This is a genomic window from Faecalicatena contorta (assembly GCF_003149105.1).
Taxonomy (GTDB): Bacteria; Bacillota; Clostridia; order Lachnospirales; family Lachnospiraceae; genus Muricomes; species Muricomes contortus_C.
Genome location: NZ_QGDS01000002.1, coordinates 346,030 through 549,836, shown reverse-complemented (window position 1 = coordinate 549,836; position 203,807 = coordinate 346,030). Strand labels below are relative to the sequence as shown.

The window sequence follows — 203,807 nt, the reverse complement described above, 5'->3', positions numbered from 1 at the left end:
CATAGCTCCCGCTACGGACTTATTTGTAAATACTGTATAGGCATCTGCTTCTATATTTGGACATGGATATAGCTGAGGAAATGCTCCCATTCCCTTTGCAGCAATACTATGCCCGTGGGAAGCATATGCCCCCTGGTCTGAGAAACATTCCATCTTGCGGGCCGCAAAGCTTCCGTCAGGCCGTACATAAGATATAATGTGGGTGCGAATTGCATGGCGCACCCGGTTTGAAACAAAAGTCTCTTCTCTGGATACATCCAGTTTCACAAGCCTGCCGCCAACTACGGTACTCAAATATGCACAGAGCGGTTCATAGAGAATATCCTGTTTATTCCCAAAGCCGCCTCCGATATAGGGCTTTATCACTCTCACTTCTCCCCATGGGATTCCCAGAGCCTGCCCTACAACCCTCCGGCAGATGTGCGGAATCTGGGTGGAGGATACCACCACAATTCTTCCCTGCTCCATGTAGGAATAGCAGATAAAGTTTTCAATATGACAGTGCTGTACTGTCGGAGTATCATACCAGCCCTCTACTTTAATCAGCCCTTCTTCTTTCCGCGCTTCTTCGTAATTTCCATTCCGTATGGAGGTATGCTTCAATATATTGCCGGGATAGTTCTCATGAATGAGGGGAGCATCTGCCTCCATTGCCTTCTGAGCATCCAGCACAAAAGGAAGTTCTTCATACTCTACTTTGATTGCCTGTACCGCCTGAGCCGCCGCCACTTCATTCTCGGCTACCACTGCCGCTACATCATCTCCGTAAAATTTTACATGGTCTGTCAGCAGCAGACGGTCCGCCACATCCTGGTGCTCCGGATCTGTTGACCACGGATGCCCTGCCGTAGGAAAATAACGCTTAGGAACATCAAAGCATGTCACCACTTTTACTACTCCTGGAATACGCTCTGCTTCTTTTGTATCTATTGATTTCACAATGCCGTGGGCAACCGTCGAGTGCAGGATTTTTGCTATGTAAGCACCTTTATCGCACAAATCATCGGTATATTTTGCCCGCCCTGTTACCTTGTCAAAGGCATCCACACGTTTTACACTTTTCCCTATCACATGTTTCCTTTCATTCATAGTTCCGCCTCCATATCCTAATATTCTATTGTAAAGCAGGGTAACTGTTCATGGTTCTGAACAGATACAAAGCAGGTATCCACAATCTGCTGCATTGTCTGGTCCTTACCGGATTTAGAACAGCCTGTTCCCTTTTACATATTTTGCAAAGACTTCCCGGTCATCTGAAAAATAAATCAGCCGCTCCAGACGCTTCTTTACGTCCAAAGGCTGTGGATGCTCCAGCCTTGAATCATCCAGAATCACCGCATCCAGCTCATATCCCGGCTCAAAGCTTCCCACCTTTCCGAAAAACTCACCGCCGCCTTTTGTAGCCATATAAAACACTTCTTCCACTGCCAGGGGTTTCAAAGAATCGTCCAGAAGCCTCCAGCGCAGCTTAGATGCCTGGATGGCATGTGACATTGCTGCAAATATATTCTCCGTAGAACCTCCTGCCACGTCACTTCCCATTCCCACATGAAGCCCTTCCTCAAGAAACCTTCTAACCGGAGCCACGCCAGATGCAATATTCATATTAGATTCCGGGCAATGGGCAATAAATACACCATTTTCCTTTATCCTCGCAATCTCTTCTTCACCGGAATAAACACAGTGTGCCATAACTGTAGGACAGTCCATGCCAAACAGACCGAACTTATCATAGGCATCTCCATAAAATGCAGACCACGGACATAATTCTTTTACCCAGGCAATCTCCCCCGGATTCTCAGATAAATGAGACTGCAGCGGCAAATCATAACGCATCTGCACCATCTTCAGCTTCTCCATAAGCTCATCCGTACAGCTTGGGGTGAACCGTGGGGTCAGAATTGGTCTGGTGTGTTCATACTTTTTATGCACCACATCCTTAATCCATTCCACTGTATCTTCTGCAGATTCCTCAGCAGAAGACTCCCTGATATAATCTGGGCAGTTTCTATCCATATTCACCTTGCCTACCATAGTACTCAGCCCGGTTTCCTCCAGCATATCCATTAATAAAAGGGTTGCTCTCCTATGCACTGTGGCAAAAATACAAGCTCTGGTGGTTGCGCTTTTTCTTAGATTGTCTGTGAAAACTCTGTAGGATTGCCGGGCATAGTCCAAATCCCGAAATTTTGATTCCTCTGGAAATGTATTTGTCTCCAGCCATTCTAAAAGCTCCATATCCATTCCCAGCCCCCGGTAAGAATACTGAGGCGCATGTACATGCAAGTCTACCAGCCCGGGGATAATCAGCCGGTCCTCATAATCTGTAACCGGAATTCCTCCGAACTCAAAGGGCAGGGTCTGATACACCCCTCTGACCTCCCCATTTTCACAAACCAGATATCCATGTTCACATATCTCCAATTCACTGGCACTTTTACTGTATATAATATTTCCTTTTAAAATAAAAATAGATTCATACATCGGCTGTTCCTCCCTTTCGCATCTTCGCGGTATATAAGTAACTGCAGAGATACCTCCGCAGATACTTATAGTCAACTATTCCGGTAGTTGGTAGAGACGTCCATCCAATTATGAACCTATATAAGTATTATTCAATTTTTGTATTCTTTATCTATGTATTATCCTAACATCTTCAAATTTTACTGTCAATATTTAATTCAATTCAGACAAAGTAAAATCCAACTCAAAACTGAACTGCAATTTATCGTTCCTCAAGGATAATCTTCACTTTGTCCCCCGGCTGTTTTCCAATTTTGGCACGAATATCCTTTCGAAGACCTATGATATAACAGATACTTCCATCGTTATTCTTAACTCCCATATTTACAATGCTTCCGTCATATCCCACTCCGTCAAATGTGGCGTGAACTTTCACTCTGCCTTTTCCAAACTCTTTCCGCAAATCAAATGGCATTTCCACATATGCTCCATCCATATCAGGAACCTTCTTAATTTCCGCTTCAAATTCATATACTTTATTCATCTCATTGATTTTCCTCATTGTATCAAACTTTTGGTGACTGCATGGAATCGCCAAGCATATACAGAACTGAATCAAATCAGAATATGTAATCACATTGGCACCCTCCTTCCTTTCGTCCAGAGGGTAAGCATGCAATATTAATTATGCTTTTCCAAATCCACAATTGGGGAATGTACACTGTGGACATGACAGGCATAGTCCCCCTTCTCCCAACACTGTAAAGTCTTCTTCCTTCAGTCTTTCTCCCGCAGCTAACCTTGGCAGCATTAGATCAAATATGGTCCGTTTTGAATACATCACACAGCCCGGAAGCCCCATAATCGGAACCTCACCGGAATAGGCAAGCATGAACATGGCGCCTGGAAGAACCGGAGCCCCATAGGTGATAACCTCATCTGAAGACATGCGGATAGAAAGGGGAGTCCTGTCATCCGGGTCTACGCTCATCCCTCCGGTGCACAGTACCATATCGGCCCCCTGTTCCAGCCAATCCTGAATGGCTCCTGTGACCATTTCAGAATCATCATTACAGAGTGTATTCCCAAGGACTTCAATTCCATATTCTTCAAGTTTATTTACCACCACCGGCGTAAATTTGTCCTGGATTCTTCCATAGTATACTTCACTTCCAGTAGTCACAATTCCTGCTTTCATTTTCCGGAAAGGCAGTATTTGAAAAATCGGCTTGTCTCCACAGACCTGAGTAACCCAGTTCATCTTCTCCTCTTCAATCACAAGAGGAACCACTCTCATGCCTGCAATTTTATCTCCCTTTTTCACGGAAAAATTTCCATGCCTGGAAGCAATCACAATCTGCCCCATAGCATTGACCCGGTTTAGTTTCTTCTTGTCTACCTTCAGTAATCCGTCACAGGATGCCGTCAGCTCTATTTTCCCTTCTTTGACTTCCGAAGGTTCCATATAATCCCCCTGGCACACCTGGCGGAGCACTTCGGCAGCATCATTCTCGTGAAGCATCCCCTCCTGATTTTCCCACACATATAGATGTTCTTTTCCCACTGATAACAGCACAGGTATATCCTCTTTCCTTACGATATGCCCTTTTCTGAATACTGCATCTTTTGTTACTCCCGGAATGATTTGTGTGACGTCATGACACAAAACACAACCTTCCGCCTCTTCTGTCCTAATCAGCTTCATCTAAAAACCTCCCATACTTCTATACATTTTATAACGAAGTCCCTTTCGCTAAGCTCGATAATACCTTGCTAATCTCAAGGAACGGCCTCGTGCCAGGCTCGTGCAGTACCTCGCCAATCACTTTTTTAAGGAAGTCCCTTTCGCTAAGCTCGATAATACCTTGCTAATCTCAAGGAACGGCCTCGTGCTAGGCTCGTGCAGTACCTCGCCAATCACTTTCGGCCAGTTCTTTCATCCATGAGCCTACGCAGGCATCGCTTGGCATTCTCCAGTCCCCTCTGGGCGAAAGCGCTACTGTACCCACTTTAGGTCCATCCGGCAGGCAGGAACGTTTAAACTGCTGGGAGAAGAACCTGCGGAGGAACGTTTGCAGCCATTTCAAAATGGTAGCGGAATCATAACTATCCTCGAAAGTTTCCAGTGCCAGCCGGTAAATTTTACTCGGCTCATAACCAAACCGTACCATGTAATACAGGTAGAAATCATGGAGCTCATAAGGCCCGACCAAATCCTCTGTTTTCTGTGCAATATTCCCGTCTTTCGGGGGAAGCAGCTCAGGACTGACTGGTGTATCCAGTACATCATACAGTACTGTCTTCAGATTTTCATCTTTCGTTGCATCTGCCGCATACTTCACAAGGTGGCGGACCAGTGTTTTAGGCACAGATGCGTTGACTCCATACATAGACATGTGATCACCGTTATAAGTTGCCCAGCCCAGTGCTAACTCAGACATGTCGCCGGTTCCTATTACCATTCCGTTGGTTTCATTGGCGATATCCATCAACACCTGAGTCCGCTCCCTCGCCTGGGCATTTTCATAGGTCACACTATGATCTTCAGGGTCATGCCCGATGTCCCGGAAATGAACCCGGACTGCTTCGGCAATCTGCACTTCACGAAGCTGTGCCCCCAATTGTACTGTCATTTTACAAGCATTCTGATAAGTCCGGTCTGTAGTGCCAAAACAAGGCATTGTCACCGCTATGATTCTCTTCTTATCCCATCCCAGCATATCAAATGCTCTCGCCGTCACCAACAGGGCTAACGTGGAGTCTAAGCCCCCGGAAATTCCCACAACTGCACTCTTTGCCTGGGTATGTGCCAAACGTTTTTTCAGACCCATTGCCTGAATTGTAAAAATTTCTTCACACCTTCTCTCCCTCTCGCTCTCGTTGGCCGGAACAAAAGGATGTTTCGGAAACTGTCTGCTCAATGTTGTTTTCTCTATTTCCACATGAAAAGAAACCCTTATAAGACAACGTTCATCTAATATTTTGAATGTTGTATTCTTGCGTCTTTCTCCAAGAAGCTTGTATATATCTATTTCAGAATAAATAATATCGTTTCTGAACCTTTCCGCTTCCTTCAAAACAGCCCCATTTTCCGTAATCAGGTTATGTCCGCCGAATACAAGGTCTGTGGTAGATTCCCCTTCTCCTGCATTGGCATATACATATCCTGCTATCAGACGTGCAGACTGTCCCTGAATCAGTTCTCTGCGGTAGTGGTCTTTTCCAATCGTCTCATCACTGGCAGAGCAGTTCACTATAATTACTGCTCCCTCCATAGCTGATCGGATACTAGGCGGAATAGGGGACCATACATCCTCACAGATTTCAGCAGATACAACCAGCTCCTCCATTCCAGCCGCCTGAAACAAAATCTGCGGTCCAAAAGGAATGCGGTTTCCTTCAAACAAAATCTCCCTTGCCGTCTTTGGCCCTGGGGTGAACTGACGCATCTCATAAAACTCACCATAATTCGGCAGGAAAGTTTTCGTTGTCAGACCAAGCACCTCTCCCCGGTTCAGCGCCGCAGCTACATTGTACAATTCCCCATCCACACTGATTGGGACCCCCACAAATACCAGAATATCTTTATCCTCTGTAAAAGCAGCAATCCGGTAAAGCGCTGTTCTTGCCTCTTTTAACAGTACTTCCTGAGTAAACAAATCGCCGCAGGTATACCCGGTAATACATAATTCAGGAAATACTACGATTTTTGCCTGCTCTGATACCGCTGCCGCAATCCCCTCGCAGATTTTTTCTGTATTATACTCCACATCTGCGACCCGTATATCTGGTGTGGCCGCCGCAACCTTTATAAATCCCTGTTTCATATCCGCCCTCCTACTTACCTGCTCCTTTTTAAAAGCTCCTTTAATTCGTCTACACTATACTGATACGCGGTATTACAAAAATGGCACTTCACTTCAATATCCTCTCCATCATCAATCATAGACTGGATATCTTTCTTCCCAATGCTGATTATTACTTTCTCAATACGATCTTTGGAACAGTTGCAGGAAAATTGTACAGGAAATGTATCAACAACCTCTACATCCAGCCCTTCTAAAACCTGTCCAAGCATTTCTTCCGCACTATGACCATTATCCAGCATGGCAGTCACAGACTGGATTTTCTGAATATTATCCTCCAGCTTATCCAGCACCTCATCTTCAATAAAAGGCATAACCTGTACAATAAAGCCGCCCGCACATCTGACCGTATTATTTTTCTCCATCAGGACTCCAAGCCCTACTGAAGAAGGCACCTGCTCAGATGTAGCAAAATAGTATGTGAGATCCTCGGCAATCTCTCCTGTCTGCAAAATTGTCTGCCCGGAGTAAGGCTCTTTCAGTCCCATGTCTTTTATAACATTTAAAAAGCCCGGACCAAGGGCGCCGCCCACATCCAGCTTTCCATTTTTCGGAGGAAGGATGACATTCGGATTATTTACATATCCCTTTACATTTCCCTGACTGTCGGAAGTTACCGTCAAGCCTCCAATAGGCCCCCCGCACTTCACCTGCAGTGTCAGACAATCCTGGGGATTCTTCATCATGCTGCCCATCATTACTCCTCCAGTCAGCAACCGGCCCAACGCCGCTGTAGCCACCGGACTTGTTTCATGGTGCTGTCTCGCCTGCTCCACAAGCTCCGTTGTTATCGCCGCAAATGCACGAATCTGTGTATTCGCCGCCGTTGCTCTTACAATATAATCTGCCATAATTATTCTCCTTTTCCCGCTATCACATAGATTCTTTCACTCGTATCAGAAGGTTCTTCCCTGGTAAATGCATCATACGCCGCAAAAAAGCGCATTCCTGCCGACTGTACCAGTTCCTTCATTTCTGCAAGAGTATATCCCCGCTGGAAATGCGTCTCCTGATATTTCCGATATATTTCCCCGCCGTCACAAGCCAACTTTTCATCTTTTATAAAAAGACTCAGCTCATACTCGTTAATCCGCTCTTCTTCATAGTAATAATTATCCCAGATAAAACTGCAATCTTCCCTGTTTTCGGCAATGGTACGGTCTCCCAGAATCTCCCGGTACTTATATTCTGTGTTAAAATCAAAAATAAAAACCCCGTCCATATCTAAATAATTATTTACCCAATGAAACACCTGCTGCAGCTCTTCCGGCTCTGTAATATAATTCAGGGAGTCACAGATACTGACAATTGCCCGTACTGTCCCATATAGTTCAAACTCTCTCATATCCTGCTGCAGATATAAAATATCATACCCGGACTTTTCTTTTTTCTCTAAAGCAATCTCCAGCATATCCCCGGAGCTGTCCACTCCAATCATATCATATCCCAGAGAAGCCAGTAATTCCGTCATGGAGCCTGTCCCACAGCCCAAATCCAAAACCAGGCCATCTTCAATACCATATTCTTTTAAAAGCCCATGCAGATATACTCCCCATTTTCCATAGGGAATATTATCCATGAATGTATCATACACAGCCGCGAAACTGCCATATGCATTGGATTCCTTATAATCTTTCATCCTTTATAAACCTCAGTTATTTCTATTTTACTGCCGTTTTACTGAAAAACCCCGGCATTCTTATATTTATTTACACAGCATACAGTATACCACAGTCTAGCACAGGAAAACAACTGTTCTTATCACCTTACTTAGGCTCTCAATTCAATATTTAAATGGGGATTTACCGCTTATATTAATGGGCGATTTTAATACACTCTCTGAAAACCTATTTTTAAAAAAAGAAAACAGCGGCTTTGATTATCAATCTGATTTCAAAACCGCCATTTTGCCCGTTATATTATCTTTTGGCGCATAGCTGCCCAGCCGTCGCAACAACGTTTTTTATTTACCGTTGGGTGTATCGTCAATTTTATCTAACTTTTGTACTGGTCTGATATACTTAAAATACTGTTCGGGATTATAATAAAAGTACATTATTCTACCAGGGGAAGTATCAAGACAGTAACCATTGCCAGAGTAATCAAAAGCTGCCATTGCCGTTTCAATTTTTTCTTCTACGCTACAATTTTCCTGTTCATAATCAAATGTTCCATGTTCAAAAACAATGTACTGGGTTTCAGGAATATCAACTATAAGCATTTGCGGCGGCACTTCCCCGTCATAATCGAAAGGAAGCCGTACACCCCAACATTCTGTGCGAGGAATACCCCAATCACAAAGTCTACCGTTCGGGTCATTCATATATGCCATAATCTGACCACTTCCGCAATTAGCTTCGTTTCCGCCGTCATCGTCCAATTTGCCCTTGATACTGTCAAGCAAACCGCAAATTGTTTCTTGGTCTTGCCCTGGAATAAGGTTTTGCTTTTGCCAAAAATCCCAATATCCGTTACTCTCATAGTTTTTAATGTGTAAAAATTTGTGTGCAGGTATGGTTACAAAATAATTTTTTACACCGTCTGTAGATTTAATCATACCAATCTCTCCCAATCCTAAAAAGTAGCGGTCAAAAGGGCTGATTTTTGTACGGAGAACGACAGGTTTAGGATTTTTCCGATACTCACTTGGCGTTACGCCATATGTCCCTTTGAAAGCCCTGGTAAAAGCCTCATGTGACGAAAAGCCATAATCAAAAGCAATGTCCAAAAGACTCTTATCACTATCCCTAACCTCTTTTAATGCAAAAGCTAACTTTCTATGCCGCAAATAATCTCTAAACTGCATACCCGATATTTCTTTGAATTTTCTTGTTGTATGAAATTCAGAGTAACCCAGCTTGTGGGAAAGAAAGCGAAGCGTCAAGGCTTCATCATTGTAATTTATAATACATCTGTCAATCTCATCAACGATTACCTGAATTTGTTTGTGCCACTCGTACATTCGTCCGTTCACCCCGTTTCAACCACCCTACATTTATTATAAAGAAATAGCGAAATCACTGCTTGATTTTACTTGCTGTCATTTGATTAGTCAGGAGGCACACTGCTTGCAGCAACTGCAAAAGGGGTTACGACGCTGCACTTTCTTCATCCTCACATTTAGACTACCTTTGAGAGCAGGTTTATTTTTTCATTTAGGTGGGTCTATTCCTATACTTGAATCAAATTTTATAGGCCTTTACTTGCAAGGATTTTCTCAAATTTCTTTTCTGATAGTATTTCATGGGTTATAAACTCACCATTATAAAACAGAGAAAATGTTGTAAATGGAGTGGGTACATTTTGGGCTTGTTCTCTTGTTTGAATATGAACTGCATGAAAATCAACATTTCTTTCTTTTGCCATTTTTTCAAGAAGCGGTACATACTTTGCCGTAAAAGGGCACTGACTGGTAAAGTATAATGTAAAGCTGTCCTGCATATCCCGGTGGGCTGTTTCTTTCACAGAATATTTGAAGCAGGGTTTCACGGCATTTTTTTCAAATGGCAGATACATTAGCTCAAAATACGGGCTTGCCATATCAACAGTTTCAAAACCTTTATATTTCATATATTTAAAATCTGAAAGAAATCCCATTTTCTTTTTTGAAGATAAGATAACAAGTCCTTTTTTACCTTTGGCTCTGCTGTCTTTTATACATTCGTCCAGCAAAAGATTTGAGTAGCCATGCCCTTTGAATTGTCCGGATACCCACAAACAGTTAATATACATATATCCATTTGCTTCAATCGGTATCCAAGCGTGTTCGGCGGGGACATACTCAATAAAACATTTCCCTCGCACATTACATTTTAAGAATACAAGGCCTTCATCAAACCTTTCTTTTAACCAGGCTTTTTTAGACATTACTTGACTATCTTTATTGTTTGCTATAGCACAACAGATATGCTCCTGTTCAAGATTATTATGTGTTATTCTTATAAGCTCCATTATGCTATCGCCTCCGTAAATTCTTATTTGTCCGGATTCCCAATTTAATTTCATCTTTTCTTACAATAAGTGTCAGGTGCTATAAGTATGAATACTATTTATATAAAATAAATCAGAAGTTACTGCGCAAAGGTTAGAAGCCACCGCCAATTGTATAACAAAAAGGTTCCTAAAACTGATAAAACTAAATATACTAATGGTTCATCTTTAAGAACATTAATGTCCTTTGGCTTTGATTTAAATAATTTATTAAATATTAACCAAATACTAAAGCCAAGTATCGTTCCCAAGACATTCATCAACACATCATCAATTTCTGTTGACCGGCGATTAAACAGTTGCCCTAGTTCTATTGACAATGAAAAAAAGAAACCTGCTATTATGGTTTTTAATATTGTCCTATACTTCTTCCAGATTAACGGCAATAAAAAGCCCAGAGGCATAAGCATAATAATATTTAATATATATGTCAAAAAACCTTCTGATTGAAAAGGAATGAGCTTGATTTCTTCCACCCGTATAATTGACTCATATTTCCCAATTTCCCAAATGCTTCCCATTCCAACAACATCCATAACCATATAAATATAGAAGATTAAAATATACCGCCATACAAGATTTCCTTTAATGATTTTTTCATATTTAGTTCCTTTTCTATACAAAAACACCTGATAAATAATACATGGAACAAAGACACATAAAACCGGATAAATATACATTATAATACTAATTAGTGAGTTCATAATATCTAAATTCATCCCTTTCATTAAATAATCCTGGCAGGATATCCTACTATTCTAAGAATACATAATACTTCTTAAGGAATTTATAGAGATTTCTTTAAGTATGTCTTAATTCATAATTACTACTTATTATTTCAATTTATCAGATTATATCATAAATATATAAAACAGTATAGAAGTGAGTATTTATCCCCATAAAAAGTACTGTTTACAAGGGACTACACAGGGTAACGTCTGACGGGCGATGTATTGCCCGTCAGATTTTCCATGTAATGTTCATCTTCTCACTGGTGGCTTCCACGGTAGTAACCAGCAAACCCAATCCCCGCCGCTTATCGTCAAAGCTGACGGTTTCCTATGTGTCCAAGGACCCGGAAATCTGCTGTACCTGTTCCGGGCTGATGGTATCAACCGTCAAATCCGCAATCTTTTTGACAAGGGCTTGCTTGCGGCTGTCCAATTCCGCTATCTTCACATTCACATAGGAGAGCAGGACATTGTTTGCCCCGGTTAGGCTGTCCACCAGATTTTCAATTTCGCTGTCTACCTGCGCAAGCTCCACCTGCAAAGCGGTGATTTTCGGATTACCGCAAGCCCACAGACAGGGCAGCACCAGCGCACCGGAAACCAATTTTGTGCAGGAGCTAAAACAGGATTTAGAGTTTGTTTCCAGCATTGAAGGGAGCGCACAGAAGAAACAGGTTGCCCTGTATTGTCGGCGGCTGGGAATTGATTATACCAAGCTGACCGACGTGGAGTTTGAGATAATGATGAGGGTGCTTCAAAAATCCCGGCAAGAAGCAGGGCAGAAAAAAACGGAAATGACAGGGCAGGGTTTATGTGGTAAAATAAATGGTAATACGTTTTAGGAATAGAAGGTGCGCTTAGGTTGTTTATCTTATGAATAGGAGATGATTAGAATGAATACAATTAGACCTCCTTGCTAAAATTCAAATCAAATCAGAAATCGAGGTCCTCCAAATAAGCCTGGACAATTCATTATTGATAGAACAATGATAAAATTTGGAGGAATAATCTATGTTGGAATTAAGAATGCTATGTGACAATGATGTATTATTAGTAGAAACATGGTTAAATCGGGCCCATGTGAAAAGATGGTTTGAAGTACCGGGTGTTTGCTCAATTGATGACTGGATGTCAGAAATCAATGGGCGCAATGAAGAATTTCAATGGTTAACACACCTTATTGTAATGTGGCAAGGAAACCCGATTGGATTTTGTATATACTACAAATGTGTTGATAGTAATGAAGATTTTGGAGATTTATCATTATCAGGCGCTTACGGTATTGGTTATCTTATAGGAGAACAGTCTCTTATTGGCAAAGGATTGGGTAAGAAAATCATCAATTTACTTGTGACTAAAATTTTCTCATTTCCAGATGCAACTAGAGTTATTGCCGATCCTGATAAAAACAACAAGGCTTCGGAAAAGGCATTGCTATCAAATGATTTTATATTATTTGATACAGTACGTAACCTTTATATCAGAGAGAGAACGAAAAATTTCCATTAAGAATAATTCTTTTAGGCCCTGCAATCGACAACACTAATTAACGGCGGTGTGGTACTGTAGTTGCATAAGCCGAAGCCCAAACTAAACAGCTCGGTGCATCAAAGACGGAGGAAAAGGATTATGTTTAGAGAAATGCGTAGGACTGACAGACAGCTAACAGAAGAGGAAACAATGCAAATTTTGCAGGACAATCAATATGGAGTATTATCTACTGTAAGTATGGATGGTTATCCATATGGAGTTCCAATGAGTTACGCTTATGCAAACGGAAAAATCTACTTTCATGGTACAAATGCCAATGGGCTTAAGAAAGAAAATATTGAGCATAATTCAAAGGCGTGCTTCACCGTAGTTGGAAATACAGAAGTTCTCCCTTCAAAATTTTCAACAAAATATGAAAGTGTAATTGCTTTTGGACAAATAAAAATCTCTGAAGATACACAAGATGTACTTAGAAAATTAATTCAAAAATATAGTCCTGAGTATTTGGAAAATGGAGAAAAATATATTTCTACTACTATGAAAAATGTAACAGTCTATGAATTTGAGATTGAATCTGTAACTGGGAAAGCAAGAAAAAATGGATAAGTCAATTTAAATAAACTTGACGGAAAGAAAGAGCCAGGATAAAGAGATTTCTTCCGCCTGCTCCCGTAGGTTGGGGCGGCTTCTCGGTTGTGCAAGGTGTACTGGCGTGATATAATGAACGATATGAAACAAGTTATTTTGTTAAGTCTTATGATAGAAAGGGATAATGTCTTATGTATTTATTCAATTCATTTACAGTAAAAAATATGACGCTGCGCAACCGGATTGTTATGCCTCCCATGTGTATGTACAGTGCCGAAACTGACGGTATGCCAAATGAATTCCATTTTACGCATTATACTTCCCGTGCAGTTGGAGGAGTGGGGCTGATTATTATGGAGGCTACCGGTGTCTTGCCGTGGGGCCGCATTTCGGATCATTGCCTGGGGCTTTGGAATGATGAACAGGCAAAAGCTCTCGCGCCAATCGTTACCGCCTGCCAGAAGCAGGGAGCGAAAATAGCGATTCAGCTCAATCATGCAGGCCGCAAGTGCGAGGCACAGGAAAAAACAATTTATGCACCCAGCGCCATTCCATTTGACGAGGATTCGCCCATGCCCCATAAGATGACAGAAGATGATATTCACGATGCAGTAAATGCGTTTCGGAGTTCTGCTGCGCGTGCGGCTGAAATCGGTTTTGATTCAATTGAAATTCATGGTGCCCATGGTTATCTGATCAGTGAATTCTTATCGCCATTAACTAATCACCGCACAGACAGTTATGGTGGCTCAACGGAAAATCGCTGCCGTATATTGGTTGAAGTACTGCAGGCGGTACATGAGGTCTGGCCTGCTGAAAAACCTGTTTTACTGCGTGTATCTGCCGAGGATTACGAACCGGAGGGTATGCATCCGGAGGAAATGGCTAAAATTATTGAACTGGTGAAGCCCTATATTGATGTGCTGGATGTGAGTACAGGCGGGGTTGTGCCAACGCCTCCGTCAACCATTTATCCAGGTTATCAGGTAAAAATTGCTGAAGGGTTAAAGGAGGTCTCTGGCCTTCCTACAGTAACAGTTGGTTTGATTACTGAACCGCATCAAGCGGAAGAAATACTGGGTGGAGAACGGGCAGATTTGGTTGCGTTGGGCCGGGAACTTCTGCGTGATCCTTATTGGGTACTGCACACAGCCCGTAATTTGGATGTTGAGTATCCATGGCCAAAGCAATATTTGCGCGGGTTCAATGCAAGAAAATAGTATCCAGGAACAGATAAGTTATTTCACTAATCAAAGCTGGGACAAAAATATAGCACGGTATATTTATTTTCTAAATATACCGTGCTACACAATATAATCCAACTTTATCTGCAGTTTTTACTATACTTATTCAACTACTTTTATCCAGCCTTTCGGAGCCTCGATATGCCCCATTTGAATACCGGTCAGTGTATCATACAGTTTCTGGGTAACCGGACCCATTTTCTCCATACCGCTGGGGAAGCAGATTTCATTTTCATGGTCCACAACTTTACCTACCGGAGAAATCACTGCTGCGGTTCCACAGATTCCACATTCCGCAAAGTCTTTTATTTCATCAAGGTATACCGTTCTCTCTTCGACCTTCAGCCCCAGGTAATGCTCTGCTACATAGACAAGGGAACGCCTGGTAATAGATGGAAGAATAGTATCAGAGCTTGGTGTAACAACGGTGTTGTCTTTTGTAATGAAAATAAAGTTTGCACCGCCTGTCTCTTCTACTTTTGTTCTGGTCTCAGAATCCAGGTACATGTTTTCATCAAAGCCATTTTTATGGGCTGTTATAATGGCATGAAGGCTCATTGCATAATTAAGCCCTGCCTTAATGCCCCCTGTTCCCCTCGGTGCCGCACGGTCGAAATCAGATACACACAAGGTAAGAGGCTTTGCACCGCCTTTAAAATAAGGTCCTACAGGGGTAGTAAATACACGGAACTGATATTCATCTGCGGGTTTTACACCGATTACCGGATTAATTCCAAACATATACGGTCTGACATATAAAGTTGCACCGGAGCCATACGGAGGAACATAGGCGGCATTTGCCCTTATTGTTTCCTCAACAGCCTTCACAAAACGCTCCTTGGGAAATACAGGCATCTCCAATCTCTTGGCGGAATCCTCTAAACGCTGGGCATTCAAGTCCGGGCGGAATGTTACAATTTTTCCATCCTTTGTAATATAAGCCTTCAAGCCTTCAAAGATTGTCTGTGCATACTGAAGTACTCCGGCACATTCACTCATCGTAATGTTGGGATCATCAATCAGAGCACCTTCCTCCCATTCCCCATTTTTGAAATTGGCTACGTATCTTTTATCGGTCTCTATATAACTAAACCCCAGATTCGCCCAATCAATGTTTTTCTTATCCATCTATCTTTCCTCCGTTCCTCTGCATTCATTCAGTCCCGCCCTCACTCCCCTCAGAAGCAAGGGAACCTCTTTTGTAAAATTATAATACTTCCCGAATCAAAATTCAAGAGCACACTCTGTTTTTTTAATCATACTACTCAAACATTAGAAATTCAATTCGTATGCCTTGTTACCATTTTGCCATCTGCGGCTTTATTACCGCTCCATCATACTGATAGACTCGATACCTACGCTTCCGCCCCGTACCACCTCAATGTTTTTAAATTCTTCTTTCATAAGCTTAATGACAGCATCATTTTTTGTGGCAGTCTGTACAAACTCCAAAAGCAGACAATCCCTTCCATAATCAATGACTCTCGCTTTAAAGGTATCCGCAATCTGAAATAATTCTACTTTATCTTCCTGAGTGCATTTTCCTACCTTCACATATAATATTTCTTTCATCCGCACAAAAATATCGGTAAAGTCAATGACCTTAATCACTTCTACCAGACGGTTCAACTGTTTTTTAATCTGCTCAAATGTCTCATCGTCACTAACTGTGGCAATGGTCATCCTGGAGATGGTCGGATCTTCTGTGGTCCCCACTGTCAGACTGTCCAGATTGTAGGATTTACCGGAAAATAAACCCGATATTTTTGACAGGACTCCTACCTGATTCTCTACATATAATGAAATCCATCGCTTCTTTCTATTATTATTTTCCATACTTTTCTCTCCTTCCGGCTCTAACAGTCCATGATCATCTCTTCCAATGTGCCGCCCGGCTGAATCATCGGATATACCATTTCTTCCTGGTCAATTACAAACTCAATCAATGTAGGGGTCTTTGTATTCTTTTTGGCTTCCTCAAAAGCAGCCGCTATCTCCGCCGTTTCTGTAACCCGGATTCCTTTCGCACCATAGCTCTCAGCAAGCTTCACAAAATCAGGAGTGTACTCGGGCATTTCTTTTCCGTCCGTTCTGCGGAATAATGCACCGGAACGCAGGTTCGTCATTCCATATCTTTTGCCATAAAATAGTTTCTGCCACTGACGTACCATTCCAAGATAAGCGTTATTAAACACGCAGACAATAACCGGCAGTTCCTCCAGAACCGCAGTGGCAAATTCCTGAATGTTCATCTGCATGCCGCCATCCCCTGATATCGCAATTACCGGAGTATCCGGGTTGCCCAGTTTTGCTCCGATTGCTCCCGGAAATCCATACCCCATAGTCCCAAGTCCGCCGGACATAATGATTCTCTTCTTAGCCGTAATCTCTGTGTATTGGGCAGCAAACATCTGATGCTGGCCTACATCTGTTACGACAATTGCCTCATCAAACTGCCGGTTAAGCTCATCAAGGATATCCTTTGGTCCCATTTCTGCACGAGGCTTCATATCCAGTGGATGCTCAGCTTTCCATGCGTTGATTTTATCCAGCCACTTCTTTGTATCACATGGCTCTACATATTCATTCATTTTCCCAATTGCTTCACTGGCATCCGCTACAATTGGAATATCCACGGAGATATTTCTGGAAATTGCCGATGTATCAATATCAATGTGTACAATCTGAGCCGATGGAGCAAACGCATGGAGCTTGCCGGTAATACGGTCGTTAAATCTGGTTCCTATAGAAAACAGCAGGTCGCATTCACTGACCGCCTTGTTCGCTGCATATGCCCCGTGCATCCCAAGATTCCCTACAAATAGAGGATGATTCGTGGGAATGGCACCCCGGCCCATTACCGTTGTGACTACTGGTATATTAGTCTTTTCTGCCACTTCTGTAAAAATACCGTTTGCGTTGGCGATATTCACACCTCCCCCTGCCAAAAACAGAGGATTTTTCGCTTTTTGGAGCATTTTGATTGCCTTTTTAAGCTGTCCGATATGGACATTTGTATTCGGCTTATAGCCGCGTATATTTACCTCAGAAGGATATTCCGGGCTGCCCAGCTCTGCCATTATATCTTTGGGCAAATCAATCAGCACTGGTCCCGGTTTTCCTGTACTTGCTATATAGAAGGCCTCTTTGACAATCCGTCCCAAATCTTCTCTGTTTCGGACTGTCACTCCATACTTTGTAATACTTCTTGTAATTCCTACAATATCGACTTCCTGAAATGCATCATTTCCAATCAGATGCCTGGCTACCTGTCCTGTAAAACAAACAAGAGGAACGCTGTCATAATTAGCCGTTGCAAGTCCTGTCACCAAATTGGTTGCACCTGGTCCGCTTGTTACCAGACAAACACCAACCTTTCCAGTTGTCCTCGCATAAGCATCTGCTTCATGTACAAGAGCCTGTTCATGTCTCGGAAGAATGACCCGTATATCATCCTGTTTATACAGCTCATCGCTGATGTCGATGGTACAGGCTCCCGGATATCCGAATACGGTATCCACCCCTTCCTCTCTCAACGCTTTCACCAATAATTTGTTTCCTGAAATTTTTCTCATACATATACCTCCCTTATTTATACTTCTCGAATTGCTAATGTATAGAAAAAGCCCTAAGCTATTATTAGCTTAGGGCGAATTTGCAATCCGTGTTACCACCTAACTTCAAAGAGTATTCTCTTTGCACTCTGCCAGTACGGGAACTTCATCCGATACTGTTTCCCTGTAACGTGGGAATTACGTTGAACCCTACTGAGGCTTCTGCCTGTTCGTTCCACTGCTCAAAGGCTACTTCCGTAATCTCTTCATGAAGACTTACACCAGCCGTCTCCTCTCTTGGCATCCGATGATTACGTACTCCTCCTTGTCTCTGCATTTTACAAGTTTTACTTTGTGTAGAAATTATACTCATTATAGTGTGTAGTTTTAGCTTTGTCAACGTGGACTTCTTGATATTTTTTATCTTAATCCATCAGCCAAATCACCAGGCCCTGCCTATTTTCCGGATAAGAAGCTTCTGTTTTTTACCACACCAATCATTGTATATAATATAAGTGCTCCCAAATTTACAACCACTACACTGGCTCCTGCAGGGGTAGCCCATACATAAGAAATCGTAATTCCAATAAACAAACAAATGACAGATGTCACCGCAGAGTTTACAATGACGCTTTTGAATGTCTTACATATCCGCATAGAGATCAATGCCGGGAAAATAATAAGACTGGAAATCAGCAATGCTCCCATCATACGCATCCCCAACACAATCGTAACCGCGGTCAGAACGGCAATCAATGTATTATAAAGATTCACCTTCACTCCCGTTGCCAGTGCAAAAGTCTCATCAAATGTGATGGCGAATATCTTCTGATAAAACAGAATATATAAAACCAGCACTGCTGCCGAAAGCACAATACTCATCTTCACATCACCTGTACTCATAGCCAAAATGCTGCCGAACATGTAATTATAAACATCTGTATTCATTCCGGTGGTCATGGATATGACCATAACGCCAATTGCCAGGGCGCTGGTTGAAATCAGGGCGATTGCCGCATCCCCTTTTATTTTACTGTTTCCGCTGATACGCAGAAGAAGTACCGCCGCTAAAATAACGATAGGAATGGCAAATGTCAAGGGAGCCGCATTTACAGCCGCAGCGATTGCAAGGGCGCCAAAGCCCACATGGGACAGTCCGTCACCAATCATAGAATAGCGCTTCAGCACAAGGCTGACCCCCAGCAGTGCGGAGCATAAAGAGACCATAACGCCTACCAAAATTGCTCTTACCATAAATGGGTAGGAAAACATCTCAATCAGTTTTTCAAACATGTGCCCCACCTCCCAGGAATGCTTTTCCAACTTCACTTGCTTTATAATCCCTTGCAGTACCAAAGAACAATGCTGTTTCCTGAAGATGCAGGACATGGCTGGCGTACTCTACCACCGCCTCAATATCATGGGACACCATAACTACGGCTATCCCGGACGTTTTATTTATCTCATGAATCAATTGGTAGAACTCCTGGGTTACGATCGGGTCCAGTCCGGTCACAGGCTCATCGAGCAAAAGCAGCTTTTGGGTAGCGCACAGTGCCCTTGCGAGAAGTACTCTTTGCTTCTGTCCACCCGACAGGTCTCGGAAACAATGCCTTTCCAGATCATGGATACCAAGGAGCTCCATATTTTCTCTCACCTTGCTTTTATCTGTCCCTGTATAAAATGGCCGGAATCCCCTGCTGTTTAACCGTCCTGACAAAACAACCTCGTAGACGCTGGCTGGAAAATCCTTATGCACATCTTTCTGTTGGGGGAGATAACCTATCTCATTAGCCTTTAGCCCATCTCCCAGCTCAATCCTGCCCTTTGCCGGGGCCTTCAGTCCGAGCAGGCTTTTCACAAGTGTGCTTTTCCCGGAACCATTTTCTCCTACAATGCAGATATAGTCATTCTGTCCAATCTGAAAAGACAAATCATGCACTACTGTCTGACCTTCATATGCAATCGAAATATTTTCGCATTTAATTAGCGCCATCCGCCAGTGCCTCCTTTAACGTCTCTGCGTTTCTCTCCATCATACTCAAATAAGTCTCACCGTTTTGAAACTGCTGTGCCGTAACATTATGGCAGCTATAAAAGACTCCGACCTTAGTCCCGGTTGCCTCTGCAATAGCTTCCGCAATATGGTCACTGCTTAATTCCATTTTTAAGACCAGAGGAATGTTTTCATCCCTCACTTTATTAATAAGATAGGCCATTGTTGCAGCACTGGGTTCCGTATCAGACGCACAGCCCGGAAATGCAGCATAATATGTCAGGCCATAGGCATCTGCAAAGTAACGGAATGGGAATCGGTCTCCAAATAAGAGGGTATGCCGGGCAGAATGATCTGCCACATCCCGAAGCTCTTCATCCAGCTTCTTCAGCTTTCCATCATAAGACTTTGCATTCTGCCTGTAAACCTCCGCATTAGAAGGGTCTATTTGGCACAGAAGTGCTGTAATATCGCCTACAATCTTTATAACATTTGAGGGAGAGGTCCACACGTGTTCATCGTACTCACCTTCGGCTTCCTCATGCTCATGGCGCTCTTCCTTCATCCCCTCAATATGCTCCTCCTCTACCGTATCCACACAATCTACCAGGCGAAGTGTTTCCATCTTTCCCATATCCAGAGAGGATAGAATATCCTCAATCCATTCATCATTTTCCCCTCCCACATACAAAAATAAATCACAATTCTGAATGGAAAGGATATCCTGAGGGGTTGGCTCATAAGAGTGGCTCTCCTCTCCCGGCTTCAAAAGCATTTTCAATTCTACCTTATCGCCTGCAATCTGGCGCACAAAATCATACTGGGGAAAGATAGTCGTCACTACTTTGATTTTCCCGTCTGACTTATCAGAGCTGCTCTGCTCCGGCACTGATTTGCAGCCTGCCGCTGCACACCCCAAAATCAGAATCAGGCATAGGAACAGTACCTGTTTCCATCTTCTTTCTGCTCTTTCTCCTGGCACAATCCATTTCACGAGTCTTCACTTACCTTCCCTGTCTGAGCTCTTACTTCCGTTTATAGGTTGTAAATATATATTCCAAATCAAAGCAAGTCTGCTCTTCACTTGCCTCTGTCATTTCCCAATCTTCCAGGTCATCCAGATTTGGGAAATAGGTATCTGCCTGAAAAGCATGGTCAATCTTTGTGACATAAGCCTTGTCACAATATGGAAGAAGCTGACGGTAGACACTTTCTCCTCCAATTATATAAATATCTTCCGGAGAATACTTTTTTAATTCTTCCAGCAGCCCTTCTAAAGTATGAACAACAACTGCTCCTTTTACACTGTATCCTTTGTTAGCTGTCAGTACGATATTAGTTCTGCCTTTCAGCGGAATTCCGTTCGGGAAGCTTTCCAGCGTTTTACGTCCCATGACAATTACTTTTCCCATTGTGGTCTGACGGAAAAACTTCATATCAGACGGTATACTGACTAGTAATTTGTTCTTATATCCAATAGCCCAATTTTTATCTGCTGCCACAATTAAATTCATATATACCCCTCCGGTCTCATATCTTCTTTCACTCTGCATAGTGCCTAACGGAAGCCATTTCCTGTAAAATTATATGGCAACCGGTATATTTTTTATCTGCGGGTGTGTCTCATAGTCAATTAACTGCACATCCTCCCTGGTAAATTCATAGAAATCCTTCACCTCCGGGTTCAGCCAGAACTTCGGCGCAGGAAGAGGTTCCCTGGAAATCAGCTTCTCAACAAGAGGAATGTGCCTGTCATAGATATGTGCATCTGCAATCACATGGACAAACTCTCCCACATTCATATCACATACCTGCGCCAGCATGTGAAGAAGCACAGAATACTGACACACATTCCAGTTATTTGCCGTCAGCACATCCTGGGAACGCTGGTTCAGAATCCCGTTCAGGGTCAGCCTGTCACTATCCTTTTCCTTTGTTACATTAAAAGTCATGCTATATGCACACGGATACAGATTCATCTCATGTAAATCCCGATGTACATATATATTGGTCATAATTCTCCGGCTGTACGGATTGTTTTTCAGATCATAAATTACCCGGTCCACCTGATCCATCATACCTTCTCTATAGGAATGCTTCACTCCCATCTGATAGCCGTAAGCCTTCCCAATCGAGCCATCCTCATCTGCCCAGCTGTCCCAGATATGACTGTTCAGTTCATGGATATTATTAGACTTCTTCTGCCAGATCCACAACAGCTCATCCACACAGCTCTTAATTCCGGTCCGTCTGAGCGTCAGTGCCGGAAATTCCTTCCGTAAATCATAACGGTTCACAACACCAAACTTCTTAATCGTATAAGCGGGCGTCTGGTCCTCCCATACAGGACGTACCTTCTCCCCCTCCGTACTTGTGCCGTTCTCAATAATATCCCTGCACATCTCAATAAACATCTTATCTGCATAACTCATATTATAATTGACTCCTTTCTTAGGGGTCTGACCCTTTTGATTGGGGACTGTCCCTTTTGCTCTCCATTTTCTGTCAATTCTGACAATTCACCTTATGGATCTGCTATATTATAAAGCAGCTTTTCCAGCCCTCTGGTGAGAGCTGCTATTTCCCTTTTCGTCATACCCCGGGTCATCTGCCTATCCATCTTTTTGCGGTCAGCCTCCATCCGTCTCTGGATGTCGTAGGCCTTTTCCGTCAGATAAATATTCTTCCTGCGTTTGTCATTGGTATTTGGAACACAGAGTACAAAGCCTTTTTCATCCAGCCTTTTTAAGAGTCCTGTCACAGTCGGATTTTTCAGGCTCAGGTGACGCTCGACATCCCGCTGATTCACTTCTTCCTTATTTGTGTGAAACAGGTAATCCAGCACCGCACATTGAGACGCTGTTATTCCAATCGTTTTCAGCTTTTCATTTAAATCTTTTTCAAATACATTATTAATCTGCTTCACTGTAAATCCGATTGGCTGGTTTCTTCGCTCCATGTCTTCTCCTTCCTGTAAATAAGTTTTATATATAGCTTGCTATGCACTTACTATACTCTGTTATATCATGATAAAGGGGGTGTGTCAACTCCACACACCCCCTTTACATTCACCACGATTTCCGTGACCTACAGACATTCCCTGTTTCTTGGTACAGGGCTTTAGTATTCCCTGATAACACTGCTGATTTCCTGGATGCTGTCCTTTTCTTTTAATTCCTTAAGTGAATCTTTTAAATGGTATTCTTTTACCTTTTCTGTCACAATAACTAACTCTGCCTGGTCATCATGTACGCGTTTCTGCACAACCCTGGCAATGCTGACCTTGTGGTCTGCAAATACCTTAGCAATACATGCCAGTACCCCCGGCTGATTTTTCACCTGCATTCTGATGAAAAACTTATTCTTTACATCATCAAAATCTTTGATAGGAAGCTTCTTATAGCAAGTACAGCTAATCCGTCCTGTACATTCATACTGCAAATCTCTTGCCACATCAATAATGTCACCCATTACTGCACTTGCAGTAGGCAGCTCGCCCGCTCCTCTTCCATAAAACATAGCATCATCTACTGCATCCCCATGCACGAAAACTGCATTGAAAGAATCCCGCACAGAAGCCAGTGGATGCTCCTTGTTTAAGAGCATGGGATAAACCCCTACCTCAATTCCGCCTTCCGTATTACGAGCCACTCCCAACAGTTTTATGACACTGTCAAATTCCTTTGCATATAGGATATCTTCCGCTGTAATCTTCGTAATTCCTTCTGTATAAACATCTCCAAATACAACCCTGGAGTGAAATGCGATGGAAGCCATGATTGCTACTTTTCTTCCCGCATCCAAGCCCTCCACATCAGCCGTAGGATCTGCCTCCGCATAGCCCAGCTCAGTTGCCTTTGCCAGAGCCTCCCCAAAACTCACATTCTCCTCAAACATCTTGGTCAGAATATAATTGGTTGTCCCATTTACAATGCCCATAACCTCAGAAACGTCATTCCCGGCCAGACACTGCTTCAAAGGCCGTATAATTGGGATTCCGCCTGCCACTGCTGCTTCAAATAAGAAGTCGCATTTATTCTCTTCAGCAGCATCCAAGAGCTCTTTTCCGTACTCCGCCACCAGATCCTTATTTGCCGTAACAACATTCTTGCCTGCACACAGGGCCTCCAGAATCATGGTCTTAGCCGGTTCAATGCCGCCCACAACCTCTATGACAATCTGAATGTCCTTATCCTGCAAAATATCCTGCCAGTTATCCGTTAAAAGGGAGGTATCCACACCCTCTCTCGCTTTATTTATATTGTGTACCAAAATCTTGGAGAGCTCCAGTTCTGCTCCTATGGTATGCTCCATTACATCGGCACGTCTCTGTATTAATTTATAAACCCCTGTTCCCACAGTACCCAGGCCAAGCAACGCTATTTTAATTTTCTTTCTTTCCATCCTTACACCTCATATCTTACCGCAAATTTTTCATGGGTCATATTATAGCATAAAATGGGGGATAACACTAGCGTTAGTTCTTTCACAAGTCGGGCCTGCAAATCGGGCTCAGACTGTACTTCACATAAATTTAAAAATATTGGAAAAAGTTGTTGACAATGCAACCCCCATGTAGTATAGTAATTATTGTTCCGGTCAGGAAACATACAACATACGCGATAGTGGCTCAGTTGGTAGAGTACGACCTTGCCAAGGTCGGGGTCGCGGGTTCGAATCCCGTCTATCGCTCTTAGTTTAAAGATGTCTAAAGCTTTATTATATAAAGTTTTAGACATTTTTTATATCTCTTTGTAAACATTCGTTCTGTTTGCGCTGCTTGGGTAAACAACTGTTTATTTGATTGAGTACAGGCATAGATAGGTATAATTTTACCTTCTAGCTTAGTCTTGACTTCTAACAAAAGACACACTCTCTCTTTCCAGCATAATATGAAACATCATTTTCTCTGTTTAATTTAAACCAGACACCCTATTCCGGCCACTTCTTTTTGCTTTGTACATAGCATTATCCGCGTCCCTCTGTATATCTGAAACCGATTCATAGTCTTCTTTATTTGAGGCAATACCAATACTAACAGTAGTTTTTAAAGTATGTTCCCCAACTTTAATACTTAACTGTTCAATATTTTTTCGAAGCTTTTCTGCAAGGATAAACGCATGCTTATAATCAGTTTCGGGCAGAAAGACAGAAAATTCTTCTCCACCTACCCGACCAATCAAATCACTATCCCGACAGATATCTTTTATGCATTTTCCAACACACGCAAGAACAATGTTTCCGGCACTATGGCTATAGGTATCATTAATTTTCTTGAAATGATCTAAGTCCAAAAACAGAACCGAAAAAGAGGCTTGAGTGCGCTGTGCTAACAAAAATATTTTTTCTGCTGCTTCATAATAAGCACGCGCATTTAAAACATCTGTTAAAGCATCATAACTTGACAAATAACAAAGCTGTCTGTTTGTTTCTTTCAGTTTTTCTTCCAATTCTTTTGTTTTTGTAATATCCGTTAATACAACCATCTCAGCAACAGCATATCCACTATGGTTTCGAAGTGGACGAACTGAAACCAAAAATGTTTTGTTACCAATAACCACTTCATGGTCTGGAATTGATTCATTTGCATCAAACGCAAGAAAATCACGAGAGATATTTTCTCCACTTACCTTGCTCATCTCTGCAACTTTTCTACCCACAAGACTTTCACTTTGCAAACCACTGATTGAAGCAAGGGTCTGATTCAAGACAATATGCTCTCCATTGCGGTCTACTAATACCATTGCAACCGGCATTGATTCAAATAATTCTTCAATTGAAATTACTGTATCCATAATTATGAACTCTTTCATAAAGCAAATCCTTTCATATTATACTTATATCTGTTTTATTTCCTCTAAAGTTTTTCTAAGATTTATAAGTAATTCTGTATCCTCGTTTATTTTAGCTTGTCCAAATACGTCTTCTTTTTTAGACATTTTGATTTCACTCCTTTACAATTTATCTATTTTCACTTAACCTCTTATTCGTAATAAATTGTCAGCTCACAGAAGAAAACCGGATTTCATTTCATTAAATTTGTAAATTTAATATTTTTCAATGCACCACAGACATCTTGTGAAATTCCAGACGTTTCTACTGACCATAACACAATCCTATCTAACGGCATAGTTGTGCTCCAATGTTTCATAATTCTCTCTTTGATTTTTTTGTTAAGATCATAATTAGCCTTTCCATTTTGTATGTAAATCTCTCAACTCTTATCTTTGGCTTGGCACTGGATGGAAATTTGAATAACATACTTTTCTGGATCGCTGACTGCCAAATAGTTTAGCATATCGTATTCATATGCGTTGCCGCAGATCTCCATCTGTTGATCAGACAAATATTGTACCATCTTGCAGTAGGATTGTGGAAGTGCACTGTAATCACCTTGATGAAACATAACCACATACATTCCCCGCGGTTTGCAGTGCATTTTTTCACTATGGTAGGGCTGGTCCACCTGCCTGCAGTAATAATCCGGCTCCGTATATTCCTCTCGTACTAGTTTTTCCTTTCCAACGATTCCACCCAGCGATAAATCGCAGTTGTAAGACTGCTTTTCACAATACTTAAAATAATCAGCAACAGCTTTCAATAGCATACGCTCATCTCGTTCCTTTGGTACTTCCATTACCATAAAATACTCTTCTTCACAAAACTCCAGCCGAGGCACACCATATTTCTCACACATTGCTGTCGTTGTAGTTCGGATTGTATTAAGCAGCAGTTGCTGCATTCGGTCAATTTTTCTTTTTTCCTGTTCCAAATACGCTTCTTTTTCCTTTAAAAGGTTTACAAAATGTTTCGGATTTTGATTCTTAATAAACTCCTTAATTTCTTTCAAGGGTGTTCCTGCCCGCTTTAAAATGGTAATCATATCAAACTGATAAAACTGTTTTACGGTATAATAACGGTATCCATTCTTCCCAATGTGCTGCGGGCAAAACAGACCAATCTCATCATAATGAAACAAGGTGTGCTTTGTTACTCCGCAAATCCGGGCAAATTCACTGGTGGTAAAGTATTGAACATTTAGATTTGGCATTTTAAAACTCTCCTATTGACATTCGGGTAACACTATAGTTTATAATAGCACAGAAATATTTTATAGGCAAGAGGGGCCATAGGATAGCCTTTATTACCTTAATCAGGAGAGGCAACCAAGTTCAATACTCAACTTAAACAAGCTGCATTAAGAAGATTCAATTTTATTGCCTTCTTTGCTTTGTTGTGCAGCAGAAAGGTTCGGTCATAAACATGAAGCAATTGTATTCTTTTCTTCGTCCCCATCGGGGCAATTTTTTACTGGCACTGCTCTGTTTGCTGTTCCAGAGTGCAGGTGTTTTGTACCTGCCCAGCTTGGTGGCAGACATCATTAATATTGGTGTTGCCAACAGTGATTTGAATTATATCTACAAAACCGGCATTCTTATGCTTATCGTCGTTGTTATTTCTGGTGTTGGAGCTGTTTTATCTACTTTTTATTCAGCACAGGTCATGTCACGCTTATGCGGCGATATGCGTGAAGCAGTTTTCTTAAAAGCGATGAGCTATTCACGCAGCGACTTTCAGAAAATTGGTACAGCTTCCATGATTACCCGCTGTACGTCGGATATTACCATTATTCAGCGCACCGGGGGATTATTCCTTCGCATCATGCTTCCGGTCCCCATTATGATGGTGGTTGGTTTTTCGCTTTCCTTTAGTACAAATGCTCGGCTGGCCTGGATGCTGCTCTGTTTTATCGCCTTTTTTTTATTGGCAGCAATACTAATTGGCAGAAAAGCGATTCCAATGTTTGAAACACTTCAAGTGAAAATGGATAGGCTGACCTACATATTACGAGAAAAAATTACAGGTACACGGGTCATACGTGCCTTTAACCGCCAGAACTTTGAGCAGGAGCGGTTTTATGGCTCTTGCCGGGATTTTAGGGATATCGCGGTGCAGATTAACCGTATTTTTGCTATTTTAATTCCTGTACTGTTTTTACTGCTCGATATGTGTGTGGTATTCATTTTGTGGTTCGGCGGAATAGAAGTCACAAAGGGCACCTTACAGATTGGCAGTATATTTGCACTAATTGAATACATGACAATCATTCTATTCAGCGGTGTTATGGGGGCATTGGTATTCATGGAAATCCCCCGCGCGATGGCCTGCTTACACCGCATCAATGCTGTACTGAATTTAGAGTCATCGCTTTCTGATACAGACCACATTCCAGAAATACAAACACGCGGCAGCCTGGAATTTCGCAATGTATCGTTCCGTTATCCCGGTGCAGAGGAGCCGGTTCTCAATAATATTTCATTTACTGCCCACTCGGGTCAGATTACGGCTGTCATTGGCAGCACAGGTTCCGGCAAATCTACTCTTGCAAACCTGATTCCACGCTTTTATGGAATACAGGAAGGAGAAATTTTATTGGACGGGGTAAATATTGAACAATACCCTCAAAAAGTTTTGCGTGATAAAATCGGATTTATACCCCAAAAGGGGTTTTTGTTTCGGGGTACAATTGAGGATAATATTCGCTTTGGAAAGCCCGATGCCAGCATGGAGGAAGTACGGCATGCAGCAGAAATCGCTCAGGCTCACAGCTTTATTTCTGAACTGGAAGGAGGTTATGAAGCCTATGTAGCGCAAGGTGGTACCAACCTTTCCGGAGGCCAGCGGCAAAGAGTTGCCATTGCACGTGCACTGGTAAAAAGGCCCGAAGTGCATGTATTCGACGACAGCTTCTCAGCTCTGGATTTTCAGACTGATGCCATGCTTCGCCATGCATTAAAAAAAGAAGTTCAAAATTCTATATTGGTCATTGTTGCCCAGAGAATCAGCACTATTATGGATGCTGACCAGATTATTGTACTGGAAGAAGGAAAAATGGCTGGAATTGGCACCCACAGTGAGCTGATGGAAAACTGCGCCATCTATCGGCAAATTGCAGTTTCACAATTAAGTGAGGAAGAACTTAGACAGGAGGGGGTTTTATGAAAAATCAAAAAAAACATGTAGTACGCCGTCTGTTCAAATTTTTTAAAGGTCAGCGGTTAAAAATGCTCATGGTATTTTTGGGGGCAGTCGTTAGTTCTGCCGCTTTTATAGTAACCCCTATTTATATCGGTCATGGAATCGATCAAATTGTAGACATCATGAAAGGCACAGTTTCGGGCACCGGAAATTCAATGGATTTAACTCCTCTTCTGCCCATTATTGCTATCCTGACTTCGCTTAATATTTTGAGTTTTGCTGCCTCTTATCTACAGGAATATCTGGTTGCTGAAGTTGCAGAAACGGTTTCCCTGAACATGCGTGGTGCGATGAGTAAAAAACTGCACCGCCTGCCGCTGCGCTTTTATGATTCCACTGAAAAGGGTGAGATTTTAAGCCGCACCACCAGTGATATTGAAAAGATTGCAGAAAGTCTGCGCCAAGGAGTCAGTCAATTAATCTCTTCATTTGTCCGCGTTATCTTTTCTATATCAATGCTGCTAATCATCAGTCCCAGACTGAGCCTGGTAGTGTTTTTGACCATTGGTCTTGCAACAGTGGGTACTATTTTTATCACACAACGTTCCCGCAAATCATTTTTGAAAAACCAAGCCACTTTAGGCCGCCTAAACGGCAATATTGAAGAGATTTTTACTGGTCATCTGGTAATTAAAGCCTTTAACCATGAAAAAGAAGCCTTTTACAACTTTAAAAAAATAAACGACCAGCTTTGTAAGGATAGCCGCAACGCAGAAATCCTGCAGTATCTTGTAGCACCCGCCGTACGCATTACAAACAGCCTGGGGTACATCATCATTGCGGTAATGAGCTCCTTTTCATTAATGCAGGGACGAATGAGCCTTGGAACTGTACAAATGTTTATTCAATATACCGATAAAGCTTCGGAACCTATTATACAAGCCGCTAATATTATCAATATGATGCAGTCTGCTCTTGCGGCTGCACAGCGCTTTTTTGAAATTCTGGATGAACCTGAAGAAACCCCGGATACTCAATCCTCTGTTTCCATCCACAAGCCTCAGGGCCGTGTTGAACTGGATCATGTACAATTTGGGTATGATCCCAATATACTGCTCATGAGAGACATTTGCCTTCATGTTAACCCTGGAGAGAAAGTAGCTATCGTAGGACACACTGGAGCCGGCAAAACAACCCTTGTCAATCTTTTGATGCGTTTTTATGATATTCAAAGCGGTAGTATTCTGATTGACGGAATAGAAACGAATCGCATGACTCGCGCAGATCTGCGGAGCCTGTTTGGTATGGTGCTGCAGGATACGTGGCTGTTTAGCGGCAGCATTGGTGATAATATTGCTTATGGAAAGCCGGATGCAACCGATACCGAAATTATAGCAGCGGCAAAATCCGCCCGTGCAGATTATTTCATCCGCACCCTGCCTGACGGTTATCAGACGATACTGGAAGAAGACGGTTCAAACGTATCCCAGGGACAGCGCCAGCTATTGACCATTGCCCGTGCGATTTTAGCGGACCCTGCTATTTTAATTTTGGATGAAGCCACCTCCAGTGTGGACACACGGACCGAAAAGGAAATTCAAAAAGCTATGAATAATTTGATGAAGGGACGTACAAGCTTTATCATCGCACATAAGCTTTCTACCATTCAGGACGCCGATTTAATATTAGTCATGGAACAAGGTAATATTATTGAACAAGGTACCCATGACCAGCTTTTGGCATCAAAGGGCGCTTATTCTCAGCTTTACCAAAGTCAATTTGCGTAAAACAACAAAAAACTGCGGCAAATAGATCAAACTTTATACATTGGGCAAAACCTTCTCAAAACGGACCACTTGACGATGGAATAACAAAATTGTTGACTGATTTTACATCAGCCCTGTTAGAATAAAAAATACACTTCTGTTTTATAGCAGCAGTTCTAAAATTACCATCTAATAGCCCTGGCACTAAAATAAGCCCATAATCAATTAGATTTAATAACTGATTATGGGCTTATGCTAATGTTCAATTGTCTGCTTAATATTTATTTAAACTACTAACAGATACATCCTCTTCTATTACTTTTATTTTTCTTTTATAATAAGTACATCATCTCCGGCTAAAATATCCATTCCAGAGATACCTTCCACCGACGCGTAATCCCCGGTATTGCAAACCACCATCAGCGTAACTGAATCGTATCCGTTTCTTTTCACTTTTTCCAAATCCACGCTCAGCAGAGATGCTCCTTTTTTTATCCGGTCACCTGCCTTCACATAGCTCTTAAAGCCATCTCCTTTTAGCTGTACTGTATCAATCCCTACATGAATTAAAATCTCTGCACCATCTCCGGTTGTCATACTTAGTGCATGCAAGGTATCAAAAACCATGTCTATTTTTCCATCTGCCGGTGCATAAATCTGTCCATCCATCGGAATTATTCCAATACCCTTTCCCAGCAGCTCTTCACGGAATATGGGATCATTCACCTCCTGAAACGGTACCGCCTTTCCTTTGACCGGAGCTCCAATCACATGCTCTTTTTTGCTTTTTAATAATTTAGCCATACTAATCTCCATGTATTTTCTGTTTAGATACATTTTTTTACAAACCCTTTTGCTTTACAGAGTTTCTGTTCTGCTTCTTCTCGTGATGCTCCTGTCAGGAGCATTACAATTGCTGTCTTTATTGATTGATCTGCCTGCTGCAATGCCAAAACTGCTTGATTTTCTGAACACTGCGTACTTTCCATTATAATCCGCTTTGCACGGTCTTCCAGCTTATGATTGGTAGCCTTCATATCCACCATGTGATTACCATATACTTTGCCAATCCCCACCATCGCTGTAGTTGATATCATATTCAAAACCAATTTTTGGCAGGTTCCCGCTTTGAGTCTGGTAGAACCGGTTAACACTTCTGGTCCTGCATCTACTTCTATTGCAATATCTGCATAATCAGAAATAGCGGCATGATAATTGCATGCAAGACTGATACAAGCTGCTCCTTTTTCTTTAGCCGCCTTCAGCGCTCCAATACAATAGGGTGTTCTACCGGAGGCTGCAATAGCCAAAACCACATCCTCTTTTTTTAATCTTACGTTTTCCAGGTCTTTTGCGGCTAGTTCCTCGGAATCTTCTGCTCCTTCATTTGCACGGGCAAAGGCCTTTTCTCCACCTGCCATAATTGCAATCACTTCATCTGTTGTAGAAAAGGTAGGAATACATTCTACCGCATCCATTACCCCTATTCTTCCGCTCGTTCCTGCGCCCACATAAATTAGTCTTCCTCCGTTTTCGAGTGCATAAATAACTTGTTTCACCGCTTGTTCGATTGTCGGGATCGCTTTCCTGACTGTTTTTATTACATTTTCATCTTCCTGATTCATTAAAACCAACAATTCATGAATTTCCATTATATCCATTTCTTTTGATTTTGGATTGGATATCTCCGTACTTAACCGATGCAATTGTTCTTTTTCCATTTTAATCCTTTCCTCTGAGTACAGATTCTATTCCTCCTGTTTTTTTGGTATATACGTTTTCTTCACTTGTATAGCAGCTTCTTCAAAATGCCGGTTTAAATATGCTGTATATAAAATATCCACAACATTTAATTGCGAAATTCGGGAAGACATTGCCCCGCTTCGAATCAGGAATTCAGAAGCTGCCACATAGAGCTTATAATCCGCTACGCGTGCCAGCTTTGAATCCGCAACCCTGGTAATTGCAATTACAGAAGCCCCTCTTTCTTTTGCAATTTGTGCACATGTCACCATTTCTTCCATAAGACCTGAATAGCTAATGACAATAGCCAAATCTTTTGAGGTCATATTTTTAGCATAAAGCTGCTGCACGTGCCAATCATTATGAATAAAACATACCTTATCTACTCTCAAAAATTTCATATAGGCATCCTGTGCCACCAAAAGAGAAGAACCGATACCAAAAAAACAAATGTTCCGACATTGTTCTAACAAAACCACACACTGTTCCAGCACAGCTTCGTCCATCAATTTTCTGGTTTTTTCCAGGGATGTGATGTTCTTATAGGTAATCTTTGCAATAAGTTCTTCCAGCCGGTCTTCCCTTTGGATTTCTTCACTGTAGGCGTTATCACTTTCTTCACGGATAATCAGTTCCGCAATCAGTGCTTTTTGAAATTCTTTATATCCTGAAAATCCTGTTTTTTTACATAGTCTTACGATTGTTGAGGCAGATGAGAAAGAAGCAGCGGCCAACTGATGTATAGTATAGGAAGAAGATTCTTTTGGGTATTCTAAAATAAACCGGACCACTATTCTCTCTGCACTGCTTGCTTTCTCTTGATATTCTTGAAATCTAATAAGTACACTTTTCATCTTATTTATTCTTCTTCCGGATCAGCAAACCCTAATAGCATACAGAATAGAAAACCTGCTGCGTATGAGATTGCAATACCAATTAAATATTTAAGAGGACTAGTTGTTATCAGTGAAAGCTGCAGCCCTGATAACTCCGGAATTTTTGCTGCCACATGCATTATTGCCACAGCGCTGCCACCTACTGCACCGCCCAGGCAAGAAGCAAGAAATGGTTTTCCTAATGGAACCGTCACACCCCACATCAAAGGTTCTCCAATTCCCAGCATCCCAACCGGCAATGCATTCTTGCACACCTTTTTAAGACGTTTGTTTTTGGTTTTTAAAAGCACATAAAAAGATGCTCCTACCTGACCTGCACCTGCCATACATGTAACCGGAAGCAAATATGTTACACCAAAATCAGTAATTAACTGTGCATTAACAGCAATCAGACCGTGATGCATACCTGTCATAACCAGCGGCAGATAAACCAGGGTTGCCAAACCAGCTAACGCCGGAACATTATAAATAATATATTGTACAAAATTTCCTACAGTATCTGATACAAGTCCTGCAAGAGGCTGGAAAATAATAAGGCCTAAAAACGTCATGATAAAAATCGTGAAAAGCGGTGTTAAGAATGTATCCAATATTTCCGGCATTCTTTTCCGAATTATTCTCTCTAGTTTTGCTCCAATTGCAGCAACAATCAAGATAGAAATAACGCCACCCCGGCCAGCTGCACATTCAATCCCCATGATATGAATTCCGGTAATGCTGGCAGTATTTAAAATTGCTGCCAATACTGCCCCCAAAATTGGAGAACCGCCAAATTCCTTTGCGGTATTATAGCCCACGATAATTGGCAAAAGACTAAACACGGAATATGCAATGGCTGATAAGATCTTACCAAAGTCAGTTTCCTCCAATCCCGGAAAAAACACATAGCCCGCTTCATAAATTGCTACCATCAATCCACATGCAATAAATGCAGGTAGAATTGGAATAAATACACTAGCAACCTTCTTTAGTACTCTTTTAAACGGTGTATTATTCTTCTCCCGGTTCTCTTCCTTTCGGACTGCTGCTTCATCAACCTCGCTGCTTTTAATTCCTGTAATTTCGGAAATTTCTGCTGCAATTTTACTGCTTTTACCCGGTCCTACAACGAGCTGCACATTATTTCCCTGTACTGTAGTTCCTAAAATATACTCTAACTTTTTCAGTTGCTCAACCTCACATTTTTCAACATCTTTTACATTGATACGTACACGTGTCATACAATTTTCTACAGAAAGTAAGTTTTCCTTGGTTCCTAGTAATTCAATAATGTCTAATGTGATTTTTTGATTACTCATAAAGCTTCCTCCTCATTCCTGAATCCAACATCAAACTATAGTTCCTTTTTGTAAGAAATAAATGTTCTAAATACCTCCAGACCATGCCGTTCATAGTATCTTCTTCCCGGTTCGTCTGTTGTTACGAAATACATTCTGTATATTCCCTTTTTAGACATTTCGCAGCATTGAATATCCAGAAGAATCCCTCCAATACCAGCATTTCTTTCAGATTGCGCTACTCCAATCGGACCGAACCTCATAGGATTTCCATCAATCGCCCTCATACAAAAACCACAAATTTTGTTTTCACAATTTAGTACAAGCAGGATCAAATCTTCTGCAATTTCTTTTTGCATTGCAATCAATGCATTACGTTTCCAGCCGCCACCGAATTCTATCTGCAGAAATTCCAGCAGCTCCAAGGTATATTCATATCGGAATTTCAGAAATTGGTAGCCTTTTTCTTCTGCCTCTTTTTGTTTTTGAATTGTTCTCTCCGGAATCTGATAACCGTGAAGATTTTTTCCCATTGAATAGTGCTCTTCCTGAGGAATGTATCCCATTTTTTCAAAAAAGCGGATTGCCATTGGATAATTCCCTGAATCTACCCCAGGAAAGAAGTAATTGGGCGAATATGCACCCAGAGTAATATTTTTGCAGCCAGCTTCTTTTAGAGCATTTTCACAATTTGTAAGCAGTTGAGTTCCAATTCCACAGTGCTGATATTCTTTGTCTACAAACAGAACATTGACCCAGCCGCGTTCCGGTTCCAATCCCCGCTCCAGATATGGAAACTTTCGTTTTGTTCCGTAAATAAAGCCGATGATTATTCCTTTGTCCAATGCAACCCAGCTTAAATCCGCATCGAAATTCTCATCCAGTATTGCCTGCCTCCGAAACTTTTTAACATCAAGCGCATCAAATGTACAGGTTCGATTCCATAAATCAACAACCTCTGTTTCATCCTTTTGGATATAGTGTCTAATTTCCATCCTTTTTCTCCTTCCAAGAATCATATTCGAACCGGCCTTATAACTACATATTATCAGTTGAAATGTTTTTGTCAATTAACTTGAATATAAATGAAATTTTATTTCAACTTTAGGATATATTGTGTTATATTTGTCTATTTCTTGAAATTTTTTATACGTATGTAACTAATATCAACGGGTTACAAAACAATTTAAAAATGCGGTGTATTACGCTTTTTACAAGCCATAATACGCCGCATCTTCTTTTATTTGACAGTCACCCAGTATTATTCCTGCTTCAGAACTACATTCGCATTTACCAACGTCACTTTATAATGTGGAACCCGCACATAATGTCCTTCCAGTTCCGGAACCATATCCGAAGGATTTTTCCCTTCGATACAGGCACCTCCGATGGTTAATATCACCTCTGCCTGTCTTTTTGCATCATTTTTTACGGTACCGTATATCTCCCCTTTAGATATTGACTCCAAACAGTCTTTCGTTCCGTCAATACCCAGAACAATCGGACCGTTTTTTAACATATTCTTTTCACGCAGGGCCTGCACTGCCCCAAGAGCCATTTCGTCATTGTTGGCCACCACTACTTCAATTGCATCACCATACTCTTCCAGCCATTTCAGCATTGCTTCATAGGATGGCGAACGCATCCAGTTACACATCTCACTCCCTAGCTTATCCATCTCAATTCCCGCCTGAAGGACCGACTTCACTGAAAACTCTGTGCGTATCAATGCATCCTGATGCACCTGTTCGCCTTCCAGCATCACATACTGAAGCTTTCCATCCCTATTCTTATCTATGCTCTGGGGATTTCTTTCATAGGCGCTGACAAGAAGCTCCCCTTGCAGAATTCCTGCTTCTTCTGCATCTGTACCGACATAATATTCTTTATTCCAGATCTGCATGTCCTCTTCCACCGGTTCCCTGTTAAAAAATATAATCGGAATACCGGCTTCCTTTGTTTTATCTGCAATCACTGCCGCTGCTGTCCTGTCAACCATATTTACGCAGATAATATCATATCCCTTATTAATAAAGTTATCTACCTGGTCATTTTGGCTTCCCTGATTATTCTTGGCATCTGCAAGGTTTACGATTACCTTGCGCCCCAACTTCACCTCAAGAGCTTTCGCTTCACTTGTCAGATGGCCGCTCAGAGAAGATATAAACGCATCATCCCCCCTGTAGATAGCAACTCCTATTTTAATCGGACTATTTTCCTGTTCAGGCATATTCTTGCCGGCGCATCCCGAACATAACATAATCCCTATAATTAGAATTATTATCCCTGTCCTTTTCCATAATATTTTCAATGCCTGCTTCATGCTCATTCCCCTATCCTGCCCTCCAAAACTTATATAGAAACCCGTACCGTTCTCAATCATTACCATCCAGAACCGGCTACTGTACAAATGGAAATAGAAGACGCTGATTTTCTTTCTTGTATATTTGGCTGGCGTCAATGATGGAATATTTGATCTGATTCTTCTCTATTTCTTCTTCGTTCAGTTTCATGACTGCATTTCTGACACTTAAATACCCAATGCTGTACTCATTCGATACACCAATCACTTGGATAGTGCCGCTTTCCAGATAGTTGATGATCTGATTCGTATTTCCGGTTCCATAGATAGAAATATCCTTAAAATCGGGATTTTCCTGCTTGGCTTTTCCCAGGGCTTCCAGCTCCGGGCTGCTGAAAGCAACAATATGACGTGTGCTCTGGTTTGCCATTAGGTTCGTAAACATTAATGCACGTGACACCTCATCAGTACCTGCATCAACCTCCTCAACCGGAACCGCTGAAACATCCATAATCTCCTTCACTCCCAGATACCGCTCTGCCACATCTGAATACTCTGTCCCGCTCTTTACCAGAATCACGCCCTCTTCAGGCCCCAGCCGTTTCAAAATCGATTTTCCTAATTCCTGCCCGATTACATAGTCATCTGCATGGATCTGGATTATCTTATTATCTTTCCCGTCCCCGGTACGGGATTTCACCTCAACAACCGGTATCACTGCATTAATCTTTTCCAGCTCAGCCCTGACCCCATCGTCGTCTATACCCTCTATAAGAATCGCATCTGCCCCATTCTCCACTTCTTTTTCCAACAGCGCCTTCTGCCCATTGGCATCAGCCCGATTCCCAGAATTGACTGCCGTAAGCTCTACATTAAATGCATTGGATGCCTGCTCCATCCCCTGTAAGATTACCTGTTGTGACTCTTCCGGTATCTCGCCGCGATGGATATAGGATATCTGATACACTTCCTCTCCCTTTATTTGCTGGGGATTTGTGCTGAAAATCACGATTCCTGCTACCCCGCATGCGCTCAATACCAGGATTATAATCTTTTTTTTCAGTGTCACAGTCTGCCCTCCCCTCTTTTTTCTGCCTCTTCCACTGATATGAGAGGCAGGCGTGCACGCACAACAGTACCCTCATCCGGCTCGCTTTCTACCTCCAATCCGTATTCATCCCCAAAGCAGAGCTGAATCCGTTCCTCCACATTATGAAAGCCAATACCAGAACCCCGTTTGCGGTTCTTCTGTCCAGCTCCACTTACTAGTACCTCTACCTGTTCTTCTGTCATTCCAGGACCATTATCTTCAACTTCGATAATCAGGCTGTCCTGCCTTTGATATGCACGGATATTGATTTCTCCATCCCCATCCATAAACTCAAGACCATGATAGATGGAATTCTCCACCAGAGGCTGGATGCTCAGCTTAATCACTGCACATTGCAGCACACCATCTTCCGCTTCGATTTCATAAACAAACTTGTTCTTATACCTTACCTTCTGGATGATCAGATAATTCTCTACATGCTGCAGCTCCTGCTCAACCGTGATGATGTTCTTCCCTTTACTTAAGCTAATGCGAAACAGCCTGGCCAGAGCTGTGACCATCGTAATTGCGCCGTCATAACGCTCATTCTCAATCATCCACACAATCGAATCCAGTGTATTATACAGGAAATGTGGATTTATCTGTGACTGCAGCGCATCCATCTCACTCTTTCTTTTACTCTCCTGCTCCACTACAATATCATCCATCAGCCCGCGCATGTTATCAGCCATGGACTGGAGTGTTTTAGCCAAATGCCGGATTTCATAGGTCCCGTTCTGTGGAATCGTGGCATACAGGTTATTACGCTCCAGTTCCCTGACAGAGCGTTCCAGCTGTTTAATCGGATTGGCAACTCTGGATGACACAAATGCATTCACGGCAATCAAGGTCAGTATGGCGAAGATTGCAACAAACCACAGAAACTGGCTGTTCTGCGTATAGACAGAAGTAATATCCTCTGTCGGTGACACACCGATCAGCTTCCATCCGGTATATCCAACTGTTTTTACTGTAATCTGCCGCTCCTGCCCCTCAAATACCTCTATATGGCTGCCCTCAGAATAAGATGACGCCTTTTTATGGTTTTCACGGATTACCCCTGCGTATATCATCTGCTGGTTTGGATGATAAATCAGCTCACCGCTCTGATCCACGAGATATACATAGCCTGATTTCCCCAGATCCACATTCTTACATATCTGCTCTATGCCCGTAAAATTCATATTTACCAGCACAACTCCGTGGATGATTGTCCCGTCCTTTGTCATCTCTACAGAGCGGCTTAAGGAGACTACCCAATGATAAATATTATCTGAATTTACAAACAGATTTTCCACATGGGGCGTTGAAAAATGCAGATTCTCAATCTTTTGATTTGCACGGATAAACCATTCTTCCGAGGACGGTTCTGCATTTAACTTCAGCCTGCTCAGCGGCTGGGCTGCTATGATTTTTCCATCATCATTGAAAATCGCAATGCTGACCAGCGAAGAGATATTTGCATCATATAAAAGCTTCATCTGGTCTGCCACCTTCTGGATGCCGTCCTTTTCGATATCTGTATTCTTGATGATACTATAATACATGGTATTTGAAATACTCATCATATTATGCAGATAGTTGTTCAGGTTCTGGTTCATTTGGTTCAGTACATTCTTGTTGTTGTTTATTGCCATCTTTTCAGCCGAATCTACAAAGCGTCTGGAATATCCCATCGCTACCACGATAACGACAGCTACGGAGACAGCTGTAAATGTAAGCGACAGCGTAAACTGCAGGCTCCTGCGCCGCAATGATTTTTTTACTTTTTCCCACAGTCTCATTTCTTATCTCTCCTGCTGCTTTCTGTACCTGGATGGAGCTACTCCATACTTTTTCTTGAACACATAACTAAAATAATTCGGTTCTGCATACCCTGCCTTTGCCGCAATCACATATGTTTTGTCCGAAGTCGTATCCAGCAGGCGGACCGCTTCATTCAGGCGCACCTCTGTAAGATAAGACACAAAGCTTTTCCCCGTTTCCTTCTTAAATACAGTTGAAAAGTATGCAGGGCTTACATGAAGTTCCTCGCATAGCCGCTCAACTGACAGGGAAGCATCCGGGAAATGCTCCTCCACAAATGCTTTTGCTCTAAATGTCAATGACTTGCCGGAGTCCATCCGCTCTTTCTGAATCATCCCTCCCAGCTTCAGGAAACCACGCATGAACCACTCCTCAATCTGCCCAAGTGAATGCAGCCCGAACAGCGTAGAAATATAATTCGCCTCTCCTCCAAATGCTCCTTTTAAATCCAGCTGATATGCATTTGACAGCCTCATCGCCAGGGTAAACAATTCAAATATATGTGCCTGATAACGGTGGTAGGGAAGTTTGGACTGCTCCAGTTTGGAGAAAAAACCAGAGGTCAGCTTCCGGATCTTTTCTACATTCCCTGCTTTTATTGCTGTGAGGAAGGCACGCTCCTCCGTCTCGGAAAACTGCAGCCTTCCGGATAAGTCCTCGGGCTCCACATCCTTAATATATACACACCGTCCGCCTTCTGAACGCCCTTTAAGCATGCTGTATTCCACTGCATTCCCAGCCTCTCTGTAGGAATAGCTAATCTCCCCCAGGCTCTCCACTATACCGCCTATTCCGGCAGCTATTTCCATGCCCGTGACCTTCCTGCCTTCCCTGCAGATTTCATTCACTTCATTGATTAGGATGGAAATCTGGCTTTCATAGTTCAACTGTACAACCCCAATGACAAAATCCCCGTGAAGAAGGCAGTCAGCTTTATGAAACCTGCCCAGCACCGCTTCCATAATCTGACGTATGGCAAGTGGGATCAGCTCTTCCTTTCCTGCAAATGCAGAAGTCTGCCCCTTCACCTCAACGATAGGCTCCCTGTCTACTGCCACCAGCACCACTGCCCGGTATCCCTTTCCTGAATCCACCTGATACTGTCTGGCTTTCTGGAGAATCTGCTGTTGCGGGACGGTCCTTTCCAATATGCCGGAAATCAGCTGCTCTCTCATAACCGGATAACTCTCTATATAACTTTTCCTAAGCCTGTCAATGTCACTGCGTTCCTCCAGCTCCTTGTCCATTTTTTTCTTTAAATTTATCAAAGACTCTGTCATCTGGGCTGATGAAATAGGTTTCAGAAGATATTCCTCCACATTCAGACGGATTGCTTTCTGTGCATATTCAAAATCATCAAATCCTGAAAACACAATGATTTTAACTGTAGGGAGTATCTCTACAGCCTTCTCTATAAACTCAAGGCCATCCATAAACGGCATCTTTATATCCGTCATAATAACATCCGGCTTAGCCTGCTCCAGAAGTTCAAGGGCCTCCACACCATTCTCAGCGGAAGCCGCAACCTCAAACCCCAGTACATTCCAATCCAGTTTTTGTATCATTCCGTCTCGAATCTCGGCCTCGTCATCCGCTATCAAAATCTTATAATACCCCATAAAGGACCTCCATTTCAGATGCTGCTTTTCCAATAGAATACAAGTAGGAAATGCCATAACAGACATAAATCCATTATAGCATTTCCGGTGCTTTCCCTCCATATACAATTCTATTTTTTTCTGTACTTTGACAAATCAATCGCAACCGCCACTGCAATGATGATACCTTTAATTACCTGCTGCCACATCGGGCTGACTGCTATGAACTGTAGGCCGTACTGAATGACAGTAAAGATAAGCACACCGCTGACGATGCCGCTGACTTTTCCAATACCTCCGTTTAGAGATACGCCGCCCACAACGCAGGCAGCAATGGCATCCAGCTCATAGCCGTTCCCATAGTTGTTCGTTGCTCCTGCAGTCCTTGCTGCTTCCAGCACACCTGCAATTCCGTAAAGCACGGACGCGAGAATGAAGATTCCCATGATTGTCTTGAATACATTCACGCCGGATACGACTGCCGCTTCCCTGTTTCCGCCGATTGCATATACATTTTTACCAAACACTGTTTTATTGAGAATAAACCATATCAATATAACAAAGAAGATTGCAATAGGGACAAGTACGGAAATCCCTGGAAATACTCCGTCTATGACCAGAATCTTTTTCTGTCCCAGTGCCACAAAATCCGGACGTACACCGCCGATAGGCTGGGATTTGTTTGGCTCCATGTCAAAATACAGGGAGTTTACACCATATACAATAACCTGCACAGCCAGTGTTGCAATAAATGGGTGCATCTCATACTTTGCCACAAGAAAGCCGTTAAGCAGACCGAATACAGCACATGCAAGCACAGAAAGTATGATAGGTATAATCACTGCCATGTGCGGAAGGTCCGGGAAGAACCTGTTGGCATAATCCGCCGTCTGCAGCATGGATGTAGAAATAACCGCCGCCAGACCTACCATACGTCCGGCTGACAGGTCAGTACCTGCAATCAGAAGCGTAAAACTAATTCCAAGAGCCACAGTCATCCTTGTGGAAGACTGAGTCAGGATATCCAGCATTACCTGAAGTTTCATAAAACGCGGTTCCATAATCATAATTACAATTACCATGACAAGCAATGCAAGCATAATCGCATTATTTGTCAAGAACCGCTTTGCTGTAGATGCTGAAATTTCTACATCAATCCCCTTGTACTGCCGTGCCGTAAGATGCCTGAGACCATACAGCCCAAATGCCGCCCCTACCAGAGCCACATATAGCCCTAAATCATAAAAGACTGCCGGATCCAGAAAATAGAACAGGACCCATCCTAAAATAAATACCGCAGCACCGGTTATTGCGAAAGTCATGCTATATTTTTTTCGGGCAATTATTTTCCCTGTTTTCTGCATATGTATTACCTCACTTTCCTCTCATTTCCTACTGCATAAACTTGGTAGCATAATTCATAACCTGCACAGAATCTGCTTCCTTGGCATTTAAAAATCCTGTAACACGCCCCTCACACATTACCATGATTCTATCCGACATTCCCAGAAGCTCCGGCATCTCGGAAGAAATCATGATAATGGATTTTCCGGCCTGCACCAGCTTATGCATGATTGTATATATCTCATATTTGGCGCCGACATCAATTCCCCTTGTAGGTTCATCCAGAATCAGGATATCCGGGTCTGTCAGAAGCCATCTTGCCAGAAGTACCTTCTGCTGGTTCCCTCCTGACAGATTTTCAATCAGTTCATCCATATTCGGGGTTTTTGTCCTCAGCTCCGCATTTGATTTCTCTGCTGCGCCAATCCGCTTTCTGTTATTCAGCACTCCTGCAGACGCATACTTTTTCTGGCTCGCTATGACTGTGTTGTCGAGAACTGAAAGGATTCCGAATATTCCGGTAGCACGGCGCTCTTCTGTGAGGAGTGCGATATTTTCCCGGATTGCATCTCTCGGAGATTTAATCTTAAAGGTCTTTCCGTCTTTGAAGATTGTTCCTTCCATAATTTCACGAAGCCCAAAGATGGCTTCCACCAACTCCGTCCGCTGAGCCCCTACCAGTCCGCCTATTCCAAGGATTTCTCCTTTTTTTAATTCAAAGCTGACATTCTGGAAAGATTTTGGCAGCGGAGAAGAAAGCTCTTCTACTTTCAGCACTGCCTCATCCGATGGGGTATATGCTTTCGGAGGGAAACGGTTGGTCATATCCCTTCCTACCATCCTGCTGATAATCAAATCTGTAGTCAAATCCTTTGCGTCCCAGGTCCCGACATATTGTCCGTCCCGCATAATCGTGACCTCATCAGCTATTTTCAGAATCTCTTCCATTTTATGTGATATGTAGATAATCGCGCATCCTTTTTCCTGCAGCTGCCGGATAATCTTAAACAGATGCTGCGTTTCATTCTCCGTCAGAGATGAGGTAGGCTCATCCATAATAATGACCTTGGAATTATAGCTGACTGCCTTTGCAATCTCCACAAGCTGAAGATTCGACGCAGACAGGGCTCCCGCCAGCACTTCCGGGTCTATATCCAAATCTACTTCCTGAAACAACTTTTTTGTTTTTTTAATCATTTCCTTTTTATCAACTGCTATTGCCTTCATTGGGAATCTGCCGAGCCATATATTTTCCATGACCGGCCGAAAACGGATTGGATGAAGCTCCTGATGAATCATAGAGACACCAAGATCAAGCGCCTGCTTTGATGTCATGATCTTTTCCGGTTTCCCATCCAGGATAATTTCCCCGTCATCCTCATGATAGATACCGAACAGACACTTCATTAAAGTGGACTTTCCGGCCCCGTTTTCTCCCATCAGAGCATGAACAGTACCAGCCCGGACTTTCAGGCTGACATCATCAAGTGCTTTTACACCTGGAAAAATCTTAGTTATGTGGTTCATTTCCAGTATATATTCGCCCATGTCCTCATTCCTCCTTCATGGCCGGGAGGTAAAATCCCCCGGCCTATTTTTCATTCCAGTGTCCTATTCCATATAATCCTGATAATTTTCGTCTGTTACCTTCACATAGTCAATCCAGATGTATTTGCCGTCTGTGATTGGATATCCAACATTCTCTTCATTGATTTCTTTTCCGGCTACTGCTGCTGTAGCTACACTGATTGTTGCCTTGCCCTGGTTTTCTGCATCATTCAGGACTGTCCCCAGCAAGGAACCATCTTTCATGGCTTCCAGAGCCGGCGCTGTGGCATCAACTCCCACTACAGGAATATATTTTGCAAGATCATCTTTATTTTTGTTATACCCTTCTGCTTTCAATGCTTCTATTGCGCCCAGAGCCATATCGTCATTGTTACAAAGCACTGCCTCTATTTTGTCCAGCCCCTGTCCTGTGATGAAGGCCTTCATCAAGTCTGTCGCTTTTGCCTTATCCCACATTGCTGTATCTGCTGCCAGCTGTTCCGTCTTGAAGCCTGCCTCTTCCAGTGCTTTCACAGAATATTCCGTACGCAGTGTTGCATCCTGATGCCCCGGTTCTCCCTGGATCATAATATACTGGATGACGCCATCCCCATTTTTATCTGCTTCCGGATGCTCTGTAAAAAAGTCTGCAATAATCTCACCGGAAAGGGTTCCTGACTGCTCTGCTTTTGCACCTACATACCACACTTTGTCATAGCTCTGCATGTCATTTTCCTCGGGCTCACGGTTCAGGAATACAATCGGCAGTTCAGCAGCCTTTGCTTTTTCAATGATTGGAGCTGCTGCTGTACGGTCCACCGCATTGATTGCCAGCGCATTTACGCCTTTGGTGATAAATGTATCAACCTGCTCGTTCTGCGTAGCCTGTTTATTCTGGGAATCCACCAGTTCCAGCTCAGCACCTTTTGCCTTCGCCTGCTCTGTCATCGCTGTACGCACACCGGTCATGAATGTGTCATCAAATTTGTAGATCGCAGAACCAATCATCACGCTTTCTGTCTTTGCACTGTCACCACTATCTTTTGTGTCACCCGTACTGCCGCCACCTCTTCTGCACCCGGTCACCATTCCCGCTGCCATGACTGCTGCCAGACTTAACGCCATTAATCTTGCTGCTTTCTTGCTTCTCATAACTTCATCCTCCTGAATCTGATTATTTGTTCTGTAAGTTACTGTTCATTTAACATGGACTCAGTATAGGTATTTTTTCTAATGAAGTACATACGAATTTCTTTGGGGTTGCTTTGATTTTTTGAGATTATTGTATGATATATACATAATTCAAAATGATTTTTTGTATATTTTGCCCAAATAATTTAAAAATACGGTGTATTACGCTTTTTAACAAACCGTAATATACCGCATCTTCTTTTATCTTATAGCCATCTAGTTATTATTTTCCTGTTTCCTGGTTTTCAGTATATTTTTCCAAACCCAATTCTTTAAGCTGTTTATCATCTACTGCACTGGGCGCTTCTGTCATCAGACAGGAAGCATCTTTTATTTTCGGAAATGCCATAACATCACGAATGCTATCTTCCTGAGCCATCAGCATTACCATGCGGTCCAGGCCGTAAGCCAGACCAGCGTGAGGCGGAACTCCATATCTGAAGGCATCCAGGAGGAAGCCAAACTGGTCATGAGCCTGCTCTTTTGTGAAACCAAGGACCTCAAACATTTTTTCCTGTATATCATTCTGGAAGATACGGACACTTCCTCCGCCGATTTCATTTCCATTGAGTACAATATCATATGCTTTCGCACGGACTCTGCCCGGATCAGAATCTATATACTGTAAATCTTCCTCCAAAGGCATCGTAAATGGATGATGCATAGCCGTAAAGCGGTTCTGCTCCTCGCTCCATTCAAGCAGCGGGAATTCTGTTACCCAGAGGAACTTATATTCATCTTTATCCAGGATTTCTGTCTGCCTTGCGATTTCCAGACGGAGATTTCCCAACACATCCCAGACTACTTTATTCCTGTCAGCCGCAAGCAGAAGTAAATCACCCGGCTCGCCTTCCATGGCCTGAATCAGCTTCTGCATTCCTTCTTCCGTCATAAACTTTGCAAAAGAGGATTTTACAGTGCCGTCTTCCTGAAGTGCAACATAAGCAAGCCCTTTTGCACCGAAGTCCTTCGCAAAATCAACCAGCTTATCGATCTTTTTACGTGGCATAGCTCCCTGTCCCTTTGCATTAATTCCCCGGACAGTTCCGCCATTTTCTATAGCACCTTTGAATACCACAAATTCACAGTCCTTTACCGCTTCCGTTACATTAACCAATTCCATTCCAAAACGGGTATCCGGCTTGTCAGAGCCATAGCGGTCCATCGCCTCCTGCCATGTCATTCTTGGAATCGGGAGCGCTACTTCTATATTCATAACCTCTTTAAATAACTTTGCAAGAAGTCTTTCATTTACATCAATAACATCGTCTACATCTACAAAAGAAAGTTCTATATCAATCTGGGTAAACTCCGGCTGCCTGTCCGCACGCAGATCCTCATCACGGAAACATTTTGCAATCTGGAAATAACGGTCATACCCGGAGCACATCAAAAGCTGCTTAAACAACTGGGGAGACTGAGGCAGGCCATAAAAACTGCCTGGGTGGATACGGCTTGGAACCAAATAATCCCTTGCGCCCTCCGGTGTACTCTTCCCAAGAATCGGAGTCTCTATTTCCAGAAATCCTTCATCAGACAGAAATTGACGGGTCAGAGTCGCAACCTGGCTTCTCATCATCAGATTCCTCTGTAAATCTGGCCTTCTCAAATCCAGATAACGGTATTTCAGACGGAGTTCCTCCTTCGTCTTGCTGTTTTCCTCTATTGGGAAAGGGGGTGTCTCAGACTCTGAGAGAACCCTGAGTTCCTCTGCCCTGATTTCAATCGCACCCGTTGCCAGATTTTCATTTACTGCACCGCTTCTTGCTTCCACTTTACCCACAATTGCAACAACAAACTCACTGCGCAGCTTTGCAGCTTTCTCAATCAGCGCTTCCTTTTCTTCCCCTTCAAATACAATCTGCAGGATACCAGAACGGTCTCTTAAATCCACAAATACGATTCCGCCCTTATTACGGTTCTTCTGTACCCATCCCATCACAGTTACGGTTTCACCGATATTTGCGGCCGATAATTCACCGCATCGGTGTGTTCTTTTTAATCCCTTCATTGACTCTGCCATGTCCATCATCCTCTTTCTTTTCAAAAGGGTCAGACCCCATTCAAAAGGGTCAGACCCCGTTCACACATTTTTCACATTTATAGTTCTTCTACGGAGTCCCGGTAACATTCTGTAATATCTGTATATCCTTCTGCCGCCAATTGTTCTTTTTGGAACTTCTTATTTTTTTTCATATTCGCTATCATAACCTGTTTTCCTGCCGCCCGTTCTTCTTTGGCAAGATTCAGCACTTTCAGCATTCCCTCCTGAGGCATGTCCTTCTCAATCAGAAATACTTTCTTATTTCTGCTGGCCGGCACTTTATAGCCTCTTTCCAACAACAGCATAACGATTCGCTCAAATCCAATGGAAAAGCCTACTGCTGGTGTGTTCTGCCCGGTGAATTTGCCTATCATTTCATCATAGCGTCCGCCGCCGCCTACAGAGCCACCGAATTCGTCCATGGAAATCTCAAATATGGTTCCGGTGTAATAGGACATTCCACGCACCAGGGTAGGGTCGAAACTGATGCTGAATTTTGCTTCTTTTGCACTCTCTACACTGGTAACAATCATTTCGAGTGAAGCCGCTGCGTCATCCGCAAGAAAGCCTTCCAGTTTCTCTTTACAATACCGTATCCCTTCCACATCATTCGTAATCTCTTGGAATAACCTGAGATATTTCTCCACTGATTCTTTTTCATAGCCATATTCCCCTAACTCCGCTGCCACACCATCCATGCCGATTTTGTCCATCTTGTCCAGTATGATAAATACATTTTCATAGTCTTCTTCTTTGAAGCCACTGTATGCCGCCATTGCTTTTAAAACTCTTCTGTCATTGATACGGATGGTAAAGTTCTGAAAATCAAGCTTTCCAAGCAATGTGGAAGTTGCAAGTATAAGTTCAATTTCCGCCAGGTTTCCGGCCTCTCCTAAAATGTCAATATCACACTGCATAAACTGACGGAAGCGTCCTCTCTGGGGTCTGTCGGCACGCCATACGTTTCCCATCTGGAGCGCTTTAAAAGGAGACGGCAGATCATTGGCATTATTGGAATAATACCTGGATAAGGGTACCGTCAAATCATAGCGCAGTCCTCCATCCACCAAATCACTTTCTGACTGCGCGGTGTCAATTTTCAGCTTTTCTCCGCGCTTGAGAATTTTAAAAATCAGCTTCTCATTCTCTCCGCCCTGCTTGCTGCACAAATTCTCTATGTGTTCAACACAGGGAGTCTCTATGGATGAAAATCCAAAGGATTTATAGGTGTCTTTAATCAGACTGATGACATAATCCCTGATTTCCATCTCTCCGGGCATCATGTCCTTCATTCCGGTAACCGGTTTTTTCTTTAACGCCATAACCATTCTCCTTTTCTTTCTATCATTTCATCAATACGCTCAATATATGAGCGAATGTCCTTCACATTCTCAATTCTTACCAGATTGCTCTGTCTGCCGTTCTCTAACCCGATTTTCTCAGGAAGGACAATTTTGGTGGAGGCACCTGCACCTGCTGCAAGAATTGTCTGTTTTTCTTCCATAATTAGTATATTGTATATTCCGGCTTTGTCAACCTTTGCATAGCCAACATTTTCAAAATTTCCTGCCATATTTTTCTGCCGGTATAAATAATAAGGTTCAAGTCCCATCTTTTTAGAAGCTTTGGCACTATCCTCTACCATTTGTGTAATTTCAGAATGCAGTTCAACCTTCCGGCCCTCCTGACCATACCTGGCAGCACGCTTGATGGCAAGCACATGAACTGTCAGGCTATCCGGTCCCAGCTCCTCAATCTGTCTCAGTGTATCCTGCATATCCTCTGCATCCTCACCGGGCAGACCTGCAATCAAATCCATATTAATATTGTCAAATCCAAGCTCCCTGGCAAGATAAAAAACTGTCTTCACATCTTCCACCCGGTGCCTGCGCCCCACTGCATCCAATGTTTTCTGCTGCATAGTCTGGGGATTGACAGAAATCCTTGTTACCGGATGTCCCGCAAGAACCTCCAGCTTTTCCCTTGTAATACTGTCCGGCCTCCCTGCCTCTACTGTAAACTCCTTTAAATCCGCGTAGGAAAAGATAGAGTCCAAAAGTCTCAGAAGTCTTTCCAGCTGTTGCGCACTGAGTGTAGTAGGGGTTCCGCCTCCTATATAGATGGTATTTAATTTTCTTCCCCGGGCCGCCTGCCCTATAGCTGTAATTTCTTTACAAAGGGCATCCAGATATAACTCTGTCCCGCCAGGCCATTTATCCAGGGGGGAGGAACCAAAGGAACAGTAGGAGCAGATACTGGGACAAAAAGGGATTCCAATATACAGGCTGTATCCCTGATCCGCATCCAGCTTTTGAAGCAGTTCTTGTTCCCGCCGGGCAATTTCACATCCCAGCGCTGCCTTCTCAGAGCTAACACTATAAACACTCCTTAGAAACTTTACTATATCTTTTTCACTCACTCCTGTTTCTAGTTTTTGCATAATTAACTTCGTGGGACGCACCCCGGTCAGCATTCCCCAGGACAGGCTTGTGCCAGTCATTTCACTTAGATAGTCATAGATTAACTTTGTGACATACTGCTTTGCCTCCCGCTTGTCCGGATATTGTAATATGCTATCTGCCGGAATGGAAAAGCAAGAGCCTCCTTCCAACTCCAGTCTTATCAGAGGTTCTTGCCCTTCATCCACCTTCTGCCTGATTTCCCCGTTCGGGAAAAAAGCTTTTGCAATATGATATGCATTATACATATAGAAGGTATCTTTACTGCTAATATCTATCATCATTCACCCCGGAGCCTGCCTTTCACCTAAAAGAATGGATTGTGTGTCTGTTCAAAAGCAATTGACGTCTCATCCATATGCCCCGGATAAACTTTTGTTTCTCCAGGCAGGCATAGTAATTTGTCCTGAATGGAATGAATAAGCTGACTGCTGCTCCCGGTGGGAAAATCGGTTCTGCCAATAGAAGCATGGAACAATGTGTCCCCGCTGAACAGAACTCCTTCCGACGGAATATAGTAACAGCATCCTCCGGCAGTATGTCCCGGTGTATGGAGCACTCCAATCTCCATCCCTGCCAGCGTCAGTTTCTGTCCATCTTTCAGATATATGGCATCAGAAAATGTATACCCCGGACCATAAGTGGATGAAGCATTCAAAGAAGCATCCTCCAGCAGTTCCTTCTCCGCCTCATGGGCATAAACAGGGACAGGAAACTCCTTTAAAAACCCACCAATTCCCATAATGTGATCAAAATGCCCATGTGTCAGCAGGATTCCTTTTAACTCCAGCCCTTTGGTTTTGATATGCCCTGACAGCTCTGCCGGACACGCTGCCGGATCTACCAGGAAACATTCTTTTGACTCTTCATTTTGCACAAGATAGCAGTTTGTGCTTATAATACCGATTACAAATCTTTCTATCTTCATCTCTTCCTAACCTGCCGTTCTCTCAATATCTATTACACCCTCTACCTGGCGGAGCTTCTCAATAATTCTGTTCAGCTCTTGCCTGCCATGCACAATAAATCCCAGGTCCAGTGTAGCGGTTCCTTTTTTACTTGTCCGTATATTCATAGACTTCACATCAATCTTAGACTCTGTAAATACTCTGGTAAGCTCCAGCAAAAGCCCCTGCTTGTCATGAGCAAACACCTTCAGCTCTGCCAGGTACTGGCCTCCATTTTCTTCCGCTGTTGTCCCTTCCCACTCTGCATCAAGGAGACGTTCCCTCTCCGGACCTGACAAGTGCAGTATGTTGACGCAGTCAGTTCTGTGAATGGACATTCCCCGTCCCCGGGTCACAAATCCTACAATCTCATCCCCCGGAACCGGATTACAGCATTTAGAGAAACGCACTGCAATATCATCAATGCCCTTCACTACAATTCCGCTTTTAGATTTCGCAATGTGAACCTTTTGGTGATTGGCTTCAGATATTCTTTCCAGAATCGTTTCATCGGTGATTTCCTTCTTGTGTTCTTTTTCATATTCTTCCACAAGCCGGTTTACGATCTGACCTTCCTTCACTCCACCGTGTCCCAGCGCCGCAAGCACTGCATCCCAATTGCGGAATCCATATTTCTGCTGTACGATCTGCTGATATTTAGGTTTCATGACATCCGGCAGATTGATGGCCTTTGCCTTACAGTAGGAGGCAATCAGCTCTTTTCCACGAATGATGTTATCTTCCTTAAATTCTCTCTTAAACCATTGATTAATCTTGTTTTTTGCCTGGGTACTCTTTACAATATTCAGCCAGTCCCGGCTTGGCCCCCTGGAGTTCTGAGAAGTTAGAATCTCAATCCTGTCACCATTTTGAATCTTATAGTCTATATTTACCAGTCTTCCGTTAACTCTGGCACCTACCATTTTATTTCCTACCGCACTGTGGATAATATAGGCAAAATCCACAGGTGTGGAACCATTGGGAAGATTTTTTACATCTCCGTCAGGCGTGAAACAATACACGTCTTCCACAAACAAGTCCAGGTCACCCTTTAGGAGGCTTAAAAATTCACGGTTATCAGACATGTCTCTCTGCCACTCCAGAATCTGGCGCAGCCAGCTTAACTTCTCTTCTTCCTGGGCCTCCACGCTCTTGCCGGCACCGCCCTCCTTATATTTCCAATGGGCAGCAATACCGTACTCGGCGGTCTTATGCATTTCTTCCGTACGAATCTGTATCTCAAAAGGCTGTCCGGAAGGTCCCATCAATGTTGTGTGGAGAGACTGGTACATGTTTGCCTTTGGCATAGCAATATAATCCTTAAAGCGTCCGGGTATAGGGGTATACATCTCATGAATCACCCCAAGAGCCGCATAGCAGTCTTTGACAGAACTTACGATAATCCGCACTGCAAACAAATCATAAACCTGGTCAATCGTCTTATTTTGGTTAACCATCTTTTTGTAGATACTAAAAAAGTGTTTCACACGTCCGTAGACCTTAGTCTCGATACTGGAATTTTTCATATGGGCAGAAACTTCCGCCACAATCTGCTGTACAAAATCCTCCCGTTCTGTCTTGCGCTCATTTAAATCTCTTACAAGATTATTATAAACCTCGGGCTGGTAATATTTCAGAGATAAGTCGTCCAGCTCTGTCTTAATCTTAGAAATACCAAGCCGGTGCGCAATAGGAGCATAAATATCCATGGTTTCCCTGGCTTTTTCCTTTTGCTTTGCAGGAGTCATAAACTCCAGCGTTCTCATATTGTGCAGACGGTCTGCCAGTTTGATGATGATGACACGGATATCCTTTGCCATCGCCAAAAACATCTTCCTTAGATTCTCTGCCTGCACTTCCAATTTATCCTGAGAATAAGACAACTGTCCCAGTTTAGTGACACCGTCCACCAGAAGCGCAACCTCCGCACTAAATTCCCGGGTCACTTCCTCCAGTGTCATATCGGTATCCTCCACTGCATCGTGGAGCATTCCCGCTACAATCGTCTCCTTATCCATCTCCAGATCCGCCAGGATAATCCCCACCCACAGAGGATGAATAATATAAGGTTCCCCTGATTTGCGTGCCTGGTCCTTATGTGCATTCTTCCCTATAAAATATGCTTTCTCTATCATAGTCGTATCCGCGGACGGATGATACTTTTTAATTCGGGCTATCAAAGACTGATATAACTGTTCAGGGTCTTGATAATCTTCTGGCGCTTTCACCGCATGTCCATCTACAATTTCCAAGTTTTTATTAAGTAATTCATATTCCGGAGTGCCTGCCATATCAATTCCCCCTTTCTTCTATCGTAACTTTCACAGGTTTAAGTATAACATTATTTTTATAATTTTAAAACTATTTTTACCACAAATCGTGTACTTGTTGTTACAGTTCAGCCATGCAAATGTCCTCTGCCAAAGCGAGATGCAGCGAAGCGTAACCGAGCTTATGGCTGAACTGTAACAACTTATTGATAGTTAACTACTGTAATCTGGAGCGTTCTGACTCCCATATATTCATTTATGGACGGATAGAATGTAAATGAGAGCTTTGGCTTTTGTTTTATATATTCCAGGCATGCATTTACATCCCCAAAGTAGACCGCCTCCATTTGATTTCCATTCATATCCTGCACCTGAAATTTCAAGACATTCTGATTCTTACCTATGATTCTGGGATTAAGAACCTTCAAATCCTTTTCCGCAAACAATGGTTTTGTGTTTCCCTTCCCAAAGGGTTCTAAAAGCTCCAGTTCTTCTACAAGAGGCTCTGTTACATAGGATAGAGGAAGCTGCATATCTATGGATACCTTTGGAAGAAGGTCCTCATCGGATAGCTCTGCAAACTTATTTATAGTCTCCCTGAACCTGTCCACATTATCCTCTTCCAGAGAAAGTCCTGCCGCAAGCTTGTGCCCGCCGAATTTGGTAAACAAAGCCCGGCACCTGCACATTTCTTCAAACATATTGTAAGCGGGGATGGAGCGGCCCGAGCCTTTTACCCCCTCCGCCCCCTGGGTGAGCACAAAGGCAGGACGGTAATACTTCTCTTTAATTCTTCCCGCAATAATCCCGGCTATACTTTCATGACAGTCAGGAAGATAAATTACCAGAACTTTATCCTCTTTTAAGGAAGTCTCCTCAATCTGCCTCACTGCCTGTTCTACCCCTTTTTCTGTCATTTCTTTCCGGCTGTCATTCAGCGCCTTCAAATCCTCGGCCAGCATCACCGCATCTCTGCGGCTTGAAGCCTTCAAAAGCTCCAGTGCCCGTTTCGCCGTATCCAGGCGCCCGCTGGCATTGATACAGGGACCCAGTACAAACCCAATATGATAAGCAGACAATCTTTCTGACGGAACTTTCGTACATTCCATCAAAGCTTTCAACCCCTGATTTTGGGTACGTTTGAGCATCTCCAGTCCCTGCTTTACAAAAATCCGGTTTTCTCCGGTCAGGTCCATCACATCCCCTACCGTAGCTATGGCTACATTTTCCATCAGATAGTCAATATCATCTATATCCCTCTGCATCACTTCGTACAGCGCCTCTACCAGTTTATAGGAAACCGCTGCTCCGCACAGCCCTTTAAAGGGATATTCGCAGTCCGGTCTGTGAGGATCCACTACCGCATCTGCCCGGGGCATAATATATTCCTTCACTCCGTCAGCCTCTATGTATGGAACTTCATGATGGTCCGTTACAATAATCGTAAGCCCCTGCTGCCTGCCATATTCAATCTCCTCTGCAGCGGCAATCCCATTATCACAAGTGATAATCGTATCAACACCATCCTCCAGCGCCCGGTCAATCAAAATCCTGTTCAGCCCGTACCCGTCTTTCATCCGGTCGGGAATATCCGTATCTACATCCCCGCCCAGCTTTGAAATTCCTTCCTGCAGTACATAGGTGGCATTTACCCCATCAATATCATAATCCCCAATCACCCGGATGGCCTTTCCTTCATGAATCTTCTCAGAAAGAATCTCCACGGCCTTATCCATGTCTTTCATTAACATTCCGTCATGCAAATCAGCAATTGTGCCATTTAGATAAAGATCAATCTCCTCATCTCCGGTCATATCCCGGTTCCGTATCAGTCTTGCAAGAATCGGAGAGATATGGTACTTCCGGGCGATCTGGTCGAAATCAGCCTTCTTCATTGCTACAAACCACTTTTCCACTTCTTATCCTCCTTGTGAATATATCCATATTTCTTACAAACCTAAAGACCGGCAGCCTGCAGGTTTGAGAAAGAGGACAAACTGCGGACATTGTACAAGTTTCAGCACCTGTGCAAAAGCTGACCCGGCAATGAGAACCCCTCAGGCATTCTCACAAATGTCAGCACTATCCGTCAATTTGTCCTCTTCTTTCCTATGGGAAAACTGTTATAGTCCTACGTTTCTTCTCGTTTCTTCACAATGTCCCGCTTCACTCTGCTCTCATACCATAAGGGTGCTGTAATACACATAGAGGAGTAAATCACACAAATAACTCCCACCATCAAAAGCAGCGAAATTGCTTTCATAGAATCGGCGCCCAGTATATACAAGGCCGCCATTGTAATGAGTATTACAATGGATGTGTAGAAATTACGCCCCACTGTTCCGGCAATGCATCGGTTTACCAACACAAGAAATTTTTCTCCTTCTCTCCTTGCCTTCATTTCTTCACGAATCCGCTCAAAGATGATGATTGCCGCATTGATTGAGCAGCCTGCAATTATCAGCATACATGCAATGAACATGCTGTCCGCTGATATACGGGAAACGGCACAAAATGCCAGCACCAACAGAATATTATGCAGTAATGTCAGGCCCGTACAGATTACAAATCGGATATCCCTAAGCCTGAACCAGACATACAGAAGCATACATGCCGTAAAGATGAGAACTGTAATTACCACATTATGCCTTATTTCTGAACTTGTTACCGGGCTGATATTTTCTGATGTTATCTGATCTTCCTTCACTTGAAAATTATCAGCCATCGCTTTATTAAACGCTTTTCGTTCATCCAGGGTCAACAGCTTTGTCCGGAAAACAACCCGCTTTGTGTCCTCTGTCTTTTGCACATGCACATTGTTGTCTCCGGTTATATTTTCTATCAGAGGCACAATATTCTTGCCAATTTCCTCAAAGCTATAATTCTTATCAAAGGTTACAGCCGTGCAGGTTCCCCCTCTGAATTCAACACCGTAATTTAAGGCATCCGCTCCATGGCTTCCATTTATCCCCATAATTACAAAGCCGATTAGAGCCAGTGTAATAGGAATACCAAAAAGCACTCTCTTCTTTCCAAGGAAATTAAATGATTTACGCTGCACCTTTATCCGCCCATAGAATTTCTTATCTTGAAAACCAATTACGTAGAGCGCATATACCACCCGGCGTGTGATTACCAATGTTGTAAATAGAGAAATTATAATACTGATAACCAGGACTTGGGCAAATGCCTTTACAGTATCACCGCCTTTTAACCATAGAACTGCCGCAGCAATAAATATTACAATATTCCTATCTAAAAGCGCAGGCCTTGCTCTTTGGAAACCGCTGCTTAGAGCTTCTATTATAGGCTTTCCTTCTGCCCGTTCCTGTTTTATTCCGGCAAAAACCATCACATTTGCATCTGCCGACATACCCATGCCCAGAATGATGCCTGCAATCCCAGGAAGTGTCAATACAACGCCGAAAGTATTAATAAGGATAAATGTCAGTCCTGTGTAGGCTAAAATTGAAATGCCAGACGCCAGCCCCTGCAGACGGAATACTAAGCACATAAATAAGATAACGATTGCCAGTCCGGCAGCACCTGCTTTCAGGCCCATACTTATGGCATCCTCACCAATTTGCCTTCCAAAGGAGTGAAAACTCAGTTCCTCCAGCTCCAAACCCGAAATGCTGCCCCGGATAGAGGCTGCCAGCTCTTCGGTCTGTTTCCAGGTAAGATTTCCGGCAATTTGAGCTTCGCCCCTCTTAACCTCAGCATTTACACTTGGCACGCTGATTAATTCACCGTCATAATAAATGGCAACTGTTTCCTTAGCTTCATATGCCGCCTTCGTAACCTGTCTGAGCGTTTCTGCACCTTCTTCAGTAAAGAAAAGCCGTACAGTGTTATTAACATCGCCAGAATCCAGCTCTATTGCAATCGCCTGGGCATCTGCAATCTGACCGGCAGTCAGGAAAATAGAGCCATCTTCCTGTAATTCCTTCACAGTTTTGTTAAGCTCATATTTTTCAGAAGCATTCAGACTGTAGTTCTCCCTGCCCTCACTGTCCTTTTCCCGTATAAAATACAGAGCACCCGGCTGTATCACTTTCGCCGCAGCTTCACCGGCATCCTCTATGCCAGGAATTTCAATACAGATTCTGTTATTACCATCCTGATAGACAGACGCTTCTGCATTATATTCCCTTGCACGCCTTTGCAGTCTGACGATTGTATCTTTCATATCTTCCCGGGATAATTTCTCTCCCTTTACCTGATATGTAATGCTGACGCCGCCCTTCAAATCCAAACCAAGATTCATGTTTTTTACTGCGCCTAAATCTGATTTTCCAAATCCAGCTGCTGCTGCAAATCCCAGAAGAGCTATCAGGATAGTGATCACAATCAGGCTGATTATGCCTCCACTCTTCTTCATGACCTTTATTTCCCTTCTTCATCCGCCAGAGCTGCCTTTATCATGATTGCACATTCCACACGTTTGCGTTCCATCTCACAGCTCACATCATAAGTATCGTGGATGGTATTATGAAATTTATGAGAGTTTGCCATACAGCCTCCACTGCAATAAAATCTTGCGAAGCAATCCCGGCACTTCTCTTTAGAATACACACTGCAGCCTCTGAATTCGTCTGCAATCTCCGGTTTTACAATTCCTTCATCCACATTTCCCATCAGAAATTCTTCATTTCCTACAAACTGGTGACACGGATATAAATCCCCCCACGGGGTAACAGCCAGATATTCCGTTCCTGAACCACAGCCGGACAGCCTCTTAGCCACACATGGTCCGCCTTCCAGATCCAGCATAAAATGAAAGAACGTAAATCCTTTGCCGCTGCGCTCCCTTTCTACCATAGTCTTTGCAAGAATGTCATATTCCCTGAAAATCTGAGGCAGGTCACTCTCTCTGATTGCGTATGGGTCTGTATCCTCCCCAACCACAGGCTCAACCGAAACCTGTTTAAATCCCAGTTCTGCAAAATGCATCACATCCTTTGAAAAATCCAGGTTCTCCCTGGTAAAAGTTCCGCGGATGTAATACCGGTCCTGATTTCTGCTGTCTGCCAGTTTGCAAAACTTAGGCACAATCAAATCATAACTGCCCCTTCCATTTCTGAATGGGCGCATCTTATCGTTTACTTCCGGCCTGCCGTCCAGACTCAAAACAACGTTGTCCATCTCACGGTTTACAAATTCCTGGACCTCATCATTTAGAAGAACTCCATTTGTAGTCAGCGTAAAACGAAAATGCTTATCGTATTTCTGTTCCTGCTCTCTTCCATATGCCACCAGGTCTTTGACCACCTGCCAGTTCATCAGCGGCTCTCCGCCGAAAAAATCCACCTCCAGATTTCTCCTGCTCCCTGAATTGGCAATCAGAAAATCCAGTGCCTTTTTTCCTACTTCATAGGACATCAGGGCACGCCTTCCATGGTATTCCCCTTCTTCCGCAAAACAATATCTGCAGGCCAGATTACAGTCATGGGCAACGTGAAGGCACAGTGCCTTTACCACAGTCTTTCTCTGCTTTACCTCTCCAATATAATCTTCATAGGTATCTTTTGTAAAAAGCTGTCCTGCTTCTGTTAATTCAATAACTGCCTCTAAAACTTCCTTTAATTCTTCCTCGCTGCAGGTTCCTCCAAATTGCTCCAGGAGATACTTGTAAGTCCTCTCCTTTCCCAGAGTCTCCGGGGTATGAAAAGAATTCATAACCTCTAAGGAACCAATCACGTCATATGCTATCTTGTCCACAACATGAACCGCCCCGCTGTTCACGTCAAGGACAATGTTATATCCATTATTCTGGTACTGATGTATCACAACAGATACCCCTCTTTCATCTTAAATTCCAACACTGCCCAAATATCTTCCCGGCAACGAATATAAGGCAGCGGCCGAAACCGCTGCCTGCAGAGCCGCTATTGACCCGGCTCTTATTGTATGTAACTTATTTCTTGTGCTCGCATGTCTGATTTCCAACGGTACAGGATGTCTTGCATGCTGACTGGCAGGATGTCTGGCATTCTCCGCAGCCGCCCTTTTTTACTGTATGATTCAATGTCTGTGTATTCAGTGTTTTAATGTGTTTCATACCTTCTCCTCCTACGATTTGTACTTATTAACCTCAAAATATTATAGCACACCGTTTCTTCTTTTTAAAGTACTTTTTACAGTAATATCAGGACACCATACCTCCCAGCATACCGCCCCCTGCGCATAGTAAAAAGGTAGTCAGCACGCTTGCTCCGCTCCCTTGTACAGCACGGTAAACTCCCAGGGAAATCAGCATTAAAAGAGCAAAATACAGAATCCCGATGGTCAGCCCCCATACAAACTTCCGGACTTTCAAAAGCTTCCCTGCAATAAAACCGCCCACGAAAGTAGACACTACATAAATTGCAGTAATGCCTGCTGTTACTTTGCCTTCATCCAGATTTAATTTATAAAGCAACAGTGTCAGCAAAAGCAACAAAATACCAGTTACCACATAAGCACATAAAAGCGCCTTTAAAATCCAGACTGCTTTAATCTCACTTCCTCGCTCATTTTTTGGCCTTTTCTCCATCCTCTTCCTCCTAGTCCAACCATTCACTAATACAGCATATGATTTTCTCCATAAAAATATGACACACCAGTATCTTCTGAAAAATTCTAATACGTTTCAGTAGATACTGGTGTGCCATAAACCTCTTTTTTCTATTGGTACTGCTCTGCTAATTATTCCATCTGGCGGCCAAGAAATCCGGCGGCACTCATAGCAACCTTCTGTTCCAACTCCCCAAATTTCCTCTTCTCATCCTTATTTAAAAATACAACCGCTCCAATCGCATCCCCCTCGCAAAGAATCGGACAAATTGCTTCTTCCTTAAACTCTTTTTCATCCGGGATGATGCTGGCATATTTTGAACTGTCCGACGTGGCAAGCAATTGCTCTCTTGCCTGAATTACCTTCTCCAGTTCTTTACTGATAAATTTGTCCTGCAAATCTTTCTTTCCGCTGCCCGATGCAGCTACAACCTGGTCATTGTCTGTAATGCACACTGTACACCCCATTGTCTGAGCCAGGCTTTCCGAATACTGTTTAGCCAAGGTTCCCAGTTCTCCAATGGGAGAATATTTCTTAAGTATGACTTCTCCTTCTCTGTCTGTAAATATTTCCAGCGGATCACCTTCCCGAATCCGCAGGGTTCTCCGTATTTCTTTCGGAATAACAACCCTTCCCAGGTCATCAATCCGCCTTACTATTCCTGTAGCTTTCATAAAGAAATTCCTCCATTTAACATCATAGTAATGATTAGCACTGCTACTAGTATTTGTCAAATAGAGGAAAATATTCGTGCTCTGATTAGTTTTCCATTTCTGTGTATTGTCCTGCAATATTTTTTACATGGTCCCCAATTCTTTCAAAATCTGTCAAAATTTCTGTAAATATAACACCAGTCTGTGGTTTGCACTTGCCCTTTTTCAAACGCTGCAGCTGCTTTTTAAAATACTTGTCTTTTGTATCATCTATTTTCTGCTCTATGGCTGCTGCTCTCTCATATACCTCTGCTGCATGTCCATTCACCGGCTTGTTTATCATATGCAACGCTTCCAGACACTGCTTTTTCATAACCTCCAGCTCTTCTTTGCTCGTGTCAGAAAAATCAATATCCCAACCTTTCAAATCACTCGCATATCCTGCCAGATTCATGGCGTGGTCTCCAATACGTTCCAAATTGCTGGTGATAACGTAATAGCCATTAATCTTATAGGAATCCGGCGTTGACATCTCATTTGACATTAAGGAAACAATGTAGCTTGAGATTTCATTGTTTAGATAATCCACATAAACTTCCCGCTGTTTTATCTTTTTCAGTGTCTTTTCGTCGAATTTTAATAAAACATCGTAGGCCTGGGAAATATTTTTTTCCACAAGACCCAGCATTCTGCCTACTTCATTTTCCACCTGGGAGATTGCCAATGCTCCCTGCCCGATTGCATACGGCTGAGTAAACTTTGAAATATATTCCAGATGGAACTCCTCTTCCTCTTCTTCCTGCCTGCCCGGAAGTATCCGTGTGGCAATGACTGCCATATACGTCCCAAATGGCAGCAGAATCAAGGTTGTTACAATATTAAAGGTCGTATGGACATTTGCTATCTGAGATACAGGACTTCCAGGTGTCAGTGCCTCCATCCAGGAAACAAAAGGAGTCACCATACAGATAATGGTAAACAGTATGGAACCAAATATATTAAACATCAGATGAATGACTGTCGTACGCTTCGCACTTACTTTCATACCTATAGATGCCAGAACAGCCGTAATACAAGTCCCTATATTCTGCCCAAACAAAATATAAACTGCACTGGAAAGAGGAATCATCCCCGTGGCAGCCAGTGCCTGTAATATTCCTACCGAGGCAGAGGATGACTGAATAACTGCGGTGAACGCCGCTCCGATCAAAATTCCCACCAGCGGATTTTTAAAGGTGGTCATAAAATGGATAAATGCTTCGGAATTTTGCAGCGGCTCCATTGCACCGCCCATCATTTCCATTCCCATGAATAATACACCAAGACCAGTAACTATACTGCTGATATGATGCACTTTTTCACTTTTGACAAACATCATCACTGCCACTCCAAGGAATGCAAATACCGGAGCTATTGCACCAATATCCAGCGCAATCAGCTGCCCGGTTATCGTGGTTCCTATATTGGCTCCCATAATTACCCATACAGCCTGCTTCAATGTCATCAATCCAGAGTTCACGAACCCGACCAACATTACAGTTGTAGCAGATGAAGACTGGATAACAGCAGTAATTCCTGCTCCTACCAAAACACCCTTTACCCGGTTGGATGTCAGCTTTTCCAAAATGGCCTTCATTTTATTTCCGGCGGCAGCCTCCAGGCCGTTGCTCATCATTTGCATTCCATATAAAAATAGTGCCAGCCCTCCTAATAGTGCCAGTATGTCCTTTATTCCCATTTCCTATATTTCTCCTTTGTACCACAATTTTTTATTTTTTGAAAATCCGAAAAAATCCCTCTAGATTTTATCATGAATCAAATCATATGACAATAATTTTTATTATTTTTTATCAAGACTTTATCATACTCCTAACATACCGGCCAAAAAGTAAAATTTATTTCAAAAAAAGAGAATTCACCTTAAAATTTAACCCGATATTGAAAAACTCACTTTATTCTGTTAAAATCTAAAGAATGCAAATATAAGCTGGAGGTATTGAAGATGAGTAAGATTGAAGAAGTAAGAAGTGCAATGGTAGCAGCTATGAAGGCAGGGGATAAGGAAAGAAAAGCAGCACTTTCTTTCTTGTTGTCCGCACTCAAGAATAAGGCCATCGATAAACGTGCAGATTTGACTGAAGATGAAGAGAATCAGATTGTCTTAAGAGAGATTAAACAGACAAAAGAAACTTTGGAAATGACTCCCGAAGACCGTACCGACATTATCGAAGAATGCGAAAAACGCCTGTCCGTATTGGAGGAATATGCTCCCAAAATGATGGGAGAAGAGGAAATTTCAGAAATAATTAAGGAAGTATTAACTGATCTGGGAATCGAAACCCTGACAGCAAAAGACAAAGGAAAACTCATGAAAGAGCTTATGCCTAAGGTAAAAGGAAAGGCCGACGGGAAATTAGTCAGTAAAATTGTAGAATCTTTCATGAACTAGAGGCCGGATATATGTTTGTACTAATTTTTAATCAATTGTTAAAAATGCTGATCATTCTGTTATTGGCATTTGCCTGCTATAAACTGAAGATTGTGAGTCAGGAAGGAAATAGGACCGTATCCAATCTGTTGCTGCTGCTTGTAAATCCATGCCTGATTGTTACGGCTTATCAAATCGATTATGATACCCGCCTTGTGAAGGGATTTCTCATTTCGTTTGCAGCTGCCTGCGCGGCGCATGTTATTGGAATTGTTATTGCACGGTTCCTGATACCGGTGAAAAATAATCCTGAGTATTATCTGGACCGCTTTGGGTCTATTTATTCTAATTGTGGCTTTATCGGTATTCCGCTGGTATATAGTATACTGGGAAATGAGGGAGTATTTTATCTTACTGCCTATATGGCTGTATTTAACTTATTCTCCTGGACACATGGACTCAGCCTTATAAGAAACAGCTTTTCCTTGAGACAACTCAAGGAAGGGCTTCTTTCTCCTACTATTCTTGCAACTTTAATAGCAATGTTTCTGTTTTTTATGCGGCTGCGTATTCCCTCTACCATTCTGGATTCTATGAATTACATTGCAAATATGAACACGCCCCTTGCCATGATGGTTGCAGGCTTTTCTGTTGCCCAGGCTGATTTCAGAAAAATCTTTACCAATCTTCATCTTTATTGGGTGAGCTTTCTAAAGCTTCTGGGAGTGCCTTTAGCAGTGACTCTCTTTTTGTTCTTAACCGGAGTAGAGCATGATCTCGCCTATGTAACATTAATTGCCGTTGCATGTCCTGCGGCTGCTACCATGACAATGATGTCAATTCGTTATCATAAAAACTATACATATGCTTCCGAAATTTTTGCATTTACAACAGTACTTTCTATGATTACAATTCCTGCTGTAACATTCATTGCCGGATTTCTTATAAAGTAGTGATTCGTTTTTTGTCTTAAGAGAGAATCTTGCTTGCAAGATTCTCCGCCTGGGGCGGGTTGCGATAGCAGCACCTTCCTTACCAACCCAGTGCGGTCTCCCTGAGGTTTTATGTAGCAGGAAACATGATTTCCTACTACATAAAGAATCCGCCGGCTTCCAAAACGGAAGTTGACGGATTCTTTTATTTACAGATTGTATATGTCCAGAACAGTTACCGCAGATTTCAGAATTTAACGGGTGATACAGAAGGTCTCAATTCCCGGATATACTGCAGCATATCCCAGCTCCTCTTCAATACGCAGCAATTGGTTGTATTTTGCCACACGCTCACTTCTGCTCGGCGCACCGGTTTTAATCTGTCCGGTGTTCAGTGCCACTGCCAGGTCCGCTATTGTGGTGTCCTCGGTCTCTCCCGAACGATGGGAGCTAACTGCAGTGTAACCTGCTTTATGAGCCATTTTAATTGCCTCCAGCGTTTCAGACACAGTGCCTATCTGGTTTAATTTGATCAGGATAGAATTACCGCAGCCCTGGTTGATTCCTTTTTCCAGTCTTTCGGTATTTGTTACAAACAAATCATCACCTACCAGTTGGACTTTTCCGCCCAGCTTGTCTGTCATCATCTTCCATCCTTCCCAATCCTCTTCGTCCAGGCCGTCCTCAATGGAGTATATTGGATACTTGTCACAAAGAGCCTCCCAATGTGCCACCAATTCTTCTGAAGTAAACTTCTTGCCTGACTTGGGCAGTAAATACTCGCCTTTTGTACCACTCTTCCACTCACTGGATGCAGCATCCATTGCAAGTACAAAGTCCTTTTCCGGCTCATATCCGGCTCTTTTTACAGCTTCAAGGATACACTCAATAGCCTCCTCATCACTTCCAAGGTCCGGCGCAAACCCGCCCTCATCTCCAACTGAGGTTGTCAGCTTCCTCTCTTTTAAGAGTGCGGCTAATGTGTGGAATACTTCCGTACACCAGCGCAGCCCTTCTCCAAAGCTTTCCGCTCCTACAGGCATGATCATAAATTCCTGCACATCCACTGTATTTGCAGCATGTGCACCGCCATTTAAAATATTCATCATTGGAACCGGCAGCCTGTTTGCATTTACACCACCTAAGAAGCGGTATAACGGCAGATTCAGAGCATTAGCCGCTGCCCTTGCACTGGCTATAGATACTGCCAGAATTGCGTTTGCACCAATCTTTGATTTATCTTTTGTCCCGTCTGCCTGAATCATAACTCTGTCTACCGCATAAGTATCTGCAGCATTCATACCTTTTAATGTCTCAGAAAGAATTGTATTGATGTTTGAAACAGCTTTGGAAACTCCCTTTCCGCCAAATCTTGCCTTATCACCGTCTCTTAGTTCCAGTGCTTCAAATTCTCCTGTAGATGCGCCGCTTGGAGCTGTTCCCCTTCCTATGGTGCCGTCTGTCAGATAAACTTCCGCTTCCACTGTTGGATTACCTCTGGAGTCAATAATTTCTCTTCCTATTACCTTTTCAATCTCTAAATATTTCATATTCCCATCCTTTCCTATGGAATGTCTCTGCTTCCATATATTGAATCCATTACATTTATTTTGCACCATCATTCTGCAGTTACCTTCCCAAACAGTTTTTACATGGGATGTACCCTTCTGACTCAAGCTCTCTTAGGACCTTCTTTGTTCTCTTTTTATTTTCAGAAGCTATTTTCTTTGTACTGTCACAGGAGGGCCGATGAATCTTCTTTGTATTTTCATTCAGGATATATGTTATATTCTTTGCCGGTTCTGGGGTACTTTTCCCTGTTCCCTTTGGCTCTCCTGCTTTCCAGCTCTCATCGGGGGACATATTCCAGGTAATCTTTTTCCCGTCAGAAACGGCAACTATAGTCCCTTGCTCATCTGTACGAAATACCTTTATCCCCTTCTTTCGCAGCAGATTCAGGACTTCTCCATGAGGATGACCATAGGAGTTGTCCTCCCCGCAGCTAATCACAGCATACTCCGGATTCACCGCTTCAAGAAATTCTTCTGAGGTTCCTGTTTTACTTCCATGATGACTGACTTTATACACATCAGCACTAAGATTCTGTCCGCTCTTTAACATTGCCTGTTCAGCTTCTGCTTCCGCATCTCCTACAAACAGGAAATGATTCCTGCCATATTCCAGACGTACTGCAACAGAATAATCGTTGGCACTGTCAAACTTTTTACCGGCAGGTGACACAACAGTAAAGAAGGCCTCCCCAAGCAGATATTTGTCTCCTGCATCAGGATGAACTGCTTTGTAATTTTTTATTTTTAAAGTGTCCTCCACCTCCTCATAAGTTTTCGTGTCCTTCCTGTAATCCGGTAGAAGCACCTCTCCACAATCAAATTTATAAATGACAACATCTAAACCACCGATATGATCGGCATCAGGATGGGTACCTATTACATAATCCAGCTTTTTTACACCTTGTTTCTGCAAATAATTCTGTACTGCGGTACCCTTACTGTTATTTCCCGCATCAATCAGCATGGCATGTCCGTCTGACAGAATCAGAGTCGCATCTCCCTGCCCAACATCTATATAATGTACCTCCACCCTGCCGCGCTCTTGCCTGGTACCTGCGGCATCTGCAGGCTGATACACCGTCCACCAGGATATCAGCATAACTGCAGATAAAATAAGCGCAATCAGCCGGTTCCCTGTAGTTCCCTTTTTCACAACATTTATCCTCTTACTCTTTGCTTAGTTCCCTGAAAAGCTGTTCTTTCATATAGTATCCCTTGGAAAACACATCCCTGGACAGGGGCTTGCTGAAATAGTACCCCTGAATATAGTCCACTCCCATCTTATCCAAAAGTTCCGCCTGAGCTCTTTCTTCAACACCTTCCGCTACAACCTTATTTCCCATACCATGGAAAAGTTCAATCAATGTTCTGACCATCACCTTTGAATCCGGATTTTCCGGAAACCCTGTTAAAAGGCTTTTATCCAGCTTCACACACTCAAACGGAAACTCCAAAATACTAACCAGGTTAGAATAACCTGTCCCAAAATCATCCAGGTAAAAGCCTATTCCCGCCCTGTCCATCTTGTTCATCATTTTTTTCATGTACTCCATGTCATGCAGAAGTACTCTCTCAGTCACTTCCATTTTAAGCCTGCCCGGAGTTAAGTGGTGTCTGTTCACACAATCCAGTATTTTCTCCGATATCCTGGCATCGGCAAATTGCTGCATGGATAAATTAACCGATATATTCTCTATATTATTGTGTTCTTCTTGTTCCAGGAAAGAACACACTTCCTCCAAAACAATCCAGCTCAACTCATCAATCAGGCCTGATGCCTCCGCGACTGGTATAAACTCAGAAGGATGGACCGGATTGCCGTCATAATCATTGAGTCTTAACAAAGCCTCTGCGGACCAGCTCCCGCTTTTCAGATGATATACGGGCTGGTACCAGACCTCAAACCGCTTCTGTTCAACCGAACGCTGTATCACGTCTAAAATTCTTTTTTCATCTTCATACTTTTTCAGCATGGTTTCGTTAAAGCTTACATTGTGTCCCTGAATTTCTTTTGCTTTTCTAATGCCATATTCCAAATAAGTCATCATTTCAGACGCAGTGTAAGTTTGTTCGATATGTTCCATGTGCATAAAAACGGCCCGTATATGAGTATGTACTTCTCCTACACTCCAGCTCCCGCGAAACCTTCTCTGTAAAATGCCAAGATTCTGCTGGGCCTCCTGTTTAGAATGCCATGGAAGAATCATTGCAAACTCTACATTTCCAAACCGGTACACCTTCCCGCCGGGAATGATCCGCCCCAGTTCGGACGCTACCGCATAAAGAATTTCATCTCCTTTTTGATGTCCATAATTCTGATTTATAACGTCAAACTGACGCAAAGCCAGAACAATGACCTGGAACTTTTGTTTTCCAGCAAGTCTGAGTGACAGATTTTCATAAAAATTTTCCCTGTTTCCCGCAAGGGTTAAAAAGTCCCGTTTTAGGGCACCGTTTTGAAAACTCATGAAAAGCACCATATTCGCAATTGCCAATGCCATTTCATTTACTATAATTTCCCTGTAAATCACTTGAAATATACCTAAAAGAACAATAAGCGGGGGAATTGTGATAATTGTCCGCACAATAGATTTACTTACACTTGGCCGGTGTTTCCAGCAGCAGTAATATATCATCAGAATTTCCACTGCTACAATGTAATATCCCAGTACATTCAGTTCTCCCCTCCGGTAATTGCCTGCGCTGTCAAAATAAAACAAGATACCCGACTTCACATTCCACAGTACCAGACCCATAAATGTCACATTCATTAAAGCCAGTGCCATAAATGCACGTTTCATACTCTCCTTATCATAGACATGTTCCAGTATTATGAGCAATAAATACGCAGCTATCATAGAACTGACAACGATAATCAGCAGAAAGTACACACTGTTGAGAAACATATTCAGCCAGTATGGACTGTGCCCGGGATAGTCCAGCAATAAGATACACAGCACATTCAGTCCTATACAAAGGAGAGAAAACAATAAACATAAACCATAGAATCTTTCCCTGGTGCTGATTACAACACGCTTTTCATGAAAATATAACATCAATGTAATGAGGACTATAAAAGCCATAAATTCCCCTGCAAGCGACCACCGTATCATATAAGTACCTCAGTAATTTATCGTTAAGTAGGATAATATTATATCACGAATGCACAGGATTTTACACCATTAATAGCAGTAAAATTTATGTTTTTATATCTTGTAATAGGGAAATCAAAATGCTAGAATATATAGACACATCTGATATCTTGAACATCATAGATTCGGGAGTGCAAATTCATCACTATAATGGGGGGAGACTATTATGTTATTTTTAAATTCTTTAAACGAGCGGCAAAAGCAGCGTTTATACAGTACGGGCAACGTGACACTCGGTACGCTTATGTTTGCTTTAGGGCTAAATGTATTTATCATACCTCTCTCATTATACAATGGAGGGTTTATGGGTATAGCCCAGTTAATCCGTACTTTTATTATGAAGGTTCTGCCTTTTTCTTTTGGGCAGACTGATATTGCAGGTATTATCTATCTGCTGCTTAACCTGCCTTTAGTTTATCTGGCATGGAACAAGATGGGAAAGACATTTTTCACCCGTTCTGTTCTGACCATTATTCTTCAGACAGTCTCTCTCACCCTGATCCCAATTCCGTCATCCCCAGTGATTGAAGATTATCTTACTGCCTGTATTCTTGGCGGCATTATTACCGGAACTGGTTCAGGTATGGTTCTTAGAGGCGGAAGCTCCGGCGGAGGACAGGATATCCTTGGTATTTACTTTTCCAAAAAGTTTCCAGGATTCAGTGTAGGAAAAGTATCCATTATCATTAACTTTTTTATATATAGTATCTGCCTCATGTTATTTAATATAGAAATCGCAATTTACTCTCTCATTTATGGTGTGGTTTTTTCCATCGCCTGTGACCGGGTACATATTCAAAATATCAACATGAGTGTTATGATTTTCACAAAGAAACTGGGCATCTCCCGGGCTATCATAGAACAGACCGGGCGTGGAGTTACTAACTGGGACGGTGCCGGAGCCTATACTAATGAGACTTCGTACATCCTGCTTGTGGTGATTTCAAAATATGAAGTCAGCCAGCTAAAGCGGATTGTCAAGAGCATTGACCCAAATGCATTTATGATATTTACAGAAGGGTGCTCTGTAGCAGGGAACTTCGAAAAGAGGCTGTAACCTTAACAGGTTACAGCCTCCTTTTTCATACCCAGACCTGATTTCTATTATCATCTAATTAATGTCTGAAGCCTTCTGCAAACTTCATCCACTACAGCCGGCTCCGATGCATAACAGATGCGGAACCATCCCGGTTCTTTTGATGCAAAAATTTGTCCCGGTGAAATATTGACCTTTAATTCTCCAAATATCTTTTGCCATAATTCCATCTCGCCTGCAAACGTCCTCTCCCTCATAAAACGGGAGAAATCAGCAAAAATGAAAATCCCGCCTTGGGCCGGTAAAGTTTGAACTCCAATCTCACCCAGCGCTTCTACCATTTTCTTGTAACCTTTTTGCAGTTCTTCCCTGTTTCTTTGCAATAGCTCCGGTAATTCCGGCGCTTTTAAAAGCTCGGTTAACACCAGTTGTGTATGTGTTGATACTCCTGAATAATATGACAGATTTTGCATGGCTGCAATCACCGCCGGATTAAAAGAAATTGCAAATCCGGTGCGAAAGCCTGAAAGGGCAAAATCTTTTGCAAAGCTGCTGGTGACATGTACTCTATGCAGATATTCATCCGGAACCAGACGCAGGGTACTGCACCATTTTGATTGTGGGTCATGAATTGTCTCGGCATAAATTTCATCCGAAATAATTTCCAAATCATGCTTCATACAGAATCCTATTACATGCTGCATGTATTCCGGTTTGTATACAGTGCCAACCGGATTGTTCGGTGAAGAATACAGCACGCCAACAACCTTTTTCCCCGCGGCAACCTGCGCTTCATATGCTTCTTCAAATGCTGCCTTCGTCAGTTCCGGGCCGCAATGCACCGGAACTAATTCTATTTTCGCTCTCTCAGACATATCGTCCCCAAATCCCGAGTAATAAGGAGCCGGTACCAATAATACGTCCCCAGGATCTCCCAATACAGTTCCCAGCATTTCTAACGCCAGCGAACATCCTGACCCTATGACAATATTTTCTTTTGTAATCTTTCTCCCTGATTCGTCTCCAAATATCAGGTGCTGCCAGTGACGTGCAATTGCTTCTCTAAAATCATTACTGCCATAAAAATAATCGTAATGGATATTTTTCGGCGCAATCGTCATACGTGACTGAATTTTCTCCAACAGCTCAATTACTTCTTTATTAATTAACTGGCTCTCTGCTGTTCCCATGTTAATATGGCCATTCGGCCTTGTTTCCGGATCATAACGCATTTCCCGCGTGCTAAAGTCAGCATTCATAAGCGGTGACATTTCCTTTGCCCAACTTTGCCCTCTTTTAGAAAGAAATTTTTTCACTTTGAGCCCCTCCCTTTCGTTTAATGCTTCAGTCCATATTCTGTCTGAATACCAGGACGGGATCCAAGACCCAGGGTCGCGTCAATGCTTGCTCCATGAAGTACGGTGGACTCATCGTGTAACAATTGCTCTAACCAATAAGAGATTTCTTCCGGTTGAATTAAACGCTTTTTGGCCTGTGCCAAATCAAATGCTTCTCTTTCTTCCGGCGACATCTGATTCAGTGTACTAGCCTTAAACATTTGTGTCTCGGTTGCACCCGGGCAAACTACAAATACATCAATTAAGGTATGAGTATTTTCTGCTGCCAGTTGTTTTCCCAGAAAACTCACTGCACATTTGCTCATTCCATCGCTTAATGTAAAGAACGGGAAAGCCGCTATTCCACCGCCTACGGATGAAATAAAAATTAATTTCGTTTTCTCTGTTCTTTTTAAAAGATTGTCTTTTACCTTCTTATAAATCCAAAGTGGCCCCAATGCATTTACCCGCATCATTGCATCATCAGTTTCAAAAGCCAGTTCATCTGAACCAGCCTGATATACCTTTGCTGTAGCTGAACCAAGTGCTGCATTAAAGATAATACCATCCCAGGAGTGCTCATTTAAGAAGTCCGCCTTTTTTATCGCTTCCGGATCCCCTTGATCCAATTTGTAAGCATATACTATGCCCGGATATTTCTGGCAAAACTCTTCTGCTTTTTTTGCTGAGCTTCGATATGTAATATGCACCTCATACCCCTTTTCTACCAATAGCTGCAGCGTTGTTTCGCCAATCCCCTGTGTTCCACCTGTGAGTAAAACTTTTTTACGTCTGTTTGCCATAACCTTTTCCTCCATTTTTTTATTTATTTTAAAACCTATTGGTTTTTTCACGCTTCCTGTCTGTGATTCCAAGAAGGAACATACACAGCACGCCTGCAAGTACGGTCACACCCATAACCATAGAAGCCACCTTCCAGCTGCCGGATGCTGAAGCAATTTTTGCAACCACTGCTGCGCCTGTTGTTACTCCGAGATAATAGAATAAATACACCACTGCAAAGGTTTGTCCGATTAATTCCTTTCGCTTTACTGTTCTTGGTACCGAAATAGAAATACTTGATGAAAACAAGCTGATGGCTGCTCCCAGCAGTGCCACTTGTACAATTGCCATAGAAGAGGGCGCAAACACTATCATAAAACATCCCAATGCCATCAAAAGCCCAGTAACAACACCCAGGTAAGGTGCTTTTACTTTAAATTTATCAACAATAATCCCGGCAACTAAGCCAAACGGCACGCCCACCAGACCGAAGAATCCAGACTGTGCGTTTGCCCCTTCTTTTGATAATCCAAAGATTTCTGTTAAAATTCTTGGGTAATATGCAATAAACGTATAAAGTACAAATGTCATTGTAAACATTGCAATAGCCAATAACCATGTATTACCTTGTGCAAATACTTCCTTGTATGTGCTTTTTTCTTCCTTCGTTTCTTCCTCTCTGGCATCATCCAGCAAGAAGATAAAACCAAGCAATGCAATGGCTGCTAATATAGCTGTTACAATCCAAACAGACCGCAGCCCAAATCTTGTAAAAACCGGCAGATAAAAATTATAGCCAAACATCGAGGCAAGTGCTGAAAAAGTTCCGAAAATTCCAATTGCAACCCCTGAAGAACCTTCCTTGAACCACTCTCCGATAAATACCATTGCCATCATATTAATCATGGAGAAGGAAACTCCTTCAATAATCCGGCTAATTAAAAGTAAGGTGTAATTCATCACCTCGGCTCCGTTAACACTGGCAGCCCCTAACATATTTCCTAAAACCAGACAAGCCAGAACAATGACTCCAACCTTTTTCGCACCATACTTACTGATCATTGTTCCACCCGGCAGGGCCAGAAACAGTGCTGACAAGGTAAAGACCGACATAAGCCATCCAAATTTCTCTAAACTCAAATTCATTTCCATCTGAATCGGAGATATTTTAAGCTGACTTAAAGCCAATGCTGTTGCACTCAAATACACAACCAGAAATTTTAACCATTTGCCTTTTAACATAAACTTATCTTCCTCCTATTTTCTCGTAAATAGTATAGATAAATAGTATGCTCTCTTCTTTCTATTGTAAATAGCGCACAATAAATTCAATAAAATACAAAAATATTATTTCATTTTGCCTAATAATTATAAGGCACACTTTATGTTGACCTTAATAAAATTAGGTGTTAATATTTAAAAAAAGATGATATTGGGAGGTTTTATGGATACAATAGATAAAGATATTTTGCGAGTTCTTCAAAAAAATGCCAGAGCTTCGCTCAAAGAAATCAGTCAGCAAGTAAACCTGTCTCAGCCTTCCACAAGTGAACGGCTGCGTAAATTAGAATATGCCGGATATATCACAGGCTATACCGTTCTATTAGACAATCACAAGTTAGGAAAGGCACTCACCTGTTTTTGTATGGTGGTTTTAAAAGAGCCGCCGCGGAATTCACAAACGAAGTTCCGCACGCTTATTAAGGAGATGCCCGAAATCATAGAATGTCACTGTATCACCGGTGATTATGAGTATATTCTTAAGGTTGTAACGGACTCGACCCGAACCCTTGAGGCTTTGCTTGAAAGATTACGTAATGAATGCGGTGTTGTAAAAACTTATACATATACCGTATTATGTACGATTACAAATAAGCCCGGTGTGTGTATATAACTCTTTCACTAAACATACATACATTTTTGAAGTTACCTCTGCAAATCATAATATATATAGCACGCTATGATTTTTGTTAGCAAAACAATGTTGGTGGTCTTGTTTATATTACACAAAAAGAAGGAATCCCTACAGTCAGTTTCTGACTTTTGGGATTCCTTTTCTGCTTAATAAAGGAGCTTTCTATAACACTCCTATCCTCCATCCAAAGCATTGCCCCGGATACTCAATGCATCGGGCGAATGAATCCTGGAGGAAGTGTAATCTCCTGCCAGGATTTATTTTACAGATAATATTTTCCTGTAATTTCGTTAACTGCAATTTTTATAACCGCAGTGCCTCTGACCATATTTTCAGGCAATGTCTTATCAGCCAGATGGGGAGTATATTTTCCCACAATTTTATCTAATACTTTGGCTTTCGCTTTATAGTCTTCTAATAAAACAGCCTTTCCATCAATAATTGCGCTTTGATATTTCGTATTTGTATCACATGGATTATGCCTGGCATCAAGTAACAGCCCATCCATATTATATACAGTCATGCTCACAAAGGGATTCATTTTAATGTTTTCTATTTTTTTACCCTTAGGCAGACCATGTATATAAATGGCGCGGTCCAGATAAACAAAATGTACGGGAATGACATAAGGTGTACCGTCGCAGTTTACGGTTGCCAGGCATCCTGTTTGTATTTCATTTAGAAGTTTGTCAATCTCATCTCTGTCCAGCATATGTGTTTTCATTCTATATTGCATCACTTAACCTCCTGTTTTTCAAATAATAGCCTTGAGCAAATTTTCTCACATTCAAGATTTATGCCGGGTTTTCCGCATAATTACATCTGCCTTTTCCTTATTAATTTCAATACCAAAATACGTTTTACATAATAAGATAAACTCTTCATTCGTTTCAATGTTTCTCTTCACTAATATCTTGTTTTTTTTAGATATGGTGAACTCCCGGCCGGCCATCGTAATATGCTGATCAATAGGGCATATTGACATATGGGGAGCATCAATAAACGGTGAATCAGGATGAGTCTCGCAATAGTAATTAGGTAATAGAAAATCAATCTCTGATTGGGGGCTTTCATCAAAGCCAAAGATTTTGGACCATTCTTTTCCAGTTCTTTTCTGCCACATAATGTATCCGTAATATTCATCCTGTGTAAACTTATATTCTGAAATTCCATCTGTCTGCACTTTACCGCAAATAAATCTCAATGCAGTTCGGGGATACTCATTCCGGAAACTTACATCTGTTATGTAGGATATGCCATCAATTTCAACCCGCATTATTCTATGCCGTCTCATCTGAACGCCTTTGTTTTCAGAAATAAACCTGACATTATATACAGTGACTTTATATCCCAATGCTTTCAATAGAAATGTATATAAACCATTTACTTCAAAACAATATCCCCCTCTATTGTTTGATATGATTTTTATAAATAAATCTTTTCCATTTAATGAAATTGGCTCACCCAGTAATATCGAAAGGTTTTCATAGGGAATTTTTGAAATATGTATTGTCTGCAAATATTTCAAATTTTCTTCTGATGGTATAAGCCTATTTTTATCCTGCTTATAATCAAGCCCTAACCGTTGTAGATATTGTTCCACTTGACTTGCCGATAATATAAAATTTTCATCAATCATACCTGTCACCTGCCTGTAATTCTCTCTGGTCATTTTTGATTACCCCTGTTAAATAATGCTGTGGGCAACCATTGTTTACATTGCTATGGCCATATTGTATAATGAAATTGGACTTATTATAACCACCAATTTTCACATATTTAATAGCTCCAATTTCTTCAGGAGGATTACATGATAAATCTTAACCGAGCATCTCGCCATGCATTATATGAACAATTATATTTGCAGATAAAAAATGACATAACAGCCGGGATGATAGCTCCGGACAGCAGGCTTCCCGCTACCCGTACATTGGCTGATGAGTTGGGAATCAGCAGAAATACTGTAACAGCGGCTTATTACCAGCTTGAGCTTGAAGGTTATCTTCACGCCATTAAGGGCTCTGGCTTCTATGTAAATTCTTTACTGAACCTTGATTTGATTAAGAATACAAGTTTAGAAAATCCATCATTTCCCCCTGTTCATGAGGATAATGACCCCAAAAAATGTAAATATGATTTTCAATATGGGAATATAGATGGGGATATCTTTCCAACAAATCCCTGGCGTAAATGCATCATTTCTTCATTTGACAGCATAGCGGACCAGACTTATTTATCTTATACAGATAAACAAGGAGAATTTAGATTAAGGACAGCTATTTCAAATTATTTATATCAGACAAGAGGTGTCCGGTGTACACCAAAACAAATCCTAATTACAAGTGGACACCAGCATTCTTTACAACTCTTAACAAAATTGCTTCCTAAAGAGGAGTATTCCGTATCCCTGGAAGAACCAGGCTATGATGGCACAAGGGCCATATTTGAAATGAATAAATACGATATGAATACTGTTCATCTCGAAGATGACGGTATTTCCATAGATGACATATTCAGATTAAAAAACACATTATTATATGTAACTCCCTCACATCAATTTCCTACAGGATGTGTGTGTTCAATTTCAAAACGTTTAGAAATTCTAAACTGGGCAAGTAAACATAACAGCTATATCATAGAGGACGATTACGATAGTGAGCTTAGATACCATATGCTGCCGGTCCCCTCTTTGCAATCATTAGATCAGAGTGAAAGAACCATATATTTAGGAACCTTTTCTAAATCCTTATCCCCCGATTTAAGGATAGCATACGTCGTATTGCCTGAGCTTGTATTAAAGAACTATAATGAGACTTTTAAGCTCATAAACTGTACTGTTCCGAAACACCTGCAAATTGCATTAGCTGAATTTTTTGAGAACGGCAGTTACGAAAGACATATTAACATGTTAAAAACACATTATAAAAAGAAATATGACTTAATATGCAGTTGTATCAAAAAAACATTTGGCAAAAAAGCAGCCATACAAGGCAGCAGCGCCGGTTTGCATTTACTGCTTAGCATCAATAGTCCATATAGGCAGCATCAGATTATAAAAAGAGCATTGGATTGTGATGTTCAAGTATATCCTACGGATATTTACTGGAAAAATAAAAAGGATTGCCCTCAGAATCAGATTTTATTAGGTTTCAGCAGTATTCATATTCATGATATAGCCACTGCAATAGAAAGACTGCATCAGGCAGTTTACAAATAGCAAATTATTCTAGAAGTGTTAAATTTCAAAAAATAAGAAATATAATAAGCAGTGCCAGTAAGTTATTTTTCAACTTAGTGACACTGCTTCCGCTATAATTTCTTTATCCTACCCGTATTTGAAACTTATAAGTTTCCAGGTCTGCCTCCAGCACTGCCCGGACTGTTCCATTGTCCCGTATAATACGTAATTGACTGCCATTGCTCTCACACAGACAATCCCCGTCAAATGCAGGACATTCATTACGGAATTTCATCAAATCCCTCAGTTTTCTCACAACAGGACGCTGGAAGTTCTCATCAATCTCCTGCAATGTATAATAATGCCGGTTAATATTCCGTCCCTCTTTGGTCTGTTCCAAAAGTTCCAGATCATTCTCTCCGGCCAGCATCCCTACATAATAGACTTGCGGGATTCCCGGTGCAAAAAACTGGATTGCCCGGGCCAGTAAATAAGCATCATCATCATTTCCCAGAGCAGAGTAAAAACTGCAGTTAATCTGGTAGATATCCAAATTGTTGTATTCCTCGCTGCTGTATTTCTTCTTTACATTTGCACCTTTGGAGTAAAGCAATTCTTTTGTCTCTTCAATTTCCTCCGGGGATAACAAATCAACTACATCTACCACACCAATCCCATCATGGGTATCCAAAGTTGTCATTTGCTTCCGGGGACAAATATCCAGCCAGTGTTTCAGCCTGTCTCCTCTATGGGTATACAGTGCATGAAGCACCAGCATGGGCAGTGCAAAATCATAAACCCAAAATTCTTTCTCCGCAATCTTCATCTGAATTGAATAATGCTCATGAATTTCCGGCAAAATCTCTGCTCCATATTTTTCCGCTGTCTTTTCAATATCATACAGCAGATCCCACATTTCAGGCTCTACGAAAAAGCAGCTTGTATCCGCTTTCTTCACCGCATATGCAAACGCATCCAACCGGATAATGGATGCCCCGTGGCTGCACATAAACTCGATTGTATCCTCTATAAATTTTTTTACCGACGGGCTGGTTACATCCAAATCAATTTGTTCTTCACTAAAGGTACACCAGATTTTTTCTGTTGTTCCATCTGCAAATGTAAGATCAACATAGGGAGCCTTGGGTTTTCTCTTATAAATCTTATCCACCTGCTCCTCTGTCGGCTCACCATTTTCCCAGAATTCGCTATAACGGATAAACATATCTTTGTATGCCGATGCATCCTTTTTCTCTTTAAAATCCAGATAATAGGGGGAATGTGCCGAAATATGATTTACCATAAAATCATACATCAGCTCATACTTTTCCCCAATCCGCTTCAAGTCTTCAAAGCTTCCGAACTTTTCGTCTGCTTTGTCGTACTGCATAGGTGCAAATCCGCGGTCTGCTGAGGAAGGAAAAAACGGCAGGATATGAATACTTCCTACGGCTCCCTGATAATGTTTTTCAAGGACCGACTCCATTTCATTGAAATTTTTACCCAGGCTGTCCCCATAAGTAATCAACATAATCTGATTTTTCATGTATTCCTCCTCTATGCCCAACACTGTGCTGCCGTTGTAATCTCCTGGTTCGGATGTGCCAGCGCCTCGTCCATAACCAGGCAAATATACATATCTTGCAATGCATCTCTCAGACTGTAAAACTCTGTTCCTGTCTTTAAATATTCATCCATCTTCTTCATGCAGGTTGCAACTGCGATTTCATCGTCATTGAGCCTTGCATTTCCAAATGGATTTTTATATAAGAATTCTTCTCCAAGCATAATTCCATAGTGAGACCAGTCCTGATTATTGTAAACACCCAAATCAATGCGGTTTAAATTTTGTGTCACAGGTACATTTTCCTCCGTGAGGTAGCGGACTGTCAGATCATCAATTTCTCCTCTTACGCCCTGAACTGTCAACTGCCTTGTACGGATAAAGGAATGATATTGAGCCGGGTCGGAAAAATCAAAATATGCAATCTTTCCATTTTCAAATTCCATGGTCAGACGATCACGTGAACATTTGAACACTTCCCCGTTAAAGTCCATTCCTTCTCTGCCATAAGTCTCCGTCACATCAAACCAGAATCGCTTGCCGTAAATTTTTACATTCTCAAAGCCCGCGTTCAGATACTGCCGGATGATACTTGCCCCATGGTATCCATGAAGGGCAGAGATATTAATATTTTGTATCTCGCCCAATTTCCCGGAACGAATCACTTTGTCCCATGCTGCATACAACGGCTGTGCAAAATATTGTTCCGCTATCTGAATCTTCCCATTATATTTTTGGCAATTTTCCCATACACTCTTTAAGGCTTCAAGGTCCTCTCCCGGAGGAGTCTCACAAAGTACCGGAATCTGTTTCTCAAACAGCGTTGTAAGATAACCTGAGATAATTCCCCTCTTTATAGCTAACACAACATAGTCGGGATTCCCTTTTTCCAGTTCCTCTACTGTCTGTACAACAGGAACCTGATGTATTTTCCTAAACTGTTCTCCCTTTTCCTTTTCCCTTATTAATACCCCAATGAGTTCAAACTGTTCCGGCAGCGCCTTCGCAATACGGATATAGAATTCTGCTCTCCATCCGGAACCGATGACTCCAAATCGAATTTTCCCCATTTTACTCCTCCTATGGTACGTTATAGCCTCTGGATGCTTCCAATATCAGATACCATTCATCATAACTAAGCTGTATATCCAAGGCTTCTACTGCTGACTTCACTCTGGCGGTGTTCATAGTTCCCGTAATGGCTGCAATACGAACCGGGTGCACAAACAGCCATGCGTACATGATAACGTCCATGGACGTATGGTGCGCATCTGCAATTTCCTGGAGTGTGCTGCGTAAACGCACAGACTGCTGTTCTTCTCCCGCAAATACACTTCCGCCGCCAAGAGGAGACCATGCCATTAAAGGCATTCTTCTTGTAAATGCATCATCGGTCACACCATTAAAGAAGTTCTCCGTTGTTTTTACAGACAGCTCCATCTGATTTATCACAATAGGATTTTTCAGATAACTCTGGAGCATCTCAATCTGAGACGGCATAAAATTTGACACACCGATATTCAGGACTTTTCCTTCCTTTACAAGAGTATCCAGCGCATCTGCCGTTTCTTCCGGGTTTGCCAGTGGGTCAGGACGGTGCACAAGAAGCAGGTCTACATAATCTGTTCCGAGATTCTGCAAAGAAGCTTCCATTTCCCTCTTGATTTCTGCCTTGGAGGAGTCATAATATATTGTCTTATTTCCATTTTTGCCTGGAAGGACAATCCCGGTTTTAGTTACAAGCTGCATTTTATTCCTCAGTGCAGGATTCTTACGGATTACTCCGTCTCTAAACAATTTCTCACAGGTATATCCGCCATAGACTGGAGCATGGTCAAATGTAGTTACCCCCATGTCAATACATTCTTCTGCGAATTTCAGAAATGCATCTCCCTCCATCCCGGAATCTGCCGCACGCATACAGCCTGCCGCTACCTGTGATATCATACAGGTTTCATTTATTTTAATTTGTTTCATTCTTTTTCTCCTTCTCTCGTTCATCAAGTGAACCTTTATTCTTTCACTCCACCGGCAGTCAGCCCGGCAATGATTTTCTTCTGGAAAATCAGTACCATAATAATCAACGGTACTGTCACAATGACAGAACCTGCTGCCATATCTCCCCAAGGCATCTCATAATTACTGGGGAACATTGCGATTCCAACGGGAACCGTACGCATAAGGTCATTGGTCATGAAGGTAAGCGCATAAATGTACTCATTCCATGCATTAATAAATACAATCAATGCAACAGAAAAGATTGCCGGTTTAATCAGCGGGAGCATAATCTTAAAAAATATACCAGCTCTGGAACATCCATCAATGGCTGCTGCTTCTTCAAATCCCTTGGGAAGCTGTGAAAAGAAATTCGTCAGCAGCCAGATAGATAATGGAAGGGCAAAGGTGATATAAGGAATCACAAGACCCGCATAAGTGTTTAATAAGCGAAACTGCTTTAACAGTAAATAGATTGGACTCAAAGTCGCAATGGTAGGAAACATAGAAATACTTAAAATTGCCATAAGCATAATCTTCTTTCCTTTAAACCTCAGACGTGCCAGTGCATATGCTGCAGATGCCCCGATGAGGATGCTCAGGATTGTGGTGGTGACTGCCACAATAAAACTATTTAATAAGTATCTTGCAAATGGATGCTTTTCAAATACATTGAAGTAAAACTGGATATTAATCTCGCTTGGAATCCATTTTGCCGGAATTGCAGATATTTCCGACATGGGTTTGATTGATGTGAGAAACTGCCATATAAAGGGCAGGACAATCAAGCCTACAAAGAGAATAACAAAAGCATAGAACAATACCTGTCTGATGATATGTGATGTTTTTTTACTCATCTTTCGCCTCTCTTTCTTACATATCCGTAATCTGATTACCCAACACTCTCATGTACAAGAGACTAATGATGAACACGATAATGAATATCAGCACCGCCATAGCCGAGCCATACCCAAAGTCTAAAAATTTCATCAGATTATTGTATGCATAAATTGATACACTTTCTGTTCCATTTGCGCCGCCTGTCATAACTGCAACCAAATCAAATACACGGAATGCATCCAATGTACGGAAAAGAAGTGCCACAAGCACAGTACTCTTAACACTTGGAAGTGTCACATAACGGAACCTCTGGAACACATTTGCCCCGTCAATTTTTGCAGCTTCATATAAGTCTTCTGATACCATTTGAAGTCCTGCCAATATCAGCAGTGCCATGTAAGGAGCTGTCTTCCATACATCAGTGATAACCAGTGCCATAAACGCCCCGTCGGCAGTACTCAGCCATGCCTTATAACTGTCGATGATTCCAAATTTATATAAAATATCATTGAACAGTCCATACTGGTCGTTATAAATAAATTTCCACATCAAAGCAGATACAGATGTAGGAATTGCCCATGGAATTAGAATTGCCGCCCTCACAAGACCTTTTCCCCTGAACGCTTTATTCATAATCAATGCCGCCGTAAATCCAATCAAAAGTTCTAGGGATACGGTGGTAATTGTAAATTTCAAAGTAAATATAATAGATGTTAATGCTCTTTTATCACTGAATATTTTCACATAATTTTCAAGTCCAATAAATGGATAACCAGTCCCGGGGTCTGTCAGGACCATCTCATGAAGGCTCAGCCAAAACGTCCTGAGGATCGGGTACACTGCAACTAACAGCAATACTGTGATGGCAGGCACCATCATAATCCAGGCATCTCTGCTTTCTGTCTTTTCGAGAGAGCCATTTCTTTTCTTTTTACCTGTCATGATTGCCTCCTTACTTCTTAAAAAAGAGATGTTGCAAAATTGTTCTCCCTTACAAGGCATACACTGGATTTTAGGATTGTGAATAATGCAATCCTAAAATCCAGTGCCCTTCTTCAAGATATTTGCATTTTACGTATCTGTTCAGAACAGTTACTATTTTACAACATCTCTCGGCCTACATTACTTGCTTAATTCTTCTACTTCCGTCTGCAATTTATCAAGTGCCTCCTGCACTTCCATTTCACCCGTCAATGCCTGATGGATGTTTCTCTGGATTGCATCTGAAACCTTTGCATACTGTGGTGACTGAGGTCTGGATTTTCCGCCCTGGATTACACCGTAAAAGTTTTCATAGAATGGAATTTCTTCCAGAATTTCCGTATCTGTATATACAGACTTTACAACAGGCGGCTGTGAAGAAATCAAGGTCATTTCTTTCTGTGTATCAGCACTTACCATGTACTTAATGAACTCCACTGCCGCTTCCTTCTGTGTATCACTGATTGCATTATTTACAACCAGGTCAAGTCCGCCCAGGCAAGAGTGTGGCTCCTCACCCTTTGGTCCAATCGGCAGTGTTGTCGCACCAATCAGTCCTGTTACTTTAGAACCTTCGTCCTGTCCGCTTGACCAAAAGCCTGACCAGTCGCGGATAAACAGGCACTTGCCTTCTTTAAATACTTGCTCACTCTCTGTCTCTGTATAAGTGGTTATACCTGATGGGGCATACTTATCAACCAGAGTTTTCATAATATTTGTTGCTTCCACATTGTTATCCGTATTGATGACCGGAGCTCCGTCTTTATCCAGGATTTCTCCGCCGTTATTCCATACATACTCTACCCAGTTGCACACCAGCGCCTCAGACTGAGCTGCCTGAAAATCTGCACCATATTCTACACCATTAATGCCAACAGCTTTGTCCGCAAGCTCCATCCATCCTTCATAAGTATCAGGAACTTCCGCTCCCAGCTGGTCTAACACATCCTGGCGGTAGAACAGCACACTTGAATTAGTGAACCATGGTGCTGCCACTAATTTCCCATCATAAGTAGCTCCTGCCACTGTTCCTTCCAGCATTGTATCTGTAATGGAAGAATCAAGTGCATCGCTCAAATCCATCAGCCAGCCTGCAGATGCAAACTCCGCAATATATACAACATCCAGTCCCATAATATCAACACTGGTATCTTCGGATGCCAATTTATTCACAAAATCATCATGAACCTGATTTGCATCCTGAGGAAGGAGAACAGTCTCAACTGTAATCTTATCCTGACTCTTATTAAAGTTGTCTACGATTTTCTGTGTCGGCTCTCCAACACCCTGATCAAACGAAAATTTCAAGGTAATCTTCTCGTCTGATGAATCTGAACCACCGGAAGACTGGCTTTTCCCGGAGCATCCTGCCAATGATGCCATCATCAATGCTGCCATAGTGCCTGCAATGACTTGTTTCATTCTTTTCTTCATACTACTTTTCCTCCTTTAGGATGTATAATTTATCGCATTCCCCTTACGGGTGAAAGCACATTGTAATTCAGGAAATCGTTTTCCTGAATGTTATTAAAAATAACGAATATCCTCTTTAAAATGTATATATTTCCCAGCCTGGAAAATATAATACGTGAGTTCTTCGTTTATTTAGATAGGAAAACTTTTTCCCGTGTTGATTTTTGAAAGAGCTGATTTATATCAGCTCCTATATAACTGCTTTGAAAAGCTTTCTGCTTATTTGCTTTTTGCTCTGGTCGTGCCCCTTCGGATAATCTTATGGGGTACATAGTGTGTCGCTGCTTTCTCCTTGCTTCCTGTCATGAACTTAATCAATTCTTTTGCAGCTTTCTCACCTTCAGCAAAATAAGGAATTCTGACAGTAGAAAGCTCCGGCCTTAAACATGTAGCAAAATCCAAATCATCAAATCCGATAATGGATATCTCATCAGGAACGCTCACACCTACACTATTTAAAAACTGAATACCGCCAATGGCAATCAAATCACTTCCTGCCACTACAGCAGTCGGAAGAATACTATTTTCCTCGTATAACCGTTTCATTCCTTCATAACCGGACTGGAAAGAAAATTCTCCCTGCTCAATATAGGAATCAGGAACTGTAATCCCGGCTTCTTCCAGTGCCATACGGTACCCTTTCAAGCGCTTCTTTCCTGAAGAAAAGTCATGTTTCGGCCCGCCCAGATAGGCGATTCTTTCATGTCCATTATCCAGCAGAAACTTTGTTGCATCATACACAGCCCGAACATTATCATGTGTCACAGTATCTATCACATTCTCTTCTACTGCTGACTCTTGAGTGACTAATACAACCGGATACTGTTTCTTAAGCATCGCATCAACAAGTACCTGGTTTATGTCAACGCCTGCAAACAAAACACCATCTGTCTGCTTGTCCTCCAGTACATCCAAAAGCTTCATTTCCTGCTCCTGTTCACCACCGGATTCGCATACCATAATTGTATATCCTTTTTTTGTACAGACGCTGTTGATTCCTTTTGTCAAAGCCCCAAATACTGGGTTCGAAATATCTGGAATTACCACTCCGACTATATTGGTTTTCTTGGTAATCAGCCCCTGGGCCAACGCATTAGGTTTAAAATGGTTCTTTTCAATAATCTCGTATACCCGTTCTCTTAATTCAGGACTTACCGGCTTCGTATTATTCATGACTCTGGAAACAGTAGAAATAGACACTCCTGCCTCCCTTGCGATATCTGCTATCGTAATCGCCATATAAGCCTCCTTATTCCATTTTAAGGAAAACTATAGGAAAAGGTTTTCCTCTTTGAGAACATATTAACATCAACGAATCGGCATCGTCAATCCCCTTTTTATCCCAGCCGTATATTTTGTTAATCCTAGACAAAATTCTTCTTCTGTTTTTGTCTATATTTTAATCTATTTTCCGTCATTGCATTTCCCGCATTGTTCTTTGGCCTACAATTAATATTTTCCGTCCAAATCTGTTGTAATAACTTTTAATCTCTGCCCCAAACGGCACAAAAGTTCATTTGTTATACTTCCAGAATTGTCAGCAACAACTGGTGCGGCAATTTCATCTTTGCCAATTAGTGTTGCTTCCATGCCAATTGCAATATTAGGAATATCGGTAACATCAACTGCAAGCTGATCCATACAAATTTTACCAACAACAGGTGCCTGATGTCCATTGATAAGTACATGGCTCTTTTGGCAGGATAAGTTTCTTGGAAAACCATCTGCATATCCAATTGGTAATATGGCAATTAAACGATTCTTGTCAGCAATAAATGCTCTGCCATAGCCAACACTTTCACCCTTTTTAATTACTCTTAATAAAACCACCTTTGATTTCAGGGAAAGCACAGGCCGCAAATCAAGATGCAGCTTTGTTTTATCATTAGGAGAACTTAATACACCATACAGCAAAACACCTGTCCTCACATAATCACATTTCAGCTCCGGATAATTCAAAAGCCCATAACTGCTTTGAATATGTGTTTTAGGCAGTTCTATGTGTTTTTTCTTCAACTTCTCAAGGAGTTCATAGAAACTATCAATTTGTATGTTAGTAAAACGGATGTCCTCCTTATCAAGGCTGTCAGAAACACATAAATGAGTGTAGATGCCACATATTTCAATATGCTTCATTCCAAAAACACTGGTGATTTTTTCCGTATCAGCTTTATCAAATCCAAGTCTGTGCATCCCCGTATCCACTTTAATGTGAGCTTTAATATTGTAGTTTTGTTTATTCAGAAGCAGAGCATAATCATAATCTATTAGTGTTTGTGTAAGCTCATATTTCTGAAGTTCCCCTGCCCGTGCAGGACTTGTGTATCCAAGAATCAGTATTTCACCTAAAATATCATAACGGCGTAATTGGATGCCTTCATCAATAGTCGCCACTGCGAATGTTTTTACTCCAATCTGATTCATATATGCTGCTATCTGGTACATTCCGTGACCATAGGCTTCCGCTTTTACAACAGCCATCAACTCACAATTTGAGTGCATTGCGTTTCTTAATATTTTTACATTATGTTTTAAATTATTCAAATCAATTTCTATCCAGGCCCTCTCATCATCTGTGATATAAGGTTTTGCCTTGCTGCTTTTCATTTTTTGTCCCCCCATAGCGTCACGATAAAGCCATCCGTATTGTTTCCTGACACTTGATAGACTGTTTTTTCTGGTAATGTAATTGTTGTTATTCCCGTTGCTTCTGCTGCAGCATAAAATACTTCGATACTTTTTCCATTCCTGTGCATTTTCAGATGGTTGCTTTTCCACAGAAATTGTTTTATAAACTCAATGTATTCCTCTAATGTAAAGTTGTTTTCGGTCATAATTTCGGAATGTGGATAGCCCACATAGCGAAAGTGCCACGGCTCGTGGGCAATTCCTGTTATTTGCTCTTTTCCATTTGGATAACGCTCTATAAATCCATATCCGGGAGCAGACTTACGAAATTCATCACAAACGCCATCATACGGAAACTCCGGACAAATAAAATCTATAACCTCTTTTTTCAGAGCCAAATCGATAGCAAGCCCTGTCTGGTGTTCACTCTGATCTGGAAGTGCTACGAATTTCCGTGTAAAATCCTCACCACTATCTCGTAGTGATGTTTTATATATATCCATTTGTTCTCTCGCCGAACGGTATCCACTTACAGGAATAATCTTATTCGAATAGCTGCTTTTTTCAAAAATCATTTTCAGAATATTTCCAGCTTCACGCTTCAAAAGGACATCAGGGAACTTTGCCATTACGGGCATTAGTTCGTTTTCATTCATAACTTGCATTGGGAACTTCGCATTTACAAGAAGCAAATTACCAAAATGGACTTTTTCTTTTGACAGTGTGATATTCTTCATCATTACAAGTACAACCCTATCAGCTTGTCCAACATTTCTTCAAAGGACAATCCAATGCCTTTCATCATATTAGGATACCGGCTATGTGAAGTAAATCCAGGGATTGTATTTACCTCGTTAAATACGATTTCTCCAGATGGAGTTAAAAACATATCTACTCTGGCAAAACCAGAACACCCCAGTGTCTGATAGATTGCCATTGCTGTCTCTCGTATCTGCTTCTCACACATGGCATCAATTCTGGCTGGCATATAAATCTTAGAATTTTTCAATGTGTACTTTTCTGTATAATCAAAAAAGCCATCAGTCAGTTCTATTTCATCCACTCTGCCCACAATTAAGTTCTCTTTTCCCTGGACTGCACAACCGACCTCAAAACCATCAATGTTTTCTTCAATAAGGACTCTGTCATCGTGTTCAAACGCAAGTTCAACTGCTGCCTGCAATTCAGCTTCCCTGTAGATTTTGGTAATACCAAATGATGAGCCTGCCCGGACCGGTTTTATAAAAAGGGGATACGTCAGGCCTTTTGATAAATGAAACAATTCTGCTCTCATTGATTGACCAAGCATAATTGACTTTGGAACAGAAATCCCTGCTGTACGAACGACTCTGTGTGCCATATCTTTATCCATACACAAAGCGGACGATAATGTATTACACCCAATAATCTGTATACCTGCTAATTCAAATAGCCCCTGAACCGTACCATCTTCACCATTTTTCCCATGCAATACAGGAAAAACCAAATCTATCGTTGTTACTTTATTCTCCTTTTTACAAAACTCTATAATTCCGCCTGATTCCCGGCTTTGAGAAACGGCAATAGGAATAAGATTTCGGGAATCATTACTCCACGTGTTGTCTTTGATATTATTACAATTGCCGTTGTAACGATACCAATCACCTTGTCTTGTTATACCAATAGGAACAATATCATATTTTGAAGTATCTAAACTTTTAAGAACAGAGAACGCCGACTCTAATGATACTTTGTATTCAGTCGAACAACCTCCAAAGATTACAGCTATTCTTTTCTTTTGCATTTTTAGTCTCCTTTGCTTCTACATATAAAAAACACTCTTGCTCTGACACAAAAATTGTATCAAAACTCAAGAGTGCTTTTTTTCGTTCGCGCTAACTATTTTCTTATATTTTTGTCCGTAAATTCTTACGATTTTCCTACGGAGACGGGATTGTCACATCAAATTCAATAACTTCATTTTTACTTTTTGCCGCAATAGTTCCATTGTGAAGATTTACAATCTCTTTTGCAATGGCCAATCCGAGACCCGCGCCGCCATTGTTAGAGCCGCGGGATGTGTCAAGACGATAGAATTGTTCAAAAATCCGTTCAAGTTTTTCCTTAGGAATTGTATTGCCGTGATTTATAAACTTAATCGTTGTTTTGTTCTCATCCTGTATAACATTAATTTCAATGGTACTATTTTCAAAACTGTAAAATACGGCATTGCGCAAAAGATTATCCAACACACGCTGCATTTTGTCCACATCACATACCAACATCAAATTATGTTCTGAGCTGAGATTACATTTCAAGTCTTTATCTAATAACATTGGTTTGAACTCAAATACAAGTTGTTCAAGCAGGCGGGTTAAATTTACCTTGCTATATTGAAGTGTGATGTCTGAAAGATTAAATCTTGTAATTTCAAAAAACTCATTTATTAAATCCTCAAGCCGCTCTGCTTTATCTAATGAAATACCCAAATACTTTTGCCTAAGTTCTTCTGATATTTTGTCTTCATCACGCAGCAGAGTTAAATAGCCTATGATTGATGTCAATGGAGTTTTTAAGTCGTGGGCAAGATACACAACAAGATCGTTTTTCCGTTTCTCCGCTAACTGTGTGTCAATTTTTCGTTTTTCAAGAGTGTGTTTAATCGTATTTATCTTTTTTTCTGTGGCTGCCAACTCCGGCGACAGACTTATTTCATCAGTATTCTCTTTAATTAGTGCATCAATTCCCTTGTTGATTTCTCCGAAATACCCGGTAAACCATTTTAAATAGAAATGGAATATTAAAAAGAACATCATTGCTATTGCAATAAAGAAAACAATCTCCATATAGTTACGAAAGGTCTGCCGATATAAATTCAGAGCGTTGATGTAATCCATACGAAATACATGTTGAAATAATGCAACCATCCAGTTTGCAAAATTTCCGCGCAGTATAACCGTATAAAGAAACCAAATTGTCACAATGGAACCGAACACCATGCTGATTGTCCGGGCAAATAGTTTTGTTTGCAACTGTCGATAATCACCGTTGCCTTTTGGTATTTTACTTTTCAATTGTATATCCAACTCCCCATACCGTTTTAATAAATTTAGGTTTTTTTGCAGGTTCATTCATTTTTTCACGCAGCCGTCCAATATGAGCCATAACAGTATTATTGTTATCAAGATATTTTTCGCCCCATACTGCTTCAAACAGTTCTTCTGAAGAAACGACACTGCCTTGATGTTCACATAAATACCAAAGAATGGAGAACTCAATCGGAGTGAGTTTAAGTTCTTTTCCGAACAAAGTGCATTTATGCGTATCCTTATTTATAATCAAGCCTTTCAAATCATACTCTTTGATGGATACAGCAGCTTCTTCATTATTCCCGTTATATTTCATGTAACGCCGCAGCTGAGTTTTTACCCTTGCCACAACCTCCAATGGATTAAACGGTTTTGTTATATAATCGTCAGCCCCAATAGTAAGCCCCATAATCTTGTCCGCATCCTCAACCTTTGCAGTCAGCATAATAATAGGGAAAAAATACTTTTCACGAATTTTCTGGCAGATATGAAACCCGTCAATATCCGGAAGCATAACATCTAAAATTGCCATATCAAGTTTTGTAGACTCAATACATTTTAGTGCTTCAACGCCATTATAGAGCTTATATACAGTATAACCATCATTTTTCAAATAAACTTCAATTAAATCGGCTATTTCTTTTTCATCATCTACGATTAAAATACTTTCATTCATATCAGATTTTCACCATCCTTACTGCATTTTCACCCATTGTTCTTTCGTCATACAGGTCACATGCTCCGTTCTGATATCATCCATCAGCTCCCAGTGAATATTTTCATTGGTATGATGATACACAAATCCGCATTTTTCCTGCACCCTTTTAGATTTTGTATTTCCATCAAAATAGCCGCACCAGATTTTCTCCAAATGCAAATCTTCAAAGCCGTGCCGCAGCATTTCTCCTACTGCCTCGGGGATCAGTCCCTGTCCCCAGAATGGAACGCCAATCCAATAACCAATTTCCCCCTCTTCATCGGGTATGTCAAGATTACTGGCGGAGCCAGTCATCAGGCCGATGCTGCCGACAGCTTTCTGTTCCTCTTTCAAAACAACCGCATAAGTTTCCTCCGCTGACAGCACCTCCTTTATAATCTCACGGCTGTTTTCCACACTGGTATGCGGCGGCCACCCTGCAATCGGGCCTACCTGCGGGTCCTTCGCATATTCATATAAATCCCCGGCATCCTCTTCCTGCCAGGATCGAAGGATTAGTCTTTCTGTTTCCAATCTCATGTTTTATCTCCTCTCTTTTTCGGAGCAGGCAAATCATACCTTCTTCAACATTAGAAGTTCAAGAAGTACACTCTATAATATTATTTATTTTCTTCCTCAAAATAGGATTCATTTTTGCTAATATGCTCACGCATTAATTTCATCGCTAATGATGCTTCTCCATTTTCTATAGCACCCAAAATCTTTTCATGGTAGTAAATTCCCGGCTCAAATCCCATCTTCCTGATAACATCATCCATTGATTCCTCAAGAATATCCCGGAGAATTGAATTTGTCTTAATAATTAAAGGATTCTTCGTCATTTCACCAATTTTAATGTGAAATGCTAAATCTGACTTTGCATAACCTTTATTATCTTCATTCTTCTGCGCTCTTTTCATTTCGCCCACCAAAGCTCTAAGCTCTTCGATATCCTCTTTTTCTGCTCTCTTAGCCGCAAGCCGCGCGCTCTCAGAATCAATGATTTCACGAAATTCAATTACCTGAGACTGAGACTGCCCGCCTAAATACATTGTGGGAATCAGTTCATTTAAACTCCGCTCTACCTCAATCTCTTTGACAAACGAACCTTCTCCAAGTCTTGTTTCAACCAAATCTAATGCACTTAATTTCTGCAAAGCCTGCCTGATTGTAATACGGCTGACATTAAACAAATCCGCAAGTTCATTTTCTGAAGGAAGCTTATCTCCTGGCTTCCATTCACCGGTTATCAGTTGCTTTTTCATCTGTTGAAAGACTTGTTCACCCACATTTACTTTTTGTATTGGTTGTATTTTCATTGCTCACTTCTCCCTGCAGCAGATGTCGGTAGTACACCTCATCCTATTTACTTTGATATTATAACATGCCCCAAAATTAATGTCGACTGCAACTGTTGTTTCCATACATAGGAAGGAATTTTTGCTTCTTTTCTCAAAAGAAGAACCTGTTAAAAACAGGTCCTTCTCCACATGCTTACTATGCATTTTCCCGGAAAACTTTAAGCGTTTTAGAAGCACTCAAGGCAAAATTCTCACAGTATGCCTCACAGCTGATTCTTTCATTGTATTCTATCTCCCTCAGTGCGGCAAAAAATGCTTGGTAGTCTGCTTCTACCATACTCTCCGGGTATACCCTGCCATTAGGGTTTGCAAAGTGTACATGCCGCAGAAATTGTTTGCCATTTTCTAAAATATTTGTAAGAGGTTCCTTTTCTTCTGACAGGTGATAAAAGTCAACCAGTACTTTTACACATTCATGATTTACGTCCGCAGCCAATCCGCAGCCTTCTTTAAATGTATTGATTAAATTGCATTCAGCCTTTCGGAGCGGCTCGATTACAATGGTGATGCCTCTGTTTCGGGCAATTTCTCCCACTTGTTTCAGTAAATTTACCACTTGCTGATATCCATTCTCTAAAGAGTAGCCTTCAGGCACATTTTTAGCTGGTCCGCTTCCAAACACTACATATCTAACACCCAGTTCATGCGCCCTGTCCAGTGCTTTTTCTGCATATGTCAAAATCATATCCATATGTACTTCTTCTCCGGTCAATCGCATCGTCTTTGGGAAAAAGTTGTTACATACCTCACATGCAATTCCGGAATCCTGCACACGTTTTTTTAGATTATTGAATTTCTCTTCAGAAAGCATCATCATCTCCGCCAATGGAAGTTCTGCATATTCATATCCCAGCTCTGCCAGTTTTTCTATGTGTTCAATCCCTGTTCCATCCGTATAAGATGCGACCATATTCAAACAACAGCCAAATCTCATATAGTCCTCCTTTTTATGGTTCAATTATAATTTTGATATATTCATCTGGCTTCTGATGAAGGTCCTCCATCGCCTGCATTGTTTCCTCCAATGGTATGACTTTAGAAATCAATTTTTCCGCGTTCAATTTCCCAGCCCCAATAATCTCTGCCACTTCGCCAAATTCCTGATGGGTATAATTAAAGGAACCTAATATCTTTCTTGCAAAACATACAATATCCTGCATATTAATCTGCATCTCTTTTTGGGACATTCCGACCCAAACTGCCGCACCGCCTATCCTAAGGCATTTAATAGACTGATTTGCAGTTGCCTGTACACCAACAGCTTCAATAGACACATCTATCATATGGCCATCCGTATAATTTTCAATTGCTGTCATAGCATCTTCAATACCTGGATTGACAACTTCATCTGCTCCAAATTCTTTTGCCGCATCCAGCCTTGAATTACTTAGATCAGATACTATAATTTTTGCAGGATTTTTTAACTTTACTAATTGCAAAATACAAAGTCCGATTGTACCTGCTCCGATTATCAAAACATTCTTTCCTGCCAGATCGCCGCTCTTTTTTACCGCACCATAAGCCACAGCATAAGGCTCTGTCAGAGCTCCTATTTTATATGAAATATTATCAGGCAATTTATAAAGAAGCTTCTCTGGAACAGCTACGTATTCTGCCATTGCGCCATCCACATCTAAAACCCCAAAAAATTTCTTGTTCAGGCACATGTTCGTAAGACCTTGCTTACAATTTTCACATTCTCCGCAAAAGTTGATGGGTTGTGGAATTACACCGTCACCAACTTTAAATTTGGTAACACCTTCTCCCAGCGCTTCTACCTCTGCCGCAAATTCGTGTCCCATTGTCATGGGGGGCAGTCTTCTTCCGGTCAGGCCCAGATACCCGTGAACATCACTGCCGCAGATTCCACATGCTTTCACCCGCAGCAATACCTCGCCCTTTTGCGGAACAGGTTTTTCCACTTCCTGTATCTCAAGTTGTCTTTCCCCTAAATATCGTAATGCTTTCATCTTTTTCACCTGCTTCCCTTTCATTTAAGCCATTGGTAATATTACTGCACCTGCCAGAGCGATTAAGAAAATAAAAACTGCTGATATAAATGACGCAAGTGTATACGTTTTCAAGCCTCCGGTTACACTCAATCCCGAAAGATTTGTTGCAACCCAGAATCCGCTGTCATTTACATGCCCTACGCTGTTCCCGCCTGACAGACACGCCATAGCAATATAGACCGGATGAAGTGCTACAGTTCCCGAAATTGTTGCCATAATCGTCATTGATGTAATACCTGCAACCGTTCCTGATCCTTGTGCAACACGGAAGATAAATCCAATGAAAAATGCCAGGAACAATATAGCAATTTTAGAGCTGTTGTCAATTCCTAATTTGTCTACTAATACCGTTCCAATATCCGTTGCCTTGATTACAGTTCCAAAAGAACCGCCCGCCCCTGTGATTAAAAGTACCACACCTGCTGCCTTTAACGCTTCGCCGCAAGAGTCCTCGATTTTTTCTTTTCCAATATATTTATATCCTACGATATAGGCCGCAAGCGCTCCTGTCAATAAGGCTACTATTTTTGTCCCTAAAACCTGGCAGATTAATGGAACATTCTCTTCTCCTACCACCGCGCTCGCTACTGTTCCTGACAGAATACATATGATTGGAAAGAAAATCGGAATCAGAGATACCCAAAATCCAGGCCGTTGTTCATCATTTTTTGCCGCAGCTGCTTCCAGCTCTTCTACAACAGTTGAAGAATGGTTAATATCTTTTTCATTATTCCAAATTCCCCTGTCATGGATTTTGGTATAAATGAATACGGTTCCCAGAACTGTAATGATTCCAAATATAAGTCCTGCAATTACCATTTCTCCCAGATCAAATCCGAGAATATCCGGAGCCGCTAACGGATTGGGCGTCGGTGGAACAATACAATGTGCAGTCGTTGCACCTGCGGTCAAAACACCGGTTATGTATGCCATTGGTTTATTAATCTGTCTGGCAATGGCGATGCCGATTGGTATCAGAATGATAAAAGTCACGTCAAAGAATACTGGGATTGAAAGTATAAACCCCGTAAAAGCCAGTGCATAAAGCGATTTTTCTGCCGGAAACTTTCGGACAATCGTTTCAGCAATTACATTTGCCCCTCCACTATCTGAAAGTAATTGTCCAAGAATAACCCCCAATCCTATTGGCAGTCCCATACTGGCCATCATACTGCCGAACCCATCGCCAATCAATGTGATGGTTTCCAATACTTCAATCCCGGACGCAACGCCCATATATATACTGGCCAGAATCAAAGCAATGGTTGCATTGACTTTAAACAGCATGATACATACTAAAATTATGGCAATGGCTATTACCAGGTTAATAATCAATTTTGTCCCTAAATCCATACACTACCTCCCTGCTCCTCAGCTTATGAGTTTTACTTTCTAATTTCAGCATCTGCTACTTTTTCATAATATTTTGCAATTGCACTGTGATCTTTATCTCCCAGACCATCTGCTTTTAAGGTTTGAAGCATTTCCATAACCTGAGATGCCAGTGGCAAAGGAGCGCCTACATTGTGTCCGGTTTCAAGCGCATTATTAAGATCTTTGATATGAAGATTGATTTTGAAACCTGGTTCAAAGTTGCCTTCTGTAATCATTGGTACTTTTGCGTTCATAACCGTAGAACCTGCAAGACCCCCTTTGATTGCATCAAATACTTTTATCGGATTCACCCCTGCTTTTGTGCTGAGCATAAATGCTTCTGACACCGCCGCTATATTTAAAGCAACTATAATTTGATTTGCCAGCTTTGTTGTATTTCCGGCTCCGATGTCTCCACAATGGACCGCACTGCCTCCCATTACCATCAATATATCGTACACTTCTTTAAATACCTCTTCATCGCCGCCCACCATAATGGATAAGGTTCCATCAACTGCTTTCGGTTCGCCGCCGGAAACCGGAGCGTCAATCATCTTTATCCCCTTTTCCCCGCAAGCTTTGCAGATTTCCTGGGATGCCTGTGGTGCAATGGAACTCATATCAACAAGTATAGTCCCAGGCTGTGCTCCGTCGAGCACTCCGTTTTCTCCCATAACTACACTTTTGACATGGGGAGAATTTGGCAGCATAGTAATTACAAGCTTACACTGCTCTGCAACTTCTTTCGAAGAATTCGCCGGATTTGCTCCCTCAGCTACCGCCTGATCCACGTTCGATTGAATCACATCATATACAATGACCTCATGCCCCGCTTTCAAAAGGTTTTTCACCATTGGTTTTCCCATAATTCCAAGTCCGATAAATCCTAGCTTCATTTTTCCTTCCTCCTGATTTTAGATTATTTGTTCAATTGCCTCCACAATGTGCTCTGTCGTTAAACCATGACATTTTAAAACATCCTTATAAGAGTGTGCGCTGCATCCGAATGTGTCATTTACTCCTACAAATTCAATTGGTCTTGTATCCCGCCTGAGTACTTCTGCCACGGCACTGCCTAATCCGCCCACAATACTATGTTCCTCTGCTGTCACAATAGCTTTACAGTCTCCGATTGCTTTTTTCAGTGCCTCTTCATCCAGTGGTTTTATCGTAGCAACATTAATTACTTTTACAGAAATCCTCCCCTCTAATTTTTCTGCTGCTTCCAGTGCAAGTCCTGTCATATAACCTGTTGCGCAAACCGCTGCATCACTTCCCTCTCTAAGTACCGAAGGTTTACCTATTTCAAATGTCTTTCCTTCTTCTGTAACATTTTCATAATCATTCCGGTTTAGTCTTATGTAACATGGGCCATGCACCTTTACCATTGCTTTTACTGCCTCTGCCGTTTCATTTGCATCTGCCGGACACAAGACTGTCATGTTAGGAATAGCCCTCATAATTGCAATATCTTCTATTGCCTGATGCGTTGCCCCATCTCCAAAATCAGACATACCTGAAGATGAACCGCATATCTTTACATTCAACTTTCCAATCGCAATTGTTTGCCGTATCTGGTCATAAGCTCTTCCGCCTGAAAACACAGCAAAAGAATTTGTAAAGGGAATCTTCCCTGTTTGTGCAAGCCCTGCTGCCATAGAAGTCATATTTGCTTCTGCTATACCCGCTTCAAAATGGCGCTCGGGGAACTCTGCTTCAAACATTTTCCCCATTGTAGAACCTCCCAGATCTGCATCCAACACTACGATTTCTTTGTTTTCTTTTCCCAATTCTACTAATGTATTGCCATAAGCGATCCTTTGATTTGTATAACCCATTTTTCATTCCTCCATTTAGATTAATTCCTGTAATGCCTGCTGATACTGCTCTTCTGTCAGAGGACTGTTATGGAAACTAACTACGTTTTCTGCAAAACTTACCCCCTGCCCTTTCACCGTATCCGCAATAATCACAGTGGGTTTTCCTTTCATCTCATCTGCCTCATCCAAGGCTTGCAGAATTTCCTCCATGTTATGACCATTAATATTGATAACTTCCCATCCAAAGCTCTTCCACTTCTCTTCTAAGCAGGCTGAATTCATACGGTCTTCGGTCTTTCCATTTGCCTGAAGGCCATTACGGTCTACAATTGCTATCAAATTATCTGCTTTGTAGTGACTCGCGGCCAATGCGGCTTCCCATATCTGTCCTTCTCCAGTCTCTCCGTCACCAATAAGTACATATACCTTACGATTAATTTTATCTAACTTCATTCCCAAAGCCATTCCCAGACCGATTGATAATCCCTGGCCCAGTGAACCGGTTCCTGCTTCAATTCCGGGCGTTTTCAATACATCCGGATGCCCCTGCAGATGGGAGCCAATATCCTTAGTCGTTTTTAAGTCCTCAACCGGGAAAAAACCAGCTTCAGCTAATGCTGCATATTGAAGAATTGCCACATGCCCTTTGCTTAACAAAAACCTGTCTCTGTCTTCCATTTTCGGATTAGCCGGATCATATTTCATTTTATAGAAATACAGGGCTGCTACAATATCAGCCGAGGAATTTGATCCTCCAATATGACCGGCCACACCAACTCCCATACTTACGATTACATCTTTCCGCAGTGCTTTCGCCTTATTCTCAAGCTCCTGCACCAGTTCTTTACTATACTTCATTTTACGCCTCCATTTTCTTACTTGTTGATGATATCACAATCCTGAGCTTTTCCCGGGAAACCCACTTGATTGCTGTCAGCTGTCAGCTGTATTACAACCTTGCTCACATTATGCTCTTCTCTAACATAATTGTCAATTGTTTATTGCGTTTTTCTCCCAGCAAACCTAATTTTTGTATATTATTTGTAATAAACGCTCTTATTTTTTGTGCATAAGTTACAACAGACAATATCATCAAATTATGGTGCGGACGAAGAATGATTCCTGTTGTTCGCTAACGGCATGAAATTTCCGTGTACCATTATTGCTGTGCCAGAATCCAATATTTTCAAAATCATCCTTTTCCATCTCATGGCAGGCAACCAAATCAGCCATTGCAATTACAACTCCCCTTGAATAATCCAGTTGATTATCTGCCCCGAGAATTGAGGTAATAGTGCCGGACATTTGATATGGCACATTTTTAGGTCCACTGGCTGCTGCATGAATCGCCATTGGTCCGCGATATTTTGCAGCCCATGACCTTGTTTCATATTCTATTACACGACAGGCCAGTAAAGATGCCCACGGCTGCCATAGTGTTATTGCTTTCATTTCTACACACCTCTATATATTAATAAATGAAGCTAATCCCGCATTTTTAGCATTAAGCCAGAAAAGTTCATATGCAGGTGTATTTAATAGATGAAGAAATAAAATAAGATAAGGGATTCCTTTTCGTTTTTTACTCACACCCTCACCTTCTTAAATTTAGTGAAAATTCCGTTTACTCTTCTTTTCATTATAAGCCTTTTTTACATCAGTAACAATTCTGTATATAAAAAATAAGCACATCATTATTTCTAATGATGCGCTTATCATATTGTACTCAATCAAGGTCGATAAACACTTTATAGGGATATTTCACCGTTGATTTCTATCTAACATATTGTCGCCAGTCTTTCAATACACAACTGCCTACTCAAAGCTAAGCAATAATTGAAAGGAAAGAAAACTCTTATTTACTCTTGATAGCTGCCTGTGCTGCTGCCAGTCTTGCAATCGGAACACGGAATGGTGAGCAGGATACATAATCCAGTCCAAGTGCGTTGCAGAATTCTACAGAACTTGGGTCTCCACCATGCTCGCCGCAAATACCTACGTGCAGTTCAGGATTAGCTGGTTTTCCTAAGCTGACTGCCATTTTCATCAGCTTGCCTACCCCTACCTGGTCAAGTTTTGCAAATGGGTCATTTTCAAAAATCTTAGTATCATAGTATGCATCTAAGAACTTACCAGCATCATCACGTGAGAATCCGAATGTCATCTGTGTCAAATCGTTTGTTCCGAAGCAGAAGAAATCAGCTTCTTTTGCAATCTCATCAGCTGTAAGTGCTGCTCTTGGGATTTCAATCATTGTTCCCACTTCATACTTAATGCTGCTTCCTGCTGCTGCGATTTCAGCATCTGCTGTCTCAACAACAATATTCTTTACAAACTTGAACTCTTTGATATCACCAATCAACGGAATCATGATTTCCGGGCAAACATTCCAGTCAGCGTGTGCATTCTTTACGTTGATAGCTGCACGGATAATAGCTCTTGTCTGCATTTTTGCAATCTCCGGATATGTTACAGCCAGACGGCATCCACGATGTCCCATCATTGGGTTGAATTCATGAAGAGAATCAATGATTGCTTTAATCTGCTCTACAGTTTTGCCCTGAGCATCAGCCAGTTTCTTGATGTCAGCTTCTTCTGTAGGAACAAACTCATGAAGCGGTGGGTCTAAGAAACGGATTGTTACCGGGTTTCCTTCCAGAGCTTCATACAACGCTTCGAAATCTCCCTGCTGTACCGGAAGAATCTTCTCCAGTGCTGCTTCTCTTTCTTCTACTGTATCTGAACAAATCATTTCACGGAATGCATCGATTCTGTGGCCTTCGAAGAACATATGCTCTGTACGGCAAAGACCGATACCTTCTGCTCCCAGCTCACGTGCTTTTTTAGCATCTTCCGGTGTATCTGCATTTGTACGAACCTTCATTGTTCTGTACTTGTCAGCCCAACCCATGATTCTTTCAAATTCACCAGCAATCTCAGCATCTACTGTCGGAATTAATCCGTCATAGATATTACCTGTGGAACCATCAAGAGAAATTGAGTCTCCTTCATGATATTCTTTTCCGCCAAGTGTGAACTTCTTATTCGCTTCATCCATTACAATGTCGCCGCATCCGGATACACAGCATTTACCCATTCCACGAGCAACAACGGCAGCGTGTGATGTCATACCGCCACGTACTGTCAGAATACCCTGAGCAGCTTTCATGCCTTCGATATCTTCCGGAGATGTCTCAAGACGTGTAAGGATAACCTTCTCACCTTTTGCCGCCCATGCTTTTGCATCTTCAGCTGTGAATACCACTTTACCGCATGCTGCTCCCGGTGAAGCACCGAGTGCCTTTCCAATTGGTGCAGTAGCTTTCAGTGCAGCTGTATCAAACTGAGGGTGAAGTAATGTGTCCAAGTTTCTAGGATCAATCATAGAAACAGCTTTCTCTTCTGTAATCATTCCCTCGTCTACTAAATCACAAGCAATTTTCAGAGCAGCCTGAGCTGTTCTCTTACCATTACGTGTCTGCAGCATATACAGTTTCTTGTCCTCAATTGTGAACTCCATGTCCTGCATATCTCTGTAATGATTTTCAAGTGTATCACAGATGCCGATGAACTGTTCGTAAACTTCCGGCATGATTTCTTTTAACTGAGCAATCTTGTTCGGTGTACGAACACCAGCAACTACGTCCTCACCCTGTGCATTGATAAGGAATTCTCCCATAAGTGCCTTCTCACCTGTAGCTGGATCACGTGTAAACGCAACACCTGTACCGGATGTATCACCCATGTTACCATATGCCATTTCCTGTACGTTTACAGCTGTTCCCCATGAATATGGGATATCATTATCACGGCGATATACATTCGCTCTTGGGTTGTCCCATGAACGGAATACTGCTTTTACAGCTCCCATCAACTGTTCCTTCGGATCTGACGGGAAGTCGCTGCCGATTTTTCCTTTGTATTCTTCTTTGAACTGTCCGGCAAGAGCTTTCAGATCGTCTGCTGTCAAAGCAGTATCCTCTGTAATACCTTTTTCCTCTTTCATCTTGTCGATAAGTTCTTCGAAGTATTTTTTACCAACCTCCATAACAACATCAGAATACATCTGGATAAATCTTCTATAACAGTCCCAAGCCCAACGTGGATTGCCTGATTTCTCAGCCAGTACGTTGACAACGTCTTCATTCAGACCAAGGTTCAGGATTGTATCCATCATACCTGGCATAGAAGCTCTGGAACCTGAACGTACAGAAACAAGGAGCGGATTCTCTTTGTCACCAAATTTCTTTCCGGTAACTTCCTCCATTTTAACGATAGCTTCCATGATCTGTTCCATGATTTCATCATTAATCTTCTCGCCATCCTCATAATACTGGGTACAAGCTTCCGTTGTGATTGTGAATCCCTGTGGTACTGGAAGACCCAGATTTGTCATCTCAGCAAGGTTAGCACCTTTACCGCCAAGAAGATTTCTCATGGTTGCGTTACCTTCCGTAAACATATAAGCCCATTTTGCCATGTCTTAATGACCTCCTAATAAATTTTTCAAATAAAATTGCACTAAGTCGCATATAATATTCTACTGGTTTTGTTTGACCCCGTCAAGCACTTTGTCCGTAAATTTACATTTCCCCCTTATTATGTAAAGAAAAATCAAGAAAACAGGCAGACTTCCTTATTTTTATGTAGGTCTGCCTGCCTTTCTCTATGCCTTTTGTCGTTTATAACGCTCCTAATTATCTAATCCCATTTCACTTCTTACTTCTTTAAAACATTTTACAATGAAATCAATATCTTCCTTTGTATGGCTTGCGCATACCTGAGTACGGATTCTTGCTTTTCCTTTCGGAACTACCGGATAAGAGAATGCTACCACATATACACCTTTATCCATCATGCGTTTTGCAAACTCTGCTGCCGTCTTTTCGTCATAAATCATTACCGGCACACATGGATGGGTCCCCTGGATGATATCAAATCCATTGTCGACCAGTTCTTTGCGGTAGTAAGCAGTTACTTCTTCCAGGTGGTCACGCAGTTCTGTACTTTCATCCAGCATATCGAACAATTCCAGACTTGCACCTGCAATTGCAGGAGCCACTGAGTTGGAGAACAGATACGGGCGGCTTCTCTGACGAAGAAGGTCAATAATTTCCTTACGCCCTGAAGTATATCCGCCGGATGCCCCCCCAAGAGCTTTTCCAAGGGTTCCGGTGATGATGTCCACACGTTCCTGTACACCGCAGTATTCCGGAGTTCCACGTCCCGTCTTTCCAATGAATCCTACTGCGTGGCTGTCATCCACCATGACCAGAGCATTGTATTTGTCGGCAAGGCCGCACACTCCTTTTAAGTTGCAGATAATGCCATCCATTGAGAATACTCCGTCTGTGGCGATCAATTTTACCCTTGCACCAGCCTCATCTGCCTCTTTTAACCTTGCCTCCAGGTCGTCCATATTATTATTCTTGTAACGGAAACGTTTTGCCTTGCAAAGACGTACTCCGTCAATGATAGATGCGTGGTTTAGCTCGTCACTGATTACAGCATCCTCTTCCGTAAGAATCGTCTCAAAAAGGCCCCCGTTTGCATCAAAGCAGGAAGAATACAGGATTGTGTCATCCGTTCCAAGAAAATCAGATATCCTCTTTTCCAGTTTTTTGTGAATGTCTTGTGTTCCGCAGATGAAACGTACAGATGCGACTCCGTATCCTTTTTCATCATAAGTTCTTTTTGCCGCCTCAATCAGGCGCGGATTGTCCCCCAGCCCCAGATAGTTATTTGCACACATGCAGAGAAGTTCCCTGCCATCTTCCATTTTCACCCTTGCTCCCTGTGGGGAAACGAAAGGTGTTTCTCCTTTAAATAGTCCTGCTTCTTTGATGTCTTCTACTTCTTTTGCATAAATATTTAAAATGTCGTTCTTACGTGCCATTGATGTTTCTCCTTCTTTCTTTATATTCTAATGCTGTGCCGTCATTAATCATTTACATGTAACCAATCTAATATGACTTTTCCAGATTGCCCCGAAATCATTGCCTCAAACCCTTTCTCATAATCCCTGATATCAAAATGGTGTGTGATAATCGGGGAAATATCCAGACCGGACTGCAGCATTGTGGACATCTTATACCATGTATCCCACACTTTTCTTCCATAAATACCACGCAGATTCAGCCCATTGAAAATTACGGTTTCAAGATCCACGGCAGCATCCTTACTCTGTAATCCAAGAAGGGCAATTTTTCCGCCATGCTTCATATTATGAATCATATCAGAAAGACCTGCCTGCACTCCGGACATCTCAAGACCTACGTCAAATCCTTCTGTCATTCCGATTTCCTTCATAACATCAGTCAGTTTCTCATTCTTCAGATTCACCGTCCTGGTGGCCCCCAGCTTCCTTGCAAGGTCCAGACGGTAATCATTCAAATCTGTTACGACAACATGCCTTGCACCTGAAAATTTTACGATAGCTGCCGCCATACATCCAATCGGGCCAGCACCGGTAATCAATACATCCTCCCCAAGAGAATCATAAGATAGTGCTGTGTGGGCCGCATTTCCAAATGGATCAAAAATTGCATACATCTCTTCCGGAATCGCAGAATTACATGGCCATACATTAGAAGATGGAATCACCAGATACTCTGCAAACGCACCGCTTCTGTTAACACCTACCCCTTTTGCCTCCTTGCAGTTCTCTTTGTGGCCTTCCAGGCAGTTCCTGCATTTTCCACAGGTAATATGCCCCTCGCCGGATACAAGGTCCCCAATTTTAAATCCCTGTACGCCTCCTCCCACTTCTGCAACTTCCCCAACATACTCATGGCCTACCGTCATACCAATCGGTATCGTGTTCTGTGCCCATTCATTCCACTGATAGATATGCACATCTGTCCCGCATATTGCGGTCTTGTGGATTTTAATCTTGACGTCATTCGGCCCTACTTCCGGAATGGGAACTCTCTTCTTCCACAAACCTTCTTCCGGTTTCTCCTTTACGAGGGCCCACATCAACCTGTCATTCTTCGTTTTTTCCATGACATAAACCTCCAATTTTTTATCATCTTCCCCAGATGATTATTCGCCCCAATTATAACACCCGTACTTTGCATATACAACAATGGATTATAGTTTTTTTATATAATTTGCTGCTCTTTTTGTAATACAGCATCACAAATAATGTTATTATCCACAAAAATGTATTGTTAAATTATTATTAATATGGCATTATCAACAATTTTATGAGATAATGACTACATGTTGGGGAAAACAAAACTAATAAGAAAGAGAGGTAAGCAGATATATACGTGTCAGTATGTCTGCAAATGAAGTAATGAAAAACTTTTTAAACAGCATTATTAGCATCGTTAACAAGTGGAACAGCATCAGCCTGATTAAGCGGATTATTTGTGGTTTGATCATCGGTATCATTCTTGCGCTGGTTGTTCCTCAGGCATCAGCAATCTCGATTTTGGGCAGTCTCTTTGTTGGGGCATTGCGGGGAGTTGCCCCTATTCTGGTATTTTTCCTGGTCATGAGTGCATTATGTCAAATGTCAAAAGGACAGAAGACCAATATGACATTCATCGCCGTACTCTACATGCTGGGCAACCTGCTGGCAGCACTTTGTGCCGTGTTAGCAAGTTATGTATTCCCAGTTGCACTTACCTTTTCAAAAAGTACAAATACCGGCGATATTGCACCTCCAAGCGGTGTCACTGAAGTGTTGACAAATCTTCTGATGAATTTAGTTGCTAATCCGGTAGATGCTCTTGTGAATGCAAACTATATCGGTATTCTTGCATGGGCTATTATTTTCGGACTCGCCCTCAAAAAAGCCAGTGACGGCACCAAGCGCGCCCTGGACAATATATCCGATGCTGTTGCACAGGCTGTTCAATGGATTATCAACTGTGCACCTTTCGGTATTATGGGCCTGATTTTCACTACGATTTCCGAGCAGGGGCTGGACGTTTTATTGGGATACGGAAGACTGATTCTCGTTCTGGTGGGAACTATGTTCTTCGTGGCACTGATCGTAAATCCTATCGTTACCTTTCTCTGCACCAGAAAGAATCCGTTTCCACTGGTGTTTACCTGCCTGAAAGACAGCGGTATCACTGCATTTTTTACCCGCAGTTCTGCTGCCAATATTCCGGTTAACATGGGACTGTGTAAAAAACTGGGATTAAATGAAGATACTTATTCTATCTCTATTCCTCTCGGCGCTACTGTAAACATGGCTGGAGCCGCAGTTACTATCTCCACCATGGCTCTGGCAGCTGCTTATACGCTGGATATTCGTGTAGACTTTCTGACTGCCATTATCCTCTGTGTACTGTCTGCGCTGAGTGCTGCCGGTGCATCTGGAGTAGCGGGAGGTTCTCTGCTTCTGATTCCTCTTGCCTGCAGCCTGTTTGGTATTCCAAATGAAATTGCAATGCAAGTGGTAGGTGTAGGCTTTATCGTAGGTGTGATTCAGGATTCCTGCGAAACTGCCCTGAACTCTTCTACAGACGTTCTTTATACAGCCTGTGCAGAATTCAGAGACAGGCGCAAACATCCTGAATTATATAAAAATATCGTAAAATAGAAAAATAACTATATTGAATGACACAAAAATTAAATCTTTGCAGGCGGCTAACTATTGGGGGTTAGCCGTCCCCCCTGCATCACCCGGCATTTCTTCCAGTATCAAATCACTCTTATGCTTCCTTTAAAAATGCAAGATAGCCTTTAAGAGCTTCATAAATGTCAGCCTTGCTGGACACTTCCCAGGGTGCATGCATACTCAGAACCGGTATGCCGCAATCAATAACATCCATGCCGTAATCCGCCATCAGATAGGCAATAGTGCCTCCTCCCCCTTTGTCCACAGCTCCCAGTTCTGCTGTCTGGATAATTACCTTATGTTTCTCCATCATCTGCCTAAGTTCTGCCATATACTCAGCATTGGCATCATTTCCGCCGGATTTCCCTCCGCTTCCTGAATATTTGTTAAACACAAGTCCATTTGCCAGATATGCTGAGTTTTTCCTTTCATAGTACTCGTCAAACATGGGATCATAAGCTGCACTTACATCGGAAGACAGCATCTTGGAATTAGACAGTGCCCGGCGAACTTTCAACTCCGAATAATCCTGGCACAGCTCCATCAATTCCGCCACAGTATTTTCAAAAAATTTTGAACGCATCCCCGTGGCACCTGTACTTCCAACTTCTTCCTTGTCAACCAACAGGCAGCAAGACGTCCGCTTCGCCATTTTCAATTCCAAAAGTGCAAGCAGTGACGTAAAAGCGCAGCTCCGGTCATCCTGCCCATATCCCAGTATCATGCTTCTGTCCAGACCACAGTCCCGGGCTTTACCTGCCGGTACAACTTCCAGCTCTGCTGAAATAAAATCTTCTTCCTTAATCTGATACTGTTCTCTGAGCAATTTTAAAATTGTCATTTTTACCTTTTCAGTTTCTTCTGACACTTCTCCGTTCGCAAATTCGGAATCCTTCTTTCCCAGATTTTTTTTAACTTCTTCCGGTTCTGCAGGAAGATTCCCAATCAGAAGGTCCATTTTTTCAGCATTAATAAAGTCTTTTACTTTCTTTTCGCCCAGTTCCCTTCCAAGGTGGGGAAGCAAATCTGTAATGACAAACACCGGATCTTTTTCCTTTTCCCCTAGTTTTATCTCGACTTTTGTACCATCTTTCCTGACAACAACTCCATGAATTGCCAGAGGCAGAGCCAGCCATTGGTACTTTTTCACTCCGCCATAATAGTGTGTATCCAAATAAGCATGTCCTTGTTCCTCATATAATGGAATCTGTTTTATATCAATTCTCGGAGAATCAATATGTGCTCCCAAAATATTTATTCCTTTTTCAAAGGGTTCCGTACCAATTTGAAATAATGCTACTGTCTTGTCCATCTGGCAGGCATACACTTTGTCGCCGGGTCTCAGTGGTTCTTTTGCTTCCTTTATTGTTTCCAGATTTCTATATCCCCGGGACCTCGCTAATTTAATTGCAGCAGCTGCACACTCCCGCTCTGTTTTGCTGCAGTCCAGGAAATGGCAGTATGCGCGGCTGATATCTTCCACACGTTTTCTTTCCTCCGGACTATAATAATTCCAGGCATTTTTTCTTTTCATAATCTCTTCCTTTCCGTCCGCATTTCTTTGTAGTCATTTTATTCACTACAGTAGTATGGATGATTCTTCCAAGATTATTCCAAGAAAAGCCTGTCCCGGCTTCTTTGTTAAAATAGAGAGTCTGGCTTTCCAGACTCTCGCTCCGAAGCGCGGTCGCTTTTGCGTCCATTTCCCTTATGCGCGTAGTGCGGTCCCCCGGAGGGTTATATATAAAGGATGCCTTCTGATAATTTTTATTATCAGAAGGCATCCTTTATATAATCTCTTATGTAATACGTTCAATTTTATTAATGCTCCCGCACTACCTCATATCCTTTAAGAATGCGCAGTACCCACGGTATGCCTCATAAACATCGGCCTTACTGGAAACTTCCCAGGGTGCATGCATGCACAGGACTGCCACCCCGCCATCGATAACTTCCATTCCAAATTGTGCTAGTATGTATGCGATGGTGCCACCGCCTCCCACGTCAATTTTTCCCATTTCCGTCATCTGAAAAGCAACCTTATTGTCATCAAATACTTTTCTCAGTTTTGCGATATATTCCGCATTTGCATCGCTAGAACCACTCTTTCCTCTTGAGCCGGTGTGTTTCTTGATAACCAGGCCGTTCCCAAAGAAAGAGGAAGACTTCTTATCATAAACATCTGCATACATCGGGTCAAATGCCGCACCCACATCAGATGAAATCATAGTAGAATTAGCAAGTGCATGACGCAGTCTCAGCTCGGAGAAATATCCCATTTTATCCATCAGGTCTGCTGCCGCGTTTTCAAAAAACCGGGAATGCATGCCTGTGGCTCCAAAACTTCCTATCTCTTCCTTATCTACAAGGATACAGCAGGATGTACGCTTCACGTCCTTCACTTCCAGCATCGCAGCCAAAGAAGTATAAGAGCACACCCGGTCATCCTGTCCATACCCCATAATCATACTTCTGTCCAGACCACAGTCCCGGGCTTTCCCTGCCGGTACAACTTCCAGCTCTGCTGACATCAAATCTTCTTTTTCTATATCATAAGTTTCTTTCAGCAATTTCAAAATCTGTGCCGCAGCCGCATCTTTTTCCGCTCCAGCCAGCGGCCTGCTTCCAATCAGGATATCCAGATTTTCTCCCTCTACTACTGTAGCTGCCTTTTTTTCCATCTGTTTGCCGGACAGATGGATCAACAGGTCAGTCACAACAAAAACAGGATCATCCTCTTTCTCCCCAATTGATATCTCCACTTTGGTTCCATCCTTACGTACGATTACACCATGGATTGCCAAAGGCAGCGTCACCCATTGATATTTCTTAATTCCACCATAATAATGAGTATCAAAATATGCAAAACCACTTTCTTCATATAAAGGATTCTGTTTCAAATCCAGCCTCGGAGAATCAATATGTGCCCCAAGTATATTCATGCCCTTTTCCAAGTCATCCTCACCGATGTTAAAAAGTGCAATGGACTTCCCCATCCATGCAGCATATACTTTGTCGCCGGTATTGAGCTTTTCTGCAGAGGAAAGCTCCCTGTAACCTGCGGCTTCGGCCTGTCTGATGATTTCTGTGACGCACTCCCGCTCCGTCTTTCCCTGATCCAGAAATCCCTTATAATCCTCATTCAGAGAATTTAATTCATTCAATTGCTCATCTGTATATATTTCCCATAAATTCTTATCAGCCATAATATTATCTCCTTTAAATACACACTTTTTAAAGTTTGCCATATTCCCCAGAGGGGGGTATTTAATAGGAATACACTTCCCTATTAAATAAAACAATTTAGGACGCAGCCTTCCTCAAAAAGGTTACGTCCTAACTATATTAAAACCTCATCTTTTCTTCGAAGTAAGCTTTTAAGTCTTCTATTTTTACCCTTTCCTGCTCCATCGTATCCCTGTCACGTACAGTCACTGCGTGGTCCTCCTGGGAGTCGAAATCGTAGGTTACACAGAAAGGTGTCCCAATCTCGTCCTGACGGCGGTAGCGCTTTCCAATATTTCCACGGTCATCAAATTCGCAGTTATACAACTTTGATAACTCTGTATATACTTTCTCTGCACCTTCATTTAGCTTCTTGGACAGCGGCAGAACACCTATTTTTACCGGTGCAAGTGCCGGATGGAAACGCAATACGGTACGCATATCCCCGCCTTCCAGTTCTTCTTCGTCATAGGCGCTGCAAAGGAATGCAAGTACCATACGGTCTGCGCCCAAAGATGGCTCAATTACATAAGGAATATATTTTTCCTTCTTCTCATCATCAAAATAGGACATATCCTGTTTGGATACTTCCTGATGCTGTGACAAATCATAATCTGTTCTGTCAGCAATACCCCACAATTCTCCCCAGCCAAATGGGAACAGGAATTCTACGTCTGTCGTTGCTTTACTGTAGAAGGAAAGTTCCTCCTGGTCATGGTCACGGTATCTTACTTCATCAGACTTCAGCCCTAAAGAGCTCAGCCAGTCAAGACAAAATTGCTTCCAATATGCAAACCACTCTAAATCTGTACCCGGTTCACAGAAAAACTCTAACTCCATCTGCTCAAACTCTCTGGTACGGAAGGTAAAGTTTCCCGGAGTAATTTCATTTCTGAATGACTTTCCAATCTGTGCAATACCAAATGGAATTTTCTTCCTGGATGTTCTTTGAACGTTCTTAAAGTTTACGAAAATTCCCTGAGCAGTTTCCGGCCTTAAATAAACGGTATTCTTTGCATCTTCCGTAACTCCCTGGAAGGTTTTGAACATCAGATTAAACTGACGGATATCTGTGAAATTATGTTTGCCGCAGGTTGGGCAGGAAATCTGATTCTCCTCAATAAATGCTGCCATCTGCTCCTGTGACCATGCATCTACAGCACCTTCGATAACGGTGCCATGTTCCGCACAATAGTCTTCAATTAATTTATCCGCGCGGAAACGCTCGTGACATTCACGGCAGTCCATCAGAGGATCTGAAAATCCACCCAAATGCCCTGACGCTACCCATGTCTGGGGATTCATCAGAATCGCACAATCTACACCTACATTATAAGGGGACTCCTGGACAAATTTCTGCCACCATGCCCTCTTTACATTATTTTTCAGCTCAACTCCGAGGTTTCCATAATCCCAGGTGTTAGCAAGTCCGCCGTATATTTCAGACCCCGGGTAAACAAATCCTCTTGATTTTGCAAGAGCCACAATCTTATCCATCGTTTTTTCAGCCATAATATGCTCCTCACATTCTATTTCATCTCAATTGGTAACTATTATAACGGCTCTACCCTTTTTTTTCAAGCTGTTTGAAGCATCTTCCCGCCTCTACAGCAATGTCTCGAGTATTTCCAAAGATTTGAAACTTTTTTCCACATAAACTTCCCGGTACCGGTCCAGTACCTTTGCCAGTTGCTCCATCACTTTGTCCGTCACTGTAAATGTATATAACTTCTCTATCTTACTGCTTTCTATATATTGCATGCTATATAATGTAGACTGTTCCAGACGGACACCGTCTATCACATCCCCGCAGCACTCACAGCAGACAAGACCTCCCTTTTTCACGCTGAAAACGGACGGCCTTTCTTTATCCCCACAAACCACACACTGGAAAACGTCGGGACCTTCTCCATTAATGCAGTATGCTTTTAACTCAAATATGTAACGAATCAGCCTGTCGGGAATATGCTTATTTGACAGGGCCTTCAATGTCTGATACAAAAGTTTCAGCATTTCTCTCTCATCGTTAAATTCTTTTGTATAATAATTCGTAAATTCGAGAAAATAAAAACCATAGTATGCGCCAATCATATCTTCCCTTAATTCAGGGAAATAATTTAAGATATTCGCAGACTGTATTGTATAAGAGGAGCGCCCTTCGTACATGGTAAACTCCCCAAACGTAAACGGATTAACCGCGCCCGCCAAAGGGCTGTTGGGACGCCTTGAACCTTTGGCAAACGCAGCAATCTTCCCTTGTTCTTTTGTCAGAATGACGACTCTTCTGTCATATTCCCCAACGGGCGCCGTAGACAGCACCATTCCTGTCATTACAATCTGATTCACGACTGCTTACTCCCATACTTCTTTCTTCCTTCTGTCCAGAGTATTCTGCGGACCCCGCCATTCTATAGGACAGATAGTCTTTCACACTTCCAGTTTCTACAAATTTATCCCAGTATCTCTGCTCCATCGGATCACCTCTTCTTATGTGATATTATTATTTTCTCCGATTCGAGCCATGCTATACCTCGTAAAATATACCAGTACGTTTTTCGAAAAATGCCTTGACAGCTTCATTTTGTACTTATGTTTCTTCATCTCTGTAGCCAAAATTTTTCATCAGAAAATCGCTGTCACGCCAGTTTTTCTGCACCTTTACCCATAATTTCAGATTCACCTTGCAGTCCAGAAGCCGCTCAATTTCATAGCGTGCGGTGCTGCCAATTTTCTTCAGCATACTTCCCTGCTTTCCGATAATAATTCCTTTATGTGAATCCCGTTCACAGATAATTGTAGCATCAATGTGCATAACCTTTTTCTGCATTTTCATACTGTCTATTGCAACTGCTATTCCATGAGGAATCTCCTCCTGGAGGCCGTGCAGGGCCTTTTCCCGGATCAGCTCTGCCACAATTTGACGTTCCGGCTGGTCCGTAATTGTATCCTCGTCATAAAACTGAGGTCCATAGGGAAGATACTGTAATATCACCTTTACTAACTCTTCCGTATTATCCCCATTTCTCGCGGACACAGGCACAATTGCTTTGAAATCATATGCTTTACTGTAAGCATCTATAAAAGTCAGGACCTCTTCTTTTTTCACCATATCAATCTTATTTATCACAAGGATAACCGGAGTCTGGACCTTTTGAAGCCTCTCTATAATATGCTGTTCCCCTGCTCCTATAAATGTAGATGGCTCTACCAGCCATAAAACCACATCTACTTCATTCAGCGTCCGCTCTGCCACATTCACCATGTATTCACCAAGTTTATTTTTCGCCTTATGAATTCCCGGTGTATCCACAAACACAATCTGGCCTTCCTCTGTTGTCAGAATTGTCTGGATACGGTTTCTTGTGGTCTGGGGTTTATTTGATGTAATCGCGATTTTCTGTCCAATCAGATGATTCATCAATGTAGACTTTCCCACATTTGGACGCCCTATCAGGGTGACAAAGCCTGACTTAAAATTCTCCTTCATTCGTTCTCCTCCGTTTTGATACGCCTTTCTTTTTAACTTCATGTATTGCTTACCTCAATTTAGGACGTAACAACTAAAAGTTACGTCCTAAATAAATTAAAACAATATCTTCACTTCTCCAAACATGTCTTTCTGTTCTTCTATCTTTTCTTCACTTCCTATTACACAAAGCTGATCTGCCTTCAGGACTGCGGATACTACATCGGCCAGTGCACGGATATCTTCCTGCTGCGCCTTTAATATTTCCAGACGCTCCTTCCGAATCATATCTTCCGAAACATGATTCATATAGAGGTTCATGGAACGGTCACCTTTAGAGGAAGGGGTCATCGGCCTGTCAATATTGCTGAAGGTTCCGATGATATACTTTGTCATATCTCTTTCATCAACCGTGAAATCCTTAAGATAATCCACAATTCCTTCGTAGGTTTCCATTGTTTTCTTTAAATTAGGGTCCCGGTAGGATATGAAATATCCCTCTCCTACCCGGTTAAAACTGCTCATACAGCCATATGCGCCGCCTTTTACCCGAACGTTCTGCCACAAGTAATCATAGCTCAAAATAACCTTCAATATCTGTAATGCTCCGCTGTATGGCACACCCCTGTCAATAAAGTTTCCGACTCTTGCAACATACTGGACCTTGGAAGATGTTTTCAATCCTTCATTTCGTTTCTTACAGTGTATAATACAGGGTGTTTCGACTACTCTTTCTCCCTCATGCAGGTTTGCTTTTATCTTTTTAATTTCTTCACATGCAGGCTCAAGCCCCTTCTCCTCAGAAGTGTAGCTGACCATCATGTTATCTGCACGGAAGATGCTGGCTGCAATATCCTTCAAATTGGATATCAGTTCTTCTTTCTTTTCTTCAAAATTCTCTTCTATTTCTTTTACTACCTGATAATAACCAATTCCATCTGTATCATCTTTGAACTTAGCCAGCGGTGAATCATAGGACAGTGCACGCAGGGCTGCCGTGGTGTGCCCGGATGACTGGAAGCTCATTTGAAGTCTGGACTTCAGCATGGATAAGATCTCTTTCAGACGTTTCTCGTCCTCCAGCTTTGTTTCCATCAGAACTTCCCGCATCATGGAAAAAAGTACGTCCATTTTAGAATACAGAGCTTTTCCTTTAATTTCAAATGTGGCACGGAAATCTTTGTCCCTGACCTTTGTTACATCCGCATACAACTCCAGAGAAGTACCAATTCCTCCTGTATGAATATTAATCTCATTGAATAATTCTCCATACTCATAATTCGTTGTGTCAATCAGACCCATCACTGCCTGCAGGAGCCCTGCATATGCAAGCTTTTCCTCCGGAATACCTGACAGGTCAAACATCAATGTAGCATACCCGATACCATTCGTATCTATATTGTGGTATACCATTTTTATACCGTCTATTTCTTTTTCCTCATTATATATTGGCTCAATTTCCTTTGAAATATCTTCCCGGCTGAGAACAGGTATTTTCTCCAAATCCTCTTTTGATGATTCTGACTCCTGATATTCACGCAGTGCTTCCATATCTTTTACTATTTTGTTGATTTCCGATTCACTCAGACTATCTTTATATTTCTGCAGTGCTTCTTCCAGTTCTCTGTCCAAACGTGCAGTCCGGCCTTTCTCAGGCTTGACGATAACGATGGAAGCATGAGTATTGTCCAGGAGATACGTCTGGATCAATGACTCAAAATACCCTGTTTCAATCTGCGTTTTCAAAAATTCAAGTGTAGGAATTGCCTCCATGTGAAGAAATGGCTTTTCCTCATCGTACAGCCAACTGTCAAACATCTGCAGCCCATACATAAGCCCTTTGGGATAGTTTCCAAAATCCGCTTCCCTAAACCGGAATTCGTGGTAGTTAATACCAGCCTCCAGGGCTTTTTTATTTATCCCGTTATCCACAATATTTTGCAGTGTGTCTTTTATCACCCCAAGGAAGTTTTCCTTTTGTTCCAGGTTGGCATTCTTCGCAACTACGGAGAAAATAGGCTGATAAATCCCGTTATCATAAGAACCCATAATATCCTTGCCAATCCCTGCATCCACAAGGGCTTTCTTCAGTGGTGCCCCAGGTGCCGACAGAAGAGCATAATCCAGTATCTGGAATGCAAGATACAACTTCTCATCAAGACTTGTCCCGATTACCTTATTGTAAGAAAGATAAGTATTATCCAGTTCTGTTTCCTCGCTTGAAATAGAATATGTCATTTCAATTTCTTTCACCTTATCAAAAGGCTTCTGAAACTGAATCTCCGAATCCACTTCAATCTTATCAAATTTACTCAGGTAGTTTTCATCCAGCCAATTTAGTTTTTCCTTCATATTCATGCTTCCATAGAGATAAATATAGCTATTGGAAGGATGATAATACTTTCTATGAAAATCTAAAAACTGCTCATATGTCAATTCAGGAATAAAATCCGGGTCTCCTCCCGACTCATTTGCATAAGAAGTATCCGGGAACAAAGAGTTCAGAATCATACGATCCAGCACACCCTCCGGAGATGAGAATGCCCCCTTCATCTCATTGTAAACAACCCCATTATATTCCAGACTGTCATCCGGTGATTCCAGTTTATAACTCCAGCCTTCCTGACGGAAGATTTCTTCATACTGATATATATTGGGATAAAACACAGCATCCATATATACATGCATTAAGTTCTGGAAATCGATATCATTACAGCTTGCCACCGGATATACCGTTTTATCAGGATAAGTCATTGCATTTAAAAAAGTATTCAGGGAACCCTTTACCAATTCTACAAATGGGTCTTTAACCGGAAAGTCCTTTGAACCACATAACACAGAATGTTCCATAATATGAGGCACCCCGGTACTGTCAGATGGAGGAGTACGGAAACCAATTGAAAATACTTTATTGTTATCATCATTCTCCATCAGCAGAACCCGCGCACCGCTCTTTTTATGTCTCAAAAGATAACCTTTCGATTTTAAATCAGATAAATCCGCTTCCTGCATCATTTCATATGCATCCAAACCCAAAATCGTCATATTGCACCTCTTCTCTTTTTTCGATTTTATTATTATATCACATCTTACCGGACATTAGTAGTACAATAAACATGAACGCCAAGCCTGTGAGAAACTCGTGAAAGACTCACCGGGTGCGAGCATTATACCACCTTCACAAACATAAGAAAAGGGGCAGCTTTTTTTGCTGCCCAAAATATTATCCCTTGTAATTTACTTTTATCATTCCATCCTGTTATGATTTTATTCCTTAAATAATTTTTTCACTGCCGGATAGAATTCCTTGAACTTCTGGTATTTCTGCTCATATTTTTTCACAAGCCCGGCATCAGGTTTTACCGTATCAACAACCCTGACCAGCTGCTTCACAGCATCTTCCACATCTGCAAATGCTTCACATCCGACTGCTGCCAGGATTGCTCCGCCATATCCCGGCCCTTCTTCTGTTTCTATTATATCCACTTCCATATTCATAATATTTGCCGTCATTTCTTTCCAAAGTGAACTTTTCGCACCTCCACCACAGATTTTAGTACGTGCAATAGAAATTCCCAGTTTTCTTGCAACTTCCAAAGAATCCCGCAGCCCAAATATAACGCCTTCCATAACCGCCTGAGTCATGTCCTCCCGGGTTGTATCCATGCTCATACCCACAAACATAGCCCTTGCATCCGGGTCATTATGAGGTGAGCGCTCTCCCATAAGGTAAGGCAGAAAGAATACATTATTTTCTCCTAGTTTCCGTATATTGTCCTGCTCCTTTTGATATTCCTTCGTCTTTAAAATCTCATCCATCCACCATTTATTGCAGGATGCTGCACTTAACATACACCCCATCAAATGATAATATCCATCTGCATGATCAAAGGAATGAAGTGCATTATTCTCATCTACACCGAAGCTTTTGCTGGAAATAAAAATGGTTCCGCTTGTTCCAAGAGAAATGTTGCACTGGCCTTCCCCCACCGTTCCTGTACCAACTGCAGCTGCGGCATTATCCCCGGCACCTGCAACAATTTTTACATTTTGGGGTATTCCAAGTACTTCTGCCATTTCTCCTTTTATCGTTCCCACAACCTCATAACTCTCGAACAAATCCGGCAGCTGTTCTCTCTTAACACCACAAATATCCAGCATTTCGCTTGACCAGCATTTGTTCTTTACATCCAGAAGCAGCATCCCCGACGCATCTGAATAGTCCGTACAGAAAGTTCCGGAAAGTTTATACGTAATATAATCCTTTGGCAGCATAATCTTTGCTGTTTTTTCAAAATTCTCCGGTTCATTTTCTTTCATCCACAATATTTTAGGGGCGGTGAAACCGGCAAATGCAATATTAGCTGTGTATACTGATAATTTCTTTTTACCAATCACTTCATTTAAATATTCCGTTTGTTTCCCGGTACGTCCATCATTCCACAGGATAGCCGGACGTACGACCTGATCCTTCGAATCCAAAGTTACCAGACCATGCATCTGTCCGCCTACTCCAATCCCGGCTATTTCAGACGCATCTACAGCTTCAGCCAGTTCCTTCAAGCCCTGGATTGTCTGCTCATACCAGTCCTCCGGATTCTGTTCCGACCAGCCCGGATATGGAAAATACAATGGGTATTCTTTTGTTACCACCTTTTGTATGATACCGTTCTCATCCATAGCCAGCAGTTTTACAGCAGAAGTTCCTAAATCAATTCCTATATATATCATTCTATTTCACCTTAATAACCGCTTTCACAAGGTCTGTCTTGTTATTCACAGCTTCCTCATAAGCCTCCTGAATGTGCTCCAGCTCAAATTCATGGGTTACAATACTCTTAATATCAATAGCCCCCCCTGCCACTGCTGCAATTGCTTTCGGGAAAATATTCTTATAGCGGAATACGGACTTAATAGTTGCCTCTTTATCCATAATCTGGGCAAAGTTATACGAAATTTCTTCCTGTGAGGAAATTCCCACCAGCGTAATTGTTCCTCCGCGTCTTACAAAAAATGGTGTCTGTGCAATTGTAACCGCAGAACCAGCGGTTTCAAATACTACATCAAAGCCCCTTGTTCCCGCCAGTTCCTTTACCTTCTCAAAAACATCTTCTTTTCCACTGTTGATTACAGCTGTAGCACCTAACTCCAATGCCTTCTCCAAACGGGCATCCACTAAATCGGCTACAACAATTTGTGAGGCGCCCCGTGCCTTGCATGCCAGAAGCGTCACAAGCCCGATGCATCCTGCCCCCAGTATTATAACTGTATCCCCTGAGCTTACGGCCCCCTGCTCCGCAGCATAAAATCCAACCGATAGAGGTTCAATCAATGCTCCTTCCTTTGTCGAAACATTATCTGGAAGTTTAAAACACATATCCTCCGGAAATACAATAAATTCCTCATTACATCCCTGTACCGGAGGTGTCGCAAGAAAAACCACATCCGGGCAGAGGTTATAATGCCCTGATTTGCAGGCTTCACATTTTCCACAGGTAATTCCTGGTTCTAATGCCACCTTGTCACCAACTTTTAAATGCTCCACTTCTTCTCCAATTTCAACCACTGTACCTGCACATTCATGCCCCAGCATAAAGTCTTCTGACAAATCCACTTTGTAGGCTCCGCAATTACCATTATGGAAGTAGTGAACGTCAGAACCACAGATACCGACATACTCGAGGGAAACCAGCACCTGCTTCTTCCCTGCTTCCGGAACTGGAATTTCTTTTACAATCATGTTGTCCGTCCCCCGCATAAATGCGCCCTTTTGCATTTTCATTTTAAAAATCCCCTTTCCTGCTCTTGTTTTCTTTGCAAATCAGACATCTGCAATCCGCTGCTCTATTTGCCAAAAGGCGCACGGCATGGTTCGCATGCCACCATACATCCGTGCGCCTCGTAGTCTTGTTTAATTATTCACTGAACCATCCTCGGTAATTTCGCCATTCTCAATATACATCTGGATATATTCCTGAACATTATCTTTATTAATCTCAGGAGCATCTACAAAGTCTCTGATTTCTGTCACTTTCATCTCACCTTTTACTACCTTGTCTGCATACTCCATGTTCTTCTTTGCCAGATCCGCTGCTGACTGCAGGGCAGTGGATGTAAGCAGTCCTTCTTCTATGAGCAGGCATCCCTGTGCAGTACCGTCTACACCATATGCAAGGAAGTTCGGTGTGCCATCTTCTCCTACGTAATCCTTATCCTCCCGGATAGCCTCAATTGCACCTGCTGCCATATTATCATTCATGGAAATAATCGCATCAATGTGTGTACCTGACTGTACCCAGGATTCCATAAGCTTCAGAGCTTCATCACTGTTCCAGTTTGCATAGTCTTCATAGAGAATCTCAACGTCTGGTCTTTTATCAAAGAAATATTCCGTCCACGCTATTCTTCTATTATCTGCATGATAGTTTCCTGATGGTCCGTTCAGAACAACAACTTTTGCATTCTGGGGGACTTCTTTTACAGCTCTGTCCGCACCTACCTTTGCCTGTTCCATTGGATCCGCATCTACTGTGCCGGTTCCTTCCATCACAGAGTCATCATCGCTGCCATCCAAATCGCTTTGATGGGTCGTTGGGTTTGTTGTAATGACCGGTATGCCTGCATCAACCAACTGCTTCACATAGGGAGCCTGAGCTGCATTATTATTAGATTGGACGATAACAAGGTCATACTTCTTTGTTATACAGTCCTCCAACAATCCATTCTCTTTATTGTCATCTCCTTCTCCGCTGACAGTGGTCAACTCAATGTTGTCATACTTTTCGGCCTCTTTTTTCATTTCTGAGGTGAGCCATGCCGCAAATGTGTCTGCACTCGCACGTGCTACAAAGCAGACTCTTTTTTTATCTGAACTTGCCTCTGAAGAACTACTGGAAGAACTGTCAGATGTTCCCTCCTTTCCACCTCCACCACAGGCTGCCAGTGTTACCACCATAGCTGCTGACAACAATAACGCACAAATTTTCTTTGCTTTCATAAAACACTTCCTCCTTGAAATTTTTATTTACTTATCCATCTGCTGGTTACACAGATGGAATGTGTAACATATTATTTAGAAGCCGCTGCTTCCTTTACAATAATTACTTTACGGGATTTCCTGGACTTACTCACTACATCAAATGCAACCGCAAGAACAATAATCGCCCCTTTAATAATCTGCTGGATATAAGAATTCACGCCCAGCAAGTTCATAACATTTTCCAAAAATCCAATGATAAATGCACCAGCTATAGTACCACTCACTGTACCTATTCCACCTGTAAAAGAAGTTCCGCCGACGATAGCCGCAGTAAGCCCTGTCATTTCATATCCAACCGCTCCATTTGGAAGTCCTGCATTATTACGTGCCATAAAAATCATTCCAGCCAAACCTACCATGATTCCATTCAGAATATAAGATATGTAAATACTTCTCTTCGCATTGATACCGCTTGCTTCTGCGGCCGGGCGATTGCCGCCTATAGCATACAGGCTCCGCCCATACCTTGTATTGTTCACCAGGTACCATACGACAACAGTAATGCCTATTACAATAATCACAGGTATGGGAATCGGTCCAATCATGCCCTGCCCAATTTTTACAAATTTCCCTAACTGCAGGATATTCTGTCCGCCCGTGAAATACAGTGCCAGCCCTCTGGCCGCCTGCTGCATACCAAGGGTAGCAATGAAGGCTGGTACGTTGAAATGTCCTACAAAGACAGCATTAATGATATTACAGACAATCCCTGTAAGCAGTGCAGCTATCAGTGCAAGCTCCATAGATCCCGTTGATTTAAACACGGAAACAGAAAAGACTCCTGCAAGCGCCAACACAGACCCCACCGACAAATCCAGAAAGCCACTGATGATTAACAACATTTCACCATAAGCTATCAAAATTCCCACGCACAACTGTCTGGCTACATTAATTAAGTTGCTATATTGCAGAAAATATGGACTAATGAGACTACAGATAATAAATAAGACAACTAATACAATAAAAATACTAAACTTTTGCAAATACTGCGATGTTTTCAATTTCATCTTTACGTTCCTCCCTATGGCTCCCTGTTCACTAATCCAGCTGCATGTTTCATAATAGTTTCCTGTGAAAACGCATCTCTTGATATACAGCCGCTGATTCTTCCCTGACACATAACATAGATTCTGTCACACATGCCGATTAATTCCGGTAGTTCCGAGGAAACCATGATGACCGCTTTATTTTCTTTAACAATATCTGTAATCAGTCTGTAAATTTCAAATTTGGCACCAACATCAATACCACGCGTCGGCTCATCCAGAATCATAATATCCGGATTACAAAGCATCCATCTGGATAGCAGAACTTTCTGCTGATTTCCTCCCGATAATGCTGAGATAGGCGTATCCAGGGTGGGCGTCTTTACACTCATTTTATCAAAGCTTGTCTTTACCTCTGAGCGTTCCTTAGCCCTGTGTGCGAACCCACCATAAATGAACTTCTTCAGATTTCCAAGACTGGCATTTTCCATGACACTTCTTACCGGAATAATTCCGTCATCCCGCCTGCTTTCAGAGAGCATAACCAACTTATTCCTGATGCTGTCCCCAGGACTTTTAATCTGTGTTTCTTTTCCGTCAATCTTGATAACGCCTGAATCATGGGGATCTAACCCAAAAATTGCACGCATGGTTTCCGTTCTGCCTGCCCCCACAAGACCTGCAAATCCTACAATTTCTCCTCTTCTGGCATAGAAACTGATATCCTCAAATAAATCTTCCCGGGTGAAATGTTCTACTTCCAGTGCTTTTTCTCCAACCTTCACTTTTTCTTTTGGATATACATTGTCAAGCTTTCTGCCCACCATCCGGGCAATAACAGTGTCCAGGTCAAGATTTTCCGCTTTATCTGTAGATACTACCGCTCCGTCCCTCAGGATCGTAATCTCATCGGCAATTCTGAAGACCTCTTCCATTTTGTGGGATATGTAAACTATGGACACTCCTTGAGCCTTTAACATTTCTATTTTAGCAAAAAGCTGTTCCACCTCTTTATGCGTGATGGACGAAGTAGGTTCATCCATAATAATAACCTGTGCATTATTTGTAACAGCCTTGATGATTTCCAACATCTGAATGTCAGATACCGTCAATGTTTTCAATTTCTGGTCAGGAGTATATGGAAGCCCCTCCTCCTCCAAGAATCTCTGCGCCTCTCTTCTTACCCTTTTCCAGTCCACCTTTCCAGCTTTATTTACCGGAAGGCGGCCTAAAAAGAGATTCTCTTCTACGGACAGTTCAGGAACATAGTTCAACTCTTGTGCTATCATGGAAATGCCCAATTCCCTGGCCTGAATCGGATTTTTAATCTCTACCGGTTTCTCGTCCAAAAAAATCTGGCCTTTATCCTGCTGATACAATCCCATAATAATTTTCATAAGGGTAGATTTTCCAGCTCCATTTTCCCCACAAAGTGCATGTACAGTTCCTTTTCGCACCGCAAAATCAATACCACTTAATGCTTTCACACCAGGGAAAGATTTTTCAACCCCGCTGACGCGCATTTTGATATTGTCCATCTCTTCACCCACTCTCTTTCAGAACTTTTTCTTTGTTTTCTAAAGTATAATCTTATGCATTTCTTTTGTCAATATTTTTATTTAAGTTTGTGATTAATATATTATATTACACCTTTCATTTTGTACAATATTCACTAATTTTTTATTTAAATACATTATTTGATATATTTTTAACGATTAGTAATATAAAATTCTTTTCTTATCTTTTGATTCCTTGACCTACTTTTAAAAATAAGTTATCATAAGTAATAAAATATATTATATGTAAGGGGGCATTATATGGAAGACAATTTTTCTAATTCAAAAAGCCTTGGTGATATTTATAGAATCATATATCAGAATAAAGAATGTTCCAGACAAGAGATTGCGAAACTACTAGATATCAGTCTGCCTACTGTGACCCAGAATCTGAATAAGCTGCGTGACCTGGGTTTTATTTACAATGCTGGCTCCTTTGAGTCCACAGGAGGAAGGAAGCCTACTATTCTGCGCTGTGTTCCCAGTGCCAGATTCGCTATGGGAATAGACATTACACAAAATCATCTCTCCATCGTACTGATTGACCTGGATTTGAATATCATCGCCAGCGACAGGATACGTGTAACTTATGAGGAGACAGAAGACTATTTCAATATAATCAAGTCCGTAGTGGAAGACGTTATACATGATAATATTCCAGACCGCTCGAAGCTTTTGGGCGTAGGGATTTCCATGCCCATCCTGATTGGTCCGGACCAAAAATCCATTACTTATGCTACTGTTATACACGTGTCCCCCAATATTTACGAGAAGCTTTCCCAATATATTGACGCACCTATCCTACTATTCAACGACGCTAATTCCGCAGGCCTTGCAGAAAGCTGGAGAGCGCACTACACAGAACCTATGGTCTATCTTTCCTTAAGCAGCAGTGTGGGAGGTGCAAATATGAACAATCAAAATATTTATACCGGGGTAAACTGGCGGGGATGTGAATTCGGACATATGACAATCATTCCGCACGGAAAACGATGTTATTGCGGACAATACGGCTGCCTGGATGCCTATTGTTCTTCCAACGTACTATCGGACTTTGCCGGCGGTGACCTGAAGAAATTTTTTACAGAATTGGAGTTAGGACGGAACAGGGGGCTAATGAACGTATTTCATGATTATATGGACCACCTTGCCGTTGCTGTAAATAACCTGAGAATGTGTTATGATTGTAATGTTGTACTGGGGGGATATGTAGGAGCATATATGTCAGAATATATTGATATTTTCCGAAAAAAAGCCATCTCTCTGAATCCATTTGAGCAGGATGGTTCTTTTATCCGTGTCTGCCATTACCGTACCGAGGCTTCTGCGGTAGGCGCTGCAGTTTACTATATTAATGAATTTTTACAAACTTTCTAAGAACACGGGATATACATTAAGAAGAATCAGGGAGGAGGGATTAATTGCTAATCCTCCTCTCTCGCCCATTCATAAGAATATCTTACAGCCCTATTCCACCCTTTGATCATCTTGGCCCTTACTGCCATATCAATCTCCGGCTCGAATATTCTGTCTACGGCCCAGTTTTTTATAACCTCTTCTTTATTTTCCCAATATCCCACAGCAATTCCTGCCAGATATGCCGCTCCCATAGCTGTTGTCTCTACACATTGGGGGCGTTTCACCGGAACATTGCTTAAATCCGCCTGGGTCTGCATCAGGAAGTTATTAGCACTTGCACCGCCGTCCACCTTTAATACAGAAATCTCTTTCCCCGAATCTGCCCTCATGGCATCCAGTACATCGTTCACCTGGTAGGCCAGAGATTCCAGGGTTGCACGTATGATATGGTATTTATTTACCCCACGGGTCAGACCAAGTATAGTTCCTCTTGCATATTGGTCCCAATGGGGTGCGCCGAGCCCCGTAAAAGCAGGAACTACATAACATCCATTCGTATCTTTTACTTTTTGCGCCATGTATTCCGATACCTGAGAAGAATCAATCAGCTTCAGCTCATCCCTGAGCCACTGGATAGCAGCACCTGCCACAAAAACAGAGCCTTCCAGCGCATAGTTCACCTTTCCGTCTATTCCCCACGCAATAGTGGTTACAAGCCCGTTTTCAGAAAACACTGGTTTCTCCCCTGTATTCATCAAAAGAAAACACCCTGTTCCATATGTGTTCTTCGCTTCTCCCTCTTGAAAACAGGTTTGTCCAAACAAGGCTGCCTGCTGGTCACCCGCTGCTCCCGCAATGGGAATCGGCGCACCAAAAAACCTTACGTCCGCTTCCCCGTAAATATAGCTGGATGGCTTTGCCTCAGGCAGCATACAAGCAGGGATATTCAGTTCCTGTAAGATTTCCTCATCCCATTCAAGTGTATTGATATTGAACATCATCGTCCTGGAGGCATTCGAATAATCCGTCACATGGACAGCACCTTTGGTCAGCTTCCAAATCAGCCAGGTCTCTATCGTTCCAAACAAAAGCTCTCCGCGCTGGGCACATTCTCTGGCCCCTGCAACATGGTCCAGTATCCACTTTACTTTTGTTCCGGAAAAGTACGCATCAAGAACCAGTCCTGTTTTTTGACGGAATTTATCTGTCAGCCCTTTTGACTTTAAATCATCGCAATATCCGGATGTGCGCCTGCACTGCCACACGATTGCACGGTAAACAGGCCTGCCGGAATTCTTATCCCATACAACAGCCGTCTCCCTCTGGTTTGTAATCCCAATAGCTGCAATATCCACAGCTGTGGCATTGACGTTTGCCATCGCCTGCCATGCAACCTCCAGCTGGCTGGACCAGATTTCCTCCGCATCATGTTCCACCCAGCCCGGTTTCGGAAAATACTGAGTGAACTCTTTCTGTGCCATGCTGCACATCTCACCTTTTTCATTAAAAAGAATACACCTGCTGCTGGTCGTCCCGCAATCCAGTGCCATTACATATTTTGCCATATAAAATTCCTCCTAAGTATTTAGGTATTTATCCCAGCGGACTTAAAAATATCTTATTGAACATTAGCAGTTCAATAAGCATGTCCTCTTGAATGTTAGTAATTCAAGAAGTATACCTTATCAGGTGCGAACATTATACCACATTTTACGGAACTTATCCCAATTTTTCTTTCAAATACAGCCTTAGATTCGGATTCTGGACTTGCTTCACAAATTCATCTGACCATCTTGTATACCGATTTGCTATCTCTTCCATCAGGAACCTGTCATGTATTTTATTCTCTGATTTCTCCGCCAGCTCAGCCGATTGTAAACAGAACGTTTCAGATAACTCTATTTCGAAATAATTCAGTTCCAAAGAGTTGACAATATAATTGATCCTCTCAAAATCCTCACATGACATTTTTTTAATACCCAGTATTTTTTCAGCATCTTCTGCGGGACATATAGACAAGTAGAATATCTTTTCTATCTCCCTAATCTTATTTCGCAAATAATACATATACGTATCCCCATTTCTCTGTACTATTATAGCCGCATTCCCGGCAATGTGCAATTGGATTATCTTTTCTATAATAAATTTAATGGGCTGAAAGGAGTGATTGTTATCATAAGTTATGCTCCACTGTGGAGAACCTTGAAAAGTATGGGTATCACACAGTACAAATTGATCAATGAGTACCACGTTTCTACCGGAACTTTAGATTCCCTGAGGAAAAATAAGAGCGTCACTTTGAACACACTTCAAGATATTTGCAAAATTTTGAAATGTGACATCTCTGATGTTGTGGAATTCACAGACATAAAAGACGAATAATAAAACTTTGCAAGCTTCTTAAAGTCATTTTAACAAAACTTGATAAGCGTGTCTAGCAAGTCAAAACAGACTTTTAGATGTGAACAGCGTATTTGAACTGATTTGGTAAAATGTCAGGCACCACACCAGCTCAAATACGCTGTTTTTTAGACAAAATAAATAGAAAAGGACTTTTTTATATATGGTAACATATTTTTTAAACGGCGGGCTAACCCCTATGTCAAAGTCAGATACGTTTCCAGAAGATTCCGGAACAATTACAATCCTCTCCTCCTCAGAATATGAGGAATATTTTCAGGAAACAAGTCACTACCGGGTGCTAAAGGCAAGTCTCTCCCACATCCACTACTGCAAAGCGGACATTATGGGCAGCTTCATAACCGGCACATTCTCTATCCCGTTCAGGGAAACCCAGCCGGAAGGGGGTTCCTCTTTTGCATTTTGTATGACGGATTCAGAATTAATTTTTATTGATAACCAGGGCTTTACCGCTTCTGTTCTAAAGCAGATGGAAGAATATCCTTTCCCAGATACACGGTCAGTTATCCACTTTTTTCTTGCTTTCCTGGAATATCTGATTAAGGATGAAGCCCTTTTTCTTCAGCATTTCGAAGAAACCTTAACAGAGCTGGAAGAGAAAATTTTGCTAAAAAATGACTCTTCTTTCAACCGCAAAATTTTGCAGATACGCAAAAAACTGGCCTCCCTGAGTTCTTACTATGAGCAGCTTCAGGATATGGGTGAGTCCTTACAACAGAATCCTTTTATTAAAAGAGATGAAGCCGACAAACCCTTGTTTGGGCTGTTTGCAGACAGGGCAGGACGGCTTTATTCCAATGTGCATATGCTCAAGGAATATTCCATGCAGCTAAGGGAGATGCATCAGACCCAGATAGATATCCATCAAAACCAGATTATGAAATTTCTAACTATCGTTACTACAATCTTCATGCCGCTGACCTTGATCACCGGATGGTATGGCATGAACTTTTCCCATATGCCGGAGTTAAAATCTCCCTATGGTTATATTATCATTTGTGTTCTCAGCCTTCTAATTATATTGGTTGAAATCTGGCTGTTTAAAATCAAAAACTGGTTTGACTAGGGCGATGCAGCCGCGCTGCCGAAAGAATCCTTTAGAGTCAAAAGCGGTATCCCTTGTACAAGGGATACCGCTTTTGTTAAGTCTTTTCCTTCTCAAAAGAAACTACTATTTTTTATTCTTCTCCGTAAAGAGTAACTAACTTCTTAAGATGAGCATATTTCTCCATTGCTTCCATCTCATTCCGCGTGAACAGTCTTTCAGCCTTTTCCGGATTTGCTCTCTTAAGAGCATTGTAACGAACTTCTCCGTTAAGGAAATCCTGATATTTATCTGCATTAGGTTCTTTACTGTCAAGGAAGAACTTGTTGCCTTCTGCATCTGGGTTGAAGCGGAAGTTGTTCCAATATCCACATTCCACTGCTAATTCTTCTTCTGTCTGAGCTTTGCTCATACCCAGCTTAATACCATGATTGATACATGGAGCGTAAGCAATAATTACAGATGGTCCCGGATAAGCCTCTGCCTCTGTAATTGCTTTTACAGTCTGGTTATAATCAGCACCCATAGCAATCTGTGCAACATATACATAACCATAGCTCATAGCAATTGCTGCAAGATCTTTCTTTCTTGTTTCTTTTCCGCCTGCAGCAAACTGTGCTGTAGCACCAGTCTTGGTAGCCTTAGAAGATTGTCCTCCTGTATTGGAGTAAACTTCTGTATCGAATACCATAATATTGATGTCTTCTCCACTTGCAATTACATGGTCAAGACCACCAAATCCAATGTCATAAGCCCATCCGTCACCACCGAATATCCACTGTGATTTTTTCGCAAGGAAGTCTTTTCCTTTCAGTACTTCTGCTTTATCTGCAGAGTCACAATCACATGCTTCCAGTGCTGCTACCAGCTTATCTACAGCTGTTCCGTTTAAAGCTCCTGATGTGAATGTGTTCATATATTCCAGTGCAGCAGTCTTCACATCTGCATTTTCTGAATTCTCAGCAAGCTTCTCAACATGACCTTTCAGTCTGTCTCTTATGGTGTTCTGAGCAAGCAGCATGCCATATCCGAACTCTGCGTTATCTTCAAACAGTGAATTAGACCATGCAGGTCCTTTTCCCTGTGCAGTTACTGTATAAGGTGTGGACGGTGAGGAGTTACCCCAGATGGAGGAGCATCCTGTAGCGTTAGCAATATACATTCTGTCACCGTACAACTGTGTGATTAATCTTGCATAAGGAGTCTCGCCGCATCCTGCACATGCTCCTGAGAATTCAAGCAATGGCTGTTTGAACTGGCTTCCTTTTACAGTAGTGATTTTAAATTTAGAAACAACTTCTGGTTTTTCAGGCAGCTGTCTTGCATAATCAAAGTATTTCTGGATACCCACATTTGCTTCCATGTTCTCCAGAACAAGAGCTTTTTCACCCTTCTTTCCAGGACATACATTTGCGCAAGAACCACATCCTGTACAATCATATGCGGAAACTACGATAGAAAACTTCAGGTCAGGCATACCGATCATATTAATTGCGCTCATTCCTTCCGGCATCTGAGCAACTTCTTCTTCTGTCAGAGCAACAGGACGGATAACAGCATGAGGACACACGTATGCACAGCGGTTACACTGGATACAGTTCTCTTCTTTCCATATCGGAATATCTACTGCAATACCACGTTTCTCATATGCAGAAGAACCTGATGGTGTGGAACCATCCACATATTCAGTAAATGCAGATACAGGAAGCGTATCACCCTGCTGAGCGTTTACTTTTGCCTGAATATTCTTAACGAAATCTACAACATCTTTCTTTCCGTTTTCATCAACGTGAGGTGTTGCCAAACCTTCATCATCAGCATTTTTCCAGCTATCCGGAACAACGATTTCTACAACCTGCTTAGCTCCTGCATCGATTGCATCGTAGTTCATCTGTACAATCTTGTCACCTTTTCTTCCGTAGGTAGCCTTTGCAGCAGATTTCATAAGAGCAATTGCTTCCTCTTCCGGAATGATGGATGCAAGTTTGAAGAATGCAGACTGAAGAACTGTGTTGATACGTCCGCCAAGTCCGATTTCTTTACCAATCTTGATACCGTCGATTGTGTAGAATTTAATTCCATGGTTAGCAATGAAAGCTTTTACCTGTCCCGGTAAATGTTTCTCAAGACCTTCCATATCCCATGAGCAGTTCAAAAGGAATGTTCCTCCGTCAACCAGCTCCTGAACCATGTTATATTTGTCAACATAAGATGGATTGTGGCATGCTACAAAGTTAGCCTGCTTAATCAGGTATGTGGATTTGATTGGCTCTTTTCCAAAACGTAAGTGAGACAATGTGATACCGCCTGACTTCTTTGAGTCATAGTCAAAATAAGCCTGTGCATACATATCCGTATTGTCACCGATAATCTTAATAGAGTTCTTGTTAGCACCAACAGTACCGTCTGCTCCAAGACCCCAGAACTTACAGTTGATTGTTCCTTCCGGAGTTGTAACAAGAGGTGCACCAGCATCCAGTGACAGATTTGTTACATCATCTACGATACCGATTGTGAATCTTTCTTTTTCTGTGTTATTAAATACAGCTACAATCTGAGCTGGTGTTGTATCTTTGGAGCCTAAACCATAACGTCCTGAGAATACAGGTACAGCGTCAAATTTTGTTCCTTTTAATGAAGCAACAACATCCAGGTATAACGGCTCGCCGAATGCTCCCGGCTCTTTTGTTCTGTCAAGTACATTGATTGTCTTTACTGTGTCAGGAATTGCATTGATAAGAGCTTCCGCACAGAATGGTCTGTAAAGACGTACTTTCACAACACCTACTTTTTCACCTGCTGCAAGCAGATAGTCAATTGTCTCTTCAATTGTCTCGCAAGCAGAACCCATAGCAATGATAACACGCTCTGCGTCCGGTGCTCCGTAGTAGTTAAATAATTTATAATCTGTACCAATCTTTTCATTCACCTTGTCCATGTAATCCTGAACAATTCCCGGAAGAGCATCATAATATGGATTACAAGCTTCTCTTGCCTGGAAGAAAATATCCGGATTCTGAGCAGAACCTCTGTGGCATGGAGTGTTTGGATTGAGTGCATGTGCGCGGAATGCATCAATCGCATCCATGTTCACTAAATCTTTCAAATCCGCATAATCCCATGTTTCAATTTTCTGAATCTCATGAGAAGTTCTGAATCCATCAAAGAAGTTAATAAATGGAATTTTACCTTCCAATGCCGCACAATGTGCAACCGGTGCTAAGTCCATAACTTCCTGTACACTAGACTCGCAGAGCATAGCTGCACCTGTCTGACGGCAAGCATAAACGTCAGAGTGATCACCAAAAATTGACAGTGCATGACTTGCAAGTGCACGTGCAGATACGTGGAATACGCCTGGCAGTTGTTCTCCTGCTACTTTATATAAATTAGGAATCATCAGAAGCAGTCCCTGAGATGCCGAAAATGTTGTTGTTAAAGCCCCTGCTGCCAGAGAACCATGTACAGCCCCTGCTGCTCCCGCCTCAGACTGCATTTCTGTTACTTTAACAGTTTGTCCAAAAATATTCTCCCTGCCCTCTGTTGCCCATTCATCAACATGTTCCGGCATAACAGATGACGGGGTAATCGGGTAAATTGCAGCAACTTCAGTATACGCATAGGAAACGTGAGCCGCAGCCTGGTTACCATCCATGGTCTTCATTTTTCTTGCCATTTCTTGTTCCTCCTTAATATTACATTGTACAGTTAATTTTTCACATGTTTCTTTATTATATCCCCAAAAAATACAAAAGTCTATAGAATGCATGGCTTTTCTTGTTTATTTTGGGGTACAAAACCCAGGTACGCCCCGGCAGGCTTGCTGCGGGGCGTACAGGTATGTAATAATCGTTTTTTATTGTCAGAATATGTGGAACTTTACAACCAAAGCTGCAAATACTATGGAAACCATAGACAACAACTTTATTAAAATGTTAATGGATGGTCCGGATGTATCTTTAAAGGGATCTCCTACTGTATCTCCCACAACAGCAGCCTTATGTGCCTCGCTGCCTTTTCCGCCATGATTTCCACTTTCAATGTATTTCTTAGAATTATCCCATGCTCCGCCTGCATTAGCCATAAAAATAGCCATTACGAATCCTGAGGCTGTTGCACCGCCCAACAGGCCAATTACACCATTATAACCAAGAATCAGCCCTGTTATAATTGGTGTAACAATCGCAAGAGCTGTGGGCAGAATCATTTCCCGCAGGCTAGCCTTTGTACAAATATCAACACAGGTTTTATAGTCCGGTTCTGCTTTTCCTTCCATAAGCCCCTTGATTTCACGGAACTGCCGTCTAACCTCCACAACGATACTCTGCGCTGCCTTTCCTACAGAGGACATTGTTAATGCTGCAAATACAAAGGGCAGACATGTGCCGATGAAAATCCCTATGAGAACGGTGGGATTCATAATACTCATATCCAGCTCCACCGAAGCACCTCCCACCTGCTGTACCTTTTCCACATAGGAAGCAATCAGTGCCAGAGCTGTCAGTGCTGCTGAGCCAATGGCAAAGCCTTTTCCAGTAGCGGCAGTCGTATTTCCCAGCGAATCCAAAGCATCCGTGCGTTTGCGCACTTCCGGGTCGAGCCCCGCCATCTCTGCAATTCCACCCGCATTATCCGCGATCGGTCCATATGCATCTGTTGCCAGGGTAATGCCAAGTGTTGACAACATACCTACAGCAGCAAGAGCAATGCCATAAAGTCCCCTTGTGGAATCAATAAATCCTCCTGAAAATTGATAAGCAGCCATAACACATATGGCTATGATGATAACCGGTACTGCTGTGGACAGCATTCCCAGACTCAGACCGCCTATAATAAGTGTACCGGAACCTGTAAGAGACTGCTTTGCTAAATGCTGTGTCGGTTTGTATGTATCAGATGTGAAATATTCCGTAAAGAATCCAATCAATACCCCTGCCAAAAGTCCTGACAAAATGGCAAGGTAAATTCCAATAAACTCTTTCCCTAAAACACTCACCACCAAAGGAAGCGACACTATAGCAATCAGAACTGCACTGGTATTCGTTCCTCTCCGCAAAGCCTTCAGTAATGTACTCTGATTAGTGCTTTCCCCTGTCCTTACGAGCATAGAACCTAAAATAGATGCCAGCACACCTACAGCAGCCAGAACCATCGGTATCACAACCGCATTCACCCGGTCAACAGATTCAATTTTATTGAATGCAATGACGCCAAGTGCACATGCTGAAACAATAGCACCCACATAAGATTCATACAAATCTGCTCCCATTCCTGCCACATCACCTACATTATCTCCTACATTATCAGCGATAACTGCGGGATTTCTCGGGTCATCCTCGGGAATACCAGCTTCTACTTTTCCAACCAGGTCTGCTCCTACATCTGCGGCTTTTGTATAAATGCCTCCGCCTACCCGGGCAAACAGAGCCATCGAAGACGCACCCATACCAAAGGTCAGCATTGCGCTGGTGATATCTTCGACAGGAAGCTTAAATACCACGCTCAAAAGCAAGTACCAGATAGAAATGTCCAGAAGCCCTAAACCTACGACTGTAAACCCCATAACGGAGCCTGCGGAAAACGCTACCTTCAGACCATTATTCAAGCCGGTCTGGCAAGCTGCCGCAGTTCTTGCATTTGCCTTTGTAGCAATCTGCATTCCTACAAATCCCGACAGGCCGGAAAAGAATCCGCCGGTAATGAATGCGAATGGTACAAACCAGGTCAGAAACCCTGTTGCTGCCATAAGAAGCAATACAACAAACATTCCTACAAAAAAGGGAATCAAAACATGATACTGGCGTTTCAAATAGGCCATAGCACCCACATGAATAGAATCTGAAATTTTTCCCATAAGCTCATTTCCTACAGGAAAACTCACCACTTTTCTGGCCCTGGTAAAAGCAAAAATGAGTGCTATCACCGAACCAAACAACGTTAACATTGCCAACATACTACTTATAATAATCACCCTCCTTAATATTATATTGCTAAAGCGGATAACACCTTCACCCGCTCTATGCGCACTTACTTAAAAAGCCGGTCTTTCGCTTTCGGACGTTTCTTCCCGGACAACTTCTCCGGCATCGGCTCATATTTCTTATCTGATTTTATGAAAGGTGCCTTTTTATGATTCTTTCTGAGAAAGACCAGCATTCCCCCGGCAACAACCACAATTATTCCAGCCAGCAGCTGGGAAACCGGGAATCCAAGCCCTGGAATCAGCAATTGGTCTGTCCTCAATCCTTCTATCCAAACTCTTCCCAATCCGTATCCGAACAGATAAATCAGGAATAATTCGCCTTCATATTTTTTGTGTTTTCTATAGAGAAACAGAAAAATAAGTAATATACAACACCACAGCGATTCATATAAAAATGTGGGATGTACCTGAATATAGTCTATTCCGTCCAGCACCTTTATATGTTCCTGCATTGTTTTTGTCATATCACCGGTCCTGACTACATCAAAAGGAATCTGCATTGCAAACAGGCTATCTGTATACCCGCCAAACGCTTCACGGTTGAAAAAGTTTCCCCACCGTCCCAGCATCTGCCCATTCAGAAGAGCCATAGCTACGGTATCAAATATCTGAGGAGCATTTAAACGCTTTGCCCGGGCGTATACAAGCACTGTAATTACCGCTCCAATCACGCCGCCATAAATCGCGAGCCCTCCTTCACGCAGGTTCAGAATATCCAGGAGATTATCTTTATACATGTCCCATGAAAAAGCAACATAATAAATTCTAGCCCCTGCGATTCCGCAAATGACCCCAATCATTCCCATATCCAGATAATTCTCCGGATTCTGCCTGGTTCTCTTTGCTTCTGCTGTGGCAATCAGAAATCCAATCAAAATTGCACATCCGATAATTATCCCATAATATGCAATTTCAAATCCAAATACGGTGACAGATTTTCCTACATGTTCCAAGTGGATTCCCAAATGAGGAAAGTTAATATTATCATGCATATTCTATGCTCCCTTTACACATTAAACCTAAATAAAATGATGTCTCCATCCTGTACTACATAATCTTTGCCTTCCAGTCTGACAAGTCCTTTCTCTTTTGCAGCGGCGTGTGTACCGCATGCCATCAAATCATCATAACTCACAATCTCCGCACGTATAAATCCACGTTCAAAATCTGAATGGATTTTTCCTGCTGCCTGAGGAGCCTTTGTTCCAATCTTGATTGTCCATGCCCGAACCTCCGGTTCGCCTGCTGTCAGATAACTGATTAGCCCTAAAAGATGGTAGCTTGCTTTAATAAGCTTTTCCAATCCAGACTCTTCTAAACCTAAATCCTCCAGAAACATTTTCTTTTCTTCATCATCCAGCTCCGCAATTTCCTGCTCAATCTGGGCACATACTACAAAAACCTCACAGCCTTCCTGTTTTGCATATTGGCGCACCGCCTGCACCTCTGTATTGGAACCGCCATCATCTCCCAAATCATCTTCTGTCACATTTGCCGCAAAGATAACCGGCTTTGCAGTCAGAAGATTATAATCTGCCAGCCATGCCTGCTCTTCCTCATCATCTGTGGTGAAGCTCTTCGCCATTTTATTTTCTTCCAGGTGAGCCTTGATGCGTTCTAAAAGCTCCAGTTCTTTTGCTGCACTTTTATCATTTCTCGCAACCTTTGTTGTCTTGGAAATTCTTCTCTCCAAAATTTCCAAATCCGAAAAAATTAACTCTAAATTAATTGTCTCAATATCACGCAGAGGATCAATATTGCCATCCACATGGACAATATTACTATCTTCGAAGCATCTGACCACATGCACAATTGCGTCAACCTCACGGATATTTGCTAAAAACTGATTTCCCAGACCTTCCCCCTTAGAGGCTCCCTTTACCAACCCTGCAATATCAACAAATTCAATTACAGCGGGAACAATTTTCTTTGTATGGTACATCTCACCCAAAACGTCCAGACGTTTATCGGGCACAGTCACAACCCCTACATTCGGATCGATGGTACAGAATGGGTAATTTGCAGACTCTGCTCCTGCCTTCGTCAGTGAGTTAAATAACGTACTTTTCCCAACATTGGGTAATCCTACAATTCCTAATTTCATTGTTCTCTATTCTCCTTGTATTTACTACACTTTTAAATTTCTTGTATTACTTCTATTCAACTTCTTAATAATCTTTAATATGGCACGATTATGAGTAAAACTTTTTTCCGCCAAGTACTTTTCATTATAAAACACTAAGCCTGTAAAAGCAATAAATCCAAGTAAAAAAGGTTGAGGGTAAAAACTCTCAACCTTTTTCCACTTATTTTCCGCCTTATATCCTTAATGTATACTTATTGAACTACTAATGTTCAATAAGATATATTCTAGTCTCTGGTTTCCATCAAAATAACCACACCGAAAGGAAAAGAAATTTCCACCTCATCTTCTTTAATCTGATTGCTGACGCACAGGCTGTCATACGCCGTTAGTACATGATGGTTCAAAGGATATTTTGCACCTTTGAGATTAAAATCTTTCACATCACCGCCTAAAGGAAAAACAGAAAAATACGGGCCGTAAGCCTCTTCCTTTTTCAGCACAAAACTGTTCTTCAAAAGGCGTATCTGATTATGTGTGTCCACAATCCTTGCATCTGCACCAGCATCCACGGCAAGCTTCAGGGCCTGGACATTCGCCCAGACATGATCCATTCTTGTACCAGTCCCCCCAAGAATCAATATATTTTGTCTGCGTAAATCCAAACACAAGCGCAGCGCTATTTCCGTATCAGACGCATCTTTTATGGGATTAAACTCTCTGACAGGAACTTTTGTCTCTTCTTTGTAATATGTGATGATTTCCTCAGGAACACTATCAAAGTCCCCAACGATATAATCGGGAAGGATGCTATGCTTATAAAGAAACTCAAGTCCCCGGTCCACCCCGACAATCAACTCTGTCTCTTCGTTTTTTAAAATGCTGACAGCGAATTCTTCTTCTAAAAGACCTCCGCTGACAATTACTGTGCGCTTACTCATTTTCTTTTAGAATCTCCATAAATCCCTTGACATTTTCTTCTATATTCCCATTAAATACCGCAGAGCCTGCCACAATTACATTTGCCCCGGCAGCCAGAACTTCCTTTACATTGGTGAGGTAAATTCCCCCGTCCACTTCAATATCAGCATCCAGCTTTCTTTCATCCAATAATGCCCTGAGGTTCTTAATTTTATCCAGAGATTCCGGAATAAATGCCTGACCTCCAAAACCTGGTTCTACGCTCATAATGAGGAACATCTCCGCCTGGTCCAAAACCGGAATCAAAGCCTCCACTGGTGTAGCAGGTTTTATGGATATCCCTGCTTTCATACCGCAGCCATGAATTTTATCCAGCACTGCCTGTATATCCTCACATGCTTCTAAATGCACAGTCACAATATCTGCTCCTGCCGCCTGAAATGCCTCTACATAACGGATTGGGTCTGTTACCATCAGATGAGCATCCATCACCTGCCCGCTCACGCCCTGTATGGACTTAAGTACAGGCATACCGAAAGAAATACTTGGTACAAACATTCCGTCCATTACATCAAAATGAAGATATTCCGCTCCGTTGTCTGCTGTTACACGAATCTGTTCACCTAAAACTTTAAAATCAGCCGATAATATGGATGGTGCCAATACATTTTTCATCATTTTAATACCTCTTCTTTCCCTGTAATTCCTGGTACATTTCCAAATAATCTTCATATCGTACGGGATGGATTTTCCCGCTGTCCACTGCCTCTTTTACCGAACATCCGGGCTCATGCACATGATCGCAGCCATTAAACCTGCAACTTCCTTCATACGCGGCAAAGTCCCTGAAATAATATTTCAGTTCCTCTTTTTCAAACTCATTGACATATAAAGAACTAAAACCAGGCGTATCCATGATATAGGATTTTTCATCTATCGTTATCAGCTCCGAATGCCTGGTTGTATGCTTACCTCTGGCAATCTTCTTACTGATACTGCCTGTTTCCATCTGAACTTCTGACTGAAGGAGATTAATCAGGGAAGATTTACCTACCCCTGACGGTCCGGCAATGACCGTAGTCTTTTCCTCCAGTATTCTTCTTAAAGCTTCTACATTTTCCTGTTCCAGTGCGCTGGTAAAGATAACCTGATATCCACATGCCTGATAGATTTCCTGGAGGTTTGCAAGTTCAGGCTGTGTAGCAATATCCTTTTTATTAAAGCACAACACTACGGGAATGTCTTTGCTCTCCATCATGACCAAAAATCTGTCCAGCAAGTTAAAATGAGGCTCCGGCTTCGTTACCGCAAACACAACCAGTGCCTGGTCAATATTTGCTACAGCCGGCCGGATCAGTTCATTCCGCCTTGGCAGAATTTCTACAATATTTCCTTCCTTCCCGGCCTCATCAAGAACCTCAATGTTCACGTCATCCCCTACCAGAGGTTTTATCTTCTCTTTTCTGAACACACCTTTTGCTTTACATTCATAAACACCGGATTCTACTACATGAACGTAGTAGAATCCGGCAATTCCTTTTATAATCTTTCCCCGCATAAGCTTACTGGCCTTCTATTCCGTCTTCTTCACCTGAGCCATTATCCGGCGGGGAAGGCTGGTCCGGTCCAAGACTTACTACAAAGTCAACAGCTGTTCCTTTTTCCAACTGGCTTCCTGGGGATGCAGACTGAGTAATGACATAACCTTGTGTCACACTGCTGTTTTCATAAGTTATATTTCCTACGGAAAGGCCTGCATCTGTTAATGCCTGTATCGCCCCATCTTCCGTCTTATTGGTCAAAGGCGGAACATTTACCATCTCAATCTTAGGTCCCTTGCTGACAACATAATCAATTGGGGTGTCTTTCGCTACCTTTTTATCCACTTTCGTCTTTTGGGATATTACAATGCCTGCATCATACTCATCACTATATTCTTCACTGACATTTCCTGTCCTCAGCCCTGCACCGGCCAGTGTCGCATCCGCATCCGCTGCCGCCATTCCGACCAGATCCGGAACTGTAGCTTTCTCTGCTCCCAGGCTGACTACCATCGTAACCCTGGAACCTTCCTTCACCTCTGCTCCGGCAGACGGATTGGTGGAAATCACCTTTCCTTCTTCTATATCGTCACTGTATTTTGCTTCAGAATCAGCCACAACAAGCCCCTCATTCTCAAGCATCTTCTGTGCTTCTGCCTCGTCCTGTCCTATAACATTGGGAACCTGCACCTTTTTTTCTTCTTTTCCCGTGCTGACAACAACGTTAATCTGTGTGTTCTTCTCTACTTTTTTCTTTGCAGCGGTTTCCTGCCTGATAACGACACCCTTATCATACTTATCAGATGTCTCTCTTCCCGATACATAATATCCAAGCTCTTTCTTATCAAGGGCCGCCTTCGCCTCTTCTTCCGTCAGGCCCACCAGATCCGGTACTGTTACCTTACTTTCTGTCTCCGTCTGGCCAATCCCAGGCCCTGTTTTAAAGAGTCCTGCTGCTTTTCCCACAAAAAAGACCAGAGCAAGTGCGATAACAACGGCTGCCACAATCATGAGTATTTTCATGATTCTCTTCATATTCGGATCTACATCGCCCTTCCTTCTTTCATCAGGGCCGTAGTCATCATCATCTTCGCTGTCATACCTGTCACTGTCATACTCATAGTCATCATCATAATCATCATAGTCGTCGTCATCGTAATCGTCATCATCACTGGTATCATAGTCACGATTCTGTATACGCTCCATTTCTTCTGTGGGCATCACAATCGTGGCATCCGTATCTGATGCATAAGGTGACATATTAACAAAATCGCCCTCCGGGTTTACCATAGAGCGCTTCAAATCAAGAATCAGAGACTGGCAGTTAAGATATCTGCGCTCCGGATTCTTCTGGGTACACTTCATAATGATACATTCAAGACTGTACGGAATATCCGGCACTTCCTCCGCCGGTGAAATGATTTCCTCCTGCAAATGTTTGAGAGCTACGGTGACTGTGGAATCTCCGTCAAAGGGTACATGTCCTGTTATCATCTCATACATCGTAACCCCGGCAGAATAAATATCACTTTTTGCATCTACAACACCGCCTCTGGCCTGCTCCGGCGATGTATAATGCACAGAGCCCATGACATTTGTACTAATGGTACTGGTGGACGTGGTTGCCCTCGCAATCCCAAAATCTGTCACTTTCACTTTTCCTTCTTTGGAAATAATGATATTCTGAGGTTTGATATCCCTATGAACAATGTGCTGATTGTGAGCAGCCTGAATACCTGTCACCATCTGTATAGATATGCTGATTGTCTCTTTTGGGGTGAGCCTGCCCTTTTTTTCAATATATTCCTTTAATGTGATTCCCTCAACCAGCTCCATGACCATATAATACAGTCCGCGGTCCTGACCCACATCATAGACATTTACTACATTCGGATGCATCAGGCCTGCTGCTGCCTGAGCTTCACTCAAAAACTTCTGAATAAAAATCTCATCGGTACGGAAATCACTTTTCAGTACCTTAATTGCCACATACCGGTTCAGCTTATGGTCTTTTCCCTTGTAAACATCTGCCATCCCGCCTGAACCAATACGGCTCAATATTTCATAACGCTTCCCTAAAAATACTCCTTCTTTTAACATATACTCACCTCATCCGCAAACGGCTCTACCAGAACAATCCCTATATTGTCCGTACCGCCGTTTTCTTTTGCTGTTTCTGCCAGGGACTCTGCGGCTTCTACAATGTCCCTGCCCCCCTGCACGATATGGAAAAGCTCTTCATCTTCTACCATATTGCTTAACCCGTCTGTACACATCAAAATGATGTCTCCCTTTTTCAGACGGTGTTCATAAAAATCTACCTCAACATTTTCTTTTGCACCAATTGCCCTTGTGATAATGTTCTTATCCGGATGGTGCTTTGCTTCTTCCGGCTTAATTCCTCCCAGGCGCACCATCTCCTCAACCAGAGAGTGGTCTTTTGTAAGCTGCACGATTCCCTGATTAATAAGATAAAGCCTGCTGTCTCCCACATTCGCAAAATACATCATTTGGTTCACAATGGTAGCTGCTACCACAGTGGTTCCCATCCCTTTTAAATGGGAATCCTGGGAGGCCGCTTTAATAATCTCCCGGTTCGCAGTCTTTATTGAGGAGACAAGGGCCTTTTCTATGTCACCCTCATCACTTTGTTTCAATTCTCTTTTTAAAATCTCTACTGTATATTTTGAAGCATAATCGCCCGCCTGATGTCCACCCATACCGTCAGCTACTACAAACAAGTTTGGGAGAGGTCCTAACGGCTGATTTGTCATATAGACATAATCTTGATTCACTTGTCTTACCATGCCAACATCGGTAATAGAAAAGGTCTTCATAGTATATCTCCTTTATTCTTTGTTTGTCTGCACAAACGTGCGTCTGAGTTGTCCACAGGCTCCATCGATATCTGCACCCATTTCCCTTCTTATAGTAACATTTATTCCACGTTTTTCAAGTTTATTTTTAAAATTCAACGCATTTTTCCTGCTCGGCCTGTCAAAAGAACGCTCTTTTATGGGATTCACCGGTATCAGATTCAGGTGACAATTTCTTGGCCTTAATATCTTTATCAGCTCCTGTGCATCCTCATCCGTATCATTTACTCCGCTTACCAGACTGTACTCAAAGGTCACCCGTCTTCCTGTTTTCCGGAAATATTCATCACACGCATGAAGCACCTCATCCAGCTCATATTGATCAGCTACAGGCATAAGGCTTCTGCGCTTTTCCTGGTTTGCCCCGTGAAGAGAAAGGGCAAGGGTTATCTGTAGATTTTCCTCTGCAAGCTCCAGCATACGAGGGACAATTCCACAGGTTGAAACGGTCACATTCCTCTGACCGATATGAAGTCCATGGTCATCCGTCAGCAGACGGATGAAACGCAAAAAATTCTCATAATTATCCAAAGGCTCCCCTGTTCCCATGACGACCACATTAGAAATGCGCTCCCCTATCATCTTTTGAATCTGGTATATCTGCCCCAGCATCTCCGAAGCCGAAAGATTTCTTGCAAGACCGCCGATGGTAGACGCACAGAACCGGCATCCCATGCGGCATCCTACTTGGGAGGAAATGCAGACTGAGTTCCCATGTTTGTAACGCATAAGAACACTTTCCACCACATTCCCATCGTAAAGCTGAAACAAAAACTTATTCGTGCCGTCCAGTGCGGACTCTTGTCTTTCCAGCATCGAGACCGGAAGAATCATATACTCGGCATCCAGCTTTTCCCTCAGAGCTTTGGATAGATTTGTCATTTCCTCAAAGCTGCCGGCAAACCTTATATGCAGCCATTCGTATACCTGTTTTGCCCGAAACTTCTTTTCACCCAGTATCTCCAGTTCTCTTTGCAATTGTTCATATGTATATGCGCGAATATCCTTCTTCATTATCTTGCGTCTTTCCTTCCAGCTTTTTTAAAGAGATGAACTGTAACTGTTCAGAACCATGAACAGTTACGATGAACTCCCCTTTTTCATAAATCTTGCAATGAAAAAACCATCACTGTCATTCACTCCCGGCAGGAGCTGCAGACAGCCCTCTTCCTGTACAGACCCCTGCAATTCCCGGCACACTCTGTCTTGTATAGAATTCAAAGCATATTCCGGATGTGTCTCTAAAAACCAATGTACATTATCTATATTCTCAGCCCGGTTTATAGTACACGTACTGTAAACCAAGGTTCCTCCCGGTTTTACATAACGGTACACTGTATCCAGAATTTCCTTCTGAAGAGCAGCAAGTTCATCTGTCTGTATCTTTGTAACCTTATATTTCAAATCTGTTTTTCGGCCCAGCACCCCAAGTCCCGAACAGGGCAGGTCTGCAATTACCATATCCGCTTTTTCAACCGACGCTTCGTGCAATACCGTGGCATCCTGCAATACGGCTGAAATATTTTCCATCCTCATTCTGTCAATGTTTTCCTGAATCATTCCTGTTTTATATTCTGTCAGATCCCGTGCTTCCACATGCCCTGTTCCTCTCAGCTTATCTGCAAGATGAACAGACTTTCCTCCGGGAGCAGCACATACATCAATGATATAATCGCCTTCTTTTGGCGAAGCGATTTCTCCGGCCAGCATAGAACTGATATCTTGTACTGCAAACAATCCTTCCTGAAAACTGGAGAGTTCCCCAAGATAATCATACCCGGTGATAGAAAAAGCATAAGGCAGATAGGGATGAGCCATAACTGTGACCCCTTCCGATCTCAGCCTTTCCTCCAGCTCCTTCGGGGTGATATAGCTTGTATTGCAACGAATTGTTACTGGCTTTTCCTTTTGAAAATCTGCCAGTATCTTTTCCACCGTGTCTATATTGTATTCCTGAAGCCATTTTCCCAAAATCCACTCTGGCATGGAATACCTGACGGACAGCCCTTTCACAGCCTCTTTTGGATATTCAACCTTATCAAGACCCCGGGCCGTACTGCGGAGTACTCCATTTACAAATCCTTTTAAAGGACCAAAGCCCTTCTTCACCGCCAGCTTCACAGCTTCATTGCACACAGCAGAATCTGGAACTGTATCCATGTATTTCAACTGGTACACAGCACTTCTCAGGATATTACGGATAACCGGCTTCATCTTCCTGGTCTTCACTTTAGAAAACTGGTCCAGAATATAATCAATCTCTATCATATGTTCCAGCGTGCCCTCGGTCACTCTCGTGATGAAGGCACGCTCTTTTTTATCCAGATACTGGTATTTACTCAGCACATTACCCAGTGCAATATGGCTGTACACATCATGCTCCGTTACATCCATCAAAATTCCCAGCACGATTTCCCGTTCATTTAACGGCTTTGTCATTCTATATCCTCCTGCTTATACCACTTGGTGAGGTCCTTTCGAACCTAGTGGTAAAGTACAACCTGCTGGCTTAGTGAGGTTCTTTCGAACTTAGCAGCATGATTGTTTCCCTGCTTATACCACTTGGTGAGGTCCTTTCGAACCTAGTGGTAAAGTACATCCTGTTGACTTAGGCGGGGTCCTTTCACGTCTTAATGACATGGATGTTTCTCCGCTAATTGCGCCTGCGTCCGCTGATAAGCAGCAGCCTCAATAGCTGCAATATCATGGATGCTGCACTTGCCACATAAGTCAGGGCGGCTGCACCCAGCACATCTTTCGTAGCTTCCACTTCCTCAGGATAAAGCATCCCGGTTGTCTCCAGTGCCTTTACTGCCCGTTTTGATGCATTCAATTCCACCGGAAGTGTCACAAGCTGAAACAAAACTGCGGCTGAAAACAGGAAAATCCCCAGATTAATCAGAATCAAAGACGCATTTCCGTTGATGAACAGGCCAATGATAATCAGCGGCCAGGCTGCCATAGAGCCAAAGTTTGCAACAGGAACCAATGCACCTCTTATTTTCAGCGGCGCATACCCTACATTGTGCTGTACCGCATGGCCGCACTCGTGGGCCGCCACACCAATAGCAGCTACGGAAGCAGATTGATAGGTGGCATCTGACAATCTCAAAGTCTTATTTCTTGGATCATAATGATCAGTCAGGTTCCCAGACACATGCTGAACCTGCACATCATAAATGCCGTTTGCCTTTAGAATCCTTTCCGCCGCTTCCCGCCCCGTTATACCGGAATGGCTGCGCACCTGTGAATACTTATTGAACACTCTGTTCACCCGGCTGGAAGCCAGAATACAAATGACTGCTCCGATTAAAACCAATATATAAGTTGGGTCGTAATAATAATACATGAAACTTCCTCCAATCATCAGGTATAGGTATCTGTTCAGAATCATGAACAGATACGCCGCAAGCCCATGAAAATCGCCTTTGGCGATGAGGCTTGCTATTGCATGTTCAATGTTTTCACAGGTCCTGTGCAGTAAATGCACAGTCCTGTACTGAACAATTACAAATATAGCACTTTCTTTCACACCTATGCTTCATAATCCCTGTGGGTATTATGAATTACAAGTGAATATCGTGCCAGACTCCAGTGTATATCCCCTCAGAAATGCACCTGCCTCCATTCTCTTTTTCCCCGGAATCTGAAGCTCGCTGACACGAAGCTGTCCGTCACCGGTCTGTACAGTAAAGCTCTCTCTGCCCACTTCCAATACAGTTCCTGGCTTTGCCCCCTGCTGCGGTCCCGCTGCAGGTTCAGCCTTTGCCTTCCAAATCTTTAGCACCTTATTCCCCCAGTGGGTATAAGCGCTGGGCCAGGAATTCAGTCCCCGCACCAGTCTTTCAATCTCTATCGCTGAACTTTCCCAGTCAATATTTCCCATCTTCTTATCTAACATTTTAGCATAAGGAGTAGGGCTTTCACCCTGATGCTCCAATACAGCAGTTCCACTTTCCAATGCCGCCAAAGTCTCCGCACAAAGGCTGGCACCTGCTGCCGCCAGTTTATCATGGAGACTTTCTCCTGTCTCATCTTCTGTAATAGGCACCTCGGTTTTTAGAATCATATCGCCGGTATCCAGCCCTTCATCCATCTGCATAGTTGTAACTCCCGTCACATCTTCTCCAGAGATAATAGCCCACTGAATGGGTGCCGCCCCCCTGTACTTTGGCAGCAGGGAAGCATGAACATTGATACATCCGTAGGGAGTCATCTCCAGAATATCCCTGGGCAGTATCTGTCCAAACGCTACTACTACAATGACATCCGCCTGATATTTCCTGAGCTCCTCCACACATTCCGGCTTTCTGACCCTGACAGGCTGGTAAACCGGTATTTTATGTCTTATTGCCGCTTCCTTCACAGGAGGAAACTGCATTTCCTTCCCCCTGCCCTTTGGCTTATCCGGCTGTGTCACCGCCAGACATACGTCATGACCTGCCTGAATCAGTTTTTCCAGTGTTCCTACCGCAAAATCAGGAGTTCCCATAAATATTACTCTCATTTTACTCTTCATCCTCCTCGTACTGCACGTCATGCAGCCCGTCTTCCACTTTGTCTACATACAAATTCCCCGACAGATGGTCGATTTCATGGCAGAGTGCTCTTGCCATCAATTCCTCACCTTCTATCTCAAATTCTTCCATGTTTTCATCCAAAGCACGTACCTTTACATAATTGGGCCTTGTTACAATTCCCCATTTTCCCGGTACGCTCAAACACCCTTCTTCCCCGGTCTGTTCTCCCGATGTTTCCAGAATTACAGGGTTAATCAATACAACAGGCCCCTCACCTACATCAATCACGACAATGCTTTTGAGCACTCCTACCTGGGGCGCCGCCAGCCCTACCCCCATCTTTTCGTACATTGTATCCAGCATATCATCAATCAAGATTTTTGTGCGAAGCGTTATTTTTGAAACATCTTTGCTCTTCTTTGTTAAAATCTCGTCCCCAATCTCTCTGACTTCCCTGATTGCCATAATTTCCTCCATATATTATCTTAATTTTATTTACCTGCTTGTCAAAGCGGATACTCGCAATCCGCTTTGCTGCTTGTTCGTAACCTCATTGTTGCTACGCAACATTTCAGTGGGAGCTTGACTCCCGCTAAAACAGGCAAATCACACCCCCGCAGAAGCGGGGAGCTTACCTGAAGAGGTTAAAATACCTGCATCGGATTAAAATCAAACTGTATCCTTATTTTCTGAAATCCGCTGTTTACTTCAATGTATTGTTCCAGGTAGTTTTTCATCTTTATTAGTGTATCATATCTTTCTGCTTTCAGATAGAGAACTTTCCGATATACATCGTTTACTTTTCCAATCCCGGGACTTGCCGGTCCGATGATATCCATATCTTCATCTCTGCGGACACGCAGAGCATATTCTTTCAAATATCTGCACCCCTTTTCCAGGAGCTGTTCGTCCTCACAGCTAGCCAGTACAGCCAGCAGGTTCTCTGCCGGAGGATAGCCCATCAACTTCCGGTAACTGATCTCCTCCTCATAGAAAACCTCATAATCCTGGGCCGCCGCTGTCACAATTCCATAATGCTCCGGACTGTAGGTTTGAATGACAGCTTCACCGCCCTTATATCCTCTCCCGGCTCTTCCTACTGCCTGGGTCAGAAGCTGGAACGTCCTTTCTCCTGCCCGGTAATCATCTGTATAAAGGGACATGTCTGCCGCTAGTACGCCCACCAGAGTCACATTGGGAAAATCGTGCCCCTTTACAATCATCTGTGTTCCAACCAGGATGTCAGCCTCTTCATTGGCAAACGCTGCCAATATTTTCTCATGTCCATCCTTCTGACGGGTGGTATCCATATCCATACGAAGTACCCTCGCCCCGGGAAACTGTTTTTTTACAGTCTCTTCTATCTGCTGGGTCCCGGCCCGGAACTCTCCAATATGCCGGGAACCACATGCAGGGCAGGCAGCCTCTTTCGGCTTTTCATACCCGCAGTAATGGCAGACCATTCTTCCTCCTCTGTGGGAGGAAAGAGAGACATCACAGTGGGGACATTTTGCCACATGTCCGCACTCCCGGCAGGAAATAAAACCGGCATATCCCCGGCGGTTCAAAAACAGCATAATCTGTTCTTTTTTCTCCAGCCTGTCAGCAATCAGCTCCTGCAGTTTTCTGCTTAATATGGAGCGGTTTCCCTCTTTCAGCTCTTCCCGAAGGTCTACTGTATATACCTGTGCCATATCCTGCATCCCTGAACGGTTTTTTAACTCTAAAAGGGTATACTCCCCATTCTTTGCACGATACATAGCTTCCAAAGAAGGTGTGGCAGACCCGAGGACTACACTAGCTCCTTCCATTTCTGCCCTCGCTTCTGCTGTTTCCCGGGCATGATATCTGGGAACCTGCTCACTTTTATAAGTAGTCTCATGCTCTTCATCTATTACAATCAGTCCAAGGTTTGGGAAAGGCGTAAATAGTGCGGAACGAGGCCCTATCATTACATCAATCCCGCCTTCCTTTGCCCGCAGCATCTGGTCATAGCGTTCCCCGGCAGACAGGCGGGAATTCATAATGGAAACCCGGTCACCAAAATTCCGGTAAAACCGCATCACCGTCTGATAAGTCAGAGCAATTTCAGGAATCAAAACAATGGCCTGTTTCCCTTGTGCCGCCACACGGCGTATCATTTCAATATACACCTCTGTTTTACCGCTTCCTGTGACTCCATATATCAAATATGTGCCCCGCTTTTCCTTTTTATAGTCTTCCCAAAAAGTGGAAATAACATGCTTCTGTTCATCTGTAAGCAAAATATTGCTTTCCGCCTGCTCTCCCTTCACCGGATTCCGGTAAACTTGCTCGGACTCCAGAACAAGAATCCCCTGTTCTTCCAGGGCACGTATCACAGTTAACGTAATATTCAGCTTTTTTGCTGCCAGGCCGTAATCTAAAACAGAATCATCCAGCAATGCCGCCATCAGTCTGGCCCGGGCTTTCTGATTCTTCTCCAGATAATGGTCCAGTTTCTGCTTTCCCTCTTTCTCATCTAAAAGCAGCCGTATCCACTTCTTTACCCTGGCATTCTCCTTCTGCTTGATAGGAAGAACCGTCTTTAGGGCCTGAATCATGGTTCCGCCGTACTGTTCCTTCATCCACGCCGCCAGTGCCGCCAGCTTTCCTTCAATGGCCACACTGTTTCTGGAAATATCCTGAATTTCTTTTACCTTGGATTCGTCATACACACAGGTATCCGATATCCCTGTCACATACCCTTTTGTCTCACGGTTTCCCCTTCCAAAAGGGACCAGCACTTCCATCCCCACAGAAAGTTCTCCCTCCAGATGGGGGGGGATTCTATATTGGAATGTTTTATCTAATTTTTCATGTGTAATGTCTACAATAATATTCGCATACATGAAATGTATTCACCTACTTTAATGCCCTGATAAGATTTCCTGAATCAGTACACGCTCATCCATGGGATATTTTACTCCTTTGATTTCCTGATAGTCCTCATGGCCTTTCCCTGCCAGTACAATTACATCCCCAGGCAGCCCATGCTCTATAGCATACCGGATGGCCTCTTTTCTGTCACAGATTTCTACATATTTACCCTCTGTCGGTTCAATCCCGACCTTAATATCATTTATAATATCCTGAGGCTCTTCAAACCTCGGATTATCAGATGTAATAATTGTCAGGTCCGCAAGCCGCCCTGACACCTCGCCCATCTCATAGCGCCTCTCTTTTGAGCGGTTGCCCCCGCATCCAAACAGACACACCAAACGCGTAGGATTGTATTCCTTGAGGGTCGTCAGAAGGCTCTCCAGACTCATCGCATTGTGTGCATAGTCAATCATCAGGGTAAAATCATCGGACACCCGGATCATTTCAATCCTGCCTTTAACCTTGGCTGCCCCCAGGGCCTCCTGGATTTTTTCTGCCGGTACCTGAAAATGCCTGCATACCGCTATTGCTGTTAAGGAATTATAAACACTGAATTTCCCCGGGATATCAATTTCCACATCAAAATCCATCAGGCCAGTGACATGGTAAGCAATCCCAAGATAACCCGGCCTGGATACCAGGTGGGTATCGACTGCCCTCAGATCGGCCTTTTCCGAAAATCCAAAAGTCTCTGTCTCACAGGTTGCACCAGAGAATACATCCTCAAAATACACATCATCCACATTCGCGATTCCCTGTCTGCACTGCTGGAAAAGAAGCCCCTTGCACCTTTTATAATCCTCAAAATCCTTATGCTCATTTGGCCCGATGTGATCTCTTCCCAGATTGGTGAAAATTCCAATATCAAAGAGAATCCCCGCCGTCCTGTGCAGCATCAGCCCCTGGGAGGACACTTCCATCACCACACTGTCACACCCCGCTTCTGCCATCTTCGCAAAATACTGGTGAATCGTATATGACTCAGGCGTGGTATTGGCCGCCGGTATCTTCTCATCCCCGATAATTGTCTCTATCGTTCCTATCAGACCTACTTTATGCCCCACTTCCTCTAAAATAGACTTAATCATATATGTAGTTGTTGTCTTTCCCTTAGTTCCGGTAATTCCAATGATTTTCATTTTCTCTGCCGGATAGCCAAAATAAGAAGCCGACATCAGAGCCAGTGCATATCTTGTGTCAGGCACCCGGATTACCGTCACATCTTTGGGTGCTTCTACTTCTTTTTCTACGATTACCGCAATCGCACCCTTTCCGGCTACATCGGAGATAAACTCATGTCCGTCCACCACTGCACCGGAAATACATACAAATACGGAACCACTTTCTATTTTGCGGGAGTCATTGACCAGCGTAGTAACCTGGATTTCATCGCTCCCCTGTACTACCTCATATTTTAAACGTTCTAATAGCTGATTCAGCTTCATGTACATTCCTCCTAATTCAAGTACGCCTTATGTTATATAGAATAACACAATCGGCTTTCTGTTGCAAAATTTCTCTGATGAATTCTTGTAACTGTTCAGTACAGATACGAATTCTTTATGAAATATATGTTCCAAAGGGCAGTCTTCTGATTAGATAGACGCACACAAAAGATATACCAAGGATTCCTATTGTAAGTCCCGGCACTGCAATCCATGCTGAAACCTGGTCCGGCTCCACATATTTTTTATAGTGGTCCAGAAAAAGAATATGAATCAGATAAATCCCAAAGGAGCATCCGCACCATATATCTATCCATTTTTTTGTCTGCTCTTTCAAACGCACTTCCCCATTCCCTGCCTGCATCATCAGACAAAAAAAGGATATCCCGCTTATCATGACCAGCGGAGACCCATATTCCAGGAACCGCTCGTAATGGTCCCCAATCCTGTATGTCACCCACACTGTTATCACTATATTCAATGCTGTACTCCCCAGAAAAATTCCCAAAAGCGAATGAGCGTGCCCCTTCAATTTCTCTTTGTATTTACTGAGAATATATCCAAGGAAAAAATAGACAGCGTACACTCTGTCCCCGATAATCGGTATGTCATAGTAAGGCTCTGCATGCAGAAAAGATGAAAAATACGTAAACATAGATGCCGCTGCCCCGACAACAAGGAAAGCCTTATCCATATTTGAATTCATTCCCCTGCACATAACCTGAAAAAATGGCAGCACCAGATAAATAGGAACCACTGCATAGAGATACCAAAGATGGGATTCCACAGGAACATAAAACAAATCCCGCAAATCATAAGACGTACCCATATAATAAACATTAAAGAAGTAATATACTATGCTCCAGAATACCAATACAATCAAAAACCGCAGCAGCCGTTTTGCATTTTTGTAAAGAGGCTCTGTTCTCCCCAGCAGCAGGACACCGCTGAGCATGAAAAAGCAGGGGACGCTGACTCTGGACACGGTGTCCAGAATAACAGAAAACAAATATTCGCCTCTGCTAATGTCAACATATGCCCTGCAAAAATAATTAGTCACATGTATGATTACAACCATCACAAAGGAAACAGTTCTGATAAGTTCCAAATTATAATTTTTATTCATTCTCTTCACCTGCCTCTCCCCTCTCCGCGCCTTCCTTTTTTAGTTCCATCTTTTTTGAACTGTTCTTCCCTGTCTTCATAAGACTTGCCTTCACTACCGAGCTGCTTCCATATTTTCCTCGTATTTCATTCACCGCTTCGTGCAGTCTCCTATGCTTTTCGTCAGTCGGTCCAGGTAATTCTATGTCAAAAATAGAAAGCTGTACAGGCTCCGAAGAATCCACTAGTTTCGCAGTACGGATTCCGAGCAGCCTGACAGGCTCCCCGTCCCACGTCTCATCAAACAACTGACAGGCTGCCTCATAAAGTACGCAATCGTCATCTGTTGGCTTTGTGAGCTGTTTCTGATGTGAAATGTTCTGGAAATCATGATATCTGATTTCCATACTCACCATATATGCCTTCTGCCCAGCTTTTTTAAGCCTTCTTCCCACTCTTTTAGAGAGAACCTGAAATACCTGCTTTGCTTCCTCTGCAGTCACAGCATCCTCGGACAATGTAGTAGAGTTTCCAATTCCTTTTGCCTCCACCTGACCGGACTGGACCATAGAGTTGTCAAACCCATTTGCAAACTCCCAAAGCTTTTTTCCGTGGCTCTTCATATGCAGGAAAATCAAATCCGGGTCTGCCTGCGCCAGATCCCCTATGGTATGAATCTCCAGTTTTTTCAAAATCTCCACACTGGAACGACCTGCCATATATAACTCTCTCAAAGGAAGTGGCCACATTTTTATTTGAATTTCTTCCGGGAATAGTGTGTGTACCCTGTTCGGCTTTTCAAAGTCCGAGGCCATTTTCGCCAGCAGCTTATTAGATGAAATTCCAATATTGACTGTAAAGCCAAACTGCTCTTTAATCCCATCCTTTATAACTAGCGCTGCTTCTATCGGAGATGGGTACTTCCATGCAATTTCTGTAAAATCCATATAACACTCATCTACACTAACCTGCTCAATCTCATCAGTAAAGCCTTTTAGATATCCCATCAGAAGTGCACTTTTTTCCCGGTACATTTCATGATCAGGCGGCTCCACAATCAAATCCGGACACTTGCGAAAGGCATTCGCAACAGGTTCCCCCGTACGAATGCCATATTTCTTAGCAGGCATAGATTTGGCAAGTACCACACCCCGGCGCTGTTTCTGGTCACCGCCGATGATGGATGGTATTTCCCTTATATCCTGCCTGGCACCTTTTTTTAATTGCTCTACCGCTGTCCAGCTCAAATATGCAGAGTTGACATCAATATGGAAAATAATCGGCATCATGAAATCAATTGTCCTTTCACCTTCACTTTTGCTTCCAATTGCCCGTCAACAACATCAATTAAAATAATATCTTCTCTTCCAACGTTTCCTGCAAGGATCAGTTTTGCTGCAAGGGTTTCCACATTCTTCTGCAAATACCTTTTCAAAGGTCTTGCACCGTACATCGGGTCGTATCCGCCTTCTACAATAAATTCTCTGGCAGGTACTGTCAGCTCAATGGAAAGTTCTTTGTCAGCAAGCCGTTTGTTGACGTCTGCTGCTAATAAATCAATAATTGCATAAATATCATTTTTCGTCAACGGTTTAAACATAATGATTTCGTCCAGACGATTCAAAAATTCTGGTCTGAACCGGGCACGCAGTTCATTCATCACCATATCCTGGCTTGTTTCATCAAGCGTACCATCCTCTCTGATTCCCTCCAGAAGATAACCGGCTCCAAGGTTGGATGTCATGATAAGAATGGTGTTTTTAAAGTCTACGGTGCGTCCCTGAGAATCTGTAATCCGCCCGTCATCCAGCACCTGTAACAGTACATTGAATACATCCGGATGAGCTTTTTCAATCTCGTCAAACAATACTACAGAATATGGCTTTCTTCTGACTGCCTCTGTTAACTGGCCGCCCTCATCATAGCCCACATATCCGGGAGGTGCTCCGATAAGTCTGGATACAGAGAATTTTTCCATATACTCACTCATATCAATACGGACCATATTGTTCTCATCGTCAAACAGGCTTTCAGCCAGTGCTTTTGCCAGCTCTGTCTTTCCTACCCCTGTAGGTCCTAAAAACAGGAAGGAGCCGATGGGTTTGGATGGGTCTTTGATACCGGCCTTAGAACGGATAATCGCTTCTGTTACAAGGTCTACACCTTCTTCCTGGCCAATCACACGTTTATGAAGCTCTGCGCCCAGGTGAAGAGTCTTACTCCGCTCACTTTCATTGAGTTTTACCACGGGTATTCCCGTCCATCTGGAAATGATTCTGGCGATTTCTTCCTCTGTAACAGCCTCATGTACCAGAGACATTTCCTTTTCCTTTAATTTATTTTCTTCCTCCTCCAACTGTTTCTGCAGCTGAGGAAGACGTCCATACTGTAACTCGGCAGCCCTGTTCAGGTCATATTCCCTTTGGGCTTTCTGAATGTCATTATTTACCTGCTCAATTTCTTCCCGGACCTTCTGCACTCTTTCCACAGAAGTTTTTTCATTGTCCCACTGTGCTTTTTTGCCAGAATATTCCTCACGAAGCTCCGCCAACTCTTCCTGTAAATGTTCCAGACGTTCCCTGCTCAGCCGGTCTTCTTCCTTTTTCAATGCCTCTTCTTCGATTTCCAGCTGCATAATACGGCGGCGCAGCTCATCCAGCTCTGTGGGCATAGAGTCCAATTCTGTCTTAATCAAGGCACACGCTTCATCCACAAGGTCAATTGCCTTGTCAGGGAGAAATCTGTCAGAAATATAGCGGTTGGAAAGTATTGCAGCTGCAACCAAAGCACTGTCTGTAATCTTAACGCCATGAAATACTTCATACCGCTCTTTCAGACCGCGCAGAATGGAAATTGCATCTTCTACCGTAGGTTCCTCCACCATAACCGGCTGGAACCGCCGCTCCAGGGCTGCATCCTTCTCAATATACTTGCGGTATTCATCCAGTGTGGTAGCACCGATACAGTGCAGCTCTCCCCTGGCCAGCATTGGTTTCAACATATTGCCTGCATCCATGGCACCGTCCGTCTTGCCTGCTCCTACAATTGTGTGCAATTCATCAATAAACAGGATAATACTACCGTCACTGTTCTTCACTTCTTCCAGAACTGCTTTCAGACGTTCCTCGAACTCTCCTCTATATTTGGCACCTGCAACCAGGGCACCCATGTCCAGAGAAAAGATGGTCTTATCCTTCAGACCTTCTGGGACATCCCCTCTTACAATACGCTGTGCAAGCCCTTCTACCACTGCTGTTTTACCTACCCCCGGCTCACCGATAAGTACGGGATTATTTTTCGTCTTCCGGGAAAGGATTCTGACTACATTACGGATTTCTTCATCTCTTCCGATTACCGGATCGAGCTTCTGATCCCTTGCGCGCTCTACCAAATCCTGTCCATACTTATTTAACGTATCATAAGTAGCTTCCGGATTATCACTGGTTACTCTTTGATTTCCACGGACTGTGGACAATGCCTGCAGGAAGCTGTTCCGGTTAATGCCAAACTCTTTGTACAGCCCTTTTAGTTCCCGGCTTGCATATTTTAAAAGTGCCAGGAAAAGATGCTCCACGGAGACATATTCATCTCCCATCTGCTTTGCCTCATCCTCTGCGTGAATCAGTACATTATTCAGATCCTGTCCTACAAACACCTGTCCGCCCTGTACCTTAGGCCTCCTGGAAAGTGCTTCCTCCACACGGTTCACTAACAAGGTTCCCTGAATATTCATTTTCTCAAGTAATTTCAAAATCAAACTGTCATCCTGGGTCACAAGCGCATATAGCAGATGTTCCTGCGCAATCTCCTGATTGCCGTAATCATAAGCAATCTTCTCACAGCCCTGCACTGCCTGAACTGAATTCTGCGTAAATTTATTTATATTCATAAATAGACCCCCTTTGTTATTTCATGCTATTTGTTCTATTAACAATATAACATTATCACTCCCTGTTAGCAGAGTCAATAGTCGAGTGCTAATTAAATCATTAAAAATTTGTAAAGTTATTGCATATAGAATATTCCTTTTTTCGGCACACCTATAAAATGTTACAGCCGCTCCTCCTCCAATAATTTCAGCTTCTTTTTTAATTCTTCATTTTCTCTTTCTTTTTCCTGTAATTTTATACTTTCCTCCTGTAACTTTCTATCCTTTTCCTGAGATTTTCTTTTCCATTGCTCTGCCTGCTCTCTTTGTTCCTCCAACTGCTTTTGCTGTTCTTCCAGTTTCTTCTGTTTCTCCACCACCTCTTTCTGTTTCTCCACCACCTCTTTCTGTTTCTCCGCCACCTCTTTCTGTTTCTCCGCCAGGTTCTTTTTCTGCTCTTCAATCATATACTGCACCGTATTCCGGTCCAGCTCCCGTAATTCCTTTGAGAACATACCCATCACCCTTTCCATGTTCAAACACATCTGATACACTTCTTCATACATTTCTTTGAATTCCGGATAATTTTCTATTAGCTCTATCATCTTTTCCGGTTCATCAAAGCTAATAAATGTAAGCCATGCATCCAATTCATTTTTTATGCCTTTATTGTGCGTGTTCTCCTTAAAAATGTCAAGTGGGATGAGGATATACTCCTGCAGAGTATTTACTCCAAGCCCCGTATCAAATCTTTGTTTTCCTCTATGTATATACTGGTTTTTCACAGCATGGAATTCCTCTGTGCTCTTCTCAAACAATACAATGGTATACACTGTTTTTATATCCCTGTATGTAAACTTATCTTTTCTTCTCGCACGCACCCTTTTATACTGTCTCAGCAGTAAATCGGACGAATAACACGCCATGCGTTCGCCAGGAAATGCATACCCAATTTTTTGGATTTCAATATTCCCCAGACTTCCATCCTCCAGCTCTACGACAATATCAGTAACCAGCAGGGTACACTCATCTGCTATCCGGACGGAATCATTCGGCAGTATCTGTGCAATCCTCACTTTTTTGTCTAATAAGAGAGAAAGAAATCTCTCAATGCGCTCCGGGTGATATTCCGGGCTGAATAGTTCTTTGAAAAAGCTGTCATAAAGGACCTTCACTCCTCTTGCTCCCGTACAGAAATTCAAAAATTCTTCCTGACGCTCCTCGCTCCACTCCTCGAATATAGCCAGCAGTTCTTCACGCCCTTCAATCTCGTCCAGCACCTCCTGACCTGTCCGAATCATTGGAAAATAATCCTGTAGTTTTTTTGCCATAGGCATACTCCTTCCTTGATGCAATTGTAAAATTTTTCATGTGGTAATAAAAATGTTCATTCACGGATTGTGCTTCGACATGGAAGCGCCGAAATGAGTTTTCACGGCTTGAATGTGGCATGAACGCCTGCCGATTGATATAAATATTACAATAGCATAATTAGTTTCTTTTAACAAGTGGAAAGCGCCAAAAAAGTCGCCATCTGTTTCAATGGCGACTTTTAATCTTTTTAATTTATTACTATTCGTCTTGTGCAAGCACATTGTTAACCGCTTCAATAGAATCTGCTAAATATGATTCATCTTCGTATCCGCCGCCTTCATCAATGATTGATTCATAATGCACTTTACCCAGTAATCCAGACTCTTACTCGTCTGCATGTTGATTGTAATAATCAATAGCACTCTTCAAATATCTCCAAAATCTCCTCATGGGTCATAATTTTATAACCGCCTGTTGCAATATTGCAGCTATAGGCAATTTCTGTGAGCATTGATTTGTCTGTAACGCCCAACTCCCTAATTGTTGTGGGAAGACCAATTTCCCTGATAAAATCCGCCAATGCTTCCACTCCTGAAAGGGCTAACTCTTCCTCAGATTTTCCTGCTTCTGAAATTCCCCATACATTTACGGCAAATCTTGCAAACTTACTGATTCCATTTTTATAAATGTGGCGGTAATATACCGGATGCAGTACTGCAAGTCCGCACCCGTGGCTGCAGTCAGTATAAGCACCGATCTGATGTTCCATCTGATGACATTCAAAATCCAGCTTTTTACCCAGTTTAATAATTCGGATTTCCGCCATTGCGGCATCCCACATTAAATTACTGCGGGCTATATAATCTTCCGGATTCTGAATGGCCCTGCGCAGGTTCCGTATTACATTTTTCATCAATGCTTCGGAAATATCATCAGACACATTGTCCTCATCCGGCCCACTAAAATAAATTTCCATAATATGAGAGAGAATATCAAAACTGCCTGCCACCATATGTAATTTGGGCACGCTATAAGTATAGACCGGATCAAGCAATGCAAATTTGGGATTGCATTTTACATAATCCCTTCCAGTTTTAACTTTCAGCTCTTCATTAGTAATCACTGCATCCCCATTACACTCACTGCCTGTACCGGAAGCAGTAACAATCACCCCAAGAGGAAGAGGTTCAAAATTTACCTCACCAACATTCTCCCAATAATCCTTCCAGAGGTCTCCCTCATAAGCTGCTGCCATGGAAACAGCTTTGCTGCAATCCATAACGGAACCGCCGCCTGCGGCAAGAATCAGGCTTACATTATTCTCTTTTGCAATCCGCTTCCCTTCCAGAACTTTTTCATAGGTTGGATTGGCCATAATGTCCGCAAATTCCACAACATTTTTTCCTGCTTCCTTTAAAATTGCAAGAACCTCTTCATAAACCCCATTCTTCTTAATGGAGCCGCCGCCATAGGAAAGCATCACCGTATCTCCATATTCATTGAGCAAAGAATTCAGATGTTCCCTCACACATCCCTCTCCAAAGTAAATCTTTGTGGAATTTTCAAAAACAAATTGATTCATTATCTTTTGTCTCCTCCCTCTCAAGTGCACCCTGGCGCTATTGTTCATTCTCTATACACACCATATGCCTATTCCAAAGTCCCATATTTTGATATAGATTTGACATCAGTCTATCAGTTTTTATTATTCCTGTCAAAAACTTCTAATACCTTCTTTCTTATTTCAGCCGTGTTTTGTATCTGAATGTAAATTTAGCGGATAACTGTGTGATTTTTGTGTAAATATATATATAACTTTTTTCCCTGTCTCAGACAGAAAGTGTTATAATAATCAAAGCGAAATAGTAAAGGAGAGATGTCATTTGAGAGCTTATGAAAGACTTTTAAAGTACGCTGCCATACGTACACCCAGTGATGAGAATAGTGAAACTATTCCATCTTCCTCATGCCAGTTTGACCTTGCACATTTATTGGTGCAGGAATTAAAAGATCTGGGGGTATCCGATGCACAGGTAAATGAGCAATGTTATGTGTATGCACATATTCCTGCCTCGCCGGGTTACGAAGACAGAACAAAATTAGGGTTCATCGCACACATGGATACTGTGGCTGATTTCTGTGACCACGATATCGTGCCTGTAGTAACTAAGAACTATGATGGGAAAGATTTTGCATTGGGGACAAGCGGACGCACCATCAGTGTCAGCACATTCAAGCATCTGCCGGACTTAAAAGGCCGTACATTAATTACCAGCGATGGAACTACTATTTTAGGTGCAGATGACAAAGCTGGAATTGCAGAAATTATGACGATGATTCAGCGCCTGAATACGGAGAATATTCCACACGGACCGCTGTCTGTCGCTTTTACTCCCGATGAAGAGATTGGAACAGGAGCTTCCCATTTCAACGTGGAAGAGTTCGGAGCAGATTACGCCTATACATTGGATGGGGACACAGAAGGCGAAATCCAGTTTGAAAACTTCCATGCATGTAAAGCTGATTTTATAATAGAGGGTGTCAACGTACATCCTGGCTCCAGTAAAGACACAATGGTAAACGCCAGCCTGGTTGCCATGGAAATCAACGCCATGCTCCCGTCCGGCGACACACCGCGGGATACAGAAGATTACGAAGGTTTCTATCACCTGGTCAGCATGTCAGGAGAAGTAGGACACGCCGAACTTCATTATATCATTCGCGACCATGATGGAGCAACATTCCAGGTCCGTCAGCAGATGCTGCGCCACATCGAAAAATTAATAAACGAGAAATGGGGAAAGGGAACCGTTACATTAACAATTACCCAGCAGTACAGCAACATGTCCGAGATTATAAAAGGATGTATGCACCTCATTGAGAATGCTGAAAAAGCTTGCAAAAATGTTGGTGTAACTCCGCTGATACAACCAATCCGGGGAGGCACGGATGGTTCCTGGCTCAGTTTTAAAGGATTACCCTGTCCAAATCTGGGCACAGGCGGTCATGGTTATCATGGCCCGTATGAGCATATTACTGCTGAAGGAATGGATGCTGCTGCTGAAGTAGCACTTGAATTAGTAAAGATATACGCAGACAGAGTAGGGGTATAACCCTACTCTGCCTTAAAGCCCTCACCTACAACTTCATTGGATTCCATAATCACAGTAAATGCAGACGGATCCACCTGCTTCACCATTTTCCGGATTGCATACATCTGCTTATTGTTGCAGGCACACATCACCACTTCTTTTTCTATCCCTGAATAACTCCCCCGGCCTTTCAGCAGTGTAGAGCCTCTGCCGGAATATTTATCTATTTTATCGGCCACTTCCTGCCCTTTCTCGGTTACAATTAAAGTCATCTTCCCAGAATCAATACCATACATAATTTTATCAATCACAACAGTCAGCAGGTAGGTAATAATAAAACCATAGATTGTTCCGTCTATATCCCTGAAAATCAATCCACCAATCGCCACAATAACGGCATCTGTTATAAACACGATTTTCCCCAGAGTCATATGCGGACGTTTCACCTTAATTGACACTGTAATAAAATCCATGCCTCCGGTGGAGGAATTGTTCATGAAAATCAGAGCATATCCCAGTCCCGAAAATATACCCGTACAAAGAGCCGCCAGCATTCTGTCACCTGAATAGACAGGAAACAGCGGCACGACATAGTCAATAATCAGGGATGTAATAATCACCGACCTGATAGAACGGATGAAAAACTCCTTTCCCAACGTCTTGTAGCACCCAATTGCTATAGGAACATTTAAAAGCATTGTTATCCATCCAATAGGCATATTAAATAAGTGATAGAATATCAGTGCAATACCAGATATTCCTGCCAGCGGAAATGCTGCGTTTGCCGCAAAATTGTAAATACCAATACCGATCAGAATTCCTCCTACAACATCAATCATGATGTCATATGTCAGTTTTTTTAAATTTAATTTTTTCATCTGCATCACCTCTCTCAATAGCTTTCCCCATTTACGCAAAAAAAGAACACCACAAATTATGTCCAAAAAGATATAATCCGCGTGTGCTCTTCTCTATACTTTAGTCTAATTCAACGTTTTATTTTTGTCAACACTTATTCTACAGCCGTTCACTGTTGTTTGCCATAAATTTATACTCTGCCACTGACCGGTCAAAACTTTTAATGTGACCATACAGCCATTCAATCACATTCTTATTCACCTGCTCCACGAAAGCATTGGATGGACCTTCCTCTTCCTCCAGCATCTCATACAGCTCTTTTACCACTGTTCTCAGCTTTTCATGCTCTTTTTTGTGTTCTCCTATACCTGGATATTCAATGTCGGCCTGAAGCTTTTCTTCTTCAGAAAAATGAAATTCTGTGTAGTCCGCAAGATAATCCAATGTCTTAACTGCCACCAATTTATCGTTGCCTACTTCACAGCTATCCAACAGCTTATTGATTTTATCAAGCAGCTCCTTATGCTGGGAATCAATCATTTCGTTTCCAGTTACCAAACTTTCATCAAATACAGCTCTCATGTCGTTGTCCTCCTATATTTCGCCATTTTTAAATTTCATAATCATCTCATTCGTCAGGCTGTCTCTTGACGGTACAACCGGTATGTCTCCTCTGTCAAACCACTCTGCTAATGCCAATTCTTCTTCATCCAATGTAATGGAATCTTCCCCGTCCAAATCGCAGTAAAAGCCCATCAGTAATGTATCGCTGAAAGACCAGGGCTGGCTTTTATAATATCTGACATTCTTAACCTTAAGTCCTACTTCTTCCATCACTTCTCTTTTTACTGTCTCTTCGACCATCTCACCTATCTCAACAAAGCCTGCAAGCAATGCATAGTTTTTATATATCCTTCCGGCATATTTTGACATTAATATCCGGTTGCCGTCCAGCACTCCGATTATAACAGCCGGACTAAGCTTAGGAAACACTATGTTGCGGCATTCCCCACAGTACAGCATCCGCTCCTTTTTATCCTTCTGCATTGAACAGCCGCAGCGGCCACAATACTTGTTATCCTTATACCAGTTATAAAGCTGGTATCCCGTTATTCCGGCAAATGCCCGGTACTGAGGATCTGCTGCGCGGAAAATTTCTGTATTTTCTAATGTAAAGGAGGACAGCCTGTCCTTATTGATTTCTTCTATCAGGTAGTAACGCTCTCCGTCTATGGAAAACAAATATGTATAGTCCTCGTAAATCTCTTCGTTTAAATATCCCAGTTCCTCAAACCTGGGGAACTCAATTCCCTCTGCCGTCTTCTTCAATAGTAAGGCATGATCTTCATAATATAAAGCAATGCTGTCCTTATCAGGCGGCATGGGGGTATATTCATTCCTATATTTATGTGGTTCTATTTCCTGAATCATGGTTTATCCCCGCTTTTCTTTCCGTTTTTTCTATCATATCATATTTTCCCTGATACTGCATCCTTGATATTAACTTCTCTTCTTAAATCATTTCTTCTTAGAAGGGAACAGAGAGGAGAGCATCATAAAAATGCTTCCCGCCATGATAAAAAAGTCACCAAGATTATAGGTGATTTCCGATGCTTTCTTCCATTTCGTCTGAATTCCCACATAATCAATGACATATCCCCGAAACCATCTGTCGAAGGTATTGCTCCAGGCTCCGGCCGTCATCAGAGACAGACCTGCCTTTTTCAGGCAGTTCCCTCTCCTTAACAATGTAATTAGCTGATAAATAGTAATCAGAATAGTCACAAACGCCGATAATATCTTCACAAGTCCCGGTTTCTCATCAAACAGATTCAGGAACATACCTTTATTGTATACTTTCCGCAACTTTACCTTTCCCTTGCATATCGTACGCTCCTCACCCTTTGCCATAAAGCCCTCTACATATGACTTCAATACGATATCCACCAATGTCAGGCAAAGAGTAAGGCTCATTAAAACTAAAATAACCACAGACTTCCTCCTAATCTTCTGTTCCTTTTACCTTTTCCTTAATGACGTCTGCTGCATCTGCTATTTTCTCCTTTACAATGTCAGCCGCATCTGAAACCCTTTCTCTCACTGTATCTGCAGAGGCTTCTGTTTTCTCCTTTATTACATCTGCTGCATCATCCATTCTTTCTTTTACAACGTCTGCTGTATCCTCAGTTCTATCCTTTACAGCATCCGCGGCCGCACCAGCTTTTTTCTTTACCTCATCTGCTGCAGTTTCTGCCTTTTCTTTCGCTTTTTCGGCCATATCTACAACATGGTCTTTTGCCATTTCAGCATAATCCGTCTCTGTCTCTTTATAATCTTCAGGAGACTTTGAGCCGCAATGTGGGCAGAAGGCCATTTCTTTTGCTACTGACTTGCCGCAGCTATCACATTGCACATCGCCTTTGACTTTAGAAATCTGCTGCTCATATTTCTTGATACTCTCTTCCCGGTTCTGGATTGCTTCACAGACCCCGATTGCTTCCGAATCTACAACCTCGCCGTCTTTGTAATGCTCGTATACCATTTTGCCTAAATCCACATAATCACTTTCATTGCCTCGTTCCAGTACTCTAATCTGATTTTTGAGTCTTTGTACCTCAACTGCTTCCCCTGCTTTATTAGTGACTGTCTCGGCTGTTTCGCCTATCTTTTTCCCTAAATCTTCAAAAAATGTTCTCATATCTGTCTACCTCCTTATTTACATATTATACCCCAATAAATGACAACTTCAACCATCTTTCAAAAAATATATATTATAATCTGCAAGGTATACCTTCTTGAACATTAGCAGTTCAAGAAGTATAAATTGCCCGCGGTATGGATTACCCGCGAGATAGACTGCCTGGGGTATAAATCCCATATATTCTGTATATACATATTATAAAAATAATGTGGACGTTTTATATGGAGCAAAGTATATGCAAAGAACGTATCTTATCTGAAGACTACCATGATTTCATTATCTCCGAAACACGCCCTTTTCCAATCCCCAATGTTGTGTCCGAACAATTTTGTGCGCAATATGCCAACTACGGCTACCGCTGTGTTTATCTGTCCAGGATTTTAACAGAGCCTATAAATATGAGTAAATATGATTATACTTCCATCCCCAAATGCTACTCCCCTTTAAGTATGGAAGCACTAAATCAGTCCGGCATTCTTCAAATTCAGAATTATCCCACCTTGCAGCTAAGGGGGCAAAACATCATGATAGGATTTATAGATACAGGCATTGATTACACAAATTCGGTTTTCCGGAATCTGGACGGCACCACCCGTATTGCTGCAATATGGGACCAGACAATCCAGACCGGGACACCTCCCCAGGACCTTATATATGGATCAGAATACACCCGTGAAATGATAAACGAAGCATTGCTTTCGGATGATCCCAGAAGCATTGTTCCCACAGAAGATGAAATTGGACATGGAACTTTTGTCGCCAGTGTGGCCGCAGGTTCTGGAGATCCTTCCGAAAATTTTCTTGGAGCGGCCCCTGAATCTACGATTGCCGTTGTCAAGCTAAAGCAGGCCAAACAATACCTGCGTGATTTCTATTATATCCCTGATAGTGCCGTCTGTTTTCAGGAAACCGACCTTATGCTGGGCCTGAAATACTTAAGCGCACTTGCACAAAGCATGGATATACCGCTGGTCATGTGTCTGGCGATTGGTACAAATATGGGCGGGCATATCGATGTCGTTCCTCTTTCCAAAGTCCTGGAACATTATGGCGCGGCTGTTAATCAAATTCCCGTTGTCGGAGGGGGGAATGAAGCGGACAAAAGACATCATTATTCCCATACGATACGCAGCGATGACACTCCCGATGTAGTAGAAATCCGTGTTGGTGAAAATGTGGCGGGATTCACCATGGAACTGTGGACAGATATCCCAAATGTGTTTTCTGTTGCCCTTGTTTCCCCTTCGGGAGAGTCTACAGCTACAATCCCTATACAGACTGACACCTCCACTATATTTAATTTTGTTTTCGAAAGAACGCAGGTATCGGTAGATTATAGTATTATTGTAGAGCGGACTATCTCCGAATTAATCTTCTTGCGCTTCAGCGCCCCTACCCCCGGCATCTGGAGCCTGATTGTGACGCCTGTACGGGCCATCAGTGGATTATTTCACATCTGGCTGCCTATGACAGAATTTTTAAGTGGTGAAGTATATTTTCTAAATTCAGACCCTTACTACACGCTGACAAATCCAGGCAATGCAAGGGGCGTGGTTGTAGTTTCTTTTTATGACGGTGATAATAACAGCATTGCACTCAGTTCAGGAAGGGGATATACCCGGGACGAATTGATTAATCCACATGTCGCTGCTCCAGGCCTCAATATAACAGGAGCTCTTCCAGGCGGACGCTTTGCAGTCCGGTCAGGCTCCAGCACCGCAACAGGCATTACTGCCGGGGCTGTTGCACTTCTCCTGGAATGGATGCTCAAAGATCTTGGCTATACAGGTGTCGATGCATATGAACTTAGAAGTCTACTAATTCTGGGAGCTATACGTCCGGCATCCATGCTTTTCCCTAACAGGGAGTGGGGGTACGGAAAACTCAATCTGTATAATACCCTTGAGGAAATGCGGAATATCTGATAGAGAGGATTTTTAATCGTTGGACATGTGAATATAAAAAATACGGAAAAAGTGCGTTTCCCGAATATGGGATTGCACTTTTTTCCATTAGAAACTTTCAGTCTCTTTTTAAAATACGAAGAAGTGTTCATCGTGAAGGCAGAAAAGGAAATTCCTATGACACTGCTCTCATGGAATCGTTTTATAGAACCATAGCATAAGTATTAATCCATTTCCCTCAACAAATCAAACCTATCAAAAACCATCTGCTTCAAATTTTCTGAATTGACCTCCATTAAATCAATTTTCTCATAAGTTACTTTTTTCAACCCCCAATGTCTGCTCGAATATTTTTCATTTTTGGGTATTCCAATCCAATAATCGTCCTGCTGAGCAAAATCTACATTGTTTTTATCTCGCAGCGGCCACCAAAACACCCAATGATTAGCAGGAGAACACCCCTCACTCCAACTATTCATATCGTTGTACTCAAACTTCGATAAATAGATACAAGGCAAACCTTTCTCATCAACCTTATCCCCTAAGTATATTTCCATAACATACACTGGAGCATCTTTCCAACCGTTCTTGCTTTCACAGTCCGGGTTGACGGTATCTTGGAATAGCAGAATAAAATCACTAACCAGCCAGCCGTGTGTTTCGTTATCCGACTTCCACCGTAATGCTTTAGGAGCTGCAAGTCTATAATTTGTCTTTTCCTGAGCAACTATCTTTGTATAATCCATCAGCTTTTGCACATTGTCATATGTCTTATATAAAACTTGTAAGGCATTGCGAATATTTTCACTTGAACTCATAATGGTAATCTCCTTCTACTTTTATTTGTGCAGTGTTTCCAAAAGAAAACTTGTTTTCCATCGGATAATCAAACCACTAATGTTCATCGCAGGACACAGAGCAGGGAATATCAAGTTCCATGTTTTGAAATTGGTCAAAGCCTTTTCGTGCAAGTAATGCAATCAAGTCTGAAATAATCAATGAGGAAAATGGATTGTCAAACTTAAGCTTGAGAAGCTCTCGTAAAAGCGACTGCCATGTTACATATCCGAATGTTACATCCGAGCTTAAAAACAATTTCCGTTTGGTAATGTTTGTATATATGTCGGCACAAGCCATTGCACTGCCGACAAGCAAAAGGATTTTAGCCTTATTGCCCGCTCTGCGAGTGATTATTCGGCTTTCTCTTTGCAGTTGGTTTCGGCTTTCCTCCTCTAATTCTCTTTCATCAGATAGCGAATAGTCAACATTATCGTCAGAGGAAAGACCACTTGTATATTTCACTTCAATGCCCATGGCAAGATGGTCAAATTCAATGTAAGCATCAAGCTCGCCCTCTTTATCATAAGGCCAAAATTCGATATTGTTATTCCAAAATCCAACATCAACATTATCAATTAAAGTGCCGATTTTAGAAGGAAATACAGCATTTTTCAGGATTGGCTTCAAACCTTCATTGAAGGGCCTGTACCTTAAATGACCGAAAAAGTTTCCTGTCAATTCGTCCTCTGATATTTCTGAAAGATTACTGTTATGTTTAGTTATCTTGCTATATATCTCGGCAATCACGTTATCACCAACTTTCTGAAGGGAATTGTCTCTGTTGTTTATCCAGTATAACCCTAAAAGTCTGGAGATGATAAAACTTTTTAAGATTGTTCAAAGTTAGTAACTTCAAAACGATTGATACAATGTCTTAACCACGGAAGACAGTCACTCATTTCTTAAATTAAATCAAAATTCTCCAAATCTGTTGTTTTATACTTTGAATGATATCCAGAGTATTGTTCATATTAAAAGTTTCTTTTTATAAGGAATCACTTGATTTTATTATAGACGCCTTTAGGGCTTGTTTTGAATAGTGTTTTCCAAATCCAGCAAATTCGTAGCACACCCTATCACTTTCGTAGTCATTTATGCCTCAATCCCTGTTCCTTATTCAGAATTTGACCTGTCTTTTCTTCCATTATTGATGTTTCATAGTATCCATAAACATCTGCTTCAATCAGGCTTTTTTTAGTTCCTTCCAGTATCTGAAATTCCCCCTCATTAAAATCGATATCAGCCACATAATAGCAGGACAACTCTTCCATAGAGCATCCCGAAATCAATAAAGACATACTTTGTTGATCAGCAGTCAAAGGATAGCTTTCCCCAGTATCGATAATGGAAAGGTTCCCCTCATCATTTATATAGATGATGGCAGAATAGATAGTACCCTTTATAAATTTATCGTTCTTCCAAAGACCACTTTTCCTGATATTGCCACATCTAAACTGATCTCGATTCATAATATTTGTTTTTTCATTACCTTTACCGTTTCTTTTAGATTCTACAAAATCGCCGTCATATTCTCTAGTATATCGATATCCGGTAAATAATCCAGTTGTACTTGAACCTTTACATAACAATTTCCTATCGATATCATAAGCCTCCTGCCACTCTCCATCATCTACAAATACAATATTTCCATCTACAGTCTTAGCGGAGCAATGCTGTAACTCTTCATCTCCTGAAACAGCGTTATAGAGTGTTATAAACTCCTTACAAAGAACCTGTTCTGTCGAAAGTGATGTCATATATTTGCCAAATTCAAGATATAGCGGTTCGAAATACTCATCAGCAATTTCTTCAGCAAATTCCCATCCACAATGATCATTATTACCCAATGTGCTCAATTTCATCTTCTGCAATAACCGTATCAGCTGAATGTACTGTGAATCTGTCATATATTCTTTCAATGTTTCGGCCAGGGCAAAATTGGCATCTGTAACTACAATAAAATCTTCCTGCAAGTCAGTCCAATCTGTAAACCGCCTTTTCTGAGTATAATTATGAATCCTTTTTATTCCTTCCAGCAATATTTTTGCCAAATCCTGGCGTGCAGACATAATATTCGGGCGCCCACCATGTAGTTGTTTACTTTCTTTGAGAATACTAATCGTTGTAGCAATATTGCTAATGATTCTATTCCTGGCTTCTGCTTTCTTTTCCTCCTGCAAAGAGTATCCTGTCATTCGCTGATGATTGATATCAAAAGGTAAATCCTCCACATTTCCATAATCCTTGTTATACAGAAGTATAATCTTATCCCACTCACTATTTATAATTGTTACGTCGGCCACAAAAATATCAGCCTTATCAATTTTCATATAGATAGTATCTCCGTTGTCAGGTGCACCAGCAATCCCCTCTGTATCCCTGTCAACCTCAACAACTACTATGTCCCTCAGTTTTTTATTCAATTGTTTCAGGCAATCGGATAAAAAATTCTTACTTTCTTTTATATCGGACTGCCATGAGTAGAAAATATTACAACGTTCCATATATGTATACTCCTGGAATATTATTTCAATAATGCTCTATTTAAAAGTTTACCAATAATCTTCATCCATCATCTTGCTTCAAATATATACTTATATAAGTATCCCTATAATTATCTTTAATCTGTAATATTAAAGCAATAATTATAATTACTAATTCCTTTCTGAATGTCTGCCCTCTAGAAGACATCCTAATTATACCATATCATAACGGCATATTAGCAAAGGTTTTTTCATAAATATCATGGTACTTGCATTCTGTGAGTATTAAATATTTCTACTTGCAAAATGCAATTGGACTTCTCTTCATTTTCATGAGTCTCCCCTGCTACTTAATCCGTTACTATCTGTTAATCTATAATTCCAAGATAGTGTCAATAGTCTTTCGCAAATTTAATTTTCTACCGTTTGGCAGTCGTTAGCTAACCAGCTATGTCATCAGACAGCAGATCATTACCAGGATTGATAAGATGATCCATATTCATATAGCGGAGGATTCCCCACCTCGTTCAGGCTACATGACGCAGTCTGGCACATACAAGCATGAGTGCGCTCTGACCATCAGGAAATGCACCGATAGCTTTCGTACGACGTTTGATTTCACGGTTGAGCCGTTCGATTGTATTGTTGGTACGAATCCGGGTCCAATGCTGCGTTGGAAACTCCATATAAGTCAAGGTTTCCTCAATGCCAGCTTCCAACTTTTCAGCGGCCTTGGCAAGCTTCATTTCCCGGAATTTTAAAGCTACTTGTGCTGCTTTCTCCCGGGCAGCATCTTTGTTCTCTTGGGCATGAATAGCCTTTAGCATCATGGAAACTGCTTTCATTTTCTTACGTGGTGTCACTGAGAAAATGTTCCGATAAAAATGAACCGTACAACGCTGATAACGGGCATCCGAAAATACTTCCGGAATCGTTTCAAACATGCCCAGGTTACGGTCACCAATTATCAATTGTACGCCACAAAGCCCACGCTCTTTCATGCTTACAAAGAAGGAACGCCAGCTCTCCTTATCCTCTTTCATACCTTCGGCAGCACCGATAATTTCACGGCATCCGTCTTTGCCGACACCGATAGCAATCAGGATGGAGACGTTTTGAATTTCACCGCCCCAGCTGCGTTTTAGAAAAACACCATCCACGTAAACGTAGGGGTATTCACCCGTTAATGGACGGGTACGCCATGTTTCGATGTGCTCATAAGCTTTTTTGTTCAGGTTGCTGATAGTACCGGGGGAGACTTTGGTTCCCCAAAGTGCCTCCGTAATATCTTCCACACGTCGAACGAAAACTCCTGCCAGATACATCTCAATCAGAGCTTCCTCAACAGAAGATTACCTACGACGATACCGCTCAATGATAGCAGTTTCAAAAGAAACTCCTTTCAGCTTTGGGACCTTCAGTTCTACCTCACCAGATGTAGTATGAAAGTTTCGCTTGTAATGACCGGAACGATACCCCTGACGCTCAGGAGAACGCTCATATTTCTGAGCATTCACTAAATCATCAGCTTCTTTATCAAGCAGGGCATTGAGTGTTTCTTCCACACTGCTGCGCACAAGATCCTTTAAATCGTTCTTTATTAAGTCTTCGTTAATTGTATAATGGTATCAGACATGGTTCTATAACCTCCTTGGGATAATTTTGTGTGGTAACTTAATTCTACCAAACGGCTATAGACCATGTCTATTTTTATGAAATTAAAAGTGCGAAATTAATTATACGTTATCAAGCCACATCCTTCATATCCGGCTCGGCTGCTTTGGGATCCACAGAGGCTTCCGCCTCATCAAAAATAGACATCTGCCCCTCGATACCAAGGGATGATGTCTGTTCAGAAGAACTGCCAAAGAGTTTATGGGTCAGGTAATCAACCTTTTCCTGAAGGATCCGGTTCTGGTTTTCCAATTCTTTAATTCGTCCCTGAAACTGGGTCACCTGATTATCTGAGTTCATTTTTAAGCAGTTCCTTTGTGTTTTTACTGCTCTTATTATACCACAAAAGTGCCAATGAATCCAGTAAATATAGGAATTCACGGCACTTTATAATGCAGTTTTTGGATGGATTTTCTGTACGGCTTTGGGTTGGTCTATTGCCAGTCCTTCCAGCAGCCAACGGAACTCCTGTTCCGAGATACTGCGCACTTCCGCCTGGTTCCTGGGCCATTGGAAACGGGAGCTTTCTAACCGTTTATACAGGAGGACGAATAAATCTCCCTCCCAATAGAGGGCTTTCAGCCGGTTGGCTTTACGTCCGCAGAAAAGGAACAGGCTGTTTGAGAATGGGTCCAGCTTAAAGTTCTGCTGTACGATTGCCGCCAAGCCATCAATCGCCTTTCTCATATCGGTATGGCCACAGGCAAGATAAATATGGTCGGCCTGGGAGATGTCACCTAACATAGTTTTCGGATGGCATGCAGCGTATGTTCGACGGTCTGGTCATCCGCACCGTTTTGGATTTCCAGAAGTAAGCCGCTGACGTGGATCCTGACCGCACAGGAATCTGCCCTTGGTTTTTCTATAAGAGTCACTTCTGCAAAAGAAGCATCCCGCTTTTGTGTCAGGACTTTAGACTTGCGTTCTGCTGGCAATGCCTCAAAAGCTTCGGATTTGATCTTGCGCATCCAATAATAGTAAGACTTGATGGAAATATCATTCTCAGAACACCAGTCGGCAACTGTTTGGTTACTGCTTCTGCATTTATGGATCCGGCTGGTCCACAACTGCATCTTATGGTTGTGGGATGCGATAGTTAATTGATTCATATATTCCCCTTGTATAATGTACACACATTATACTTTTCCTTTCTTTTTGATTTTGTATAATGTACTCAGATGCTATGGATTAGTGTGTTCTCCTATCGCTTTGACGATTTCTTTGAAAGGCTCTAACCATAGCTGTTTGTTTATTTGTTAATTAGTTAGATAACGCATGACGTTTTATTTAGAACAAGGCTACATTCAACAAACAAGTCTGTGGAGCATAGTATCTAAATCTATTTTGAAAGGTGGTTATTCCATGTTTTACGTTGGTATCGATGTTGCAAAGGATAAACATGATTGCTTCATCACAAACTCAGATGGCGAAGTTTTAGCAGATGCTTTTACTTTCCCGAATACTCTTGATGGCTTCAATTCTTTCTTTTCTATGCTTATCTCTGTAGCTCTTTCTACGGATAATATAAAAGTAGGACTTGAAGCAACCGGTCATTACAGCAATAACATCCTTGAGTTCCTCCTCGCAAAAGGTCTCCTTACATTTCTGTTAAATCCTCTTGCTACCAATCTCTATCGTAAAGGTCGCAGCCTTAGGAAAACTAAAACAGATAAGTCAGATGCTCGTTTTATTACAATGATGCTGATGACGGAAGACTTAAAGCCCTACGTACCAGTATCTTACCACATCCAAGAACTCAAGTCTCTTTCCAGACATCGTTTTCGGTTAGTTCATGAACGTTCAAAGTTCAAAGTCTCTTACTCTAGACTTCTTCATATTATCTTTCCCGAACTTTCTGCTCATGTTTGGTCTGCCTCCCAGAATTCTATGCTTTACACGTTACTGGAATTGCCCAGCGCCGTAGCGATTGCTTCTTGTCATTTAACAAAACTTACCCATTTGATTCAGAAATATTCAAAAGGTAAATATTCGAAGGATAAGGCAATTGAATTGCGAGAAGCTGCAAAAGATTCTATTGGATCCACATCTCCTGCTCAAGCATTTGAACTGCAACAAACCATCCGTATGATTCTCTTTCTACAAACTGAAATTGATTTATTGGATAAGCAGATAAAATCTTCTGTTGAGCAGCTGAATTCTCCCATTATGAGCATACCTGGTATTTCATACATTTCTGCTGCAATCATTCTGGCAGAAATCGGTGATATTTCTCTGTTTAACAATTCTGCTAAGTTACTTGCCTTTGCAGGATTGGAACCGTCCACCTACCAATCCGGAAAGTTCACTGCAAGCCATGCCATTATGGTGAAACGTGGCTCTAAATATCTTCGTTGGGCGCTTCTTAATGCAACTAGACTCGTTTGTATGAGGAACCCATCTTTTAATGAATATAAGCACAAAAAGCTCGCAGAAGGTAAACACTACTTCGTTGCACTTAGCCATACTAGTAAAAAGTTAGTTCGTGTAATATATCACTTACTAAAAACAGGTAACACCTACCATCCTAAATAGTTAAAACTCCTTTCTATGAGCAGCCAACGGGGTGCTCTTTTTGTCATGCAATTTTCGAAGTACAAAATACCTGTTGAAAGTTTCTAACTTTTTTCGCCTTTTTGTATTGACTTCATATAGTTAGTCTTTCCCTTAAGTACCCTAAGTTATTTAAGGCACTTTAGATATAGGGGTATTATCTCACAAGAAACCTAAAAGAGAAATCCACTATCTTATTTGACGGTTACTAAGTTACCACCCAAAATTATCCCAAGGAGATTATAGAACCATGTCTGATACCATTATATAATTGAACGTCTCAACCGTGAAATCAAGCGCCGTACGAAAGCTATCGGTGCATTTCCTGATGGTCAGAGCGCACTCATGCTTGTATGTGCCAGACTGCGTCATGTGTTACTGATGGCTTGAATTGTCCAAAAACATTCGGTTGGTTTCGTCCAGCTTTCTCCTGCATTCCTGTCCATCAGGACATTGTTGGATACATACTCCTGATGGACGAAAAGTTATAATTCCTTCAGATGGCACAAAGCATAAGCTACAGTGATTGCATCTGCCTCTTTCAGCTGTTTCGATAATCGTTCCCGGTTCCAAAATACATCCGAATAGTCGGAAAGCTCACAGCCCACATCATGATTTGGAATGCAGATATAATTTCCATACCGGTGTTTCCCGATGATTGCATGAAGATAAGTCCCCCGTCCAGTGATCTCCACTTCATAGCCCTGAGCATTGGAGCATAGGAGCTTCATCTCTCCACCCCACTTCTGCATTTGTTTCCCCCATGGATCAGCGCACTGATATTTCATAAGCACCTCCTATGTGAACTCGCATTCCAGCACAAGCCTGGCTGCATGGTCATCGACCAGGCGCAGACGGGACTGGCTTGCATATAGAAGAAGGCTGGTGCAGACTTTATCAATCATCCGGGCGGTTCCAGCAGTATGCTGGTGGATCTCATCTATGGCTGCTTCTGTGAAAATGTCATTTTGGGTACCAGCAAAGTTCAGCTGCGTCTTTATGTATGCCCCGGTCTGTGAGCGGTCATAGTGGTTCAAGATGCTGATGACATCAATCCGCTGGCGGATTGCCGCATAGGACTGCAGCTTAAGCTTGTTCCACAGCTCTGTCTGCCCCACAAGGATCAGGCCCAGAGGGCTTATGGAATCCAGGTGCGTATTTAAAAGAAACCGGATCTCTTCCAGCATTTCTCTGTTCATGAGGTGCGCTTCATCACATACACATACCGGCTGAATGCCGTGTACTGCTTTGAGTATCTCGATTTCTTCGTGAAGCTGACGTTTTGCATCCCCACGATTGTACTTGGGGGTAAAGCCCATCTGCTCTAAAAGAAGACGGTAAAAGTTTCTTGGTGTCAGCTTGGAATCCGACAGATATAGAAACTTGTACCGGTTTCTATCCAGAGAGTCCTTGAAACTGCGCACAATCGTAGTCTTTCCTGTCCCACAATCACCGGTGACTACGGCAAAGAGCCGGCGTTTTGCCACATAAGACAATCTATTTGATACTTCCATCAGTTCTGGCGGCATATACAAAGCACTACTAGGGATTCCACGGGTAAATGGTGTGGCTGACATTTCATAAAAAGTCTCGAACATCACAGACCACCTTCTTTCTTCATTGTATCTATTCCAGTGAAAGAAATGGCAGTATGCCGGGTGCTCTGGTGAAGCTCATTCTTTTTGGAGGCAGCGTCCAAAAGCCGTGAGCTTTGTGGCTCCATCTTTTCCAGATGTTCTGGGAGTTTCACCTTGGGTGAAGTATTGTGCCCGATGATAAGAGGCTTTGCAGTACAGGAGGGAAACCCTTCACATTCGATACTTACCCTTGAGATATCCGCAGGGTCATAAACCACATCTACGTCTTTGTGGATCATGGAGAGCCCCAGTTCCACTTCATATTTTTGACCACAGAAGCTGATACATCCACACTTATCAATCTTGGGTTTCTCACAGGAAAGAAATGCATCTGCAACCGTTTCCGGAGCAAGCATCCTCAGCTCATGGGAGTCCCTCTGATATGCTTCGTAGGGGGATTTCCCTTCCAGTGCACTATGCCCTTTATGAAGATAGCACTCCTCCATCCATACGCGGTACAGATGATTCAATGCAGCCAGGTCTTTCGGCTTCGCAAGCTGTGCTTCCCGAAGAAAAGAATCTACCGTTTGGTTGTATCTTTCCTGTTTTCCTTTTCCCTCTGGGCTGTATGGCCGTGCATAGAGCAGGCGAATTCCCAGCTTTCCACAGGCCCGTTTCATCCAATGGGTACGGAATTGTGCCCCATTGTCAAAATACACACTGTCGGGAGCACCCTGTTTGAGCAGGGCTTTCCGAAAGCAGTCCTGTACGATCTTCTGGTCCAGGGTAGAATAGAATTGTGAATGCATGATATTGCGTGTGCAGTCATCCAGAAAGCAGACCATGTAGGTTGGCTGGCCACCTACATAAATACCATATTTAATATCCGACTGCCAAAGATAATTGCGCCAGGGTTTCTGATATCGTCTTGCAGATGTACCAGTGGCAGCATAGGTCTGCATCTGACGGCTGGAATACCCGTGATAGGACAGCTGATCCTGCAGTGTGCTGCGTTTCAATGTGCCAGGTTCCACTTTTCCTTCCCATTCAAGTATCCGGATCAGTTCATTGATGCTGCGCTTAGGGACTTCGCGGCGCAGTGCACTCGCTTCCAGCAGGACCTCTTGGGGGATACATGAATTCCCTCCTCTGCCTGGTACCTGGGGCTTGAGGCCGTCAAATCCTTTTTCCGCATAAAGATTCAGGTAGCGGCGGATCGTACGCTCAGACAGACCGGACTGGATACATATTTTCTCTTTGAGCATCTGCCGCTTATCCTTATCTAATACGGGATCGGTTAATGGTGCAATCAATTTCAGACGATTGACAGCGATTTCTTCGATTCTTTGTTTTTCCATTATGGAATACCTCCTTTGTATTTGCCGTTTACCGACTTCCTGGAAGTATTCTAACAAAGGCTGGACATGGGTTCTACGCAGAACGGGTCTGTGGCCATCGGCCGGAATTTACAAGTTTCCGGACAAGAGCTGCCAGCCAGCCGTCAGCCTGACGCTCCAGAGGATACAACGGGAGCAGCAAGAGGCTTTTTAAATGATACAGTTCTTTTAAGGCATACAAGGTACCTTCTATGTAGTCACAGAGCAGGAAGAGCCAAAGTTTCAGACGCAGGGCTGTACTTAGTTCACCGGGAAAGTCCTGCAGGTTGTCAGCATCCCGGGTAAGAATGCCTGCTATCGTTTCTGAGTCATACCGTTTATAAGGAATGATGATGTCCGGGAGCTCATGGTGGATGCACCCGCAGTTCATGCATTGCAGCCTTCGGATTATCAACTTTGTTACGGAAGCATCTTTCCGGTAGAGCATCCTTGGACGGCTGCCAATGGCTTTCGTGGAACCCTCGCAATAAGGACAAGGAATCTTTTCTCTGCTCCTTACATAAAAAAATCAGAATCAGTCTTGTTTTCAAGGGAATAATCCGTTATAATAATCATGTTTAATAGTTGAGGAGCATTCCTGATATCATGGGTCAACATGATATCGTAAAGGGGATGCTCTTTTTCTTTCTGTAGTATTATAGTCATTATATACGGTAATTCCTGGACAGGCAATGTCGGTAGCTTTTGGTAAAAAGAATTCGGCTTTAACAGATGAATCTATCTAAGCGGATGCAGCAAGCTAAGGTATGTCCTTATTTTCTTCGTAATGCTGTCATAGACGTTCCAAATCAGGCTTGGTCTATTGACATTACATATATTCCGATCAGACACGGATTTCTATATCTGACTGCTGTAATCGACTGGCACAGCCGCTGTATCGTTGGCTGGGAGGTCGATGATACACTTTGTATACCAGAATGGTTATTAATGCCCTTAAAAAGGCATTCAAGGTTGCTAAACCACAGATTCTCAATTCTGATCAAGGCTGTCAGTTTGCGAGTCAGCAGTATATTGATTTCGTAAAAGAAAATGGAATCCGACAAAGTATGGATGGCAAAAGCCACTGGGCTGATAACATCATGATTGAACGCTGGTTCCGCAGCTTCAAATATGAAGAAGCTTATCTAACACAGTATAACAATATCAAAGAAGCCAGAGCTGCTATTGTACAATATATCCATACTTACAACTTTGAACGATGTCACTCTGCGCTTGATTACCAAACACCAGCTGAATGCTACTACCCGGCAATGCTCTTGCCATATGTGGCTTAATGCATAAATGGATCTGGGGAGTGTTCCACTATCCTCCCTCTGCTCCTGGTCACTTGTCAACCATATCAGTTCATTATAAAAATCTTAGATTTTTGTTTTGACAACTAAGCCACTATAATCTGCCCTCTACAAAAATGAAAGATGCCGAATTGGCAAAACTGACACCTTGGGATAAAGCCGTTATTGCAGCTTGCTCTGGTGCAATGTAGAGTAAAATGCTTGCATCTAGCAAATATAAATGGAGTAAAACGCTTGCAATTCTTACAATCATTGTATAGGAATTGCAAGATTTTTGGTATCCGCTATTTTATTGAGCGCTTACTCTATTCCAATACTAATCAGCATCATTGCTGGAACTATCCATCTAAACTTCTGTAAAGGTTTGCACAGAATTGGAAGGAGTATTCCCATCGGTAGGAAAATAATTATATTCTCTATTTCATATGCTCTGCTTTGAATGGTTGTTCCAAATGTGCTGAATGGTATAAGATCAGTTGTTGTCCTGCTACCTGGTTCCCTTGAGAGTAACGCCACCTGCACCAGCACAATCAAATAGGTCAAAATAACCATCCATTTCAAAGAAAATCTCCAATCCCACTTCGATGTCCAACATAACCTCAACATTGTAACAACCACAGTAACAGATAATGATATTATCAACGCATATTTCAAATACGAAAAGGGTTCTTGCATGTTCTGTAAAATAATTTCAAACATCAAATCACCACACTTTTCTTACTTATACAGAATTGTCCGATTTTATTTTCTAATTATTTTCTTGATTCCTTCTTTAACGTTTGGCGGAATCATCATTTTTATTCTTTGTTTCAATCTAGGCTTACCATATTTCTTGATAACGAAATCAGCGCCATTAGTATTATACTCATCCCAAAGTCTATCTGTTCCTTCAGGTCTTTCAGTTGGTGCATTCAGATTATGCTGATACTTAATATATGCATCTGTTTCACTCAATACACAACTCTTTCCTTCCATAATCTTATTCATGAGTTTACTGCCCTTAGAACTGTTTACAATAATTTCGCTTATTCCTTTTTTCTGTACAAAAGTGCCAGCATCAATTTCATTTTTTAATATTGTCTCTGCTCCCCAGTAATCTCCTATTGTCAAATCTCCTGGTCGATTCATGTTAGCATATTGACAGGAATAACAACTCTCCCGAAGTGCTTTATGTGTAAAGAACAGATTGGTAAACACCTGAGTATACTGATCATATACAAGTTCTTTACCATTCTCAAATTTCGCCATTGCAGGATATCCTCTCCATCCGGCAGCTTTATATCTAAAAGAAAATTCTTTCATCTTGCCAAATTTCTTTTCCATCCAACTAACATAATTTTTCCATAAACCTGGACTTGGAGTACCATGGCAAATAATATCAACCAAAAAGAGATTTTCATCATTAATATTCTTTTTAGAGACATATGATCGAACAGCTGCAATCTGACAAGGTGTACCCGTGTATAAAACAGCTTTTCCATCTTTCAAATTCGTTTCGACTTGCTTAAAACAATCATTCATATTGGACTGAACATATTTACTTGTACAAAAAGCATTACAATCAGTTCTTTCAGATGCTGATTTATGCATGATGTTCATTTCAGAATCTATAATTGTACCATAGACAGTAATATTATCTCCATCCATGCTATAAATTGCATCGACAATTGCGGAAAAAGCACCTCCTGATGAAGAACGGTTCAATTCATCAATATTATTATTTGTAAATGCATAGCAGGCTTGTTTATCTTCCACTTTTTCTGCACCATTTTTATAAGCACATACCTTATTACACATTCCACACTGAACACATTTATCATCATCGATTTCAGGATAGAGAAAACCTCTATCATCTTGTTTCATGCTGATTGCACCTTTCGGGCATATATTAAAACAGGCTCCGCACCCGCAACAATCTTTTTTATCATTAAAAAGTATAATCTTTGGCACTCTCTATTCCTCCCATGACTTGAATACAAATAATTATATCATATCAACTGCAATTAAGTATATTGGTTTTTCTGACGATAATTGTACAAAGTATGCAAACTTCCTCATATATACAGTAAGCGCTACATAATCTACCGTAGTGTCATTTGATCTTCCTTGATGTAAGATCAGGATAGTTGGAGTACATTACTCTAAGTTCTAATCTTGAACGACAAAAGTTGTAGCATTTCACTGCTATTTATTTCAAACTTTTGAATCATATTACTCCAAATATTTTTTTGGAGGATTTAGCCAATGACAAAAGCTCAAAAAGATGAATACTGGATGGACTGCATTCAGCAATGCCGCGTTAGCGGCTTATCTGATTATGCATGGTGTCATCAGAATGGCGTATCTACCAGCTCTTTTTATTACAACATCAAAAGGCTGCGTATGAAGGCATCTGCTGTACCAGCATCAGTTCCAAGAGTTGTAGAAAAGCAGGAAGTTGTACCAGTTCACTACAATGAATTGTCTGAAACAAAAGTAGTCAGTCCTAAAAATCCAACGGATTCTATCGCAATCCTTCTTGAATATCATGGCGTCGTTATAATGGTCCAGACATTGATGGACAGCTCAGCCTGTTCGATCAGCTTGGAATTGATGAACCAGTCCAGGTACCTGAAACAATCAGCGTAACTTCTCACCAGAAGAAGAAATCCCGTGCCACACATGAAGAACTAGCAAAGTATGTTCCAATCAGAATGATTGATCTTGAACTGGAAGGTGATGCGCTGAACTGCCCTTACTGTAATACTCCAATAGAGGATATCGGTTCCAAGGTGGTTCGTGAAGAGATCCGCATTACACCTGCGAAGGTCGAGCGTGTTCAGTATGTACAGCACAGCTATGCCTGTCCTACATGTCGTGATGACGGTGAATCAACAATCGAGAAAGCTCCGGTTCCAGTTCCTCTGATCAGTCATAGCAGAGCATCTGCTTCTGCAGTTGCTTTTATCATGTATCAGAAGTGCATCAACTGCCAGCCATTCTATCGTCAGGAAAAAGACTGGGAACAGCTTGGCGTCAAGCTAAACCGAGGTACTATGGCCAGCTGGTTCAATACCTGTGCTGAGGAATATCTTGAACCTGTTTATGATAAACTTCACGAGTATCTTCTTAAGCAGTCTGTAATTCATGCAGATGAGACTACATGTCATGTACTTCATGAGGATGATAAGACTCCAGAATCAAAGTCTTACATATGGCTGTACACCAGTGGCGCTTTTGAGGAACACCGAATTCTGATCTATGAGTATCAGCCATCAAGAGGCGGTTATCATGCAGCAAAGTTCCTCGCTGACTTCCATGGCTTCGTTCATACGGATGGATTCAGCGGGTACAACCGATTGACTGATATCATCCGATGCGGATGCTGGGCACATCTTCGAAGATATATGTTCGAAGCAATCCCTAAGAAAAAGGGGGTAAATGCAAAATCCTCACCGGCATACATCGGGTATGCTTACTGCGAACAGCTCTTTCAGATTGAAAAGACTCTGAAAGATTTACAACCAGAAGAACGCCAGAAACAGCGTCTTGAGCTGGAACGACTAGTACTGGGTGCATTCTGAAAGTGGATAAATGGGACGAATGCCCTTGGCGGATCAAAGCTTGCCAAGGCAATTAATTATGCCAAAAACCAACGTGCCTTTATGGGGAACTATCTTCAGGATGGAAGATGCTCCATAAGTAATAACACAGCTGAACGAGCTGTGAAATCTTATGTTATGGGAAGAAAGAACTTCCTACTTTCATGACACTGTAAAAGGTGCCAGAGCAAGTGCTGTAGTATATACACTTGCCGAAACAGTAAAAGCGAATGGCTTAAACATCCGTCTCTACCTGGAAACAGTACTGAACAAGATGCTGGACTACAAAAATGAGCCCGATAGCATCTTAGAAGAACTGATGCCATGGTCAGAAACAATGAAGCAATTCTGTCGCTTGGATAATGGTAATGTCTAATTTTTTCAAAGGGATGAAAAATCAGAAAAAGCAATACGCTATTTTATATAGCGCTTACAACACATGCCGCAAGACCATCAGAAATATCTGGAATGGAACGGCGACCGTTTCCGCAAATGGGCAGAACGGATTGGTAACAATACGTACCTGGTAGTGGATGCAATCCTGGATCGTATTGTACATGACGCATATATGATTAACATCCAAAGCATTGATGTATCAAAAGATGTATCAATGCGTGAGATATATGGCTTAGATAAAAGCTTACGCGAGTAAACTCGCATTAGGTGGTTCCCATGTTCCGGACTATCGGTTCCCGATTTTCCGGAACGGCGGTTTCACCGTACAAGAATATTTGAATATTCTTGTACAAAGAAATCACCAAACCGCTTAAATGAAAATCGGTAATCTGGATGCCAGAAATCATCCTTATTCTGCATAATTTCCAATCTTCCTATTTGAGGAGAGTTGTCAAGCCCTTGTCGCCGCAGGCGATGCGTTAGCAGGCTTGAAAATGCTTCTCGAATAGGATACTGTTACAGGGCAGAATTAATTGCTTTCCCAAGACCGGAATCATGATTTCCAATAACCGGACAGACGATGGATTTCATCCCGGAATACTCAATATTCACCCCATTGCTATGATTTACAATGAGGATAACGTAAGCGCAAAATAATTCGACGGATTGTTTTGCCCCAAAATCCAGTTCATAATTATTGTTAGAGAATGCAAGCATTTCACTTCATTTTCTTTTGATAGAAATGATAGATGCGAGTATTTTACTCTAATTATGTTATGGAGGAATTGCTCATGAAAAGTACCAGAACACCTGCACAGGAACAATACCGATTAATTATGGAATGTCGCCAAAGTGGTCTCACGGATCATCAGTGGTGTGTACAACACAATATCAAGCCGGGGACATTTTACAACTGGGTAAAAAGACTTCGCCAAAAAGGATGCGCCGATTTGCCATCCGTGACTGGTCGTAGTTATGACGCATCTGAAAAACAGGAAGTTGTAAAAGTTGATTTTAAAAATCCCGATATATGCAGTCAATCTGAACTTGCACTTGATACTGCATCTAACAGCAGTGTGCCGGTACTGGATATGCCGGCCATGAAACTTTCAGTTGGTAGATGTATCCTGTCTATTCCAAACGGAACAGATCCACTTCTTTTGTCTCAGACACTCCGTGCAATGAAGGAGCTCGAATGTTAGGTGATATCACAGCCGCCGATGAAATCTTTATAGTAACCGGACGAACGGATATGCGGAAATCTATTGACGGTCTGTGCGCAATCGTGGAACAGCAGTTGCATATGGATCCGAGACGGAGCGCACTTTATCTTTTCTGCGGCAAACGCTGTGATAGAGTCAAAGCGCTTCTTTGGGAATCTGACGGATTTGTACTTCTGTATAAGAGGATGGAAGTTCAGGGAAGATTCCGCTGGCCAAGAAACCAGCTGGAGGTAAGACGGCTAACCTGGCAGCAATTCGACTGGCTCATGTCGGGTCTTGAAATTGAACAGCCAAAAGCATTCAAGCCTACGGATTAACTGTGGAAAAAGTCCACATCTTTTTATCGAAAAGTGGATACTTTCCCACATCCCCAAAGAGGACTGAACCCCCTGTAAATACTGGATTTTGTGCTTCTTTTTCTATGCTTTTTATGGTAAAATAAAAGCATAGAAAAAGGAGCAGAAAACCTATGGCTGGCAATTCAAAAGATTCAAAAATCCTCGAATATAAGGATACGATCAGTCAACTGAATATAACCCTTACCACACAGACAGAGCTGATCAAGTCTTTGCAAAAGACCTTAGAAGCAGACCGCCTTGAGAAGGAAAATCTTCGTCAGCAGATTGAATATCTTACGAAGAAACTCTTTGGTACTTCCAGCGAAAAACGTAAGGAAGTCGATGGACAGCTGAATCTTTTCGACGAAGCTGAACAGGAAGCTGACAGTAGCTGGAATCTTGAACTGCCAGATGATATCACTGTTCCAGCCCATAAACGTAAAGCGAAACGTACTCATGCAGAACTCTTTAAAAATGTACCATCCTGTGATGAAATCATTTCTTTACCAGAGGAAGAAAGAAACTGTCCCTCCTGTGGTACGCAGATAGAATGTATAGGCAAAGAATTCGTTCGTCATGAATTCCGTTTCATACCTGCAAAGGGTAAAGTTGTAAATATTTATCGTGAAACATACAAATGTCCAGAGTGCGCTGTATCAGAGGAAAACCCTGATGAACAGATCTTTGTGAAAGCCCCTGTTACGGATGCACTGATTCCTGGGAGCTATGCATCTGAATCTGTAGTTGCCTGGGTTATGAACCAGAAATATCAGAATGGTATGCCGCTGAAAAGGCAAGAGCCGGATTGGTCACAGCTTGGTGTTGCCCTAAATCGTGGGATACTTGCTAACTGGGTTATTTATTGTGCGGAACACTATTTCAGTCCTGTTTATGATTACTTCCATCGTCAGCTGCGGGGGAGGCAGTATCTTATGGCAGATGAAACACGGGTCCAAGTATTAAAAGAACCGAAACGTAATCCGGAAACCGATTCCTGGATGTGGCTGTTTCGCAGTGGAGAGGATGGCCTCCCACCGATTGTGCTCTACCATTATACAGAGACACGAGCCAAGTACAATGCAGAAAGCTTTCTGGGTGGCTTTTCTGGATATCTGGAGACTGATGGTTATCAGGGATATAACAATCTCCCTGGCATCAAACGATGCTCATGCTGGTCGCACACCAGGCGTTATTTCATAGCTGCTGTGCCAAAAGGTAAGGAGTATGATTACAGCATACCAGCAGTACAGGGGGTTCAGTTCTGTTCCAAGCTTTTTGAATGCGAACGGTACTCAAAAGCCAAAAATCATTCTGCTGACCAAAGAAAGGAATTCCGCCTCACGAAAGAAAAAGCTGTTCTTGAAGCATTCTGGAACTGGTTGGATCAGCAGAAACCAGTCAAAGGCACCCGCTTTGATAAAGCGGTGAACTATGCCCAAAATCGGAAAGACACACTTATGACCTATCTTGAAGACGGTCACTGCAGTTTTTCCAATAATCTTAGTGAAAATGCCATCAGACCATTTACTGTAGGTAGGAAAAACTGGCTATTCAGTGCTAGTCCCAAAGGAGCAACCGCCAGTGCTATGGTATACACCATGGTTGAAATGGCTAAAGCGAATGATTTGAACACCTATAAATATCTAACGTATCTATTGACACAACGGCCAAACGAAGGCATGTCAGATGAGTTGCTAGAGCAACTTACACCCTGGAGCGAAGCTGCCAAAGCTAGCTGTCAAAACTAAAATAGAGTAAAACGCTTGCATCTATCTTTGGTGTAAGCGATATTTTGTCAATAGCGTAGGATTATTTTGTTCTTACAGGATAACTACTACCTGTTATGTTTTAGTGAAAAGCACCAGGCAACCTGCACCTACCGGATTGACCGCATGGATCAAGTTGCTACCGAAGATACTACAGTCTGTCCGAAAGCTATTGTTGACCATGAAGATATTACCAGTTACACTGAACAGGTCTTTAAAATGTATGGTGGCAAAACTGAAGATGTTGTGCTGCAATTTGATGATTCCCTTATTGGTGTTGTTCATGACAAATTTGGAGAAGACACTCCTATGATTCGTATGAACGAAAACACCTGTATTGCTACTGTAAAAGTGCAGGTCAGTCCTACATTCTGGGGATGGTTGTTTCAATTTTCTGATAAAATGAAGTTATTAACACCTCAACTACTTAAAAAAATATATATAAATATGTCAAACTTTATTTCTTAACTGTTTTATATAGTGATACAATTCTATTTTTATCATAATATACCAATAATCCTAATAATCCAATCATTACAATTCGAATAATCAGATGATTTTTCAAAACAGCAAATAGGCATCCTATTAGAATAAAAACAAATGAAATCAATACTATGTATTTTACTTCATATATTTTTTCATTATTAGCATATTTTTTCACAACATTATTCATAAAAATATAATGAAGAATTGCGATAAACATATATGAAATAAGAGTAGTATATGCAGCTGCTTGATAACCAAATTTCTGAATAAAGATATAATTCAATACTAAATTTAAGAACGCTCCCGCGGTCGATGCAATCATCACTGCTCTTGTTTTCGCATAGTACATTTCCACATCTACAAATATATTATAAATAAATGCGAAGAAAATTCCCATTGTAATTGGAGGAATAACATCTATCGCCCCTTGATACGCTTCAGGTGCAAATATTCTAACAATCTCTGGAGCAAATGCAATTAAAATCAAATTACTAATTGCAACTAAAATTAAAGCTCCTATCGATACCGTTTGAATTTTATTACTCTCTCCAGCCTTTATTTTTTGAAATACCCATGGTCTCAAACTGTTTTCAATTGATGTGTTCAGCATACTTAAAATCGCTGCAATACTATATGCCAAACTATAAATACCTGCTTCACTAACACCAACCATCTGATTGATCATAAGTCGATCAGAATGATTTAAAATAAACTGCGACAAAAAATGAGGAACAAGTGGTATATTAAAAACTAAAGCGTACTTCCAGTATTCTTTATTATAGAAAGTCTTACCTTTAATCATTATTTTAACATACAAGAAAATATATATTACGAATTGAATAATTGCTAAAGATATTATTCTGGCATCTGCTTTGCTTCCTTTCATCATTAAGACTGCAACCACACCTATCGAAGGATTTAATATTGCTACAGCCAAAGTTAGTTTAACCAAATTTTTATATCTAAATAAATTTCTCTCTCTCGTAGCCCAAAAATCAAAGGCACTGACTGAAAGCATAATAGCAAACATGCACATCATAAGCACAGTTGATAACCCAAAAATTCCATTCCAAAAAGATCTAAATGGGTAATAAATAAGAAAAAACAAGCCAATCCAACACGTGGTTAATCCCAGCAAACTTGATGAGAATCTATCTTGATCCTCAGAATATTTAACTAATCCTTTCACATACACACCATAGCAGAAACGTAATGTAGCAATGATGGTAATGATTTCAAGCCATGAATTAAAAACACTATATATACCATAATCTGTAGTATCCAATATCCTGGTAAATATTGGGGTCGTAATGGTTGAAATACCTCTCTGGACGAAACCACATATTACAAACCAGAGAGATGCCTTAGCCGCAGCAGGCATTTTTTTATATTTATTTATAAAACTATTAAATACATTCATTCAACTACCTCAATCTAAGTTTTTTCTTTAATGCCCGTACAACAATTCTCGCATTTGTCTCTAGTTTAGATGGTGCATTTAAAACTACAGCTTTACTGAATGAACATTTTTCATTATTTATCATTTCATAGAATTTTAAACTTTTTTTATTTTTTTTTGCTGATAGACAAAACAGCGGATGTTCTTTATCGAGACGACTCATATTTACTAGTTCTGAAACAATATTTCCTTCCTGTTTCATCTTATCAATAAAGGCCAATCCTTTTTCTGATTGTGGAATAACAATGCTTGCACCTATATGATCATTTTTTTCTCTACAAATAGCATCAATATCCCAGAAATCACCAACTGTAAGATCACTGCTTCTAGGAAATGCTTTTAAAGAACATGAATAGCATGATGGGCGCAAAAACAAACCTTCTGTGTAACTTTTTAAATACATATCTTTCGATTTTTCTCCCAAATACCTAGAACCATCATCATATTTTATACTCATTGAATAATCTTGCCAAGAATTGCTTTTATCTCGCATATTAATGTAAGATATCATTTGATCTTCTTTTTTCATTTCATTAAGATATTTTTCCCATGCATTTGGTGATTGTATTCCATAGCATAATAAATCGACACAAAATAATTTTTTGTATTCTTTTTGAAGAAATGATTTTAAACCATGGACCTGACATGGTGTTCCACAAAACATAACTGTATTATCATCATCCAATAATTTTTTTATTTTCACAAAGCTATCTTCCAAATCACTTTCCGAATACTTTGATCCGAGTAACTGTGGCAATAAGTCCTTTTCAGAAATAATTGAATGGCAAACTTTAAAATTATTATTATATTTTGCAGCACAAACGTACCCTTGTTTCTCAAGAATATACTCTGCAATTGTACCAAATATTCCTCCAGATGAACTAGCTTTCCTAATTTCATCATCCGTGCACATCGCAAAATATGCTTCACGGAATGAGTGAAGGATGTTTTTTTCTTCTTTGTTTGGACACACTTTATTACATAATCCACAATTGATGCAGGCATCCATATTGTCTATAACTGGGTAATGAAAACCATCCTCTTGTCTTAATATCATTTTTATGCAACCTTTTGGGCATATTGACGCACAAGCAGAGCATCCACAACAATTTATATCTTCCGGTACAGTAAAACCCTTCTTCTTTTTTACTTTTTTAATATCACTAAATGCATTCTCTAAATATGTATCTGTATTAATTCTTAATGCGTTTAATTTATTATATACTTCTTGATAATCATTTTCATTTAAATAAGATGTATTATCTTGTTCTAAATCAACAATTAACCGTTTTTCCAATCCCAGTTGTTCTAAAAGCGAATATATTCTCGAATTTGTTGAATTGGATTCTATCGATGCAAATCTCTCAAATGTATAAAACTGTTTCTTAAAAAGGACAGAAAAGACACTTGCATGAAATGAGTCAGTACACACATAAGATGCATCTCTAATTAATCGAAGGAAATCACATGGTGTAACATCATAGAATTGATAATCAGATAATGCATCATCAGCTTCATTATATTCGATAAAATGTGGCAAAGTAACTATTTTTAATTTGTTTTTTTCAGCTAACCTTTTCACATATTCTCGATGTTTTCGATTTGAACCCAAGAAATAACAAAAAATATACTTTTCATTAGTAAGCTTCCTACCTGTACTCGCCAATTCTTCCCATATTTTTTTTTCAACTGATAGAGTAGGGTCTAATATAACAGGTACTTCTTTATCAATCAACTTTTTAATAATATCTTGACCTTGTTTTTCTCTTATTGAAATAAAATCCATAGCATTCAAAAATTTTATATACTCTTTTTCTGTATTTAGTGGAACATTATTCACTCCAAAACTAGGTGCGAACGCTATACGCTTACACCCCTTTGAGGCAAACTCCAACGTGACGGTTGGATTATATACATTAGAGGGAAGCCAAATTTGATCACTTCCACATACTACAGCACTATATTCTTTTGCCACCTTCACTAGTCCACTAAACCCTTTGATTGTTTTAGTAACGTTATAATGCGTCGAATCAAAACTATTGATTGCATCTAGCCTTTTTACTATACCTTGCTTGTATTTTTCATTTTCGATTTGCTTAAGATTTCTTTTCTGTAATTTGTTATGAACAAATTCAGAATTAAAATACCTGTGAACTAATTTATTAGGACGTAAATCACTTCTCCGTACAAAATTTATTATTTCCACCTCAAAACCAAGGCTCTCAATTTTTTTTTGAACTGCATAAGCCTGAAGTTTAGTTCCATAATTCAATATTTTATAAGGTGTACATAACCCGACTTTCATTTTTTTTATATTCCCTTCTGTAACTTTTTTCAATACTAACTAAATACGACTTTTTCCCGTTTGATAAAATATTGTCTCCTAAAATCAAAACTGGAAAAATTATACTACTTCCTAAAAGCAAAGATTCTGAAAATCCCATAATGAAAATAATCATCATCATGAAAACCACTATATCAATTCTGTTATCTTGACATTTTTTTCTTTTTCTATCAATGTATACAAAAGCTATAATTAATAGAGCAATACAAATAATTCCTCCAAGTAAAAGAAAATTCAATAATAGGTTGTGTGCATGTGTTATTCTAAACCCTAGTGCAAAAGCATCCGAATTTATTCTACCGCCCCCAAACAACCAGTGTTTACTAATTTGTTTAATTGCAGATTTCCAAATAGCTGTACGTCCTGTTAGCGTCAAGGATTTTTGCAAAACACCTGTTATGATATTTCCTAACTTTTCAAGCAATGTTCCATCAATTAAAAAAATATTTAGTATCATATAAACAACAAAAGAGTTCGTAATTCCAAGCCATTTAGGGAACTTATTCATTGTGATTAAAATAACTCCTATAATAAAAACAAGAATACAAATCAAGCCCGTTGTAGAAAAAGAAGCTATCATAGATAGTAGTGAAACTACAATTAATAGGTATACCTTCCAGTCTATTTTCTCCTTTTTTTCAATATACGATAAAAAGAGAATTGTTAACGCCGGAATTATTTGAATAACAAAAATATTTTTATATCCTAATAACCAGTTTTCTTGATACACAGATGATGCATATAAACCATTAGGGAAAAGAATCATACTCAAGAAATTTCCATAAATTAGAAGTTTCATCAAATCTAAATATACCTTATAAAAAACCATACGTATCTCTGGCGTATATGTAAGATAAAAAAAGATCCATAATAAAGCTAATCCAGTAAAATTTGACATTATAAAAATCCCATGACATAGACCACTAATAATAACTGAGCCATAAAACATTGTAAGTATAATTGGAAACACTGCAATCTTTTTGCTAAAAATCATTCTATATATCGCCCAAATTCCCGCCATTATCTTCCAAATCTGAACTACTGAACCAATAGTTTCATTTCTTGTAAATATATCTGGTAAGATAAAAGGCAAAATTAACAATGAAACCATTATTGCCTTTTTATTTATTTTTAAAGATAACACCATTAATTTTACCTTTCCATCAAAGATTGATACAACGTTTTAAAATCATTTATTTGCTTTCCTAATTCGTAGAAGTTAATATTCTTTAATATGGTATCAAAATATATAGAATACTCCTTACGGTTAGAAAACCTTGTAAAAGCTTCAATCAATTCATTTTCATTGCTAGGTTCGTATAAAATTCCACCTTCAATTCTGTCCATTATTTCAGGTATTCCTCCACAATTACTTGCTATAACTGGCAATGCGTTTGCATTGCCCTCAATAACAACCATTCCAAAGGGTTCAGGCCACTCCGATGGAACAATCATAACATCTGCTTCTTGGTACACCTTATATAACTCCTCATTATTCAGTTTCCCATGATATATAATTCTTGAATCCCTTTCTGCACAGGTGGTAACAAACTGAGATAATTCTCCAGAACCACAAATATGTAACTCTGCTTGCAGATCAGCATGTAAAAAAGCATTAATCAGGCTCTTAATTCCCTTAAAATATACCAAACGACCTGCAAATACAAATTTAATAATATTGCTCTCTCTTCGTTTCTTTTCTGCTATTAATTTTTTTAGATATTCCAAGTCAATATCAATTGCATTACTTATTTCTTCTGTTATATTTGCATTTGCGAAACAACCTGCTTTTAATGAGGTTTCTAATGTATAGCATGATGGAGCTGTTACTGCTTGAACATATGAAGAATAATAATTCATATACATTTTGTGAAATGTACGTATTAGTACACTTGCCTTATGTCCGTACTGAACTGGACTAACCGGCGCCAAATCATGAATTGTATGAACCACTGGAATATTCAACTTATATGCGCATTTCCATATTGCTGGTACAATACCATACAATGTGTGTGTGTGTATTATATCTGGTCTAAATTCATCACATACTGTCAGAAAATCATTTTTTACTTTTCGGTTATAATAGCAAAGTAATTTCTGATGTAATTTTTCTATTTTCCCTATATTTTTTTTATCGTAACTAAATTTAAACAAATGAAAATCATGTGCAGAGCATCTATATATTTTTATGCCATTATAATAATCAATTCTTGTCTCATTTTCAGAAGAATCAACACAGTATATAGCAATGCAATTTTCTTCACAAACCAATGATTCTGCTAAACGCTTCACCACTTGTTCAACCCCACCTTGCATATTTGGATAATAAAATGTTGTAACAAACAACAGTCTCATCTTTTTACCTCTTCTTTCAGTAAAATCATTATCACCCTAATATTGCCTTTCGCAAATAGTTCGCCGATTCAGTTCTCTTGTTTATTATAATTGAATCAACATTATTCCAGTCAATCTTTGAAAGAGAATCAATATCATCAAAATCCATATCATCTGAGATAATTCTATTTGAAATACATAACGATTTTTGCAAATCTATAATTCTATTTGATTGAGCAACTCCAATTTTAGGAAACGAATAAAAATTCCTATGATATAAGCAGCTAAAGACCATACAATGAAATGAATCTGTAAAAACACATTCTGAATATCGTATCATACTAATGAAATCTGCCGGCGATGCTTCCCATATTTTTTCATCTCCAAATTTGTAATCATAAATTTCTATATGCTCTGTATCTAAAAATGGCATTGTCATTATTTTCATTTTATTTCTTTTAGCATATTCTTCGATAAATTTTCTTTGTTTTTTTGTTCCACGTAGCAAATATACAAATATATATGGTTCTGAAGTCTTACGCTTTGAACATACAGAATCCCAAAGTCTTCTTTCTACTAATAGTGTTGGATCTAGTACTGTTATACACTTATTATCTTCTAACAATTTGTTCAAAACAACTGTTCCACTATCTTCTCTACATGAAATAGATTCAAATTTTCTTAAGTTATCCTTCACCACTTCCATATCATCATCAGAGAATTTTTCAACACCTACACTAGGAGCATAGGCAATCCGTTTTTTGTTATCATTAACAAATTGTAGCCAATACATACTTTTTACACTTGTAAGTGCTGGATTCCATATTTGATCGCTTCCGCAAATAAAGCAATCAAATTCATCATTGGCATACTGAATTGTTTCCTCATTATACTGGTTCTTAGATATGATTAAATGATTATCGACAAACTCCTGTATTGACTTATTTCGTTCTCTTAATCCCTTAAGACCAAATTTCCAATAAGCTCTCTTAAGTGAAGGAATAATGCCTATATTTTTAAATTTATCTATCACATTATCCACAGAAGCGATTTTTTTTCCATACTGGCACAAAATTTTATAATCCACCCCTTCAATTGTACCTAAATACTCTTGAAGTGCGTATGCTTGCAATATTGAACCATAATTATTTCGCCACCAAGTTAAACCTGCTATTTTCATTATATTTCCTCAACACATTTCATATATAAGTTTTCTAACTGCTCTGAAAGACTTATAATATCATACTTTCTAATCCTTTGTTTATTATTCTCGATAAAGTTACCACGCTGACTCTCACTTAAACAACAATTTAATATCACGTCACTCCATTTATCTAACGAATCCTCATTCAATGACATGGAGTAAAATTCATTACTAATACACGCTGCTTGAGGCACCACGTCAGATACCACACAAGGCAATCCATTAATTTGAGCTTCTAATAATGCTATTCCTAATCCCTCAAATAGTGACGGAAACACAAAACAATCCATTGCTGACATAATGCCTTCAACATCAGTTGATTCACCATAGAATATTACATTTTCTGTAATGTTTAAACCATCCACTAGGTTTTCCATCTCTCTTTTTTTGTATCCACCGCCAATTAATAATAATTTTGAATCAGGATTTTTCTCTAATACTTTTCCAAAGACTTTTATCAAAAACTTATGATTTTTTTGTTCATTAAAAAAGCCTACATGACCAATTACAAACTGATTTCCAATATGCAATTCATTTCTATAAAAGTTTCTCTTGTTTGTCGAGTAAATAAACTTTTGAGTGTTAAATCCATTTTCTATTATTTCAAATTTTCTATCACCAAACATCCACTGCCCAGCGATTTCACTGCAAGTAAAACCATGTGTGTATAATTTATTAAAAATTGGACTTAATAGTCTATGAATCTTTACATTGTTACATGTACTATTATGTGAATGAGCAATTCTAACTGGAATTCTATTTATCCATCCTAAAAACAATTCAGCTGATATAGTAGCACTGTTTCCATGAACATGCACAATATCATAACTACCATTTTTCATTATCTGATTTAATTTTTGATAATAATCTTTTGATTCTTTTTTTCTAGATGGCAATATATATAATTTACCATCTTTCTCTTTAATTTCTTTTTGATATTTTTCATCTGCCGGTTCACCCACTGCTATATCCATCTGAACAATTTGAGGATTTATATAATTATAGTAATTCATAATTACATTAGAAATCCCATGCAATCTCAAATCATTAGAAATAACAAGTACCTTTATCATCTTATATTCACCCATCTTCATACTTATTAGCACATACTGCAATATTACTTTGTAAAACACTCTGGTATATCCACATATATTACTTCATAAGGTTGTTGACTATTTCTTCCAATTGAGCGTTAAAAGCCAAATTATTACTGTTCATTTTTGTTGGCATTGCTTCTATCATTGTATCATAATTGATAATAATGGATTTCAAATCATCTATGTTATAAACTGGAATAATTGTGCCCATACATTCTGCTACGGCCTTTGCAAACTCTACTTGATGATTATTAACATGCTCATCAAACTCATACTGTCTTGGAACAACAATCGGTATTTTACCTACTTGCAATGGCATAATAAATGATGCAGGTCCCCCATGCGTAATAACAATTCGTGCATTTTTAACATTTTCGACCATTGTTTTATATGGCAATAGTTTCTCACACACACAATATTTGGGGGTATATGTACTAAACCCTGATTGTATAATAACCTCCTCAACAATAATTTTATTTTCAACCAATTCGTCAATTTTTTTTATTAATCGATTGAATGGTTGCTCATGTGTTCCAACCGTAACAAATATCATACTATTCTCTCCTTAAAAAATACTACCTAAATTAATAGCTTTGGGATAAACCTGTTTTTGCTCTTCCCACTGTACAATAAATTTATCAACAATTGGATAAACAATTTTTCCAGACATAGTAGGTTTATCTATTCTATCGAAAACTTCTATGTAAATTAACTTTGCTCCAAATAACTTTCCTAGATAAAAAAAAGGAACTGAAACTGCTGCGCCTGACGATATGATTATATCCGGTTTTTCTTTTCTTAGCACTCTCCACGCTACAAACGTGTTACAAATTAGATTTTTTATGTTTCTATTGGTTGGGAAATAACACGGATATATCTTCTCTCCTTCTAGAATACTCCGTGCATCTTCTTTATCAAAAGTGACCCAAAACCGCTCTTTTTGATTCCAAAATGGTTTTAACATATATAAATGAGTAAGATGTCCTCCACTTGATCCAACTAAACATATTTTCATTTCATAACTACCTTTCTCTATTTGCACTTTTGTTCATTTTCTCGGGTAAGAAACAAGAAAGAAACCTAGAGCCTATCAGCCTTTGACCTCCTTGTTCCTATTATGCCAAATCCTTATTATGCCCTATTCATAATATGCCCTGTCCATATTGTACCATAAGCAAATATAACTTTTCCGACAGCTCTTTTCCCTCATAATAATCTACTAATTCATAGTCATCGCTCTTCGAAATTCTCTCTCCAACCTGCGTATTCTCACCTTATGCAATGAATATAGTGCCTGAACTATCCTGGCTGCGATTCTTATAAATATACTTTTCTACATTCTAACTATCGCAAGCTAATAAGTTGAAATTCTTTATCAACATCAGTTTAGAATTATTCAAATACTTATAAATAGTAACACTCATTTTGTTCTCATTCATGAACACCAAGATTGACATGTATTCATCCATTCAACTTATCATAAATCATCTAACCTCTTGCGAAATCAATATCTTCCAAAGTTATCCCTACCATAGCTTTAGCACTAGTGATACAATTCATTTTGTTTTATTTGCCATCTATTTCTTTTCCCCTATTATAAATTCCCATTTCTAAGACTTGCCTAACTACATAAAGCCTGTAATAGACCTTAATCTACTCGCAGGCTTAATCTTTATTTTGTATCAACTTCTTGCTGTCCTTTTAACATCATGTTGGTGCACTGCTTTTCTATAATGGCTTCTATTGCCTCCTTATAAAAAAAGTTACGCTTGTATCCAAGCATCGTAATTTTAAAATAATCTTTACTTTCTAACATGAATTACATCCCTCTCATTTCACTCTCCATATCATTCAAAACCACCACTTAGGCAGCTCCTTCCTGCCCCAACACTATTAACACCGTCCTCCCAATAATCTTTAAATCCAATCCAAGTGTCCATTCCGCTATGTATTTGGCATCCAGCGTCACGACTTCTTCAAAATCCACAATATTGCTCCTCCCACTCACTTGCCACATCCCAGTCAATCCAGGTCTCATAGCAAGTCTCTTTCTATGCCGGAGTTCATATTGTTCGTATTCATCAACTGTAGGAGGCCTGGTTCCTACCAGACTCATGTCTCCCTTCAATACATTCCAAAACTGTGGGAATTCATCAATGCTGCTCTTTCTCAAAAAGTGTCCTATTGGTATGATTCGCGGATCATTGTCCATTTTGAACATTAATCCATTCATCTTATTCTGCGCCATCAATTCTTTCTTCCGCTCTTCAGCATCAGGATACATGGTGCGGAACTTATATATTTTAAAATGTCTCCCATTTCTCCCAACCCTTTCCTGAGAAAAAAACACAGGTCCCGGGGACTGTTTTTTTATAATCGGAGCAAATATAAGAAAGGCAATTCCAGTTGCAGCGAGCCCAACCAATGCTCCGCAAATATCCAGAAAACGCTTGCAAAATAACTGCCGCGGTGTGGCGAACTTCATCCCGGAGGAAAGAACCATAAACCCGGCAAATCTTTGTATCATCTTATTCTCGGCACTTGGGGTAAACCGTGCCAGATTAACATGTGCAATCAATCCCATGCCCACAAAGACTCCCATCAATCTCTCAGCCTGTTTTTCGTATTCAGGCAAATCAATAAATACCTCATCAATGATATTGTCCTGAATATACTGAATCATGTGCTCTTTATCTGCCACAACCGGCACGTATTTGATTTCCGTGCCAACCTTATCAGATGTATCATAAAGAATGCATGCATTTAGCTGGTAATCTCTGTAGGGCTGCAGAAGCCCTTCAATGGTATCTTCTATCCTTCCCTCGGTAGATATAATCAGAACTCGCCGCATTTTCTTCTTGCCGCGTATCCTCATACGTATAACGCGCTTCCAAAACAACCGAACCACCAGCACGATAAATACACTAACCGGATACATGCCCAACACAACAAGCCGTGAATATGAACTGGACTCCTTAAAGCTGAACATCCATACAATCAAGCCCAGGGTTACAAACCCACAGTGAGATAATGTCCGTTTTATCTCGACCATATATCCCCGTCGGATAATATCTTCATAGCTGTTCATGAAAAATACAGCCAGAATATTTGCCACTATTATCGCCCAAATCATGTACTGATAATGTGTGGAAAGCCCATTTTCCAGACTTCCGTTTCTTATAATATAGGATATAAGAAACGCTCCTTCCAGACATAGAATGTCCAATATCATAAAGTCTAAATGCTTTGTCCAACCCTTTACAATATTCTGATACATAGCTCTCCCCCATTCTGGCGTAACTTTCAGATATTAGTTACCCGCTATTATCTGTTTCATCTTCTCCGAAATCTCCTGCAGAGATGTCTCATTTGGGTTCATTACATACAGTATCTCATCTCCGGAAGAAAAACAAGGCTGATTATCGCCTGTCCCTGTTGCTGCCACAGACTCAATGGTCCAGGAAGATCCAGCGGAAAGCTGCATATTGATGAATTTGCTTATCTCTTCCTGAGTCATGTTTGTTTCTAAGCTATCACCTACACTTGCAATAATCTGACTTGCTTTTGTCAGAATTGCGGGTGACATACCTTTATGTAAAATTGCGGTAAGAACAGCCTCCTGGTTTTTCCCCCGCTGATTATCTCCTTCTTCAAAGCTGTATCTTTCTCTTGCGAATCCCAGTGCTGTTGGACCGTCCATGTGATTTATACCCTGTTGAATTTCATATCCTCCGTGTGTGGTTGTAAATGTATAATCAGAATTCACATCAACTCCGCCTAAAGCATCTACAATACTTATCAGGGAGGTGAAGTTTGCCCTCGCATAATACGTAATATCTATTCCATAGATACTCTCCAGTGTATTCATGGAAACATCCACTCCATAAATGCCTGCATGGGTCAGCTTGTCCTTCTGTTCTCCGGAGACGCCTGGAATTGTTACATAATAATCCCTGGGTGTTGTTGTCAGCAGGATTTTCTTTGTATTTGGATTTACAGTCATGATAATATTAACATCACTTCTGCTATTTGTTGTAATTGGGCCATCTACATCAATTCCACTGATGTAAATATTAAATGGCTCTTCAATATTTTTTTCTTCCTGTTCCAGTTCTGTATCAATTCCATATTGATACAATATTCTTACCTGATCTGAATATCCTTCCACTGCATCTTCTATAATCCCTGAAAACGCTTCATTATAGATGGCTGCTTCAACTCTTCCTTTTAGAAGTGCTTCTGCCTCTTCCGCCAATGTGGAATATTCTTCTACCTTAATTTCTTTTCCTATAGCTCTTTCTATATCCTTCTGCATCAGTTTGTTATTTTCCTGATCTACTGCTGTCTGTATCCCAAAACGGTAGCCCTTGGCATCCAGCAGATTTGCTGCAGGGCTGTCCTTTTTTACTACTACAATCATATTATCGGTCTTATAGGTAGCACCGCCAACATCCTTCATGAGCTTATCCGCTTTTAGCATATAAACAATTCCTACTGCCATGCCTGCACTGATAATAATGCTCAATACAATACCCAGGATATATACTTTATTATTTAAATACTGCAGCCCAAAAGTAACTCCGAATAACAATAGCATTACAACAGACAGTATCACGATATACTTCATCGGCAGTACGCCGCTGTTCCAGGTAACTACCAGAAGACCTGCTGAAAGAACCAGCTGCAATAGAGTCAATAGCTTCCCGCCCATATGAAGGGTTTTCTTTCTTGTATTCATGTAAGTATCTTCTCCTTCTTATTGTATGGTCAGGGTAAGTGTCATCACTTCTGATGTATTTCCATCACTATCTGTTACATAGTAGCTCAAATTATAGTCACCGGGTGTATAGATATCATACTCACCTTCCACAGAAATTTGCTGTGATAATGTGTCTGCGCCATCTACTGTATCGGCAACATCTTGTACAGCACTTAAAGGATCAAATTCACTTCCTGCCGCAATAGTAACATGATCCGTATTCAATGCAATGACAGGTGCCTCTCCTTCCGGTGTCAGCCTCTTTTCGTCAGAAGCTGTTTCCTGCTTCTTATTTTCTTCAGATGGCTGTGTCTCGTTTTCCGTATCATCATCCGATGCATCCACATCTTCATTCTTATCTGCCTGGGCATCCATCATATATGTAATAATCCGGGTGGCAGTTCCTACATTTTTATTACTATCTATAACACCATAGTATACAACTGCTTTTCCACTTTCTGTAGGGATAATGCGGTCTACAAAAACCTTATCGCTTAAATCGCCGTCCCGGTTATCTTTAGCTTTGATACCTTTCATTAAGACATCATAGTTATCACCCTCACGATATGTAATGTTCATTTCCTCCAAACTAATCTCAGGAGGTCGTTTGTCCTGGCCCACATACAAGAAAAATCCGATGACACCCAAAACGATGCAGACCATCAACAACATAACTGTAAGTAACCGCTGTTTCATATTGTGTGTCTCCTATTTTTTCCCGTATTCTCCGTAATATTTCCCATAATACTTGCCGTAATACTTGTTCTGTTTCATATCAACCTTATTCATCACAACACCCAGAATCGGGCAATCTGATTTTTCCAGCTGTTCTTTTACCACTTTTGCAAATTTGTGGCTGATTGTGTTCGCTGCAATCACCATAATAGCCGCATCACACTGCTTTGCGATAATTGCACTGTCAATAACACTTCCTAAAGGAGGAGCATCTATAATGATGTAGTCATAGACCTTTCTTGCGCTGTCAATCAGAGATTCGAACCGGTTCTGTCCCAAAAGCTCTGCCGGATTTGGCGGAACAACCCCCGCAAATACAACAACAAGTCCCGGTTCCTGTGTTTTATACACAATATCACCAACCGGAGCCTGACCTGCAAGAAAATGGGACAAGCCTTTAATTGTCCCTCCTACTTTGTGACGCCCGATTAATACAGACTTTCTCAAATCGGCATCTATAAATAACACTTGTTTCCCTGCCTCTGCCAAAGAAGAGGCTAATGCCAGGGATACTGTACTTTTCCCTTCATTTGGAGTACAGCTTGTGAGTACAATTACTTTGTTATCCGCTCCGGAAAACTCAATATTGGTACGAAGGGTTTTGTACGCCTCATTGCTCCTGTAATCTTTTTTCATTCCTTTTAAAACAATTTCCTGCATCTCAAGTCTCTCCTCACTCTACCTCTTCATGCTCTTCGCAAATTGCTTTGCGGACAGTCCTTTTACTTTTTTGGACCTCTTGACACCTTCCTGGATGGGAATTGATGTCAGCACATTCATTCCAAGGTAATGCTCTACATCTTCTGGTGTCTTGATTGTATCATCCAAAATATAAATCAATACGATAATTCCAATTGTAATCAAGACGCCCAGCATGCCGCCGATTATCATATTTTTTAATACGCTCGGAGATGAAGGGTCTGTGGGAAGATTTCCAATCTCAACAGTATTCACTGAATCTGCATCCATAATTTCTGTAATCTGTATGCTGACAGACTCTCTCACCGCATCGGCAATCTCTTTTGCCGTTTTAGGATTCTCATTTCCAACAGATATTCTAAGAATACGAGTATCCTGGGGCGTATCTACTGTAATGGCATCTGCAAGTTCTTCTGATTTCATATCCAAATTTAATATGGCAATAACTTGTTCCAGCACCGGACGGCTCTTAACAAGCTCCATGTAGTCCTTTGTCAGGGAAGTTCCTGTCTGGAGGTCGCTGTATGTAAGACTTGCATTTGCATCCTGCTTAGACAGCACATAAACCTTGGTAACTGAAGTATACATAGGTGTAACAAATAACTTTGTTCCGATAAATGCGACCATTGCCACGGCAATTCCTGCTAATATTACTAAATGTAATTTCCGCCATATTACCATAAATAACTCAGTAAGGTCTATTGTTATTTCATCATTATCAATTTCGGGATTCATCATTGTGTTCTGGCTCATTCTCTCTTCTTTTTCTCAGCAAGGTTGCTGCATTGCTGAAAAAAATCCTCCTCATATAATCTTCTCCATACTTTTTCTTCACATAGGCCGCCGCCTTTCTCATTCGTGGAGCGCGGCTGTTGGGGCTGTGGGCATCAGTCCCTATTCCGAATACCATATCCTGCTCCATCAGTTCTTTTACAAACTGTTTTACTTTCCTTCCGCTTTCTCCTATTATGCTTCCTGCATTTATCTGGATATGAACTCCCATATCCCAGATATACCTGGCCAACTCAACGTCTTCTGTGAGACAATAATATCTTTCGGCATGGGCAAGAATCACCTGATATCCTGACATCTGTATCTGCTGAAGACTCTGCCGTATATAGTTAAAACTATCTGATGGGGAAAACTCAACGAGAACATAATCGCGCTTATTCATCGTTAAAACACTGCCCCTTTTCAACTTATCCACAATGTCCTGTCCAAAATAAATTTCTGTACCCAGGTAAATGCGGAACTTCTCATCAATTTGCTGCGCTATCTTACGTACAAGAATCAGCCTTTTTTTCAACACCTCAGGATGCTCACGTCCTCTGCGAGGGTGGTGATGCGGAGTCGCAATCATACAGCGTATTCCTTCATCGTATGCAATCTGCAGCATCTCCTCTGTTTCTTTAACACTGGCAGCTCCGTCATCCACTCCAGGAAGTATATGGCAATGCATGTCAATATATCTTTCCATCTGGTTAATCCTCTAATATTCTTAAATTATATATTTTATTTATAATAACAAATATAAAACTAATCTTAAATAATCTATATTTACAGTTTATCCCTATACATCAGTCTTGTCAACAAAACAGGACTAAATCGGCAATTTTATCCTGGTTTTTGGCATTTATTTTACAGTTTTTTAAAATTTCACATCAGTTTTCGGCATTTATTTCGCAAGTCCAATTCAAAACCTGAGATTTGACGGCGGCATTCCCGTGAGATGGCCTTATAAAGGAGACATTCTTTTGTTTTTTATGATTTGATTTTACCTTTAATTTCAAGTATAATTAAATAAATACAAATTAAATTCTGAAATTAGGGGAAAATATCAGGAAATGCCGAAACATGGCTGGCTTACTCGATTTTTTCCAGCCAATCGAAAAAAGGAAGGGAGATGAGCATATGTGGCAATGTCCAAAGTGCAAACGAGAATTTAAGAATATGAACCAGGATCACTTCTGTGGGGAAGCCCCAAAAACCATTGACGAGTACATCAAAGCACATCCAGAACAAGTGCGCCCGATTCTTGCAAAAGTACGTGAAACTATCCGCACTGCTGCGCCGGATGCTGTAGAAAAGATTTCCTGGAGTATGCCAACTTTCTGGCAAGAGGAAAACCTTATTCATTTTGCTGCCTTTAAGAAACATCTCGGTATTTATCCTGGTGATCTGTCGCTTAATCCCTTTGAAGAGCGCCTTGCCGGATATCACAGGACAAAAGGTGCAATACACTTTCCGTATGATAAGCCTGTTGACTACGAACTTATTGCCGACATTACACGTTGGCGCGTATCACATGTTAAAGGAAGTGGAAAACAGATTGATAGTAAGAAGAAATCAAATGCTGATATTAACACGGAGAAAATGACGAGACAAATCTATGATATTCCAAACTTTGTTATTACCGCCCTTGATGCGAACGGATTATGGGAGCGCTACCGGCTCAGGCCGTCTTATCAGCGGAATGATTACATTGGATGGATAATCCATGCAAAACGTGAGGAAACCCGGCAAAGAAGGCTTGCCCAGATGTTAGAGGAATTGCAGAGCGGTGATACTTACATGGGCACACCTTACAACGCGAAATTACCAGGTTAATCAATGAAATGAGGAACACACAAAATGCTGTGCTGTGTTGATCAAAACCCTAATGCCCCATAGTCTTTTTGTGTAAAGCGGTGATACGTAATGTGTCCGCCCTCAAACTTAACACAGTAACGATAAGTATCGGGGACACCATCTTCGAAGTACAGCAGGTAATCAAACTCCCCGTTATCCAGCTTTTCACACTTCACATGTTCTGAATAATGAGAAAAAATCTTTAAAATATCTTCAATAGTACAATTATGGCACTGGATTCCTTCAATAAATTCTCTTAGGAATCCAGTGTCTTTTATTTTTTCATGTACATATTCCACACCCTCTGCAGGAATCAGGATACAAAAACGGATGTTATCCCGGGAATAAGATGCCTTCCCCAGCCTGGCTTCTGCAAATTCGCAAAATCCCTGCAGCGCTTTTTCCATATCCGCGGAGGACAACTCTGAATCTAAAAGGCGGTTCAGCGATTCCAAGGGATAATAAAACCCCATGGAACTTTTTGTATATCCAAGTTTAATATGAGACTCTGCAATTACATCTATCAAGTTCTTTTCCAAAGATTCAAAATCCAAATTCTGCTTCATGCTGTCCGCCCCTTTCCAAGCTTATCTTCCAGTGTGATTACCCCGTTACTTCCCTTTCAATGTACCAGGGCGCTCTTATCCCCTTTTAATGTAACAACGGAATCTCCTGACCTCTCAACTGTATAACCGGTCCTCCGGTTCCTTCAATATATTCTCTGGTGATGGTTACCTGTCCGATGCTGTCATCTTTTGGTATTTCGTACATAATATCCAGCATAAATTCTTCTATAATCGCCCGCAGTGCCCTGGCTCCGGTATCTTTCTTCATGGCCTTCTCTGCTATAGCTCCCAACGCCCCGTCATCAAACTCAAGATTTACTTCATCAAGGGCAAGAAGCTTTTTATATTGTTTTAAAATTGCATTCCTTGGCTCTTTCAATATCTGAATGAGCATCTCTTTATTCAGCCCTTTGAGTGTGAAGATAATAGGCAGACGGCCGATAAACTCCGGTATCATTCCAAACGTTCTCAAATCCTCTACTGTCACCTTGGACAAAATTTCTTTATCTTTCTGATATTTATCTTTCAGTTCTGCATTGAATCCCATAGTAGTTTTACGGGACAGCCTTTCCCTGATTACCTCTTCTAAATCCGGGAATGCACCTCCACAGATAAAGAGAATGTTCTTTGTATTCACCGTAGTCAGCGGAACCATGGCATTCTTGCTGTTTGCTCCCACCGGAACTTCCACTTCACTTCCTTCCAGCAGCTTCAACATTCCCTGCTGTACGGACTCTCCGCTTACATCTCTTTGAGTAGAATTCTTTTTCTTTGCAATCTTGTCAATCTCATCAATAAAAATAATTCCCTGCTGGGCACGCTCTACATCATTATCAGCAGCAGCCAGCAATTTGGATACAACACTCTCAATATCATCACCTATGTATCCTGCCTCTGTCAGGGAAGTAGCATCTGTAATTGCCAAAGGCACATCTAAAAGCTTCGCCAGGGTCTTCACCAGATAAGTTTTCCCGCTTCCGGTGGGTCCTATCATCAGCATATTGGATTTTTCAATCTCAATGTCATCCATTGTATCTGTGGCAACACGTTTATAATGGTTATATACCGCTACGGACATTGCTTTCTTTGCATATTCCTGACCTACTACATATTCATCCAATTGGGCTTTGATTTTATGGGGTGCAGGAATCTCTTTAATATCCAATGTACGGAACGACTTCGGCTTTTCTTTTTTCTTCTTTATCTTCTGGCTCTTAGGTACCGAATTTTCCAAGTCTGACAAATTCAAAAATTGTACACCGGGCATATTCATCAGCTTACTATAATCAACAGAACCGTTGGTCATTGCATCAAAACTTTTCTGCATACAATCGGAACAAACTGTGATATGGTTAGGCAAATCAACCATCTTGCCGGCAGAGCTTTCCGGACGATGACAAATAAGGCAGTATTTTTCATAACCATCCTCCTCATCATCACTATGAGCAGTAACCTCTGCCTTCTTTTTGTTTGTATAATCATCTTCTTCTACAAGGTCTCCGATTATATCTTTTTTTTCTTCTTTATTTTCTGCTTCCTCTATTATTATAAAATCTTTATCTGACATAGTTCTCCCTTCTTTCCGTATGATATACAAGTTACAGCTCCGTCATAAGCCTTCTTTCGTAAGGCAGAACTATAACTCATAGTAACTGTTCATGCTTCTGAATAGATACAACTCATATTATAATATAGTTGGGTTTTAGATACAAATGAACTTTTTCTAAAGCATTTCCCATTTTTCTCCCTTATTCCAACATTTTCAAGAAATCCTCTTCCGATATAATTGGAATGTTCAAGTCCCTCGCCTTTTTATTTTTCGAGGAAGCAGACTGCACATCATTATTAATTAAATAATTGGTTTTAGAGGTTACGGAGCCTGTCACTTTGCCTCCCCGTGCCTCGATAACCTCTTTCACTTCATTCCGGTTGGAAAAATGTTCCACACTTCCAGTTATAACAAAATTTATATCTTTAAATATTTGTTCTTCTTTTTGAGTTTCTTCTTGCGGGATATGAACCTCTTTTAAAAGCTGCTTAAACTGCTCTCTGTGTTCATTATCTGCAAAATAATCCACAAACTTCTGGGCAATCACACCGCCTACACCCGAAATCTCATTTAACTCTTCCACGGTGGCAGAAAGCAGCCTGTCAGGCTTATAATCCAATGCTTTACAAATGACCTTTGCATTGGCAAGTCCAATATTTGCAATTCCAAGGCTGTATACTAGTTTTGGAAGTGTGGTATCCCTGGCATGCTCCACACTTTTAATCAGGTTTTCATAGGACTTCTGGCCAAAGCCTTCCATAGTCCTGATTTCCTCTGCATATCTGTCTAAATGAAAAATATCCGAAAAATCTTTTATAAACCCTCTGATAATGAACTTTTCCAGTGTAGCTTCTGAAAGCCCTTCTATGTTCAGGGCATCTCTGCTGACGAAGAGAGCAAAGGATTTCATCTGTTTTGCCTGGCACCCTGGATTTGCACAATATAGGGTTTTCGTATTATTTTCCATAGAAATTCTCGTATCACCTCCGCATACCGGACAAGAGCAGGGAATATCCTGCACTCCGCTGCGGGTCAGGTTTTCCGCAATCTGAGGAATAATCATGTTTGCTTTGTAAACCCGGATTTCATCACCCACTCCCAACTCCAGGTCCTCCATAATACTAATATTATGAACACTGGCACGACTGACCGTTGTCCCTTCCAGCTCAACAGGCTCAAAAACCGCTATGGGATTAATCAGGCCGGTACGTGACGGGCTCCACTCGATTTTCAGGAGCTTTGTTTCTTTTATTTCATCCGCCCATTTGTAGGCAAAGGAATCCCTTGGAAATTTTGATGTGCTTCCCAGAGATTGTCCATAGGCAATATCATCATAAACCAGAACCAGCCCGTCTGACGGAAAATCATTTTCTGTAATTTTCCCGGCAAACCATGCGACTTCTTCTTCTATATTTTCTATGGTTGCAAGATGATGTTCCACCACTTCAAAGCCCTGCTCTTCCAGCCATTCCAACTGCTCATATCTGGAATTGTGAAAGTCAATTCC

General features: G+C 41.6%; 176 protein-coding genes, 1 tRNA gene, 6 pseudogenes, 1 riboswitch and 1 other annotated feature (1 of these 185 running past the window's edge). Of the genes and pseudogenes, 31 read left to right on the top strand and 152 right to left on the bottom strand.

Annotated elements, in window-relative coordinates:
- The 11 genes and pseudogenes from A8805_RS05855 to A8805_RS05805 form a co-directional block, all read right to left on the bottom strand.
- Nucleotides 1-1,089, bottom strand: a 1,089-nt coding sequence (locus A8805_RS05855; RefSeq protein ID WP_146199430.1) for a molybdopterin cofactor-binding domain-containing protein, incomplete at its 3' end; no start/stop codon positions are given.
- Nucleotides 1,090-1,203: 114 nt separating this feature from the next.
- The gene (locus tag A8805_RS05850; RefSeq protein ID WP_109709248.1) at nt 1,204-2,484 is read right to left on the bottom strand and encodes an amidohydrolase family protein; all 1,281 of its coding nucleotides are present in this window, start codon (nt 2,482-2,484) and stop codon (nt 1,204-1,206) included.
- Nucleotides 2,485-2,532: 48 nt separating this feature from the next.
- A riboswitch (purine riboswitch) is annotated at nt 2,533-2,628 on the bottom strand.
- A 97-nt stretch (nt 2,629-2,725) separates the two neighbouring features.
- A complete protein-coding gene (locus tag A8805_RS05845; RefSeq protein WP_420319467.1) occupies nt 2,726-3,025 on the bottom strand; it encodes a DUF1905 domain-containing protein in 300 nt (99 codons plus the stop codon).
- A 123-nt stretch (nt 3,026-3,148) separates the two neighbouring features.
- Nucleotides 3,149-4,168 carry a molybdopterin-binding protein gene (locus A8805_RS05840; protein WP_109709247.1) on the bottom strand — a complete coding sequence of 340 codons (1,020 nt, stop codon included), beginning with the start codon at nt 4,166-4,168 and terminating at the stop codon, nt 3,149-3,151.
- Between the two features lie 187 nt (nt 4,169-4,355).
- The gene (locus A8805_RS05835) at nt 4,356-6,290 is read right to left on the bottom strand and encodes an NAD(+) synthase (RefSeq protein WP_109709246.1); all 1,935 of its coding nucleotides are present in this window, start codon (nt 6,288-6,290) and stop codon (nt 4,356-4,358) included.
- Nucleotides 6,291-6,304: 14 nt separating this feature from the next.
- A complete protein-coding gene (hslO, locus tag A8805_RS05830; RefSeq protein WP_109709245.1) occupies nt 6,305-7,180 on the bottom strand; it encodes an Hsp33 family molecular chaperone HslO in 876 nt (291 codons plus the stop codon).
- A 2-nt stretch (nt 7,181-7,182) separates the two neighbouring features.
- Nucleotides 7,183-7,968: a class I SAM-dependent DNA methyltransferase gene (locus A8805_RS05825; RefSeq protein ID WP_109709244.1), complete on the bottom strand. Its 786-nt coding sequence runs from the start codon at nt 7,966-7,968 to the stop codon at nt 7,183-7,185.
- Nucleotides 7,969-8,292: 324 nt separating this feature from the next.
- Nucleotides 8,293-9,291: a helix-turn-helix transcriptional regulator gene (locus tag A8805_RS05820; protein WP_109709243.1), complete on the bottom strand. Its 999-nt coding sequence runs from the start codon at nt 9,289-9,291 to the stop codon at nt 8,293-8,295.
- A 227-nt stretch (nt 9,292-9,518) separates the two neighbouring features.
- Nucleotides 9,519-10,280 (bottom strand): N-acetyltransferase, encoded by a 762-nt coding sequence (locus tag A8805_RS05815; protein WP_109709242.1) that lies wholly within the window; start codon nt 10,278-10,280, stop codon nt 9,519-9,521.
- A gap of 119 nt (nt 10,281-10,399) precedes the next feature.
- Nucleotides 10,400-11,038: a VanZ family protein gene (locus A8805_RS05810; RefSeq protein ID WP_242992286.1), complete on the bottom strand. Its 639-nt coding sequence runs from the start codon at nt 11,036-11,038 to the stop codon at nt 10,400-10,402.
- A gap of 241 nt (nt 11,039-11,279) precedes the next feature.
- Nucleotides 11,280-11,618, bottom strand: a pseudogene (locus tag A8805_RS05805) (recombinase family protein); the annotation flags it as partial.
- Between the two features lie 40 nt (nt 11,619-11,658).
- On the opposite strand from A8805_RS05805, the gene A8805_RS22035 reads away from it, so the two are divergent.
- From A8805_RS22035 to namA, 4 genes are all read left to right on the top strand, one after another.
- Nucleotides 11,659-11,892 carry a hypothetical protein gene (locus tag A8805_RS22035; protein WP_109709241.1) on the top strand — a complete coding sequence of 78 codons (234 nt, stop codon included), beginning with the start codon at nt 11,659-11,661 and terminating at the stop codon, nt 11,890-11,892.
- A gap of 169 nt (nt 11,893-12,061) precedes the next feature.
- Nucleotides 12,062-12,559 carry a GNAT family N-acetyltransferase gene (locus A8805_RS05795; RefSeq protein ID WP_109709240.1) on the top strand — a complete coding sequence of 166 codons (498 nt, stop codon included), beginning with the start codon at nt 12,062-12,064 and terminating at the stop codon, nt 12,557-12,559.
- Nucleotides 12,560-12,679: 120 nt separating this feature from the next.
- Nucleotides 12,680-13,147, top strand: coding sequence for a pyridoxamine 5'-phosphate oxidase family protein (locus A8805_RS05790; RefSeq protein ID WP_109709239.1), 468 nt, complete (start codon nt 12,680-12,682; stop codon nt 13,145-13,147).
- A gap of 173 nt (nt 13,148-13,320) precedes the next feature.
- Nucleotides 13,321-14,349, top strand: coding sequence for an NADPH dehydrogenase NamA (gene namA / locus A8805_RS05785; RefSeq protein WP_109709238.1), 1,029 nt, complete (start codon nt 13,321-13,323; stop codon nt 14,347-14,349).
- A gap of 126 nt (nt 14,350-14,475) precedes the next feature.
- Here namA and A8805_RS05780 read toward each other — a convergent pair whose 3' ends face one another.
- From A8805_RS05780 to A8805_RS05735, 10 genes are all read right to left on the bottom strand, one after another.
- Nucleotides 14,476-15,501: a branched-chain amino acid aminotransferase gene (locus tag A8805_RS05780; protein WP_109709237.1), complete on the bottom strand. Its 1,026-nt coding sequence runs from the start codon at nt 15,499-15,501 to the stop codon at nt 14,476-14,478.
- 195 nt (nt 15,502-15,696) lie between these two features.
- The gene (ilvN, locus tag A8805_RS05775; protein WP_109709236.1) at nt 15,697-16,209 is read right to left on the bottom strand and encodes an acetolactate synthase small subunit; all 513 of its coding nucleotides are present in this window, start codon (nt 16,207-16,209) and stop codon (nt 15,697-15,699) included.
- Nucleotides 16,210-16,229: 20 nt separating this feature from the next.
- Nucleotides 16,230-17,948, bottom strand: a complete 1,719-nt coding sequence (gene ilvB / locus A8805_RS05770; RefSeq protein ID WP_109709235.1) for a biosynthetic-type acetolactate synthase large subunit — start codon at nt 17,946-17,948, stop codon at nt 16,230-16,232.
- A gap of 67 nt (nt 17,949-18,015) precedes the next feature.
- Nucleotides 18,016-18,268, bottom strand: a binding site (T-box leader).
- 115 nt (nt 18,269-18,383) lie between these two features.
- Entirely contained in the window at nt 18,384-19,220 is an 837-nt protein-coding gene (locus tag A8805_RS05765; RefSeq protein WP_109709234.1) for a metal ABC transporter permease, read from the bottom strand.
- Complete coding sequence (locus A8805_RS05760) at nt 19,213-19,923, bottom strand: metal ABC transporter ATP-binding protein (RefSeq protein ID WP_109709233.1); 711 nt, start codon at nt 19,921-19,923, stop codon at nt 19,213-19,215. The genes A8805_RS05765 and A8805_RS05760 overlap by 8 nt, the downstream gene beginning before the upstream one ends.
- Nucleotides 19,910-20,908: a metal ABC transporter substrate-binding protein gene (locus tag A8805_RS05755; RefSeq protein WP_242992293.1), complete on the bottom strand. Its 999-nt coding sequence runs from the start codon at nt 20,906-20,908 to the stop codon at nt 19,910-19,912. Before A8805_RS05755 ends, A8805_RS05760 begins: the two co-directional genes overlap by 14 nt.
- A 40-nt stretch (nt 20,909-20,948) precedes the next feature.
- Complete coding sequence (locus A8805_RS05750; protein WP_109709282.1) at nt 20,949-21,437, bottom strand: dihydrofolate reductase; 489 nt, start codon at nt 21,435-21,437, stop codon at nt 20,949-20,951.
- A 69-nt stretch (nt 21,438-21,506) separates the two neighbouring features.
- A complete protein-coding gene (gene thyA, locus A8805_RS05745) occupies nt 21,507-22,355 on the bottom strand; it encodes a thymidylate synthase (protein ID WP_109709232.1) in 849 nt (282 codons plus the stop codon).
- A 92-nt stretch (nt 22,356-22,447) separates the two neighbouring features.
- Nucleotides 22,448-22,882 (bottom strand): MarR family winged helix-turn-helix transcriptional regulator, encoded by a 435-nt coding sequence (locus A8805_RS05740; protein WP_109709231.1) that lies wholly within the window; start codon nt 22,880-22,882, stop codon nt 22,448-22,450.
- Nucleotides 22,883-23,043: 161 nt separating this feature from the next.
- Nucleotides 23,044-24,327, bottom strand: coding sequence for a homoserine dehydrogenase (locus A8805_RS05735; RefSeq protein WP_109709230.1), 1,284 nt, complete (start codon nt 24,325-24,327; stop codon nt 23,044-23,046).
- A gap of 215 nt (nt 24,328-24,542) precedes the next feature.
- On the opposite strand from A8805_RS05735, the gene A8805_RS05730 reads away from it, so the two are divergent.
- A tRNA-Gly gene (locus tag A8805_RS05730) sits at nt 24,543-24,615 on the top strand.
- Nucleotides 24,616-24,836: 221 nt separating this feature from the next.
- On the opposite strand, the gene A8805_RS05725 is transcribed toward A8805_RS05730, so the two are convergent.
- Entirely contained in the window at nt 24,837-25,718 is an 882-nt protein-coding gene (locus A8805_RS05725) for a sensor domain-containing diguanylate cyclase (protein ID WP_181392744.1), read from the bottom strand.
- A 419-nt stretch (nt 25,719-26,137) separates the two neighbouring features.
- Entirely contained in the window at nt 26,138-26,974 is an 837-nt protein-coding gene (locus A8805_RS05720) for a MerR family transcriptional regulator (protein ID WP_109709228.1), read from the bottom strand.
- Between the two features lie 212 nt (nt 26,975-27,186).
- Here A8805_RS05720 and A8805_RS05715 point away from each other — a divergent pair, with 212 nt between their 5' ends.
- Both A8805_RS05715 and A8805_RS05710 read left to right on the top strand, forming a co-directional pair.
- The gene (locus A8805_RS05715; protein ID WP_109709227.1) at nt 27,187-28,926 is read left to right on the top strand and encodes an ABC transporter ATP-binding protein; all 1,740 of its coding nucleotides are present in this window, start codon (nt 27,187-27,189) and stop codon (nt 28,924-28,926) included.
- Nucleotides 28,923-30,689, top strand: coding sequence for an ABC transporter ATP-binding protein (locus A8805_RS05710; RefSeq protein WP_109709226.1), 1,767 nt, complete (start codon nt 28,923-28,925; stop codon nt 30,687-30,689). Before A8805_RS05715 ends, A8805_RS05710 begins: the two co-directional genes overlap by 4 nt.
- 300 nt (nt 30,690-30,989) lie before the next feature.
- On the opposite strand, the gene A8805_RS05705 is transcribed toward A8805_RS05710, so the two are convergent.
- The 24 genes from A8805_RS05705 to A8805_RS05590 all read right to left on the bottom strand — a co-directional run bounded on the left by A8805_RS05705 (nt 30,990) and on the right by A8805_RS05590 (nt 62,130).
- Nucleotides 30,990-31,472, bottom strand: coding sequence for a PTS sugar transporter subunit IIA (locus tag A8805_RS05705; RefSeq protein ID WP_109709225.1), 483 nt, complete (start codon nt 31,470-31,472; stop codon nt 30,990-30,992).
- A gap of 23 nt (nt 31,473-31,495) precedes the next feature.
- Nucleotides 31,496-32,389: an N-acetylmuramic acid 6-phosphate etherase gene (gene murQ / locus A8805_RS05700; protein WP_109709224.1), complete on the bottom strand. Its 894-nt coding sequence runs from the start codon at nt 32,387-32,389 to the stop codon at nt 31,496-31,498.
- A gap of 27 nt (nt 32,390-32,416) precedes the next feature.
- Nucleotides 32,417-33,265 (bottom strand): MurR/RpiR family transcriptional regulator, encoded by an 849-nt coding sequence (locus tag A8805_RS05695; protein ID WP_109709223.1) that lies wholly within the window; start codon nt 33,263-33,265, stop codon nt 32,417-32,419.
- 5 nt (nt 33,266-33,270) lie between these two features.
- Entirely contained in the window at nt 33,271-34,605 is a 1,335-nt protein-coding gene (locus tag A8805_RS05690) for a PTS transporter subunit EIIC (RefSeq protein ID WP_109709222.1), read from the bottom strand.
- Between the two features lie 35 nt (nt 34,606-34,640).
- Nucleotides 34,641-35,579, bottom strand: coding sequence for a GNAT family N-acetyltransferase (locus A8805_RS05685; RefSeq protein ID WP_109709221.1), 939 nt, complete (start codon nt 35,577-35,579; stop codon nt 34,641-34,643).
- 266 nt (nt 35,580-35,845) lie between these two features.
- The gene (locus tag A8805_RS05680; RefSeq protein ID WP_242992285.1) at nt 35,846-36,913 is read right to left on the bottom strand and encodes a galactose ABC transporter substrate-binding protein; all 1,068 of its coding nucleotides are present in this window, start codon (nt 36,911-36,913) and stop codon (nt 35,846-35,848) included.
- Between the two features lie 70 nt (nt 36,914-36,983).
- Nucleotides 36,984-37,955, bottom strand: a complete 972-nt coding sequence (locus A8805_RS05675; protein WP_109709220.1) for a substrate-binding domain-containing protein — start codon at nt 37,953-37,955, stop codon at nt 36,984-36,986.
- On the bottom strand, nt 37,952-39,760 hold the full coding sequence (locus A8805_RS05670) for a sensor histidine kinase (RefSeq protein ID WP_109709219.1): 1,809 nt from the start codon (nt 39,758-39,760) through the stop codon (nt 37,952-37,954). The genes A8805_RS05675 and A8805_RS05670 overlap by 4 nt, the downstream gene beginning before the upstream one ends.
- A gap of 3 nt (nt 39,761-39,763) precedes the next feature.
- The gene (locus A8805_RS05665) at nt 39,764-41,401 is read right to left on the bottom strand and encodes a response regulator (RefSeq protein WP_109709218.1); all 1,638 of its coding nucleotides are present in this window, start codon (nt 41,399-41,401) and stop codon (nt 39,764-39,766) included.
- A 110-nt stretch (nt 41,402-41,511) separates the two neighbouring features.
- Entirely contained in the window at nt 41,512-42,744 is a 1,233-nt protein-coding gene (gene mglC, locus A8805_RS05660; protein WP_109709217.1) for a galactose/methyl galactoside ABC transporter permease MglC, read from the bottom strand.
- A gap of 28 nt (nt 42,745-42,772) precedes the next feature.
- Nucleotides 42,773-44,272, bottom strand: coding sequence for a sugar ABC transporter ATP-binding protein (locus A8805_RS05655; protein WP_109709216.1), 1,500 nt, complete (start codon nt 44,270-44,272; stop codon nt 42,773-42,775).
- Between the two features lie 63 nt (nt 44,273-44,335).
- The gene (locus A8805_RS05650; protein WP_109709215.1) at nt 44,336-45,424 is read right to left on the bottom strand and encodes a galactose ABC transporter substrate-binding protein; all 1,089 of its coding nucleotides are present in this window, start codon (nt 45,422-45,424) and stop codon (nt 44,336-44,338) included.
- A 262-nt stretch (nt 45,425-45,686) separates the two neighbouring features.
- On the bottom strand, nt 45,687-47,486 hold the full coding sequence (gene aspS / locus A8805_RS05645) for an aspartate--tRNA ligase (RefSeq protein WP_109709214.1): 1,800 nt from the start codon (nt 47,484-47,486) through the stop codon (nt 45,687-45,689).
- 77 nt (nt 47,487-47,563) lie between these two features.
- Nucleotides 47,564-48,829, bottom strand: a complete 1,266-nt coding sequence (hisS, locus tag A8805_RS05640; RefSeq protein ID WP_109709213.1) for a histidine--tRNA ligase — start codon at nt 48,827-48,829, stop codon at nt 47,564-47,566.
- On the bottom strand, nt 48,820-50,247 hold the full coding sequence (gene hemZ, locus A8805_RS05635) for a coproporphyrinogen dehydrogenase HemZ (protein WP_181392747.1): 1,428 nt from the start codon (nt 50,245-50,247) through the stop codon (nt 48,820-48,822). The genes hisS and hemZ overlap by 10 nt, the downstream gene beginning before the upstream one ends.
- Nucleotides 50,248-50,273: 26 nt before the next feature.
- Entirely contained in the window at nt 50,274-50,894 is a 621-nt protein-coding gene (locus A8805_RS05630) for an MBL fold metallo-hydrolase (protein WP_109709211.1), read from the bottom strand.
- A 6-nt stretch (nt 50,895-50,900) separates the two neighbouring features.
- Entirely contained in the window at nt 50,901-53,204 is a 2,304-nt protein-coding gene (locus A8805_RS05625; RefSeq protein WP_109709210.1) for a RelA/SpoT family protein, read from the bottom strand.
- Nucleotides 53,205-53,386: 182 nt separating this feature from the next.
- Nucleotides 53,387-55,099 (bottom strand): single-stranded-DNA-specific exonuclease RecJ, encoded by a 1,713-nt coding sequence (gene recJ, locus A8805_RS05620; RefSeq protein WP_109709209.1) that lies wholly within the window; start codon nt 55,097-55,099, stop codon nt 53,387-53,389.
- A gap of 215 nt (nt 55,100-55,314) precedes the next feature.
- The gene (gene secD / locus A8805_RS05615; protein ID WP_109709208.1) at nt 55,315-57,564 is read right to left on the bottom strand and encodes a protein translocase subunit SecD; all 2,250 of its coding nucleotides are present in this window, start codon (nt 57,562-57,564) and stop codon (nt 55,315-55,317) included.
- Between the two features lie 5 nt (nt 57,565-57,569).
- On the bottom strand, nt 57,570-58,973 hold the full coding sequence (gene scfB, locus A8805_RS05610; protein ID WP_109709207.1) for a thioether cross-link-forming SCIFF peptide maturase: 1,404 nt from the start codon (nt 58,971-58,973) through the stop codon (nt 57,570-57,572).
- 127 nt (nt 58,974-59,100) lie between these two features.
- Nucleotides 59,101-59,244: a six-cysteine ranthipeptide SCIFF gene (scfA, locus tag A8805_RS05605; protein ID WP_059070209.1), complete on the bottom strand. Its 144-nt coding sequence runs from the start codon at nt 59,242-59,244 to the stop codon at nt 59,101-59,103.
- Between the two features lie 87 nt (nt 59,245-59,331).
- A complete protein-coding gene (locus A8805_RS05600; RefSeq protein WP_109709206.1) occupies nt 59,332-59,718 on the bottom strand; it encodes a TIGR04086 family membrane protein in 387 nt (128 codons plus the stop codon).
- Nucleotides 59,719-59,870: 152 nt separating this feature from the next.
- Nucleotides 59,871-60,413, bottom strand: a complete 543-nt coding sequence (gene spoVT / locus A8805_RS05595) for a stage V sporulation protein T (RefSeq protein ID WP_109709205.1) — start codon at nt 60,411-60,413, stop codon at nt 59,871-59,873.
- A gap of 85 nt (nt 60,414-60,498) precedes the next feature.
- The gene (locus A8805_RS05590; protein ID WP_109709204.1) at nt 60,499-62,130 is read right to left on the bottom strand and encodes a Na/Pi cotransporter family protein; all 1,632 of its coding nucleotides are present in this window, start codon (nt 62,128-62,130) and stop codon (nt 60,499-60,501) included.
- Nucleotides 62,131-62,394: 264 nt separating this feature from the next.
- On the opposite strand from A8805_RS05590, the gene A8805_RS05585 reads away from it, so the two are divergent.
- Together A8805_RS05585 and A8805_RS05580 are read left to right on the top strand one after the other, a co-directional pair.
- Nucleotides 62,395-62,841 (top strand): GatB/YqeY domain-containing protein, encoded by a 447-nt coding sequence (locus A8805_RS05585; RefSeq protein ID WP_109709203.1) that lies wholly within the window; start codon nt 62,395-62,397, stop codon nt 62,839-62,841.
- Nucleotides 62,842-62,852: 11 nt separating this feature from the next.
- Nucleotides 62,853-63,773 (top strand): AEC family transporter, encoded by a 921-nt coding sequence (locus tag A8805_RS05580; protein ID WP_109709202.1) that lies wholly within the window; start codon nt 62,853-62,855, stop codon nt 63,771-63,773.
- A gap of 233 nt (nt 63,774-64,006) precedes the next feature.
- Here A8805_RS05580 and eno read toward each other — a convergent pair whose 3' ends face one another.
- From eno to A8805_RS05565, 3 genes are all read right to left on the bottom strand, one after another.
- Nucleotides 64,007-65,302, bottom strand: a complete 1,296-nt coding sequence (eno, locus tag A8805_RS05575) for a phosphopyruvate hydratase (protein WP_109709280.1) — start codon at nt 65,300-65,302, stop codon at nt 64,007-64,009.
- Between the two features lie 79 nt (nt 65,303-65,381).
- On the bottom strand, nt 65,382-66,476 hold the full coding sequence (locus A8805_RS05570; protein WP_242992284.1) for a ComEC/Rec2 family competence protein: 1,095 nt from the start codon (nt 66,474-66,476) through the stop codon (nt 65,382-65,384).
- 13 nt (nt 66,477-66,489) lie between these two features.
- A complete protein-coding gene (locus A8805_RS05565; RefSeq protein WP_242992283.1) occupies nt 66,490-68,406 on the bottom strand; it encodes an EAL domain-containing protein in 1,917 nt (638 codons plus the stop codon).
- A gap of 235 nt (nt 68,407-68,641) precedes the next feature.
- Between A8805_RS05565 and A8805_RS05560 the strand changes: the two genes are divergently transcribed.
- Nucleotides 68,642-69,532: a YitT family protein gene (locus A8805_RS05560; RefSeq protein WP_109709200.1), complete on the top strand. Its 891-nt coding sequence runs from the start codon at nt 68,642-68,644 to the stop codon at nt 69,530-69,532.
- A 50-nt stretch (nt 69,533-69,582) separates the two neighbouring features.
- Here A8805_RS05560 and A8805_RS05555 read toward each other — a convergent pair whose 3' ends face one another.
- From A8805_RS05555 to A8805_RS05545, 3 genes are read right to left on the bottom strand one after another with little or no spacing between them, the layout of a single operon-like run.
- The gene (locus tag A8805_RS05555; RefSeq protein WP_242992282.1) at nt 69,583-70,827 is read right to left on the bottom strand and encodes an aminotransferase class I/II-fold pyridoxal phosphate-dependent enzyme; all 1,245 of its coding nucleotides are present in this window, start codon (nt 70,825-70,827) and stop codon (nt 69,583-69,585) included.
- A gap of 20 nt (nt 70,828-70,847) precedes the next feature.
- Nucleotides 70,848-71,651, bottom strand: coding sequence for an SDR family oxidoreductase (locus A8805_RS05550; RefSeq protein ID WP_109709199.1), 804 nt, complete (start codon nt 71,649-71,651; stop codon nt 70,848-70,850).
- Between the two features lie 28 nt (nt 71,652-71,679).
- Entirely contained in the window at nt 71,680-72,873 is a 1,194-nt protein-coding gene (locus tag A8805_RS05545) for a CynX/NimT family MFS transporter (protein WP_109709198.1), read from the bottom strand.
- A 202-nt stretch (nt 72,874-73,075) separates the two neighbouring features.
- Between A8805_RS05545 and A8805_RS05540 the strand changes: the two genes are divergently transcribed.
- The gene (locus A8805_RS05540; protein WP_181392743.1) at nt 73,076-73,525 is read left to right on the top strand and encodes an Lrp/AsnC family transcriptional regulator; all 450 of its coding nucleotides are present in this window, start codon (nt 73,076-73,078) and stop codon (nt 73,523-73,525) included.
- A gap of 283 nt (nt 73,526-73,808) precedes the next feature.
- Here the strand turns inward: A8805_RS05540 and A8805_RS05535 are convergent, their stop codons facing one another.
- Both A8805_RS05535 and A8805_RS05530 read right to left on the bottom strand, forming a co-directional pair.
- On the bottom strand, nt 73,809-74,282 hold the full coding sequence (locus A8805_RS05535) for a pyridoxamine 5'-phosphate oxidase family protein (protein WP_109709196.1): 474 nt from the start codon (nt 74,280-74,282) through the stop codon (nt 73,809-73,811).
- A gap of 51 nt (nt 74,283-74,333) precedes the next feature.
- Entirely contained in the window at nt 74,334-75,218 is an 885-nt protein-coding gene (locus tag A8805_RS05530) for an arylamine N-acetyltransferase family protein (RefSeq protein WP_109709195.1), read from the bottom strand.
- A 138-nt stretch (nt 75,219-75,356) separates the two neighbouring features.
- Between A8805_RS05530 and A8805_RS05525 the strand changes: the two genes are divergently transcribed.
- On the top strand, nt 75,357-76,763 hold the full coding sequence (locus A8805_RS05525) for a PLP-dependent aminotransferase family protein (protein WP_109709194.1): 1,407 nt from the start codon (nt 75,357-75,359) through the stop codon (nt 76,761-76,763).
- Between the two features lie 103 nt (nt 76,764-76,866).
- On the opposite strand, the gene gtfA is transcribed toward A8805_RS05525, so the two are convergent.
- The 24 genes and pseudogenes from gtfA to tdh all read right to left on the bottom strand — a co-directional run bounded on the left by gtfA (nt 76,867) and on the right by tdh (nt 103,542).
- Nucleotides 76,867-78,270 carry a sucrose phosphorylase gene (gene gtfA, locus A8805_RS05520; RefSeq protein WP_109709193.1) on the bottom strand — a complete coding sequence of 468 codons (1,404 nt, stop codon included), beginning with the start codon at nt 78,268-78,270 and terminating at the stop codon, nt 76,867-76,869.
- Nucleotides 78,271-78,281: 11 nt separating this feature from the next.
- Nucleotides 78,282-79,358 carry a Gfo/Idh/MocA family protein gene (locus tag A8805_RS05515; protein ID WP_109709192.1) on the bottom strand — a complete coding sequence of 359 codons (1,077 nt, stop codon included), beginning with the start codon at nt 79,356-79,358 and terminating at the stop codon, nt 78,282-78,284.
- Nucleotides 79,359-79,368: 10 nt separating this feature from the next.
- Nucleotides 79,369-80,265: an aldo/keto reductase gene (locus tag A8805_RS05510; protein WP_109709191.1), complete on the bottom strand. Its 897-nt coding sequence runs from the start codon at nt 80,263-80,265 to the stop codon at nt 79,369-79,371.
- Between the two features lie 35 nt (nt 80,266-80,300).
- A complete protein-coding gene (locus A8805_RS05505) occupies nt 80,301-81,140 on the bottom strand; it encodes a carbohydrate ABC transporter permease (protein ID WP_109709190.1) in 840 nt (279 codons plus the stop codon).
- 16 nt (nt 81,141-81,156) lie between these two features.
- Nucleotides 81,157-82,065 carry a carbohydrate ABC transporter permease gene (locus A8805_RS05500; RefSeq protein ID WP_109709189.1) on the bottom strand — a complete coding sequence of 303 codons (909 nt, stop codon included), beginning with the start codon at nt 82,063-82,065 and terminating at the stop codon, nt 81,157-81,159.
- Between the two features lie 180 nt (nt 82,066-82,245).
- On the bottom strand, nt 82,246-83,538 hold the full coding sequence (locus tag A8805_RS05495) for an ABC transporter substrate-binding protein (RefSeq protein ID WP_109709188.1): 1,293 nt from the start codon (nt 83,536-83,538) through the stop codon (nt 82,246-82,248).
- 258 nt (nt 83,539-83,796) lie between these two features.
- Nucleotides 83,797-84,816, bottom strand: coding sequence for a LacI family DNA-binding transcriptional regulator (locus A8805_RS05490; protein WP_109709187.1), 1,020 nt, complete (start codon nt 84,814-84,816; stop codon nt 83,797-83,799).
- Nucleotides 84,817-85,026: 210 nt separating this feature from the next.
- Nucleotides 85,027-86,184, bottom strand: a pseudogene (gene vanT, locus A8805_RS05485) (serine racemase VanT catalytic subunit); the annotation flags it as partial.
- On the bottom strand, nt 86,181-86,945 hold the full coding sequence (locus A8805_RS05480) for a D-alanyl-D-alanine carboxypeptidase family protein (protein WP_330405735.1): 765 nt from the start codon (nt 86,943-86,945) through the stop codon (nt 86,181-86,183). The gene A8805_RS05480 and the pseudogene vanT, both read right to left, overlap by 4 nt.
- Complete coding sequence (gene vanG / locus A8805_RS05475) at nt 86,945-87,988, bottom strand: D-alanine--D-serine ligase VanG (protein ID WP_109709185.1); 1,044 nt, start codon at nt 87,986-87,988, stop codon at nt 86,945-86,947. Before vanG ends, A8805_RS05480 begins: the two co-directional genes overlap by 1 nt.
- Nucleotides 87,989-88,124: 136 nt before the next feature.
- Complete coding sequence (gene vanS / locus A8805_RS05470) at nt 88,125-89,183, bottom strand: vancomycin resistance histidine kinase VanS (RefSeq protein WP_242992292.1); 1,059 nt, start codon at nt 89,181-89,183, stop codon at nt 88,125-88,127.
- A gap of 64 nt (nt 89,184-89,247) precedes the next feature.
- A complete protein-coding gene (gene vanR, locus A8805_RS05465; RefSeq protein ID WP_109709183.1) occupies nt 89,248-89,949 on the bottom strand; it encodes a VanR-ABDEGLN family response regulator transcription factor in 702 nt (233 codons plus the stop codon).
- An 18-nt stretch (nt 89,950-89,967) separates the two neighbouring features.
- Nucleotides 89,968-90,510 (bottom strand): GNAT family N-acetyltransferase, encoded by a 543-nt coding sequence (locus A8805_RS05460; RefSeq protein WP_109709182.1) that lies wholly within the window; start codon nt 90,508-90,510, stop codon nt 89,968-89,970.
- Nucleotides 90,511-90,590: 80 nt separating this feature from the next.
- The gene (locus tag A8805_RS05455; RefSeq protein ID WP_109709181.1) at nt 90,591-91,289 is read right to left on the bottom strand and encodes a FadR/GntR family transcriptional regulator; all 699 of its coding nucleotides are present in this window, start codon (nt 91,287-91,289) and stop codon (nt 90,591-90,593) included.
- 178 nt (nt 91,290-91,467) lie between these two features.
- Nucleotides 91,468-92,265, bottom strand: coding sequence for a sugar phosphate isomerase/epimerase family protein (locus A8805_RS05450; protein ID WP_109709180.1), 798 nt, complete (start codon nt 92,263-92,265; stop codon nt 91,468-91,470).
- Between the two features lie 13 nt (nt 92,266-92,278).
- Nucleotides 92,279-93,301: a zinc-dependent alcohol dehydrogenase gene (locus A8805_RS05445; protein WP_109709276.1), complete on the bottom strand. Its 1,023-nt coding sequence runs from the start codon at nt 93,299-93,301 to the stop codon at nt 92,279-92,281.
- A 24-nt stretch (nt 93,302-93,325) separates the two neighbouring features.
- Nucleotides 93,326-94,696, bottom strand: a complete 1,371-nt coding sequence (locus tag A8805_RS05440) for a GntP family permease (RefSeq protein WP_109709179.1) — start codon at nt 94,694-94,696, stop codon at nt 93,326-93,328.
- Between the two features lie 32 nt (nt 94,697-94,728).
- Nucleotides 94,729-95,613 (bottom strand): 2-hydroxy-3-oxopropionate reductase, encoded by an 885-nt coding sequence (gene garR, locus A8805_RS05435; protein WP_109709178.1) that lies wholly within the window; start codon nt 95,611-95,613, stop codon nt 94,729-94,731.
- 18 nt (nt 95,614-95,631) lie between these two features.
- A complete protein-coding gene (locus tag A8805_RS05430; RefSeq protein ID WP_109709177.1) occupies nt 95,632-96,555 on the bottom strand; it encodes a transketolase family protein in 924 nt (307 codons plus the stop codon).
- 15 nt (nt 96,556-96,570) lie between these two features.
- On the bottom strand, nt 96,571-97,395 hold the full coding sequence (locus A8805_RS05425; protein ID WP_109709176.1) for a transketolase: 825 nt from the start codon (nt 97,393-97,395) through the stop codon (nt 96,571-96,573).
- A gap of 234 nt (nt 97,396-97,629) precedes the next feature.
- Complete coding sequence (locus tag A8805_RS05420; RefSeq protein WP_109709175.1) at nt 97,630-97,989, bottom strand: hypothetical protein; 360 nt, start codon at nt 97,987-97,989, stop codon at nt 97,630-97,632.
- A gap of 403 nt (nt 97,990-98,392) precedes the next feature.
- Entirely contained in the window at nt 98,393-101,017 is a 2,625-nt protein-coding gene (gene ppdK / locus A8805_RS05415; RefSeq protein ID WP_109709174.1) for a pyruvate, phosphate dikinase, read from the bottom strand.
- 213 nt (nt 101,018-101,230) lie between these two features.
- Entirely contained in the window at nt 101,231-102,433 is a 1,203-nt protein-coding gene (locus tag A8805_RS05410; protein ID WP_109709173.1) for a glycine C-acetyltransferase, read from the bottom strand.
- A gap of 44 nt (nt 102,434-102,477) precedes the next feature.
- Entirely contained in the window at nt 102,478-103,542 is a 1,065-nt protein-coding gene (gene tdh, locus A8805_RS05405; RefSeq protein WP_109709172.1) for an L-threonine 3-dehydrogenase, read from the bottom strand.
- A gap of 277 nt (nt 103,543-103,819) precedes the next feature.
- On the opposite strand from tdh, the gene sstT reads away from it, so the two are divergent.
- Complete coding sequence (gene sstT, locus A8805_RS05400; protein ID WP_330405734.1) at nt 103,820-105,097, top strand: serine/threonine transporter SstT; 1,278 nt, start codon at nt 103,820-103,822, stop codon at nt 105,095-105,097.
- A 112-nt stretch (nt 105,098-105,209) separates the two neighbouring features.
- Here sstT and A8805_RS05395 read toward each other — a convergent pair whose 3' ends face one another.
- The 13 genes from A8805_RS05395 to A8805_RS05340 all read right to left on the bottom strand — a co-directional run bounded on the left by A8805_RS05395 (nt 105,210) and on the right by A8805_RS05340 (nt 121,369).
- Complete coding sequence (locus A8805_RS05395; protein WP_109709171.1) at nt 105,210-106,649, bottom strand: aminopeptidase; 1,440 nt, start codon at nt 106,647-106,649, stop codon at nt 105,210-105,212.
- Entirely contained in the window at nt 106,618-106,818 is a 201-nt protein-coding gene (locus A8805_RS05390) for a hypothetical protein (protein WP_146199429.1), read from the bottom strand. The genes A8805_RS05395 and A8805_RS05390 overlap by 32 nt, the downstream gene beginning before the upstream one ends.
- A 132-nt stretch (nt 106,819-106,950) precedes the next feature.
- A complete protein-coding gene (locus A8805_RS05385) occupies nt 106,951-108,321 on the bottom strand; it encodes an aminopeptidase (RefSeq protein WP_109709274.1) in 1,371 nt (456 codons plus the stop codon).
- A 139-nt stretch (nt 108,322-108,460) separates the two neighbouring features.
- Complete coding sequence (locus A8805_RS05380) at nt 108,461-109,852, bottom strand: glycine--tRNA ligase (RefSeq protein WP_109709169.1); 1,392 nt, start codon at nt 109,850-109,852, stop codon at nt 108,461-108,463.
- Nucleotides 109,853-109,945: 93 nt separating this feature from the next.
- Nucleotides 109,946-110,662, bottom strand: coding sequence for a DNA repair protein RecO (gene recO / locus A8805_RS05375; protein ID WP_109709273.1), 717 nt, complete (start codon nt 110,660-110,662; stop codon nt 109,946-109,948).
- Nucleotides 110,628-110,813 (bottom strand): hypothetical protein, encoded by a 186-nt coding sequence (locus A8805_RS21905; protein WP_146199428.1) that lies wholly within the window; start codon nt 110,811-110,813, stop codon nt 110,628-110,630. The genes recO and A8805_RS21905 overlap by 35 nt, the downstream gene beginning before the upstream one ends.
- A gap of 114 nt (nt 110,814-110,927) precedes the next feature.
- Nucleotides 110,928-111,869 carry a GTPase Era gene (era, locus tag A8805_RS05370; protein WP_330405733.1) on the bottom strand — a complete coding sequence of 314 codons (942 nt, stop codon included), beginning with the start codon at nt 111,867-111,869 and terminating at the stop codon, nt 110,928-110,930.
- 54 nt (nt 111,870-111,923) lie between these two features.
- The gene (locus A8805_RS05365; RefSeq protein ID WP_109709167.1) at nt 111,924-114,851 is read right to left on the bottom strand and encodes an insulinase family protein; all 2,928 of its coding nucleotides are present in this window, start codon (nt 114,849-114,851) and stop codon (nt 111,924-111,926) included.
- A gap of 222 nt (nt 114,852-115,073) precedes the next feature.
- On the bottom strand, nt 115,074-116,537 hold the full coding sequence (gene xylB, locus A8805_RS05360; RefSeq protein ID WP_109709166.1) for a xylulokinase: 1,464 nt from the start codon (nt 116,535-116,537) through the stop codon (nt 115,074-115,076).
- 1 nt (nt 116,538) lies between these two features.
- The gene (locus A8805_RS05355; RefSeq protein ID WP_109709165.1) at nt 116,539-117,588 is read right to left on the bottom strand and encodes an NAD(P)-dependent alcohol dehydrogenase; all 1,050 of its coding nucleotides are present in this window, start codon (nt 117,586-117,588) and stop codon (nt 116,539-116,541) included.
- Between the two features lie 129 nt (nt 117,589-117,717).
- The gene (locus A8805_RS05350; protein WP_109709164.1) at nt 117,718-118,803 is read right to left on the bottom strand and encodes a sugar ABC transporter substrate-binding protein; all 1,086 of its coding nucleotides are present in this window, start codon (nt 118,801-118,803) and stop codon (nt 117,718-117,720) included.
- Between the two features lie 71 nt (nt 118,804-118,874).
- Nucleotides 118,875-119,852 carry an ABC transporter permease gene (locus A8805_RS05345; RefSeq protein WP_109709163.1) on the bottom strand — a complete coding sequence of 326 codons (978 nt, stop codon included), beginning with the start codon at nt 119,850-119,852 and terminating at the stop codon, nt 118,875-118,877.
- A gap of 14 nt (nt 119,853-119,866) precedes the next feature.
- Nucleotides 119,867-121,369 (bottom strand): sugar ABC transporter ATP-binding protein, encoded by a 1,503-nt coding sequence (locus tag A8805_RS05340; protein WP_109709162.1) that lies wholly within the window; start codon nt 121,367-121,369, stop codon nt 119,867-119,869.
- A 279-nt stretch (nt 121,370-121,648) separates the two neighbouring features.
- On the opposite strand from A8805_RS05340, the gene A8805_RS05335 reads away from it, so the two are divergent.
- Nucleotides 121,649-122,764: an ROK family transcriptional regulator gene (locus tag A8805_RS05335; protein WP_109709161.1), complete on the top strand. Its 1,116-nt coding sequence runs from the start codon at nt 121,649-121,651 to the stop codon at nt 122,762-122,764.
- A 47-nt stretch (nt 122,765-122,811) separates the two neighbouring features.
- On the opposite strand, the gene glpK is transcribed toward A8805_RS05335, so the two are convergent.
- Both glpK and A8805_RS05325 read right to left on the bottom strand, forming a co-directional pair.
- Entirely contained in the window at nt 122,812-124,311 is a 1,500-nt protein-coding gene (glpK, locus tag A8805_RS05330) for a glycerol kinase GlpK (protein WP_109709160.1), read from the bottom strand.
- Between the two features lie 154 nt (nt 124,312-124,465).
- Entirely contained in the window at nt 124,466-124,813 is a 348-nt protein-coding gene (locus A8805_RS05325; protein WP_146199427.1) for a hypothetical protein, read from the bottom strand.
- Between the two features lie 48 nt (nt 124,814-124,861).
- On the opposite strand from A8805_RS05325, the gene A8805_RS22925 reads away from it, so the two are divergent.
- Nucleotides 124,862-125,128, top strand: coding sequence for a helix-turn-helix transcriptional regulator (locus A8805_RS22925; protein WP_334294041.1), 267 nt, complete (start codon nt 124,862-124,864; stop codon nt 125,126-125,128).
- Between the two features lie 217 nt (nt 125,129-125,345).
- Nucleotides 125,346-126,233 (top strand): CorA family divalent cation transporter, encoded by an 888-nt coding sequence (locus A8805_RS05315; protein ID WP_181392742.1) that lies wholly within the window; start codon nt 125,346-125,348, stop codon nt 126,231-126,233.
- A 112-nt stretch (nt 126,234-126,345) separates the two neighbouring features.
- Here A8805_RS05315 and nifJ read toward each other — a convergent pair whose 3' ends face one another.
- The 21 genes from nifJ to A8805_RS05210 form a co-directional block, all read right to left on the bottom strand.
- Nucleotides 126,346-129,888: a pyruvate:ferredoxin (flavodoxin) oxidoreductase gene (gene nifJ / locus A8805_RS05310; protein ID WP_109709157.1), complete on the bottom strand. Its 3,543-nt coding sequence runs from the start codon at nt 129,886-129,888 to the stop codon at nt 126,346-126,348.
- A gap of 186 nt (nt 129,889-130,074) precedes the next feature.
- Complete coding sequence (locus A8805_RS05305; RefSeq protein ID WP_109709156.1) at nt 130,075-132,165, bottom strand: sodium-translocating pyrophosphatase; 2,091 nt, start codon at nt 132,163-132,165, stop codon at nt 130,075-130,077.
- A gap of 74 nt (nt 132,166-132,239) precedes the next feature.
- Nucleotides 132,240-133,187: a prolipoprotein diacylglyceryl transferase gene (gene lgt, locus A8805_RS05300; protein WP_109709155.1), complete on the bottom strand. Its 948-nt coding sequence runs from the start codon at nt 133,185-133,187 to the stop codon at nt 132,240-132,242.
- Between the two features lie 14 nt (nt 133,188-133,201).
- Nucleotides 133,202-134,299, bottom strand: a complete 1,098-nt coding sequence (gene ychF, locus A8805_RS05295; RefSeq protein ID WP_109709154.1) for a redox-regulated ATPase YchF — start codon at nt 134,297-134,299, stop codon at nt 133,202-133,204.
- 266 nt (nt 134,300-134,565) lie between these two features.
- On the bottom strand, nt 134,566-135,219 hold the full coding sequence (locus A8805_RS05290) for a thiamine diphosphokinase (RefSeq protein WP_109709153.1): 654 nt from the start codon (nt 135,217-135,219) through the stop codon (nt 134,566-134,568).
- Nucleotides 135,212-135,874 carry a ribulose-phosphate 3-epimerase gene (rpe, locus tag A8805_RS05285; RefSeq protein WP_109709271.1) on the bottom strand — a complete coding sequence of 221 codons (663 nt, stop codon included), beginning with the start codon at nt 135,872-135,874 and terminating at the stop codon, nt 135,212-135,214. Before rpe ends, A8805_RS05290 begins: the two co-directional genes overlap by 8 nt.
- Nucleotides 135,875-135,878: 4 nt before the next feature.
- On the bottom strand, nt 135,879-136,757 hold the full coding sequence (rsgA, locus tag A8805_RS05280; protein ID WP_109709152.1) for a ribosome small subunit-dependent GTPase A: 879 nt from the start codon (nt 136,755-136,757) through the stop codon (nt 135,879-135,881).
- 4 nt (nt 136,758-136,761) lie between these two features.
- Nucleotides 136,762-138,840: a Stk1 family PASTA domain-containing Ser/Thr kinase gene (gene pknB / locus A8805_RS05275; protein WP_109709151.1), complete on the bottom strand. Its 2,079-nt coding sequence runs from the start codon at nt 138,838-138,840 to the stop codon at nt 136,762-136,764.
- A complete protein-coding gene (locus A8805_RS05270) occupies nt 138,834-139,577 on the bottom strand; it encodes a Stp1/IreP family PP2C-type Ser/Thr phosphatase (RefSeq protein WP_109709150.1) in 744 nt (247 codons plus the stop codon). Before A8805_RS05270 ends, pknB begins: the two co-directional genes overlap by 7 nt.
- Nucleotides 139,578-139,589: 12 nt before the next feature.
- A complete protein-coding gene (gene rlmN / locus A8805_RS05265; protein ID WP_109709149.1) occupies nt 139,590-140,630 on the bottom strand; it encodes a 23S rRNA (adenine(2503)-C(2))-methyltransferase RlmN in 1,041 nt (346 codons plus the stop codon).
- A gap of 66 nt (nt 140,631-140,696) precedes the next feature.
- Complete coding sequence (rsmB, locus tag A8805_RS05260) at nt 140,697-142,055, bottom strand: 16S rRNA (cytosine(967)-C(5))-methyltransferase RsmB (RefSeq protein WP_109709148.1); 1,359 nt, start codon at nt 142,053-142,055, stop codon at nt 140,697-140,699.
- 214 nt (nt 142,056-142,269) lie between these two features.
- Complete coding sequence (locus A8805_RS05255) at nt 142,270-142,965, bottom strand: zinc metallopeptidase (RefSeq protein WP_109709270.1); 696 nt, start codon at nt 142,963-142,965, stop codon at nt 142,270-142,272.
- Between the two features lie 210 nt (nt 142,966-143,175).
- Complete coding sequence (gene fmt, locus A8805_RS05250; RefSeq protein WP_109709147.1) at nt 143,176-144,123, bottom strand: methionyl-tRNA formyltransferase; 948 nt, start codon at nt 144,121-144,123, stop codon at nt 143,176-143,178.
- A gap of 1 nt (nt 144,124) precedes the next feature.
- Nucleotides 144,125-144,601, bottom strand: coding sequence for a peptide deformylase (gene def, locus A8805_RS05245; protein WP_109709146.1), 477 nt, complete (start codon nt 144,599-144,601; stop codon nt 144,125-144,127).
- A gap of 179 nt (nt 144,602-144,780) precedes the next feature.
- Entirely contained in the window at nt 144,781-147,006 is a 2,226-nt protein-coding gene (gene priA / locus A8805_RS05240) for a replication restart helicase PriA (RefSeq protein WP_109709145.1), read from the bottom strand.
- Nucleotides 147,007-147,024: 18 nt separating this feature from the next.
- Nucleotides 147,025-148,482, bottom strand: coding sequence for a UDP-N-acetylmuramoyl-L-alanyl-D-glutamate--2,6-diaminopimelate ligase (locus tag A8805_RS05235; RefSeq protein WP_109709144.1), 1,458 nt, complete (start codon nt 148,480-148,482; stop codon nt 147,025-147,027).
- 115 nt (nt 148,483-148,597) lie between these two features.
- Entirely contained in the window at nt 148,598-149,608 is a 1,011-nt protein-coding gene (locus tag A8805_RS05230; protein WP_109709143.1) for an acyltransferase, read from the bottom strand.
- A complete protein-coding gene (locus A8805_RS05225; RefSeq protein ID WP_109709142.1) occupies nt 149,601-150,875 on the bottom strand; it encodes a Y-family DNA polymerase in 1,275 nt (424 codons plus the stop codon). Before A8805_RS05225 ends, A8805_RS05230 begins: the two co-directional genes overlap by 8 nt.
- On the bottom strand, nt 150,872-153,475 hold the full coding sequence (clpB, locus tag A8805_RS05220; RefSeq protein WP_109709141.1) for an ATP-dependent chaperone ClpB: 2,604 nt from the start codon (nt 153,473-153,475) through the stop codon (nt 150,872-150,874). The genes A8805_RS05225 and clpB overlap by 4 nt, the downstream gene beginning before the upstream one ends.
- Nucleotides 153,476-153,636: 161 nt before the next feature.
- On the bottom strand, nt 153,637-154,785 hold the full coding sequence (locus A8805_RS05215; RefSeq protein WP_109709140.1) for a PD-(D/E)XK nuclease family transposase: 1,149 nt from the start codon (nt 154,783-154,785) through the stop codon (nt 153,637-153,639).
- A gap of 395 nt (nt 154,786-155,180) precedes the next feature.
- Entirely contained in the window at nt 155,181-156,350 is a 1,170-nt protein-coding gene (locus A8805_RS05210) for an iron-containing alcohol dehydrogenase (RefSeq protein WP_109709139.1), read from the bottom strand.
- 301 nt (nt 156,351-156,651) lie between these two features.
- On the opposite strand from A8805_RS05210, the gene pepT reads away from it, so the two are divergent.
- A complete protein-coding gene (gene pepT, locus A8805_RS05205; RefSeq protein WP_109709138.1) occupies nt 156,652-157,881 on the top strand; it encodes a peptidase T in 1,230 nt (409 codons plus the stop codon).
- A 2-nt stretch (nt 157,882-157,883) separates the two neighbouring features.
- On the opposite strand, the gene A8805_RS05200 is transcribed toward pepT, so the two are convergent.
- The 5 genes from A8805_RS05200 to A8805_RS05180 all read right to left on the bottom strand — a co-directional run bounded on the left by A8805_RS05200 (nt 157,884) and on the right by A8805_RS05180 (nt 161,416).
- On the bottom strand, nt 157,884-158,738 hold the full coding sequence (locus A8805_RS05200; RefSeq protein WP_109709137.1) for a YitT family protein: 855 nt from the start codon (nt 158,736-158,738) through the stop codon (nt 157,884-157,886).
- A 139-nt stretch (nt 158,739-158,877) separates the two neighbouring features.
- Nucleotides 158,878-159,300, bottom strand: a complete 423-nt coding sequence (locus tag A8805_RS05195) for a bacteriohemerythrin (protein WP_109709136.1) — start codon at nt 159,298-159,300, stop codon at nt 158,878-158,880.
- A gap of 12 nt (nt 159,301-159,312) precedes the next feature.
- On the bottom strand, nt 159,313-160,149 hold the full coding sequence (gene nudC, locus A8805_RS05190) for an NAD(+) diphosphatase (RefSeq protein ID WP_109709135.1): 837 nt from the start codon (nt 160,147-160,149) through the stop codon (nt 159,313-159,315).
- Nucleotides 160,150-160,236: 87 nt separating this feature from the next.
- Nucleotides 160,237-160,710 carry a signal peptidase II gene (locus A8805_RS05185; protein ID WP_109709134.1) on the bottom strand — a complete coding sequence of 158 codons (474 nt, stop codon included), beginning with the start codon at nt 160,708-160,710 and terminating at the stop codon, nt 160,237-160,239.
- 10 nt (nt 160,711-160,720) lie between these two features.
- Entirely contained in the window at nt 160,721-161,416 is a 696-nt protein-coding gene (locus A8805_RS05180; RefSeq protein ID WP_109709133.1) for a zinc ribbon domain-containing protein, read from the bottom strand.
- 224 nt (nt 161,417-161,640) lie between these two features.
- Here A8805_RS05180 and A8805_RS05175 point away from each other — a divergent pair, with 224 nt between their 5' ends.
- Entirely contained in the window at nt 161,641-163,344 is a 1,704-nt protein-coding gene (locus A8805_RS05175) for a S8 family peptidase (RefSeq protein WP_109709132.1), read from the top strand.
- A gap of 203 nt (nt 163,345-163,547) precedes the next feature.
- Here the strand turns inward: A8805_RS05175 and A8805_RS05170 are convergent, their stop codons facing one another.
- The 7 genes and pseudogenes from A8805_RS05170 to tnpA (A8805_RS05140) all read right to left on the bottom strand — a co-directional run bounded on the left by A8805_RS05170 (nt 163,548) and on the right by tnpA (A8805_RS05140) (nt 169,429).
- On the bottom strand, nt 163,548-164,141 hold the full coding sequence (locus A8805_RS05170; protein ID WP_109709131.1) for a hypothetical protein: 594 nt from the start codon (nt 164,139-164,141) through the stop codon (nt 163,548-163,550).
- 76 nt (nt 164,142-164,217) lie between these two features.
- A complete protein-coding gene (locus tag A8805_RS05165) occupies nt 164,218-164,910 on the bottom strand; it encodes a hypothetical protein (protein WP_109709130.1) in 693 nt (230 codons plus the stop codon).
- A 341-nt stretch (nt 164,911-165,251) separates the two neighbouring features.
- On the bottom strand, nt 165,252-166,667 hold the full coding sequence (locus tag A8805_RS05160; protein WP_109709129.1) for a hypothetical protein: 1,416 nt from the start codon (nt 166,665-166,667) through the stop codon (nt 165,252-165,254).
- A gap of 419 nt (nt 166,668-167,086) precedes the next feature.
- Nucleotides 167,087-168,282, bottom strand: a pseudogene (locus A8805_RS05155) (IS256 family transposase).
- 116 nt (nt 168,283-168,398) lie between these two features.
- Nucleotides 168,399-168,620 (bottom strand): annotated as a pseudogene (locus tag A8805_RS05150) (transposase domain-containing protein); the annotation flags it as partial.
- A gap of 87 nt (nt 168,621-168,707) precedes the next feature.
- Nucleotides 168,708-169,064 (bottom strand): IS66 family insertion sequence element accessory protein TnpB, encoded by a 357-nt coding sequence (gene tnpB, locus A8805_RS05145; RefSeq protein ID WP_109709127.1) that lies wholly within the window; start codon nt 169,062-169,064, stop codon nt 168,708-168,710.
- Nucleotides 169,058-169,429 carry an IS66 family insertion sequence element accessory protein TnpA gene (tnpA, locus tag A8805_RS05140; RefSeq protein WP_109709126.1) on the bottom strand — a complete coding sequence of 124 codons (372 nt, stop codon included), beginning with the start codon at nt 169,427-169,429 and terminating at the stop codon, nt 169,058-169,060. The genes tnpB (A8805_RS05145) and tnpA (A8805_RS05140) overlap by 7 nt, the downstream gene beginning before the upstream one ends.
- A gap of 253 nt (nt 169,430-169,682) precedes the next feature.
- Here tnpA (A8805_RS05140) and A8805_RS05135 point away from each other — a divergent pair, with 253 nt between their 5' ends.
- Both A8805_RS05135 and A8805_RS05130 read left to right on the top strand, forming a co-directional pair.
- The gene (locus A8805_RS05135) at nt 169,683-170,852 is read left to right on the top strand and encodes an IS110 family transposase (RefSeq protein WP_109709125.1); all 1,170 of its coding nucleotides are present in this window, start codon (nt 169,683-169,685) and stop codon (nt 170,850-170,852) included.
- Nucleotides 170,853-171,140: 288 nt separating this feature from the next.
- Nucleotides 171,141-171,260: pseudogene (locus A8805_RS05130) on the top strand (transposase); the annotation flags it as partial.
- Between the two features lie 95 nt (nt 171,261-171,355).
- Here the strand turns inward: A8805_RS05130 and A8805_RS05125 are convergent.
- The 4 genes from A8805_RS05125 to A8805_RS05110 form a co-directional block, all read right to left on the bottom strand.
- Nucleotides 171,356-171,658: a DUF6618 family protein gene (locus A8805_RS05125; RefSeq protein ID WP_109709124.1), complete on the bottom strand. Its 303-nt coding sequence runs from the start codon at nt 171,656-171,658 to the stop codon at nt 171,356-171,358.
- Between the two features lie 9 nt (nt 171,659-171,667).
- Complete coding sequence (locus A8805_RS05120; RefSeq protein ID WP_109709123.1) at nt 171,668-172,468, bottom strand: ExeA family protein; 801 nt, start codon at nt 172,466-172,468, stop codon at nt 171,668-171,670.
- Nucleotides 172,468-173,805 (bottom strand): DDE-type integrase/transposase/recombinase, encoded by a 1,338-nt coding sequence (locus A8805_RS05115; RefSeq protein ID WP_242992279.1) that lies wholly within the window; start codon nt 173,803-173,805, stop codon nt 172,468-172,470. Before A8805_RS05115 ends, A8805_RS05120 begins: the two co-directional genes overlap by 1 nt.
- 73 nt (nt 173,806-173,878) lie before the next feature.
- Nucleotides 173,879-174,325: a DUF6431 domain-containing protein gene (locus A8805_RS05110; RefSeq protein WP_278321222.1), complete on the bottom strand. Its 447-nt coding sequence runs from the start codon at nt 174,323-174,325 to the stop codon at nt 173,879-173,881.
- A gap of 230 nt (nt 174,326-174,555) precedes the next feature.
- Here A8805_RS05110 and A8805_RS22920 point away from each other — a divergent pair, with 230 nt between their 5' ends.
- Together A8805_RS22920 and A8805_RS22470 are read left to right on the top strand one after the other, a co-directional pair.
- Entirely contained in the window at nt 174,556-174,867 is a 312-nt protein-coding gene (locus A8805_RS22920; protein ID WP_334294040.1) for a DDE-type integrase/transposase/recombinase, read from the top strand.
- Nucleotides 174,762-175,118 (top strand): integrase core domain-containing protein, encoded by a 357-nt coding sequence (locus tag A8805_RS22470; RefSeq protein WP_242992277.1) that lies wholly within the window; start codon nt 174,762-174,764, stop codon nt 175,116-175,118. Before A8805_RS22920 ends, A8805_RS22470 begins: the two co-directional genes overlap by 106 nt.
- 318 nt (nt 175,119-175,436) lie before the next feature.
- On the opposite strand, the gene A8805_RS05100 is transcribed toward A8805_RS22470, so the two are convergent.
- Nucleotides 175,437-175,835 (bottom strand): VanZ family protein, encoded by a 399-nt coding sequence (locus tag A8805_RS05100; RefSeq protein ID WP_109709121.1) that lies wholly within the window; start codon nt 175,833-175,835, stop codon nt 175,437-175,439.
- 42 nt (nt 175,836-175,877) lie between these two features.
- Entirely contained in the window at nt 175,878-177,086 is a 1,209-nt protein-coding gene (locus A8805_RS05095; RefSeq protein ID WP_109709120.1) for a Coenzyme F420 hydrogenase/dehydrogenase, beta subunit C-terminal domain, read from the bottom strand.
- Nucleotides 177,087-177,380: 294 nt separating this feature from the next.
- Here A8805_RS05095 and tnpA (A8805_RS05090) point away from each other — a divergent pair, with 294 nt between their 5' ends.
- The 4 genes and pseudogenes from tnpA (A8805_RS05090) to A8805_RS05070 all read left to right on the top strand — a co-directional run bounded on the left by tnpA (A8805_RS05090) (nt 177,381) and on the right by A8805_RS05070 (nt 179,369).
- Nucleotides 177,381-177,764, top strand: a complete 384-nt coding sequence (gene tnpA, locus A8805_RS05090; protein ID WP_109709119.1) for an IS66 family insertion sequence element accessory protein TnpA — start codon at nt 177,381-177,383, stop codon at nt 177,762-177,764.
- Nucleotides 177,659-178,885: pseudogene (gene tnpC / locus A8805_RS05085) on the top strand (IS66 family transposase). The gene tnpA (A8805_RS05090) and the pseudogene tnpC (A8805_RS05085) overlap by 106 nt, the downstream one beginning before the upstream one ends.
- The gene (locus A8805_RS05075) at nt 178,851-179,093 is read left to right on the top strand and encodes a transposase domain-containing protein (protein ID WP_109709116.1); all 243 of its coding nucleotides are present in this window, start codon (nt 178,851-178,853) and stop codon (nt 179,091-179,093) included. Before tnpC (A8805_RS05085) ends, A8805_RS05075 begins: the two are co-directional and overlap by 35 nt.
- Nucleotides 179,094-179,156: 63 nt before the next feature.
- Entirely contained in the window at nt 179,157-179,369 is a 213-nt protein-coding gene (locus A8805_RS05070) for a hypothetical protein (protein WP_109709115.1), read from the top strand.
- A 260-nt stretch (nt 179,370-179,629) separates the two neighbouring features.
- On the opposite strand, the gene A8805_RS05065 is transcribed toward A8805_RS05070, so the two are convergent.
- Nucleotides 179,630-179,830 (bottom strand): hypothetical protein, encoded by a 201-nt coding sequence (locus A8805_RS05065; protein WP_109709114.1) that lies wholly within the window; start codon nt 179,828-179,830, stop codon nt 179,630-179,632.
- A gap of 74 nt (nt 179,831-179,904) precedes the next feature.
- On the opposite strand from A8805_RS05065, the gene tnpA (A8805_RS05060) reads away from it, so the two are divergent.
- The 4 genes from tnpA (A8805_RS05060) to A8805_RS05045 all read left to right on the top strand — a co-directional run bounded on the left by tnpA (A8805_RS05060) (nt 179,905) and on the right by A8805_RS05045 (nt 182,908).
- A complete protein-coding gene (tnpA, locus tag A8805_RS05060; protein WP_047775991.1) occupies nt 179,905-180,315 on the top strand; it encodes an IS66 family insertion sequence element accessory protein TnpA in 411 nt (136 codons plus the stop codon).
- A complete protein-coding gene (gene tnpB, locus A8805_RS05055) occupies nt 180,309-180,653 on the top strand; it encodes an IS66 family insertion sequence element accessory protein TnpB (protein ID WP_047775988.1) in 345 nt (114 codons plus the stop codon). Before tnpA (A8805_RS05060) ends, tnpB (A8805_RS05055) begins: the two co-directional genes overlap by 7 nt.
- A gap of 152 nt (nt 180,654-180,805) precedes the next feature.
- Entirely contained in the window at nt 180,806-182,422 is a 1,617-nt protein-coding gene (tnpC, locus tag A8805_RS05050; protein ID WP_109709113.1) for an IS66 family transposase, read from the top strand.
- Nucleotides 182,423-182,488: 66 nt separating this feature from the next.
- Nucleotides 182,489-182,908 (top strand): WYL domain-containing protein, encoded by a 420-nt coding sequence (locus A8805_RS05045; RefSeq protein ID WP_181392740.1) that lies wholly within the window; start codon nt 182,489-182,491, stop codon nt 182,906-182,908.
- Here the strand turns inward: A8805_RS05045 and A8805_RS05040 are convergent.
- From A8805_RS05040 to A8805_RS04975, 15 genes are all read right to left on the bottom strand, one after another.
- Nucleotides 182,898-184,346: a lipopolysaccharide biosynthesis protein gene (locus A8805_RS05040; RefSeq protein WP_109709111.1), complete on the bottom strand. Its 1,449-nt coding sequence runs from the start codon at nt 184,344-184,346 to the stop codon at nt 182,898-182,900. The two genes, A8805_RS05045 and A8805_RS05040, sit on opposite strands and share 11 nt — an antisense overlap.
- A gap of 4 nt (nt 184,347-184,350) precedes the next feature.
- Entirely contained in the window at nt 184,351-186,723 is a 2,373-nt protein-coding gene (locus A8805_RS05035; RefSeq protein ID WP_207657675.1) for a polysaccharide pyruvyl transferase family protein, read from the bottom strand.
- Nucleotides 186,662-187,876 carry an O-antigen ligase family protein gene (locus A8805_RS05030; RefSeq protein ID WP_109709109.1) on the bottom strand — a complete coding sequence of 405 codons (1,215 nt, stop codon included), beginning with the start codon at nt 187,874-187,876 and terminating at the stop codon, nt 186,662-186,664. Before A8805_RS05030 ends, A8805_RS05035 begins: the two co-directional genes overlap by 62 nt.
- Nucleotides 187,877-187,881: 5 nt before the next feature.
- Nucleotides 187,882-189,084 (bottom strand): glycosyltransferase family 4 protein, encoded by a 1,203-nt coding sequence (locus tag A8805_RS05025; RefSeq protein ID WP_109709108.1) that lies wholly within the window; start codon nt 189,082-189,084, stop codon nt 187,882-187,884.
- 31 nt (nt 189,085-189,115) lie between these two features.
- Nucleotides 189,116-190,243, bottom strand: a complete 1,128-nt coding sequence (locus A8805_RS05020) for a polysaccharide pyruvyl transferase family protein (RefSeq protein WP_109709107.1) — start codon at nt 190,241-190,243, stop codon at nt 189,116-189,118.
- Nucleotides 190,243-191,355, bottom strand: a complete 1,113-nt coding sequence (locus A8805_RS05015; protein ID WP_207657674.1) for a glycosyltransferase family 1 protein — start codon at nt 191,353-191,355, stop codon at nt 190,243-190,245. Before A8805_RS05015 ends, A8805_RS05020 begins: the two co-directional genes overlap by 1 nt.
- 64 nt (nt 191,356-191,419) lie before the next feature.
- Nucleotides 191,420-191,917, bottom strand: a complete 498-nt coding sequence (locus A8805_RS05010; RefSeq protein ID WP_109709105.1) for a glycosyltransferase — start codon at nt 191,915-191,917, stop codon at nt 191,420-191,422.
- 12 nt (nt 191,918-191,929) lie between these two features.
- Entirely contained in the window at nt 191,930-192,379 is a 450-nt protein-coding gene (gene pssD / locus A8805_RS05005; RefSeq protein ID WP_109709104.1) for a PssD/Cps14F family polysaccharide biosynthesis glycosyltransferase, read from the bottom strand.
- Between the two features lie 657 nt (nt 192,380-193,036).
- Entirely contained in the window at nt 193,037-193,180 is a 144-nt protein-coding gene (locus A8805_RS22030; RefSeq protein WP_181392738.1) for a hypothetical protein, read from the bottom strand.
- A gap of 48 nt (nt 193,181-193,228) precedes the next feature.
- The gene (locus tag A8805_RS05000) at nt 193,229-194,641 is read right to left on the bottom strand and encodes a sugar transferase (RefSeq protein WP_109709103.1); all 1,413 of its coding nucleotides are present in this window, start codon (nt 194,639-194,641) and stop codon (nt 193,229-193,231) included.
- A gap of 33 nt (nt 194,642-194,674) precedes the next feature.
- Entirely contained in the window at nt 194,675-196,102 is a 1,428-nt protein-coding gene (locus A8805_RS04995) for an LCP family protein (RefSeq protein WP_242992276.1), read from the bottom strand.
- Nucleotides 196,103-196,120: 18 nt separating this feature from the next.
- Nucleotides 196,121-196,819 carry an immunoglobulin-like domain-containing protein gene (locus A8805_RS04990; RefSeq protein ID WP_109709102.1) on the bottom strand — a complete coding sequence of 233 codons (699 nt, stop codon included), beginning with the start codon at nt 196,817-196,819 and terminating at the stop codon, nt 196,121-196,123.
- Nucleotides 196,820-196,831: 12 nt separating this feature from the next.
- Entirely contained in the window at nt 196,832-197,518 is a 687-nt protein-coding gene (locus A8805_RS04985) for a polysaccharide biosynthesis tyrosine autokinase (RefSeq protein ID WP_109709101.1), read from the bottom strand.
- Nucleotides 197,519-197,536: 18 nt separating this feature from the next.
- Nucleotides 197,537-198,310: a YveK family protein gene (locus tag A8805_RS04980; protein WP_109709100.1), complete on the bottom strand. Its 774-nt coding sequence runs from the start codon at nt 198,308-198,310 to the stop codon at nt 197,537-197,539.
- Complete coding sequence (locus A8805_RS04975; protein WP_109709099.1) at nt 198,276-199,034, bottom strand: CpsB/CapC family capsule biosynthesis tyrosine phosphatase; 759 nt, start codon at nt 199,032-199,034, stop codon at nt 198,276-198,278. The genes A8805_RS04980 and A8805_RS04975 overlap by 35 nt, the downstream gene beginning before the upstream one ends.
- A gap of 377 nt (nt 199,035-199,411) precedes the next feature.
- Between A8805_RS04975 and A8805_RS22825 the strand changes: the two genes are divergently transcribed.
- Nucleotides 199,412-200,164 (top strand): DUF1801 domain-containing protein, encoded by a 753-nt coding sequence (locus A8805_RS22825; protein WP_109709098.1) that lies wholly within the window; start codon nt 199,412-199,414, stop codon nt 200,162-200,164.
- Nucleotides 200,165-200,205: 41 nt separating this feature from the next.
- Here the strand turns inward: A8805_RS22825 and A8805_RS04965 are convergent, their stop codons facing one another.
- The 3 genes from A8805_RS04965 to ligA form a co-directional block, all read right to left on the bottom strand.
- Complete coding sequence (locus tag A8805_RS04965) at nt 200,206-200,751, bottom strand: DUF3877 family protein (RefSeq protein ID WP_109709097.1); 546 nt, start codon at nt 200,749-200,751, stop codon at nt 200,206-200,208.
- A gap of 85 nt (nt 200,752-200,836) precedes the next feature.
- Entirely contained in the window at nt 200,837-202,318 is a 1,482-nt protein-coding gene (clpX, locus tag A8805_RS04960; RefSeq protein ID WP_109709096.1) for an ATP-dependent Clp protease ATP-binding subunit ClpX, read from the bottom strand.
- Between the two features lie 181 nt (nt 202,319-202,499).
- On the bottom strand, nt 202,500-203,807 hold the 3' portion of the coding sequence (ligA, locus tag A8805_RS04955; RefSeq protein ID WP_109709095.1) for an NAD-dependent DNA ligase LigA. The gene runs 648 nt beyond the window's last position; the window shows 1,308 of its 1,956 coding nt (coding positions 649-1,956); its start codon lies off the right edge, out of view — the gene reads right to left on this strand; it ends in the stop codon at nt 202,500-202,502.

What these genes read in the sequence shown, in the direction of transcription:
- A8805_RS05850 (WP_109709248.1), bottom strand. Translation starts at nt 2,484, where the DNA reads ATGTATGAATCTATTTTTATTTTAAAAGGAAATATTATATACAGTAAA.
- A8805_RS05845 (WP_420319467.1), bottom strand. Translation starts at nt 3,025, where the DNA reads ATGAGGAAAATCAATGAGATGAATAAAGTATATGAATTTGAAGCGGAA.
- A8805_RS05840 (WP_109709247.1), bottom strand. Translation starts at nt 4,168, where the DNA reads ATGAAGCTGATTAGGACAGAAGAGGCGGAAGGTTGTGTTTTGTGTCAT.
- A8805_RS05835 (WP_109709246.1), bottom strand. Translation starts at nt 6,290, where the DNA reads ATGAAACAGGGATTTATAAAGGTTGCGGCGGCCACACCAGATATACGG.
- hslO (WP_109709245.1), bottom strand. Translation starts at nt 7,180, where the DNA reads ATGGCAGATTATATTGTAAGAGCAACGGCGGCGAATACACAGATTCGT.
- A8805_RS05825 (WP_109709244.1), bottom strand. Translation starts at nt 7,968, where the DNA reads ATGAAAGATTATAAGGAATCCAATGCATATGGCAGTTTCGCGGCTGTG.
- A8805_RS05820 (WP_109709243.1), bottom strand. Translation starts at nt 9,291, where the DNA reads ATGTACGAGTGGCACAAACAAATTCAGGTAATCGTTGATGAGATTGAC.
- A8805_RS05815 (WP_109709242.1), bottom strand. Translation starts at nt 10,280, where the DNA reads ATGGAGCTTATAAGAATAACACATAATAATCTTGAACAGGAGCATATC.
- A8805_RS05810 (WP_242992286.1), bottom strand. Translation starts at nt 11,038, where the DNA reads ATGAATTTAGATATTATGAACTCACTAATTAGTATTATAATGTATATT.
- A8805_RS05795 (WP_109709240.1), top strand. Translation starts at nt 12,062, where the DNA reads ATGTTGGAATTAAGAATGCTATGTGACAATGATGTATTATTAGTAGAA.
- A8805_RS05790 (WP_109709239.1), top strand. Translation starts at nt 12,680, where the DNA reads ATGTTTAGAGAAATGCGTAGGACTGACAGACAGCTAACAGAAGAGGAA.
- namA (WP_109709238.1), top strand. Translation starts at nt 13,321, where the DNA reads ATGTATTTATTCAATTCATTTACAGTAAAAAATATGACGCTGCGCAAC.
- A8805_RS05780 (WP_109709237.1), bottom strand. Translation starts at nt 15,501, where the DNA reads ATGGATAAGAAAAACATTGATTGGGCGAATCTGGGGTTTAGTTATATA.
- ilvN (WP_109709236.1), bottom strand. Translation starts at nt 16,209, where the DNA reads ATGGAAAATAATAATAGAAAGAAGCGATGGATTTCATTATATGTAGAG.
- ilvB (WP_109709235.1), bottom strand. Translation starts at nt 17,948, where the DNA reads ATGAGAAAAATTTCAGGAAACAAATTATTGGTGAAAGCGTTGAGAGAG.
- A8805_RS05765 (WP_109709234.1), bottom strand. Translation starts at nt 19,220, where the DNA reads ATGTTTGAAAAACTGATTGAGATGTTTTCCTACCCATTTATGGTAAGA.
- A8805_RS05760 (WP_109709233.1), bottom strand. Translation starts at nt 19,923, where the DNA reads ATGGCGCTAATTAAATGCGAAAATATTTCGATTGCATATGAAGGTCAG.
- A8805_RS05750 (WP_109709282.1), bottom strand. Translation starts at nt 21,437, where the DNA reads ATGAATTTAATTGTGGCAGCAGATAAAAATTGGGCTATTGGATATAAG.
- thyA (WP_109709232.1), bottom strand. Translation starts at nt 22,355, where the DNA reads ATGAGTTATGCAGATAAGATGTTTATTGAGATGTGCAGGGATATTATT.
- A8805_RS05740 (WP_109709231.1), bottom strand. Translation starts at nt 22,882, where the DNA reads ATGGAGCGAAGAAACCAGCCAATCGGATTTACAGTGAAGCAGATTAAT.
- A8805_RS05735 (WP_109709230.1), bottom strand. Translation starts at nt 24,327, where the DNA reads ATGGAAAGAAAGAAAATTAAAATAGCGTTGCTTGGCCTGGGTACTGTG.
- A8805_RS05725 (WP_181392744.1), bottom strand. Translation starts at nt 25,718, where the DNA reads ATGGATACAGTAATTTCAATTGAAGAATTATTTGAATCAATGCCGGTT.
- A8805_RS05720 (WP_109709228.1), bottom strand. Translation starts at nt 26,974, where the DNA reads ATGCCAAATCTAAATGTTCAATACTTTACCACCAGTGAATTTGCCCGG.
- A8805_RS05715 (WP_109709227.1), top strand. Translation starts at nt 27,187, where the DNA reads ATGAAGCAATTGTATTCTTTTCTTCGTCCCCATCGGGGCAATTTTTTA.
- A8805_RS05710 (WP_109709226.1), top strand. Translation starts at nt 28,923, where the DNA reads ATGAAAAATCAAAAAAAACATGTAGTACGCCGTCTGTTCAAATTTTTT.
- A8805_RS05705 (WP_109709225.1), bottom strand. Translation starts at nt 31,472, where the DNA reads ATGGCTAAATTATTAAAAAGCAAAAAAGAGCATGTGATTGGAGCTCCG.
- murQ (WP_109709224.1), bottom strand. Translation starts at nt 32,389, where the DNA reads ATGGAAAAAGAACAATTGCATCGGTTAAGTACGGAGATATCCAATCCA.
- A8805_RS05695 (WP_109709223.1), bottom strand. Translation starts at nt 33,265, where the DNA reads ATGAAAAGTGTACTTATTAGATTTCAAGAATATCAAGAGAAAGCAAGC.
- A8805_RS05690 (WP_109709222.1), bottom strand. Translation starts at nt 34,605, where the DNA reads ATGAGTAATCAAAAAATCACATTAGACATTATTGAATTACTAGGAACC.
- A8805_RS05685 (WP_109709221.1), bottom strand. Translation starts at nt 35,579, where the DNA reads ATGGAAATTAGACACTATATCCAAAAGGATGAAACAGAGGTTGTTGAT.
- A8805_RS05680 (WP_242992285.1), bottom strand. Translation starts at nt 36,913, where the DNA reads ATGAGCATGAAGCAGGCATTGAAAATATTATGGAAAAGGACAGGGATA.
- A8805_RS05670 (WP_109709219.1), bottom strand. Translation starts at nt 39,760, where the DNA reads ATGAGACTGTGGGAAAAAGTAAAAAAATCATTGCGGCGCAGGAGCCTG.
- A8805_RS05665 (WP_109709218.1), bottom strand. Translation starts at nt 41,401, where the DNA reads ATGGGGTATTATAAGATTTTGATAGCGGATGACGAGGCCGAGATTCGA.
- mglC (WP_109709217.1), bottom strand. Translation starts at nt 42,744, where the DNA reads ATGCAGAAAACAGGGAAAATAATTGCCCGAAAAAAATATAGCATGACT.
- A8805_RS05655 (WP_109709216.1), bottom strand. Translation starts at nt 44,272, where the DNA reads ATGGGCGAATATATACTGGAAATGAACCACATAACTAAGATTTTTCCA.
- A8805_RS05650 (WP_109709215.1), bottom strand. Translation starts at nt 45,424, where the DNA reads ATGAGAAGCAAGAAAGCAGCAAGATTAATGGCGTTAAGTCTGGCAGCA.
- aspS (WP_109709214.1), bottom strand. Translation starts at nt 47,486, where the DNA reads ATGGCAGAGTCAATGAAGGGATTAAAAAGAACACACCGATGCGGTGAA.
- hisS (WP_109709213.1), bottom strand. Translation starts at nt 48,829, where the DNA reads ATGGCGTTAAAGAAAAAACCGGTTACCGGAATGAAGGACATGATGCCC.
- hemZ (WP_181392747.1), bottom strand. Translation starts at nt 50,247, where the DNA reads ATGATAGATATTAGCAGTAAAGATACCTTCTATATGTATAATGCATAT.
- A8805_RS05630 (WP_109709211.1), bottom strand. Translation starts at nt 50,894, where the DNA reads ATGAAGATAGAAAGATTTGTAATCGGTATTATAAGCACAAACTGCTAT.
- A8805_RS05625 (WP_109709210.1), bottom strand. Translation starts at nt 53,204, where the DNA reads ATGGCAGGCACTCCGGAATATGAATTACTTAATAAAAACTTGGAAATT.
- secD (WP_109709208.1), bottom strand. Translation starts at nt 57,564, where the DNA reads ATGAAGAAGAGTGGAGGCATAATCAGCCTGATTGTGATCACTATCCTG.
- scfA (WP_059070209.1), bottom strand. Translation starts at nt 59,244, where the DNA reads ATGAAACACATTAAAACACTGAATACACAGACATTGAATCATACAGTA.
- A8805_RS05600 (WP_109709206.1), bottom strand. Translation starts at nt 59,718, where the DNA reads ATGGAGAAAAGGCCAAAAAATGAGCGAGGAAGTGAGATTAAAGCAGTC.
- spoVT (WP_109709205.1), bottom strand. Translation starts at nt 60,413, where the DNA reads ATGAAAGCTACAGGAATAGTAAGGCGGATTGATGACCTGGGAAGGGTT.
- A8805_RS05590 (WP_109709204.1), bottom strand. Translation starts at nt 62,130, where the DNA reads ATGGGAATAAAGGACATACTGGCACTATTAGGAGGGCTGGCACTATTT.
- A8805_RS05585 (WP_109709203.1), top strand. Translation starts at nt 62,395, where the DNA reads ATGAGTAAGATTGAAGAAGTAAGAAGTGCAATGGTAGCAGCTATGAAG.
- A8805_RS05580 (WP_109709202.1), top strand. Translation starts at nt 62,853, where the DNA reads ATGTTTGTACTAATTTTTAATCAATTGTTAAAAATGCTGATCATTCTG.
- eno (WP_109709280.1), bottom strand. Translation starts at nt 65,302, where the DNA reads ATGAAATATTTAGAGATTGAAAAGGTAATAGGAAGAGAAATTATTGAC.
- A8805_RS05565 (WP_242992283.1), bottom strand. Translation starts at nt 68,406, where the DNA reads ATGGCTTTTATAGTCCTCATTACATTGATGTTATATTTTCATGAAAAG.
- A8805_RS05560 (WP_109709200.1), top strand. Translation starts at nt 68,642, where the DNA reads ATGTTATTTTTAAATTCTTTAAACGAGCGGCAAAAGCAGCGTTTATAC.
- A8805_RS05550 (WP_109709199.1), bottom strand. Translation starts at nt 71,651, where the DNA reads ATGGCAAACAGACGTAAAAAAGTTTTACTCACAGGTGGAACACAGGGG.
- A8805_RS05545 (WP_109709198.1), bottom strand. Translation starts at nt 72,873, where the DNA reads ATGTTAAAAGGCAAATGGTTAAAATTTCTGGTTGTGTATTTGAGTGCA.
- A8805_RS05540 (WP_181392743.1), top strand. Translation starts at nt 73,076, where the DNA reads ATGGATACAATAGATAAAGATATTTTGCGAGTTCTTCAAAAAAATGCC.
- A8805_RS05535 (WP_109709196.1), bottom strand. Translation starts at nt 74,282, where the DNA reads ATGCAATATAGAATGAAAACACATATGCTGGACAGAGATGAGATTGAC.
- A8805_RS05530 (WP_109709195.1), bottom strand. Translation starts at nt 75,218, where the DNA reads ATGACCAGAGAGAATTACAGGCAGGTGACAGGTATGATTGATGAAAAT.
- A8805_RS05525 (WP_109709194.1), top strand. Translation starts at nt 75,357, where the DNA reads ATGATAAATCTTAACCGAGCATCTCGCCATGCATTATATGAACAATTA.
- gtfA (WP_109709193.1), bottom strand. Translation starts at nt 78,270, where the DNA reads ATGAAAAATCAGATTATGTTGATTACTTATGGGGACAGCCTGGGTAAA.
- A8805_RS05515 (WP_109709192.1), bottom strand. Translation starts at nt 79,358, where the DNA reads ATGGGGAAAATTCGATTTGGAGTCATCGGTTCCGGATGGAGAGCAGAA.
- A8805_RS05510 (WP_109709191.1), bottom strand. Translation starts at nt 80,265, where the DNA reads ATGAAACAAATTAAAATAAATGAAACCTGTATGATATCACAGGTAGCG.
- A8805_RS05505 (WP_109709190.1), bottom strand. Translation starts at nt 81,140, where the DNA reads ATGAGTAAAAAAACATCACATATCATCAGACAGGTATTGTTCTATGCT.
- A8805_RS05500 (WP_109709189.1), bottom strand. Translation starts at nt 82,065, where the DNA reads ATGACAGGTAAAAAGAAAAGAAATGGCTCTCTCGAAAAGACAGAAAGC.
- A8805_RS05495 (WP_109709188.1), bottom strand. Translation starts at nt 83,538, where the DNA reads ATGAAGAAAAGAATGAAACAAGTCATTGCAGGCACTATGGCAGCATTG.
- A8805_RS05490 (WP_109709187.1), bottom strand. Translation starts at nt 84,816, where the DNA reads ATGGCGATTACGATAGCAGATATCGCAAGGGAGGCAGGAGTGTCTATT.
- A8805_RS05480 (WP_330405735.1), bottom strand. Translation starts at nt 86,945, where the DNA reads ATGATGAAGAATATCACACTGTCAAAAGAAAAAGTCCATTTTGGTAAT.
- vanG (WP_109709185.1), bottom strand. Translation starts at nt 87,988, where the DNA reads ATGCAAAAGAAAAGAATAGCTGTAATCTTTGGAGGTTGTTCGACTGAA.
- vanS (WP_242992292.1), bottom strand. Translation starts at nt 89,183, where the DNA reads ATGGTGTTCGGTTCCATTGTGACAATTTGGTTTCTTTATACGGTTATA.
- vanR (WP_109709183.1), bottom strand. Translation starts at nt 89,949, where the DNA reads ATGAATGAAAGTATTTTAATCGTAGATGATGAAAAAGAAATAGCCGAT.
- A8805_RS05460 (WP_109709182.1), bottom strand. Translation starts at nt 90,510, where the DNA reads ATGAGATTGGAAACAGAAAGACTAATCCTTCGATCCTGGCAGGAAGAG.
- A8805_RS05455 (WP_109709181.1), bottom strand. Translation starts at nt 91,289, where the DNA reads ATGAAAATACAACCAATACAAAAAGTAAATGTGGGTGAACAAGTCTTT.
- A8805_RS05450 (WP_109709180.1), bottom strand. Translation starts at nt 92,265, where the DNA reads ATGAGATTTGGCTGTTGTTTGAATATGGTCGCATCTTATACGGATGGA.
- A8805_RS05445 (WP_109709276.1), bottom strand. Translation starts at nt 93,301, where the DNA reads ATGAAAGCATTACGATATTTAGGGGAAAGACAACTTGAGATACAGGAA.
- A8805_RS05440 (WP_109709179.1), bottom strand. Translation starts at nt 94,696, where the DNA reads ATGGATTTAGGGACAAAATTGATTATTAACCTGGTAATAGCCATTGCC.
- garR (WP_109709178.1), bottom strand. Translation starts at nt 95,613, where the DNA reads ATGAAGCTAGGATTTATCGGACTTGGAATTATGGGAAAACCAATGGTG.
- A8805_RS05430 (WP_109709177.1), bottom strand. Translation starts at nt 96,555, where the DNA reads ATGGGTTATACAAATCAAAGGATCGCTTATGGCAATACATTAGTAGAA.
- A8805_RS05425 (WP_109709176.1), bottom strand. Translation starts at nt 97,395, where the DNA reads ATGAAGTATAGTAAAGAACTGGTGCAGGAGCTTGAGAATAAGGCGAAA.
- A8805_RS05420 (WP_109709175.1), bottom strand. Translation starts at nt 97,989, where the DNA reads ATGAAAGCAATAACACTATGGCAGCCGTGGGCATCTTTACTGGCCTGT.
- ppdK (WP_109709174.1), bottom strand. Translation starts at nt 101,017, where the DNA reads ATGGCAAAATGGGCTTATATGTTTACGGAAGGTAACGCAACCATGAGA.
- A8805_RS05410 (WP_109709173.1), bottom strand. Translation starts at nt 102,433, where the DNA reads ATGGCACGTAAGAACGACATTTTAAATATTTATGCAAAAGAAGTAGAA.
- tdh (WP_109709172.1), bottom strand. Translation starts at nt 103,542, where the DNA reads ATGGAAAAAACGAAGAATGACAGGTTGATGTGGGCCCTCGTAAAGGAG.
- sstT (WP_330405734.1), top strand. Translation starts at nt 103,820, where the DNA reads ATGTCTGCAAATGAAGTAATGAAAAACTTTTTAAACAGCATTATTAGC.
- A8805_RS05395 (WP_109709171.1), bottom strand. Translation starts at nt 106,649, where the DNA reads ATGAAAAGAAAAAATGCCTGGAATTATTATAGTCCGGAGGAAAGAAAA.
- A8805_RS05390 (WP_146199429.1), bottom strand. Translation starts at nt 106,818, where the DNA reads ATGGACGCAAAAGCGACCGCGCTTCGGAGCGAGAGTCTGGAAAGCCAG.
- A8805_RS05385 (WP_109709274.1), bottom strand. Translation starts at nt 108,321, where the DNA reads ATGGCTGATAAGAATTTATGGGAAATATATACAGATGAGCAATTGAAT.
- A8805_RS05380 (WP_109709169.1), bottom strand. Translation starts at nt 109,852, where the DNA reads ATGGCTGAAAAAACGATGGATAAGATTGTGGCTCTTGCAAAATCAAGA.
- recO (WP_109709273.1), bottom strand. Translation starts at nt 110,662, where the DNA reads ATGGTGCTGTCTACGGCGCCCGTTGGGGAATATGACAGAAGAGTCGTC.
- A8805_RS21905 (WP_146199428.1), bottom strand. Translation starts at nt 110,813, where the DNA reads ATGGAGCAGAGATACTGGGATAAATTTGTAGAAACTGGAAGTGTGAAA.
- era (WP_330405733.1), bottom strand. Translation starts at nt 111,869, where the DNA reads ATGAAGTTAAAAAGAAAGGCGTATCAAAACGGAGGAGAACGAATGAAG.
- A8805_RS05365 (WP_109709167.1), bottom strand. Translation starts at nt 114,851, where the DNA reads ATGACGATTTTGGGTTTGGATGCATATGAAATGATGCAGGAAGCGGAT.
- xylB (WP_109709166.1), bottom strand. Translation starts at nt 116,537, where the DNA reads ATGATATATATAGGAATTGATTTAGGAACTTCTGCTGTAAAACTGCTG.
- A8805_RS05355 (WP_109709165.1), bottom strand. Translation starts at nt 117,588, where the DNA reads ATGAAAATGCAAAAGGGCGCATTTATGCGGGGGACGGACAACATGATT.
- A8805_RS05350 (WP_109709164.1), bottom strand. Translation starts at nt 118,803, where the DNA reads ATGAAAGCAAAGAAAATTTGTGCGTTATTGTTGTCAGCAGCTATGGTG.
- A8805_RS05345 (WP_109709163.1), bottom strand. Translation starts at nt 119,852, where the DNA reads ATGAAATTGAAAACATCGCAGTATTTGCAAAAGTTTAGTATTTTTATT.
- A8805_RS05340 (WP_109709162.1), bottom strand. Translation starts at nt 121,369, where the DNA reads ATGGACAATATCAAAATGCGCGTCAGCGGGGTTGAAAAATCTTTCCCT.
- A8805_RS05335 (WP_109709161.1), top strand. Translation starts at nt 121,649, where the DNA reads ATGGAAGACAATTTTTCTAATTCAAAAAGCCTTGGTGATATTTATAGA.
- glpK (WP_109709160.1), bottom strand. Translation starts at nt 124,311, where the DNA reads ATGGCAAAATATGTAATGGCACTGGATTGCGGGACGACCAGCAGCAGG.
- A8805_RS05325 (WP_146199427.1), bottom strand. Translation starts at nt 124,813, where the DNA reads ATGTATTATTTGCGAAATAAGATTAGGGAGATAGAAAAGATATTCTAC.
- A8805_RS05315 (WP_181392742.1), top strand. Translation starts at nt 125,346, where the DNA reads ATGTCAAAGTCAGATACGTTTCCAGAAGATTCCGGAACAATTACAATC.
- nifJ (WP_109709157.1), bottom strand. Translation starts at nt 129,888, where the DNA reads ATGGCAAGAAAAATGAAGACCATGGATGGTAACCAGGCTGCGGCTCAC.
- A8805_RS05305 (WP_109709156.1), bottom strand. Translation starts at nt 132,165, where the DNA reads ATGTTGGCAATGTTAACGTTGTTTGGTTCGGTGATAGCACTCATTTTT.
- lgt (WP_109709155.1), bottom strand. Translation starts at nt 133,187, where the DNA reads ATGCATGATAATATTAACTTTCCTCATTTGGGAATCCACTTGGAACAT.
- ychF (WP_109709154.1), bottom strand. Translation starts at nt 134,299, where the DNA reads ATGAAATTAGGAATTGTAGGATTACCCAATGTTGGGAAAAGTACGTTA.
- A8805_RS05290 (WP_109709153.1), bottom strand. Translation starts at nt 135,219, where the DNA reads ATGAGTAAGCGCACAGTAATTGTCAGCGGAGGTCTTTTAGAAGAAGAA.
- rpe (WP_109709271.1), bottom strand. Translation starts at nt 135,874, where the DNA reads ATGAAAAATGTATTGGCACCATCCATATTATCGGCTGATTTTAAAGTT.
- rsgA (WP_109709152.1), bottom strand. Translation starts at nt 136,757, where the DNA reads ATGCGGGGAAAGATTATAAAAGGAATTGCCGGATTCTACTACGTTCAT.
- pknB (WP_109709151.1), bottom strand. Translation starts at nt 138,840, where the DNA reads ATGTTAAAAGAAGGAGTATTTTTAGGGAAGCGTTATGAAATATTGAGC.
- A8805_RS05270 (WP_109709150.1), bottom strand. Translation starts at nt 139,577, where the DNA reads ATGAAGACCTTTTCTATTACCGATGTTGGCATGGTAAGACAAGTGAAT.
- rlmN (WP_109709149.1), bottom strand. Translation starts at nt 140,630, where the DNA reads ATGAAGAAGGATATTCGCGCATATACATATGAACAATTGCAAAGAGAA.
- rsmB (WP_109709148.1), bottom strand. Translation starts at nt 142,055, where the DNA reads ATGACAAAGCCGTTAAATGAACGGGAAATCGTGCTGGGAATTTTGATG.
- A8805_RS05255 (WP_109709270.1), bottom strand. Translation starts at nt 142,965, where the DNA reads ATGTATTATTATTACGACCCAACTTATATATTGGTTTTAATCGGAGCA.
- fmt (WP_109709147.1), bottom strand. Translation starts at nt 144,123, where the DNA reads ATGAGAGTAATATTTATGGGAACTCCTGATTTTGCGGTAGGAACACTG.
- def (WP_109709146.1), bottom strand. Translation starts at nt 144,601, where the DNA reads ATGGCAATCAGGGAAGTCAGAGAGATTGGGGACGAGATTTTAACAAAG.
- priA (WP_109709145.1), bottom strand. Translation starts at nt 147,006, where the DNA reads ATGTATGCGAATATTATTGTAGACATTACACATGAAAAATTAGATAAA.
- A8805_RS05235 (WP_109709144.1), bottom strand. Translation starts at nt 148,482, where the DNA reads ATGAAGCTGAATCAGCTATTAGAACGTTTAAAATATGAGGTAGTACAG.
- A8805_RS05230 (WP_109709143.1), bottom strand. Translation starts at nt 149,608, where the DNA reads ATGAATAAAAATTATAATTTGGAACTTATCAGAACTGTTTCCTTTGTG.
- A8805_RS05225 (WP_109709142.1), bottom strand. Translation starts at nt 150,875, where the DNA reads ATGATGCCGATTATTTTCCATATTGATGTCAACTCTGCATATTTGAGC.
- clpB (WP_109709141.1), bottom strand. Translation starts at nt 153,475, where the DNA reads ATGAATATAAATAAATTTACGCAGAATTCAGTTCAGGCAGTGCAGGGC.
- A8805_RS05215 (WP_109709140.1), bottom strand. Translation starts at nt 154,785, where the DNA reads ATGGCAAAAAAACTACAGGATTATTTTCCAATGATTCGGACAGGTCAG.
- A8805_RS05210 (WP_109709139.1), bottom strand. Translation starts at nt 156,350, where the DNA reads ATGAATCAATTTGTTTTTGAAAATTCCACAAAGATTTACTTTGGAGAG.
- A8805_RS05200 (WP_109709137.1), bottom strand. Translation starts at nt 158,738, where the DNA reads ATGAAAAAATTAAATTTAAAAAAACTGACATATGACATCATGATTGAT.
- A8805_RS05195 (WP_109709136.1), bottom strand. Translation starts at nt 159,300, where the DNA reads ATGAGAGCTGTATTTGATGAAAGTTTGGTAACTGGAAACGAAATGATT.
- nudC (WP_109709135.1), bottom strand. Translation starts at nt 160,149, where the DNA reads ATGATTCAGGAAATAGAACCACATAAATATAGGAATGAATATACCCCC.
- A8805_RS05180 (WP_109709133.1), bottom strand. Translation starts at nt 161,416, where the DNA reads ATGAGAACATTTTTTGAAGATTTAGGGAAAAAGATAGGCGAAACAGCC.
- A8805_RS05175 (WP_109709132.1), top strand. Translation starts at nt 161,641, where the DNA reads ATGGAGCAAAGTATATGCAAAGAACGTATCTTATCTGAAGACTACCAT.
- A8805_RS05170 (WP_109709131.1), bottom strand. Translation starts at nt 164,141, where the DNA reads ATGAGTTCAAGTGAAAATATTCGCAATGCCTTACAAGTTTTATATAAG.
- A8805_RS05160 (WP_109709129.1), bottom strand. Translation starts at nt 166,667, where the DNA reads ATGGAACGTTGTAATATTTTCTACTCATGGCAGTCCGATATAAAAGAA.
- tnpB (WP_109709127.1), bottom strand. Translation starts at nt 169,064, where the DNA reads ATGTTAGGTGACATCTCCCAGGCCGACCATATTTATCTTGCCTGTGGC.
- tnpA (WP_109709126.1), bottom strand. Translation starts at nt 169,429, where the DNA reads ATGAATCAATTAACTATCGCATCCCACAACCATAAGATGCAGTTGTGG.
- A8805_RS05135 (WP_109709125.1), top strand. Translation starts at nt 169,683, where the DNA reads ATGTTTTACGTTGGTATCGATGTTGCAAAGGATAAACATGATTGCTTC.
- A8805_RS05125 (WP_109709124.1), bottom strand. Translation starts at nt 171,658, where the DNA reads ATGAAATATCAGTGCGCTGATCCATGGGGGAAACAAATGCAGAAGTGG.
- A8805_RS05120 (WP_109709123.1), bottom strand. Translation starts at nt 172,468, where the DNA reads ATGTTCGAGACTTTTTATGAAATGTCAGCCACACCATTTACCCGTGGA.
- A8805_RS05115 (WP_242992279.1), bottom strand. Translation starts at nt 173,805, where the DNA reads ATGGAAAAACAAAGAATCGAAGAAATCGCTGTCAATCGTCTGAAATTG.
- A8805_RS22920 (WP_334294040.1), top strand. Translation starts at nt 174,556, where the DNA reads ATGAATCTATCTAAGCGGATGCAGCAAGCTAAGGTATGTCCTTATTTT.
- A8805_RS22470 (WP_242992277.1), top strand. Translation starts at nt 174,762, where the DNA reads ATGGTTATTAATGCCCTTAAAAAGGCATTCAAGGTTGCTAAACCACAG.
- A8805_RS05100 (WP_109709121.1), bottom strand. Translation starts at nt 175,835, where the DNA reads ATGTTTGAAATTATTTTACAGAACATGCAAGAACCCTTTTCGTATTTG.
- tnpA (WP_109709119.1), top strand. Translation starts at nt 177,381, where the DNA reads ATGACAAAAGCTCAAAAAGATGAATACTGGATGGACTGCATTCAGCAA.
- A8805_RS05075 (WP_109709116.1), top strand. Translation starts at nt 178,851, where the DNA reads ATGTTATGGGAAGAAAGAACTTCCTACTTTCATGACACTGTAAAAGGT.
- A8805_RS05070 (WP_109709115.1), top strand. Translation starts at nt 179,157, where the DNA reads ATGCCGCAAGACCATCAGAAATATCTGGAATGGAACGGCGACCGTTTC.
- A8805_RS05065 (WP_109709114.1), bottom strand. Translation starts at nt 179,830, where the DNA reads ATGCTTGCATTCTCTAACAATAATTATGAACTGGATTTTGGGGCAAAA.
- tnpA (WP_047775991.1), top strand. Translation starts at nt 179,905, where the DNA reads ATGAAAAGTACCAGAACACCTGCACAGGAACAATACCGATTAATTATG.
- tnpB (WP_047775988.1), top strand. Translation starts at nt 180,309, where the DNA reads ATGTTAGGTGATATCACAGCCGCCGATGAAATCTTTATAGTAACCGGA.
- tnpC (WP_109709113.1), top strand. Translation starts at nt 180,806, where the DNA reads ATGGCTGGCAATTCAAAAGATTCAAAAATCCTCGAATATAAGGATACG.
- A8805_RS05040 (WP_109709111.1), bottom strand. Translation starts at nt 184,346, where the DNA reads ATGAATGTATTTAATAGTTTTATAAATAAATATAAAAAAATGCCTGCT.
- A8805_RS05030 (WP_109709109.1), bottom strand. Translation starts at nt 187,876, where the DNA reads ATGGTGTTATCTTTAAAAATAAATAAAAAGGCAATAATGGTTTCATTG.
- A8805_RS05025 (WP_109709108.1), bottom strand. Translation starts at nt 189,084, where the DNA reads ATGAGACTGTTGTTTGTTACAACATTTTATTATCCAAATATGCAAGGT.
- A8805_RS05020 (WP_109709107.1), bottom strand. Translation starts at nt 190,243, where the DNA reads ATGAAAATAGCAGGTTTAACTTGGTGGCGAAATAATTATGGTTCAATA.
- A8805_RS05015 (WP_207657674.1), bottom strand. Translation starts at nt 191,355, where the DNA reads ATGGGTGAATATAAGATGATAAAGGTACTTGTTATTTCTAATGATTTG.
- A8805_RS05010 (WP_109709105.1), bottom strand. Translation starts at nt 191,917, where the DNA reads ATGATATTTGTTACGGTTGGAACACATGAGCAACCATTCAATCGATTA.
- pssD (WP_109709104.1), bottom strand. Translation starts at nt 192,379, where the DNA reads ATGAAAATATGTTTAGTTGGATCAAGTGGAGGACATCTTACTCATTTA.
- A8805_RS22030 (WP_181392738.1), bottom strand. Translation starts at nt 193,180, where the DNA reads ATGTTAGAAAGTAAAGATTATTTTAAAATTACGATGCTTGGATACAAG.
- A8805_RS05000 (WP_109709103.1), bottom strand. Translation starts at nt 194,641, where the DNA reads ATGTATCAGAATATTGTAAAGGGTTGGACAAAGCATTTAGACTTTATG.
- A8805_RS04995 (WP_242992276.1), bottom strand. Translation starts at nt 196,102, where the DNA reads ATGAATACAAGAAAGAAAACCCTTCATATGGGCGGGAAGCTATTGACT.
- A8805_RS04990 (WP_109709102.1), bottom strand. Translation starts at nt 196,819, where the DNA reads ATGAAACAGCGGTTACTTACAGTTATGTTGTTGATGGTCTGCATCGTT.
- A8805_RS04985 (WP_109709101.1), bottom strand. Translation starts at nt 197,518, where the DNA reads ATGCAGGAAATTGTTTTAAAAGGAATGAAAAAAGATTACAGGAGCAAT.
- A8805_RS04980 (WP_109709100.1), bottom strand. Translation starts at nt 198,310, where the DNA reads ATGAGCCAGAACACAATGATGAATCCCGAAATTGATAATGATGAAATA.
- A8805_RS04975 (WP_109709099.1), bottom strand. Translation starts at nt 199,034, where the DNA reads ATGGAAAGATATATTGACATGCATTGCCATATACTTCCTGGAGTGGAT.
- A8805_RS22825 (WP_109709098.1), top strand. Translation starts at nt 199,412, where the DNA reads ATGGCTGGCTTACTCGATTTTTTCCAGCCAATCGAAAAAAGGAAGGGA.
- A8805_RS04965 (WP_109709097.1), bottom strand. Translation starts at nt 200,751, where the DNA reads ATGAAGCAGAATTTGGATTTTGAATCTTTGGAAAAGAACTTGATAGAT.
- clpX (WP_109709096.1), bottom strand. Translation starts at nt 202,318, where the DNA reads ATGTCAGATAAAGATTTTATAATAATAGAGGAAGCAGAAAATAAAGAA.